Here is a 230,686-nt window from a genome sequence, read left to right as displayed (position 1 = left end):
GAAATCGAGCGGTATTCCCATGTTATGCATATCGTATCAAACGTTTCCGGCAAGCTTCATAAGGACAAGGACTTCTTCGATGCTTTCGTTTCCTGTCTGCCGGCGGGCACTGTCTCGGGCGCACCAAAACTGAGAGCGATGGAAATCATCGCGGAACTGGAAAATGAAGCGCGCGGCGCCTACGCTGGCGCTATCGGATACTTAGGCTTCGGCGGGTCCATGGATACATGCATTACGATCCGGACGATTATTTTCAAGCACGGCAAAGCCTATGTACAAGCAGGAGCGGGCATCGTATGGGATTCCGTACCGGAGAGCGAATACATGGAGACGGTGAATAAGGCCAAGGGCATGCTCAAGGCGATCCGCGCCGCGGAAGCGATCTTTGCGCAGCCGAAGAGCCCGCAAGAGAGCTTTAATTCCATTAATATGGATTATTACGTCAAGGCTGGAGAGGGGCTTGGTCAATAATGCAGGGAACTGAAGCGATAACGATGCAGCAAGCGTTAAGTCAGCTTATTGGCGGCTCCGATCTCACAAGAGCGCAGGCTAATGCGGTCATGAACATCATCATGAGCGGCGAAGCTACGGCGGCACAAATCGCTGGAGTTGTCACTGCCATGCGGATGAAAGGCGAGACGAAGGATGAAATTACCGGGTTCGCCGAGGCGATGCGCGCGCATTCGAGCCACCTCCATACGGAACAGGAGGGCTTGCTGGATACGTGCGGAACAGGCGGATCGGGCATTCATAAATTCAACATCTCAACGGCTTCGTCCATCATCGCTGCGGCTGCCGGCATTCGGGTTGCCAAGCATGGTAACCGTGCGATGTCAGGGAAGACGGGCAGTGCCGATGTGCTGGAGGCGCTCGGCGTGCAAATTACAATTACGCCGGAGCAAGCAGCGCAATGCTTGCAGGAAATTGGTATTTGTTTCATGTTCGCGCAGCTGTATCATCCATCGCTTCGACATGCGGCCGTTCCGCGTCGCGAGCTTGGCATTCGGACAATCTTTAACATGCTTGGTCCGCTTACGAATCCGGCAGGAGCAGATAGACAGCTGCTTGGCTTGTATGACCGGGCGCGGACCTCGACGGTTGCTGAGGTGCTGGGGGAGCTCGGCCTAAAGCGGGCGCTCGTCGTGAGCAGCCATGACGGGCTGGACGAAATTAGTATTTCTGCTTCAACCCAAATCTCGGAGCTGCTGGACGGAAAGGTTACAACCTATAATATAACGCCAGAGGAGCTTGGACTGACACGCTGGCCGATCTCAGAGGTGATGGGCGGCGAACCGGAAGTGAACGCGGCGCTTATCCGCGCGATCTTCTCAGGAGAGCAGCGCGGAGCTTATCGCGATATCGTGCTTGCGAATGCCGGTGCGTGCATCTACGTAGGCGGCTTGGCAGCATCGCTTAGCGAGGGCGTGGCGATAGCGGCCAAGGTTATCGATTCCGGCGAGGCGCAGCGGAAGCTCGTCAGCCTTATTCAAACGACAGGAGAGTTGGCACATGTTTCTGGATAAAATTGTAGCAACGAAGCAGGCGGAGGTTGAAGAGCTCGCTGCCCGCTTTGATCTTGCGGAAGCAGAGAAACAAATCGCAGCGCTTGAGGCGTGCAGAGGCTTTGAGCATGCGTTAACAGCTGCTGGCCGCAACCGCAGTATGGGACTTATTGCCGAGGTGAAGAAAGCATCGCCTTCCAAAGGGCTGATCCGCCCTGATTTTGAGCCGACGACGCTAGCCGCTGCTTATGAAGCAGCAGGAGCGGATTGCATATCCGTATTGACAGACCGTGATTACTTCCAAGGCTCTAATTCATTTCTTAGCGCAGTAAGACAGACGGTTAAGGTGCCTCTTTTAAGAAAAGATTTTACGATCGATCATCGTCAAATTTATGAAGCCCGCTTAATCGGGGCTGATGCGATTTTGCTCATAGCAGCTATTTTGACTCCGTCGCAGCTGGGAGAATTTCATGATCTTGCAAAATCTATCGGAATGGATGTGCTTGTAGAGGTGCACAACCAGGAAGAGCTCGAAGGCGTGCTTGAGCTAAACAAAGCAACACTGATCGGCATTAATAATCGTGATTTGAAATCATTCGTTACGGATTTGAAAACAACCGAAGCTCTTATCGGACTAATGCCGAAAAACGTTACCGTTATTAGTGAAAGCGGCATTGCGGGTAAGGCGGACATGGATTACTTGCAATCGATTGGCGCACACGGTGTACTGATCGGCGAGCATTTTATGCGTCATGAGCATGTTGGTCAAGCGGTTCACGATCTAATGGGCCCGGTGGGGGTTCGATGAAGCAGCTGCCGCGTATTAAAATTTGCGGTCTGAAGGATGTCCAAACGATTGAAGCGATGGACGGCTTGCCGATTCACGAAATCGGCTTCGTTTTTGCTCCTAGCAAGCGGCAGGTAGATAAAAAGACTGCTGCGCAGCTTATAAAGGCTGTCGCACATTTAAAGGCAGCGGGCGGAGCGCATCCGAAGACAGTAGGCGTTTTCGTCAACGAAACGTTTGCGAACCTGCAGGCTATTTTAGACGAAGCCCCGTTAGACGTTGTTCAGCTTCACGGCAATGAACCGGCTGAGTTTTGTCTGGAAGTACGCGAGAAGCTGAATGTACAAGTATGGAAAGTATTTTCCATTAAGCGGGATGCCGGAAAGAGTGATTCAAGCTCGGCGTTTGAGCAGCTGTCTCCCTATCGATCTGCTGTTGATGCGGTGCTTATTGATGCGCCCGGCGGCGGTACTGGTCAGACTTTCGACTGGCAAGCGATAGAAGAATATAATAAAGCGGCTGAGGAGCTTGGCATAACGCTTTATGTGGCAGGCGGTCTGCATGAAGGGAATGTCCAGGAGCTGCTGAGGACGTATGCCCCGGGCGGCATTGACGTATCTAGCGGTGTAGAGACGGATGGACGGAAGGATATTGATAAAATCCGATTATTTGTAAGAAGGGTGATGGAAGCATGACACAATTACCAGATGAGAATGGACGCTTTGGAAAATTCGGCGGTAGATATGTGCCGGAAACGTTAATGAACGCATTATTAGAGCTCGAGGAGGCTTACCTTCATTATTCGAAGGATCAGGCGTTTCAAGACGAGGTTCGTTATTTATTGCATAAATATTCGGGCCGGCCGACATCGTTGTACTATGCTGAACGGTTAAGCAAGCATCTAGGCGGCGCGAAAATATACTTAAAACGCGAAGACCTGAACCATACGGGCGCACATAAAATTAACAATACGATCGGTCAGGGCGTGCTTGCCAAGCGTATGGGGAAATCAAAAATTATTGCGGAAACCGGCGCAGGACAGCATGGCGTAGCATCCGCTACGATCGCTGCTTTGCTTGGGCTTGAGTGTAAGGTATTTATGGGCGAGGAGGACATGAAGCGCCAGCAGCTTAACGTTTTCCGTATGCAGCTGCTCGGCTCCGAGGTGGTTCCCGTTCTGTCTGGCACAAGAACGCTCAAGGATGCCTGCAACGAAACGCTGCGTTACTGGGTTAGCCATGTCGAGGATACGTACTACATTTTGGGATCGGCTACCGGTCCGCATCCTTATCCGTTGATGGTCCGCGATTTCCAGCGCATTATTGGAGACGAGGCGCGTCAGCAAATTTTGACGGATGAAGGCAGATTGCCGGATTACGTGGTAGCAGCTGTAGGCGGGGGCAGCAACGCGATGGGCATATTTTACCCGTTCATCAATGATGATGGCGTGAAGCTGCTTGGTGTTGAGGCAGCAGGCCGCGGCGTAGATACGAACGAACACGCAGCAACGATGACCAAAGGACGTCACGGCGTTTTCCAAGGCTCATTGAGCTACGTGCTGCAGGATGAGCATGGACAGGTCCAACCGGCGCATTCGATTTCCGCAGGGCTAGATTATCCGGGTATCGGGCCGGAGCATGCTTACCTGAAGGATTCCGGCCGCGCTGATTATGTGCCTGTAACCGATGCTGAGGCGCTCGAAGCGCTGCAGCTGCTGTCCCGCACGGAAGGCATTATTCCGGCGCTTGAATCCGCGCATGCGATTGCTCAGACGATCAAGCTTGCGCCAACGCTTGATAAAGACAAAGTAGTCGTTGTCAGCTTGTCCGGTCGGGGAGACAAGGACGTTGAGGCGATAATGGGATATTTGGGGGTAGACAAGCATGAATCACATTGATACGACGTTTGCACGTCTTAAAGCCGAAAACAAGACGGCGCTCATTCCTTTTCTTACGATGGGGGATCCTAATCTGGAAACTTCTGTCGCGATCATCCAAGCTCTTGAAAAAGCCGGCGCTGACATGATCGAGCTAGGTGTTCCTTATTCCGATCCGCTGGCGGACGGACCTGTCATTCAACGCGCCTCCGAGCGGGCTTTGCTTCATAACAACATTACTTTAAAGGATTGTATTCAAGTAGCCGAGCAGGCGCGTGAAGCAGGAGTTACCATGCCGTTTATTTTGTTTACTTACTACAATCCGGTATATCAATATGGCTTGAACGCTTTCTTCGAGCTTGTACAGAGCAAAGGCATTAGCGGTCTCATTATTCCTGATTTGCCGATCGAAGAGGATGAAGAGGTCAGGCAGCTTGCGGAAGCGGCCAACGTTCATCTTATTCCGCTGGTTGCTCCTACCTCGAAGGATCGTGTTATTCGCATATCCCGCAAGGCAAAAGGCTTCGTTTATTGCGTCTCTTCGCTTGGCGTAACGGGCGTGAGAGCTGATTTTCATACCGGCATAGACGAGTTTCTATCTACGGTCCGCGAAGCGACTGATTTGCCGATTGCCGTAGGCTTCGGTATTTCAAGCCGCGAGCAGGTGGCTCGCTTTGAAAAGCAGTGTGACGGTGTAATCGTAGGCAGCGCCATCGTGCGTCTGATTGAGGATGTTATTCCGCTGCTGCAGGATCCGAACAAGCGCGAAGCAGGCCTGAAGCAAATCGGTGATTTTGTCGCTCAGCTAAAGGGCTAATGATATAGTAAGTGAAAGAAGAGCCTCTTGCAGCGAGCAAGGGGCTCTTCTCTTGTAAAAAAACTTTAAAACCTTAAACAGATATGAGACAATGGTTCAAGTAATTAGACTAGTCAATTATAAAAGAGGTGAACGGCTTATGCAGCCCAAAAGTAATATCATCCACCTTCCCGTTTATCAACCTGGAAAGCCGGTTGAAGATGTCAAGAGGGAGCTGGGATTAAAGGAAGTCATTAAGCTGGCATCTAATGAAAATCCGTTCGGCTGTTCCGAACAGGTTAAAAATGCAGTCATCGAGGAATTAAGCAATTTAAATATTTATCCCGACGGCGCGAGCGTCGAGCTGACAGCAGCGCTGGCGGAAGAGCTTGGCGTAGATACGAATCAAATTATTTTCGGCACAGGCTCAAGCGAAATTATTTTAATGATTAATAGAGCGTTTATCGTTCCCGGTGACGAGACGATTATGGCGGACGAAACATTTCCCCAATACAAACATAATGCAGAGATCGAGAATGCCCGCATCGTAGAGGTACCGCTAAAAGAAGGCAAACATGATTTGCCTGCCATGCTGGCTAAGGTGAACAGCCGTACGAAAATCATCTGGATTTGCAACCCTAACAACCCGACAGGGACGATCGTGACGCTGCCGGAATTGTCTGCTTTTCTGAAGCAGGTGCCTACCGATGTGCTGGTCGTGCTCGATGAGGCTTATGGCGAATATATTGATGATCCGGAATTTCCGGATGGCATTCAATTGCTGCGCGAGCACCGCAATTTACTCGTGCTGCGCACCTTTTCAAAAATTTATGGCTTAGCTGCACTGCGGATCGGCTATGGCGTCGGACATCCTGACGTTATTCGCTTTACGAACCAGGTGCGTGAGCCGTTCAATACGTCACGGGCAGCGCAAGCAGCAGCGAAAGCCGCATTAGCTGACAAAGCTTTTATTGAATACTGCCGTGAACAAAACAAACAAGGTCTTAACTATTTATCCGAGCAATTTGATCGCCTTGGCTTATCCTACTTCCCTGCATATGGAAATTTCATCATGGTTGATACGAAGCGTTCATCACCTGAGGTGTTTGACGGCTTGCTGCGCAGAGGCATTATCTCGAGACCACGCTGGACGTATTACCCGAATCATATCCGGATTACGGTCGGTACGCGGGAGCAAAACGAAAAGTTTATCGCGGCGTTAGAACAGGTTTTGCAGGAATCGGCGGTGCAAGGATAAAGTTATGACTACTGTAGCGATTTTTGGGGTGGGGCTGATCGGGGGTTCGATCGCCCTTTGCTTTAAAGGAAAACCGGGTATTACCGTAATCGGGCATTCGAATCGTCCTTCTCAGATTGAGAAATACGTGCAGCGGGGCGTAGTCGATTACGCGACAACGTCGATGCAAGAGGCGGCTGAACAGGCCGATTTTATTTTCGTTTGCGTACCGGTCGGAAATATCGAGGAGTATATCGAGAAACTGAGCCAATTTCAATTAAAGCCCGGCTGTATTGTAACTGATGCAGGCAGTACGAAGGCTTCAGTTATGGCTCGAGCACAATCGCTTGATTTTGGTCAAGCTACGTTTATTGGCGGACATCCTATGGCCGGCTCTGAGCGTTCGGGAGTTGAAGCCGCCTCCTCGCATTTATACGAGAATGCATTCTATGTATTGACACCGGACGCGCATACGCCCGAGGAAGACGTGGAACGTTTAGTTGAGCTTCTTAGCCACACGAAGGCGAATATCGTAAGGGTAGACGCAAATGAGCATGATGAGATAGCGGGCGCAATCAGTCATTTGCCGCATATCATTGCCGTTTCGCTTGTCAATCAGGTAAGGGGATACAATGAAAATAACGAGCTGTATGAATCGCTTGCTGCGGGGGGATTTCGCGATATTACGCGCATTGCCTCCGGCGATCCGATTTTATGGCGTGATATATTAATTAATAATCGCAAGGTTCTGCTCGAATTGCTTCGCGATTGGCGCAAGGAAACGGATAAATTCGTCGCGATGCTAGAGAGCTCTGATGGCGATGCGATTGCAGAGGCATTCGAAACAGCCGGACAATTCCGCAGCAAAATGCCCGAGCGCCGCAAGGGAATGATTCATTCCGCCTTTGATTGCTACGTCGATGTACCGGATCATCCGGGTATTATCGGTAATATTACCAGCGAGCTAGGGAATAGCCTTATTAACCTGAGCAATATTCATATTATCGAGAGCAGGGAGGACGTGCCGGGCGTTCTAAGACTTTCATTCCGGAGCCAGGAATATTTGGATCAGGCGGTTGTATTGCTTTCGGCCAAAGGATATGACGTGCACCTTTAATCGGGTGTACGTTTTTTATTGCTATTAAACGCTTTCAATTCATATAAATAAAAATGAAAACGCTTATTGACAATTTGGAAGCGTATACATATAATAAAGGTACAGTATGGTTTCTCTCCACTCCTATCCAAATCCTATAGCGCTCATCATGAGCGCTGACCACTCCTCGGAGTGGTTTTTTTTTTTTTTGAAAAAAAAACTTCATTGTTCCCATAAGTAAGCTTTGTGAAAGTTATTTCCTATATTTCACCCCAACATGCCGATTGGTATCCACGAATGATGGAAAAACTAAAAATAATGGTTATGAATCGAAATTACATGTGATTTAGGAAGGTGTTGTAGATGGAACATCTGTTTGAAATAATCATTAGGTCCGCTGCTGCTTTCGTGATCATGATGGTTATTGCCCGTATACTTGGAAAGCCGACGATTTCCCAGATGACCTATCACGATTTTGTGGCAGCGATTACACTAGGCGCCATAACCGCTAATATTGCATTTAATGTAAAAATGAATATCTGGCAATTGCTGGTGGCACTGATTACTTTCAGTGGAATTGCTTATGTGTTAATGGTTCTAGCTCTGAAGAACCGAACGTTACGCAAGTGGATCTCTGGCCAGCCGACAATCCTAATACAAGACGGCAAAATTCTGGAGAATAACATGCGAAAATTGAAAATGACTTTGGATACCTTGAATCAGGAATTAAGAGAAAAAAATATTTTCAACATTGAAGAAGTTCAGTATGCCGTGCTTGAACCAAATGGAAAAGTCTCCGTACTGCGAACGCCGGAATATCTGCCTGTGATACATAAAGACATGAACCTGCAAACCGACGTTCAACAATCGTTTCCGGTTGAACTGATCATGGACGGTTGCATTATTGATGACAACCTGCGACAAAACGATATTAAAAAAGAATGGCTTTTATCACAATTAAAAGCGAGAGGTATGTCTGTCGAGAATATCAGTTATGCCGTAAAAAGTTCGATAGGACATTTGATTTTCGATCATTATAATGACCAGATCCAACATCCGATTGACAAAGAATAAATGTATTGAATAGGTTTAATTTGACAGGTAAGTATGTAAAAAAAATATAAACAAAAATAAGAGCGCCATTAAGGCGCTCCATGCTTATTTGTCTATAATTTCATCCAATTCCGACGAATGCTCATTAGCGGCAGCCTTGATTTCCTGATCGAGGCTGCTTTCGCCTTGTATCTGTTTAGCGGCTTGGATTTGCTGCTCTAATTGCTCTTCGATCTGCCCAGTTCCATGCGCTTTCTGATGTTGTCTGCTTGTCGTCATTTGCATTCCTCCGCAATCGTTGTTCGCCCATAGGCTACCTTTTATAATTCGTAATACTTCGAGATCCTATGCGTGTAAACCGCCATGATGGATCATTCTTATTCACTTGATCACATAATAAAGGATAGTCTAGGCAAGGATATAGCGGAAAGAAAAGCGAACTATGAAAATAAAAGTTAAGGAGAATGAACGCAAGTGTATGGCGAAAAAATAGTGGATGAAATTAAGAAGCGCGCTTATAAGCTCGAAAATACAGATGATCTTGACATGATCGTTCAAGCGATCGGAGATGCTGATTTTGTTCTGCTTGGAGAAGCTACGCACGGTACCTCCGAGTTTTATACATTGCGGGCGGAATTATCAAAGCGCTTGATACTTGAAAAAAACTTCTCCTTCATCGCCGTGGAAGGGGATTGGCCGTCCTGCTACACATTGAACCGTTACATCAAACAATATCCGGATACTGCAGCGGACATCAGAGAAGCTCTCCGGGATTTTAATCGCTGGCCAACGTGGATGTGGGCAAATAATGAAGTGATGCATTACGCGGAATGGCTATATGATTTCAACAAAAATAATTCTGCTGGAAGAAAGATCGGTTTTTATGGAATCGACGTATACAGCCTATGGGAGTCCATGGATGAAATCCTCAGTCATTTGAAGCAAACGGGATCACCGGAATTGAAGGCGGCACAAAAAGCTTTTGACTGTTTTGATCCTTACAAGCGCGATCCTCAAACTTATGGAGTTTCGGCAGCTTTCTTATCTGAAAGCTGCGAGGAAGAGGTAGTCAAGTTATTGACCAATCTACAAGTTAAACGACAGCTTAGCAAGGGAGAAGATGAAGCAGCTCTTAGTGATGAACTGAATGCTCTTGTTGCGGTGAACGCTGAACGATATTACCGGTCGATGGTTCAAGGCGGCCCGGATTCCTGGAATGTCCGGGATAGGCATATGGTTGAGGCGCTTAATCGGATTAAAGCATTTCACGGACCGGATGCCAAGGCAATTGTATGGGAGCATAACACGCATATCGGCGATGCGAGAGCGACGGACATGGAAGCAGATGGGATGGTGAACGTTGGGCAGTTGCTCCGTGAGCAGCACGGCGATGACCGTGTATATGTTGTAGGTTTCGGAACTCATCGAGGCACCGTGATTGCAGCTGATCAGTGGGGCGGTGAAATGCAATCCATGGAGGTACCGGAAGCTCAATCAGGCAGCTGGGAAGATTTGATCCACAAGGCAGGAGCATACGACAAAATCCTGTTGTTTGATCATGACCCTGAGCCTTTCCTAGAGCCGGTAGGGCACCGGGCTATCGGTGTCGTGTACAATCCCCGCCGCGAACGCGGAAATTATGTACCGTCTGTTATGGCCCTGCGTTACGACGCTTTTGTGTACATAGATGAATCAAAGGCACTTTCACCGCTTAGGCAAGAAATATTTCACCACTAAAAGCTTTAAGAGTGCATATCAATGCAGTCAGACCGTCGGGGTTTCTCGACAGTATAGGCCATCCCCGGGATGGCCTATTTTCAAATTACATATATATTCGAATATTCGTTGACGGGAATATTCCGATGGTGGTATATTTAATTTATGAGTACGGTAACTATAAAATGGAATGAGGTGGCCCGATATGAATGGAACAGGAAAAACAGCCCGCACCGTACCCTGTATAAAAGCTGATTCATTCATAATTGAAGCGTACGAATTATGGATATAACGACATTTAGCGCACTGGCTGAACCGAGCCGCTTACGCATAATAGAGCTCCTGCATGGCGGCCCATTGACTGTTGGGGAAATCGCCGACCGGCTTGGGCTGCGCCAGCCTCAAGCTTCGAAGCATCTGCGAGTCCTGTTAGAGGCCGGACTTGTCGAAGTGCAGGCTGTCGCAAATCGCCGGAACTACTATCTCCGTTCGGAGCCGTTCCAAGAAATGGACGCTTGGCTTGAGACTTACCGCAGTATTTGGGAAGAACGACTCGACAATCTGGACAATTACCTGCAGAAGCTGCAATTCAAATCAGAAAATGAAAACTAAAAAATTAATTTCAGGAGGAATTATCGATGTCGAATAAAATGACTTTAAAGGTAGTGGGCCAGGAACTAATTTTGGAGCGTGTCTTTAATGCGCCGCGCGAGCTTGTTTTCAAGGCGTTTTCAGAGGCTGAGCATCTGAAGCACTGGTGGGGGCCTCGCGGCTGGGAGCTTACCGTTTGCAACGTCGATTTTCGGCCCGGCGGCATCTGGCATTACTGCATGAAGTGTATGGATGAGAATCAAGGGGATTTTTACGGATTCGAATCTTGGGGCAAAGCGGTTTACGAGGAAATTGTTGAGCCGGAGAAGATCGTCTACGTCGACTTTTTCTCGGATGCAGAAGGCAAAGAAGCGGAGGGGATGCCCTCACCTCTGATTACGATGATTTTTGAAGAGCATGAAGGAAAGACGAAGCTCGTTAGCCGGGCTCAATACGCTTCCGCCGAAGCGCTCAAATCCGTCATGGAAATGGGGATGGAGCAAGGGATTACTGAAACTTGGGATCGTCTCGCCGAACATTTACAATCGATACAATAAAAAGGTGAAAACAGATCATCCACCAGGGAGATCTGTTTTTTTATGACTAACCTCTGCGGTCAGCTATCATTTCACTTATGACGGTATCTTCATAAGCGTGTCTAACTCCATTCCTCACTTCATCGACCTTAACCGGAAGTCCGATCAATGCCGATTCGAGTGCAGTAAAAACTACACTTAAAGCTTCAAGTCCGCGCTCGCCGCTGGAAATCGGAGCTTTATGCTCCGCGATTGCTTCCCACAGTTCCACATAGGAGTGGGCAAACGGATGTACAGGTACTTCCGGCGCATATTGCGCAATTAAGTCCTTAGCCGGTATGATTTGACCATTCTCAAGCGCAGCATGTTTCCCTGGTCGGAAACAGCCTTTGCTGCCATAAATCCAAACTCCGCCCATTTTTTCTCCGTGAGCAGCCGTGCTGCACATCCAATGCCCGAGCCCCCCGTTATCAAAACGGAACACAGTGACGCTAGTGTCTTCCCCTGTCGGTTGAATCGTCGCATTTCCATCGCTCAGTTCTTTCTCAAATATTTCTGTATATGCAAACACTTCACGAATAGGTCCGTTCACTTCCGTAAACATATGCGTACGGTGTACGCCGTGATCGTTAATCCAGCCTGCGCCTGCCCTTCCTTTGAAATGCCGCCACGCGGTACCTGCAAAAAAAGTCCGGTTCAATGTGACCGTCGCGTAATCCATCACCATATATACGGAACCGATTATTCCGTCTTTAATCGCTCTGGCCATGGCCACATTTTCCGCACCCAAAACGCTCGGTTCAGAAACGGTCAGCACTCTGTCGTATTTTTTAGCATCCGCCAATATTTTACGTCCATAGAACGGCGAAATAGCGAGCGGCTTCTGCATTTGGACATGAATGCCGGCTGCGAAACAATGCTCCGCCACGATGTGATGCAAATCGTGATCCAATAAGATAGATACCGCATCCAAATTTACTTCTTTAATCATTTTTTGGTAGTCCGTATACACTGCCGGACGTTTGCCCAACCGTTCTTCAGCATGCGCAGCAAAGGTATTTGCTCTATCCTCATTTAAATCGCAAACAGCCGTCAATTCAAATGTTTTCCGGTTCGCTTTCTTTAACTCCTCCAGACCTTCCAAATGTGCGGTCGATATGACGCCGCAGCCGATAAATCCAATGTTCATAGTATTTGCCTCCTCGAATTAGTTGACATGCTGCCAGATAGGTAGCGTATAATAAATTTTAAAATTAAAGATTGACGAAGAAATACAATAAATAGCAAATCAGAGGAGAGATTAGAATGGAAGAAGCGAACGATCAAGTAAACGACGTATACTGTTCGATCGAAAAGTCACTCGATATAGTTGGCGGCAAATGGTCCTTTCTCGTTATCCGGGAAATGATGTTTCATGAGAAAAAAAGATTTGGCGAATTAAAGCAGGCCGTATGCGGGATCAGTTCCAAATCGTTGACCGATACGCTTCGCCATCTTGAAAATAACGGAGTTATTACCCGGACGGCTTATCCGACTGTGCCGATGACCGTCGAGTATGCTCTTACCAAGAAGGGACATGCCCTTCACGGCGTAATACACGAAATGAAGAAATGGGGAAGCGAGTGGGGCTAGAAGCGGTCAAGTACGCTTACCAGCCTTTTTTTGTTTATGTATTATCCGCTCCTGAACTTCATGTCCGAAAATTTCTTTGATCGGCTGTAATTTGCGGCGAATCTCAAGCAAACGTTCTTTCGTGTAGGCCTGATTATTTGCTCGAATATCGCCAAATATCCAATTAATCCGTACCTAAATTCGTAAGCGTCTGCTCAAGCTGATGGCGAATATGAACGGGCTGCATCGCATTCTGCAAGCGATTCTTTGTCATTATTCCCCGACCATCCTACTGGGCTTCCGTCTCGCCAAGACGGTCCGCCAATTGCCCAACAACCCAAACTGACCTCACTAACGCGTAGACCGGAACGTCCAAGAACACGATATTCCATGGAACATACCACCTCTTCTAATAAATTAAAAATTGCAGCCTCAGGCAGTTTCAAGTGTTGCGCTAATTCACCATTACACCATAAAACAAAGTAGAACTTCTGAAAAGTAGGTACTTTTTGTTTACCTGATTACCTAAAGGTTACTGTTGTTCTCCTAATGGCTTGGCAGTCTGAATCAGCTGGCAGCCGGCTCCCCTTTAAAAACCAGTTTACAAACAAAAAAACAGAAAAATCCAAAACATGGGAAAAATGTTGTAGACTTCAGCTGCTTTAGTTCGTTATCTATTTTTTAGTGAAATCAAGATTTAATGTTCATTTTGAGTTGTTCGGACTCTCGAAAATCGCGCGGAGATTGTCCGGTCTGCTTGTGAAACAAACGTGAAAAATAATGTACGGAGCTAAAGTAGTATTTGTCGGAAATAGCCGTAATGCTCAAGCTGGTATGAAGGAGATCCTCGATCGCGCGGCCTATCCGGAATCTGTTCATGTATTGGATAGGGGAGTATCCTGTTGTTTTTTTGAAAAGCTCAAAAAAATGGCCGCGGCTCATATTTAGGTCTTCGTAATAATAAGCAGGAGGATAAAGCGCGCCGCTTAATAGATTATGTTCCATTCTGTCAAGCAATCGGACGATTCTCGAATCCGGAATATGTGTTTCCTTTAGCATAACGTTCAAGAAGTAATCGATAAAGGTTTGAAAGTTTCTCTGGGTTGTCAGGCTCCTCATAAAGGTCTTCTCGTTCGTAAATTCCCCCGATTTGTAAAAGCTCTGAAAGTGATCGATCCACGGCCGGAGGGACTCTACCGTTATGGCCTCGGGAATGGAGTATGGAAATGCTGGACCTACGAGCTCGTGCTGCAGCTGATCCGGTTGATAGCAGATCGGCGCCGCCCAGTCAGACAGTGATTTTCTCTCTACATAGTGCCAATCAAAATAACAGCAGACATGAACCATAGGCTGCTGAAGGTCGGCGAGCCATTCGTGATGCTGTCCGGCGGGTATATAAATGAGGGTTCCGGGCTCCGTCTCGTACGTTCTACCGCATGTTTTTAGCACACCTACCCCCTCGCTGATTAAATAGATGGAGCTTGCGTAGCAAATACGCGGGAAGCTTGACTGTCCTTTTGCAAAGGGATAACGGGTAGCGTAATAAACGTAGGGATGGAATCCGGAAAAGTTCATGTTGTGAGCCTCCATTGATCAAATCGGGTAAAATTATCCGTCAATTGTGCAAATTAATGACAACTTGCTAAATACATCAGCCCGTAATTTTAATACAGTAAATACTGTAGTTATAAGATTATACAAGGAGCGAATGAAATGCAATATAACTCACATCTGCTGACTGATGAACAAATTATTCAATTCATTACACAAGGCTACTTGATTCTAAACAATGAACTTCCGGACGAACTGCACAGAAAAGTGATGAGTCAGATTCATGAGGTGCTGATGGAGGAGGGGAATCCCGGTAATAACATATTGCCGCGGGTGCCGGACATACAGAAATTTTTTGAAACGCCGGTCGTGAAGGGGGCATTAACGGGAATACTCGGACCGGATTACTATTTGCATCCGCACAGGCATTGTCATTATAACCAGCCTGCGAGCCAAAAACCCGGCGGCGGCGAATGGCATAAAGACGGATACTGGAGCGCAATGCGAAGCCACCGGCCGTGGTGGGCGATGATCTTCTATTACACACAGGCCGTTACGGAAGAGCTCGGTCCAACAGCAATTATGCCGGGAACTCAATATAACGAAACCTATCCTGGCGATGAAAAACCGTTTTTGCTGCCAACGGGCCCGGCAGGTACAATGGTACTCGTTCACTTCGATCTTTGGCATAAGGCTTCCCTTAATACATCCGATCTGGACCGCTATATGCTGAAATTCCAATTCGCGAGACTTAAAGCGCCGAAGATTGCAAATTGGAACAATCAGGAGGAAGAGTTCCGGACTCCGGCAGGTTTGTCTGAATCCCGGCTCCCTCTCTGGTTGGATATATGGAATTGGATGAGAGGGAAACCGGAGCAAGCTGCAGCTGCTGATTCATCAAACCTTGCTCAATTGGCAAGTATTGATGCGAATCAATCGGAGGATGCAGCGTTAGATTCAGCTTACTCGTTAGCGAGAGCGGGTGAAGCGGGTATTCAACAATTGCTCACGATTATAAGCTCTGGTACAGGCGTCTCTGTAAGCCGCGCAGCGTATGCCATCGTGGCTGCCGGTGCTAGGGGGGTAACCGGATTAATCCAGCTGCTTGACCATGCAGATGAAGAGAGGCGGTCGGTCGTTTGCTTCGCGCTCGGGATGATAGGCTCACCTAAAGAAATGATCGTTCCGGCCCTTGTTCATTCACTTTCAGATAAGAATGCGAATGTAAGGCGCCATGCGGCCGAGGCACTTGGGATGATCCCGGAGCTTCCGGAGCAAGCTGTATCCGCACTTGCACATACGCTTGAGGAAGCAGTGGCGGGAGAGCGGTGCGAGCAAGCAAGCGAGAGCTGGACTAGTCAGAGCTATATTGAAAATAAAATCGGCTACGCGTCCGCATTATCCTTGCTGCGAACCGGACAGTATGGAAATGCCGGCGAAGTGATATCGGCGCTGAGCATGGCGCTGGGTAGTAAAGACCGATATGTCCGTGCTTATGCGTTCGAAGCATTAACGTATTTGCGAACCAACGAGGCAGTTGAAGTATTGCTGCGATATTACCGGACGGCGCGATGGTGCCCCGACACTAATAAAGCCAGCATGTACTGATTACTAAGAACCTGGATAAACGTATATCAACGCCAATGAAACAGGCTGCCATCTGGCAGCCTGTTTCATTGAAGGCAGGTTTAATGGAGCATCCGGATTAGCTTAATAGCCATGTTTTTAATTGTAAAAATATAGGATTTTATCCTTTTGTCGAAAGAAGAAGGAATTTGCCCTCGAAACACGAATTATATGTATACTCGTATTTTTTGAATTTTTTATGATAAAGACCGCAACTTTTCGTCCCCGGGCCGGTACAATGTAGTATGGCGATCCGGGAATAATCCGCAGGTGGAGGAGGTTCGCCTGTCATGACTGATTCCCAATTAATACGTGAAATTAAGGATGGCAACGTCGAGCTGTACTCCGAGCTTATGCGGCGCTATCAACGTAAAATATTAGCTTTCATCTATCATATGCTGAAGAGCGCGAAGCTGGAGCTGTTAGCTGAGGATTTATGCTCTGAAACCTTTTATAAAGCCTATCGCAGCCTCCATTCATTCCGCGAACTGGATGCGTCTTTTTCGACGTGGCTGTATACGATTGCGCGCAATACCGTGCTAAGCGAGCTTCGCAAGCAAAAGTCGGCGCATGTATCACTCGACGAATCAGGACTCGAGCCAATTGCTGCGCTTGATATGGTGCCCGAGCAGCAAATGCTCCGGAACGAGAGAATGGCAATGGTGCGCGAAGCGATCAACAACCTGCCAGAGAAACAACGCTCAGCTCTTATTCTTCGGGAATATGACCAGCTGGACTATCAAGAAATCGCTAATATTTTAGGACAAACGGTCAGTTCTGTTAAATCACTGCTTTTCCGAGCAAGAGCAAGCGTAAAGACGCAGCTGGAGCCGTATTTCGGACAATCGCCGCTGATTGAAGAATTCGAAGGGATGAATACGAGATGAACTGCTACGATGCACAAGACAAATTCGGCGAATATTGGGATTTATCTGAGCATGATGAGGATCGGATAGCGATAGATGCTCATCTGTATGAGTGTAAAGCGTGTGCTGAAGAGTTCCGGCTATGGGAAGAGAGCGACGATATGATTCGTTTTCTCACGGAGGAAGACGATAGCTTTGGACCTACCGAGCATGTGAATCGCAGCGTAATGGACCGGATTTATGCTGAGCAATCCTGGTTAATGCCCGTTCCGCATAAGAGCTATCAGTTTTCCAAATCGTTTCGCCGTAATATTGCGTTAATCATTGCAGCTTGTTTGGCAATGTTCGCAAGCGCATTTTTTGTATTCATTTTTGATAATCAGGGCGGAGCCTCGCAAGCGGAAATTGCTGAATTGAGCGGCCTGATGGATACGGCAAATGCATCGCGCGATGGATTGATAACAGCCGGCTTTTATGCGGAAGTTCCGGTAGCCAGCATTAGCGATCCATTCGTTCTGAAGGTGATGCCGGCCTTCCCTCAATATTACGTGGCATTGTCGCTGCTTGGCATTATTATGACGCTGCTAATTTTGAATTGGCTGTCAAGAACGCGAAGCTAAAGCAGCTGCCCTATAAAGCTCCCTCGGGAGCTTTTGTTGTATCTACTATGAAAAGGAGATTGATGCAGTTTTGTTAATCGGATTAGTACGCCATGGGAAAACGGATTGGAATGCGGAAGGGAAAATTCAGGGTCAGACCGATATTCCTTTGAATAAGGAGGGCATAGCTCAAGCGAATGCATTAGCAAACCGGTTGAGCGGCGAAGCGCGTATTTGGGATGCCGTCGTATCCAGTGACCTTAAGAGAGCCTTTGCGACCGCACAAATAATTGCTGAGAAACTGGGTATACCGCTTCTCGAAAGCGATTCACGGCTCAGAGAGAGGTACTTTGGCGAGGTTGAGGGAACAATGGAGGAGGAGAGGCATGCACGTTGGGGAAAAGAGTGGCGTGACGTTGCCGAAGGAGTCGAGTCGAATGACGACGTCCGGGCCCGCGGTTTAAGTGCCCTTAAAGAATGGCAGCATGAACACGCCGGCCGGAATTTGCTCGTCATTTCACATGGAAGCTTTCTCGCGCAAATATTGGCAGAGCTATGTTCGGAGCTTGAGGATCAGCATTTATCAAACTTATCTTACTCGATATTGAAGCGCCGCGGGGATAAATGGCATCCGCAGCTGTATAATTGCACGGTCCATTTAAACCAATAAATACAACCATAACAGAGTCTCTCCATGATTATCTTACTGGAGGGGCTCTTTTTTTAATTAAACTCCTTGTAATCTAGGTTATAAAAAAATAGATATTTTCCCATAATGATATCAACTGACGCTTATCCATTGCACAATACGCTTACGAAGCGGGCCGTTTAGCAGCAATGAGCGGCTTTCGTAAAAAGGGGGAGAGCTATGAATTTATCGGATATGCTAGGTTATGCGGACATTCAACAGCTTAGCAGAATTGCAGACGTTTACCGGTGCGAGTGCAACGGACATTCCAAAAACGATTTGATTCAATCCATTCTCTCTACCGTAAGTCGAAACGATGTTTTTGAAGCGCAAATAAGCAGCATGAAGCTGGAGGACTTACGATTCCTGAATTCTTTGTTGTTCGAAGCCCGAAACTCCTTTAGCCTGGAGGATTTGCTCGCACGCGTGCAGCAAAGCAGATTCGGTGAAGAGGCAGTCAAGACGGAGCCGGATCCGCCAAAAAAATCAAAAAGAACGAAAAAAAATGCAGCAGATGCCGACAAGCCGCTAAGTCCGCGAGAAATGATTGCAAAATTTAAGCACCATGGCTGGTTGTTTAACGGATTTAGCGGCCCAAGCAGGTATTTGTTCCAGGTGCCCAATGATTTGAAAGTGCGTTTTCGGGATACGCTTGCCAAGAGGTTTGCAGCTGACCTGCAGTATACGGACGAGCCGCCGGTTTATCGTGATGAGCAAATGTTAATTCACGACGATATTACTCATTTGCTTCATTACACCTATCACAATGAAGTTCAGCTAACAGCTGACGGCTCAATGTACAAAAGGTTCATCTTACAGCTGCTTGACCGGTTTGGCGTTCAGGAGGAGCTTCCGGCCAAAGGGGCTTGGCGCTTTGGATACGGCAGACATTTCAACCATTACCCGAACCGGTTGTCGCTTGTATACGACTATTGTTATTTCAATAAGTACATTAGCGAGAATCAAGCGGTGCTTTCGGTTACGGGGACAGGCGAAGAGCGAATTCATAGCAGGCCGCCCGGTGAAGCGGAGCAGATCTACAGATTCTGGCTCAAAATTTATAAGGGCCCCATTACCCATTTATTATCGCTCGTGCATTGGATTAATGCGCTAGCGGGAGAATGGGTTACGGTAGAATCATTGAGAAAGGTACTCGTGCCGTTCATCAAGCCTTACTATTACGATGACGCAAATACGATATTAGAGCAGCGCATTATGACAATGATGGTTCACTTAGGGCTGCTGAGGCTTGGCGAGCATCCGGTTTACGGGACCGTCGTCAGAATGACGAAGGCGGGACGGGCAGTCGTATCGGGTGTCAGCTTAGAAGAGACTGGGCCTCTAGTATTACGTTAATTTTTTTTATTCCGCTCTTGGTGTAAGATCAAATATAAGCTAGAGTATGAGGATAATAAGCAGTATTCCTACTTTAATTGATCAATCATAAGGAGCGGATAAAAATTGTTGATTCCTTACAAGGGTGTAATGCCAAACATTCATGAAGATGTATACATAGCGGATGGCGCAAAAATTATCGGCGATGTAACCATCGCTGAGAAAAGCACCGTATGGTTTAATGCGGTACTGCGCGGAGATCTCGCGCCCATAAAAATTGGACATAGCTGCAACATACAGGATGGTGTCGTCGGTCACTTAAATTTGAACCAACCATTACTATTAGATGATGAGGTGTCTATCGGTCACGCCGCAATTATACACGGTTGTACCATAGGCAAAGGCACATTAATTGGAATGGGGGCAATCGTACTTAACGGCGCAGACATTGGTGAATATGCTTTAATAGGAGCCGGTTCGATTGTTACAGAGAATAAAAAAATACCACCCTATACTCTATCTATCGGTTCACCCGCCAAAGTCGTAAGAGAATTAACAGAGGACGATCTACTGCGTATGAGAAAGACGATGGAGAGCTACGTGACAAAGGGAATAGAATATAGGATCTCTTAACGCCGGTTTGGAGGTGTATCCTATGGACAAAATGAAAGTAACGTATGAAGCGATGCTCGGTTTGGCTGCAGAATTCGTGCTTGACGATGCGGTATTGAAATTTCAAACCAATCAAATCTATACGGCAATAGACAAAGCGCTGGCCGCAGGCGATGAGGATACGTTTTACCGTCTCGCGAAACAGTTAAATGAATTGAGAAAATAGCGTTCGTCGTTCAATCTGTCGTTTGACGATACTGCGCACAAGGCTTTCCTGACTGATACGGACGCAGCTGTCCGTATCAGGCGTTGGAAGGCTTTTTTTTCTGAATCTAGCAATTGGCAATGAGCAGAATTGGAGTTAACATAGAAGCAGCGATGCCCGCTATGCTTGCGATTATGTTAAGGAGTGAGAATAACAGGATGAAATTCAGTGAAATAACGAGAGAGCAGTGGGATGAATTAAGTCCTTATTTGGACACCTGCCTGCTGCCGGTAACCGGAATATCTTCAGCGGTAAAGCCCTACGAGGCGACGGAATGGCTTGAGCAGTTAAGAGACGTTATGGATTTGATCGAGATACCGTTTAAGGGCCGGGTAGTCACCTATCCCGCTTGGCATTACATCTGTAACAGCGGTGAGCTTGCAGACCATTTAAATGAATGGTGTTCCTCAATTAAACGTTTAGGCTTTCGTTATGTAATCGTCGTAACGGCGAATAAGGATTTGAATGTCCATTGCCCGGCGGTTGATTTATGGTTTCAATCAGGAGGAGAGGGAGTTTTGCCGCGACAGTCCGAAGTATCGGATGCGATCCGTGCATTATGGAGCGGACAAGCTTCATCAACTTCATAATTTTGTCGTATAATATAATCGGATTTTGGGGAAAACAAATGCCAGACAAGGTCAAATGTGACAAAATGATAACAAATTATTGAACGGAATTTTGTTAAGCATGCAAATATCAAGCCATATTCTTGACGCTCCCAAGCACCTAGGCTATTATAAGTTATGTCCTAGTTCGTCATGTGTTTTTGCCCTGCGGCAAGACGCGAGATATGGTTGGCAAAGGGGGTTAGAACAGAAGATGAGTAACCATGAACAACACGAGACCGCGCATCGACCGGTTCAGCGCAAAGAAATGTCCCGACGTCAGTTTTTGTCATATACGCTCGGCGGCACGACTGCATTTATGATGGGTGGAGCGGTATTGCCAATGGTTCGTTTCGCAGTGGACCCACTCCTAGAGAAGAAGGGTGAGGGCACTTACGTAAAAGTTGTGGAAGAGAGCAAAATTACGGACGAGCCGCAAGAATTTAAATTTAAAATTCATCAGATCGATGGTTGGTACGTGAGTGATCCGGAGCTTGCAGCTTGGATTTCGAAGGATGCTAACGGCAAGATTTTTGCACTTTCTCCAGTTTGTAAGCACTTAGGCTGTACGATCGGCTGGAACACGAAAGGGCAAAACGAATACGATTGTCCTTGTCACGACGCACGCTACACGAAAGACGGGAAAAACCTTGCGGTTGCCCCGAATCCATTGGATGAATACGAAGTGAAGCTTGAGAACGGATTCGTATACTTGGGTCCAGTAATGCCGAATACAAGAACGAGTTAAGGAGGGCGTATTTCAGATGTTTAAAAGTGTATACAACTGGATTGACGAACGTCTTGACATTACGCCGCTATGGAGAGATGTAGCTGACCACGAAGTGCCTGAGCATGTTAACCCGGCGCATCATTTCTCCGCATTCGTTTACTGTTTCGGCGGCTTGACGTTTTTCATCACAGTCATCCAAATTTTGTCCGGTATGTTCTTGACGATGTATTATGTTCCGGACATCATTAACGCTTATGCGAGTGTTGATTACCTGCAGCATAAGGTTGCATTCGGACAAATCGTTCGAGGCATGCACCATTTTGGGGCAAGCTTAGTTATTGTAATGATGTTCCTACATACCCTTCGAGTGTTTTTTACCGGTTCTTACAAAGCGCCGCGCGAAATGAACTGGGTTGTCGGAATGCTGATTTTCTTCATCATGTTAGGCCTTGGGTTCACAGGCTACCTGCTCCCATGGGATAACAAAGCTTACTACGCAACAAAAGTTGGTGTCCAAATTGCTGAATCCGTACCGGTAATCGGACCATATCTCGCTTCTTTCCTATACGGGGGCGATATCGTAGGCGCGCAAACGCTGACTCGTTTCTTTGCGATCCATGTATTCTTCTTGCCTGGCGCTTTGATTGCGATGCTGGCTGCGCACTTTATCATGATTCGGAAACAAGGTATTTCGGGACCACTTTAAGCGAAGGGAGGCTTACTTATGGCGCATGGTCATAATTCGAACGAGAAGGTTGTCTATGTAGGCGACTCACGTGTTAAGAAAAGCAACATTTCTAGCATTCCGCCGGACTATACGTCCTTCCCGGGTAAATCGGAAGCGTTTATTCCGAACTTCCTGCTTAAGGAATGGATGGTCGGCTGTGTCGTGCTGGTCGGTTTTCTAGTATGGTGTATTGCGGAGCCGGCACCGCTTGGCTATCCCGCAGATCCAACGAATGCGGCTTTCATACCGATGCCTGACTGGTACTTCTTGTTCTTGTATCAATTTTTGAAATATCCGTACGTATCGCAAGATTATATCTTGCTCGGAACAGTTGGTGTTCCTGCAGTATTGTTCGGCGCATTGCTTCTTGCACCATTTTTGGACACAGGTAAGGAGCGCCGCTTCTACCGCCGTCCAATTGCATCTTCCTTAATGGGACTAACGCTTATTGCGTGCGTGTATTTGACAGTTATTTCTTGGGATCACTACACACACCAATTGGAAATCAACGGACAAGTGCCAGAGCATATCGAGCGTGAAGAGAAAGCTCGCGAAGCTGCTGAAAAAGGTGAAGAGCGTCCGAACTATACGAAGCCGGCAGTTGAAGCTGCGCTTGTAGATGCGAATGATCCGGCAATGGATATTGCCAAGCAAGCACAATGTGTTAGCTGTCATGCCGCTGACCTGAAAGGCCAAGGCTCTGTTCCTAGCTTGGTCGGTGTTGGTGACAGATTGACGAAGGAACAGCTTGTAGAGGTAGTTACGAACGGTCGTAACGGAATGCCTTCATTCGCTGATAAATTATCTGCCGAAGAAATTGACCAGCTAACAACATGGCTGTCCAAACAGAAAGCGGCGACAGAATAAACCGATTAACAAAACCTGATCGTATTACACGGTCAGGTTTTTCTTCGAATATAGGACTGCGCACACTACGATATGCCGAAGGAGAAGTGGTTCATTATGCTCGCTATTTTCTGGAGCCGCGAATTTTTGCTTAACCGTTCATTTTTGTGGCTGTTGTTTCTTGTTAATTTGGCAGGGACCATTTATGGGTACATATGGTATGAAGGACAACTAATTGATACGCTAAACCACCACCCGTTATGGCAAATCGTATTTGTTCCGGATTCCCCGACGGCAAGCTTGTTTTTCACTATCGCGCTCCTTTATTTGCTGTTTCCGCCGGTTAAGCCGTATCGCTATGTAACCGTTGGACGCATTATTATAGAAGCATTGGCTGTTGTGTGCTCGGTCAAATACGGCATTTGGGCTGTGTCCATGATCGTTGCAGGAGCATGGCAGGGCGATGATCTGCATTGGCAGCATTACATGCTCATGGCTTCTCATTTGGGAATGGCATTCGAGGCGCTGCTCTTTTTCCGCTTTATGAAGGCTGGCGCTTTCTCTCTCCTTGCAGCTGCATGCTGGCTTCTTCTAAATGATACGGTGGATTATACGTTTGGGGTCTTTCCGTATCTTGCAAAAGAATTAATGGATGATTTAACGGCAGTACGCGCTTTTACATATGGATTATCCTTCTTTAGTTTTGGGGCAGCTTTGCTTGTGTGGCGCTTCAGAAAGAAGGTATAACGCTGGACATCCCCTCATAGAGTGATCTATGGGGGGATGTCCATGAAGGTACGATTTATTGTTCCATTCGTCATTTGTATCGTCATGACGATCGGCTATGCTGGGTCAGTTTGGGGTAGTGGCGCGTCGCTTAACCAGTATGCGAACCTGTTATCGTCAAGCTCATACATACAACTACAACGATTGGATGATATTGCAGGCTCATTATATGAAGCAGCTTATACGAACAACCGTCAGGCAGGCTTTCAATATGTCCAGCAGCTGCAGCGTATCGTTGAAAGCGGACTTAAGCATACATCAGGAAAGAGCGAGGGCTGGTCGGCTATCGGACAGGATGCCAACTATATCGAGCAAACCCTTTTAAACGGAGCAACTGCCTCAGGCTGGTTAATGGAAGCTGCGCGGATTAGATTAGCTGCAGATGCGCTCGTCAGACCTGATCATGCGTTATGGCTGCAATACGAAAGCGTAATGCTGGATGATATATCGCGGGTAGAGAAGGCTTGGAAACGTCAAACTAATGATGGGGCGATTGCGGCTAGAGGCGCAATGACGAGCCTGCAGGAGCATGCGGAGCGTATAGAATCAGCGATTAACATGCTCTACGGAAGCATGCGTGAAGCAGAGCTGACAGAACGGATTGTTTATACGAATCGTCTGCTGGAAGCTCATGCAAATAATATTACGAATGAGGCGATGATTGATCGGTCGCTGGAAGCGTTAAAGGAGTCTCTGATTCGTTTATTTGAACAAAGCGGCAGCGCGCAAGTGCTTCCTGCTGTTGCGGCGATCCCGAATGCTAATCCATTAAGCTGGACGTTCTTATTAGGAGCTCTTATTTCAGCTGTTCTTACCTATTCAGGCTGGAGAAAATATAAGGCGAATCCGTTTGGCGTAAAGCCGCTGCCGTAGCGCAGTTATTCTTCCTTAAAGCCTTCCCCAAGAACGTCATGCACTTCATTAATAACGATAAAGGCGCGGGGGTCGATATTGCGGACGATCGTTTTCAGGCGGCGAATTTCTTGCCGCTGGACGACGCAATAGACGACCTCTTTATGTTGTCCGGAGAAAGCGCCTTTTGCAGGTATAAGGGTGACCCCGCGATCAAGCTCAATCGTAATTTTTTTGGATATCGCCTCTCCGTACTCGGTAATAATTGAAAAAGCTTTGGCCGCATAAGCGCCGTCTTGAATGAAATCAATTAATTTCGATGCGATAAATACGGTGACAAGCGTGTAAAGCACCTTCTCGATTGAAATATAAAGCAGCGAAATACCGATAATGAGAGCATCTAGTGTCAAAATAATTTGCCCCATGCTTATTCCCCTTGACCGAGCTACGATACGAGCGACTATATCTACACCTCCCGTAGTGCCTCCAAAGCGGAATACGATCCCAAGTCCGCTCCCTAAGGTAACTCCTGCGTACAGAGCAGCCAGCATATAATCATGCGTACTCTTGAAGGGGACGAGCAGCTTGCTGTCAATTAAATGCTCCATCAGAGCAAGGAAGCCGGATAACGATACGATCCCAATTAGCGTATACATCATTTGACCGCGGCCAAGCGCCTTCCATCCGAGAACAAACAAGGGAACGTTCAACACCAATGTAGAGATGGAGAGCGGAAAACCAGCCGCATAATTAAGCAGCACGGCAATACCCGTCACACCGCCCTCCATTAATTGATTGGGGATAACGAAATAATGCAGCCCGAACGCATATACAGCGGTGCCGATCAGAATAGGAATAATCAAACGCATTTGCAGCAATATTTTTGCCATCTCGTTACACTCCCTAATATTTATAGAAATGATGACCTCGGATCAACAAATGCAGCAGGCTGGTTAAAAACATTTCCTTATATGTAGTATGGCTAATTTCCATCAATCGAAAAACATTGATTTTAAATAGGCCTTTACGTTAACATAGGGAGGTATAGCTATCGACAGAAAGGAAATGCATCGATGTCGGAAAAATCATTGTCAGATATTCAGCGGGAAGTAGATGATTACATTTCGCAATTCAAAGAAGGCTACTTCAGCCCTCTTGCGCTAATGGCCAGAATGTCGGAGGAAGTTGGAGAGCTTGCCCGCGAGGTGAACCATTTCTATGGCGAGAAGCCTAAAAAGGCCGATGAAGCGGATAATTCCGTTGAAATGGAGCTTGGCGATATTTTATTTATTCTTTCCTGCTTCGCTAATTCGCTCAATATTGATTTAACGGAAGCGCATAATAAGGTTATGCATAAGTTCAAGACTCGCGATGCGAACCGGTGGACAAAGAAAATAACCGAACTGTAAACAAGCTCCCAACATATGCTGTACCATCAACCTGTGTACAAGGAGGATGGGCGGATGGATGGAGAGAGCTGCATCAAGAAGGCTTATGAATTCATCTTTAACAGCGATTTCGAACAAGCGATATACTGGTTCGAGCAAGCGATAGAGGCCGAACCGGAAAATGCATTTTATTATCATACATGCGCCGTATCATGCGCACGCAGCGGCAAGTGGGCAAAAGCAAAGCAGCATGCCGAGACAGCGCTAAGGCTTGATCCGGAAGACGCGGAATACAAGTATCATTTGCAAACCGTTGAAGCAAAGCTGCTGCTTGCAGAAGCTGATCTTCTGCTTGCGAAGATACCTCCAAAGCTGTCCGAAGCGGCCGAGCTGCTCGACCGGGCAACCGCGCTTGATCCGTTAAGCTTTGACGCGTTTTATACGCTCGGAGTTTTGTATGCTGCCCTTCATCAATACGAAAAGGCGGCAATGAACGCACGTGAAGCGATGCGGCTCGATCCAGGCCATTCGGCGGCGAGAAGGCTGTTTGCCGACGTTAACCGGAAGCGGCGCATGCTGCACAACCGCATCTATGTTAGAAAAAGAAAAAGGAACAGGTGATAGGCATGACGACACAAAAAATACGAGTGGCAGTAGCAGGTGCAAGCGGGAGAATGGGCCGCGAGGTCGTGAAAATGGTGCTGGAGGACGACGCTCTTCAATTGGTAGCAGCTGTCGCTCCTTCGGCTGGCTCTGTCGATGCAGGCTTGCTTGCCGGCAAGGGCAATACAGGAATTACAGTCAGTGCAACGCTAGAAGAAGCGCTAAGCAGTGCGAAGGCTGATGTGCTGGTTGATTTTACAGTTCCTCAGGTGGCCTACAGCAATACCAAAACCTCGATTGAATTTGGCGTGCGCCCCATTATCGGGACAACCGGATTTACGCCTGAACAAATAGAAGAGCTGGACGAGCTTTGCCTTGAAAAGGGAATCGGCGGCTTAATCGCGCCAAACTTCTCGATCGGTGCAATTTTGATGATGAAATTCGCAGCCGAGGCTTCTAAATATTTGCCGCATGTTGAAATTATTGAGTATCATGGCGATCAGAAGCTGGATGCTCCATCAGGCACTTCCATCAAAACGGCTGAATTGATCTCGAAGGTGCGCAAAGAGCTGCGTCAAGGCAATCCGCAAGAGGAAGAAGTAATTGAAGGCGCGCGCGGCGGATACTATAACGGATTCCGTATACATAGTGTAAGACTTCCGGGAGTATTTGCCCAACAGGAGGTTGTGTTTGGAGGTTACGGACAAACGCTTAAAATCCGTCATGATTCCTATGACCGTGCGGGATACATGCCGGGCGTTAACGTGGCAGTAAAGAAGGTTATGACGTACAGCGGTTTAATATACGGCTTTGAACACATTATGGATTAGATTTATTCGGCAGCAGGAGAGGGGAACATTATGTTAAACATAGCATTTATCGCACATGATCGAAAAAAAGAGGAAATCGTAAATTTTGTAACAGCATACGAGAATGTATTTGTACCGCATAAGCTGTATTCAACAGGTACGACAGGCATGCGCATAATGGAACAAACGAGCTTGTCCATTCACCGGTTTATGTCGGGTCCGCTCGGCGGCGACCAACAAATCGGTGCATTAGTGGCGCAAAACGAGATGGACTTAATTATATTTTTGCGCGATCCGCTAATGGCGCAGCCGCATGAGCCTGATATTATCGCATTGCTTCGTTTATGCGATGTACAAGGCATTCCGGTCGCGACGAACGTGGCTACAGCGGAACTGCTTGTTAAAGCGCTGCAGCGCGGTGATTTCGCATGGCGCGAGCTTGTGCATAAATACAAACCGGGTATCGATGAATGACAGAAGCGCTTGATATTCTCGTTTTTGGCGCTCATGCGGATGATGCTGAAATCGGAATGGGCGGTACGATCGCGAAGCATGTACAAGCCGGGTATAAAGTCGGCGTATGCGATTTGACGGAAGCTGAAATGTCTTCCAACGGAACTGTCGAGCTTCGCAAGCAGGAAGCAGCTGACGCATCCAAGTTGCTTGGGCTGCATGCGCGTACAAATCTCGGTCTGCCTGATCGGGGATTAGAGCCTGTCCGGGATCAAATCGAGCGTATCGTTGCTGAAATCAGAACATTCAAACCGCGAATCGTATTTGCTCCTTATTGGGTGGACCGCCATCCTGATCATGTGGCATGCAGCCGGTTGATCGAGGAGGCTGTGTTCAACGCCAAGCTGCGCCGGTATATGCCGGAGCTACCTGCCGTTCAAGTCGCACAGCTTATTTATTATTATATAAATGATGTGGATCAAGTATCTTTGATCGTGGATATTAGCGATTTTTATGAAATGAAACGCAGTGCGCTGATGTCCTACCGTTCGCAATTCGACGCGGCGGCAGCCGGTTCCGATCGTGTGGCTACGCCGCTAACGAATCGGTATGTTGAACGGGTGGAAGCACGCGATTCTTTGCTTGGACAAGCAAGAGGCTGGGCGTTTGCCGAGGGCTTTGCTTTGAAGCGTCCTCACGCCGTACAATTTTTTTGACAAGTCGTACAGCTCTTGTGTAATACAATAGTTATATGTGACGAACACAGGAGGCGCGACAACCGTGGCGAGAAAATTAAAGATTGGCATAACCTGTTACCCTACCTTGGGCGGATCGGGCGTCGTTGCTACCGAACTTGGAAAGCTTCTGGCGGAACGCGGCCATGAAATTCATTTTATAACGCACAGCATTCCTTTTCGATTAGGTCATTTCAATAAGAACATATTTTTCCATGAGGTTGAGGTTAACGATTATTATGTGTTCCGTTATCCGCCTTATGATTTAGCTTTAGCAAGCAAAATGGCGCAAGTAGCAAAAATGCAGCAGCTTGATCTGCTGCATGTCCATTATGCAATCCCCCATGCCGTTTGCGCTTATTTGGCAAAGCAAATGACCGGCAACGGTCTTAAAACAGTTACGACGCTGCATGGAACCGACATTACTGTACTTGCGCAGGATGAGTCCTTAAAAGATTTAATCCGTCTCGCCATTCATCAGAGCGATGCCGTAACGGCAGTCTCTAAAGATCTTATCAATGAAACGAGACAAGTGCTCGATATAACGACGCCAATTGATTTAACCTACAATTTTGTCGATAAGCGTGTGTATTACCCGCGTGATGTTGTATCGTTGCGTTCGGATTACGCTGCTCCGCATGAGAAAATATTGATGCACATTTCTAATTTCCGTCCCGTTAAGCGGGTTGGAGATGTCGTCGAAATATTTTCCCGCGTTTCGGAGAAGGTCCCTTCAAAGCTGCTCCTCGTAGGAGAAGGTCCGGAGCTGTCGAAAATCCAATGCCGGATCCGTCAGCTTGGTCTTGAGGAGCGCGTTCACTTCTTAGGCAAGCAGGAGGATGTCTCACAGGTTATTTCCATGGCAGATTTACTGCTGCTCCCTTCAGAGAAAGAGAGCTTTGGCTTAGTGGCGCTTGAAGCGATGGCCTGCGGCGTTCCAACGATCGGATCGGATGCCGGGGGCATTCCTGAGCTTATTACACACGGGGAGACAGGTTTCTTGTCACCGATCGGCGATGTTGAAGATATGGCCAACAATGCTGAGCGCCTTCTGCTCGATAAGAAGCTGCACGAGCAATTCAGGAAAGCCTGCTTGTTTAGAGCGAGAAATGAATTTTGCAACGATGTGATCACGACGCAATATGAACACATTTATTATCGGGTGCTTGGCATCGAGGCAGACCTGCCGATTGCTGTATGCGGCGATTAGCAGATAAAGTCTGCTGTCAAGGAAGGTGTATGACATGCGGCTTTCATTAACAGAACCGCTTAAATCCGCATTGCCCATCGTTAAGCGGCTTCGAGAGCATCATTTCGAAGCCTTCTTTGTGGGAGGAGCAGTCCGGGATTCCATTCTAGGCTTGTCGATTAAAGACGTCGATATCGCTACTTCAGCCCGTCCGGAGCAGGTGCTTGCACTATTTGAGCGCTGCATACCGACGGGCTTGCAGCATGGCACCATTACCGTCATAATCGACGGACTTACTTATGAAGTGACGACGTTTAGGCAAGAGTCAGCGTATGAGGCACATCGAAAACCAGAGAGCGTGCAATATATTACGGAGCTTGACGGCGATCTACTGCGACGGGATTTTACGATGAACGCCATGGCGCTTTCCGAGGACGGCGAGCTGTACGATCCCTATGGAGGAGTACAGGATTTGCAGAGCAAGACACTCCGCTCGGTAGGCGATCCGGACGCCCGCTTTCAAGAGGATGCGCTTCGCATGCTTAGAGCAGTGCGTTTCATTGGCGTTTACGAGCTTACTCCGGCTTATCGGACATGGCGGGCGATTTCACGCCATCGTGCTTTGCTGAAATTTATTGCGATGGAGCGCGTGCAGGTTGAGCTTGATAAAATGCTCGCAGGAGCCGCGCCGCAGAGAGCGCTTCATTATGCAGCAGCGAGCGGACTTTTGTTTCATTTGAAGGAGCCTTTTCTTGAGGAAACCGAGTTTTCTTTGAAGGAAGCAGACCGGTCAGCCAAAACCGCGTTTAAGTTTACACGTCTTCATATGCTGGAGGCGGTCGATTTGCGATGGGCTGCGCTGGCTATAGGCTTGCAGCTGTCAGTAGAGGCAACACAGCAGGCGCTGCAGGTACTTCGGTTCTCGAATTCCCGCAGCAAGACGATTTCATCGCTTGTCGCCATTCACAAGGAAATACTGAATAATTTAGAACATGAGGATGAATATAAGCTTAAATCCGCTTGGCTCAACATCATTATCCGGTTTGGAAAACAACCGGCAAGCGACTGGCTTGAAGTTATACGAACACTCCAAGCATCGCCGCAGAGCTTATCTAGCGGCCTTCTAAACCGTTTGGATAGCTGGCTTGCTGTTATGACCATTTCTTCGCTCAAGCAGCTTAAAATTAGCGGTAGAGACCTGTCGAGCCATCTGCAGAGGGAAGCAGGCCCTTGGGTGAGCGAGCGTTTGAATCATTTGCTGTTGTCGGTTGCTCTTGGCGAGCTCGAGAATGATAAGCATGTATTGCTTCAGCAAGCTTCGTTAATGGACTAAGATAATGCTTACGAAGTGTTTTGCTTCGCAAAACTTTAGGAGGAAATGTATATGAATAATGAGCCCTTGCTTCGGTTGTTTGAAGAGCGGCCGGGTGAATACGTATCGGGAGAAAGCATCAGCCAAGAGCTCGGCGTAAGCAGAACCGCGATTTGGAAGCAAATTCGCAAGCTTGAAGCAGCAGGGTATCATTTTGAAGCATCTAGACGGCTTGGCTACCGGCTGCTTAGTGTTCCGGACAACCTTACTGGAGAAGCGCTGACCCGGCGTCTTGAATCAAGCGTATTCGGTCAAACTGTATCTATATTCGAAACGGTGGAGTCAACGCAAAATCTTGCGCGTGCAGCAGCCGAAGAAGGGGCTGCAGAAGGTACGATTTTCCTTGCCGAGCAGCAGCTCAGCGGTCGCGGCCGGATGGGACGCGGATGGGTGTCGCCGCGCGGTAAAGGGATTTGGATGAGCATGGTGATGCGCCCGTCTGTGCCGATTCATTTTGCGCCACAGCTTACGCTGCTGACAGCTGTTGCGCTGTGCAGAAGCTTGAAGCGAATAACAGCGTTGCCGATCGGAATCAAATGGCCAAATGACTTGCTTATTGCAGGCAAAAAAATTAGCGGGATATTGCTCGAATCGGCTGCAGAGGATGAACGGCTGCGCTATGTCATAGCAGGAATAGGCATTAGCGTTAATTTAGAGGAAGCCGATTATCCGGCGGAATTGCTGGAGAAGGCGACTTCGCTCCGCATCAGCAGCGGGCAGAAGTGGGCAAGGGAGGAGATCATTGCCGATTTTCTAAAGGAATGGGAACAGCTTTATTTCCTTTATCACGACCAAGGCTTTGGTCCGATCGTTACACTATGGGAGGCATTGTCGGTATCTTTGGGCAAGCCTGCGCGGCTTATTACCCCTCAGGGCGATATCCTTGGCGTTCCTATCGGCCTTGATGAGAGCGGTGCAATTCGCATTGAACTTGGGGATGGCTCTGTAAAATCTGTTTTCTCTGCGGAAATGGGCGAGCCTCTATAAGGAACTGATGCCGTTTACGGAATGAGGAAAGTTTGGTAAACTAAAATCATCAGGCGGTATTCTTAGGAAGCTGCACTGGTGTTGAACGATAATATGTAAATGGTTGGGAATGCACACTCTGCTCTGAGCCGTAGGGACCGAGACAGAAGGAAGCACAACAAGCAAACGTTTCCTTTTCAGTTTGGGGACCTTTTTAGCAGCGGCTAAAAGGTTTTTTTGTGTTTATCCTATCATTGAACGGGGGATGAAGCTGATGAGGAAACGACTGACGATTACAAATTTAAAGAAGATGAAACAGGACCGCAATGCGATTTCCGTTTTAACAGCTTATGATTATCCTTCAGCTAAACTTGCTGAAGAAGCAGGAATTGACGTAATACTTGTTGGCGATTCACTCGGGAATGTCGTGCTTGGCTATGATACGACCATTCCCGTCACGATCGACGATATTGTTTATCATACAAGAGCGGTTGCGAGGGGAGCACAGCAAACGTTTATCGTAGCCGATATGCCTTTTATGACGTATGGCATCGGCCGCGAATCCACACTGCGCAATGCAGCTAAGATTATGCAGGAAGGCGGAGCACAAGCTGTTAAGCTTGAGGGCGGCGCCGATATCGCTTCGGATGTCGCAGCACTTGTCAAAGCTGGAATACCTGTTATGGGACATATCGGCCTTACTCCGCAATCTGTGCATCAGCTTGGCGGCTATAAGGTGCAAGGCAAGCTCGATTCGGAAGCCGAACGGCTTGTTAATGATGCGAAAGCGCTGGAGGAAGCCGGAGCCTTCAGTATCGTGCTTGAGCTTGTCACAGAGCCTCTTGCAACCATGATCAGCGATGTGCTCAAAATACCGGTCATCGGAATTGGCGCCGGACGGGGCTGCGATGGTCAAGTACTGGTCTATCATGATATTTTACAGTATGCCTCGCCTTATTTTGAGAAAAAATTCGTGAAAACCTATACGGATATCGGTACGACCATCAGAAATGCAATTCAATCGTACGTGGAGGAAGTAAAGTCAGGCGCTTTCCCTGAGGAGGAGCATGTATTCTCGGCACAGCCTGCGCCAATACAGACGCTTTATGGCGGCGCGGATACAAGCGGGAACAGTAATGCGGACCAGGGTAGCACCCAGTCTGAGAAGGGGGTTCGGCTAACATGAAGATTTGCCGGACGAAAGCAGAGCTTAAGCAGCAACTGACCGGCTTCCGCGAAGCGAAAAAAACGATTGGCTTCGTACCGACGATGGGCTTTCTGCACGAAGGTCATGCCTCGTTACTGCGTCAAGCCCATTCTGAGAATGACGTAACCGTTCTTAGTATTTTCGTTAATCCGCTGCAATTCGGACCTAATGAGGATTTGGACCGTTATCCGCGAGATGAGAAACGCGATCTGGCAATTGCGGAAGAATGCGGAACCGATATCGTGTTTCTTCCTTCCGTTCAAGAAATGTATCCAGAAAAGCCGCTCACGACGGTCATTGTCAATCAGGTAACTGACCGTTTATGCGGCGCGTCAAGGCCAGGACATTTCGATGGCGTAGGAACAGTGGTAAGCAAGCTGTTTCATCTAGCAGCGCCGGATCGCGCTTATTTCGGTATGAAGGATGCTCAACAGGTTGCGGTTATCGAGCAAATGGTCAACGATTTGAACTTTCCGGTTCAAATCGTGCCGTGTCCGATTGTGCGCGAGCCGGACGGTCTTGCCCTTAGCTCCCGGAACGTATATTTAAATGCGGAGCAGCGCGAGCAAGCCGTCATTTTGTCGAGGACCTTACAGCAAGCCTCTGATTGGCTGAAGCAGGCTGAAATGACTGTAGAACGTCTTCAAGCGAAGGTAAAGGTGGAGCTCAGCAAAGCCAGTGCAGCGGTCATCGATTATGTTGAGCTGCTGCATTATCCTTCCTTGCAGGTACCGGAGGCTGAGGCTTCCATAGCATCGATTAAACAACCGTTAATTTTAGCATTAGCCGTTAAATTTGGCGCAACACGTCTTATAGATAACCGAATTTTACAGGCATCGGAGGTGAATGAGCATGTTCAGAACGATGATGAAGTCCAAGCTGCACCGGGCAACCGTAACGGAAGCGAACCTGAACTATGTAGGTAGCATAACCATCGATGAGGATTTAATGGATGCGGCTAATATATGGGAAAATGAAAAGGTTCAAATCGTTAACAATAATAACGGAGCGCGCTTTGAGACGTATGTCATTACCGGCAAACGAGGCTCAGGCGTCATTTGCTTGAACGGAGCAGCTGCAAGACAGGTGCAGCCGGGCGATCAGGTCATTATCATATCTTATGCCATGATGACGGATGAAGAAGCCAAGGAACACAGACCGCTTGTTACCATTCTCGATGCCGATAATCGTCCTCTGCAAATTATAAATGAGGAGCTGCACGCGACTATTCTGTAGCTTGTTGATTGGTGACTATAATCCCTGCGTTATGTAACGATTGGGATGCCGTATGAAAAACATCGTTAAAACAAAAAATGAACATAACACTCCTTAATTCTTTGGCGAAGGCGGGATGCGGTATGTTCCAGCATATGTTTTCATCCATGAACGAAATGCTTGATCAAATTATTAATCAGTATGAAGGCGCAGGCGCAAAGGAAAAGCAGCTGTACGATGAACAATTGAACGAACTGAAGAAGGTAAGCGATATGTTCATCGAGCAATGGCTCGAATTTGAGGAGAAATTTGCCGTATTCAAGGAACAGCAGAGCGAGCATGCAGCACCGCAACCATCCGCTGCACCAGCTCCGCAAAGCATACCTGTAAGTGCCGCAGTAACCTGCAATGCGGCCGATTTAGAAATACCTGACGAGCTCGCTTCCATTATTTCCAAGGGACAAGGTTATTATAAGTTATTTATGTTTTCACAAGCGGCGGCACAGTTTCAAATCGTTATTATACAATCGCCGGAATGTAATTTGGCTAGACTGTTTCTAGGCATGACTCAAATGCATCTACAAAATTGGAGCGAAGCCCAGCGGCATTTTCAGCTGTTGATTGCATTAACGGACTTTCCCAAATGGCTGTCCATGGGCTATAATGCGCTAGGGTGCATTCAAGCGGTGCACATGAATTTGGCGCAAGCGGAGCAATTATTTAAAAAGGCTCATGATGTATGCCCAAGCTTTAAGGATCCACTTAACAATTTGAAGTCATGTCAAGAAACACCCAAGCAATTATCGTTATATTTCGGAAGCACGGAGCTGTGCTGTTTGTGAGAGGATCGGGGAATGAATGAAATTTGCAGTATTGGACTTAGAAACGACGGGACATAGCTCGGAGGATGACATTTTGCAAGTTGGGCTGGTCATCGTTTCCGATGAGCTTGAAATTATCGATACGTTTAGCTCCTTTGTTCGGCCTAATATCCCAATACCGACTTTCATTACACAATTAACAGGCATAGATGAAACGGTTGTTGCGGATGCTCCAACGCTCAAAGAAGTAATCGACAAGGTCGTTCCGTTATTGGACGACACTGTGTTAGTCGCTCATAATGTCGGCTTCGACGCCGGTTTTTTGAACCAAGCGCTAGCCCGCTGCGGATTACGTTCTTTTGCGGGACGCAGGCTGGATACGATTGAACTGCTTCGCATTTTATATCCATCGATTAATACGTATCAACTCGGAGCTGTAACCGAGCTCTTCGGTATACCGCATGATCAGCATCACCGGGCTGATAGCGATGCAAGGGCAACCGCGCTACTGCTTATCGAATCGATCAAAAAGCTTCGCAAAATGCCGCTGCTCACTTTGCAGCGGCTATCCGCGCTTATAGACGACGGCAGCGATTTAAGCTGGTTTATTAAGCAAACTCAGCAGCAGATGGAGTATCGTACCGTATTTGAATCGAATGAATACGACTATTTCAATCAATTTGCTTTGAAGGTACGTGAATGGAACGACGAGCAGCCGCCACGCACAGGCAGCGGCAACGCTTTGCCGTTTACCGATGTGTCGTTCGAAAATTATTTGGCTGACGTTAGGCAGAGGTTTGAACAAAAATTTGAAAATTTTGAAGAGCGGGAAGCGCAAGTTGCTATGTTCCATGAGGTATACAGCGCTCTCAATCAGAATCAGCATTTGCTCATCGAAGCTGGAACAGGTACAGGGAAATCGCTCGGATATTTGATTCCTGCGCTTTATTACGGCATTCAAAACGGCAAAAAAGTTGTTGTCAGCACGCATACGATCAATTTGCAGGAGCAGCTTCGGCAGCGCGATTTACCGCTGCTTGAGGAAATTTTACCGTTCGAGTTCAAAGCTTCCATATTCAAAGGCAGAGGGAATTATTTATGTCTGCGTAAATTCGAAGGGAAAGTGAATACGAAGGATTTAGTATCGCCAATCGAGGATACCGTTACGGCTGCGCAAATGGTCGTATGGCTTGGCGAGACAGAAACCGGCGATCAGGAAGAACTCAATTTCGGCAACAAAGGCGCTGAATTTTGGTCAACAGTTGCAAGCGATACGGATTCCTGCTTAAACCGGGCATGTCCTTGGTTTAAAAGATGCTTCTATCACCGGGCAAAGCATGAAGCTAATATTGCCGACGTTACAATTACGAACCATTCCATGCTGTTTACCGACGTTCAAGCGGATCATCGTTTGCTTCCTACATACAGCCATCTTATTATTGATGAAGCGCATCATGTTGAAGAGGTAGCCGGAAAGCATCTTGGCATGCAAATAAATTATTTCTCACTGACGCAGGCCGTGCTCCGTTTGTTCAAGGACAACCGTACAGGATTATTGCCTGCGCTGCGCCAAAAGCTCATGTATGAAGATGACGCCCATCAGGCTTCCTGGCTGGAGACGATTGATACGGTCATACCGATTTTTGGGGAGATAAAGGAGCATTGGGATAAGCTGTTCGAGATGTTCTACAGCTTTACGTCCACTTCATCCGATAGTCCAACCGAGAACGGGCAATCGGTATGCCGGCTTAAGAAAAACGAGCTCCCTGCAAGCTGGGAGGAAAGCGAATCTGTTGAAGCAAACCTGTATACGGAGCTTAACCGCGTTATTCGAACCGTCGATAAAATGGTTACTGACATCAAAGACCGGGTTGATGATTCCAGCGTGCAAGCGATAATTACCGATCTTAACGGCGCCGTTCGTGATTTATCGCGGCTGAAGGATGAACTGAGGACGTTTATTAAATTAGAGCTGGCGGATTCGGTATTCTGGATCGAAGCAAGCAGTGTATACCGCTATCGGTCTGTGCAATTGTACGGCGTTCCGGTAGATGTAAGCGCGCAGCTGCAAAAATATTTCTTCGATGTAAAAGAAAGTATTGTGCTTACGTCAGCCACTTTATCTGTGCAAAAATCATTTCAATATGCTGCTGAGCAGCTGGGCTTGTCCGGTTATGAAGAGCAAGGTAGGCTTAAGACGGTACAACTGCCATCTCCGTTCAATTACAGGGAGCAGGCGCTTGTGGTCATACCGCGCAATTTCCCAGTTTTGAAAGGAGCCGCCGTTGATGGTTCATACTTGGAAATGCTTGTTAAATCGCTAGCTGACGCAGCGAAAGAAACAAACGGCAGGATGCTTGTACTGTTTACTTCCTACCGTATGCTTAAGCAGGTCTATGAGCCCCTCAAGGAGCTGCTTAGCTCAGCAGGTATTCAGGTGCTCGGACAAGGGATCGACAGCGGTAACCGCACGAAGCTCACAAGACGATTCCGTCAAACGCCCGAGTCCGTTTTGCTCGGAACGAGCAGCTTCTGGGAAGGTGTAGACATACCCGGCGAAGCATTGATTTGCTTAGCAATCGTTCGTTTGCCTTTCCAGCCGCCGAATCATCCGTTGGCGGAGGCTAAGGCGGAAATGCTGCAGCGGCAAAAGCAGAACCCGTTTATGAAGCTCTCCATACCTCAAGCGGTTATCCGCTTTAAGCAGGGCTTCGGCAGGCTTGTAAGAACGTCGCAGGACAAAGGAATTGTAATTATTTATGATACAAGGGTAATCGACACTTATTATGGGAAGCATTTCTTATATTCGCTGCCGGGTCCAAAAATCGAAACGATGCATACGGATCAATTAGTCGTCCGTATGCGGGAATGGCTGTCCGATGAAAAGCAGGAGCCGCTGGTTAGTCAAGCCGCGTCAAGTGTAGAGGAGGAAAAGCGATGAAGCAAACGAAAATATCGGAGGCTGTCGTCAGGCGGCTTCCTATTTATCTTCAAGTATTAAACGAGATGCTTAATCGCGAAGTCCAAACCGTTTCATCTCAAGATTTAGGCGTGAAGCTTGATCTAAACCCTGCTCAAATCCGCAAGGATCTCGCTTATTTCGGTGAATTTGGACGTAAGGGAGTCGGCTACGACGTCGTTTACTTAATTGAAAAGATACGGCAAATTTTGAAGGTTGATCAGACGATTAAGGTTGCATTGGTGGGGGCCGGTAATTTGGGGCACGCCTTATGCAATTACAATAAGTATTCCAAGGACAACATGCAAATTACGGCCGTATTCGATATTCATCCGAACAAGATCGGAACGAGCATAAATAATTTGAAAGTGCTGCCTATGAGCGAGCTGGCGAAAACTGTTGCGGAACAAAAAATTAGAATAGGCATCATTACGGTACCGGCCTTTGAAGCGCAAAATGTCGCCAATCAATTTGTGGATGCAGGCGTCGAGGGGATATTGAACTTCGCGCCTGCCATCTTACGGGTACCGGATGAGGTTAGAATACAAAATGCAGATTTTACGAAAGAATTGCTTAGCTTAGCTTATTATTTGGTTAGAGAAGGAGAGGCGCAGAATGAGTCAGATTTGGATTGAAAATGGTTTGTTTATTACGATGGATGATGCAAATCCGTCCTTTAAGGGGCATATGGTCGTTACGAATGATCGGATCACCTACATAGGCACAGAGGCGCCAGAGCAGCTTTCCGGGGATGTTCAAAAAATCGACGGCAGTAAATTGGCATTTATGCCGGGTCTTATTAATACGCACGGTCACGCAGCGATGAGTTTGCTTCGGGGATACTCGGATGATCAAAATCTGCAAGTATGGCTGGAGCAAAAGATGTGGCCGATGGAAGGCAAATATGTCGATCAAGATACGCGCGCAGGCAGCGCTCTAGCCATTGTAGAGATGCTTCGTTCGGGCACGACTGCTTTCGTCGATATGTATGACCGGATGGATCAGGTCGCACAGATGGTTGAGCAGAGCGGCATCCGCGGCGTTTTGACTAGAGGCGTTATCGGTCTTTGTCCGACAGAGGTGCAAGAGGCCAAGCTTACCGAAGCGATTGCCTTCGCCCGTGACTGGAACGGCAAAGCGGACGGCCGCATTACGACAATGATTTCCCCTCATGCTCCTTATACTTGTCCTCCTGAATATATCGAACGATTCGTTCAGGCGGCCCATGATTACAATTTGCCGCTTCATACGCATATGTCTGAAACGATCGCTGAGGTTGAGCAAAACGTTCGCGATTATGGCCTGCGTCCAGTAGAGCATTTGGATCGTCTTGGCTTTTTCTCGCGTCCTGCTTTGGTGGCGCATGCGGTTCATCTGAATGATGCTGAGATTGAGCTGCTTGCTGCGAAAGAAGTAGCGGTATCGCATAACCCTGTCAGCAACCTTAAGCTGGCAAGCGGCATCGCGCGCGTTCCGGAGCTGCTTCGTGCCGGTGTAACGGTATCGCTTGGAACGGATAGTGTCGCCAGCAACAATAATTTAGATTTGTTCGAAGAAATTCGTTTTGCGGCTTTGCTGCATAAGGGCGTTTCGGGAGATCCTACTGCTGTTCCGGCACTCGAGGCATTAAAGATGGGTACGGTCTATGGCGCAAAGTCCATTTGGCAGCAAGATCAAATCGGCAGCCTGAAGGCAGGGATGAAGGCCGATTTCATCGCTATAGACATCGAGCAGCCTCATTTCTACCCGAAAACGGATATAATCTCTCATTTGGTCTATTCCGGTTCTGGACGCGATGTGCAGCATGTATGGATTGACGGCCGTCAAGTATTGAAAAACGGCGAATGCACCTTGCTCGATGAGGAGAAAATCCGTTACGAGGCGCAAGCGAGTTTCGAGAGGTTGTTGAGAGCCTAATGCGCGCGATAGTCAGGAAACGTCCGCCGTTCATGACACTGCAAAGATGGCTGTTCGTTATCGTCGCTTGCCTCTTGCTGTTCATTACCGTTTTCTTTATATACTTTCGCGAAATACAAAACCCGCAATGGTCAGCTATAAGAGATGTCAAAAAACAAGCGATAAAAGCGGCTGAACTTGCATCGATCAAGAACGTATATCATCATATATGGAATAAGGAAAGCTGGGTCGTTGAAGGCAAAAATCAAGCGGACGAAAAGGTATTCGTATGGCTGACCGAAGATAGACTGCCGGAGATTAGAAAATCCTCTGAAGGCATTAGCGAGCGCCAGCTTACCAATATGTTTAAAAACGAGAAGCCTGATTCCGAATTGAAACGAATTCAGCCCGGATTGCTTGACGATAAGCCGGTTTGGGAGCTCTATTATAGTGACGGCCGGAAGCCGCAGCATTTTTTCTATGATTTCTACAGCTTCGATAACGGAGATTTAATCGATTCATATAAGTTACCTGCCAAAACGGAGCCTTAAGGCTCCGTTTCCTTATATTGCAGGACGATTCCTGAAGCGTTTCGTGATATACTTTCGTATAGCGGAGTTGATATACGGAAAGATCATAATATGCTGCAGGAGGGATTTTGATTATGATGAGACCACGAGTGATGCCTGTTATCATTACAGCTGCGATTACGGCTTCCGTTTTATTTGGAGGCTGGGCTATCTACAATCAAGTAGCCGTAGCAGCGCCAATAGAGCAAGTCGTTAAGGAAGTTCAGGGCGTTGTATCGTCTGACAAGCCTGTGATGAATCGCGACCAAGTAATTATTCAGCTCGAGCTCGCACCTGATGCTAATATTCGAGACATATATGAGAGCATTTCGGTAAACGGCAAGGATGTTTTTGGTGACCGCAAACTTAAGCTTGAAATCAAGGGCAAGTCTAACAAACAGTTAGATGATTTATGGTATGCGTCGTTGTTTAAAGTTGCGGAAGCGATGGAGACAAAAACGTACTCCAGCATCCCAAATGCGATGAACGATGCCGCGAAGTCCATGAAGGATGTAAAAGTTACGACTGAAATGGATGAAACGAATGTTTATATCACGATAAAAAATTCTGAAGCTGTTAAATATGTGGTGCTTCCACGTACGCCAGGCCAACTGGAGGCGTGGTAATATGAGAAAATACGGAGCGGAAATCGCAATAGGCTTTGTGCCTGTTCTTATCGCTTTTTTTATTTATATCGGGCAAAATGTCGTGCCGATGCTTATGCTTGGCTTGCTTGGTTTTGCTGTTGTTTACGCAGCACGCGGCAGAGGCAAGCTAACCGCAATAACCGGCCAGAAGCGCCGCACGGAAGAAAAATCGACACCATTAACGTTCGAGCAAATCGGGGGCCAGGAGCGGGCAAAGCAGGAGCTTGTCGAGGCGCTTGATTTTCTCGTCCATCAAGATAAAATTGCTAAGCTGGGCATTCGTCCGTTGAAAGGCATTTTATTAGCAGGACCGCCGGGAACCGGCAAAACTTTGCTCGCTAAGGCGGCAGCGCAATATACGGATTCCATTTATTTGGCCGCTTCCGGCAGCGAGTTCGTTGAGATGTATGTCGGTGTAGGTGCTGGACGTGTGCGCGACCTGTTTAAAGAGGCGCGTACAAAGGCGAACAAGGCGAAAAAAAGCAGCGCTGTTATTTTCATCGATGAGATTGAAGTCATCGGCGGCAAAAGGGACGGCGGGCAGCAGCGTGAATATGATCAAACCTTGAATCAGCTGCTGACTGAGATGGACGGTATTTACGCGAATGAATCGCCGCGTATTTTGTTGATCGCGGCTACCAACCGAAAGGAAATGCTCGACAGCGCACTTTTGCGTCCGGGTCGCTTCGACCGTCACATTGGAGTCGAACTGCCGGATAAGAAGGGCAGACTGCATATTTTGAATATACATGCAGAAAATAAGCCGATAGATGATGATGTTGACTTGGACCGAATCGCAAGAGAATCATATGGTTTCTCAGGCGCACAGCTGGAGAGCGTCATGAATGAAGCGGCGATTTATGCGATGCGGGAGAGCTGTGACAAAATAGCAGAAAGCCATTTATCGATGGCAATCGATAAAGTGATGATGGGTGAGAAGACGGATCGCGAGGCATCGAAGGAAGAACGTAAGCGCATTGCGCTTCATGAGCTCGGTCATGCGATCATGGCTGAGCTGGTTCGTCCAGGCAGCGTCTCTCAAGTAGCATTATCTCCGCGCGGACAAGCTCTAGGTTATGTTCGCCACAATCCGCAGCAGGATCAATACCTTTATACGAAGCAGTTTCTTAACGGGCAAATTATGATTGCGCTCGGGGGAGCTGCGGCAGAGGAAATGTTCTATGGTGATCGGAGCACAGGCTCGCGTGGCGATTTCGAACAATCGATGAGCATCGTGAAAACATTAGTCGAATCCGGATTAACCGATCTCGGTATTATCGATTCCTCCATGATGACGAAGGAAGCATGGACTACTATCAATCGTGAGATTTTAGATGAGCTTATGCTGCAAACAAAGGCGATGCTCGATGCGAAACGCGATGTATTTACACAATCGCTGCAAACGCTTCTGCGTGAGGAAACACTTAGCGGCGATGAATTTAGAAGTCTCTTTACCCCGAATACAGCAGCATAAAACGTTTACAATATTACAATTTGAAGGCGGAATGTCTATCCGCCTTCTCTTTTTTATGAAAACAGTTATAATAAGACTGAACGATATTTGCAGAGAATGTTTCTCAATTGGTTATAAGAAGCGATCTCACCATACTAAAGGAGCTACATACATTGCACATAAAAACAGTTGGCGTGGTTGGAGTAGGAACAATGGGGCAGGGAATTGCTGAAATGCTCGCCTCCAAAGGATTGGATGTTATTATTATCGAGCGTTCGGACGAGCGCCTTGCATACGGTAAACAAATGATTGAGGTTAGTTTGGATAAACAAATTGAGAAGTGGGCGCTCACGAAATCGGAGAAGAAGTTGATTATGAATAGAATCGAGCCGACGACCAGCTATGCGAAACTGGCTGGCTGCGAGCTTGTCATTGAAACGATTACGGAGGACTTGGAGCTTAAAAAGGCTGTTTTCGAAGAAATCGATAACATTTGCGGACCGGAAGTCATTCTCGCAAGCAACACGTCAACTTTGAGCTTAACGGAGCTTGCCAGCGTAACGAAACACCCAGAGCGTGTGATTGGCATGCATTTTATATACCCGGTGTTCAAAATCGACTTGGTTGAAATTGTTCGCGGGCTGAAGACGTCCGAGGAAACATTCGTGCGCACAAAACATTTTGTAGAAGAGATTATTAACAAAAAAGGAGTCATGGTATTTGAATCTCCCGGTTTCGTAACGACGCGACTTATTTGTTTGTTCATTAATGAAGCGCTGCATGTGCTGGAGGAAGGCGTTGCCTCAGCCGAGGACATCGATAATGCGATGCGCATCGGCTATTCATTCCAGCACGGACCTTTCGAAATGTGCGACCGCTTCGGTCTTGATTCTGTTTTGGCAGCTCTTGACCGGATGTTCCGCGAATATGGCGAACTTAAGTATCGTCCTTCCATCGTGCTGAAAAAAATGGTGCGTGCCGGGCATCTAGGCGCCAAGTCAGGCGTTGGTTTCTTCAAATACGATAAGGATGGGGATCGGATCTAATGAAAGTACTAGTCATCAACGCAGGAAGCTCTTCGTTAAAATATCAGCTTTACGACATGAGGGACGAATCGGTGCTTGCCAGCGGCCGTGTGGAACGAATCGGGATGGATTCCTCTATTGTCACGCATGAACCGGTCGACAAGCCCGAGGTCCGGGGCGTTAGTGAAATATTGGATCATGTTACCGCGGTAAAGCGGGTAGTGGATATGCTGACTCATCCTGAATACGGCGCAATCAGCCATTTGAATGAAATTGAAGCGGTCGGCCATCGCGTCGTTCATGGCGGGGAAGCGTTCAGCAGCTCAGTGCTCGTAACGCAGGAGGTTAAGCTGGAAATTCGCAGGCTGTTCGATCTGGCGCCTCTGCATAATCCTGCTCATATGATGGGGATTGCCGCGGTAGAGTCGAATTTGCCCGATGTGCCGCAAGCTGTCGTATTCGATACAGCGTTTCATCAGACGATGCCTAATACTTCTTATTTATATCCCATTCCGACAGTTCTGTATCGCCGTCACAAAATTCGCAGATACGGCTTTCACGGAACCTCTCATTCTTATGTAAGCGCCCAGGCAGCGGAATATTTGAAAAAGCCGCTGGAATCGATCAAAATGATTACTTGCCATATCGGCAACGGCGCAAGCTGTGCAGCGATCTTAAACGGAAAATCTTTTGATACAAGCATGGGAATGACACCTTTAGAAGGGCTGATGATGGGTACGAGAAGCGGTGATATCGATCCGGCCATCGTGCCATTCGTCATGAATAAAGAGGAATTGACATTAAACGAGGTTAACTCTATGCTTAACAAGCATAGCGGGATGTTGGCTATTTCTGGGATAAGCAGCGATATGCGTGAGGTTACCGAGGCAATGCTCGATGGCGACAAAAACGCAAAGCTTGCTTTTGACATGTACGCTTACCGGGTGAAAAAATATATCGGCGCATACGCTGCGGCGATGAACGGCGTAGATACGATTGTGTTTACGGCAGGGGTCGGCGAAAATTCAGTCGCTTTGCGCAAAGCGATCTGCGAAGGAATTTCATTCCTCGGCATTGAACTGGATGAAGAGCGCAACGCTGAGCGCCGCAAAGATGCGCGTGAAATTACAACGGATAGCTCTCGCGTCAAAGTGCTCGTTGTTCCAACAAATGAGGAGCTGTTGATAGCTAGAGATACGTATAACCTAGTTAAGCAAGCAAAAACGGTATAAAGGCTTAGTATAGGAGGCAGCTGGCAGTGAACAACGAGATTTGGAAGGCGTATTCGCATGGAATGGCCGCTGCACTGCAGGAGGGCGGTGTTTACGTATCGGCAATGCTGCTGCGCACTTACCGCGAGCTAGGTTTGTCTGATACAGAAGCGATGCTGCTGCTGCAAATCATGGTTTATATGGAAGCGGATAAAAATGATTTTCCGACGCCGGAGGAGCTTGCTGAGCGGATGGGATTGACGGTTCGGGAGATTGGCCAGACTTTGGGGCGGATGATGAAGGATGATTTCTTAACGATAGATGAGTATGTGGACAGAGATACAGGCATGCAGGCTGAGCGGTACAACTGGACCGGATGGCTGCTCAAGGCTGCTGCGCTCACCTCAGACCAGAAGCGGGAGACGAGGAGAGCTGAGCGTCAGCCTGCTAAACTGCAGGCGGCGTCATCGTCGGATTTGTTCAGCGTATTTGAGCAAGAGTTTGGACGCTTGCTCTCTCCAATAGAATGCGAGACCATTTCGGGCTGGCTGGACCATGACCGGTATACGGAAGAAATCATTCGTTTCGCGCTTAAGGAAGCTGTATTCGCGGGTAAGCTTAGCTTGCGGTACATCGACCGGATACTCATTGAATGGAGCCGCAATCGGGTTACGAATGCTGAAGAGGCACGTGCTCATGCGCAAAAGTTTCGTGGAGGAAGAGGCTAAGCCAAACGGCTTAGCTTCTTCTTATTTTTGGCTCTGTAGATTACGAGTTTCAGGCCTCGACTCAAATATGGTAGATTTGCAATAAAGATAGTTTAATGGAGGTAGTATATGGAGGCAGCATACAAGAACTTTATCATAAGTGATGATAAAACGAGGATTGATGTTCAAACTGTCATCGAATTTTTGGCAAGCAGCTACTGGGCTGACAAAAGATCTGCAGAAACCATTATACAGTCGATTCAGAACTCAATTTGTTATGGTGTATATGATGGAGAGAAAATGATCGGTTATGCGAGAATCGTTACGGATGGAAGCACCATGTACTATTTATGCGATGTTTTCATTTTGGAAGAGTACCGTAAACAAGGAATTTCTAAGATGTTAATTGAGATTATTACGAATGCTCCTGAGTTCGAATGGATGACGGGGATATTAGGGACAAGAGATGCGCACGGACTATACGAGCAGTTTGGATTTCAAAAAGAGCAGGATAAATTTATGAAGAGGCCGCCGCAAGCCCGAAAATAATAATACGAAAGATGCCTCTGGAGCAATTTGGCTTCGGAGGCATCTTTGGCGTTAAATTTTGTTGTGAAAAAAAGCTTACCGGTTGCCGCGCTGCAGCAGCTCCAGACGGTAAACGTATTCGAAAATAAACTCGAACGCTTCCAGATGGCGCTTCGCTTCAAAGGCGTTGGCGCCCCATGCATAAATACCGTGTTTGCGCAGCAAGATGCCGGGAATGTTCTTAACGATCCGCTCTGTAACCTCAGGCACGATAGATGGAATATGAGCGAAGTTGGAGACGATCGGAATATCGATATGCGCCTCTTCATCCCAAATGTTAAAGCCTTTGATCAGTTCAACCCCGTCTACCGGTACGGATTTGCGATCCCAGAAATATTCCGATATGACACTGTTGAAAACGGTATGAACGTGGAAAATCGCTCCTGCGCCTGTAAGCTTGTAAATCTCGCAGTGAATAAGCGTTTCTGCCGATGGCTTGAGGCGGGTAGCCTCACAGGGCTTGCCGTCCTGGTCGACGAATAAATAATCTTCCGGCGTATGCACGGTTTTATCTTTGCCGCTGGCCGTGACCGCGAATTGAAAATCATCTGGCTTGAAGTCGCCAACGCGAATGGACAGGTTGCCGCTTGTGCCGGGAAACCAGCCGCGCTTGGCAAAAAGCTCCTTGACGTCGCGAAGCTCGGATAGAGCCCGTTGTTTATCCTCTAATGCGATTTGATGAAAGCTCATTGCGAAGTCGTCCTTTCAGCATTCATATAGTTGATAATATCGTAGAAAGTTTCATATTCATGATGCGGGAGTCCAAGCTCGTTGCATTTCACCGTCAAATGGGAACGGGAAAACACGATATCTGCGAGCTTCGCGCCTTCAAAATCGGTTACGCTGTCACCGATAATAATTCGTTCGTATTGACCAGCGGGGAAGCGGCGCATGATGGTCGTTTTGCACATGCCGCAATCATTGCTGCAATGCTCATCGCAAGGATTCGGCCACAAAATTTCAATGCGTTCGCCGGTAAAGTCGCTGCCGTTGCAATATATATGATCGCTTGGAATACCAAACTGCTCAAGAATCGGATAAACGAAAAAGTCGATACCGCCGCTCGTTACGTAAAATTCGATCTGATTCTCCCGGCAATAGGCGAGGAAATCAGAGAAACCCTCCCGAATACGGGCGTTGGATATGCCAAATGCAACGACTTCCTTTTGCATGGAAGCGGGGAGAAGACGGAACAATTGCCCGACGCCGTCCTTAATGGACAGCTCCTGCGAAATCGTCTGATCCGCAATTTTCTCCCAGCCCTCCGGATTAAAGTGCTTTATAATTGCGATAATGTTGTCATTGACCGTTATCGTCCCGTCGAAATCACAAAATACGATACGTTTCTTTGCTGCGTTGTTATCCGTCATTATTCTTTGATCCCCCACGCGCTAATTGCGGCTTGCAGCGCTTCGTTGCCGGCTTGCTCAGCGGCAGCGCGCAGCGGAACTCCGTTTAATGTCGCTGTAATCGCTTGGCGGAATGCTTGTCCGCCAGCGGCCGTACCCATTGGATGTCCGTGAATGCCGCCGCCTGCGTTAACGACAACATCCGTGCCGAAATCCTTCAGGATAAGCGGAACAAGTCCCGGATGAATACCCGCAGACGGAACCGGGAAGCTCCTCTGCAAGTCATAGAGGGGCTCCAGCAGCGCTTCCTTAACCGCTAAATTCTCTTCCTTCGGCATAACGACTGAGCCATAAGGCGATGGGAAAAGGACCAGATCGGCACCAGCGAGTCGCATCAGCTTGCCGAGCAGCAGCGAGGCGCCGATTCCATAGTGAGGCGATGGATATATCGCGCCAGCCATGGCGGGATGAGCGGCAATCGGTACATTGATCGATTTATCGCTGCTAAGCTCGTGCAGCACATCGTAGCCATAAGCAAGCACGTTGAACAGCAGCGCGTTGGCGCCTGCGTCAATGGCTTTGCGCGCATTCGCGGCAAGCGAAGATGTAGGTCCTGTCAAATTAACGGCGTACAGCAGCTTCTGGCCGGTTTCCGCTTCTGCGCGGCGGGCGGCATCCATGCAGGCTTCAACGCGCTTCTCAAGCGGTGTCAGCGGATTTTCAAACAAAATTTCGTCATCCTTGATCAGATCTACGCCGCCAAGCGCTTGTTTATAGAACTGATCCTGCAGGTTAGACAGATCATAGCCGACAACCGATTTGAAAATACTCATAAGCAATGGGCGGTCATGAACGTTAAGCAGCTCCCGGACGCCGCTGAGCCCGAACTTTGGTCCGGGAAAAGCAGCTGCGAAATCCTCGGATACATCAAGGTCAAGCAGTTTGATTTTACCGTCCATCGAAAGCTTGCCGAATACGGTAACGAGCAGGGCGGGCAGGTCGCGGCTGAAGTTAATGTCAGGGTATGCAATTCGTATGTCGGCATAACGCTCGCCCGGTAAAGCGTTAGCAGGTTCATGTGCTTTAACGGACAGCACTTTGCCGAGATGTTTCTCCATACTTGCCTTTTGCGCTTCAGGAAGCTCTGTCCAGCTGCCAACCGTTAGGCCAACTGCGATCGAAAGCGCCTTTTTGTTAAAATCCGCTTTATCGTCAAAGGATCGGTAGGTTGCGACACATACTCCGCTCATTCCGCAATGCTCCTCTCGATAGCTTCTCCCAGCTCGCCTGCGCGCTCGGCTGAGCGCTTTACGGCTTTAATAATCGTTTCCGAAAAGCGGTTCTCAGCCATCAGCTCAAGCGCAGCCTGTGTCGTCCCGTTAGGCGAGGTTACCTTGCGGCGCAGCTCGGACGGCTCTTCGCCGGTGTAACGGACCATTTCCGCTGCGCCGAGAACCGTTTGAATGACAAGCTCTTTAGCCGCTTCTTCAGATAGGCCAAGCTCAATCGCTGACGCAATCATCGATTCCATAAAGTAGTACACATAAGCAGGGCCGCTGCCAGAGACGCCGGTTACGGCCTGCTGGAGCGATTCATCGACGACGGCATGAATGCCGACGGAGCTGAAGATCGCTTCCGTTAGCAGCTTTTGCTGCGGAGTTACGTTCTCGGAATAGCTGATTCCGGTAGCTCCGAGACCTATAGTGCTTGAAGTGTTCGGCATGGCGCGTACGACGGAGGCCTTGCCTCCAAGCAGCTGCTCGATCGCGTTAATGGACAAGCCGGCGATAACGGAAATAAAGAGCTGCTTCGGCGAGACCAACGGTTTAATGGAAGCGATAGCTTCGGCAGCATCCTTTGGCTTCATTACCAGAAATATGATGTCGGCATCGCGCAAATAGGATTCATTATTTGAGCCTTGAACGATGGTCTGTACGCCATAACGCTCATTCAGCTCATTCAGCCGCTCTTCGTTTTGCCGGTTAAGCATCGAAATCCGCTTTGGTTCAACCAGCTTTTCATTAATTAAGCCTCTCACTATGGCCTCGGCCATCGATCCGGCACCGTAGAAGCAAAGCTGCAGGCTGGCGATGCCGGTTTGTGTTAAAAGGGACATTGTAGCATTCCTCCGTTTTATCATCTATATTTTGTAAAGGGATAATGGCAGCGATTAGCCCCTTATTTGACCGCTTCCGTAGATCCGGTATTTTGTTGAAGTCAGGGCAGGCAGACCCATTGGCCCGCGTGCATGCAGCTTCTGCGTGCTGATGCCGATTTCCGCGCCGAAGCCAAATTCAAAGCCATCGGTGAAGCGGGTGGAGGCGTTATGGTATACGGCTGCCGCATCTACTTCCTGAATGAAGCGTTCAGCGTTCACCGCGTTCTCGGTAACGATACATTCCGAATGCTTCGTCCCGAAGCGGCGGATATGTTCAAGCGCCGCATCAACATGCGGAACAATGCGGATATTTAATATATAGTCGTTATACTCTGTACTAAAGTCCTCATCCGTAGCAAGCTTAACCCCTGCAAGCAGAGCAGTTGTCCGCTCGCAGCCGCGAAGCTCAACGCCAGCTTGAGTGAAGCGGTCCGCCAGCTGAACAAGATGCTGCTCGGCAAAGTCTTCATGAACGAGCAGCGTTTCCATTGAATTGCAGACGGATGGACGCTGCACCTTTGCATTAAGCGCAATTTCAAGCGCCATGCTGTAATCGGCGCCAGCATCCACGAATGTATGGCAAATGCCGGCTCCCGTTTCGATGACAGGCACGGTTGCATTTTCTACTACGTTGCGAATAAGCGACGCGCCGCCGCGCGGAATGACAACGTCCAGCAGGCCGTTAAGTTTAAGCATTTCATTAACAGAAGCGCGATCCGAATCCTCGATAAGCTGAATCGCATCCGCAGGCATTGCAGTAGCGCTAAGCGCTTTTTTCAGAACCTCTACGATTTTACGGTTCGATTCGATCGCTGCAGAGCCGCCGCGCAGGACGACGCTGTTACCGGTTTTTAAGCACAGGCCTGCCGCATCGACGGTCACGTTCGGACGCGCTTCATAAATCATGCCGATCACGCCGAGCGGAACTCTTACTTTATCAATCTTTAGTCCGTTTGGTCGGTCAAAATGCTCAAGCAGCTCGCCGACAGGGTCTGGAAGCTCGACGATTTGACGAAGACCTTCAGCGATCGCTGCTACCCGGTCACTATTCAGGGCCAGACGGTCGAGCAGGGAAGGGCTCGTGCCCTGCTCGCGACCGCGCTGCAAATCAAGCTCATTTGCGGAAATAATGGCAGCCTGCTCGGCGAGCAGAGCTTCTGACATATGAATAAGGGCTATATTTTTTTGTTCTGTCGTTAATCGGTTCATAATTGCTGCAGCATTTTGCGCCAATGCTGCTTTTTGTCTCACTTCGCTGGTCATAGCAGGAAGCCTCCTTATTATTTCAATGTAATCCATTCGTCGCGGTGAATAAACTCGATACGGGAAACGTCGATTCTACGCTTTACTTCTTCGGTCGTTAGACCGGCTACCGCTTGAATTTGCCAAGCGGCATAATTGACGACGCCACGGCCGAGCGTCTCGCCTTGGCGATTCGTTACCTCGACGACATCACCGGGAAGAAATTCACCATGGATTTCCGTGACACCGGCGGGCAGCAGGCTTTTGCCGCCTTCGAGCAGGGCGGTCACGGCGCCGTCATCGACGGCTACGCGGCCTTGCGGCATGGAGTGAAAGCCAAGCCATTGCTTCTTCATCGGCAGACTGTTCAGCTTTGTGTCGAAGTAGGTGCCCCGGCCGATGCCATCTACGGCAAGCGCCAGATCGCCTTCCTCCTGCACCCTGCCGATAAAGGCGTGCACGCCGCCGCGCATCGCGATGCGCGCCGCTTCGATTTTGGAGCGCATCCCGCCTGTACCGACGGAGGAGCCGGCACCGCCAGCCACCTTCATAATATCCTCGGAGATTTGGTCTACGCGTTCGATTTTGACGGCTTGCGGATTTTTTCGCGGATCTTCCGTATATAAGCCGTCCATATCCGTAATGATCACAAGCTTTGATGCCTTTGTCATGGCTGCGACAAGCGCAGATAAGCTGTCATTATCCCCGAATTTAGGAACAAGCTCGTCGGTAGCTACCGTATCATTTTCGTTAATGACCGGGATGATTCCGAGCCTCAGCAGCTCTTCGATCGTCATAAGAGCGTTTTGGATGCGGCGGCGGTTGGAGAAGTCCGCGCGCGTAAGTAATATCTGCGCGGCAACGATCCCGTATCCGCTGAAGGCTTCCTGATAAGCCTGCATAAGCAGCGCTTGACCGACGGCAGCGGCAGCTTGCTTCTCATGCACGATTTTTGGTTTCGCTGCATAACCGATTTGACGAAAGCCGGCTGCAACCGCACCGGAAGTCACGAGCATCACGCCGTTACCGCTCTGGTGCAGAGAGGCTAGCTCCGATGCGAAATACTGAATGCGTTCGCGGTTTAAGCCGCCTTCCTCTGAAGTGAGCGAGCTGCTGCCAATTTTTACGACTATACGTTCCGTCATCATTAATCCCATCCTATGTTTGTTTCGTGACAACAAAAAAGACTTTCGTCCATAAAGGACGAAAGTCTTAGCTTCCGCGGTACCACCTTTGTTGATGATCGCTATAACAAGATCATCCAGCTTAAGCCTATAACAGAAGGCGCTGTCCGGCTCATCGCCGGCCGCTCGGAGGTAGGTTCAGCAAGCGGCCTTCGGTAAATTCTTGCAGCCCATGGAATTTACTCTCTGATCGCGACCCCTTCTTGCTTAATAGTCCCGTCATCACGTTCATGTTCAATTCCTACAAGCATATCACGAACAGGTGCCGCTGTAAAGCGAGGCAAATGGAGGGATTGTCTTAAAATAAATTCAGTTTTCCAATCCGTTCAACCGCTTTCTGCAAGCGTGCTTCATTCGTCAGCAGCCCGAGTCGCACAAAGCCCTCGCCATGCGTGCCGAATCCTACGCCCGGAGCGACGACGACGTCCGCTTCCTGCAGAAGCAGATCGGCAAACGATTCGGAAGTATAGCCCTTAGCTACAGGCAGCCAGCAGAAAAACGAGCCTCCCGGACGTGCAGCTTTCCAACCAATGCGATCGAGAGCGGCGAATAAAGCTTCACGGCGGCTTTCATACATCGCTCTCAAATCGCTCACGCATTGCTGCGGACCGGTCAAAGCGAGTGCAGCGGCTTCTTGAATACCGCCAAAAAGGCTGCAATAGTAATGATCCTGAATCAAATTAATCAGCTTGACGATTTGAGCATTGCCGATCGCAAAGCCAACGCGCCAGCCGGCCATATTATAGGTTTTGGACAACGTGTAGAACTCGACGCCGACTTCCTTCGCGCCTGGCGTTTGAAGGAAGCTGATCGGCTTATTACCGTCGAAGCCGATTGCGCCATATGCGAAATCACTTGCGACAACAATTCCATGCTTCTCGGCGAATTCCACCGTTTCCGCATAAAATGCGGCATTCGCAACTGCACCTGTCGGATTGTTCGGATAGTTCATGAACATAAGCTTGGCTCGCTTGGCGAGTTCAGGGCTGATTGCATTATAGTCCGGCAAATAGTTATTTTGCTCCGTGAGCGGCATGAACGCCATTTCGGCTCCCGCAAGCGCCACGCCCGACCAATAGTCCGGATAGCCGGGATCCGGCACGAGGCAAACATCGCCGGGATTAAGCAGGCATTGGCTAATTTCGACGAGGCCGGTTTTTCCTCCGAAGAGAATAGCGACTTCCGTCGTTGGATCTACATCAACGTTGTAATCCTCTTTGTACCGCGCAGCTACGGCTTCCTTTAGAAAAGGGTAGCCGCTAAACGGCGGGTACTTATGATACAGCGGATTCGCTGCAGCTTCCTGCAGCTTCGCAACGATATGGGGAGGGGTCGGCTGATCCGGATTGCCTTGTCCCAAATTGATTACATCGCGTCCTTTGGCCGTTTGCGCATTCGCTTTGGCGACCAGCTTGGCAAAAAATTGCGTCGGAAGTCCATTCATCCGATCCGCAGGTTGAATAAGATGTTTACCTGTTTGTGTTTCCATACCCTCACACTCCACATGACAAAATCGCTATCTATATTTGGCAATAGCTTAAATGTAGCATGAATGTGGGGAGAAGAGAAGCGGCACGTTAAAGGGCGGGAACGCCTACTTTTTGAATAAACGGTTTAATGTCAGCTTTGAACAGGAACAAATACGGTCTGCGCTTCTCGTCAAACATAAGCAAGAGCGGCGGCTTGTCCTTACAATAAAATAGAAATAGGTCGTCGGATGCGACCGTAATGTCGTTTACCTTAATGCTTACGGCTTTCTCAAGCGGGACCCGGTATACATAGCTGCAGCTTTCATCGCTTGTCAGCTGCGGCGCCAATCCCGTGATGGAATCGAGCCACGATGCGGCAAAAGCTTGATAACCGGCATCGTTAGGAATCGTTTTAATGACTTTGCCAGCTGCCACATCGAATACTTGTATCGGCTTAGGGCCGACCTCGGAGCTGGGCGTGCTAAGGGCAGGATGAGCGGCAGCGACTTGCGCAAACAAAAAAAGCGAGCAGCAAGCCAGGAGCATTGCGGCTATTCGTTTATGAAACATAACGGACATTCTCCTTTTCTATCGTAAAGTGGTAAAGACCTCGTTGTTACAGTTCCCATCTTGACACAGATCCATGACACGGTATCATTAGGGAAAAAAAGCAAAATGGGGAGGAATGGCGGATGAGTCATCAATTGCGGCTTGCACTGCTGCAAATGCATATAGATGCTGGAAATCCGGAAGCAAACTTTACGAAGCTGGCGGGCATGCTTGAAGAAGCGGTCAGTCAAGCGGTGAAGCCGGATGTCATCATGTTTCCAGAAATGTGGAATACAGGCTATGCGTTAACGGAAATTCAATCAATAGCGGATAGGAACGGGGATCGTACGAAAGCTTTTTTGTCCGAATTCTGTAAGAAACATCAGGTTCACATCATCGGAGGATCGATTGCTGAGCTGAAGGAGGACAAGGTGCTTAATACGATTTATGCATTTGACCGTGACGGAAACGTCATAGCGGACTATTCAAAAATCCATCTGTTCCGTCTGATGGAAGAAGAGAAATATTTGGCCGCGGGCGATAAGCCCGGCAAGCTGGAAATCGAAGGGGCCGGTGCGGGGATGATGATTTGCTACGATATCCGCTTTCCGGAGCTTGCCCGGAAGCTGGCGCTAGAGGGGGCCAAGCTGCTGTTCGTTCCTGCAGAATGGCCGCATCCGCGCCTTCATCATTGGCGTACGCTGCTCACGGCGCGCGCGATCGAAAATCAAATGTTTGTTATTGCCTGCAACCGCATGGGTTCGAGCGGCGATACTCATTTCTTCGGACATTCGCTTGTGCTTGATCCATGGGGAGAGACCATTGCGGAAGCCGGCGAAGAGGAAACGATACTTTATGCGGATATTGATTTGGCATTAGTCGATGCTGTTCGCTCGAAAATTCCGGTGTTTGAAGACCGCAGGCCTTCTATATATGAAGCTTGATTACCGGTAGCTGCTGACCGTCTTGTTCAACGTACGGATGAAGGCGTCAGCGGCTTTGGACAGATAACGTCCTTTGCGGCTTGCCACCACCAGCGTTCTGGTCGGTCTCTGCATTAATGGGATATAGGCTGGAGCAAATTCAGAGCCTTTGACCCGTGTAAGCATCTGCGGAACAAAGGCGATTCCCATGCCGCCGGCTACGAGTGATTGTATCGTTTCCATATTGCTGCTCTCGAACACGATTTGCGGAGAGAAGCCGGATTGCTCGCATAAATCGACCGTAATTTGGCGAAAGCCTTGACCCCGCTTGAGGCCGATAAACGGCTCCTCCTGCAAATCCGATATATCGATTGGGCCTTCGCGGAGGGCGAGAGGATGCTGGGGAGGGACTGCCAAGCAAATCTCTTCTTCTAAGAAAGGCTCCCAAGCTAGCGAGTTGTCGATAAGCGGAAGGGACAGCAGGCTTAAATCCGTTCCGCCGCTTGCAGTCAACTGCTCGAGCTTGGCTGTCGTATCCTCAACCAAGACGATCTCGATTTGCGGATATTGCGCGCCGAAGGCAGGAAGGACAAGCGGAAGTATATGCGAGCCTGTGATAGGCAGCGTTCCTACGACAAGGCGGCCGCGGCGCATTTGCGCCATATCGTCCATCTCTTGCTTTAACTGCTCAACGGCATCGAGAATGGTTTGGGATTTATTAACAAATACCTGTCCGGCTTGGGTCAATTCGACGGAATTGGTCGTACGGCGAAACAAAAGCACGCCAATTTCCTGCTCCAGCTTAGACAGCTGCTGGCTGAGAGAGGGCTGCGCAATATGCAGTTTCTCCGCAGCGCGGGAAAAATTTTTTTCCATGGCGATTTGAATAACGTAATTCAATTGTCTTAATTCCATGTTGGTTCCCCTTCTATTCTTAATTAAAATGTAAAACTTCCATTATAGTTATTACCTATAGTCGTTATAGATATTATATCTTGGATCAATGAAGAAAGAAATGATATAGTAGGTTCAGTTAAGAAAAGCAGAAGATTTTATGAAACGATGGGGTGAATATAATGACGAAAAAGACAATGTTTGAGAAGATCTGGGATAATCACGTCATTCATCAGGAAGAAGGCAAGCCAAGCGTCATTTATATCGATTTGCAGCTCGTTCACGAAGTAACGTCGCCGCAAGCGTTTGAAGGCTTACGTCTTTCGGGACGCAAAGTACGTCGTCCTGACCTTACTTTCGCTACGATGGATCATAATGTACCGACGAAGGACCGTTTCAACATTACGGATCCGATCTCTAAGCAGCAAATCGACACACTTACGCAAAACTGTAAAGATTTCGGCGTAACGCTGTTTGATCTAGACAGCATCGATCAAGGTGTCGTGCACGTTATGGGACCTGAACTTGGACTTACACATCCAGGTAAAACGATCGTTTGCGGCGACAGCCACACTTCTACTCACGGTGCTTTCGGCGCATTGGCGTTTGGTATCGGTACGAGTGAAGTTGAGCACGTTATGGCTACTCAATGTTTGCAGCAATCGAAAGCGAAGACGCTTGAGGTTCGCTTTAACGGCAATCGTAAGCCGGGCGTAACGGCAAAGGACTTGATTCTTGGCGTTATCGCGCAGTACGGAACGGATTTCGCAACTGGCTATGTTATTGAATTTACCGGCGAAGCGATCACCAGCTTGACGATGGAAGAGCGTATGACCGTTTGCAACATGTCGATCGAAGCGGGCGCTCGCGCCGGCCTAATCGCTCCGGACGAAACGACATTCGAATATCTGCGCGGCCGTCAATACGCGCCGGCTAACTTCGATGAAGCGGTTGAAGCTTGGAAACAGCTTACGACTGACGAAGGCGCAGAGTATGACACGGTTGTTCACTTCGACGTTGATGCTCTAATTCCGCAAGTTACTTGGGGTACTAGCCCGGGTATGGGTACGAACATTACGGCGAAGGTTCCATTCCCGGCTGATCTTCCAACTGAGAATGAGCGTAAAGCAGCTGAAGCAGCACTTGAATATATGGATCTTAAGCCAGGTACGCCAATGAACGAAATCGAAATCGATTATGTGTTTATCGGATCCTGCACGAACGGACGTATTGAAGATTTGCGTGCTGCCGCTGAAATTGCGAGAGGCTACAAGGTTAGCGACCGCGTAACGGCTATCGTCGTTCCGGGCTCGGGCCGCGTAAAAATTCAAGCCGAGAAAGAGGGCTTGGACAAAATCTTCACAGAAGCAGGATTTGAATGGCGTGACGCAGGCTGCTCGATGTGTCTGGCGATGAACCCTGACGTATTGAAGCCGGGCGAGCGTTGTGCATCGACATCCAACCGTAACTTCGAAGGCCGTCAAGGCCGCGGCGGACGTACGCATCTTGTATCTCCTGCGATGGCTGTCGCTGCAGCTGTTATGGGCCGCTTTACAGATGTACGTGATTGGGAAATTAAATCCGAAGTGTTGAACTAATTGAACGCGAGAGAGGGGTATATCCGATATGGAACCGTTTAAACAACTTACAGGCATCGTCGCCCCGGTCGACCGGGTCAATGTCGACACTGATGCAATCATACCTAAACAATTTTTGAAGCGCATTGAGCGCAGCGGCTTCGGTCAATTCCTATTCTTCGAATGGCGTTTTCACGAGAATGGCGATGTGAACGTTGAGTTCGAGCCGAACAAACCACGTTACGAGGGTGCTTCCGTACTCATTTCCCGTGCAAACTTTGGTTGCGGATCTTCCCGTGAGCACGCGCCTTGGGCGATTCTTGATTATGGCTACAAAGTAATCATCGCTCCTTCTTATGCAGACATTTTCTACAACAACTGCTTCAAAAACGGTATTTTGCCAATTAAGCTAAGCGAAGAGCAGGTTGAAGATTTGTTCCAGCGCACGGCGAAATATGACGGCTACAAACTGACGGTTGATTTGGAAAACAAACAGCTTACGGATGAGCATGGTCTAACGATCGCCTTTGATCTTGATGAGCACCGTCGTCAATTTTTGCTGCAAGGCCTTGATGATATCGGTTTGACTCTTCAGCATGAAGACAAAATTACAACTTACGAGCAAAAGCACGCCGCTCGTCTTGGCTAATAAAACGAAACAAAGAGGACGGCTCTGCCCTAATGGGCGAATCGTCCTCTTTTTTCCTATAAACGCAACTTTTTCTGACAAGCTGCGTCTATATTTTAGTCTGTAAAAGTCGAATGCACTCATTCGATGCGGGCAATTTCAGTCATCGAGGTGGGAAATGAAAAGGTTTGTATCCATGTTGTTATTTATGTCTGTTTTTTTCACGTTGTTCGCCGCTGTAGGACATGCTGCAGAGGTCGTCCCGAAGCTTTATTTGAACGGTAAGCTGCTGCAATCTGATGTCAATCCGCAAATCATCGATAATGCAACGGTTGTTCCGGTGCGGACCGTATCAGAAGGTTTAGGCTATCAAATAACTTGGGATAATACGGCCAAGACAGCGACGGTCAATCATGGCGATGATGTCATTAGGCTTAAATTGAATGACAAAATTGCAATGGTAAATGACCAAATGGTACAAATGGATACCACAGCATCAATCGTTAAAGGCACGACATTAGTTCCGCTTCGCTTCTTAGGCGAGCAGTTCGGCCTCAGCTTTGAGTGGAAGGCCGCGGAAAAAGAAGTACATATGTATGAGCAGCCGACTGTACCTGCGGGAACGACCGGCTGGATTACGCAAATTACTTATGACGGCAGCAGCAGCTTGACGGTCATTTATGATGGCGTTGTCAAAGCAAACAAACCGTTATTGCTCGAGAATCCGAAACGCGTCGTATTTGATTTTCCGGCGACAGCATATTCTTCGGATTTGAAAAGCCAGTTTTTGAACGGTCAGGTAGAATTTGATGTTACAGACAGCAATTATTTGGATGGCTTCCGTTATTCCTTATTTTCAAATTCGCCTGCAACAGCACGTCTCGTCATCCTTATCGGCGATAATACGGGATATGTCATGACAGAGGATTCGGGCAAAATGCAATTCAGCTTCATGTCGAACTCGGATGTTCCCGTCGATCCGAACGCTCCTGTCGACCCGCCGGTCGTTGTTAATCCGGAGGATCCCCCAGCAGCGAACGATGTTTTTGATGTCGTAATCGATCCCGGGCATGGCGGATCGGACCCAGGCGCGAAAAGCGTGCTTAACAAATGGGAGAAAGAATTTAACCTAAGCGTTGCTCTTAAGATGAAAGCGCTTCTCGAGAATGAAAGCAAAATTAAGGTGCATTTATCAAGGACGGGCGATACTTATCCATCATTAGATGACCGCATCAAATTTGCCGAGAACTTAAAGGCTGATTTATTTCTTTCCATTCATGCCAACAGTGCACCCGGAACAACCGCTTCCGGCTCAGAAACCTACTATTATCGCGATGACAGCATTGCCTTTGCAAATGTTGTACATAAGCATCTCATTGCAGGAACCGGCCTGAAAGATCGTAAAGTCAAAAAAGAAGCTTATAAAGTCATAAAGCAAACGACCATGCCGGCCGTATTAGTCGAAGCGGGCTTCTTATCCAACACAACCGATTCGAAAATACTTTTCGACGATGCATCTCAAAGCCGCATTGCCAAAGAGCTGGCAGCAGGCATCAAGGAATACTTAAACGTAAAATAGAAAGCAGGTGTTCAGTGTAATGAAAATATTCAAAGCACGCGGGCTTCTTGCTGTCATCATTTTATCTGCTGCGATCGCAGGCTGCGGTGTACAGGACAAGCCACAGAATAACCAGGGCAGTACAATTGATGAGCAGTCTCCAACCGCTTCACCAACACCTGCGCCTACAGCCGTAATCAATGTGCGCGAAGCTATTATTTACTTAACCGATGCGGAGCTGGTTGAAACCGTAGAGAACCCGGTAAAGCTTTCTTATGAAACGGATCTGGATCTGGTTAAGGCGGCACTCACTGAATTGCAGAAGGATGCTGGCGAGAATGCTTTATCGTTATGGAAGCCGATTGAGATTAAATCCGTAGAGCTGGAAGGCGGACAAGTTACAATCGATATCCATTTGCCGGACGAAGCCCGTCTTGGTGCGCCGGGCGAGATGCTCGTTATTGAGACTTTGAAAAAGACATTGTTTCAATTCGACTTCGTTCAAGCTATAGAGCTGTTGGATGATGGTGAAAAGGTCGAGACGATAATGGGCCACGTTGAGCTGGAACATCCGATGAAGCGGGAATAGGACAAGTAAACCGGGCGCTTCGAAATTAACTTAATAAACAATGTCAAATTGAATGTTTGATGCTTATATTTCATCGTGAAACGGCTCCGTCCTTGCATAGGACTGCGAAGCCGTTTCTGCTTGAGTCATTATAAATTTTTAGGGGGAATATCATCCTATGACATTGCATTTTGCAGGCAAAAAGATTTTGATTGGAGCGCTGGCTTTCTCATTAGTCGCTGGGAGCGGTGTCATCGTACCATCCGCTATTAGCGCTGCTGCCAGCGGTCTTACGACTCCGTTTAAAGACGTTAGCAGCGGTCATTGGGCCGAGAAGCATATCGCTAAGCTGGCCTTGCAGGGGATTATTGAAGGGAATACAACGACGAGCGGCGCTTTTGTATTCCGGCCTAGCGAAAATGTAAGTCAGCAGGAAGCTGTTCTTATGGCGCTTCGATTTATGGGCTTAGATCAGAAAGCGGACCAGGATGCGATTATCGGCTTCCCGACCTCCTTTGCCGTAAGCAAATATTTTAAAGCATATGTCACTCTTGCCTTCCAGGAAGGTCTGCTTGATCAAGCGGAGGAGTTCGAGCTCGCCGGCAAGGATACCAAGAATGCTTGGGGGACGAAGCCTGCTACCCGCGAATGGGTGACGAAGCTGATGGTGCGAGCGATAGATAAGGAAGAGGAAGCGGTACGTTTGCAAAATACGGCCTCAACCTTTTCGGATGCGGCTCAAATCAATCCGCTGTACAAAGGGTATGTGAACGCGGCATCGAAGCTCGAGCTCGTTAAGGGCGTTACGGCTGTTAAATTCGATCCAAAAACGAATGTGAACCGGGCGAGTCTCGCAACGATGTTCAGCCGCGCAGAGAAGCTGTTCCCGGTTGCGTATGAAGGTCAAGTAAACGGGATCGTATCGCGGATAACCGACACATCGCTGACGATTTACAGCAACAAGAAGGAAACAACCTATACGCTTGATTCGGGTACGTTATTTTATCACTACAATACGGAAAAGACGATTACGAGAGAACAATTGCTGGAGTACGGCGATGTAACGGTCATTGCAAAAGACGGCAAGGCGTTATACGTCGAGGTACAGGGTGATAAGCAGTATACGAAGACGATTACAGGAACGCTCGATCGCGTCATTGCAAACGAAAAGAAGCTATATGTCTGGATAGACGATAAGCCAGTTGAAATTTTTTATAACGATTCGGTCGCTGTTGTGGACAATGAGGGCAAAGCGCTTACGCTCAGCTCTATTAAGAGAGACAGTCAAATCAGCATCGTACAGGACAATTTCCGCGATAAGCCGTTAGCTCTTAAAATTATAGCTTCCCCGCAATCATCGGCTGCGAACGTAAAAGGAACATTTTATGGAACGGATGGCGAGCTCATAACCGTTATGGACGGCACAGCGCTCGTATCTAAATTTATGGCCGATACGGTAACCGTTGAAATTGACGGGATGAGCGGCGCGATGATAGACGATCTGATTAAAGAAGCGGATCAAGTGGAGCTTGCGCTTAACGACAATGATCAGGTGACGAAAATTAAAGTCGTGAACCGTAATGTGAAAATGATTGCCGGTGCGCAAATCGCCAGCTACGTTTACGATAAAAAGCTGTTGACAGTCGTTGATGCGGCAGGCGGAAATGCCCAGGCGCTTTATTTCACAGATAAAACAAAGATCGAGTACAGCGGCAACATTATTTCGCTTTCTTCAGCAAACAACCTATTGACTGCAAACCGTAAAATCATAATCAGTTATACCGGAAACTCAATCGTGTCACTTCAATTCGTAACGAAGTATACGGGCGCATTGGTTTCCATGAATTCGACTACCAATCTGTTGACTGTACGATTAGATAGCGAGGCTTTGGTTTCGCTGCCTTATAATACGGCTAATGTTGAACATCCGGCGATTGCGGGTGCGGGCCTTAGCGATTTGAAAACAGGCGATCTGCTCACGCTGGAATTAAACAGCAATCAAGATCGCGTGTCAACGATCAAAGTGCATATGAATGCGCAATATGAAGTCTTATCTGTTGATGCGATTAACAAAAGTCTTCGCGTCAAAAATGCTGCGGCAGCCGCATTCGATTTATCGGTGCTCAGCTCGGAGCTGCTAAGCGAAGCGGGTGCAAAGCTTACGATTGAACAAATTGCTGCAGGCTCTTTAATTAATGTGAACTATATCGGTAAGCAAGCAGCGGTTGTGAAATCTGTGACCGCCACTTACGGCAAGGTGCAATCCGTTTCGGCTGACAGCGTAACGATTGTGGACCTTGCGGGTCAAACCGTTGCTTACAATGGCAGCGCAGGCTTTGTCATCATTGAAGGAGCTTCTCAAGGATCAGCAACGAGCCTGTTGACGGCTGGCGATTACGTTGAGGTTCAGAAGCTGGATGGCAACAAAACGCAATTTACTGTAGCGGTCGGTGAAAGCCGCGTATTTACAAGCTATAATGCGGCTTCGGGCCAAATTTGGACGGAGAAGGTATCGGATGCGGATAACCGGAATTATTTTAACGTAACGAGCAGCACAAAGTATTTTTCGAACGGAAATGCAATTGCGCTCGCCGCTTTCAAAGCAGGCGACGCGATTACGATTTTCGGGTTCAGAAACAATGCGATTGCAATCGTCAAGCAGCCAAATCAGTAAATTTTGAAAGATTTCAGCTGCAGATATTTATTTTTTGTGAAAAAACTGCCTTTAGGGGCAGTTTTTTTTATAGAATGTGCTTGATTAAGGTTGCGAAGCGTGTCAAATTTCGCTACACTTTGAACGATAGTGTTTGATTAGGAGAGAGGACGATGAGTGCGAAACAGAAAATGCGTCATGTACTGGACATTGTTGCGGACATGTTTCCAGATGCGCACTGTGAGCTTAACCACAGCAATCCGTTCGAGCTGACGATAGCCGTGCTGCTGTCGGCGCAATGTACGGATGAAACGGTCAATAAAGTGACGGTGTCTTTATTTCAAAAATATAAGCGTCCCGAAGATTATTTGAGCGTACCGCTTGAAGAGCTTGAGCAGGACATTCGCCGCATCGGCTTGTTTCGCAGTAAAGCCTCCAACATACAAAAGCTATGCCGTATCGTCATCGATAAATATGACGGGGAAGTGCCGGAAAGTCATGAGGGATTGACTGAGCTGCCGGGAGTAGGGCGCAAGACGGCTAATGTCGTCATGTCTAATGCTTTTGGCGTACCCGCTATTGCCGTCGATACGCATGTGGATCGTGTATCAAAGCGGCTGGGTTTTGCAAAGCCGGATGATACGGTGCTTGAGGTTGAGAAGAAGCTCATGAAACTCGTACCGCGCGAGGAGTGGACTTTAACCCACCATAGACTAATCTTTTTCGGCCGCTATCATTGCAAAGCGCAAAGCCCGCAGTGTCCGGTTTGTCCGCTGCTAGATGTTTGCAAAGAAGGAAAACAACGTATGAAGCCAGGTTTTAAAACAAAAAATAAGACTATAAAACCTAAAATAGCCAATGAAGGATGATGAAAATGAACTGTATTTCCGTGTACACAAACAATTTTGAGCTTTTTTCCGATATTTACGAGCAGGTGCTCGAGTCTCCGCCAGAGGAGAACGAAGATCTCGTCGTAGAAGGGATTACAGTCAGCGGCTCCGGCGACGTGCCTGAGCAATACATCGAGCGTATGCGCGCTAAACCTGAGGTTGTCGTTATGAGAGATAAAGAACGCAACATTATGATTTTGCAGCACGGCAACGTATTTGAAATTTGTCTGCCGACCGAAGAAGAGCAAGCTGTTTAAGGAGAAGCAAATGACAGAAACAACAGTGCAAAGCATAGCGGGAGCATTATCCGAGACAGCCGGCTTGATGGCGGCAGCAGGAGATACATTACATGCAAAGCAAGCACAGGAGCTGAACAGTAAGCTGACCGATGGTCGGCTTACTGTCGCTTTTTGCGGGCATTTTTCGGCAGGCAAATCAACCTTAATCAATCGTTTGTGCGGTGCGAAGCTGCTTCCCTCAAGTCCGATTCCAACCAGCGCGAACGTCGTATCGATTCGCGGCGGCAACCGGGCCTATGCGGCAGTGGAAACGCTGCGCGGCGGTGAGGCGGCGAAAGCGGAGGTCCCAATCGACGAGCTTGACCGCTATTGCGTAGACGGGGAGCAGTTTACATCCGTTTCCATCGTTTATCCAAGCGCGCTGCTGGGCGACCATACGGTACTGCTTGATACGCCTGGTATTGATTCAACCGACGACGCGCACCGGATGGCTACGGAATCTGCACTTCACCTGGCCGACGTCGTGTTTTATGTGATGGATTATAATCATGTGCAATCCGAAATCAATTTTACCTTTGCAAAGCAGCTGAAGGATTGGGGGAAGCCCCTATACTTTATCGTTAATCAGATCGATAAGCACCGTGACCGCGAGCTGTCCTTCGCAAGCTATCGTCAAAGTGTTGAGGATGCGTTTCACGCTTGGCATTTGGAGCCGGCGGGGATCGTCTATTTGTCGTTGCGGGAGCCGGATCATCCGCAGCAGCAATGGGAGCAATTGATCGAGCTGCTTGAGAAGCTCCAGACGCTCCGTAAGCCGCTTTGCGTATACAGCGTTGATGCCTCACTGCGTCATTTGGCGGCTGGGCATTTGAAGTGGAGCGAGCTTCAAGCGGAGCCTGAGCGCGAACGGCTTCTCGAGGAGGCTGGCGGCGAAGAGGCGGCGGCCCGCGTATCGGGTGAAATGGAGCGCTTGAAGGCGCTGATCTCCAAAATAACGGAAGAAAAAGAGGTTTATCGGGCACAGCTGCGCAAAGAGCTGCAGTCGCTGCTCGATAATGCGAATATTACGCCTGCGGGACTGCGTGATTTGGCCCAGACGTTTCTGGAGAGCCGTAAGCCAGGCTTTAAGGCGGGTCTGCTGTTCGCGGCGGCCAAGACAGCTGCGGAGCAGGAAAGGCGTTTGCAGGCTTTCAGCGAGGAATTGAACAGCTTAATCAGCGCATCAATTGATTGGCATGTGAAGCATTTGCTGCGCGTGGAAGCGGAGCGTACCGGTTTTGACGGCGCGCGGCTGGAAACGGAGCTCGCGCAGAAGCTTGCGTGGCTGCCGGATTCGGAATGGCTCCTGGCACGGGTGAAGGCTGGCGCCGTAATCGGAAATGAATATACGATGACGTATAGTCGCGACCTTGCCGCGGATGTGAAGTCGGTTTACCGCCAGCGGGCGCTTGAGCTGATCGATGCGCTGGCGGATCATGCTGCGGCAGCAGGCGAAGCTGCAGCCGCTGAGGCGCAGGCACAGCTGGCGGCGCTTCGCGCGCAGGCTGGCGCGCTTGAGGCGATAGCAGCGCTGGAGAAGCGCGCTGCGGAGCATAAGGCGCGGCTCGCTGACGCGATGCCTGAGGCGCCGGCGAGGCCGGTATTGCCCGCACCGCGCGCTGCGGGTGCGGGAGCGCAATCGCAAGCGGCTGGCGAGGCTGCCCGCGAAGCAGCTGCTGCGCGCGATACGATGGCTGGCGACAGCGGCGTTGCAGCGGCCGCAGTGGCGCAGCGGCACGCGGCGGAAGGGCGGAGCGCCCTTGCCGGCGGAGTTGCCCTCGCGCAGCAGCACAGCGCTGCTGCGCGCTTAGCGGGCGCAGCGGAACTGCTCGCGCCGCACGCGGCGCTTGCGGCGGCTGCGCACGCGATGCGCGATAAGGCGAAGCGTCTGCAGGACAGCCGCTTCACCATCGCGTTGTTCGGCGCCTTCAGCGCCGGCAAATCATCGCTTGCGAACGCGCTGATCGGCGAGCCGGTGCTCCCGGTCTCGCCGAATCCGACGACCGCCGCGATCAACCGGCTCGTGCCCCCTACGGCGGAGCACGGTCATGGCACGGCGCGCATCGTAATGAAGTCGCGCGCCGCTATCGAAGACGACGTGCGCTATTCCCTGGCGCTGCTCGGCGAGAAGGCGGGATCCGAGCATTTGCCGGATGCCGCTGCGCTAATGCGGGCGATTGACCGTCTATCTCCGGATTCCATCGGGGCTGGCGGACGCCCGCACTACAGCTTCCTGCGCGCTGCTCGCGCAGGCTGGGCAGAGCACGAAGCGCTGCTTGGAGAGCAGCTTTCGGTCGATCAAGCGGAGTACGAGCGCTACGTGGCGGAGGAATCGCGTTCCTGCTTCGTCAGCGAAATCGAGCTCCATTACGACTGCGCCTTAACCGCACAGGGCATCGTGCTCGTTGACACGCCCGGAGCCGATTCCGTCAATGCGAGACATACGGGCGTTGCGTTTAACTATATCAAAAACGCCGATGCCGTTCTGTTCGTGACGTATTACAACCATGCCTTCTCGCAAGCGGACCGTCAGTTTCTGATGCAGCTGGGCAGGGTGAAGGATCAGTTCGAGCTGGACAAAATGTTTTTCCTCGTTAACGCGGCCGATTTGGCAGCTGATCAAGAGGAGCTTACAGGCGTATTAAAGCATGTGGAGGCGAACCTGCTACAGCACGCCATTCGTTCGCCGCGTCTGTTCCCTGTATCAAGCCTGCAGGCGCTTGACGGGAAAATGGATGGGAATTCAGAGCTGCTGAGACGCTCAGGCATCGAAGCATTCGAGCAATCATTCTTGTCCTTTATTCAGAACGACCTCGGACGTTTGGCCATTGATGCGGCGGAGCAGGATTTAAAGCGTGCTGCAGCTACGGTTGCAGGCTGGCTGCAAAGCGCTGAGGGCGATGCCGCGGCGCGGGAAGCGGAGCTTAACGTATTAGCGGCTGCTGTTAACGATGGGAAGCGCGAGATCGCAGCACTGCAGACTGGAGCTATGCCCGAACAGCTTAAACAGGAGCTTAGCGAGCTGTTGTATTACGTTGTGCAGCGCCTGCAATACCGTTTCGGAGAGTTTTATAATCTGGCCTTCAATCCGGCATCGCTGCAGGACGATGGACGTGATCTCCGCAAAGCGATATGGACGTCGTGGCTTGAGCTGCAGCGGCTTGTCCAGCTGGAGCTCTCCCAGGAGATGCTGGCAACGTCGCTGCGGATGGAACGGGGCGTTCATTCGTTATTGCAAAAGCAATATGCCAGCTCGGCGCAGCGTCTGGAATCGTCAATCGCATCGTATAACGCTATCCCGTATGCAGCTGCCGCTTTGCCAACGCCGGAGGAGCCGGCTGCATGGGAAGCAGCCGCAGTCGATGCGAAGCTGCTATGGAGCCGATTTAAATCGCCGCGTCAATTTTTTGAAGGCGAGGGCAAATCCTTGCTCCGCAAAGAGCTTGAAACGCTGCTCGCTCCTTCCTTGAACGGGTGGATGGCTGAACAAACGGCGCGTTGGTCTTCGCTCTATGAGCAGATTTGGCAGAAGGCGGCTGTACAAGCCGGCAGTCAGCTGCAAGAAGATATGCTTGCCTTTGAGAGCGGGAAGCGCAGCCTGCTAATTGGAAGCGCGGATACGTCTGCGCTGAAGCAGCTCTACGATCGTTTAATTCATATCTAATTATCAATGAATGTAGTTAATTCCATCGCATTAATAGCTGAATGCTTTTGCGGGCGCGTATTGCGCCTGCAAAAGCTTTTTTTATATTTGTGTGTTTCTGTGCAAAAAGTGAGTAATTGGCACATATATGTAATGATTTAAGACCATTTGGGAGCATTGGCCGTTTCCAATTTCCATTTCGCCAATATAAGCGGTATCAATCACATATACGCATATTTCTACTGTTTGCTCGCATTTCCCGATGCTGATAATATTCAACCATACTTACAAAATAGCAACGGGGAGATGGATTTACTTGGACGTATTAAGGCAGTTGAAAGCATTCTATTGGGCGGAACGGAAGTTTTTGTTCTCCTCCATCCTATGCTTAATGAGCGCTACAGCGCTCGGACTTGTCTATCCGAATTTGCTGCGATACTTGATTGATGATGTGATCACCCCACAGAAATTCGAGCTTGTACCGGCGCTTGCTTTTACGGTAGTTGGAGTCGTCACATTTAAAGGCTTTATGCAGTTTTTGCACGGATTTTTTGGCGGACGCCTTGGAAACCGGGTTGCGTTCCGGATGCGGAACGCTTTGTACGACAAGCTGCAAACGCTGTCCTTTCAGTATTACGACAAAGCGAAGACGGGCGATCTGATGTCGCGTCTGACAGCGGATCTGGAAGCGATCCGCAACTTTATCGGCTTTGGCTTCGCGCAGATTTTAAACATGGTGCTCATGGTCGTGTTCGGCGGCGTCATGATGCTGTCGATTCATTGGCAGCTGACGCTCATCACGCTAGTAACGATACCGCTGCTAGGCTTCGCTGCGATTCGCTTCGAACGCAACATTCATCCCGCATTTCGTGAAATGCGCCAAGCAATGAGTAACTTAACGACAGCGGTGCAGGAGAACATCACAGGCGTTCGTACAGTCAAATCATTTGCGCGCGAATCGCATGAGGTATCGAAATTTTCGGTACGGAGCGAAGCGTATCAAACGAACCAAGTCGGCGCCGCTAAGATTTGGGCAAAATTTTTCCCGGTCATGGAGCTTGTAGCTAACTTAAGCGCTGTCATCCTGCTTGTTACCGGCGGTATTCTCGTCATTAATCATTCGCTCAAGCTAGGCGAGTTCGTCGCATTCTTCAGCTTGATCTGGTACATTATCGGTCCGATGTGGGGACTCGGGTTCCATATTAACAACTATACGCAGTTCAAAGCATCAGGCGAGCGGGTGCTGGGATTACTGAACGAGCATGTCCATGTCCAAAATATTGAGCATGCGATTGAAGTCAACAATGATTCGGTAAAAGGCCATGTACGCTTTGACCATGTTACCTTCAGCTATCCAGACAAATCGCCAGCTGTAACCGACATTGTGATCGACGCGCCAGCCGGCTCTGTCATCGGATTTCTTGGAGCGACGGGCTCGGGGAAATCGACGATTATTCAACTGCTGATGAGAGCCTATAACGTGAAAAATGGTTCGATAACGCTTGATGGCATCGATATCCGTAACCTGGACGTTGCAAGCCTTCGCCGCCTGATAGCGCCTGTATTTCAAGAAACGTTTTTGTTCTCGGCCTCGATCCGCGACAATATCGCATACGGGATTAAAGATGTAACTCCGGAACAAATCGAGAACGCGGCTAAGCTGGCCAAAGCGCATGACTTCATCATGGAGCTGCCGCTAGGCTACGATACGATCGTCGGCGAAAGAGGGATGGGCTTATCCGGCGGACAGAAGCAGCGGATCGCGATTGCGAGAGCGCTGATCAAAAACCCGCGCATTCTTATTTTGGATGACGCAACCAGCGCTGTAGATATGGAAACCGAGCATGAAATACAAGCAGGCTTCAAGGAGCTGATGGCCGGCCGAACGACCTTCATAATCGCTCACCGGATTTCTTCGCTCAGACATGCCGATGAGATCATCGTACTCGACAAGGGCCATATCGTTCAGCGCGGATCGCATGCGCAATTAATTGCGCAGCAGGGACCTTACCGCGACACCTACAACATTCAATATGCTGATTACCCGCTGGTTGATGCGCCACTGGCCGCGGCGGAAGATCGGAAAGGGAGTACCGTATAATGAGCACGAGTGTCAATGCAAAGGCCAGCAATAAAAATGAACGGTTCATCTATCAGGACGACGAGCTTATCGAAAAACCATTTAACTGGGGACAATTACGCCGGTTGTTCATGTACATGAAGCCTTATTCGAAACAATTGATGCCTGTTATTTTCATGATGATTCTCGGGACGATGACCCGGCTCGGCGTGCCGGCGCTCGTTATCCTGGCGATCGACGAAGCGATCGCCCCCGGGAGCGGGGCAACGAGTGTACCGAAGCTGCTTACCATCGCCGCTATTATGCTATTGTTGTATATTATCCAATGGGCATCCAATACGTACCGGATCAAATATACGAACATTATCGGACAAAAGGTCATTTATGACCTCAGAAACCATTTGTTCCAGCATATTCAAAAGTTGAGCTTCCGCTTCTACGATAAACGTCCGGCAGGCTCGGTGCTCGTTCGCGTAACGAACGACGTCAATGCGCTGCAGGATCTGTTCACGAACGGGGTCGTCAACCTGCTGATGGACTGTGTCCAGCTATTCGGTATCGTTATTATTTTGCTCGTATGGAACTTTAAGCTTGGACTTGCGGTGATGATTACCGTGCCGCTCATGTTTCTCGTATCGACGACTTTGCGCAAAAGAATCCGTTTCGCCTGGCAGGATGTCAGGATGAAGCAATCCCGCATCAACTCCCACTTGAATGAAAGCATTCAAGGGATGAAAGTAACGCAGGCTTACGTGCAGGAAAAAGACAACATGAGCTTTTTCGAACATATGAATACAGTCAATATCAAGTCGTGGAACAAAGCATCCGCGCTTAACCAAGCCTTTGGACCCATTATCGAGGTCACATCGGCAATCGGAACCTTTATCCTGTTCTGGTACGGCGCCCATCTCATTCAAGCAGGGGCGATCACAGTCGGATTGCTGGTCGGATATGCCAACTATATCGGAAACTTTTGGGATCCGATCAACCGTCTCGGTCAAATGTATTCCCAGCTGCTCATTGCGATGGCATCATCGGAGCGCATCTTCGAATTTATAGATGAGGAGCCGACAGTCGCCGAGTTAACCCATGCTAAGCCGCTGCTAAAAATTAAGGGCGCCGTGAAGTTCGACCGCATCGTGTTCGAGTACGAGAAGGGAAGGCCGGCTCTGAAGGGCGTTACGATTGATGTGAAAGCAGGTCAATCCATTGCGCTTGTAGGACATACCGGTTCAGGCAAAAGCACGATCATTAACCTGCTCTGCCGCTTCTATGATCCGGTAGAGGGGCGCGTGCTCATCGATGGCGTCGATATCAGGGACGTCACGATTGAGAGTTTGCGCTCGCAGGTCGGCATCGTGCTCCAGGATACGTTTATTTTCGCAGGCACGATCCGCGACAATATCCGTTACGGACGACTGAATGCAACGGATGCGGAAGTCGTGAAGGCGGCTCAGGCCGTTAACGCCCATGATTTCATTATGGGGCTGCCTGACGGGTATGATACACAGGTAGAGGAGAGAGGAAATGTGCTCTCCATGGGCCAACGCCAGCTGTTGTCATTCGCGCGCGCATTGCTTGCTGATCCGCAAATTTTGATTTTGGATGAAGCGACGGCAAGCATCGATACCGAAACCGAATTGAAAATTCAAGAGGCGCTTAAAGCGCTGCTGGCGGGCCGCACATCCTTCATGATCGCTCACCGTTTGTCAACGATTCGACATGCGGATGAAATTATCGTGCTTGACCATGGTCAGATCGTAGAGCAGGGCAATCATGAATCGCTCATTGCAAGACGCGGTGTTTATAACGGCTTGATTGAGGCGCAATACCGTTTTCTTTAACAGCTGTGCATAAAATGGTTGATTTTTACCCTTGGAACCTCCACAATGGAAGAAAAAACGAACCGAAGCGCTTGTCCGCATCCTTTCAGGCAGCGGACACGTTTCGATTTGCTTCCAGGAGGTTCTTTTTGTTTATGTATGGATCACCGCTAACATCGAACGCTCGTAAACTGCTGCTGCTCGGCTCTGGCGAACTTGGAAAAGAGGTTGTGCTGGAGGCTCAGCGACTAGGCGTTGAAACGATCGCCGTAGACCGGTATACGAACGCACCGGCCATGCAGGTCGCGCATCGCAGCTATACGGTCGATATGCTGGACGGAGCGGAGCTTCGCCGCATTATCGAAGAGGAGCGTCCGGACTTTATCGTTCCAGAGATCGAAGCGATCGCTACGGAAACGCTGCTTGAGCTTGAGAAGGAGGGACACCGCGTCATTCCAACAGCACGCGCCGCATGGCTGACGATGGACCGCGAAGGCATTCGCCGCCTTGCTGCCGAGACATTGGAGCTCCCGACGGCACCTTACCGTTTCGCCGATACGCTGGACGAGCTTCGGCTTGCGGCAGCTGAGCTCGGCTTTCCTTGCGTCATTAAGCCGATCATGAGTTCTTCGGGCAAAGGGCAGAGCGTGTGCCGCTCCGAGGCGGAGCTTGAAGCATGCTGGAACTATGCGATGGAGGGCGGCCGCGCGAAGAAGCAGCGGATTATCGTGGAGGGATTCATTACATTTGAATCCGAAATTACGCTGCTGACCGTTCGCTCCGTTTCGGGTACGAGCTATTGCCCGCCGATCGGACATGTTCAGAAGGATGGCGATTACATTGAATCCTGGCAGCCGCATGATATGACCGAGCAGCAAATTGCTCAAGCGGAAGCGATAGCACTGCGTATTACGGATGAGCTTGGCGGGTATGGCATTTACGGCGTCGAGCTGTTCCTCACGAAGGACGGCGTTCTATTCAGTGAAGTGTCGCCGCGCCCGCATGATACAGGCATGGTAACGATGGCTACCCAGGATTTATCCGAATTTGCTCTCCATGTACGTGCTATTTTAGGGTTTCCGATTCCGACGATCCGTTTGCTGAGCCCAGGCGCATCGCATACGTTGAAAGCGGACCGTGAGGCTGCCTCATTCCGCATCGGCGGTATCGAGGAAGCTCTTGCAGTGCCAAACACGCAGGTTCGCGTGTTCGGCAAGCCGGAGACAAAGGTAGGGCGCCGTATGGCCGTTGCGCTAAGCACTGCTTCAGATGCCCGACAGGCGCGCGAAACGGCACGTATTGCCGCAGAAGCGCTCTATATCGAATACGGTGAGTAATTTACAATGAACTAAGAAACCTCCGAAATTCACGATATGTGAATCTGGAGGTTTTTTTGAATCCATCTATTGGATTTCACATGCTATTGATGACCTTATGGCTTTTTATATATTCTTTTTGCGCAATCGATTAATAAAAAGCAGAAGTATCGGGATGAGATTTAACGCTATAAATGCTTGAAACGGAACGGCGAGCATTAAATAGGTTGATAGAGCGGAGAAGTTCGGGATACCCCACAAGCTGAGTATTATCGTTAAAATTCCAAGCGGAAAGACGACTGGCCGATAATCCGACAGCTTCAAAGTTTCTGCGAATGTAAGGACGGCCACATAAAAAAATACGCTGATCTTTATGAAATTTCCGACAACCCACATCGCCAATAGCAGCGAATCCAAATTTTCAATAAAATTGGCGATGCTAATATAACGGAATGCGATTAGAATCGGATAAATTTTATTGCCGATATCAGGCCCAAGCAAAAATAATGTAATGAGATTTACATACGTCATACTTATTACAATGGCACACAATGAAATCATGCCCCACTTCTTGCCTTTTTCCGGATTGCTCAAGCAAGGCAGGAAGAAGGTCATAAAAAACATTTCGCTGTTCCAGGCTTGCGGTGCGATCGTACCTTGGAGAACAGGGATAATTCCGTGGTTTAAAGTCGGGAAAACGTTTTTGATATCCAAATCAGGAAAAAGAAGCAGAAGGAAAAATAACGGCAAAATAAAAATAGGTGTGAAGATGACTGCGCACCTTGCCAAAATTTCCAATCCGCCGCGTACGGCAAAACAAGTGAGTAAAACCATGGAGGAAATAATTAACATAATCGGCGTTTTAAACAGAAAGCTGCCATTAACGAATTCGGCATACTGACGGATAATGGAACCGGTACTCTGAATCGTATAGATAAAGAATAGGATACACATTATTTTGCCAGGCAGTACTCCGGCTATACGCTCACTGTGCTGGATGATCGTTTCATTTGGATAGAGTTGATGCAGCCGGGACGCCGCATATACGGTAATGATACCCGATAGGGATGAGAGGAGGCCCGTCATCCAAAGGTCATTCCGGGCGTATTGGGCCGTTATGGTCGGAAGGGCGAGAAATCCTGTGGCCAACACCGTCGGGTACAGCAGCAGCGCCATTTGATAGCCAGATATTTTTCCTTTCTCCAACATCGGCCTTTAGCTCCTTATGTTCAGATTTTGCGCAAACGATTGATAAGAAGAAGCAGCAGCGGGATAAGTGTCAACACTGCCGGTATTTCGAATGGAGCTATATACTTTAAATGGATTCCCAATCTGGCAGAGTCCGGTAAATCCCACAAGCTGAACAGGACCGCCAAGATGCCCATCGGGAAGACTATGGGCCGATACTCCGATAAATGCAGTGTTTGTGCCAAAGAAAGAATCGCCGCATAGAAAAACACGGAGATCTTGATGAAGTTTCCGACGACCCACATCGCGAGAAGCAGCGCCTCCAAATTTTCAAAAAAACCGGCGGCGCTAATATAACGGAATGCGACCAGGACAGGGTACGATTTGTCTTCCGTGTCCGGTCCAAACAAAAATAATACAATCAAATTGACATATGCCATACTGAGCACGATGGCGACTAATGCCAGATTGCCCCACTTTCGTCCTTTGTCCGGATTGGACAAGCCGGGCAGGAAATAGGTCATAAAGAACAATTCACATATCCAGGCCTGGGGCGTGGCCGTTCCTTTGAGCACAGGGATGATTCCATGGCTAAGAATGGGGAAGATGTTTCGGACATCCAGGTCAGGAATAAGGAGCAGAAGAAACATTAAAGAGAAAATGAAAATCGGCGTAAAAATGACGGCGCTCCTCGCCATGGTCTCTAAACCGCCACGAACGGTAAAGGATGCGAGCAAAACCATGGAGGAGATGATAATCAGAATCGGCGTTTTGAACAGGAAGCTGCCATTCACGAATTCGGCATAAATGCGGATAATCGTTCCGGTGCTATGGATGGCATAGAGAAAGAAAATGGTGCCGATGATTTTCCCTGCTAATTTCCCGACAATCCGTTCACTGTGCTGAATGATGTTCTCGTTCGGATAAAGCTCGTGAAGCCGGACTGCAGCATGTACTGTAATAAAACCCATAAAGAAGGAGAGGAATCCCGTCATCCATAGGTCGTTTTGAGCATATTGGGACGTAATCGTAGGCAGGGAGAGAAATCCTGTGGCCAATACGGTCGGATACAGCATCAGCGTCATTTGGAAGCCTGATATTTTTCCTTTCTCCAACACTCTGTTTCACCACTCTTTATTTTTCTACCAATCCCCTAAACGGCTTGAAGATGGTTTCCAGCAGCGTAATAGGGCCCGGCGTGTGTGGAAGATCCAGCGTGGACAACAGCCATCCGATAAGGAGCAGCGTTACGAATGCCGCTTTATCCTTCATCGGTTTTTCTTTCATTCGCGGCCAGTCGCACCACAGGATAAGCAGCGCGGCAATTGTCACGCCAATAAATAAAGCCAGTCTCATTTTTGCTGCACCTCATCTTCAGGTATTCCGCCCGGCGCGTTGATTAGTCCCGGTCTTTTGATTGACGCATTGACATCAATCTTTACTTCAACCTTTGGAAACTGCTCATCCCAACGGTCTTTGTTACTCTCCCAATGCTTCGGGTATTTCCGATGAAATGCAGTTGCAAAGCCTAAAATGTCTGTCTTATTCTTATGTTGAACTTCACGAAGCGCAAGCTTAATACGCTCTCTTACATCATCCTGGAACGCCTGGTCCATCTCCTTCAATAACCTCGGATTCATTGGATTCAGGTCAGTGCCGTTCTGAATCATGTCCCCTTCTGCTTTTACCTTGACCGTCATCAGCCATTTGTCGCCTTCTATTTTTGGGATGAGCTTTACTTTGGCTCTAACCGGTTTTAACGAAACGAGATTTTTTGCCCCGTCCATCTCGAAAGTAACGGTGTATTCATCGATTTCGTTTAAAATCCACATCACGCCGCGCGTCGATTTTTCCGAAATTTGTCCGACCATTCTGTCTTTTTTGAATAGAGCGGTTCCCATAATATAGGGAATCGTTTGGAAACGTTCAGCCGACTTGGCTTTTGGCAGATTATGTACGATTGGTAGAGCATAAGCCTCAGCATCTCCTTTCAACCTTATGCTAACCTGCTCGAGTGTAACTTTGATCCCGATCTGCAAGTCGGCGAATTCCCTTAACACTTCCGAGGAAGTGCGTTCAATAGGGGGGAACAATTCGAGTGATTCAGCCGCTTTTCCTTTGCTCACAAACATGTAAGCTCGCTCTCTAGGCTGCGGATGACGGACCAAAAAATCGAATTCATCCTTGATGCCTAATTTAGCGACCTGTTCGCTGAATATAAATACTTTGCACTGTCCCCAAAATAGTTTCCGTGGAATTTTCCGTTGAAGCTTGGACAGCGCATCGGAAATGTTGATTCCTTTTTCACTGCGTACGGTTGTCTTTTTCGGCGCTCCGCCGCTTACTCCGCCCGTCATGGATCCGCCTTGGTTTTGCGGAACGATGATTTGTACGGTCGTTTGAATTTGCTTGTCCTCCGCCAGATCGAAGGACATCGCTGTAATAAGCGCCAAATCGTTAAGCTCCGTACGGTCCCAACATCCATCAAGAAATACGATTATAAAGACCAACGTCAAACATTTAAAAAGTATTTTCACAGAGCCGGATCCCCCTTGTCTGCCGATTTTCAATTAATAATAACGGCCACAAGCAGCAAAAGCAGCGGAATGAACGAAAGAGCAGATCGTACTACAGCTTTAAATCAGGTTTCGCCACCCCGTTCAGGTCCCGGTTTTTGATTAGGAGCTTGCCTGTACGCGTTATAATCCCCCGTAAAACGCGGACGTGTATTCATCATCCACCAAGGAGCCCGGACCAACACGTCTTTTAATTCCTTCTTTTGTGGAATTGCGACGGCTGACAGATAAGGAACGCCGAAAGAACGCAGACTGCTTAAATGGATTACAATCGCGATAAGCCCCATCATAATGCCAAGCAGCCCTAAAGAGCCTGCGAGAAAAATTAACGGGAAACGCAACAGCCGTATCGCAATACCTGCAGTGTAACGTGGAATCATAAAGGATGAGATCCCCGTAATGGCAACGACAATGACCATCGGTGCAGACACAAGGCCGGCTTGCACTGCCGCTTGGCCGATGACGAGCGCTCCGACAATGCTGACGGCGGAGCCGACCTGCTTAGGCAGCCGAACGCCAGCTTCGCGCAGAGCTTCGAAGGTCACTTCCATGATGAGCGCTTCAATTAAGGCAGGAAAGGGAACGGATTCCCGCGAGGACGCCATGCTTATGAGCAGGGAGCCGGGCACCATCTCTTGATGAAAGGTCAGAATCGCAACATAAAGCGAAGGAAGCAGCAAAGCAATCAAAGTAAACAGATAACGGAGCCAACGCATTGCGGTGCTTACCCAGAACCGCTGGTAATAATCTTCCGCAGACTGCATAAAAGAGAATAGGGTTACGGGTGCGATTAATACAAAAGGAGTTCCCTCTACCATAATCGCTACCCGCCCCTCGAGCAGATTGGCACATGTCACATCCGGGCGTTCCGTTGTGAGCAGCTGCGGAAACGGCGAGTAGGGCATATCCTCAATGAGTTCCTCGATATATCCGCTTTCCAGAATGCCATCGATCCGGATGCGCTCAAGCCGGCTTTTCACTTCTTCCACCAAAGCCCCTTCAACTAGCCCCTCGATGTATGCGATGACGACATTGGTTTGGGTGTATCCGCCGATTTTCATCGTTTCCGTTTTGAGCGCTGGACTTTTAACAATTCGGCGGATAAGGGACGTATTGGTCCGCAGCGTTTCAGTGAAGCCTTCACGCGGTCCACGAATGCTGGATTCTGCGACAGGCTCATCGATGGTGCGCTTTTCCCATTTGTTCAATCCGAAAGCGAGTCCCGTCGCTTCTTGATCGCGGAGCAGTATCGGCAGGCCGTTCGATAAATATTCAATACACTCTTGAAAGTTCGAAAAAGGCTTTGCTTGTGAAGCAGATATTTTTCGCTCGGCGAGCTGCCCGATTTCATACGCTTTCCCTTCAGCTTCTTGCATAAGGGGGGCAATGATGTTTGCCTCAATCGCACTGGAATCGGCCAGTCCTTCAATATAGACCAGGATGGCTTTCGTTTGGCCTTCGATGAGGAAGGAACGATAGACGATATCCGAACAATTGGAATAGATCGAACGGAGCTGCTGCTCATTTTGCTGCAAATCAGTATAAAGCAGCTGCGGCTGTATGTTATTGGCGTTTTGCTGCTGAGCACGATCGTCGTGTTGATTTTTTTTGGTAGCTTTGGTGAGTTTATTAAACAAGCGGCGCTCCTTCATAAAGGTTTATTCCCTTCGACAAACTCTTTTCTTCGTTATTGTTATCCAAAATTACCTATTATATGTAGAACTAACGGACTTCTAGGTAATATGTATATTAGTTAAAACGATAATAAGAGTTTGTTTTCAGGAGATGAATCTTTCGTTCTATTTAGCTGCTTCGAAATAAACGCTGCGGGGGGAACAAATCGGAGGTTTTCGGCATATTCCGCAGGGTGCAAAATGGAATGAAGGTTAAGTCGCGAATCTAATACAGTAAGGTTTAACTAGCGGCAATAAACGAATCATTTGTGTTATTATAAGTAAATATGTTCTTTAATAAATAGGCTCAATTAGAAATCATATTTAAGAATCGAGGGAAAGTTATTATGAGTAAAAAAAGGAAACAGTCTGTCTCTTCCTCGGCAAAATCCACTGCGAAAAGTGAGAAGGATAATCCTGTTTTGCTCAATGAGCTGTTGAGCGCAGATATCGTAACAAAGCTTAAAGCACAGGCAGAGGAATTAAAGAAAGCCGAGGAGACACGCAAGGAAGATATTCGTAAGCAGGAAGCAGAAAAAAAGAAATTGGAACAAAAGCGATTGGAAAATGATTTCGCTTATTTGTTAGAAAATAGCGATCCGAATTGGTCTAAGCATAAATAAACCGACAAGCTTTAGGAGTGCAACTTTTGTTTAGGTTCGAAATGCATACAAGGCTTTCCGGAGGAGTGCAGAACCATGCTGCTCGGCAGCATTTTCGTTTTAAAGCCGAAGGCTTTGCAGCCTTTAGGTGCGGCCGGTTCCCAGGTAATGAAGAAATACTTGCATTTCACGCAATCAATACGTTCAGTCGCGTTCATTTGGCTACCTCAATAAATGAATTTAATTGCTCATTAATCGTAAACCATTTTACGAAGGATGTTGAGCAAAGTCAAACTTTATCGTACAAGAAGAAAGAGTATGCCTCGCGCGGGCATCCTCTTTTTTTTATGAATTTCACTGCTGCATACATAAATCCCACTTATCTGCAAAACATGCTAACAACAACTATTTGGTTGATGCATGCTTGCACTGCAAGGTAAGGCAAGGAGGCGAGTCTTAGCGTGAAAACGAATTGGCTGTGGCGATGTTTAGCGGCAGCTTCCCTATGTGCCGCAGCATTATTGTTGATTGGCTTCGGCTGTGCGGTCAAGGATATGCTTTTCCCTTATCAGGGGCAGGCAGCGACTGCAGCAGAACCGAAAGGCGTTCGGACCGAAGCTGGTTCCCTTGAAAAAACGTCGGAAGTTCGGATCGTCGCCCTTGGCGATTCCCTCACGAAGGGAACCGGCGATAATACAGGAGACGGGTATGTAAAGCAGGTTGCTGCAGGTCTTCGTAAAACGACGAACAAGCCGGTTAAAATAATTAACAATCTCGCGATAAACGGTCTTCGCGCCGATCAGCTGGCAGAAAGGCTAGACAGCGACAAAGGTTTTGCGTACGCGCTTCAGAAAGCTAATTTGATTCTTCTGACGATTGGCGGCAACGATTTATTTCATACAGCGCGTGCCCAGAATGCAGGCCGTAAGCTGTCGGCTTACAGTATGGAAGGACTCTCGAAAGAGCTTCCCGCAGCTTTAGGGCGCTTTGAGCGGATCATTAGTGAGCTTTATGCGATCAACAGCACCGCCAAAATCGTTTATGTCGGTTTATACAATCCCTTCTACGATATCAAGGAGCTTCGCAGCGGAAGCCTGGAGGTACAGCAATGGAATGAGAAGGCGTATGCTCTGCTGCATAGATATCCGAATATGACCATGGTACCAACCTTTGATTTGTTTGAAGGGAAAATTGCCGACTACCTTTCAGACGATCATTTCCATCCCAATCATAACGGTTATGAAAGAGTGGCATCACGCATTTTGGATTCGTTGAATTAGACCGGTTTAACGTGATGCGAAGTTGACCAATCTGATACGAAATACGAAGGTAGGTGGAGATCATGATGAGACCTGTACTTTCCGTAAAGCGGCTGCACAAAAAAATTCGCGGAAAAACAATTATACACGACGTAAGCTTCGAGGTAAATGAAGGGGAAATATTCGGCTTCCTCGGTCCTAATGGCTCCGGGAAAACGACGACTATCCGCATGCTGGTCGATCTGATTAAACCAACCTCAGGCGACGTTTATATATGCGGAAACCACGTACAGAAGGAACCGGAGATGGCTCTGCGGCATGTCGGGTGCATCGTGGAAAATCCGGAGGCTTATCCGTATTTAACCGGTTATGAGAACCTGGAGTATTTTGTCCGCATGCTTGATGGAACGGATGAGGCGCGCATTAGGGAAGTCGTCTCAATCGTAAGACTTGAGGAGCGGATTCATGAAAAGGTCAAAACCTATTCGCTGGGCATGCGGCAGCGGCTAGGAATCGCCCAAGCGCTGCTTGGCAGGCCGAAGCTGCTCATTTTGGATGAACCGACGAACGGGCTTGATCCAAAAGGAATAAAGGAGCTGCGTGAATTTGTCCGAATGCTTGCCGAGCAGCGTATGAGCGTTTTTATATCGAGCCATTTACTAAGTGAAATCCAGCTTTTATGTGACAGGGTCGCTATAATTAACGGCGGAAGAGTGCTTGCGGAAGGATGTGTATCCGACCTTATTAAGCAGGCCAGCGGCTACGTGGTTTGGCAGCTGGATAATCCGGAATTGGGCAAGCAGATATTAGCTCGTAATTATGATATTCAAATGATTGAAAGGGAATCCCATCAGCTTGACGAAGGGTTGATCGCTAATATGGAGGATGCCATTATTACAACGATGTCCGCCGATCAAATTCCCGGCAGCGTAGAGAAGCTCGTTGAGCAGCAAATCGGCGTTATGTCCGTCCATCAAATAGCACCAACGCTGGAGGAGCTGTTTCTAACATTGACGGAAGGTGAAACATATGGTTAACTTATTGCCGCTCATCCAAAACGAGATGCTGAAAGTTTGGAAGAAAAAAAGATTTTTCGTAATTATTCTCATTTTGCTTGCGCTTATTCCTATTTTTACTTACGCTGAGCTGAAGGTTGCACAGAACAACGCTGCCAAATTTTCGGATTGGCGCAATCAGGTGCTGCAGCAAATGACTGATTTAGAAAATACGCTTGCAAGCGACCGAATTCCGGAAGAGTGGAAGCGCAGCAGGCGCGCAGCTGTGCAGCAGCTGCAATATTATTTGGATCATGATGTTAATCCTAACGCCCCGAACGGGGTAACGTTTACGAGAAGTTTTTTGGACAACGCAGTTACCTTATTTATTCCACTTCTGGTCTTAGCGCTAGGATCGGACATTGTATCAAGTGAACGAACGTCGGGCACGATTAAAATGCTGCTCACTAGACCGATTAAACGCTGGAAAGTGCTGCTAAGCAAGCTTATTGTACTGGTTTTATACGTATCGCTTACAGTTGTCATAACTGCAATACTCTGTTATTTGATTTCTGGCTTGTTTTTTGGATATGAAGGCTGGACGATGCCCGTGTTTACCGGGTTCCGAATAAGCGGGCCGGCCATTGATTTTACACATGCGCATGCAGTACCCCAGTGGCAATATATATTGATGCAGGCAGGGTTAGCATGGTTTTCAGCAATGACGGTTGCGCTTCTTGCATTTATGGTGTCCGTGCTCATCCGCAGTACAGCTGCAAGCATGGTAACGATGATGGCCGCAGTCATTACGGGAACGATTTTGTCAGGCATGACATCGACGTGGACGAGCGCTAAATATTTGTTTGCCGTTAATCTTAAGCTCACCAGTTATCTTGATGGATCGCCGCCTCCTATAGAAGGAATGACACTGCCGTTTTCCCTTACGGTTCTTATGATTTGGGGGGCTTTCGCACTGGTCGTCTCCTTTGGTGTCTTTACGAAACAGGACATCTTGAATTAAAATAGCTTGAAGATACGGAAACGTGACAACAGATTGGGGGACGCTCATGACAGAGCAAACAGATCTCTTCACAAATACAGCGGCCGCAGACCGGAACTACGAGGCCGATGATATACAGGTGCTTGAGGGCTTAACTGCAGTAAGGAAAAGGCCGGGCATGTACATAGGCAGTACAAGCAGTTCAGGGCTGCATCATCTCGTATGGGAAATTGTCGATAATGCGGTCGATGAGCATTTGGCCAAATTTTGTTCGGCAATAGAAGTAACGCTGCATAAGAACGGCGCGGTAACCGTCCATGATAACGGGCGGGGGATTCCAACCGGCATGCATAAGACCGGTATTCCGACACCACAAGTTGTTTTTACCATTTTGCATGCGGGCGGCAAGTTTGGCGGCGGAGGCTACAAAAAATCCGGCGGCTTGCACGGCGTAGGCGCTTCGGTTACAAATGCCTTATCGGAATGGCTGGAGGTTGAAATTTTCCGTGACGGCAAAATTCATAGACAGCGCTTTGAATACTGGGTGGATGAAGCTGGCCGGGAGCATGTCGGAGAGCCGGTACGCGGTTTAGAGATCATTGGGACGACGAACCGGACAGGCACGAAGGTTACGTTCAAGCCCGACGGACGCGTGTTTCAGAACGGAACAACGCTTAACTACGATACGCTTGCCGAACGCTTGCAGGAGATCGCGTTTCTGAACTCCGGGCTTAAGGTGTCGATTAAAGACGACCGCAGCGGCAAGCAGGATGTGTTTCACTATGAAGGCGGAGCGCGCCAATTCGTTCAATTTTTGAACGAGAACAAGACGGTGCTGCATGATGTGATTCACTTTGCAAGCGAACGGGATGAAATTGAGGTAGAGGTAGCTCTGCAGTATAACGACGGTTATACGGAGACGATCGCCTCCTTCGTTAACTCGATCCCGACGCGAGGCGGCGGTACGCATGAAACCGGTTTTAAAACCGCTTATACGCGCGTCATGAATGACTATGCCCGTAAAACGGCTATGCTGAAGGATAAAGACAAAAACCTTGAGGGCAATGATCTGCGCGAAGGGATGATGGTTGTCATTAATATTAAGATGTCCGAGGTAGAATTCGTCGGTCAGACGAAGGATCAGCTCGGCAGCTCATCGGCCCGGAGCGCGGTAGATGCGATCGTTTCCGAGAAGATGCAGGTATTTCTGGAGGAAAACCCCCAAATCGCGCAAATGCTGCTAAAGAAATCGCTTCAGGCATCGAAAGCGCGTGAGGCGGCGCGTAAAGCCCGTGAAGAAATACGCAGCGGCAAGAAAAAAAGCGAGAGCTCCAATCTAAATGGCAAGCTAACCCCCGCGCAGTCTAAAGACGTTACGCGCACGGAGCTGTTCATTGTGGAAGGAGATTCCGCAGGAGGCTCTGCAAAGCAAGGCCGTGATTCAAAATTACAGGCGCTGCTGCCGCTTAAAGGCAAGCCGATGAATCCGGAGAAAGCAAAGCTTATCGATATTTTGAAAAACGACGAGTATAAAGCGATTATTTCGGCAATCGGTGCGGGCGTCGGCTCGGAGTTCGCAGCCGAGGAATGCAACTATAATAAAATTATCATTATGACGGATGCGGATACAGACGGTGCCCATATACAAGTGCTGCTCCTTACTTTTTTCTATCGTTATATGAAACCGTTAATCGACTTGGGACGCGTATATATCGCACAGCCGCCATTGTACAAAATTACCCGTAAATCAGGGAAGCTGGAAACGATCCGTTATGCTTGGACGGACGAGCAGCTCCAAAATTATTTGAAGGAATATGGCAAGAACTATGAGCTGCAGCGGTATAAAGGACTCGGAGAGATGAATCCCGAGCAGCTGTGGGAAACGACGATGGATCCGGAGAAACGGACGCTTCTGCAAGTGCAAATCGAGGATGCGGCAAAAGCGGAGCGCAGAGTATCGACGCTTATGGGAGATAAGGTTGACCCGCGCAAACGCTGGATTGTCGAGAATGTCGACTTTATGGAATATGAGGAATAGGGGGAGTTCTGCATGAGTATGCTGGAACAATTTTTACCGGCGTTTTTGGAGGAGGTTGTAGGAGACCGCTTTGGGCGCTATTCAAAGTATATAATTCAGGACCGCGCGATTCCTGACGTTCGCGACGGCTTAAAGCCGGTGCAGCGTCGTATTCTATATGCGATGTATGATTCAGGCAATACGCCGGACAAGCAGTACCGTAAATCGGCCAAAACGGTCGGCGACGTAATGGGTAACTATCACCCGCATGGCGATTCATCCATCTATGAAGGCATGGTGCGGATGGCGCAGCCGTGGAAGATGGGGCACCCGCTCGTGGACGGTCACGGCAACTGGGGCTCGCAGGATGATGATCCTGCTGCAGCGATGCGTTATACGGAAGCACGCTTGTCGCCGATCGCGATGGAACTGCTTAGAGATATCGAGAAACGAACCGTACAATTCAAAGATAATTTCGATAATACGACGAAGGAGCCTGTGGTGCTGCCGTCGCGGTACCCCAATTTGCTCGTAAACGGAACAAGCGGGATCTCTGCCGGCTTCGCCACGGAAATTCCGCCCCATAACCTACGCGAGGTTATTGACGCTTGTATTGCGCTTATGAGTAGCCCCGAGCTTACGCTTGAGGAGCTTATGTCCTTCGTGAAAGGCCCCGATTTTCCGACCGGAGGCATCATTATGGGCGAGGAAGGCATTCGGGATGCTTTCGCCACCGGCAAAGGCCGTATTTACATACGCGCCAAAACAGCTATCGAGGAAATGCGTGGCGGCAAGCAGCAGCTTGTCATTACAGAAATTCCTTATCAGGTCGTGAAATCAAGGCTTGTTACCTCTATGGAGAACATCCGGCTGGAGAAAAAGGTCGAGGGAATCGCTGAAGTTCGCGATGAGAGCGGACGCAATGGTCTTCGTATCGTTGTGGAATTCAAGAAGGATGCGGATGCACAAGGGATTTTAGCTTATTTTTTCAAGAAAACGGACCTGCAAGTCGCTTATAGCTTTAACATGGTCGCGATTGTGAACAAAACGCCAATGCAGCTTGGTTTAAAGCAAATCTTATCCGCTTATATCGAGCATCAGAAGGAAGTCGTTACGTTCCGGACGAAATACGATCTTGAGAAGGCTGAGGATCGGGCTCATGTGGTCGAGGGCTTAGTTAAGGCGCTCAATATATTGGACGAGGTCATTGCAACGATCAAAGCATCCAAGAACCGTGCGGATGCGCAGGATAACCTGATCGCTAAATACAGCTTTACGGCCCGCCAAGCGGACGCAATCCTCACGTTACAGCTCTATCGCTTAACGAATTTGGAGATTACTACGCTTGAGAAAGAACTTAAGGATGCGCTCAAAAAAATCGCTTACTTGAAATCGATCTTGGCCAGCGATAAGAAGCTGATCGGCGTCATAAAGGATGAGCTGCTGGAAATCCGGACGAAATATGGAATTGACCGCCGGTCTGATCTTGTCGGTGAAATTGAGGAGCTGAAGGTTAACCTTGAAGTGCTGGTTACACCGGAGGATGTTCTCGTAACGCTAAGCCATGAAGGCTACGTGAAACGGACGAGCATGCTGTCGTTCACGAGATCGGGCGGAGAGCTGCAAAACGCGGGGGTCAAGGAAGGCGATTTCGTGCGGGAGCTGTTTGAGGTCAATACGATTGACAATTTGCTTCTGTTTACGCGAAAGGGCCAATATTATTTATTGCCGGTTCACCAAATACCGGAATTCAAATGGAAGGACACGGGAACTGCAATCGTCAACGTCGTTCCGATTCCGAAGGATGATTCAATCGTAAGCGTCATCCCGATAAAAGATATTTTAGCCTCAACCGCTTCGCTTGTTTTTGTAACCAAACGAGGCCAAGTTAAACGGACCGAGCTTAAAGAATATGCAACGACGAGGTCAACCGCTGTAGCGGCTTGCAAAGTTTCCGATGGCGACGAGGTCATTCGGGTAGTGCTTAGCGACAGTTCGAAGCAAATCATGCTCATCACGAAGCAAGGTATGAGTATACGTTTTACTGAGACTGAGGTTAATCCGATGGGAAGAGTAGCAACTGGTGTAAGAGGCATACAGCTTAAGGATGGAGACGAGCTTATCGCCGCGGAATGGGTTGCTGAGGATGAGGGCGAAGTGCTCGTCATTACCGATATTGGATTTGCAAAGCGTTCACTGCTGCTCGATTATCCGATTCAGGGCAGAGGCGGCAAGGGCGTTCAAACGTTTGAATTCAAAGAAGGCAAACGAGTGCGTCCGAACGGCGCATCGCTGGTCGGAGCTTATTATTGCAAGGAAGCGAAAGAAATCGTTGCTCTCACCGCTTCTGGAGCGAAGCTGGCTGCTGTATCGGAGAAAGCGCCAATTGAAGAGCGTAAAGCGGTAGGTAAGCTGGTGTTCCCGGTAGAGAAAAATGATGTCATCACGAACACGCTTGCACGCTCACTGTCAGATGTTAATCAAAAGGGCGATTAGGCGGATCAAAACGTTCAATCACTTCTAAAATAGCTTCAAGCATGACCCACAATGGTACCAGCTCATCCGGGCGGTCCAGCAATTGTGGGTCCTTTACTATACCGTAGTTTTTAATTTTTTGAATAATTAAAGCTTTTCTTTCTTCCACTGGGTTCACGCTCCTTACTCATTAAGCAAAAACAGACATGGCGCTGGGCCTTCGCCTCATTGTATGTCTAACACTGTCATAATGTTCATTATTGTATCGATTAATATCGCAAATTATTAATTGGGTTAATCTTTTATTCGACAATTAAGACTGCTATAATAAATATCAAATAGGTGGAAATTGACAGAAGGCAGGTGTGAGCTATGGTATCTGGAGAATTTACCCGATTATGGACGAGGCTTTCGCGGGATTGGAAAAATAACTTGGAGCAGTCGCTGGCTCCTTTGACGGAAGGGCAGCTAAATGTGCTCGAGCTGCTGCTGCAGCATCAGCCGATGAAGCCGTCGGATCTGCTTCAGTATTTGTCAACTACTCCGGCTGCAATTACGACGCTGCTTGATCGGATGGAAAGAAACGAGCTGATTGAACGCGCGAGGGACGATAATGATCGAAGAATTGTTTGGGTTTCTGTATCGGAGAAGGGCAAAGCGGAAGCGGAGCGCGGTTCAACGATTCGGACCGAAATGATCGAACAATCGCTGGACCGCATTTCCTCTCATAACCAGCAGCTGCTGGTGTACTTATTAGGCAAGGTTGCAAACTTGTAAACGCTGCAGGGGACGCCGTCTATTTCATGGAATCGAGCCGATTGCGCAGCAAATCGTAATTTTTTTGAAGCAAATCGTAGTCGGCTTCTTTTAGCAAAGTGTCATTTGAAGCAGTTATCGTATCTTCGATCGGAAGTATGCGATAACGGTAGGAACGATCCGGCTTGTAACGATGAACCCATGTTGGAATCGTTTCAATTTCGGTTAGGTCAACGGTACCGTCCGTCATGTTTTTACGTACATTTACTTTAAAAATAACCCCGCAATCCTTCGTATCGCCCCGCTGATTTGAAATAAAATTACCCATTGAATAAATAATAAGTCCTTTTTTTACATGGCCATTCGCATCAGTTGTTTCGACGACCTCATACGGCTGAACGACATGTGGATGCGAGCCGGCAATAATATCTGCTCCTGCTGCTATAAGTGCTCTTGCAAGACGCTTCTGTTCATCATTTGGCGTAACTTGATATTCGGTACCGAAATGAAGAGATACTGTAATGAAATCGGCTCCCGCTTTACGAAGTTTTGAAATATCCGCTTTTATTTTTTGTTCATCGATTAGTGAAACCAGATAGGGCTTGCCTTCAGGAATGGGAATACCGTTCGTTCCATAGGTGTATGCAAGCAATCCCATGACGATGCCGGATTTCTCCGATAAAACGATTGATTCCGCTTCCGCTTGCGATGCGGCTGTTCCCTTAGTCTGAAGATGAAGCGCACTCAGGTTTTTCAGCGTGCGCAGCACTCCTGTTTCACCTTGATCGAGCGAATGATTGTTTGCAGTTGTTATCAGATTAAATCCAGCTTTCTTGAGGGCTTCCCCGAGCTCAATTGGCGCGTTGAACCGCGGGTATCCGTCGAAGCCGTAATCCGCGCCGGCAATAGGCGTCTCCAGGTTGGCGATAACCCAGTCCCCTTGCTCCAAAATAGGCTTAACCTCTGCAAAAAAAGGATTGAAGTTGTAGCGGTTTGTCTTTTTGTCAAAAGAGCCGGGCAGCTGCGGCGTATGCATCATGACATCGCCTACAGCCATCCATACCGCATCGGCAAATACAGGCTTAGGTGGCGCGGGCGGTTTGGTGGCGGCAGGAGATGGAGATGGCGCAGGCGTGATTGCTGCCTGTTCATCCGGATTAGTCCCGGCTGTCGCTGTACGATAAGAATCAGGTGGTGCAGAGGCCCTCTCGAAAATGGAGGGCGTCAAAAAAATAAATAGTAAACCCAAAAAACAAAGTACTAATAGAACGGCTTGAAATTTAAGATGACGTTTTCGGCGCATATGTATTATGTCCTTCCTTGTTACGTATTGCTGTGCATAATGGAGGCGGCTTCTAGCTGCTCTTCAGACCACCAGGTCCAGGCATCAGAGCCGCTTGGTATCGACCGGAAGCTGATCCATTCCTTCGTTACCGGATGAGGAGCTGAAACCGAAGTCGACCATAACGCGATATCGGTGATACCGCCGGTTGGCTTCGCACCATACTTAAGATCACCCACTAACGGACAGCCGATATGCGCCATCTGTGCCCGAATTTGATGAGGTCTTCCCGTATGCAGTTTAACCGCGATCAGCGAATAACGACCGGACACGGCTGCAACCTCGTATTCCAAAATGGCTTCTTTTGCTTCATTCGTCGGCTTGTTATAGACGGTAACCTGATTATGCTTATTATCCTTGAGGATATAATGCGTTAAACGGGCTTTCGGCTTGCTTGGGCTGCCCTGCACAACACAGACATACGTCTTGCCAAATTGGCGGCTGCGAACTGATTCGGATAATCTGGAGGCAGCTTTCGATGTTTTCGCAAAAACCATAACGCCGCCAACCATGCGGTCAAGTCGGTGAACGAGGCCGAGAAATACGTTTCCAGGTTTATTGTGCCGTTCCTTTAAATCCTGCTTAAGCAGCGTCAGCATGTCAGCATCGCCCGTGTCATCCTCTTGCGACAAAATGCCGGGCGGCTTCACAACAGCCAGCAGGTGGTTATCCTCATATAAAACAGTGATTGGCATTACTTAGACTCCCAACGACCCAGTATTCCGCAAGGCAAATTAAGGCCGGATTTCGTAATCGGCAAACCGATTTCCCCGCAATTGATCTCGCCGCCGTATTTGGCATTCATCGTCATATGCAGCAGGTTGTGCAGCACGGAAGGCGATAATCCGGTCGTATAGGAGTTTATTAGCAGAAATAGCGGATTGTCAGACAAAATAGAAGTGCAGGATTGAAGAAACGGAAACAGATTTTCTTCCAGCTTCCACGTTTCGCCGTTCGGTCCGCGTCCATAGGAGGGAGGATCCATAATGATCGCGTCATATTGCTTGCCCCGGCGCTGCTCGCGTTGAACGAATTTAAATACATCGTCCGTAATGTAGCGGATGGGTGCGGATTCCAGTCCGGACAGCTGGGCATTTTCCTTGGCCCATTGAACCATGCCCTTGGCTGCGTCCACGTGGCACACTTCGGCGCCTGCAGCGGCAGAGGCAACTGTTGCGCCCCCGGAATAAGCGAATAGATTCAAGACGCGAATCGGCCGTCCGGCTGATCTGATTTTGTCCATCATCCAACTCCAGTTCACCGCTTGTTCAGGAAATAAGCCGGTATGCTTAAAGTTGGTCGGCTTGATGTGAAAGTTAAGCTCTCCGTAAGAGATCGTCCAGCGTTCAGGCAGGGACGGGCTCATTGACCATTGACCGCCGCCTGAGTTGCTCCTGTGATAGTGACCGTCCGCTTTTTTCCAAAGTCCTGATTCATTTGCAATCGGCCAAATTATTTGCGGATCAGGACGGCGAAGCGTGTAATTGCCCCAGCGCTCGAGCTTATCTCCATCACCCGTATCTATAACCTCGTAATCCATCCATTTATCAGCTATGTACATATTAATCGTTACCCTTCCTTGACCTGATTTTTGTAATATAATAATGTCATCGATAATTATATCGAAGCTGACACGATGAAGCAATGAAACCGAGGTAAATGGAGGCTGGTATTTATTCGTAAGGAATGGAACGGGTGGGTTATTACGCTAATATTGAGCTTGATGCTGCTTGCAGTTTTAGTGGCGACTGTCCCGGAGAAGAATGGTAATGCATTTGATCGATCAGCGGAGGCGCTCATGGCAGACATGATGAGTGATGGGTCAACTGCTGTTTTTAAGCTGTTTTCGTATCTTGGCTCGTCGATCGCTATATTAGGCATAACACTCATAGCCAGCTTTATGATCGGTTGGTGGAGAGGTGTGCTGCGAGGTGTAGCAATTATTGTAGGAGTAGGTGCGGCCTACGCATTCAATTTATTGCTCAAAATGTGGATCGACCGGTCAAGGCCAGTTTCCGCATGGGGGATTGAAGCGGACGGCGCAAGCTTTCCGAGCGGGAACGCGATGCTGGCGATGGTGATGTTCGGCTTGGTTGCATGCACCATTATACAAGTCAGAGGAGTTTCTAATATTGTAAAGATGTTTAGTACTGTCGCTGCGTTCCTTCTAATCCTCATGATGGGTTTGAGCCGGGTTTATTTCCATGTGCACTACATAACCGATATTTTGGGAGGTTATACTGCAGGGATGGCAGTTATTTGTATAATTATGATTATTGTGCATGCAATCAATAAAAATAGAGGAGCAACCTTAAGATGATGAACTTTGAATGCGAGTGCGGAAATAAGACGTCAATGTTTGCAACAGGAGACCGGGACGAACATGGAAGAGAGTACATTGAAGTCGAAGATGATGATAGGCTGACCATTACGATTGGTGACAAAAGCGTCCTGTTTCGCTGCTCCTTTTGCGGCTATACGTACCGTTTGGAGCAAATTTCATAACTGGTATCAAAATTCGACGGTCCGCGGCATTCGCAATGAGCTTCGTTGGAATGATCTAAGCTGCCGCATTCGTTAATAAACATACAGGTTGACAATTAGTAATCGGGATTTTTTAATAAATAAGAGGCTGCTGTTTTAAACCAAACGAAGGTTTAAAGCAGCAGCCTCTTCCTATTTACGGATCGCTATTCGGATTTTTCTTTTTGTATTTTTGCTGGATTGTTGATTTTGTAAGGAATAGGGTGCTTTGTGAGCTTCTTAGCTACTATTTTACCTTCGAAATGAATGGTGTCCCCGAGTTCCAACTCCAATTTTTTAAGCGTGGCGCTGTGGCTGGACCAGGCTGCGCCGACATCGGTGGCCGGATCTGTTATGGCAACCGCTTCGTAGATGACTACTTCATCTTCCGTATCGGAAAAATTGTTCGGCACGGTAGTAAAATCTTTGACGGTAGCGACCATTTTGACCTTTTCTTCAGGAAGCTGAAGCTTTGGCGCTTTTTCTTTTTTGGTTTTCGCTTTTGCCGGAGCTTCAGCCTCAGACTCTTTAGGCAAGTTATCCTCGTCAGGCTGTGCACTCTCTCCAGGCGGCTCTTGCTCCAAAACATGCGTTAATGGTTGTTCTGCTTCAACACTCACAGTTTCTAAAATTGAAGCCTCTTCCGCAGCAGCTGAGCTCTTCTGGCCGTAATTCGAAGCCTGCATTTCCTTCAGGTAAGAGGGGTGGATGCAATGTTTTTGTTCGTTTTCGAATGAGATGACCGCCGTCATCCGATCGACATAACCGACAATGCTGCAAGCTAGATTTGTGCCGCTTCCTTTATAGAAAAACGCTTTTGTTTTGGAAGCTTTCTCGGACAATAAGCCCCATTCCTTACATTTTTCTATTTGCGCTTCCTCGTTTTCGAAGGTTGTATACGTTTTTGGTTCGATGATGAAATTATGTATCATGTATTCTCCGCCTTTCTGTTTATCTTCATCTATTCTATCACTTTTTTGTTTTTGTTTCTTCGCTTATAGACGTGAAGAAATCCGGGCGTTTGATGATTGGTAAAGGAAATGCACAGGAGAAATTAAAAAAACCGTTGGCATCAGCCAACGGATTACCTAAATAACGGAATTAATAGCAATAATAGCGCTCCCATAATTTAAAAGAATCGTCTTTGTTCTTATCCCACCAACAGATTTCATCCCACCAGTCATCATCATCCCACCAGTCAAACAAATCCTTTGAATCCCAATCCTTATCAACCTTATGTTTATCCGATTGATTGGAATGATTTTTACTGCTGTTTTGGTTATTATTATTTTGATTCTGATTTTGATTTTGATTATTGTTGCTCTTTGATACGGAGAAAACAGATAAGATATTGTTCAAGAAGCTTTTCTTATTCTCAGATGTTGCTTTACTTGATGAAGCAAATGCGGAAGCCGGGAACATACAAACGCTTATCAGCAACGTAAGACATAAGATTTTTATGGATTTGGACATGACATTTCCACCTCCCGACAAAAACATTAATCGCGAACAAAAATGTTCGCTATAAAGAATTTTATAATAAATAAGATCTTTTGTAAACGAGCAATTTGAAACAATTGGATATATAGAAGGGCGCTAGGATCTTCATAGGTTAGAATCAAATATCATGTACAGTAAACCGGTAGTTTTTCCGATCACGCATCAAAGGATCTTACTGCTAGATATCAATTACAGACATAATATTGATAATCAGAGCCATTGTTGAATAAGGCTGTCCGCAGTAAAATTCAAATATATCGACGCATGAAGAAAGCTTCGATTACACTCGCGTGATGGAAGGGGAATACGACTATGATTACTGCGCAAAGAGAACTTTTGAAGCCATTATCTAATGAACAGCTTGAGCAGTACGAAAGAGACGGCTTTATTTTAATAAAAAAGGGCTGCAGCGCCGATTTAATCGATGCATTTAACAGACACATATTCGAGATTCGGTCTGCACCGCTGGGAGAGATGCCGGATTGGGCTAGAACCTCAGATAAAGCACGCTTTTCAACAAGGCTGTTCAACCCCCATCAGCATGACGGCTTCTCCCGCCAAGTGATGAAGCTGCCGATCATTCGCGGCACGCTCGCTCAGCTCATGGGGAAGGAAGCGGTTTGCGTACAAAGCATGTTCTTCTACAAGGAGCCGGGCTCTCACGGTCAAGCAGCGCATCAGGATTATTACTATATTAAGAATGATCCGATGACGATGGTTGCAGCTTGGATTGCGATGGAAGAGAAGGTAGATGAACAAAACGGCTGTCTCTGGGTTATTCCGGGCACGCATAAGCTTGGACTTCTGCCGCATGGCAAAGTGAAAAACCTCGAAGAGCATGAAGAGTGGACGGACGAGACGGAGGGCATTGATTTGAATCAGCAAATTCCAGTCACGATGGAGAAGGGGGATATTCTTTTTTTCCACGAGCTGTTAATTCACTCCTCTAACCGGAACCGCAGCACGGATCGCTGGCGACGCTCGTATGTGTGTCACTATATTCGAGAAGATTCTGCGGTCACGCTTAGAGAGGATTTGCGTGAGAAATATTCCTTGATTTAATGGCTGCCGGCCCGGACGAACTCGTTCGGGCTTATTGTTTTGTAAGTAAAAGATCGAAAAAGCCCATCGGGAACAATTCAGCAGCCAATATGACGCGGATCATCTATTTTGTTCAAGCTCGGACTCCATGAAACGAATCCATTCCCGGGAGGCGAAGGATAAATATTTGTCCTTCCGCCAAATCATAGATAATTGCCACGGAATCGAAGGCTGAACGATTGATAAAGAAGCAAAACGTTTAGGATCAAGCTGCTGGCAGATCCTTTCGGGCAATAGGGTAATTCCGTATTTTGCAGCAACCATTTCCGTCATAAAATCCCACTGAGAGCTTTCGAATACGATACGGGGCTCAAAGCCGGCTGCTTCACATTGCTCTCTGATCAGGTGATGGATGGTAAAATCCTTGCGAAACATAATAAAAGGCTCTTGTTCAAGCTCGCTCATCCGGATCGTATGTTGCGAAGCTAGCCTATGTTCGGAATGAACGACAAGACGCAGGTCTTCATTGATGCAGGGGAGGATATGATACCGTTCAATATCTTTAACGGGAAGGATAACCATTCCGAAATCCAACTCGCCCTGGATAATATCATGTTCTAAGCTTTTCCCGCCTTGTTCAATGACATGCAGACGGATGTCCGGATAGTGTGTTAAAAATTTTTCGATAATTGAAGGCAGAAAATAACCGCCAACCATGGGTGGGATGCCTAAGCGAAGCGTTCCTTTTTTTAGTTTGACGACTTCCTCCAAATCGCTGGACATGCGCTCGAACGATTGGATAATATGTTTGGCCGAACGGAGAATAGTCATGCCGGCATCAGTTAGCTCTATTTGTTTCGAAGAACGGTCAATAAGCTGAACGCCGAGATCTTCCTCCAGCAGACGGACCATTTTGGACAAAGAAGGTTGGGTAACATGCAGTTTGCGCGCCGCTTGAGTAAAGCTTCCGGCTTCAGCTACGGCTACAAAGTAATTCAAATGTTTCAGGTCCATCAGCTGTTCTCCTTCAGCTTTAGCGCAGGATTTGTTTTTCAACGATTAAGTATTATGAAAAGGAATGAAAACTATTCGATATATGTATTTTACCTATATGGGAGGGAGGTGTAAACTTAGCGTGATCGAAAATCTTAATTAGAAAAAAGGTGTTACCATGAAAATGTTGGATCAACCAGTATGGCAGATGCCATCAAGGCCGGCGTCAGCTTCGCTGACCATAAAGGAATCTATCGTCCTGCCTCCGGATACGAATCATCACGGCACGATTTTTGGAGGCAAGTTAATGGCTTATATAGATGATGTGGCTACGATTGCCGCTACCAAGCATGCCCGTCGTCCCGTAGTAACGGCATCAACCGATTCTGTAGACTTTCTTCATCCCGTAAAAAAAGGCGATGCCGTAAGCTTATCCGCTTTTGTTACGTGGTCACATAAAACTTCGATGGAAGTTTTCGTCCGTGTTGTGACGGAGGATCTGCTTACAGGCGGACGCAAGGTGTGCGCTACCTCCTTTTTGACCTTCGTTGCGCTCGGCGACGACGGCAAACCGACGGAAGTACCGGGGGTGATTGCGGAATCGGACGAAGAACGTTTAATATTTGAAACAGCGCCTGAACGTAAAGAAGCAAGACGAATCCGCAGACAGGAAAGCAAGCATTTTGCTAATTATATGGGGACGGATAATGCATTTAAACAATCGAGGACCGAGGCTATGCCGCAGCATTCTGTCAATAAAGGCTACGAATCCGCTTGGGGTGTGGAGTGGTAATGCATTATATAAAATAGGGATAACCTGTTGCAGCATATCATGAATGGAGATGAATCCTGTTTAAAGGAGCAAAATAATGAAGGATATTGGGAGATTAGTTATAAAGCTTTTTATAGCTCTTTTTACACTCCTTTTTATTTTTCCAGCCATCATCTTCTCGGTTCTTGTCCTGGGATTAACGGATTCTTGGAAATCAGGAACAGTGATGCTTATTTCAGCTTTAATTCTCAAAATGATCATGCATTTTAATTATATAAGCCAACCTCCTTCGCGTACGAGGAATAAGATCGCGTCAAGAAGAAGTGAGATTGGTTATTACATGGAAACGCAGTTTCGGCATCAGACTCCGCCGCCGCCGCTAAGTGACATTTATCGTGAAATCGATTTACAGTACGGGGAAAATGAACTATTATACAAAACCATTCTAGATCTGGAATATGAAAATCAGTTAATTGAAGAGCAAATGAAGCATAAGAAAAAATTACCATGCCGGATTAAAAAATATTAATCACACAAAACCCCTAATATCCGATAAGATGTGCGAATGATAAGCTTATAGGGGTGATTTACGATAATGGAAAAGAAACGGTGTTTGTTTTGTTCTGAGATCGTGCAAATAGAAGAAAAAGGCATGCATGATCATTATTTAGGCTGTTATTGCGCACCAGACGGCTCTTACAGCCTAATGAGAGATAGCTACAATGCAATTAACGCATTCTCTTATCAAATCAAAAGCAAACGATTTCCCATCATATCGGCTTATATCCGGGAACAGTCTGATTGCGGTGAAGCTGTAATACTGTCGATCGGGGATTTAGCCGCGATAGAAAATTCTCCGAACATTCCAGTGACAATCGAGGAGAAAGAAGGCCGTCTGCTGCAGTACTTATTTCGACATTCAGAAGGGCCGGACGATCCCGTCGTTATTCATCCGTTGTCTCAGAGCTATAATATAACCTATTCTCCAAACTTGCAGGAGCTGGTCTATATTATTGAGAAGCTGAAAGAGGAGCGGTTAATCATAAGGGAAGGAATGACCTTTATGCTGACGGAGAAAGGATGGAACGAAGCGGCTGCAAGAGCCGGAGGAAGAAAGTTAAAGTCATGCTTTGTTTTACTTTCAGACGAGGATGACAATTGTACCGAATGGGCGGAGAGCGTATTTCCAAAAATAGAGCAGTGCGGGTATTTGCCGCGTTTGTTTCATCGATCAGAAATGGGCAGTCGCGAAAATCATCCGATTGAGCTAATTTCAGATTGTAAACTTATTATTGCGGATTTAACTAAACCTTCGCCTGACGTTTATTTTGCAGCAGGTTACGCGCTAGGAAAAAATATCCCTGTTATTTGGACGGTAAACCGCAGCTCAGCGGATGAGTTGTTCGTCCAATCTCATCCGGTCCGGCCATTTGTGTGGGACACTATGGAGGAGTTGGCAGAGATGCTGCAGCAGAGATTGAGCTATAAGGTGATTACCTCCTGAGAGCAGTATCCGCCGATCAAATAGAGACAGCAAAAAACACACGCGAGTAATGGTGTGTTTTTTATTTTTACCGAAAATGTATAATTATAATAAATAAATTAAAATTGTATTTTTTTCCAGTCGTTTAGCTGCACATCGTCATAGGCTTTAATGCGGCATTGAAAGCGGCCCGATTTTCCCATAGAAACGAAAGGATTTCATTGTTATCCTCGAAAAAATGTTCAGTTTCGTCACAATAGTCGTCGCCAAGACCGTGTACGCTGAAACGGTTCTCAGCGTAGCTCATAAAAGTCCATTGACCTCCGCGTTTGCGGTCGTTAAACACGATGTAAAACTTTTCGCCTTCTGCATCCCATTGAGCTAAAGAGTTAAAATTTTCCAGAATAAAAGTAATGTCCGTTTTCTTCTTAATCAGCATCATCCATCTCCTCTTTCTTTATGAAAATAATAGTAATATGTAAATAATAGCTTGCATAAGAACAAAACAAGAATATATGATTTCATTAAAAAAGTATGTCAAACGATAGGAGTGAGCTGTAGGATTGTTTGACGGATTATGTCGATTACTCTGCATAGATGTGAAATTTGTAAGTGAGGGAGTATATCTCATGGAGTTTCTTTGTTGTATACGTTGTTTAAAAAATACCGCAGTGTTAACTTTTAGTCAAGTACTTTCGATTAGTTGCAGAAAATAATAAAGTAGATTTATAAAATATATTTAGAATAATCAAAAGGAGTATGATGATGACTATTTATTTCGCGCTATTACGGGGAATTAATGTGGGCGGCAACAACATGATCAAAATGAAGGAGCTTAAGCAGATGTTTGAGGCTATAGGCTGCGAACGTGTGCAAACATACATAAATAGCGGTAATGTAATGTTCGAATCGGAGGACGGTGCAGAAGCGCTGAAGGGACGTATTGAGAATGAGATTTACAAAGTATTTGGATTTAATATCGCTGTTATTTTAAGAACCGAGTCTGAGCTTACACGCATAATCGACAATTGCCCCTTCGAATTTGAAAGCTTGACGGACGGACAAAGCATACATCTCACGTTATTAAAGGATGCTCCTACCCAAGCTGAAATCGATAGTCTGCCTGACGTTAATCATGAAAACGACGATTACCGTATCGACGGAAAAGAAATTTACTTCCTTTACCGCAAGAGCATGCTTGACTCCCAGCTTCCGAAAAAATTTCAGAAGCTTACTCCAGCAACCTCACGCAACTGGAAAACAATCTTAAAGCTCGACTCAATGGCTAAAGCATTGAATGCTCGTTGATGCAGACAGGGAAACGACAAAATTTGACATGCTGTTTTTTATGTGTTTTATTGGTAGCATAGCAAAAAAAACGTTTGAGAATTCGATTTCGACTGCTTCTCTTGCCTTATTAGCGAACTGAAAAATAAGCCGTCCATTTGCGGGATGGCCTTTTTCTATGAAAAATGAGCTTTTGCTTATGAGAGGTTAAAATGGTAAACTATGTATCGTAACCGTAACTGGATACTATACACTGATTTAAAACTATTAGAGGAGTGAATAAAATGTCGGTTGAAGCTTATCTTAATTTTAATGGAAATTGTCGCGAAGCAGTTGAGTATTACGCACAAGTGTTTGGAACGGAAATACCAAAAATGATGAGCTTTGGGGAAATGCCGCCTAACCCGGAATATCCACTTCCAGAGGAAGCCAAGCATCTAATTATGCATACGCGGCTTAATATTAGCGGAAGCAATGTGATGTTCTCGGATGTTTTTCCCGGCATGCCTTTTGTAGCAGGTAATAATATAAGCCTTACGATTGTAAGTGAAAACATGGATGAAATTCAATCGGCTTTTAATAAATTAAAAGATGGCGGCACTGTAGGAATGGATCTTCAAGAAACATTTTGGAGTAAATGCTACGGCAGCCTGACGGATAAATTCGGCATAATTTGGCAATTCAATCTTGGGATCAGTGAGATGTAAGGACCTATTACCGTATAGTTGGTATAGTGCTATGAAAACCCTGACCAACGGTGCAGGGTTTTTTGATTAATATCGGATATGCAAAGTCGGGTATTGCTTTTTAAACATAGCTGCTGAAATGAAGGAAACGTAAAAAATGCCTAAGACAAATGTCCAAGGCAGTTTTTTTCATATGTTTTGTTCCTCATCAAAGTTATACTTCCACTCTAATATACCTTCAAAATTACAACCGCAGTTTTTAAATCTTTGATAATCATCGTCAGTTGCATCGTAGTTTATTGTCATTGTTGAGCTGCATTGATTACATTCCCATACATACCATTTTTCCAAATGTCTCCCTCCTCTATTAAGATCATTTCCCAAAAGGATAATATATATAATTACATAAATCGGAAAATCACAATTTATCTCTGTTTCTGTCATGCAAATAAAAATGAAAAAACCAGAACGAGTAAAATCGATCTGGTTTCATGCTTGGAGGAAGTATAGCAGGAATGCAAGAAGGACATTCAGTGTGATTTATTAATAGCCGATTCCGCAGCCTCCGCCAAAAATACCGCAGCTGCATGCAATAATTACCAACAAAATAAACAGTACCAGAATAAAACCAATATTATTATGAGAGCCGCCAACGATTCCAGTCATCAAACATTCACCTCCGAAGTTTTTGTACCCTGTAGGTTATGCACTGTTTTTGATTCATGTTTGGGTGTTTGTACTCGTTTTAAAAGCCTAGATTAAATAAAATGAAAACAGACGATTCCGAAGTCGAGACGATACGATTGGTCGTGAAGCTGCCCGTTGCTGCTCAGCAGCCAAATACGACCCTCATCCTGTTTAAGAGGATGAATCAGGCAAGAAGCTAAGACAGGATTACCCGCACGAGCTAGGAATTTTTTTCTATATCACAAAAGCATAATAATAGAGGACGCACTATAAAAAATAGTAATGATCTGCTTCTATTTTTTGTGTTATTATACATTTGTAATGTTTTAGTCCGAAAGAACTATACAAATATTGTAAAAGGAGAGGAAATCGATCAATAGATATGGTAAATCAATTGCTCATTCATCTTGTTATCATATTGTTTCCGATCTTTATCCAACAGTTTTTTTTCACACGTAAAAAAATATCGGATAGCATTCCCTCTCAGATTGTGAATGGATTCATGTTTGGCGTTTCTGCCATACTTTGCATGGCTATGCCAGTTAATGTGGTTGGCAGTTTTCAAGGCGATTTAAGAAGCATTCCTATCATTATTTCTATTGTATATGGATCTGGCAAATATGTGCCGGGAATAATCGCCATTGTCGTTGCCGCTTTGTACCGCATATACATAGGTGGTGATACCGTATTATTAGCTACGGTTGCTTTGCTGTTATGCGTAAGTCCAGGCTTTTTTTTTGTGAGAACTTTTCAAAACTATCTAGCAATAAAAAGAGTCATCATTTGTTTGCTTTTAACGGCTAACACCGTAATTATCGTATTTATCGTTTTTTTTCTATACATGGCGATCAACGATTACTCGCTTGAGAATCAAACTCATTCCTATCTCAACTTAACTATTTTGGGTACAGTAACGTTAGTCGGGATAGGAATTTCCTCTTTGTTTAAGGAGCATTTCATTGAGACCAACTTACTAAAGCTTGAGCTTGAGCGCAGCGAGAAGCTGAAAGTTGTAAGTCAAATCGCAGCATCTGTAGCTCATGAGGTGCGCAACCCGCTAACGGTCGTCAAAGGATTTCTTCAATTGCTCAAAGAGTCGGTGGATGACAAGAAGAAGGACTATTTGAAAATAGCATTATCGGAATTGGAAAGAGCTGAATATATTATTACCGATTATTTGAATTTGGCTAAGCCCCAGGCAGATCACCTTGAATTAATAGAGGTTTCGGGATTTCTGAGCAGCACGCTTGAGATTATGAACTCCTATGGATTGATTCAAAACGTTCAAATGCACCTAAACTGCAATCAAACCGATCTCTTCGTATGGGCGGACAAGCCAAAGCTTTCTCAAGTGATACTGAATTTAATCAAAAATGGCGTGGAAGCGATCCCGGACACGGGGGAAGTAACGGTTAACGCTTATTATCGGAATGAAGAAATATTTATCGAGATCATCGATACGGGAAAAGGGATGACCAAGGAGGATTTAGGTAACTTAGGTACGGCGTTCTATACGACTAAGGATACGGGTACTGGACTCGGCATATTGGTGACTATTCGAATAGTCGAGGCTTTAAACGGTAAAATCGTGTTTGAAAGCGTGTACGGCAAAGGGACGAAGGTTATTATCCGGTTTCCGGCAGCAGAGCCGAAAAAATTAAAATTATGATACTTATGCAATATGCAAGGTCAATTCAGACAAATGCCCCCAATCTCGCAAGCGGAGAAGGGGGCATTTGTCGTTATTTGATACGAAGCATCATCGTCCACAAATCAGAGCTTTCATAACCAAGCCGCCAAGCCGCAACGCCTGCTAGATCGTAAGATTTAGCAATGTCGATACGGGCTTTCACTGTGCTTTCGGTTTCCGCCCAGAACAGGTAAGTATAGCCGTCTTTGAAGTACTTGTATTTCATCTGGCCTGATTTGCTATCAAAAACGCCTTGAGCATTCGTATCGGCAATCAGCTTCGGTACCTCTTTCATGTAAATCGCGCGGTTTCCCACCAGCTTATTCGTGCTGTCGAGCTTCCATTCCCTTACGTAGAACGGAATGCCAAGCATGAGTTTGCTCCGCGGGATACCGTAGCTTAGAAATTGCTCTACGCCTTCCCGGACCCATTTCAAGCCTGCGACGGAGCCGGGTATATCGCTGCCGCTCCAGTGCTCATCATAGGCCATGATTATGATTGTATCCACAACAGCGGAGAGAGCGACGTGGTCGTAAGCGGTAACATGATTCCAGCTTAGGCTGCCTCTAGGAAGGTCAATGGAAAGCTGCATTCCTTTCGCATGAACCGCTTTCGCAAGAGCAGTAACGAAGGCGGTGAAGGCGTTTCGATCGCTGCCGGCCACCACTTCGAAGTCGAGATTAACGCCAGCTGCTCCAAGCTGCGCGAGCTTTGCGACGAGATTGTTAATAAACGTCTGCTGGGCAGCTTTATTCTTCAGAAACTCTGTCGTCAGTTTCTTGTTGAATTGGTTATGAACGAGCGGCATGACTTTAATGCCTTGTTCCTTAAAGGCGCTTGCGACCGCAACATCCGATGTATCCGTTATTGAACCGTCCGCAGCGGCAAGTTCAAACCAGGTTGGCGAGTCAATCGATAAACCCTGCGTATTCGCCGCATGATTGACTACGGCCTCGCTGGTCGCGCTTCCATTCCAGCCCATATATATGAGACGTTTTGTATTGCTCCATATCGTACGGCCTTCAGAAGTGCGGACCGTACTGTTAGAAAAAGTTTTCGCAAAAGCAACGGCGCTGCTCCGCGCGTTAAACGCTTTTAATTTATTGTCGCCCTGGTAAACGGTTAAATAGGGAATACCAGACCAATACACGAAGTCTTTGAAGAAGACTTCAGCATTCGGCGTTTTCTTCGCAATGTGGACAGCTGCATCTAAGCTCAGTGAAGCGGCGACGATAACGCCATTTTTTTTGACCAAATAATTTGGTACATTCGAATGAACGATTTTGCTGGTTACAACGTTTCGTACCTCACTGCCGGAAATGGAGGCAGAAGCGTTGATTGCATCGAAAAGGAAGGAATAAAGCGCTTTCTTTTCAAGAGGCAAGCCGTCCAGTGTAATTTGGTAGATTGGATTTGCGGCGCGCTGCGCTTTTTTTTGAGCGTCGGTAAGGTTACTCCATACCCACTTGTTCGTCGATAAATCGATAATGTGCGCGTTGCCCCATTTTTTGGCTTCCTGTTTAGCGGCGGCAAGTGTGAGGAAGGACCAATTCTCTCTTGTGTTGTCGCCTTGGTAAAGCTTAAATTTCGCATAGAATTGATAGGTCCAACCGATGTTTTCTAAATCGCGAATATGTACGTTCGTTAGCTTCTTAGCGACGGATAAAGCGTTAGCGTAAGAGCTAAATTCCCAATTTGGGTTGGTCTGGCCGTTCTGATAAATTTTGTAGCGCGGGAAGTTGTCCCATACCCAGCTGCGGCCGGCGATCGTTTCGACATGGCTGTATCGGAATTTGCCCGCATAAGCGATTGCCTGCGGCTCCGTCGTAAATTCACGCAGCGCCTGGTCATTCTGATAGACACGGAACTTTGTCATTTGCGTTGCTGCTGCGTCTGCGATACCGGCTGTACCTGTCATTAATGTTTGGCCAAATAATAGCAGCAGCAATGCGATGTTCAATTTTCTTCTCATAAGATTGGAAAGCTCACTCCTCTCGTAGTCTAAAGGTTAGACGCAAGAAGAGCACGGAGGTTTCTTTAAATCTATCATTATTTCTCTAGTAATTATTAGGAGGCTGAATATCACCGGCAATCATGCAAAAAAAAAAGCATCCTGGACTTATTTTATCATGAATGATAAAGCAAGCCGCAGGATGCTTCCTCGCGATTAATCGGAAATATCCGCCCAAAATTGTTCGTCCGCATCAAGCGTGATATTCGAACGGAACACGCGCCGGTTATACTGTTTAAATATATATTGCTCGATAGCCTCGAGGATATTAGCTTCAATAATATATTGGCTGCGGCCGTTTACCCAAACCTCGGCCGTATACCCATACTCTTCTTCCCATGAGAGCTGCACTTCCACATCCGTAGGGCTCACGCCCCTGCGCTCAGCTATGTTAAGGCAGATGGCGTTAATAATTTCATCCGTATATATACGCACGATTAGTAAGGTCTCCGTTGATCTGGCGGGTTACGTTTGCTGCGCAGATAAGCGAATGCTACGCGAATAAGCATAATAACCGCAAAAATAGCGATCAAATTAATCAGTAAGCCAAGAATATTACCGAATGCGCCCATGCCGGAGAACAAGCTGCCGAACATTAAGCCTGCCAAACCGCCGATCATCAAGCCTTTCATTAAACTGCCGCCGCTGAAAAATCCAGGTTTTGTTGTACCTGCAGTAGTGCCTGTTTTCGTTCCCGGATTCGTTTGACTAACGTTATCCGTTTTTTTAGGAGTTTGCGTATAGCTTTGCTTTGGTGATTTAAAGCCGCCCCGTGGTTTCGCATCGGCATACTGTCCAAACCCTAACGTAAAGAATAGAGCTAATGCCAGTACAACCATGAATCCTTTTTTCATCTGTCTTTTCTCCTCCTGATATAAGCTTTATACATCTGATGCTAACAACTTAAATACGTCTAAAATATACGATGGTTTCATTTATTCATATAGGATTGGTTGAAATGCATGAAAGTATAAGCGACATATGCTAAAATTTTATAGATGATAAAAAGACGAATGTATTATATTTGCGCGAGCGGGAGGATCTAATGATTACTTTTCCAATTGCATACATATCCTATCTGGTGGAATTCCACGCCTCTCGGGATTATTTTGAATGCCATGAGCTGCTAGAGGAATATTGGAAGGAGCATCCCGGCGACCCGTTTGCGAATACATGGGTGGGACTTATCCAGCTTGCGGTCGGACTATATCATGAGCGGAGAGGCAATTTGCGTGGTGCTGCGAAGATGCTAGTTCAAGCAGAACAAAAATTATCGGTATCGCCGTTAGAGAAGCTTGGAATTGATAAGGACAGCTTGCAAAAGCAATTGATACCGAGAATTGCTGCCTTGCAAGCGGAGGACGAGAGGGTTTATGCTGACTTTGACCTTCGAATCATTAACAATGAGGTTTTTGCTTTATGTATGCAGTCTTGCGAAGATCGGGGGCTAATCTGGGGATCGCCAAGTCCGTTAGACGATGAATCGATTATTCACCGTCATACGAGGAGAGACCGTTCCGATGTAATTGCCGCTAGATTGAAAGCCTATACAGCAAAAAAACGGGAGCGTAACGGTTTGTCTTAACAGCCGTGATGCTCCCGTTTATGTGGTTAGGCCTCAGGGTAAGCAGAATCTACTAGCATTAGCTCACCCGTTTCCGAGTCAATAATTAATCCATGGACAAGAATGTTAGCCGGCAGCAGCGGATGATTGCGGATAATGCTCACGCTGTTCAAGACGCTGTCCCGAACATTATCGAAGCCGGTCAGCCAGCGCATAAGATTGAGTCCGGAATGCTTCAGCGTCGTTATGGTTTCGGATGAGACGCCTCGTTCCTCCATATGCTGAATGATAAGCTCGGGGTTTAGTCCGGTCATGCCGCAGTTCGTATGGCCGATGACGAATACTTCGTCTGCCTGCAGCTCATACAGAGATATCAGGATGCTCCGCATAATATTCCCGAAGGGCTGGGTAACGATTGCGCCGGCGTTTTTAATGATTTTGGCATCGCCGTTTCTAAGGTTCATTGCCTTTGGCAGCATTTCTATTAAACGCGTATCCATGCAGGTGACAATGACCATCCGTTTATTCGGATATTTGCTTGTGGAGTATTTCTCGTATTCACGGTTTTCAACGAATTGCTTGTTATAGTTTAGGATTTCATCGATGTTGCTCATGCCGCACCTCCATTGGTAATGAGGCGAAGGTGCAGGGTATAAATTTGACTATCGCTCTTCAGACTAAAGCTGTCACGCTCCGTATTGTAATCGATGCGAAGATGAGGCTCATAGTAAACCTCATGCCGCGGTTCAAACCAGAAGGGAAAGGGCTCGCCTTGCGCAAGCTTGTCGTCGACAGAGGACTCGCTTATTAGCTGAAGTGCAGGAACGCCGCTGACAACGCAGCCGCAGCCCTCGGTATCGTGGAGCAGCTTAAGCTGTCTTGTCCCGTCTTCTAAATAAGGGGATAACCGGTCCGTGGCTGCTTTGGAAAAGATGATATGCATATGGTTCCCTCTCTTTCTCTCTATTGCACAGTATGTCTAGCAGGTTTAAGATGATTATAAGGATTGACATAAGTAAGATCAAGTGAAGTTCCTATGAAAGGAACGAAGGTCCGAATCGAGAATAGGAAGGCGGAAAAATGATGTCGATAAAACATGACGATGCTCTGCAAAGCTTTACGGAAACAATTCGAAAAATAAAGAGCTATGACGAAGCACTCGGCGTTCTGTACTGGGATCTGCGCACCGGCGCGCCCCGCAAAGGGATGGATAATCGTTCCGAGGTCATCGGCGCTTTGTCCGCTGACCAGTTCAAGCTGTCAACTTCGCCTGAGCTGGGGGAGTGGCTGTCCACGCTGGAGGAAAGCAATGTTTATTCGAATCTCAGTGAAATCGAGCAGCGTCTAGTGACAGAGACCCGCAAGGAATACGATCGCAGCGTAAAAATTCCGCCGAAGCTTTATCAAGAATATGTGGTGCTATCCTCGCAATCCGAATCCAAGTGGGAGGAAGCCAAAGAAAATAACGATTATGCGGGCTTCCAGCCGTATTTGGAAAAAGTGATATCATACACGAATCAATTTATCGATCTATGGGGTGCTAAAGCGACCCGTTATGATACGCTGCTTGATCAGTATGAGCCTGGCATGACGGTAGCTGAGCTCGATCATGTATTCGGAGGCTTGCGCGAACAGCTCGTACCGCTGGCAGCTGCAATCGCGAATTCGCCCCATCAACCTGACACCTCTTTCCTTAAGCAAAATTATAATAAACCGGCGCAAAAAGCATTTAGCTTATACATACTGGAGCAAATGGGCTATAGCTTCGAAGCAGGAAGGCTGGATGAGAGCGTTCATCCATTCGCTACCGGTCTAAGCCCGGGTGATGTTCGGATTACGACGCGTTATTTGGAAAACGATGTAACGAGCGCATTATTTGGCACGATTCATGAGGGCGGTCATGCGCTGTATGAGCAAAACATTATGGAGGAGCTCATTGGCACCACACTCTGCACTGGAACGTCTATGGGCATCCACGAGTCGCAATCCCGCTTCTGGGAAAATGTCATCGGACGCAGCAGACCGTTCTGGAATCGCTATTTCGGCGAGCTTCAGAAGCGGTTTCCGGGCCAGCTGGATGTCAGCGTCGATCAATTTTATCGTGGCAATAACGTTGTCCAGCCATCGCTAATCCGTATTGAAGCAGATGAGCTGACCTACAATCTGCATATTATTATCCGATACGAGATGGAGAAGCTCATCTTCAATGAAGGTGTGAAGGCAGCTGATTTGCCTGCGATTTGGAACGATAAGTATAAAGAGTATTTAGGCGTGACACCGCCAAACGACGCGGAAGGCGTTCTTCAGGACGTGCACTGGTCGGGCGGCGCCTTCGGCTACTTCCCGTCCTACTCGCTTGGAAATATGTACGCTGCACAGATTGCCGATACGATGGAACGGCAGCTTGATGGCTTCTGGACGAAGGTTGGAAATGGCGATTTATTGCCGATTAAGCAATGGCTGACGGAGCGGATTTACAAATACGGTAAGCTGAGAACGCCTTCTGAGCTTATTCAAAGTGTGACGGGCAAGCCGCTTGATCCTCAACATTTGGTTGCGTATTTAACGAAGAAATATACAGATATCTACAAACTGTAGTGCTGCAGCGAAGCTTGCAGGAATGAATAGAAGGCTGTCCGCTCGTCCTTGGACGATGTGCGGGCAGTCTTCTTTTTGTGTGCACATTCACCGCCTAGAACACTACCGCATAGGCTGGAGTACATTTATTAAACGCAATTGCGCGGGAGGGAAGAAAAAATGAAAAGACGTATGATATGGTCGCTGATGCTTACGGTAGCGCTTGTCATAACTTCGACTTTGGCAGGCTGCGGCAAAGGAGATTCGGAAAAAGTGAAAATCCGAATCGGCGAGGTAACACGCTCGGTATTCTATGCGCCTGAGTATGTCGCGGTCGCGAAAGGATTTTTTGAAGAGGAAGGTCTTGATGTGGAATTGACGACGACGCCGGGCGGAGACAAAACGATGACAGCACTGCTCTCGAATGTCATCGACGTTGCGCTGGTTGGCTCAGAAACGTCTATTTATGTGCATCAGCAGGGTACCGATGACCCGATCATTAACTTTGCTCAGCTTACGCAGACCGACGGCACGTTTCTCGTTGCCAGAGAGGCAGATGAAAACTTCGATTGGAATTCGTTAAAAGGAAGTGTTTTCCTCGGACAGAGAAAAGGGGGCATGCCGCAAATGGCTGGCGAGTTCGCGCTGAAGAAGCTGGGAATCGATCCTAAGACTGATTTGGAGCTTATTCAAAACGTTGATTTTGCTAATATTCCTGCGGCTTTTGCATCAGGAACCGGCGATTATGTCCAGCTGTTCGAGCCGACGGCATCGATTTTTGAGAAGGAAGGCAAAGGCTATGTTGTCGCATCGTTTGGTGCTGAAAGCGGCCACCTGCCTTATACCGTCTTTATGGCGAAGCAGAGCTACATCAACAAGAACAAAAAAGCGATTCAATCATTTACGAATGCCATTTATAAAGCGCAGCTATGGGTAGAGAGCAACGACGCCGAGACGATTGCGGATGTTGTGCTTCCTTATTTCGAGAATGTAGATCGCGATATTCTCGTTAGCGCGATCGACCGTTACAAGCAGCAAGGCTCGTACGCAACTGATCCGATCATTGACGAAGCGGAATGGAATAACCTGCTCGACGTCATTACGACGGCAGGAGAGCTGGAGAAACGTACGGAGCATAGCGAGCTGGTAGACACCGGTTTTGCAGAAAAAGCGATCGAAGCGATTAAATAGACACGGGGCAGGAAACGGAGGCTTAGGCATGTCGCATGAACCGGTGCTTGAGCTGCAGCAATTATCACATGTTTATGTGAATGAAAAGGGTGCCTCGCTCGCGGTTGAGCAAATTGAGCTGACGGTAGACCGCGGGGAGTTTATTAGTCTGGTCGGCCCCAGCGGCTGCGGCAAGACGACGGTGCTTAGCTTGCTCGCCGGCTTGTTTCCTCCGACTAAGGGCCAAGTACTGTTAAACGGGGAGCGGGTTGCCGGCCCCTCGCCCAAGGTAGGCTATATGCTGCAGCAGGATTATTTGTTTCCATGGCGCACAATAAGTGAAAACGCCGCGATAGGGCTTGAGATTAGCGGCCAAAAGACGGAGAAAGGGCTTAGAGCCGTCGATAGGCTGCTCGAAGAGCTGGGATTGCCTGGATCAGGCCGCAGATATCCGCATGAGCTGTCGGGCGGAATGAGGCAAAGGGTCGCGCTTGCAAGGACACTGGCCACCGAGCCTGAGGTGCTTTTGCTTGATGAACCGTTCTCTGCGCTGGATCTGCATATCAAGCTCCAGCTTGAGGATTTGGTTCATCAGACGCTGAAGCGGCTTAGCAAAACGGCAGTGCTCGTGACGCATGATCTTGCGGAAGCGGCTGCGATGAGCGATCGCGTCATCGTGCTCGGCCGCAACCCCGGCCATATACGCTGCGAGTTGAAAATACCGGAAGATATCCGCCGGGCAACACCGATGGCGGCCCGCAAGCTGCCGGGCTTTCAAGAGCTTTTTGAACGCTTATGGAATGAGCTTGATAAAGAAGATATGGAAGGCGAAGGAGGTGGACAGAGTGGATGAACGCAGGGGGCCGTATCTTATGAAAGCGGAGAAGCCTGAGAGGGCGGCTGTATCCGGTATTCAGGAGGATCGCCGCTTTTGGATGAGCGAGCTTCATGACCGCTTTAAAAAGAGGAAGCGCCGGATAACGGCTGCAGTCGTTGCGACCCAAGCTGTCCTGCTTCTTCTATTTGTTAGCTTATGGGAAGCGGCGGGGCGAAATGACTGGATTGACCCCTTGCTGTTCAGCTATCCGTCCAAGATGTTTTTGCAGCTATGGAAGACGATGGCTGACGGATCCGTTTGGCCGCATATTGGCGTGACGGTGACCGAAACGGCAGCCGGTTTTTTGCTTGGAACATTGCTGGGAACTGCGATTGCCGCGGCGCTGTGGTGGTTTCCTTTTTTGTCGCGCGTATTTGATCCTTATTTGGTCGTGCTGAACAGTATGCCGAAGGTGGCGCTGGGTCCAATCTTTATTGTAGGGCTTGGTCCGGGATTTATGTCGATCGTGGCCATCACCTTGTCGGTGACCGTTATCATTACGACGTTAAACATATACAACCGTTTTCGAGAAATCGACTCCGGCTATATTAAGGTAGTAAGGCTGTTCGGAGCTTCCCGTTTCCAATTGTTCAAGCTTGTTATTTTGCCTGGCTCATTTCCCGTCATTATTTCCACCTTAAAGGTAAATGTCGGACTGGCGTGGATTGGCGTAATCGTTGGCGAATTTCTCGTCGCGAAGCTGGGTCTTGGCTATTTGATTATATACGGCTTTCAGGTATTCAATTTCACGCTGGTCCTGTCAAGCCTGATCGTTATTGCGGTAGTTGCAACAGTTATGTATCAGCTCGTTGCCGCGCTCGAGAGGCGGTTGACGGCAGGCTGGCGCGAGCGGTAGGATGTAGAAATAAAATCCTATTGTTCGCGAGGTTATTTCATGGGCATTCGTATTATCAAAACGGCGTTAGCCGCCATCGCAGCTATTTATACTGCCGTATATCTAGGACTGGAGCCGCCTCTGGGCGCAGGAATACTCGCTATACTCGGCGTCGAAGTGACGCGGATGAAAGGGCTGAAGAGCGCATTCGTCCGATTTATCGCCTCCGTGCTCGGACTTTTTTTTGCATCGCTTATTTTTACCTTGTTCGGCTTTCATATATGGGCGGTTGCTGTATTTATTCTCATCACGTTTCCTATACTATCGCGATTTCATTTAAAGGACGGCATTGTCACAAGCTCGGTTATCGTCTTTCATTTGTTTAATAGGGCAGAGGTCACGACGGGGATTATCGGCAATGAGATATTGCTGCTGTTCGCCGGTCTTGGATGGGCGACGATCGTGAACATCATTTACATGCCGAAGGATGAGCATCAGCTAAGCTTCTACCGTTCAGCGATCGAGCGAAGCTTCGGCGTTATTTTTCAAGAGATGGCGCTCACGCTTCGTAATCCGGCGCATGTATGGAACGGCGGGGAAATATTAGAAGCCTACAATGCGATCGAGGAAGGCGCGCTGCGCTCTGTCCGCAACCGGGAGAATCGGCTATGGGGCCAGGAGCAGTATTGGTCCACTTATTTCGAAATGAGAAGGCAGCAGCTTGAATCGGTGCAGCAGATGCTCGTCGAGCTAGCGTTTGTATTCGAGAAATTCCCTCAGGCAGTTATGATTGCCGATCTGCTTGATCAGCTGTCGTTCGATGTGAAATCGGATGTGTACGAAGGCAACGTCGAAGAACGGATATACGATCTGTCGCAATTATTCCGGACGATGGAGCTCCCCAAATCACGGGAAGAGTTCGAAATTCGCGCAGCACTTCTCATGCTGCTCCATGAGCTGGAGCGGTATATAAGCATTGCGAAGCGATTAAAAAAAAGAAAAGTCATGTCGTCCGAACTTCAGCCATAGAATGTAGAGGGAAAAATTCGTTGCGAGGCAAGCGTAAACGGCTGGCGACGACTAGGGGGGGCGCAGCTATCGTTTCGTTCAGAAATACAAGCGTGATTATAGGGGAGATACCTTAGCGTCTTGCATTTCAAGCGTAAACGGCTGGCGGAGACTAGGGGAGACGCAGCTATCGTTTCGTTCAGAAATGTAAGTATGTTTATAGGTGAGGAATCTATAATATCTTGTATTTCAAGCGTAGATGGCTGGCGGCGACTAGTAGCGGCGCAGCATGCGTTTAGCTGAGAAATATAAGCACCGTTATAAGTGTGAGACTTATGTATTCTTATATTTCAAGCGTAACAGCTACATCCGGCCTCGTACGGTTCTAGCTAACGTTCCGCAAAGATCTATATGGATCGCTATAAGTATGAAACTTATATAATCTTATATTTCGAGAAAATAAACAGTCACCCTAGACGAATGTCCTGCATACACTTTAAATGAATGATTGTATGGAGGAGGTTAAATCAATGACTATTGCAGATAAACAGCTCCAGTACAGAGAAATAATTACTAAAGCTGTCTGCGGAAAAGGTCGTAAGTTTTCCACTGTAACCCATACCGTAACACCGCCTCATCATCCAACCAGTATTTTGGGAGCATGGATAATCAACCATCAGTATGAAGCGGTTCGTTCGGGCGACGGCATTGAGGTAATTGGTACTTACGATATCAACATTTGGTATTCGTACAGCAAAAACTCGCAAACAGACGTAGCTAAGGAATCCGTGCATTACGTCGAGCATGTCAACCTCTCCTATGTAGATCCGAAGCATCGGCCTTCTACAGTGGAAGTGTCAGCCGACGTGATACAGGAGCCGAATTGTATCGAAGCGAATATTTCTTCGAACGGCTCCGGTGTTGTGATTCGTGTAGAACGTGAGTTTTCGGTGGAGCTGGTTGCCGAGACTAAGGTTTGCGTAGCAGTACTTCCAGGCGGTTGCGGCGACCTGGACGGCAAGGATCTGGAATTCAGCCTCGGCGATAACGATTATGAGGATTTGGATCCGGATTTGCTGGACGAAGAGCTGTAAGCAAGCCGGGAAGCTTTGCTGTCAAGGTATCATATGCTGCGGGAGCAGTAAATTCGAGGGCGAAAGCCCTCTTTTTTTTGGAAATCTTTTCAGGCGTATAAATCAGCTCTGTCAAAAATGATTAAAGGCGGGAAGCGCGATGGCTTCGACGTGGATATGGAGGGGCAGTTACGACAGGCTGGAGAGGGTTACATATCATGAAAACGGTCCGCATGTCTCTGGGGAACGGAACGGACAGCCGCTGCATGCGCAGCCATGGACCGAAGTGAAGGCAGGCGATGCGGTGATCGCATGGTCGGATGCCCGTACGATCGATTGCAGCCGCTTTAAAGGCGTCTGGGTGCTTAATATTAATGGCCACAGCACCATAAAACTGCCGGAAGCAGAGAAGTTTCGGATATGGCGCCGAGCCGGCCTTTGCGGAGGCCCTGAGGTTGAGAGTGAACGTTTGTATCGCGTTGGCATTGTTCATTTGGAGCCGGTGGAAATGGTGCGCATGGACGCCTCTGGAAAACCGATGCACGGTAAGCCGCTGCTGCCTGCGGGCAGTGGCGGCTGGCCGGAGGATCCCGTAATGCGGCGGGTAATTCGTACCGCCGTTTCGGCGCTGTATACGTTAGGCCTCGATATCGGTGAGGCCGTGATCTCGCTTGGCGGGGACGGGCGAACAGCCGTCCGCACCGCTTGGCCGAAGCTGAGTGATACGAGGCTGGAGGCGGCAGTGCTGCGGCGGTTCGCCGCTTGGCATGCGGCGGCGACAGCGGAGGCAGCGGATCGGCAGCTGCTTATTGGCGCCGATCCGGAGTTTGTGCTTGTGACGCCGGCCGGGAAGGTGGCTTCGGCGTCTCGGTTTTTTGGAGCGGGCGTCGGCGGGGCAGCAGGGGCCGACGCCGTGCGTATCGGGCGACGGCTTCTTTATCCCGTCGCCGAGCTGCGGCCCGAGCCGGCCGAAAGCCCGGCCGCTCTCGCCGCGAACGTGCGGCGGCTGCTGCTGCGCGCCGCCGAACGCATCAGCGACCCCGCATTGCGCTGGGCCGCCGGAGCGATGCCCGTGCCGGGGCTTGCGCTCGGCGGGCACATCCACATCAGCGGAGCGCCGCTAACGAGCCGCTTGCTCCGCTTGCTCGACAGCTACGCGGCATTCCCGCTCGCTCTTATTGAGGACCCCGCAGGGCGGGCCCGCCGTCCCCGTTACGGTACGCTCGGGGACTTTCGCCAGCAGCCGCATGGCGGGTTCGAATACCGGACGCTGCCGAGCTGGCTCATCTCGCCGGCAGCGGCTAAAGCTGCCTTCGCTTTGGCGCTGCTGTGCGCTCGCGAGGCGCTAAACATTGACTACATACCTGCTCTGGAAGAGCGGTATGCAGAAGCCTATTACGCCGGCGACCGCTCCGGGCTGGCCGGCTGCTTAGACGGCCTTGCCGCATCCATCTCCGCCACTCCCGGCTATGAATCGCTCGCACGCTTTATCGAGCCGTTGTTCGAGGCTGCGCGGCGCGGCACGACGTGGGACGAGAGCTCGGATATCCGCGCCAAATGGCGGATACCCCAATAATGGATGTTAGCATGTCAAATCTGAAAATACGGGCGCCTACATTTGAAAGCAAATCGTATGGCGCCCTTATTCCGTTTCTCGTTCTGGAGAGAGTTCACCGTTTTCGCTTATGGCGCACATCTGTTCCGCTTGTTATAATAAGTATCTAATGTTTACTGCGTGGGAAACAAGACATAATCGGACTTGCGTATGTAATTAATAATATTAAATATTGAGATGCGGACGAAGCGTCATGATATAAACGTTTTTGAGGAGGATCGGAAATGGCTGGCTATACTCCAATGATTTTGCAATATCTCGCAATAAAAGAAGAAGCGAAGGACGCATTTTTGTTTTTTCGATTAGGCGATTTTTATGAAATGTTTTTTGACGATGCGATAGCGGCTTCCCGCGAGCTGGAAATTACGTTGACTGGCAGGGAGGGCGGTGGCGAGCAAAAAATTCCGATGTGCGGCGTGCCTTATCATTCCGCTGAAAACTATATCAGCAGACTGGTGGATAAAGGCTATAAAGTAGCGATTTGCGAGCAGGTTGAAGACCCGTCAGCGGCAAAGGGCGTCGTGCGCCGGGAAATCGTGCGCATTATTACGCCCGGTACGGTCATGGAATCGAAGGCGCTGGAAGGCAAAGTGAATAACTTTATCTCCGCAATCGTCAGCGCCGGCGGCATGCTTGGGCTTTCCGCTTGCGATTTATCGACAGGCGAGCTTTATGTGACGTCGTTTCCTGAGCATATCGAAGCGTTGATCGATGAAATAAACGTCTACCAGCCTTCCGAGCTTGTGGGCGATGGCCGGCTGCTGGAAGCCGTTCAAGCCGCGGCGGTTTGGAATAAGCAGCTGCTGCTAACGGCGCGCGAGCCGATGGAAGCAGACAAGCTGACGGAGCAATTCGGGGAGAGCGAGCTTGCCAAAATAACGGGAGCAAGGCTTCTCGCCGTTAGCGTCTTGACTGGATATTTGGAGGAAACGCAGAAACGTTCCCTCGGACATGTGCGTACGATAACGAGCTATGAGCCTAATCAGTACATGATTCTGGATCACTATACAAGAAGAAATCTGGAGCTTACCGAAACGGTTCGCGACCGCAACAAGAAGGGATCGCTTTTATGGCTGCTGGACCGCACGCAAACGTCGATGGGCGCGCGCTTGCTGCGCCGCTGGATTGATAAGCCGCTGCTCAGCAGCGCTGCTGTAGAAGCCCGCTTGGATGCGGTCGAAACCTTATATCTGGATTTAATTTTAAGAGACGATATCCGTAAGGAGCTGCAGCCGATTTATGATCTCGAAAGGCTGGTTGGCAGAGTGGCCTTCGGCAGTGCGAACGGACGCGATTTGAATGCTCTGCGAAGCTCCCTTCGCCGGATTCCGCAGCTGACGGATCTTTGCGAGCGATCCGGCTCAGCTGTGCTGCAATCGCTCGTTGAGGGGACGGACAACTGCTCTGATTTAGCTGATCTTATCGAGAAGGTGCTTGTCGACGAACCTCCGGTCACCATTCGGGAGGGCGGACTTATCCGTCCCGGCTATGATGCCTATTTGGATCAATTGAGAGAAGCAAGCACGAACGGCAAGAAATGGCTGGCTGAGCTTGAGCGCCAGGAGCGCGAGGCAACCGGCATCAAAAATTTAAAAATCGGCTATAACCGAATTTTCGGCTACTATTTGGAGGTTTCCAAAGCGAATTTGTCCAGCTTGCCGGAAGGAAGATACGAGCGCAAGCAGACGCTTGCCAATGCTGAGCGATTCGTAACGCCGGAGCTGAAAGAGAAGGAGAGGCTGATTCTCGAGGCGGAGGACAAAATGGTCGATTTGGAGCATGAGCTGTTCACCCGGCTCCGGGATCATTTGTCTCTACACTTGCACAGGCTTCAGAAGGCAGCCGCAATCATCGCCGAGCTTGACGTGTACCAATCGTTAGCGACGGTCAGCGCGGAGCGCCGTTTTTCACGCCCGCAAATAACGGAAAGCTATGATTTGCACATTGAGGACGGGAAACATCCTGTCGTTGAAGCAATGATGGATGGAACGCCTTTTATTTCAAACGGCACGGGGCTTCACAAGGACAAGCAGTGGATGCTGCTAATTACAGGCCCGAATATGGCTGGCAAAAGCACATACATGCGCCAAGTGGCACTCATATGCATCATGGCTCAAATGGGCTGCTTCGTTCCTGCAAAGTCGGCTGTTATTCCGCTAATAGACCGCATTTTCACCCGGATAGGCGCAGCTGACGATCTCATAGGCGGCCAAAGCACCTTCATGGTGGAGATGAAAGATATTCAGCTGATGACAGAGAAGGCAACGGCGAATAGCCTTGTTATTATCGATGAGCTCGGCCGCGGCACTTCAACCGGCGAAGGAATGGCGATCGCGCAGGCGGTAATCGAGTATGTCCATCATCATATCGGCTGCAAAGCGCTTGTATCGACGCATTTTCATGAGCTGGCTCATCTTGAAGATTCTTTGCCGTCGCTTACGAATGCACGTATGGCAGTCGAAGAAAGCGGCGATAATGTAACGTTTCTGCGTAAGCTCATTCCCGGCGCAGCGAGCACCAGCTACGGCATATATTGCGCTCAACTGGCCGGCCTGCCGCAGTCTATTATTGGCAGAGCTTACGAGCTGCTTGATGAGCCGGCTGCCGCTGATCTGCCAATGGCAGCATCAGCGGCAGTTGCAGCAGCCCATGGATCTCAGCGCACCTATTCTTATGCGCAGCAGCCTTCCTTGTTAACGGAGGAGAGGAAGGAAGCCGTGATGGCTGCAGAGTCGCGCGGGATCGTGCAGCTTTCGATATTTGATGAGCCTGCCGCCGCTAAGGAGGCCGAGCCTGCACGGAGGAAAACAAATCCGAAGGCCGAGCAGCTCGCTGAGCAATTGCGGAAGCTGGATTTGTTTAACTTAACGCCGATGCAAGCGATGCAATGGCTGAATGATATGAAGAGTAAATTGAACGACTAGCTGGGCGGAAGGGGGAGACGTAACGTCATGGGAAAAATCAAAGTGCTGGACGAGCAGCTTGCCAACCAGATAGCCGCAGGCGAAGTAGTCGAACGGCCGGCATCGGTCGTAAAGGAGCTTGTTGAAAACGCGGTCGACGCCGGCAGCACAACGGTTGATATTATGATTGAAGAAGGCGGTTTGTCGCTAATAAGAGTCATCGATAACGGCTACGGCATAGAGGCTTCTGACATCGTTACTGCGTTTCAACGTCATGCGACGAGCAAAATCTCGACGAGCAGCGATCTCTTTCGCATTGCGAGTCTGGGCTTTCGGGGGGAAGCGCTGCCGAGTATTGCCGCCGTTTCCCGGCTGCAGTGCATCTCATCGGAGACATCTACGGGACTTGCGCGCCGCATCGTTATTGAAGGCGGCAAGCTCACGATAGATGAACCGGCAAACGCGCCGCAAGGAACGGAAATGACCGTGCGAGATTTATTTTACAATACTCCCGCGCGTCTTAAGTATATGAAGGCTATTCAAACCGAGCTTGGCCATATTTCCGATTATATCAACCGGATCGCGCTTGCACACCCCGGTATTGCCTTTACGTTTAAGCACAACGGAAATGTGCTGCTGCGTACGCTCGGGACTGGCGACAGGCTGCAGGTCATTGCCGCTGTATATGGGTCTAATACGGCTAAGATCATGCTGCAAGTAGAAGCGGAAACTGCCGATTACGAGCTGCGCGGCTACATTTCGAAGCCTGAGCTGACACGGGCCAATCGGAACGGAATTACCGCAATCGTTAACGGACGCTTCATACGCAGCCATACGATCAATCAATCGTTGCTGCAAGCGTACCACACGCTTCTTCCAATCAATCGTTTTCCGCTAGCGGTATTGGAGCTCGGAATGCATCCAAGCTTGCTTGACGTCAACGTCCATCCGTCCAAGATGGAGGTCAGATTCAGCAAGGAGCCGGAGCTGCGCACCATGATTGAGGATGCTGTCAAAGCTGTGCTCGGGCGCCAGCGGCATATTCCGGGGCCTGAATCAAGCAGCAGGCAGGAGCGCTCCAAGCCGTTGTTCGTGCAGGATGCCATTTCGTTTCACCGTCCAGAGCCGGCAGCAGAGTCCTTCAAGCCGTATCAGCCGACAGAGACGAAAAAAACGTCTGCAGTCTCTTACAAGGCACCGGTCATTGATAGGGAGTACGTTCCCCGGAATGCAGCAGAGAAGCTTTATGCGCCGCCAGTCCCGGATGCGGAAGCATTCGCTGTCCGCGAGGTATCAGCGCCTTGGGAGCAAGCCGCATCAACCGTTTCCGATGCGGTTAAACCCAATACAGATCAAATGGTTGAGCTGTTAAATCAATCGCAAAGGACAGATCCATCAGTATGGATACAAGCTGAGCCTGAATCAGAGCAGGCTGAATATCAGAATGAGCCATTTGAAGCGCTGCCGCCAGCTCCGGAAAGTGCTTCCGGCGATGCCGGCACATTTGAACCGGCTGCAGCAGAAACTCCGGAAGCCCGACTGCCGGCTGTTGATGACGCTGCGGAGCAGCCTTCGTTTCCTGAGCTGTACTGGATTGGTCAGCATCATGGCACCTATATCGTTGCTCAGTCTCAGGATGGTCTCTATTTGATCGATCAGCATGCGGCGCATGAGCGCATTAATTATGAGTATTATTTTCATAAATTCGGCAATCCTGAAGCGGCCAGCCAACAATTGCTCGTTCCGCTGACGCTTGAATTTACAACGGGTGAGGCATCGCAGCTAAGGGACCTTATTCCTATGTTTGCACAAGCCGGGGTCGAGCTGGAACCTTTCGGCGCGCAGACGTTTCTCGTCCGTTCATACCCCGAATGGATGCCGCAGGGCGAGGAGCAGTCCTTGCTTGAGGAGATGGCGGATCTGCTCATTTCTGAGCGGAAGTCCATTGACATCGGCAAGCTGCGGGAGAAAGCGGCCATTATGTGCGCATGCAAAGCATCGATCAAGGCGAATGACCGGATGAACCGCGAGGAAGGCGAGACCTTGCTTGCCAGGCTTGCGAATTGCAAGCAGCCTTACACCTGCCCGCATGGCCGTCCTATCATTGTGCATCTATCGACCTACCAGCTGGAAAAAATGTTTAAGCGGGTGATGTCGTGATCGTCACAACGACGGCTAAGCCGTCTGCACGCGCTTTGGAGCAAGCCAGGCGGCTGTCAGACGAGCTCTCAGCTGCGCTTAAAGCACGCGGAAATTTAACAGTCAATAAGCTTATGACGCTAAGCCGGGATAAGCGATTAGTGGTGGTGACTGAGGAGGAGGTCCGCTTTTATGACGGACAATCAGACACACCGCTTTATTTTCATCCCAGCATGGCGTTCGTTCGTGTAAAGCGTTTGCGCCGCGGCGAAACGGATCCGCTCATCCAGCTTTCGGGCTGTAAAGAGGGGGACCGGATTATCGACTGCACAGCGGGTCTAGCTTCGGATTCGCTCGTATTCTCTTATGCCGCTGGACCTACGGGCGCCGTCACGGCAATCGAAAGCGAGCCCGTGCTGTGTGCGCTCGTTCGCGAGGGTTTGGCAGGCTATCAGACAAGCCTTCCGGATGTGAATGAAGCGATGAGGCGCATCGAAATGAAATGTGATCATCATATGGAATATTTGACGGGATTGCCTGATAAAAGCGTCGATATCGTTTATTTCGACCCCATGTTCAGGCAGCCGTTAAACGAGTCGAGCTCGATGGAGCCGCTTCGTTCTATCGCTAATATGGACGCTTTATCCGGCGAGGTTATCGAACAGGCGAAGCGGGTCGCCCGCAAAAGCGTAGTTCTTAAGGAGCATCAAGCAAGCGGAGAGTTTGCGAGACTTGGCTTCGAGCGCCGGCATGTGAATACTTCGAAAATCGCATATGGAGTGATACAGCTTTGAGTGAAGAATTAAACGGTACGCAGCCAGTCAATGAAAGGCAAAATTTGAAGAAGCAGCCGCTTCTCATCCTCATCGGCCCGACAGCGGTAGGCAAGACGCGAATGAGCCTCGATATAGCTAAAGCCTGGAATGCCGAAATCATTTCCGGGGATTCAATGCAGGTTTATCGCGGGATGGATATCGGGACGGCCAAAATCCCGTTAGAAGAGCGTGAAGGCATCCCGCATCATCTTATCGACATTTGCAATCCGGATGAGGCCTATTCCGCCGCTGATTTCCAAGCAGGCGCGACCCGTGCCATCGAGCAAATAGCTGAAAGGGGAAAGCTGCCTTTTATCGTTGGTGGAACAGGCCTGTATGTAGAGTCGGTATGTTACCAATTTCAGTTTGCGGATATCGGTTCCGACGAGGCTTTCCGGCAGGAGCAAGAGCGCTTTGCGGCCGAGCACGGCGCAGAGGCTCTGCATGAGCGGCTTGCTGCGATTGACCCTCCGGCAGGAGAGCGGCTTCACCCGAATGATCTTAGGCGCGTTATTCGGGCGCTTGAGGTTTATCATCTGACGGGGCAGACTTTTTCCGAGCAGCAAGCAGGTCAAACGAAGGAGTCGCCATACGAGCTTTGCATAATCGGTTTGACTATGGACCGTGCGGAGTTGTATCGTAGAATAGAGCAGCGGGTAGATTTGATGATGGAGCAAGGGCTAGTAGAAGAGGTGAGGCAGTTACTGGAAAGAGATTTGCCGCCTGCCGCTGTTGCGATGCAGGGTCTTGGCTACAAGGAGATTGCGGATTATTTGCGTGGAAATTGCTCGCTCGAAGCAGCGGTAGAGCGGCTCAAGCGGGACACAAGAAGGTTTGCTAAACGCCAGCTTTCATGGTTTCGACATATGAATGACATTCATTGGATCGACATGGGTGGAAATTTTCACAACAATTTGCAAACCGTTCATGGTATACTAGCAGGAAAGTTTCAAGTTAATCTTGAATATACTTCTAATCAATCTTTTTAAGACGGGGGTAACGTCCAATGAACAAATCGATCAATATTCAAGATACGTTCCTAAATCAACTTCGCAAAGACAACATACCGGTTACGGTTTTCTTAATGAATGGCTTCCAAATTCGGGGCGTTATTAAAGCGTTCGATAACTTTACAATCATCATCGACAGCGAAGGCCGTCAACAAATGGTATATAAACATGCTATTTCGACGTTTACCCCGCAGCGGAATGTTTCTCTTATGCAGCAGGATCATAACGGTTCCGAATCATAGGTTAAAGCAATTAGTGAAACTTTCTAATATCGTGTATCGTTTAACTAGATAGCGGCATGCAAGAGCAACCCGCTCCAAGCTGGGTTGCTCTTTTCATTTCGTGGCAATGATAAATTAGACGGACTAAGGAACAACAGGAGGGGAGTCGGCTATGGCTGAACGACCGAACAGGAAGACTGCACCGAAACAGAAGAGGAAAAAGAAAATATCAGGACGTAAATGGTTTTACGGATTATTCTTCACAGCGGTAATCGCAATCATTTGCGGTATCATCGGGTACCTGCTTATTATTTTAAACGGCGAGCGGGTTTTGACCGAAAATGCCAATAAGCTTGATCTCGGTGAAGCGTCAATTATTTACGATGCAAACGAAAATGAAATTTCAAGATTGTACGATCCGAATGAAAACCGCGAGATTGCAGAATTTTCAGAAATTCCTGAACAATTGCTGAATGCGATCGTTGCAACGGAAGACCAACGATTTTATGAGCATTCCGGCATCGATTTCTTTGCTATCGGGCGCGCTGTTGTGAAGGACGTTGTTGCGCGCAGCGCTGTAGAGGGTGCCAGTACCATTACCCAGCAGCTTGCCAAGAACGTGTTTCTAACCGCTGACAAAACATTTTTCCGTAAAGCGACGGAAGCGTCAATCGCTGTCGCGCTCGAGCATCAAATGTCAAAGCAGCAAATTTTGACGATGTATTTGAACCGGATATTTTTTGGCAAGAGAGTGCACGGAGTCAAGGAAGCGGCAAAATATTATTTTGACACCGACCTTGATAAGCTGGAGCTTTGGCAGATTGCGACGATTGCCGCTATGCCGAAGGCGCCTAACCGCTACAATCCGATTAACCATCCAGAGGATTCGATGAATCGGAGAGCGGTCGTTTTGAAGCTTATGTACGATCAAGGCTACATTACGGCTGCAGAGATGGAGAAAGCGAAAGCGGTTGTGTACGAGATTCCAAAAAATCATGAGGAAAGAAATACGGACAAGTACCCGGCATTCGTCGACTACGTGATTGAAGAGGCGATGGAGGTTACGAATCTTTCCGAAGAAGAGCTCCGGATTGGCGGCTACCGTATTTACACTTCGCTTAACCAAGAGGCGCAAAATGCGCTGGATACGCAGTTTAACGACGATGATAACTTTGAAAGCAGTAAGGATGATCAGCAGGTGCAGGGCGCGATGGTTATTATCGATCACCGCGACGGCACCATCAAAGCTTTATCGGGCGGCCGTGATTATGTGAAGAAGGGACTTAATCGCGTCGAGGTCCCTCGTCAGCCTGGATCAGCATTCAAGCCGATTATTTCATATGGGCCGGCGCTTGAGTCCGGGAAGTACTTCCCGTGGACTGTCCTTGCCAATGACAAGAGATGCTACGGAAATTATTGCCCGACCGACAGATGGGGAGCGACCCCCGTTACGATGCAGCAAGCGATCAAGGATTCGCGTAACCTGGCGTCCGTATGGATGCTGAATCAGATCGGATTGAAGCAGGGCTTTGCTTTTGCAAGTAAGCTTGGTTTCGAATTAGACGATGAAGACCGTAACTTAACGGCTGCACTTGGCGGTTTGACGACGGGAACGACTCCAATGCAAATGGCAACCGCGTTCAGCGTGTTCGCTAATGGAGGGAAGTCTGTTGATACGCATTCGATCCTCAAGATCGAAGGGAAAAACAACTATTCGTTTACCTACAAAGCCCCTGCTTCCAGGCAGCTGATGTCCGCAGAAACGGCTTATTATTTGACGGAGATGATGCAGACGGTCGTACAGAAGGGCGGCACGGGCTCGAGAGCTGCTATCAACCGTCCGCTTGCGGGGAAAACGGGTACGACACAGCATGGTATTCCTAATTACAAGGGCTCTGGAATTCGCGATGCTTGGTTCGTCGGCTATACGCCGGAGTGGACAGCTGCCGTATGGATGGGATACGATAAGACTGATAGGGACCACATCCTAAAGACAGGCAGCAGTCAAGCAGCTGCCATGTTCTCGAAGGTCATGAGGTCCGCGATGAAAAATGTACCTCAGTCAAGCTTTAATAAACCGCAAGGCATTAAAGAAAATAAGCCGCCGGCAGCAGTAACCAATTTTAATGCGATATTTATCCCGGAAGAGATGAAGGTCCAATTGTCTTGGGATCCGTATCAGGACGGTGAAGTCACTTATCAAGTTTACCGCAAGGAAGCTTCAGAAAGTGAATTCATTCGTTTTGTAGATTCGCTCACATCGACTGGGGTAGATGATATGAGCGCATTCCCGGGCATGACTTATGAATATTATGTCGTGGCATATGACGCAGAGAATGATCTGGAAAGCCCGCCTTCCCAGAAAATTACGGTCGTTATTCCGGAAACGGAAATCATTCCGGAAGTTCCGATGGAGCCTGATCCACTCGATCCTAACGGTGGTGAAATTTCACCGCCGCTGGAAGGGGACGGCGGGGAAGCGACGCCTGAGCCGACCGGCGATATTGAGATTCCTGAAGTGACACTGGAGCCCGGAGCCGAAACGGATAAACCCGCGGCTACGCAGGTCCCTGGCGACGGCTCGGGTAATGGAATTAGCACTAATGCTTTAGAAAACTCTGAAACCGGCGGCAATAAGCAAGGAACGGGTGGTTAGTAATGGCGAATAGAAAGAAAGCGCGATTCCTTTATTTAATCACTCTTGCCGCAGCAGTTATGCTGATTGCAGGCTGCGGCAAGGGCGGTTTAAGTCTAATAAGCGGGAATAGCGCTGAAACTTCAGCCAAGACGATGCGCTGGGATAAGATGCCTGAAATGCAGATTGATCTCGATAAATCGTATTTAGCGAAGTTTCATACTACTAAAGGCGACTTTACTGTCAAGCTGTTCACGGATGAAGCGCCGGTAACGGTAAACAATTTCGTCTTTCTGGCACGTGAAGGCTTCTATGAAGGATTATCCTTTCACCGTATTATCGAATCCTTTATGATTCAAAGCGGGGATCCAAAAGGGGACAGCACAGGGACGCCAGGCTACTCGATACCAGATGAGCTTAGTACGGAAATGAAATACGAAGAAGGCATTGTAGCTATGGCAAACGCCAGCAAGCCGAATTCGGGAGGCAGCCAGTTTTTTATTTGCACGGGACCAGATGCCGCGAATTTAAACCGGGAGCCTAATTATACGATTTTTGGCAGGGTGGAGAGCGGTATGGATGTCGTCCAGACGATTTCCAAAACACCATTGAAAAACAACCTGCCAACTGAAAAAATCATCATAAAAAAGATCGATATTATCGAGCGCTAACGATGAATACCGCCTCATTGAGGCGGTAAGATTGTTGGATAAGATTGGAAGTTAAACAATATTCGACCATTGTGATTTTTGTCTAAAACAATTAGAATGAGTGGAAACACACAGGATTGTTACTGTTATGCAGGCAAGACCTCAAATGTGTTAATGCTAATGGACAGCGTTCGCTGTTTTTAGCCTTAACCATTTTAGGTCTTTTTTTGTTGCCTTTTAGCGGAAATAAATTCGCGCTGCAGATTCTGGTGTGGTGTCAAACTCGAATTGAAAGGAGTAAGCAGTATGTTCAAAAATATCAAATTACGCGCTTTATGGTTCATCTTAGCTGTAATGTCCATCATTATCGTTACATTTTTTGCCTTGATTTTTCCAGATCTGAATAAGTCTGTTGAACAAGAGCAGAGTTCTTATTATAACGAGCCTTTTCGTCCACAATATCATTTTACTCCGGAAGCGAACTGGATGAACGATCCCAACGGCATGGTTTATTACGAGGGGGAATACCATCTATTTTATCAATATCATCCTTTCGATACCCACTGGGGCCCTATGCACTGGGGACATGCGGTCAGCAAGGATCTGGTGCATTGGGAACATCTGCCTGTCGCTTTACAGCCTGATGAGCACGGCTATATCTTTTCCGGCAACGCGGTTGTGGATTGGAACAATACAAGCGGCTTTGGAACGGATCCTAAGCATCCTCCTCTCGTCGCGATTTTCACGCAAGCGAAAGACAAGCAAGTACAAAGCATTGCCTACAGCAACGATAAAGGAAGAACGTGGGAAAAATATGAAGGAAATCCGATTATGCCGAATCCGCCGAATGTCGACTGGCGGGATCCTAAAGTGTTCTGGCATGAAGAGACCCGTCAATGGGTAATGATTCTGGCAGCCGGAGAGAAAGCAATGATCTATACCTCGTCCAATTTGAAAGATTGGACGTACGTCAGTGAATTCGGTAAACCAAACGGTGCACCTGACGGCGTCTGGGAATGTCCCGATTTATTTTCTCTGCCGGTAGACGGAAATCCGAACAAGAAGAAATGGGTGCTGACCGTCAGCATTAACAATGGCGCCATTGCCGGCGGATCAGGCATGCAGTATTTCGTGGGCGATTTCGACGGAAAGACGTTTACCAATGACAATCCCGCCAACACGACGTTATGGGCCGATTACGGCGCTGATTTTTATGCAGGCGTCACATGGAGTGACGATCCGGATCACAAAAACAGCAGACTATGGCTGGGCTGGATGAGCAACTGGCAATACGCCAACGACACCCCAACTTCAACATGGAGAAGCGCTTTTTCACTGGTGAGGAAAATGGAATTAAAAACGCTGCCGGAAGGGATCCAAATGGTTCAAACGCCCGTATCTCAATTAAAGCAGCTCCGTCATTCGATCATAAGCATTTCCGATCAAGTGGTGCAGCCGGGCATCAACCAGCTTTCTGATATAAACGGGGAAACGCTTGAAATCGTTGCTGAATTTCAAGTGGATCAGAATACGACTGCCGATGAATTCGGCTTTAAAGTTCGTAAAGGTGAAAGAAACGAAACAACAGTCGGATTCGGCAGACAAAACGGAACATTATTTGTCGACCGCACCCGCTCGGGAAAATCCGATTTCAACGGTGAGTTTGCCAAACGGCATGAAGCCCCGCTCACGGTACAGAATAATAAGGTTACGATGCATATCTTTGTCGACAGGTCTTCCGTAGAAGTTTTCGGCAATGAAGGAGAGAGAGTCATCACCGACCAAATCTTCCCCGATGCTTCGGATACCGGGGTAGAGCTTTATGCGGCAGGCGGGAAAGTGACGTTGAACTCCCTGCACATTTATTCTCTCGACAAGGTATGGAAAAATAATCCCTTTAAAGGAAGCCTGACGAAATGGCAACCGGCAAACGGATTATGGGTGGATACGATCGAAGGCAAGATGGGGCGCGGAACGGAAAAATCGTATGCTATGGCGGCGGAAACGGGAAAAGATTTTACCTACGATGCGGATATTAAGCTCTCCGAGTCCGCTTTCGGAACAGGCGGTCTAGTATTTCGCTCGAACGAAGACGGTTCGAAAGGCTACGCGGCAAGTCTGGATGCCGTTTCAGATGTAGTCAGACTGTACAATTCATCCGATAATGAAACGATAGCTGCTTACCGGATGCCAATCGAACCCGGAAAATCGTACCATATGAAAGTCGTTGCTTCCGGCAGCAAAATCATCGTCTACGTTAATGGCAACCTGGCGATTACAGCGAGTAATCAAGCATACGAAAAAGGACGCTTCGGTCTATTCGTACAGAAGGATACATTTTTCTTCCAAAATGTGGAGGTCTCCAAAAAAGGCTTGGAACGGACACTTCGAAGACAGGCAGACTCCGGTTATTCCGGAGAAGCTATTCTGCGGAGCCTGACAAACCCCGGTTTTGAGACGGGCGATTTAACCGGCTGGAAAGTCGTCAGCGGCAATATATACTCCAATCAGGACGTGACATCCGACCGAAGCTTCTGGGGCGGCAGCTTCGGTTTCACGGGAAGCCGTCACTTGTGGGGACATAAAGCAGGTTCAGACGACAGAACCGGCGTGTTAAAATCTGAAAATTTCATTCTATCCGGCAATGGGAAGATCAGCTTCCTAATCGGGGGCGGCAATCAGATCGACAAGCTGTATGTGGCATTGGTCCGCGCTTCTGACGGTGTAGAACTTTTTAAAGAAACCGGGCCGGGTACAGAAAGCTATCGCCGGGTGACTTGGGATGTATCGCAATATTTGGGCCAAGAACTGTATATCAAGGTAAACGATAACAGCACGGATGGATTTGGACATCTTAATCTTGACGATTTTCGAATGTGATATTAATTAAATTTGACCCGGCTACGTCAGTTCTAAAGGTTAAAGTCGGAGATGAAATTAAATTGATTGCCTTCCGCTCTAGGTGGAAGGCATCTTTTTCATGTTCTGAACGACTGCGGTCATGAGGGCTGGCTCGGTCACATTCCGCAGACCCTGTAAATGGCAATAGTGAAACCGATGGAGCCGTTTAACGTCCGCGAAGCTTCGCTCAATCTTTTCGTTTCGTTTTCGGTAAAGCTTTTTGCCGGATCTGCTCAGCATGACAGCCTCATTGAGGCGGTATTTTTTATTTTATGGCGGAGTGCTTGGTTTATTTTGTCTGTCTGCTGGAGATGGACGTTAAGATATGGTAATCTTTTTTTATAGGTTAATTTCAACTGTCGTCAGTCGCGATGTGTTCGATGCTTTTACTAAGCCAAGTAGTGGTATGCAGGCATTTCGAGCTTTTCCCAAATGAACGGAAAGGTACGTTCCGTATGAAGAGAAAATTTTCAGACCGGGCCAACTGGCGGCGTATCTTGCGCAAAAGCTATTCATGCCTAGCGCTTGACGGCGATGAGTTCAAAGGTCTCGTTACGTTTTATCGGATTCATGAATTGCGTGAGCCGTTATGGAAGGAATATAACGGACGGAGGCTTTGTTTGGCCGATCGCGGCTACTTATGGATGCAGCATTTCCCAAGAGGCGAGCATTTTGTCGTAACGACCATGTTTGATGATAAGGGACGCGTCGTGCAGTGGTATATCGATGTGTGCAAAACGCAAGGCTTAACGGATCAACAGGTGCCTTGGTTCGATGATCTTTATTTGGATGTTGTAGTGCTGCCGAGCGGTGAAGTGTTCCTCATGGATGAGGATGAGCTGGAGGATGCGTTAAGACAGGGTGACGTCAATGGAAAAGATGTAGCACTCGCGCGTAAAACGGCCGGCAAATTACTATCGAGTATCCGCAATGGCCGGTTTCGTTATTTTACGCTCAGTCTTAAACACCGGAAGAGCTTGCTCGAGAGAACCGGGGAATTAAGCGAATCATGAATACGGCTACTGGTCGGAGGAGCAGATCGCGTAAACGAATGAAAAAAAATCGTCCGTGGCTGCTCCTGTTTCGTGTTGTTGCCTGGATCATATGTGCAGGTGTGTTTTGGTGCGGTTATTTATTGTGGTTAATTAATGGATTTGAGGCGGATAAGCCTGTAGCCAAGGCTGATGCCGGTATCGTGCTGGGGGCTGCCTTATGGGATGACGTGCCAAGCCCGGCTCTGAAGGAACGGTTGGATTTCGCATTTTTATTGTATAAGTCTAGAACGGTGGACATGCTTATTTTGTCTGGCGGCCATGACGGTAACGGTTCGGTCAAGACGGAGGCCGAGGGTATGCGCGACTATTTAATTGCAAAAGGTATTTCAGCTGACAAGCTGTTGCTAGAGGAAAATTCGACCAGTACATATGAAAATCTTTCGTTCAGCAAGCAGATCGCAGAGCAGCATAAGCTGGCGAAACTAATTGTCATCACGCATGATTATCATGCGGCAAGATCAAAGGAAATCGCCAAAAAGCTTGATTTTGAGCAGTTTCAAGTGGCAGCTACAAAGTCAAAGGTGCTTAACCCTGTCTATAATGAGTCGCGCGAAGTACTTGCTTTCACCAAATGGAAGGTCGACTCGCTGCTCCTCGCTTTCGGTATCCGCTCTTCTGATTCGGCGCTGTAAATCTGCTAATATGCTGCTGCAAGCTAGAATAAACTTGTAGTGCGGTCAGCCGCTACAGCTTTCGATGCAAAGGATAGGTGATGCGACAGATGAGTGGACACGTCATATCGGGACCCGGAAATGGCTCCGCAAGGCCTTCCCGTCAAATTAATGTGGTCCTTAGAAGCCAAGAAACCTTTCAGACAGGAGCATCTGCTCATGCCTTAGAGACGGAACCGCTCCCGGCGGTAAAGCCGCTGCCAAGCGTGGATCATTATGCCGATATCCAGAAAGAGCTCGAACCGATGATCGGTATGGAAAATGTAAAATCACTTGTTTACGAAATATATGCCTTGCTCTATATTAGCCGGATGCGTTCTGAAGCAGGTTTATTTGGCGGCTCTCATGTGTATCATATGATTTTTAAGGGTAATCCGGGGACAGGGAAAACGACGATCGCCCGAATCGTGGCAAAGCTGTTTCAGAAGATGGGTGTCCTGACGAAAGGACATTTAATCGAGGTGGAGCGGGCTGATCTGGTCGGCGAATATATCGGACATACGGCACAGAAGACGCGTGATCTCGTGCGCAAAGCAATCGGCGGCGTACTGTTCGTGGATGAAGCGTATAGCCTTGCCCGCGGGGGCGAGAAGGATTTTGGCAAGGAAGCTATCGATACGCTTGTAAAGGCTATGGAGGATCATAAAAATCAATTTGTTCTTATACTCGCTGGTTATCCTGCCGAAATCGAAGATTTCCTGCTTACGAACCCCGGCTTGCCATCGCGGTTTCCGATCCAAATTGAATTCCCGGACTATTCGGTTGATCAATTGATTCAAATTAGCGAGCTCATGGCAAAAGACCGTGATTATATTTTGCTGCCTCAGACCATATTTAAATTAAGGCAGCATTTGATGCAGGAGAAGCTGGGTACGATGTTTTCGTTCAGCAATGCCAGATATGTCAGAAATTCGATTGAGAAGGCGATCAGGTTTCAGGCCGTTCGCCTGCTTACGCAATATGCCAGCTCTGTTCCCGCGAAGCAGGAGCTTATGACAATTAGACCTGAGGATTTGAAGTGGGACACGAAGTCATAATGACGGCGTAGTTTAAGAAGGAGTATGAGATGAGCGAGAAAACATTCGATACCAACCCCAATATGACTGAGAAAGCGATTTTGATAAGCTTAGTCACTTCTAACGATAAGCGGAAGGGCGGAGACCCCGAGCTGTCGCTTCAAGAGCTCGTTCAGCTCACGGAAACAGCGGGTGTTGAAGTGCTTACGACGATTACGCAAAATAAGGAAACAGCCGATTCCAAATGGTTTATCGGTAAAGGCAAGGTGGAGGAGGTTAAGGCGTTAGCTGATGAGCTTGGCGCTACGACTGCGATATTCGATCAAGAGCTATCGGGGGCTCAGGTTCGTAACCTGGAGGAGTCACTCGATCTGAAAATAGTTGACCGGACCCAGCTGATCCTGGATATTTTCGCCGGGCGGGCCAAAACGCGCGAAGGGATTATACAGGTTGAGCTGGCCCAGCTCAGCTACCTGCTCCCGCGTCTTTCTGGCCAAAGCAAAAATCTGTCGCGGCTTGGCGGAGGAATCGGTACGCGTGGACCGGGGGAAACGAAGCTCGAAACCGATCGCCGTCATATTCGTGATCGCATTTTTGACCTCAAGACGCTGCTTGAGGAGGTCGTTCGCCACCGTAAGCTTCACCGCGAGCGCCGCAAAAAATCGGGTGTGATCCAAGTAGCATTGGTCGGATATACGAATGCCGGCAAATCGACCTTGCTGCGTGAGCTAACGCAGGCCGACGTTTATGTTGAGAATCAATTATTCGCAACGCTTGATCCGACCTCAAGAACTCTCGAGCTGCCGAACGGCAGAGAAGTCGTAATTACAGATACGGTAGGTTTTATTCAAAATTTGCCTCATGATCTTGTAGCAGCTTTCCGCGCGACGCTGGAGGAGGTTTGCGAGGCCGATCTTGTACTCCATGTCATTGACAGCAGCTCTCCGATGCGGGATGAACAGATTGCTGTCGTGAATAAAATTTTGGGCGATCTCGGTGCAGCCGATAAGCCTTACGTGATGGTCTATAACAAGAAGGATATGTGCATAAATAACGGTACTTTGGCAGATTTGCCGATTACAAGCGGAGATAACCTTGTAATCAGTGCCTATGAAGCTGATGACCTTGAGCTCCTGAAGCAGACGATTCAAGATAAGCTGAGCGGAGATACGTTAACCTTTCTTGTTCCTGCTGAGCGAGGGGACCTCATCGCACTGGCGTATCGCAGCGGAGAAGTTATTAATCAAGAGGTTGAAGAGGAATTGCTGCGCTTAACGGTGCAGGTCAGTAAACAAGAATATGAACAGCATGGGCACCGGTTAAAGCAATATATTAAGTAACCGAATGTTAGAACATTGGAGAATCTTGTTTTGCGAAGCGAATACTGCTTCGCAAATCTAAGCGCATGCTTTTGAAGTAAGTTTTGCTTTGCAAAACTAAGCGTATGCTTATGAAGTGAATTTTGCTTCGCAAAACTTTGAGGGAGAAGATATCGGAATGAAATTGCAACATGAGAATCAGAAGCTATGGGAGCATTTAGAACAACTTGCCGCACAGGCCGAAGAACTTGCAGCGGAATCCTTTCGCAGCGTTGATAGGATAGCGGAACGGAATCAGTGGAAGGTTATTGCAGCATTTCAGCGTCACAATGTGAGCGATTTTCATTTTACAGGTTCAACAGGCTATGGTTATAATGATCGCGGACGTGAAATTCTGGATCTTGTTTATGCGGACGTCTTTGGAGCAGAAGCTGCGCTCGTTAGGCCCCACTTTGTATCCGGTACGCATACGATCAGCTGCGCATTGTTTGGTGTGCTCCGGCCTGGTGACGAGCTGCTTTATGTAACGGGCAGACCTTATGATACACTCCACAAGGTCATTGGGAAACCTGGTGATCGTACCGGCTCCTTGCAGGACTGGGGAGTCATCTATTCAGAGGTTCCTCTGCAAGAGGATGGCGGCCTGGATTGGCAGCTTATAGAGCAAGCGATTACGGTTAAGACGAAGGTTATCGGCATTCAGCGCTCACGCGGCTACGATTGGAGAGCTTCTTTCACCGTGGCTGAGATTGAAAATATCGTCAAGCGCGTCAAAGCAATAAAGCCGGACGTGCTTGTATTCGTTGACAACTGCTACGGGGAATTTACAGAGCTGCTGGAGCCTACTCAGGTTGGCGTAGATTTAATGGCCGGCTCGTTAATTAAAAACCCGGGCGGAGGCTTAGCCGAAACGGGAGGTTATATCGCCGGTACGGCTTCGGCGGTAGAAGCAGCGGCATACCGATTGACCGCTCCAGGAATAGGTGGCGAGGTTGGTGCGATGTTAGGCACTCTTCGCCTTATGTTCCAAGGATTATTTTTGGCACCGCATTTAGTGGGACAAGCCATAAAAGGAAGCGTGCTGGCTGCAGCACTATTTGAGGAGCTTGGATTCGTGACGAAGCCGCGATGGAACGAGCCGCGAACCGATCTTATTCAAGCTGTTCGTTTTGGACAAGCTGAGCATCTGATCGCTTTCGTTCAAGGCATTCAGCAGGCTGCAGCGGTAGATTCGCATGTAGTGCCCGAACCGTGGGACATGCCTGGCTATGAGAATGCTGTCATCATGGCGGCAGGAACGTTCATTCAAGGCGGTAGTCTCGAGCTGTCAGCTGACGCACCTATACGTGAACCTTACATTGCATATATGCAAGGCGGCCTAACGTACGCTCATGCAAAATATGGGATTTTGACTGCGTTATATCGACTTGTGGAAAGTGGTTTAATTGTGATTAAACCTTACATAACTTGACACATTTATATTGTAACGTTTAGAATGAACTTATAAATGAGCGACTGGAAGGTTGATGCGACATGGCTGATGATATTCGCAGAAATATGGCCTTATTTCCTATCGGCATCGTTATGAAGCTGACGGATTTAACCGCCCGCCAAATCCGGTATTACGAACAGCATGAATTGATCGTGCCTGCAAGAACCGCAGGAAACCAACGGTTATTTTCGTTTAATGACGTAGAACGGCTTTTGGAAATTAAATCATTGATTGAGAAGGGTGTTAACATCGCTGGCATTAAGCAAGTGATGAATCCGGTTTCAAAGGAATCGGACGATGCGACCATTGTAAGCGAGCAATCGGAAGTGAAACGTCGTGAGCTTTCCGATCAGCAGCTGCACCGTTTGCTAAAACAGCAATTGTTGGAGAAGAGACCGGGTCAAGCGTCGCTTATTCAAGGTCAATTGACTCGTTTCTTAAATAAGCGCTAGTTTGACTATAATAACAATCGATTAGCAAACTAAGGAGATGATTCAGTGAGTTACACTAAAGAGGATATTAGACGTATTGCACAAGAACAAAATGTACGATTTATTCGTTTGCAGTTTACTGATTTGCTTGGAACAATTAAAAACGTTGAAATTCCTGTCAGCCAGCTTGAGAAAGCGCTTGATAATAAGATGATGTTCGATGGATCATCCATTGAAGGTTATGTGCGTATTGAAGAATCTGATATGTACTTGTACCCTGACTTAGATACTTGGGTTGTTTTCCCATGGGTAACACAAGATCGCGTTGCCCGTTTGATTTGTGATATTTATATGCCGGATGGAACTCCTTTCGCTGGAGATCCGCGCGGTATTTTGAAGCGTGCATTGAAGGAAGCGAAAGAACTTGGTTATACGGCAATGAATGTCGGTCCGGAGCCTGAATTTTTCCTGTTCAAAACCGATGAGCGCGGAGAGCCGACTACAGAACTGAATGACCAAGGTGGTTACTTCGACTTAGCTCCGATGGATATGGGTGAAAACTGCCGTCGTGAAATTGTTTTAACGCTTGAAGAAATGGGCTTCGAAATTGAAGCTTCTCACCATGAGGTAGCTCCTGGTCAGCATGAAATCGATTTTAAATATGCAGACGCGATCAAGGCAGCGGATCAGATTCAAACGTTCAAGCTTGTTGTCAAAACAATTGCACGCGAGCATGGCTTGCATGCATCGTTTATGCCAAAACCATTGTTCGGCGTGAACGGCTCGGGGATGCACTGTCATCAATCGTTGTTCAACGGCGATACGAACGTATTTTACGACGAGAAGGACAAACTTGGACTTAGTGCGGTTGCTCGTCATTATATGGCTGGTATTTTGCTGCATGCGCGTGCGATGGCTGCCATTACGAATCCGACAATCAATTCCTACAAACGGCTTGTACCCGGCTATGAAGCGCCTTGTTACGTAGCTTGGTCTGCAAGCAACCGTTCGCCAATGATTCGTATTCCGGCTTCGCGCGGTCTAAGCACTCGCGTAGAGGTGCGTAATCCGGATCCGGCTGCAAACCCATACTTGGCTTTGGCTGTTATGCTTAAAGCTGGTCTTGACGGTATTCAGAACAAACTGCCATTGCCGGCGCCGACTGACCGGAACATTTACATCATGACTGAAGAAGAACGTCAGGATGAAGGTATTCCAAGCTTGCCGCTCGATTTGAAGGAAGCGCTTGACGAAATGCTAAGAAGTGACATCGTTTGTGATGCGCTTGGCGACCATGCGCTGGCACATTTCTATGAGCTGAAAGAAATCGAATGGGATATGTACCGCACCCAGGTTCACCAATGGGAAAGAGATCAATATTTGACTCTTTACTAATAGGTAACTGTAAAAGAATGATTTGAAACGCATCCCCTAAAGTAGAAATCGCAAGTACCCGTTGGTGCATTGCCTTACTCTTTTGGGGGATGCGTTTTTTCATTTTAAAGGTAATTCTTGTTTTATTATTTTAAAATACCCATTATTCGTGTAATTTGGTATTCAAAATTCATGTTAGCAGGGTGAAACGGATGAGTGAGCAAAAGGATGCGAATCACGAGTTGGGCAAAAAAATTAAAGTTATCATTACTGGAGCTACCGGAATGGTTGGGGAAGGTGTATTGCACGAATGTCTTCAACACCCGGATGTGGAGCGGGTGCTCGTCATCAACCGAAAACCTTGTGGTGTAGCCCATACTAAATTAAAAGAAATCGTGCACAATAATTTTTTTGATCTGTCTGGAATAGCGCCGCAATTGAATGGTTACAATGCCTGTTTCTTTTGTCTGGGCGTGTCATCCGTTGGTATGAAAGAAGAAGAATACAAGCGACTGACTTACGATCTTACGCTGCACATAGCAAGCTTATTATCGGGCTTAAATCCAGAAATGATTTTTTGTTATGTGTCCGGAAGCGGAACAGATAGTTCGGAACATGGAAAAAGCATGTGGGCTAGAGTGAAAGGGAAAACAGAAAACCGTCTGCTCCAGCTCCCTTTTAAAGGAGCTTATATGTTCCGTCCAGGTTATATTCATCCAACAAAGGGATTAAAAAATACGCATAGCTATTACTCGATTTTAAGCTGGATGTATCCGATGCTTCGTGCAGTTTTACCTAAGTATGTCATTTCATTGAAGGAGCTCGGCCTCGCCATGATACATATTGCTCAATCAGGCCGCGAGCGTGCTGTTCTTGAGTGTAAGGAAATAGCTAGAATAGCGAAAAATTGAGTACGGATAATTGGAGTATATTGATTAATCTGAGTTGAGAGATCATCTTCAAGTAAAGGTTGAATGAAGTCTGAACAAACACAAAAAGACCCGAAGTACGGGTCTTTTGTGTGAAGTTGCAAAATTAAGTTAAGAAGTTGCGATTTCATACATTAATTAGTAGCCGAAACCCATGCAGCTGCAAGCGATAATAACTAACAAAATGAAGAGAACCAAAATTGTTCCTGTGTTTGTAAAAGCTCCACCAACGTAACCGGACATTTTTCAATGCACCTCCTTACGTTTTGAGTACACAGTATGTTATGCGAGTTAAACGTTTAGTGATTGGGTGTTTGTCACAGCTGAATAGGATGTGAGGAAACTGGGCGTTCAGGTTGTACACCCGTTATATTAAATATTAAAGAAGAGGCTGAATCAATGATGCAAATGCATCGATTCAGCCTCTTCTTTATGTACGCAATTAATTGTTGGTTGTTTAATGAATATCGCGGAAAAGCCCGATGACTTTTCCTAGAATCGTTACATTTTGGAGTAAAATCGGCTGCATAGTGGAATTTTCCGGCTGCAAGCGGATGTGGTTTTTCTCCTTATAGAACGTCTTTACCGTTGCTTCATCATCCTCGGTCATCGCTACAACGATTTCACCGTTATTTGCGGTTTGCTGCTGCCTGACGATAACATAATCACCGTCGTGAATACCTGCTTCTATCATACTCTCGCCCATAACATTCAGAATAAAAACACTGCTGTCACCAACGAAATGAGAAGGAAGCGGGAAGTACTCCTCGATGTTCTCCGTTGCTGTAATAGGCACGCCCGCGGTAACTTTACCGACGATCGGCACTTTTGCGACGGAAAGGGGAATAATGCCGTCTACGCCTTCTTGATCTAGAATTTCAATAGCACGAGGTTTAGTCGGATCCCGGCGGATTAGACCTTTCTTCTCCAAGCGGTCCAAATGACCGTGAACGGTTGAACTGGATAACAATCCAACAGCTTCGCCGATTTCTCGAACGGAGGGTGGATATCCTTTCTCCCGGACTTCATTCTTAATAAATTCAAGAATCGAATGTTGTCGGTTCGAAATCTTCGACACTGCGATCACTCCATTAGTAGGTTTGTAAAAAATTATAACATAGAACCGGAGTTCGTACAAACATAAGTTCTTAAGTACAGAAGTTCGCATTTTTTCGTTGACACCAAACGTTTGTTCGTGTAATCTAAAAACAGAACAAACGTTTGGGGTGTTGAGAAATGATAACCAGTCCAAGTTTTTATAGAACGATTCATAAGCAAGAAGCAGGTAAAGCAGCTATGCTCAGCCATCTAATGAGTCGATTATTGAAGCGGCATGCAGCTAAGATCGTAGTTTGCTCTGCGGTGTTCGCCCTTTTATTTACTAGCTTTCTACTTATGGGAACAGACGCTTCCGGTAATCATCCTGAAGAAGCGACAGGGGAAGAACAAATCATAACGGTGCATTCAGGAGATACGCTATGGGAGATAGCAAAGCAATACACTGATGGCAGCCATGATATTAGATACATCGTCTACATGATTAAAGATCGTAATGATCTACAATCTCCAGAAATTAAGCCGGGGCAGAGGCTTATTATTCCTAGTATGTAACTAAGGCGTCAATTCCAATGCAATACAAATGATTTTTCCCAAATAAAGCTTTCTAAGCTAAGTAGATTAACCAAATCTACCGGTTTAGAAAGTTTTTTTGTAATAAAGCAAACGATTCGTGCTCGTTACTCTATTCGTTACGGAGCTTCTGCTCCTTGACAATTGAACGGTTGAAATGTCAAACTATAGAGTAGAGTTTTTTTCATCATGAGAGGAGTTTAGTTAGGATGGAATTTTCAAAAATTATTGAGCGTATAAACGAGCTCGCTCGTAAAAATAAATCGGAAGGCCTGACAGGGCCGGAAATTGCCGAAAGAGATGAGCTGCGCCAGCTATATTTAAACAACTTTAAAAACAATTTCCGTCAACAGCTGGAAAAGATTGAAATTGTTGATGATAATGATAATATCAAGCATTAACGAAAGTTAGCGCTACTCATTTAATATCCACGAAAGGGTGATTAGATGAAATATAATCTGTTAGGGAAAAGTGGACTAGCCGTATCCGAGCTTTGTTTGGGAACGATGACATTCGGCAATACGACAAGTGAAGCGGACTCAATCGATATGATCGATCGATTCGTTGACCGTGGCGGTAATTTTCTTGATACAGCCGACGTATATGTGAATGGTCGTTCTGAGGCAATCGTTGGTAAAGCGATCAAAAACAAACGTTCCGACATTGTCCTTGCTACAAAGGTGCGAATGAGCACATCCAGCAATATCAATGGAGCAGGCTTGTCCCGCAAGCATATTTTGGACGGCGTTGAAGCAAGTCTAAAACGGCTTCAGACGGATTATATCGACTTGTATCAAGTACATGTATGGGATCACGCAACGCCGATCGAAGAGACGCTTCGCACGCTCGATGATCTCGTCACTTCAGGCAAAGTGCGTTACATAGGATGTTCAAATTTTTTTGCATGGCAGCTTATGAAGGCTTTGGCTTATAGCGATGCTAACAGATATGTGCGTTTTGTATCGATACAGCCTCAATACAGCCTAGTGAGCAGACAAATGGATCGCGAGATGCTGTCGCTCTGTAAAGAGGAGAAGGTAGGGATTATTCCATGGGCTCCCATCGGCGGCGGTTTTCTGACCGGCCGCTACAGCAGGGAAATGCCGACAGAGGGCCGTTTAACCTCGAAGGTAGGGGAGAGCGCATGGATTTACCGCTCATCAGACAAAAACTTCGTAATCCTCGATACTCTGCTTGAAGCGGCCAAAGAGCTTGGCAAAACGCCTGCTCAGGTTGCGCTTAGATGGCTTATTCAGCGGGAAGGTATTACATCACCAATATTTGGTGCCAGCAAATTAGAGCAGTTTGAGGATAATATCGGAGCAATAGGTTGGGAAATGCCAAGCGAGATATGGAACCGTTTGGAACAAATAAGCGCACTACCGGATGACTATCCGAATCGCTTCATCGATAAGTTCCGCAGACCGTTTGAATAGTGTTTCAATTAGGAGGAGAATCAGCTTGTCACGTTCCTGGGAGCGCAAGGTGCGCAAAAACATGAGTGTCGTAAATAAGCAACGCAAAAAGCAAGGCAATGGTCAAATCGTATTCAATGCCGATAAATCGGAGAAGATCGTTGGGCGTAATTTCATTGCTCCCATATTATTGATTTTATTTATTGCCATGTACGTCATTCTGATGCAAAGCTCTACCGCGTTTAAAATGGATATGATGTTTTGGATCACGGTAGGATGCTATATTTTGCTGGCGGTACTATTCTTTTTCCGCAGACCGTACATTACGATTGGCAAAGATTTCGTACAGTCTCGCCGTATGACCGGAGATAAACGTATTCCTGCATCCGCGATCAAAGGCATTAGTGTTCAAAAGGGTTATGTAATCGTGGAGCAGCACAAAGGCGGAAACTGGGTTTTCTCTAAGTTGACTAACCGGTTTCCGACAGAAGAGCTTGGCGAGAAGCTGAAGGTTTTCGCTCAAGCTAACAATATTGCTTTTCAGCAAAAATAAACAGGCAGGAGAGTTCGAACAACGATGACTAAACAAGCAGTTTTATTTGATCTGGATGACACATTGCTGTGGGATGACCGCAGCGTAAAGGAAGCTTTTGAAGCTACGTGCCAAACGGCAGCGGCAGCGACTGGAGTTGATCCTCATGCACTGGAGGAATCGGTTCGCACCGCAGCGCGGGCACTTTATGAATCGTATGAAACGTACGCGTTTACGAAGATGATCGGCATCAATCCGTTTGAAGGACTTTGGGCGCCATTCCGCGAGGGCGAACAAGAGGAATTCCGTAAGCTTGAGAGCCTTGCTCCCGGTTACCGTAAAGCAGCATGGACCCAAGGCTTAAGTGCACTCGGCATTGATAATGAGGAGCTTGGCGCCAAGCTGGCTGAGCAATTCCCGGCTGAACGCCGTTCGCGTCCGATCGTATACGAAGAAACGTTCCGCGTTCTAAATGCGCTAAAGGGTAAATACAAGCTGCTTCTGCTGACGAACGGATCGCCTGATTTGCAGCGTGAGAAGCTTGCTGGAGTGCCGGAACTGATTCCTTATTTCGACCATATTATAATTTCGGGCGAGTTTGGGGAAGGGAAGCCGGCAGCATCGATATTTAAGCATGCGCTTGAGCGTCTCGGCGTCGAAACTGATCATGGCATCATGGTTGGCGATAAGCTGACGACGGATATTTTGGGAGCAAATACGATCGGGATGACTTCGGTTTGGATTAACCGCCACGGTGCCGTCCGCAATGACGAGATCGTGCCAACCCATGAAATTAAACATTTAGAAGAGCTTCTGCAGCTGCTGGAGGCTTAAATAATAGCAATAAAAAGCCCCTTGCATAAGCTTCAACAGCTAGCGAGGGGCTTGCATTATTTTAAAATCCGTATTATGCCTGGTTGGAAGCGAATTTCTCGTCTGCATAAGGATGAGCGATCCAGCCTTCTGTTTCGATGAAGAGACGAACGGCTACGATTTGGCGATTTTCCATAAGCGTGAAGAAATGCGGTTTGTATTCCGGTACTGAGATAACGTCGCCAGCTTCCAGCTCAACATCGAAATAACCAACGTCATCCGTTCCTTTAATAATGAAGATACCACGTCCGGCAGTAATTGCGCGAACTTCATCTTCGGTGTGCGTGTGCACGTTTTCGAATTTTTTCAGCAGCTCGTCCAGGTTAGGCGTAGCATCGGATAATGCGATGATATCCCAAGTTTTATAACCGCGACGCTCAGCCAAGTCACGAATTTCATCATCATATGTCGCCAAAATTTGCTGCTTCTCTTCGTCAGAGAGAACAAATTTTTGTTGTAATTCTTCTGTTAGCTTGCTAGGTTCCCAATGCTCGTAGAGCACCTCTTGTTGTTCTAGAAATGCACGGACAGCCTCTTCACCTTGAATCCGTTCCTCAGTATTGCGAATTCTTATCTCAGCCATGAACATTCCCTCTTTTCCTATAGAAATTAAATGATATAATTATTATAAAACAAATCAAATGGAATGTCGATGGATTTACCTTTTCACATAACGGGTATTCTGTTAAACTATTGGTTAATGATTTTGGGAAGGGTGTAGTAAATTGTCGAAACCGACCATACAACAAATGCTTCAGGAACGCATACTCATTTTGGACGGCGCGATGGGTACGATGATTCAGCAAGCCGATCTGAATGAAGCTGATTTTGGAGGAGCAGAGCTGGACGGCTGTAATGAGATGCTCGTTCTGACTCGTCCTGATGTTATACAATCGATTCACGAGCAATACCTTGAGGCTGGCGCGGACATTTTGGAAACGAATACGTTCGGGGCAACTAGTGTCGTATTGGCCGATTATGATATTCCGGAAAAAGCGAGAGAGATTAATTTGGCCGCAGCTAAGCTGGCTCGCGATGCATGCGACAAGTACAGCACGCCCGACAAACCGCGTTACGTAGCCGGAGCGCTTGGTCCCACGACCAAAACCTTATCGGTAACGGGAGGCGTGACCTTCGACGAGCTTGTAGAAAGCTATTACGAGCAAGCGTTAGCTTTGATCGAAGCAGACGTGGATGCGCTGTTGCTGGAAACTTCACAGGATACGCTCAATGTAAAAGCAGGCAGTATCGGCATTCGCAATGCGTTTGACAAGCTTGGCAAAGAGCTTCCAATTATGATTTCCGGTACGATAGAGCCGATGGGCACAACGCTCGCGGGACAAACGATCGAATCGTTCTATATTTCTTTAGAGCATTTGAAGCCGATCTCGATCGGCCTGAACTGCGCAACCGGTCCGGAATTTATGCGTGATCACCTGCGGACGCTCAGCGAAATTGCGGATTCTGCAATAAGCTGCTATCCGAACGCAGGCTTGCCGGATGAGAACGGTCATTATCATGAATCACCGGAGTCGCTTGCCAAGAAAATGTCGGCATTCGCTGAGATGGGCTGGTTAAATATTGCCGGCGGCTGCTGCGGAACGACTCCTGAGCATATCCGGGTTATGGCTGAGACGATGGCTGCCTATGCTCCGCGTACGAAGATGGGCGAGCACCCGAACGCAGTATCCGGTATAGAAACCGTATATATCGAGCCGGAAAATCGCCCGATCATGATCGGCGAACGTACGAATATTTCCGGATCCCGTAAATTCAAACGGCTGTTGAAGGAAGAGAAGTTCGATGAAGCCTCTGAAATCGCAAGAGCGCAGGTTAAGGGCGGCGCACATGTTATCGATATTAACCTGCAGGATACCGATATCGATGAGGCGTATGCCGTTCAGCAATTTTTGCCGCAGGTTGTAAAAAAAATTAAGGCGCCTTTGATGCTTGATTCCACTTATGATCACATTATTGAGCTGGGGCTAAAATATTCGCAAGGGAAGGCGATCATTAACTCCATTAACTTGGAGGACGGCGAATCGAAGTTTGAGAAAATTTTGCCGTTAATTCACCGCTATGGCGCTGCTGTCGTAATGATTCTAATCGATGAACGCGGCCAAGCCGTTAACCGCCAAGCGAAGATGGAGGTTGCCGAGCGTTCTTATAACCTCCTGACACAGAAATATAAAATGAATCCTGAGGATATCATTTTTGATCCGAATATGTTCCCTGTCGGATCGGGCGATCCGCAATACATCGGTTCGGCCGTTGAGACGCTTGAAGGCATTCGTATGATTAAAGAGAAGTTCCCGCTTGCCAAGACGATCCTCGGACTCAGCAACATTTCCTTCGGATTGCCGGATGCGGGACGTGAAGTGCTTAACTCCGTCTACTTGTACCATGCAACAAAAGCGGGTCTGGATTACGCGATCGTGAACACAGAGAAGCTGGAGCGTTATGCTTCGATCCCAGAAGAAGAGCGGCGCTTGGCTGAAGAACTGATCTACAACACGACTGACGAGACGCTGGCTGCGTTCGTTGCTGCTTTCCGCAACAAGAAGGTAGAGAAGAAAGAGAAAATTTCGAATCTGTCCCTGGAGGAGCGTTTGGCTTCATACGTTGTTGAGGGAACGAAGGAAGGCCTCATCCCTGATTTGGATGAAGCTCTCAAAAAATATTCGGCCATGGATGTTATAAACGGACCGCTTATGCGTGGGATGGAGGAAGTCGGCCGTTTATTCAACGGCAACGAACTGATCGTAGCGGAGGTGCTGCAGAGCGCCGAGGTTATGAAAGCATCTGTAACCTACTTAGAGTCTTTTATGGAAAAGGATGAATCCTCTGTCAAAGGTAAAATTATTTTGGCAACGGTTAAGGGCGACGTGCATGACATCGGTAAAAACCTTGTTGAAATTATTTTGTCTAACAACGGCTATAAAATAATAAATCTAGGCATTAAAGTACCGCCGGAGCAGTTAATTGAAGCTTACCGTAAGGAGAAGGTCGATGCGATCGGCTTATCCGGCCTGCTCGTTAAATCTGCGCAGCAAATGGTTATTACCGCGCAGGATTTGCGTACGGCCGGCATTGATGCACCAATCCTTGTTGGCGGCGCGGCCCTTACGCGGAAATTTACAAAAACAAGAATCGGCCCGGAATATGACGGACTCGTTCTATACGCGAAGGATGCGATGGACGGTCTGGACATCGCGAACAAGCTGATGGATCCCGAGCATCGCTCACGGATGGAAGACGAGATGGCCGCATTCAAGGCGTCTGGCGGATTGTATGAGGAAGAGAAGAAGCCATTGCCTGAATTGACGCGCGCCGTACGTTCCAAAATTTCGCCGGATGCGCCGGTGTTCACACCGCCGGATTTAGAGCGTCACGTGCTGCGTGATGTGCCGCTTCCTCATGTCATTCCTTATGTGAATATGCAAATGCTGCTCGGTCATCACCTTGGACTGAAAGGCAATGTCGATAGTCTGCTTAAGGAAGGCAACGAAAAAGCGCTTCATCTCAAAGCAACCGTAGATGAAATTTTGCGACAGGGAACTACTGAGGGAATTTTGAAAACGCACGGTATGTATCGCTTCTTCCCGGCACAATCCTCGGGTAACGATATTATTATCTATAATCCGGTAGATCCCGAGCAGGAGATCAAACGGTTCACATTCCCGCGCCAGCAGGTTGAGCCTTATTTATGCTTAGCGGATTTCTTGAAATCTGTGGAGAGCGGCGTGATGGATTACGTAGGCTTCCTAGTTGTAACGGCTGGCCACGGCATTCGCGAGCTTGCGAATGAGTGGAAAGATAACGGCGATTATTTGCGTTCGCATGCACTGCAGTCAGTGGCACTCGAAGTAGCGGAAGGGATGGCTGAGCGCGTCCATCATATGATGCGCGATCTATGCGGCTACCCGGATCCGGCTGAAATGACTATGAAGCAGCGTCATGGCGCTCGTTATCAAGGCATTCGCGTTTCATTCGGCTATCCGGCATGTCCTAACCTCGAAGATCAGGAGCCGTTGTTCGATTTAATGAGGCCACAGGATATTGGCGTCGAATTGACGGAAGGCTGCATGATGGAGCCGGAAGCATCCGTGTCTGCGATGGTATTCGCACATCCGGAAGCGCAATATTTTAATGTGGAGAAGCTATAGGTTATAATTTACAAAGAGCCCTTGAGCGTTCGGTAATACGAGCTTAAGAGGGCTCTTCGTTTCAATTCGGCAAGTGATGCGGCAGCCGCTAAGGGTGAGGTGGACGAGATTATGAACATGTGGTTTTTGGGAACGGGTGCAGGCAGACCCTCTAAGTATCGGAATGTAACTGCAATGGCACTGCAGCTTCCTGAGCCTTGCAGCAGCTGGTGGTTATTTGATGCTGGAGAAGCTGCGCAGCATCAGATTATGAGAACGCCGCTGAAGCTAAACAAGCTGGAGGCCGTATTTATAACACATTTGCATGGCGATCATATATACGGTCTGCCGGGCTTGTTAAGCAGCCGTTCATTCGATGGCGGGGTTACTCCCGTTCAGCTTTTTGGTCCGATTGGCATAAAGCGCTTCATTGATACGATATTTGCCATAAGCGCCACTACGCTGGACTATGAGCTAAACATCCATGAGATAACAGGCGATGAAGGGATTATTTATAAAGATGAGCGCTTTAAGGTGGAGGCCTTGCAGCTTGAGCATCGCGTAACCAGCTTCGGCTATCGCATTACAGAGCATGATCAGCCGGGCAAGCTGCTCGTGAATAAGCTGAAAGAGCTTGGCATAGAGGAAGGGCCGCTGTACGGAAAAATCAAGCAGGGACATCCGGTTACGTCTCCGAGCGGTATGATCGTCCGGACGGCGGATGTTACCGGACCCGCTCATATCGGCAGAATTGTTACGGTGCTTGGAGACACTAAGCCATGCGATAATGCGTTGACACTGGCAGCCGGCGCCGATTTGCTCGTGCATGAAGCGACCTTCGCCGCCGGCATGGAGGAGAAAGCGTATGAGTTCGGACACTCAACATCGGCAGATGCGGCAGAAACGGCTGCAAAGGCGAAGGCGAAGCGGCTTGTCATGACACATTTTAGCGGTCGATACAGCAATGAGGATTTAAGTCAGTTGGAAGCGGAGGCGGCCTTGCGTTTTCATGCCGTAACGGCGGCAACGGATTTCATGCATATCGAAATTGAACGTGCTCTGCAAGAGGAATAAAGCAAAAACGCGAGGGCAACCTCGCGTTTTTGCTTTATTTGTTGTCTTTACTAAAGTGAAACGACAAATAGACGGAAGCGAGGACGATGAGGACGATTATGCCAAAGAAGATAATCATTTGGAAAGGAGCAGGGACGAACGCGGCTGCGATCGTAAGTAAGCCGCCATATAGATAAAACTTGGCCGCTGCTTGATGCGTCTTTCTCCATACGGTCTCGCTTGCAAGCGTTTGATTTGTTTTTATGCCGAAATAGCTATTTGGCTGAAAACGCGGCATATAATTACCTGTAACTACAAAAATAATGCCGACCATAGGCAGGACGACTTTTGCGATATTGATTTCTAGCCCATAGCCGAAGGCAATCGTGACACTGTGCAGAACAAGGAGGCTGAGCAGGACGATATTTTGAACAATCAGCATGCTGGGCTTATGTTTGTGGTAGTTTTGCTTTCTGGGAAGAATGACGATCATTAGGACCATTAACGCCGGCAGAAGCAAAAGTGCAAATGCTTTATGCGCGAGTCCATTGACTTCGTTGCTTACATTCCAATGAATAGCCATTTGCTCTGGTAAATCAGGATAGGTTACGATGCTTGCGATGACGGCAACGGCAACAATTATCCAAGATAATACGCTCGATTTCATTCGGATTCATTCCTTTCGGTTCCGTTATGCTGAAAGGAGATGATCCATTTCATTAAATCTTGAAAGACGGTCGTATGAAGCGAATAATAAATATGCTGCCCTTGTCGTTCATCCCATACGAGCTCCGCTTGCTTCAAAAGGCTGAGATGATGGGAGATGCTCGGTTTGGTCATTTGAAAGTGGTCGGCGATTTCTCCGGCAGTGAGATCGCGTTCGCGCAATAAATCTAAAATTTTGCGCCTAGTCGGATCGGATAGCGCTTTGAAAGCAAGGTTGATTGACATCTAAGCCGTCCTTTCGAGATTAACTTTCAATTTTTTAGAAATTTAGGTAATTGTCTAAATGCATATTCTAAAGTTAATATAGCCCAGCCCTTATCCGGTGTCAATTCACGGGACGTCATCTATTTTGTTAAATTAAATTGCAGCCCGAACATGTATTCTGTAAAATATAAAGAAACATAGGTTTGATGGGAGAGGGACGGTCATGAACCGGTTTACAGGTAAAACCTCCGGCTTGGAGGAATGGTTAGAGCAGGTGCGGAAAAACACCGAGATTATGGACAATGTGACGCACTGGCGGACCATTTCTCCACGTGAGGCGCGTACCGCTCCGCTGCCGGATGGGCTGCATCATGCATGGAAGGAAGCGCTGCATTCCCGGGGAATCAGCAATTTATATACGCATCAAGCCGAAGCATACCGCGCCGCGCGCGCAGGACATCATGTAGTTGCCGTAACGCCAACCGCTTCAGGCAAGACGCTTTGCTACAACCTGCCCGTCATGCAGTCGCTGCTTGAAAACGAAGAGGGCAGAGCGCTCTATTTGTTTCCGACGAAAGCGCTGGCTCAGGATCAGGTAGCTGAGCTGCAAGCGTTAGCTGATCTAATGGACGCCGGAATTAAGACGCATACTTACGATGGCGACACGCCGCCAACTGTACGAACGGCCATTAGAAATGCCGGCCATATCGTAGTCACGAATCCAGATATGCTCCACTCCGCGATATTGCCGCATCACACGAAGTGGGTCAAGCTATTCGAAAATATTAAATTCATCGTCATCGATGAGGTTCATGCTTACCGGGGCGTGTTCGGAAGCCATGTAGCAAACGTCATTCGCAGGTTGAAACGAATATGCAAGTTTTATGGTTCGACGCCGCAATTCATATGCGCCTCCGCCACGATCGATAACCCGCAGGAGCATGCGGAGCGTCTAATCGGGGAGAAGGTTGCGCTCGTAGACAACAACGGCGCTCCGACGGGGGAGAAGCATTTCGTATTTTATAATCCGCCCGTTGTGAATAAACAGCTTGGGATTCGTCGAAGCAGCGTGCTTGAGACGCGCAAGCTTGCCGGTTTGCTGCTTAAACAGGGTGTGCAGACGATTGTATTCGCGCGCAGCCGAGTTCGGGTCGAGCTGCTGCTTACTTATTTGCAGGAACTGATTCGCGATAAGCTGAATGACAAATCGATTAGAGGCTACCGCGGCGGCTATTTGCCCAAATTACGCAGAGAAATCGAGCGTGGCTTGCGTTCCGGTGAAATTCGCGGCGTTGTCAGCACAAATGCGCTGGAGCTTGGCATTGATATCGGTCAGCTGCAGGCTTGCGTATTGAACGGTTATCCGGGCACGATCGCCAGTACCTGGCAGCAATCCGGACGCGCGGGCAGAAGGCAAGAAAGCTCGATCACGTTTATGGTCGCCAGCAGCAATCCACTCGATCAGTACATGATTCAGAACCCGGACTTCTTCTTTAACCGGCCGCCTGAGCGAGCGTTAATCCACCCCGATAATCTGCTCGTGCTCATGGATCATGTGAAGTGCGCGGCCTACGAGCTGCCGTTTGAAATAGGAGATACGTTCGGCTCGGAATCGCTTGAGGACATGATGGAGTTTTTGGTGGAGGAGAAGGTGCTTCATAAAGCAGGCAGCCGCTGGTTTTGGATGGAGCAGTCCTTTCCCGCGCATAACATTTCCCTGCGCTCGGCCGCGCAAGAAAACTTTGTCATCATTGACAACACGAACGGCAGCCGGGTTCTGGGCGAGGTTGACCGGTTCAGCGCTCCGACGCTCATTCATGAGGAAGCGATCTATATTCATGAAGGCGTCCAGTTTCAAGTTGAGAAGCTCGATTATCCGGAGAAAAAGGCTTATGTTCGCGAGGTGAATGTTGATTACTATACGGATGCTAATTTAGCGGTTGAGCTGAAGGTGCTCTATGTCGATAAGGAGCGGGAGTCAGGCGAGCTTATCAGACAGTATGGAGAGCTGACAGTAAATGCGAAGCCGACTATTTTCAAAAAAATAAAGCTACGCACGCATGAAAATATCGGATCGGGCCCTATTCACCTGCCGGAAGAAGAGCTGCATACAAGCGGCTACTGGTTCTCTTTCAGCGAAGAAGCAGCAGCCCGCAAAAGTAAAAGCGAGATGCAGTTTGCCCTGCTTGGCATCGCTAACGTACTCGTGCATATCGCTCCCCTTTATTTAATGTGCGATCCTTTCGACATTCGAGTGGTACCGCAGGTAAAGGCCGTACATACGCAGAAGCCGACGATCTACTTCTATGACCGTTATCCCGGCGGTATCGGACTCAGCGAGCGATTGTTTGAAGTCCATGATGAGCTTATTCGGCAAGCCAAATCATTGATACGGTCTTGTACCTGCTTAAGCGGCTGTCCGGCCTGTGTCGGTCCTATCGAAGAGGTTGGTCTTCTTGGAAAGCAGCAAGCGCTGGAGCTTCTGAATGAAGCGGAGGGTAACCGATGAGCGGTATGCGCGATAGAATGAATCGATTGCGTGGAGACAGCTCGGAGAAGGAGAGGCAGGCTGAGGCAACAGCCTCTGCGGATGAGAAGCGGCAGGATCAATTGCTTGAAGAGGATGAGGAATGGCTCTCGCCGGTGTGGGAGACGTTCGACGTAAAGCTGCATACGAATGCAACCGGAAGCTTCCTGCTTAGGAAGATTGAATATGCAAGTGATTTTCACCATGGTCTTCATGCTATAGAAGAGCTGTACGAGGCGGCGCCGGGGTTAGCAGCTTTTTATCCGGTTTCTGATACGGCTGCCGAGCAAATATTGTTTCTTGATCTGGAAACGACAGGTTTAGGAGTTGGGGCCGGGAACGTTCCTTTTATGATTGGCATAGGCTATATGTCGAAGGAGCATTTTGTCATTGAACAGACCTTGATTAGACATCCGGCAGAAGAGAGAGCAATGCTCATGTATTTAGCGGAGAAGCTGCAGCATTACACTTTTCTGGCGACGTACAACGGCAAAACCTTCGATTGGCCGCTTGTCCAAAATCGCTTCATTATGAACGGACTTGGCCGTAAAATGTGGGAGCCGAAGCATCTCGACTTCTTACATCCTGCGAGATCCGTGTGGAGAAATACGCTCGTCTCCTGCAAATTAAGCCATGTCGAGGAGGAAAGGCTCGGTATTCACCGCGAGGATGATGTACCGGGCTCGCTGGCGCCCCAGCTTTATTTTCAATATTTGGCGAATGGGGATCCTGCACCGCTTGAAGGTGTATTTCGTCACAATGAAACGGATATGCTTTCCCTCGCCTGCTTGGCCATTCGATTTGGACACTTACTGAATGGCGATTTAGATTCATATATTCCACTGCCTAATGAGCCGGAGGAAATGGTCCGTACCGGACTATGGCTGGAGCGTATGGGCAAAAACGAGCTGCCTTATCACCTATTCAATCTGGCAATGGAGGCGGATCACGCGAATCCATCAACGCTTCTCATGCTTGCGGCGCGCGACAAGAAGGCTGGAAATTGGATTCGTGCTGTGTTATTGTGGCAGAAGGCTATTATTCATACCTCGTCTAATTTTGGCTTGGCAGCACATGAAGCGAGCATCGAGCTTGCTATGTATTATGAGCATAAACTCAAGGATTACGAAACGGCTTTAGGGTACGCGAACTTAGCGTTTGAGCATGCATTGAATCAATCGATGCTCGTTCGCCGTGATACCAAAAAAAGAGCGGAGCTTGAGGCGCTGAGAAACCGAATTGCGCGGCTGCGGCGTAAGACGGAAAAACAAATACAATAATTAGGCATCTTAAAAATAGAGCAGAGGCGTAAAGCAGATAGTTGCAACTCTATACAATGGCTTAACTTTTAACGGAATACGTTAGCTGAGTCACCAGATTGCGGCATCTGCCGTTTACGCTTGGGAGGATTACAGCTATGACAGGAAAACGACCTGCTATGCGCGGCTTACTTATTGATCTTGATGGAACATTATATCATGGCACGCATCGCATCGACGGTGCGGACGTGCTGATTTCTTATTTGCGAGAAACTAAATTTCCTTTTCGCTTCGTAACGAATAATTCGTCATCGACGCCAGAAGAGGTTGCGGAAAGGCTGTTGAAAATGGGCATTCCCGCCGCAGCCGATGAGGTTTGCACTTCAGCACAAGCGGCAGCGGAACATATTGCGGGACAGAAGCCAGGGGCTGCCGTATTTGTAGTAGGGGAAAATGGTTTAAGGAAGGCTGTACAAGAGGCCGGGTTATTGCTGACAGAAGATCAACCGGACTTTGTCCTGCAGGGAATAGACCGGTCATTCACGTATGAACGCTTAACGAAGGCGATCCGGTATATTCATGGCGGAGCGCAATTCATATTGACAAATCCTGACCTGCTGCTTCCATCCGGAGATGGACTTATACCGGGGGCGGGCTCTATAGGAGCGATGCTTAAGGCTGCGGGAGGCAAGGAACCTGTTCTGATTGGTAAGCCCTCATCTATTTTAATGAACTATTCCCTTAGAGAGATCGGGTTAAAGGCTGACGAAACGTGGGTAGTCGGCGACAATATGGCTACGGACATCGCTTTTGGCGAGGCTGCCGGCTGTGGCACAATACTTGTACTAACAGGACTTACGACGGCTCAAAATATCGATTATTATATGGATCAGGCCGGCTGTAAGCCAAATATCGTTTGCGATAACTTAGAAGAGCTTCGTTCGTATATTTCTGACCATAGAGAGATATAAGATAAAATGAAACGGAGAACAAAGGAAGGAAGAGAGCTTCATGCAGGAACTACCGGAACTGGACATATATCGGGCTTTATTAACGGAGCAATTCGCAGGAGCCCAGATTACCGGTATTGAAATATCGAATGTAAAGGCTTTTCAAGCTAGTGAGGAGCAAGTACAGCGCGACGTAGTTGGAAAAGTAATTTGGTTTGTTGAAAGACGAGGTCTGCATTTATTGCTGCATTTGGACAACGGAAAGCGTCTGCTGCTTCATTTGGGGCAAGGAGCTTATTTGTATAAAGGCAGCGAGACCGACAAACCGACACGCACAGCGCAAGTGAGGCTGCATTTTGGCGATGTCACGTTGTTCTGCTTAGGGCTGCGGGCGGATGATTTGCAGCTTTTAACGGTGAAAGAAGTTGAGGAGAAGCTTGGACGTTTTGGACCGGATGTTTTTGATAAACGACTGACGATCGATCGCTTCATCGCGCGTTTTGCCAAGAAACGCGGAGCGATCAAAACCGCCTTAATGGATCAGAATGTAATTTCGGGTATCGGAGCCGTTTATTCCGATGAAATTTGTTATGCTGCGGCTGTGCGTCCCGATGCAAAAATACCGTTGTTTGAACGTGAAACTTGGGAACGCCTATACGAAGCGATGCATAATGTGTTAAAGGAAGCGATTTCACAAGGCGGAGCTGGAGAGCAGTCTTTTGCCGAAGGGGACAGTTTGACAGGCGGACATCACGGCCATTTTCAAATTTACGACCGTGAGGGTCAAATTTGTCAGCGCTGTGGCGGCATAATCGAGAAGTTAGACATTTCTGGTCGGAAAGCATTCGTTAGTTCAGACTGCCAAAAGGATCAGTGAAATAGCAAGCTTTGAATCTTATGGTTGAACGGGGGATTCATTCATGATTCATGTTTATTTAGATGATTATCGAGTATGTCCAAAAGGCTTTGTATTGGCAAGCAACGCGGAAGAATGCAAGCAGCTGCTTGATCTCGAGACAGTCGGAATTCTGTCTCTCGATTACGATCTAGGCTGGGCTCAGCCTACCGGCTACGAAGTGGTACGCCATATCGTAGAGACTGGTCGTTACCCGGAGCAAATCTACTTACACACGTCGAGTGCAGCGGGCCGCATGCAAATGTACGACATGTTATCAACAAGTGCGCCGGCCGAGACCCGGTTATACAATGGCCCAATGCCGGATGCGCTATTAAATGAAATTGCTGGAAGACCAAAACTTTAAATGAAAAAACTAAACCTTTAAGGCTTTTCGAACCCTCGGGGCCCTCCCTTCCAAGGGAGGGCCCCGAGGGTTGCACCCTCTGAACACCCGCAACTGAACTAACGTAGACGGTGGACAGATGCTCGCGAGCTGCGTTAGTTTAGGAGCGCTTCGTCCCTTTGGGACACGCTTGCATTGGAGGCCGCTAGGGGACCTGAAAGCATGAATAAATTTTGAGGGACAGCGATTAGGTCAAGCTGCTTATAGCGATTGGAGCGGTTTCGTCCTTATGGGACACGCTTTAAGGTGTGGATGGAGATGGTGGGTTCGAATTAGTTGCATTTCATGAAACTATTTGAAGATACACGTGAAAATGTGTTCGTTTAGTTGCGATTCTCGAAACTAAATAGCCAGTTTTCAGATGCTTCCTCGAAATAGCCAGGTTTAGTTTCACGAATTGTAACTAATTCGGCTATAATGCAAGTATTGGGCAAATTAAGTTCACGAATTGGAACAAAATTCAAAGCCATATTAATAACTAATATATCACAACCATAAAAGAGTGCCTCTTAGGGATAAAAGCTCACGAAGCTCAAAAGTAGCATTCAAACACCTTACCACCGAGTTCAGTTGTTCTGGTAACTCAATTGCACCAACTGGTTAAGCGTGTCCCGAAGGGACGCAAGCGCTCCATGCGCAGACGTTTCATTCGAACACTTTACTACCAAGCTTATTACTCAGGTTTTAGGTGTTCATTTAACTCATTTGCACCAACTGTTAAGCGTGTCCCGAAGGGACGAAAGCGCTCCAAGCGCAGACGTTGTATTCAAACACCTTACCACCAAGTTCGTTACTTAGGTTTAGATGTTACGGTAACTCAATTACACCAACTGTTCAGCGTGTCCCGGAGGGACGAAAGTGCTCCAAGCGCAGACGTTGCATTCAAACACCATACGATCAAGCTAGTTACTTAGGTTTAGGTGTTACGGTAACTCAATTACATCAACTGTTAAGCGTGTCCCGGAGGTACGAAAGTGCTCCAAGCGCAGACGTTGCAATCAAACACCATACGATCAAGCTAGTTACTTAGGTTTAGGTGTTCAGGTAACACAAGTGCATCAACTATACTGTGTATCCCGAAGGGACGAAAGCGCTCCAAGCGCAGACGTTGTATTCAAACACCTTACCACCAAGCTCGTTACTCAGGTTAGGTGTTCAGGTAACACAAGTGCACCCATGCAAAGCGTGTCCCACAGGGACGAAAGCGCTCCTACACTAACGCAGCTCGCGAGAGCCTGTCCAACTCGAACGTTAGTCCAACTGAGGGTGTCCAGAGGGTGCAACCCTCGGGGTCCTCCCTTGGAAGGGAGGGTTTGGCTGGGTTCGAAAAGCCTTTAAAGGTTGGTTAGGGGTTCGAAAAGCCTTTAAAAAGGTTGATCTTCAACCCCACAGTGTTCGGGTTATCAATTTATGTTTGGATACAGGTGTACAAGCCCTCATAGTTTGAGTGTAAAAACCCCTTAAGGGGCAAGGGGTGCAAATCTCTTATAGGGACCAAGGGTAATTCATAAACGAAAGAGGTTTAAACACGTGAGTCAATGGATCGGAACAGCAAATCAAACTTATGCACCATATGCAATGGAAGAGCTTCGGAAGTTGATCGAGGGTGCGTCATTTACGCAGCTGGCCGCAGGTGAAGTGTTTTTAATGTCGAGCCCGCAAAATAGAGAAGAGACGCTGCAAGCCATTCGTCAGCAGGAACCGATCTTTTTGCGGCATGTGCAGCCGGTGGACCGGACGATCGAAATTTCCGGAAATGCAAATGATTTAGAGCAATTGTCAGAAATGGTCCGTCATGCCGTGCTGAGCTTTGAAAATAAACGAGTTGGCGTCCATATCAGACGTTTATCCAAATCGGAGTTTGTTTATTCGGCTGCGGATACGAAGGCTGTGATTGATGCGGTGCTGGAAGAGATCGGTGCGGAGCCCGTTGTGCAGCAGCCGGAGATTATCATTGCGATATATGCTGCGGTCAATCAGCTTTATGTTGGCTTTGGTACGCCGCCCGACATGCTGTCGGATTGGCCGGGTGGAGCGGTTCGCTTCCAGCGTGAAGAAGGTCAGGTATCACGTGCTAAGTTCAAGCTGCTTGAAGCGGAGCGGGAATTCGGGCTTAATTACGCCGGGTATCAGAATGCGCTGGACGTAGGCGCGGCGCCAGGCGGCTGGACGTCACTTCTGCTGGAGCGCGGATTGCGTGTAACCGCTGTTGATCCTGCCGAATTACATCCGTCCTTATTGGCCTATCCGACCTTGACCTATTTAAAACGTAATGCTTCGGACGTAAAGTTTAATGCCGGCTCGTTCGACTTACTCGTTTGCGATATGAGCTGGAGCCCTATGCTGATGTGTAAGCTTGTGCTTGATCTGGAGCCTGCCCTTGCGAAGGGCGCTACAGCAATTATTACGGTTAAGCTCATGCACCGGAAGCCGCTTCAAACGATCAGAGACGTCATTTCAAGACTGTCAACCGAATTCACACTTCAAAAAGCGAAGCAATTGTTCCATAATCGCGAAGAGATAACACTGTTTTTGATCAAAAAATAACGAGAGCCGCCCTCACCGCAAGGCAGGGCGCTCTTTTCTTCTGTCTGAAGGTATGTACCTTACTCAACTGGCGATTGCTGTTATCGCTTGAAGGAGGCTTTTTGCGGTGCCCAACTTGAAAGCGCTTTATACAAATTTAAGGATTAAACACAAAATGTTTGTGTTAATTTCAGTCGTTATGCTCGTTGTTGCCGTGCTTGCGATAATTATCCAGCAGTATGCGTTCGATTTTTATGATCAGGAAATTTACAAGCAATCTTCCAAGGCGCTTAGCTTATCTTCACTTAGCATCGAGAACGAACTAAAAAAGATGGAGAAGCTGACGTTCATGTTATCGACGGACTCGACCATCCAAAAATATTTGAGATCGATTAAGAGCGGTTTGTCTGATTACGATAACTATGTCGTTCAATTGACGGTTAAGGAGCGGATGGTTAATATCGGAGCGCTCGATAAATATGTGCTATCTGCGCAGCTTTATGACGTGAACAACAATGAATATGCGGTCGGGGCCAATTCGATTACGGTGTATCAGGATCGTTTGAACGTGTTTAAGAAATTAACAGCGGTAAATATGGGAGGAAATACTTGGATCGCTCCCTACAGCAATGATAAGTCCTTGGTTGCCGCGCGCGAGGTGCGTTCGTTCCAGCAGTTGAAGCTGGATTACATCGGCACACTAGCGCTTCGAATCGATATGGCCAAGCTATTTCATGACTTGGCTAAGGGCATGAACAGTAATGACGCCCAGCTGATCATTATGAAAAACGATGAAGCTGTTTATCCTGAAGCATCGGCATTTCCAATCGATACGTTGTCGGCGCTGCCCGGCGATGAAGGGTATAAGGTTATTCGTTACGAAGGAAAGCCGTATTTCGTTACTTATATCGCATCAACGTATACCGATTGGACTTACTATACTTTAATTCCGTTTGACGATATTTTTGACCGCGTTGCAAAGGTGAAAAATACGATTATTATTATTTTCATCGTATTGTTTGTCGTCATCCTTATCATTGCCGTCGGTTTCGCTAACGGTATTACGGAGCCCATCGAACGATTGAACGCCAAGATGAAGCGGGTGCAGCTCGGTAATTTCGAATATAACGAAGAACCGAACGAGCGAGCGCTGGCGATGGATGAAGCCGGACAAATGCATCGTAATTTCCGTATAATGGTCGAACGAATCAATGCGCTTATTCATGAAAACTATGTGAAGCAGCTAACGATTCGCGATACGGAATTTAAGGCTCTCCAAGCTCAAATTAATCCGCATTTTTTGTACAATACGTTAGAATCGATAAACTGGTCGGCCAAGCTAAACAATCAGACGCATATTTCCCAAATGGTCGAAGCATTAGGCTCATTGCTCAGAACCTCGATCAACCTGAAGGAGCCGCTCATTCCGCTGAGCAAGGAGCTTGACATCATTAATCACTATATCACCATTCAAAAATACAGATTCGAGGAACGGCTGGACTTTCATGTCGATGTGCCCGAGAAGCTGCTGTACTGCAGCATTCCTAAGCTTTCGCTGCAGCCGCTAGTCGAGAATGCGATCAACTACGGGCTTGAACAAATGATTGACACCTGTATGATAAAAATTCATGCTTATGTGGAGAATGAGCTGTTGTTCATCGCGGTAGAGGATAACGGTCCGGGTATGGAGGAGCAATTTGTCACACTGCTATTGAGCGGGCAAGTGAAGCCGAAAGGCTCGGGCTTAGGCTTGAAAAATATTGAGGACCGCATAAAGCTACTTTACGGCGATGCATATGGTCTGAAAGTCGAGAGTGAGCTAAACGGAGGCACGAAAGTCACGCTGATGCTTCCTTACGAAATGAGGGATTCTGATGTATAAGGTGCTGCTTGTAGATGATGAGCGAATAATTGTTGAAGGTATTTCGCGCAAGGTGAATTGGAATGCGTATCACACGGAGCTGGCGGGAACAGCTCGGAACGGACTTGAGGCTATGGCTTTTATAGAAAGCCATATGCCGGATATCGTCATTTCGGATATCAAAATGCCAGGCATGAACGGGCTGCAGCTCGTCGAGAAAGTATCCGAGAAATACCCCCACATCGCTTTTATTTTGTTATCAGGCTTCAGTGAATTTGATTATGCCCGTTCTGCGATGCAATTTGGCGTCAAGCACTATTTGCTGAAGCCATGCAATGAGAATACGATTACCGATGCGCTGACCGAGGTCATTGCCGAGCTCGAGAAGCAGCATACGCAAGAAAGCTTCATGCTCAATATTCAGAAGGAATTGTCCAAGGTGCTTCCTCATGCGAAGGAACAGTTTCTGAAGGAGCTAGTAACAAATAAAACCTATGGTCAACGCGATTGGGACGACTACGGAAACCTGTTTCATATTACGGTAGAAAATGATAAGGTGCAGCTGCTTTTGTTTCAAATCGAGGGACAATTTGAATTTGAGCATATGTTCGCTGTCAAAAACATTGCGCAGGACGTGCTCGGCAAATCGATTGTGCTCCTCAGCACGACCATTGGGAAGCATGTGCTGCTGCTGATTAAGGAGATCGTGGAAGCCGATGATTTATTTGCACGGCTGAATGAAATTAAGCAAACTTTCTCAACCTACTATAAGCTGGACGCTACTGTGGCGGTTAGCGAGGCCGGACAAATTATAAATGCCCGCAAAATGTACCGCGATACGCTGGAATGCTTAAACTACCAGTTTTATTTGGGAGAAGGCAGCATCATCACGCAGAAGGATGTCGAAAGAGGCGACAGTAGCGCCCATAAGCCTTTCTTTTACGATGAAGAGCCGCTTTGCATGCATGTAAAATCGGGAGACTGGTCGTTTGTGCAGGCTGAGCTGCATAACTACTTTACATTGCTGGCTGACAGCCGGATGGATACCCATCTGTCTATGTCTTATGTCATTCCGCTCTATATATCGATTGTACGGCAAGGAAATCCGGAGGAAATTAACGACTACTTAAAAAAGATCGCCAGCTTCGATCAATTTTTTACGCTGCGTGCTACCCAGCAATTCGTGACCGAAAATGCAGAGAAAATTTGCTTGAACAACTTTCAAACGCATACGAAGAAACATTCCTCCATTATTCATAAAATGATTCAAGTGATTGAAGACCATATTTCGAATCCGGATTTATCGCTTAACTGGGTAGCGAGCGAGATTTTGTATATGAATGCCGATTATTTAGGCAAGCTATTCAAGAAGGAAACGGAAGAGAAGTTCTCTAACTATGTCATGCGTTTAAGGATGGACAAGGCGATGGAGGAAATCGAAAAAACCGGCGATGTGAAGGTGTTTGAGCTTGCCGAAAAATTCGGGTTCGGAGACAATCCGCAATATTTTAGCCAGGTATTCAAAAAACATACAGGATTCACCCCATCGGAATACAAAAGGTCGCCATAATGGCGACCTCTGTTTTTTTAACAAAGAAAGCGGTTTTTTTAATTCCGACAATTCGACATCGGGCCTATAATAAGGCTTGTAAACAACATTAAAGAGTCTGGAAGGGGCGTAACACAATGAAAGCACCGAAAAAAATGCTTTTAATGCTCATGGCTTTTGCACTCGTTCTCGTAAGCGCTTGCGGCGGCAACTCAGGTAATGGAAATACAGCTAACTCCACCAACAGCCCGAAATCGGGTAATGAAGTAAAAGAGGATACCACGGACGCCAAGCCGGTCACTCTGCGTATCGCCTGGTGGGGCGGTCAGCCTCGTCACGATTACACGATGAAGGTTATCGAAATGTACAAAGCAAAAAACCCGAATGTAACGATTGAAATGGAATATGCGAACTATGATGATTACTGGAAAAAGCTAGCGCCTCAAGCGGCCGCGAACGAGCTTCCTGATATTATCCAAATCGATACGCAAAACTACTCGCAATATGCAGGCAGAAATCAACTCGCTAATTTGACTCCTTTCCTCGGGAAACAAATCGACGTGAGCGATATTAGCCAAAATGCGATTGACGGCGGTAAATTGGGCGACGGTCTATACGGTATTAACCTTGGCGTAAACGCCCTTGGCTTCAACTACGATCCGGCTCTTCTGAAAAAAGCAGGCATTGATTCCATCCCTGAAAACTTCACTTGGGATGACTACGTTGAATTGGCCGGCAAAGCAAAAGCAGCAGGTCTTTACTTCGATAACGGTATGCGCGCGGAAGTATTTTTCGGCTACTACCTCCGTACATTAGGCAAAACTTTGTTTAATGCAGACGGTACCGGTCTTGGCTATGAAGACGATAAAATGTTCACGGATTTCTTCGGAATGCTGGCTAAACTGGTTATTGACGGCGCAGTACCTTCACCAGACGTGCTTGCTCAAATTAAAGGCGCGGAAGACAGCCATCTCGTACTTAATCAAGGCATTGGCGTATGGCAATGGTCCAATCAATATGTCGGCTTGCAGCAGGTTGCAAACCGTCCGCTAGCGATCGCTCCAATGGCTGGTCCTAATATGGAAAAAGGTCTGTTCTTGAAGCCAAGTATGTTCTTCTCCGTTTCTGAAAATTCGAGAGTAAAAGAAGAGGCAGCTAAATTTATCAGCTTCTTCGTAAATGATATCGAAGCTAATAAGTTAATTTTGGGCGATCGCGGCGTTCCGGTTTCGGCTAAAGTAAAAGAAGCGCTAAAAGAGGTTTCCACTGAAGCTCAAATCCAAGTGTACGACTACGTTGCCTGGGCTGAAGCAAACAGCTCTCCGATGGATCCTGCAGATCCGATCGGATCTGCTGAAGTGTTCAAATCGTTGACCAGCCTTGCAGAGCAAATGAACTACAACAAAATTAAGCCGGAAGAAGCTGCAAAGAAATTTAGAGACGAAGCAACCGCCATTCTTAAGAAAAACAAGTAATAAAACTTGGTCAGATGCGATGGTTGGTCGGCAGATCGGCCATCGCTCTTTCATAACTGGCACGTATGTCTTCGTATAGGAGTTGGATAAGATGAAATCGCTATCACTTAAAAACAACTTGATCGGTTACACGTTTATTGGCCCATTCGTTATCGGGTTTCTAATATTCACATTGATTCCAGCAGCGGCATCGTTATATTTTTCGGTTACGGATTATGATCTATTGTCGACACCTTCCTTTATCGGATTCGAGAACTACCAGTCGATGTTTACCGATGACTCAAAGTTCTGGGCATCGCTCAAAGTAACCTTTCTGTACGTATTTATCGGTGTTCCGCTTAGACTAGCCTTTGCTTTGTTTATCGCAATGATATTAAATACAGCCTCGAAAGCAATCGGGTTATATCGGACCGTTTATTATCTTCCTTCTATTATTGGCGGCAGCGTTGCAGTATCCATTATGTGGCGCAATCTGTATGGCGACGAAGGAGTCATAAACATTTTTCTGAATGCGCTCGGTTTAGATAGCGTGAGATGGTTTGCCGAACCGGCAGCTGCGCTCTGGATGCTCATTACGTTGTCGGTGTGGCAGTTTGGTTCCTCGATGCTTATTTTTCTGGCAGGCCTCAAAAACATTCCGCCGGAATTATATGAAGCATCGAACGTGGACGGAGCCGGTTCGATTATTCGTTTCTTTAAAATCACACTGCCTATGCTCAGCCCGATCATCCTGTTTAATACGATCATGCAGACAATCGGAGCGTTTATGACATTCGTTCCTGCTTACATTATTTCCAAAGGGGAAGGCGGTCCGTTAGACGGTACGCTGCTCTATTCACTTTACTTATTCCGCCAAGCATTCGTCTATTTTGATATGGGTTACGCATCAGCAATGGCCTGGATCATGCTCATTATTATTGCGATTTTGACGGGATTATTGTTTGCCACATCCAAAAAATGGGTACATTACGAGTCGAAAGGTGGCCATTAATAATGATATTAAAAAAACTGAAATGGCCTATCTACCATATCTTTGTCGCCGCACTCGCATTAGTGATGGTTTATCCGGTATTGTGGCTGCTGATGAGCTCGTTCAAGCAAAGTAATTTGATCTTCGCAACGGCGGATTCGCTTATCCCTCAGCCGTGGATTTGGGAAAATTACAAAATCGGTTGGATCGGAATCGCAGGCCAATCATTCGGCAACTTTATTATGAACTCGCTCGAAATCGTTATTTTGTCAACGATTGGCGCTGTATTATCATCGGCATTTATCGCATTCGGCTTTGCAAGGCTTAACTTCACGGGCAAAACGTTCTGGTTCGGCATTATGATGGTGACGCTCATGCTTCCGCATGACGTAGTGCTGGTACCGCAATATATTTTGTTCGCCAAGATCCACTGGCTTAACTCCATCAAGCCGATCGTTATACCGCAGTATTTCGGCATTCCGTTTTTCATTTTTTTGCTCATCCAGTTCATTCGGACGATTCCAAATGAGCTTGACGAAGCAGCGACGATCGACGGATGCGGAAAGTTCCGCTTGTTTTTCCGGATTATATTGCCGCTGGTCGTACCGGCGCTTGCCACTGCTTCTATTTTCTCGTTCTACTGGCGCTGGGAAGATTTGCTCGGTCCGGTTCTTTACTTGAACCGTCCCAGCTTGTACCCCGTATCGATGGGACTCAAGATGTTCCTCGACAGCGATACAGTCTCAAACTGGGGAGCGATGTTCGCGATGTCGATCGTCAGCTTGATTCCGGTGCTCGCAATATTCTTTGCTTTTCAGAAGTACATCGTTGAAGGTATTAGTACAAGCGGATTAAAGTAGAAAATTATTTGAATCAGGGGAGAGGAAGATGGAAATGCCGCAGCTTCAATTTGACGAGAATCATATTCGGGACGTTATCGATCGTGTAGTAGACCGTACATTTCGAATGGACTTTAGCTGGGATTGGCCGGGAGGAGTCGCTTTCTACGGAGTGGCTGAAGCCTATGAAGCAACGGGAAACGAGCGCTACATCAGACTGCTGCAGGAATGGGTTGACGAGAAGCTGGAAGACGGACTGCCCAAGCTCTCCGTTAACGGCGTGTCGATTGGACATGCGCTGATCTCCCTTTATAAAGCAACCGACAATCAAAAGTATTTGGATGTTGCCATTCAAATGGCTGAGTATTTAAAACATGACGCGGTACGCTTCGCGGACGGAATTTTCCAGCATACCGTAAATTCGGAAACGTATAATTTCCCTGAGCAGGCATGGGTAGATACGATGATGATGGCTGGCTATTTCCTCGTGCGGATGGGACATTTGCTGGATCGCGCCGATTATTTGGAAGATGGACTTAAGCAGTATCACGGCCACGAGCATTTTCTGCAGGATCCTGTTACAAATTTGTATTACCACGGCTGGGATAATATCGCGCAAAATCACATGTCCTCCATCTTCTGGGCACGAGGCAACTCATGGGCTGCGCTTACGATGGCTAAGGCTTTGCCTCATATTGCCGTTCAGCATCCGTCGTTTATGATCATCGAAGGTTCGATGCGCGATCAGCTAAGCACACTCGTTCGACTGCAATCAGACAATGGATTATGGCATACGGTTTTGAACGACGATACTTCCTACCATGAAACTTCGGGATCAGCAGGGATAGCGACTGGCTTGTTCGCTTTTGGTTCCTTGTACAACAAATACATTCAACGGTCGATTGAAGGCATTTTAAGTCAAATTACCGAGGATGGCGCAGTGTTGAACGTATCCGCCGGTACGGCTGTCATGAATGATCTGCAAGGCTATCGCGAAGTGGCGCATAAACGCGTTCAAGGCTGGGGGCAAGGCTTAGCTCTAGCGTTTCTGGCAGAGCTGCTCAATTCCAAAAAACGTATATTTTCATAATTCACCTGATTGTTATAATGAACAAAAATATGTTAAAGTAGCACTAATAAATATAAAATCAGGAAAGCATCCTGATGCCGTTTGCAACGATACAAACGGCGTCGGGATGCTTTTTTCTTTGTTCAAGCTTGGGAGGGAAAAGCATGGAAAGCGCAGAAAGGCTGTTTGCGTCTTACCGGAATGGAACGGTGCTCGGCGGACGTTACCGAATCGTTGGCATTTTAGGGCGCGGCGGTATGGGGGTTGTGTATGCCGCCGATGATTTGAAGCTTGCGGGTAAGCTTAGAGCGGTAAAGGTGATTGTGCCAATGCCGGGAGGAAGCGGCAGGTATGCCGGTGAAGCGAATATGATGATGAAGATTAGCCATCCTCATTTGCCGGTTATCGTCGATTATTTTCCCCCACATGAGGGGGGCTGTGAGGCGCTCGTCATGGAATATATAGACGGCCACACCATTTCCGATCTATTTCAAACAAGCTTTGCGGGGCTGACGTTTATGCAAATCGTCCATATCGGTTTACAGCTATGCTCCGCGCTCAGCCATTTGCATAGTCATACGCCGCCTATTATCCACCGTGACCTGAAGCCGACGAATGTTATGATCGACAGCAAATGGCATGTAAAGCTGATCGACTTCAGTATTTCTCGTCAATTCAAAGCAGGACAGCAGCAGGATACCGCACAGCTTGGAACAGTTGGCTTTGCAGCGCCGGAGCAGGAGGGGACAGGCCAAAGCGATGAACGGACTGACATTTACGGGCTTGGTGCGCTCCTTTACTTTATGGCTAGCGGCGGTATCATTTATAAGCGGACAGATGGAAGCAGAGGAGCGCATGAGCCGCTCACGCAGTTGCAGAACGATATTCCGAATGGATTCAAAGTTGTTCTGAGCCGTTTGCTGCAGCCCGATCCGCAATTTCGATATCGGTCCATGCTTGAGGTAGAGGAGGCAATGAAGCCATTTTTACCGCCACAATTACCCGATGATCCTTTACTTGCGAAAAAAAATATGCGGCGTCCCCAGACCTGTCGAATGCTTATTTGCGTTCTGTCTTTAGCTCCGGGTGCAGGAGCAACCTTTCTATCGCATACGCTTGCAGCATTGCTAGGGCAGCAGGGCATAGCCGTTACGGCAGCCGAATATGAACATGCGAGGCCGGAATGGCATGCTTGGTTATCGGGACGTAAGTGTCTAAGGAAGAACGGGATAGCGCTGGACAAACGTTACGTTCATTATAAAGAAGACGAGCTGTCTGTGAATTGGTTTTCGCTTTTATCCGAGCAAAACCCCGAGTCAACGCATGATGAGCAGCGATTTGAACAAATGCTTCGGCATGCAGGAGGATTGGTCAACCTGATCGATTTATCCGGCAACTGGCTTGAACCGGATGCGCTCCAGCTGCTGAAGCAAGCGCAATTTGCGTTTGTTGTTGGCGATCCCTCAGTCGCTAAATGGCAAGCGGGTGAGCTAAGACAGCTTGGTTCCATAAGGCAAGAGCTGCAAGCGTCGGGCGGGAAAATGAAGTTTATCGCGAATAAGGATCTTTCTTTTCGCGGCAGAAACGAATGGTTATCCCTTTTCCCGGAGCGGCCGCATGCTATTGTGCCAAGACTGCCAGAGGAGACCATGCTGACGCTGCAATGGAAAGGCCGATGGGCTGCGGACGACGCGCGTCTATGTAAGCGGCTGAATCAAGCGCTGCTGCCTATTTTAAAGCTCCTTTACAAGGAAATAAACACAGATTGACCGTTTTTGTGGTACAATGATACGGGCAAATCGAGTAATTTGCAGTTTTGATTAAGGTGTATACATGAATGGAGATAAAGACAAATGAGTTTGTTAACAGTTGAGCAATTATCACATACGTTTGGCGACCGCGTATTGTTTAGAAATGTATCTTTCCGTTTGCTGGAAGGTGAGCATGTCGGGCTGGTCGGCGCGAACGGTACAGGGAAATCCACGTTAATGAATATTTTGACAGGCAAGCTGCTGAAGGACGAAGGCAAGGTGGAATGGACGCCACGCGTTCGTTACGGTTACTTGGACCAGCATACGAAGCTTGAAGCAGGCAAAACAATCCGAGACGTTTTGAAGGATGCGTTTTTGCCATTGCTCGTATTAGAAGAGGAGCTTAACCGTATTGCTGCGCAAATGGGCGATGCCGATGCAGATACGCTGGATCAGCTCTTAGTACGTATGGGCGAGATTCAAGAGGAGCTTGAAATTGGCGATTTTTATTTAATCGATGTGAAGGTCGATGAGATGGCAAATGGTTTAGGTCTTAATGCGATCGGTCTTGACCGCGACGTTACGGCGCTTAGCGGCGGACAACGGACGAAGGTTCTGCTCGCCAAGCTGCTGCTTGAGAAGCCGGGCGTCCTATTGCTCGATGAGCCTACGAACTATTTGGATGAAGAGCATATTAACTGGCTGACTAATTATTTGAAAAATTACCCGTATGCCTTTGTTCTTATTTCTCATGAAACGGGCTTTATGAACCAGGTCGTCAACGTTATTTATCATCTTGAATTTACGAAGATGACGCGTTACTCGGCCAATTATGAGAAGTTTCTTGAGATGTCTGAACTAAACAAAGCGCAGCATATCGACGCCTACGAGAAGCAAAAGGATTACATTAAAAAACAAGAAGATTTCATCCAGCGCAATAAGGCGCGTGCTTCAACCTCCGGCCGCGCAAAGAGCCGCGAGAAGCAGCTTGACCGCATCGACCGCATCGACAAGCCAGAGGAGGCACCCAAGCCGACCTTTAACTTTAAAGAGTCCAGAACGAGCGGCAAGACCGTATTTGAAGCCGACGGCATGGTTATCGGATACAATAAGCCGCTGCTGCCTGAAATGGATATGGTGATCGAGCGCGGCGATAAGATCGCAATCGTTGGCTGCAACGGCGTTGGTAAATCCACGCTCCTCAAGACGATTCTTGGAGTTATTCCACCGCTGGAAGGCAAGACCTATCTTGGCGATTATTTATCTCCTGCTTACTTCGAGCAGGAAGCTAAGGCTCCAACGATGACTCCGCTCGAAGACGTATGGGATGAGTTTTCTTTTATGAACCAGCATGAGGTCCGGGCAGCGCTTGCCCGCTGCGGCTTGAAGAACGAGCATATTACACGCGCGCTGAATCAGCTTAGCGGCGGAGAGCAGGCAAAGGTTCGTCTCTGCAAGCTGATGATGCGCGAAAGCAACTGGATTTTATTCGATGAACCGACGAACCATTTGGACATAGTCGCCAAAGCGGAATTGAAACGGGCGCTTCAAGCCTACAAGGGTACAGTCGTACTCGTCTCTCACGAGCCTGATTTTTATGAGGATTGGGTAACGAAAACGTGGGATGTAGAAGCTTGGTCGATGCAAACCCAGAGGTGATGGATGAATGAATCGGCGAGGCTTTAGCCTGGCGGCATTGTGGGAAGTGTTTTGGACCGCATGCAAGCTTGGACTGACCTCATTCGGCGGGCCTATCGCTCATATCGGCTATTTTCGCGATGAGTATGTCGTACGGAGAAAGTGGCTTAATGAACGGGCATTTGCTGATTTGGTAGCGTTATGCCAATTTCTTCCCGGACCTGCCAGCAGCCAGCTTGGAATGGCGATCGGGGCGGGGCGTGCAGGAATAATCGGCGCGATTGCGGCGTGGATAGGTTTCACACTGCCGTCAGCCATTCTCATGACCGCTTTTGCCTTTGGTACAGATGTCATCTCACTTTCTCATGCTGGTTGGCTTCAAGGCTTAAAGCTTGCTGCCGTTGCGATTGTGGCTCAAGCGGTGTGGAGCATGTCGAGATCATTAGCGCCGGACCGTTTGAGAGGAACGCTCGCGCTTGGCGCAGCGGGCATGGCCATTTTGCTGCCCGGCATGTGGGGTCAGCTTTTGCCGCTTTTGCTATGCGCAGGAATCGGATTCTTGCTGCTTAAGCCGCAAGAGGAAACAGCAAACAGGGTGAATGATCAGAGTATGCCGCAGACGACAGGCCGCGTTGCCGCTGTATGCATGCTTGTACTGTTTTTTCTGCTCTTGTTTCTGCTGCCGCTCTTAAGCCGCTGGACCGGATCGGCGTTATTATCCTTTATCGATGGTTTTTTCCGCGCTGGCTCACTCGTATTTGGAGGCGGGCATGTCGTGCTTCCGATGCTGGAAGATGCTTTTCTTGGCACTGGCGTGAACCAGCTAACCAATGACCAATTTATGTCGGGCTATGGTGCGGTGCAAGCGGTGCCTGGTCCATTGTTTACATTCGCAGCTTATATTGGCGCTGCGGTTCAGCAGGGACCCATGCGTATTATTTATGCATGCATAGCACTGGTCGCTATTTTTCTGCCAGCGTTTCTATTATTGATTGGCGCATTGCCGTACTGGGAATCCCTCAAGCAAAATAGAGCTGCGCAGGCTGCACTTAAAGGAGTGAATGCCGGGATCGTCGGCATCCTTCTAGCGGCCCTATACGATCCAATATTTGTAGATACGGTTAAGACATCCGTTCAATTTGTGTTTGTTATTGTGATATTTATTTTTTTGCAGCTATGGAAACGTCCACCGTGGCAAGCTGTCTTACTCGCGGCAATCGCCGGTCTACTTTTTCTGTAGATCGGCTTGCTTGCATTTGTGAAACGTCTTCATTATGATAAATTTATTCGTTCTCGCGTAAAGAACGTCGTTATTCCTTAAACAGAAGGGAATATTTACAACTGGAAGCAGGTGAACCTCTAAGATGAAAGAACGCATTCTTGTCGTAGAAGATGAAGCGGGCATTTCCCGGATTTTGCAGCTTGAACTGGAGCATGAGGGCTATACGGTAGGTACGGCCGCCGACGGCCGCACCGGTTATGAAATGGCTTCTACAGGAGATTGGGAACTGGTTTTGCTTGACGTTATGCTGCCTGGGATGAGCGGCATTGAAGTGCTGAGATTGCTGCGCCAAGCAGGCAATCCGGTTCCGATTATATTATTGACTGCACGCGATACCGTGCCGGATAAGGTTAGCGGCTTCGAGCACGGCGCCAATGATTATATTACGAAGCCTTTTGCGATGGAAGAGCTGCTTGCACGCGTGCGAAACATATTGCGCATATTCCAGCAGTATCCGCGTGAAGCTGAAGGTTCTGACATGATAAAAGTAGGCGATCTGACGATTGAGCTGCGCACGCGCAAAGTCTACCGGAAAGATATATTAATCGAGCTGACGCCGCGTGAATTTGAGCTGCTTGTTTATCTTGTAGAAAACAAAAATGATGAAAAATCGCGCGAGGATATTTTATCAGAAGTTTGGGGCTATGATTTTATCGGCGAAACGAATCTGGTTGATGTTTATATCCGCTATTTGCGCCAGAAGCTGGACAAGGGCTACCGCCATAAGCTTATTCATACAGTACGCGGAGTAGGCTATATGATAAAGGAGCCGGACGCATGACACTGCGCAAACGGTTTACGCTTTTTACTATATTTTGGTTAATCTTCATTTTGATTCTGTTTAATATTTTCGTTTACTTTTACGTGATCAAAATTACAACGGAAAGCGAAGAAGAGGTTATTGCGAATAAGGTGAATCTCATGCTTGAGAATCCCCGAATTCAGAGTGGTCGAGGACTGAATTATCCGGAGCTGCTCAATGAGTATTACAACGTAAACGAAATGATTCGCATTATAGCGCCTAATAACAGGGTCGTTAATATTACGGGCTCGAACGAGCTGCTTCAGGAGCTGCCAGCTGCCTTCGAGGCACATCATCACACAGGGATGATTACGAAGGGCGGAGAGCGTATTATCTTTATGCGCGTACCGCTTTATGACGGGAATCGCGTTATCGCGATGCTTGAAGTTAATCGAATATTGGACGAGCTGGACAATTATTTGCAGGTGCTGGTTGCCGCGCTTAGCGTGACGAGCGGAGGAGCTATTTTGTTCGCTATATTTGGTACGTATTGGTTTACTTCCAGATTAACGGCCCCTATTCAGCAGATGGTTAATACGATGCGGGAAATTGACCGGAGCGGCAAACTCAGACAAATCGAGCTGAACAGCCGCGAAGAATCCGCAGAGCTGTTACAGCTTGTTCGCGCTTTTAATCAGATGATTGAGCGTCTTGACCGCACGTTTGCCAAGCAGAAGCAGTTCGTAGCGGATGCCTCTCATGAACTAAAAACGCCGCTTACGGTCATCAGCAGCTATGCCGGGATGCTGAAGCGATGGGGACGCGATGACGAGAGCTTGCGCAATGAAGCCATCGAGGCCATCGATAAGGAAGCCAACCGTTTGCAAAATTTAACGAAATCGATGCTTATGCTTGCCGAGGCCGAGCAAGAGGATTGGCTGCGTCAGGAGCTGTTCGATGTCGTCCAGGTCGTAGATGAACTAGCAACGATGCTGCAAACAACCTTCGGGCGTCCGATCAGGGTGAAAGCGATGTCCAAGGTCGTTCGAATGGTTGGCGACAAAGATAAAATCAGGCAGCTTTTGGTCATTTTGCTGGACAATGCGATTAAATATTCGAAAGAGCCGATTGATGTGACGATTTCTCTTGTAAGACATATCGTCAAAATCGAGGTCAAGGATAAAGGAATGGGCATACCGGAAAATGAAATTCCGCATCTGTTCGAGCGCTTTTACCGTGTAGATGGCGCTAGAAGCCGCGCAACCGGCGGCGTAGGGCTCGGATTGTCTATAGCCAAACGAATCGTTGATTTGCATGAGGGAAAGGTCGATGTATTTAGCTTGCCTGATTTAGGCACGACGATCACCCTGCAGTTCAAGCAGCGGAAATAATAACGGTTAGTAATGGAGGCTTAGGCAAATGAAGTTTCGTACGGCAGCAGTACAATATAAGCTTGCTGATATTGGCTCGTTTGAGCAATTCGCCGAGCAAGTGACGCATTATGTGCGGAATGCCCAGGAATACGGGGTGCAATTCATTTTGTTTCCCGAGTTTATGACAACGCAATTAATGTCGATTGGCGATGGGCAGGGCGTAGCGCTTCCTATTGAGCGGCTGCCCGATTTTACTGAGGACTACTTGCAATTATTTCGCTCGCTGGCAGAAGAATATGCTGTATACATAGTCGGAGGCACCCATGTTATTAAGGATACAGACGGCAAACTTCGCAATGCCGCGCATCTCTTTCATCCTGATGGCAAAATCGACGTTCAGCACAAAATCCATCTTACGCCTTCCGAGGTAGAAGGCTGGAGCATGTCGCCAGGTGAGACGATCGAGGTGTTCGACACCGCATTCGGAAAGATTGCGATGTTGACCTGCTACGATATCGAATTTCCGGAGATTGTACGGATGGCCCGCGCGAAAGGGGCGGACGTTATTTTCTGCCCTTCCTGCACGGATGACCGGCACGGGTTCTATCGCGTCAGATACTGCTGTCATGCCAGGGCCGTTGAAAATCAAGTGTATATTGTGACAACAGGGACAGTAGGCTCTCTGCGTAAAGTGGATCTTATGCGTGCGAACTTTGGTCAGGCAGCGATCATTGCTCCGAATGATATTCCTTTTCCTCCGGCAGGCATATTGAGCGAAGGGATCATTAACGATGATATGCTCGTTGTTGCCGATCTTGATTTGGCGCTGCTGGAGGATGTGAGAGCGAAGGGCTCGGTCACGACCTGGCGCGATCGCCGCACTGATTTGTATCCGGATTGGAAATAACATTCATAAAGGCAGGAACTTTTCAGAAAGGCGGGCGGCGATGCGCAAAGAGCTGTACTTGATTGTTGACGGAAAGCCGAAAAAAACCGTCATACGCAATTATAATATAGCAGATTTCGAGGCTTTGATTGACGTACAGCGGGTAAGCTTTCCCCCGCCTTTCCCGGAGGAGCTTTGGTGGAATACGGATCAGCTGACCGAGCATGTTTCACGTTTTCCAGAAGGAGCCCTGTGTGCGGAAGCGGACGGCCGCATCATTGGCTCGATGACCGGTCTTATAGTCGATATGAATGATTATAGTCATTCGCATGACTGGGAAACCATTACCGGCGGCGGATATATTCGCAATCATAATGTTAATGGAGATACGCTTTACGTTGTAGATATTTGTGTTATTCCGGCTTATCGTAAGTCTGGCATTGGCAAGTGGCTTATGCAGACGATGTATGAAACGGTTGTGCAGCTGGGCCTCCGTAATTTGCTTGGCGGAGGACGAATGCCTGGTTATGGCGCGCATGCGCATGAGATTACGCCTGAGGATTATTTGGATAAGGTGCTGGAAGGCGAATGGAAAGATCCCGTCATTACATTTTTGCTAAGGTGCGGCCGTATGCCCGTAGGTGTTGCCCATCATTATTTAGAAGACGAGCAGTCGAATAACTGCGCAGCTATCATGGAGTGGCGCAATCCATTCAAATAAAGGAGATTAGCTCTTATGCTCATTTATCATCGTATTACTTCGATTGACGACCGTTATTTTGGTCCTTTACATAAGCTTCTTCAAACGATTTTCCCGCCGGAGGAAGTGCTTGCTTACGAATTGTGGCGGGAGCCGCTTGAGGATCCTGAAATTCATGTATATGTGGCCATTCATGAAGGGGAAGTGGTCGGTTCAACTGAATACCGCTATTACCCTGAACTGCGGGTAGCCATGACTGACTTCACAATTATAGGCAAGCCTTCTCTTGGTATCGGGCGTTTTCTTCTTCGCAACCGGGAGCGGGATTTGCAAAAGCTCGCTGCACAATCAGAGACAACGCCGATTGGCATATTTGCTGAAGTATATGATCCATATCGTGCCGAAGAGCATGCGTTCGGCGGCGTATCGCCGATGAATCCTTACGTTCGCCGCGAGGTGCTGTCTCATATCGGCTACAAGCGCATTCAATTAAATTATGTTCATCCGTCATGGGATCATGAAGGACAAGCAGTGGCAGAGCTGGATTTATGCTTCCTGCCGCAGGACGAGGAGCAATCATCAATCGACGCTTCTCTAGTTGCTGAATTTATAGAGGGCTATTATTCAGCGCTCCCGAATAAGCCGGTGGAATGGATCCGCATGATGGAGAAGATTCGCGCATCGGAGACACTGGAGCTGCTGCCGCTATGACAAGACTAACCTTTAGAGGAACCGGGGATTCCATGAGTGTGCCACGAATATATTGCGACTGCGGCGTATGCATGGAAGCTAGGGATACGGGTGTCAATCGGCGTCTAAGATCATCCGTGCAAATCGAAGATCAGGATGCAGGTACGATTTGGATCGATTGCGGGACGGACTTCGCAAAGCAATTAGAAGCCGCAGGTTTGCGGACGGTAGATACGCTGCTGATTACTCACGCGCATTTCGACCATATCGGCGGATTGGTTGAATGGGCGGATGCTTGCCGCTGGCTTAAGACGAAAGGCCAAGCTTTTGCTCCGTCGGAAGTAATTCAAGCGATTTTAGACCGTTTCCCATGGCTAAGCCAGCATATTCATTTCCAATCATTCGATCAGCCGATCACGCTAGGCAAATGGCTTGTTTCCAGCTGGCGCGTCAATCATGGCAAAAACGGTTATTCTTACGCATTCCGCTTCGAGCATTTAGAAACGGGACACAAATGGGTATATTGTTCCGATTCCATTGATTTGACGGAGCAGCAGCAGCAGCCGCTGGCTAACCTTGACTTGCTTGTGCTGGGAACCAGCTTTTATCATGAACCGTTTCCTTATGAAACACGTTCCGTCTATGATGTGCTTGAAGCGATCGAGCTGGTTAAGAAATGGGGACCAAAGCGGACTATTCTCACGCATATGTCGCATGATATCGATCTTAGAAAAGATTACGAGCTGCCGGAGCAGCTTGGATTTGCCTATACAGGCATGAGGATAAATATTTAAGCATAACTGATAGCGTGAACAATGCTTGACAATACGCTTGTCTTTTTTGTACATTAATGAAGTAACCTTTAAATTATCCATATCAAGGCTAAAAGGGGAAATTTTAATGTTTGCTGGTGTCCTTAACTCATAAATTGGATATGGTCAGATGAACGATGGTCTTGCGGTCAAGTCCGGTGCCAATGCGCCGAGCGGCAAGGCTTTATTTCGTGATCTGACGCCAAGAGTTATGGACATGAGGATTTCCGCCTGAAGCTATTCGACAGCGGCCCAATCACCGTGCTCTCGCAGCACGGTTTTTTTATATCCGTTTTCATATTAACGAGTCACGTTAATATGAAAACGGTATTGGAGCATGTGTCGATTAAGACAGGAATGGAACGCGCCCGCGTTCTGTTCCTGTCTTTTTTTATACCCAAAATCAGAGGAGGCTGTAAAGATGAATGAAGCATCATGGAGAAGGTTGGAATTTGACAAAATAAAGGCTGTTGTTGTGAGCTTTACCGTATCGCCTGCCGGCCGGTTGCTAGCAGAGCGGCTTGTTCCCAGCACGAATTATCGTCAAGTTGAATCCTGGCTGCAGGAAACGGCGGAGGCTGCCGAATTGCTGGTGAGCGGCGCAAGCATCCCGTTATCCGCAATGGAGGGAATCGATCCGTTCCTGGCGCTGCTCGGTAAAGGGAGAATTTATACCGAGCAGGAGCTTGAACAATTGTCTGTATGGCTAATGTCTGTTATGCAGATGAAAAAGTATATGAACAGTAAGCGCCATATTGCGCCTACGATCGCGGCATATGCCGAATCAATGTATGATTGTCCTGCGCTTAGGGAGGAGTTGAACCGCTGTATCCGGTATGGGCTGATTACGGATCAAGCAAGCGCCGATCTTGCCTACATTCGCAGACATATTTACGCTAGTGAAGATAAAATTCAAAAGAAAATGGAGCAAGCGTTGAACAAATATCGATCTTCTCTGCAGGAGCCGGTTATCAGCAAGCGGCGCGGCAGATTTGTAATCGCCGTGAAAAGGGAACTGCGCAAACAAGTGCCTGGAACCGTCTGGGATGAATCCGCAAGCGGGCAGACCTTGTTCGTCGAGCCCGCCGATGCAGCAGAGCTTCAAGTAGAGCTTCAGCAATGGAAGGCCGCGGAGGAGCGGGAACGCACCGTTATATTGGCCCGATTGTCCGAGCTTGCGGGATCGTTTTCCATCGAGCTGAACCGAAACGTGGAGGCGATGGCCTCGTTCGATTTCATTACCGCACGTGCGAAGCTGTCCCGTTCTTATGATGGTAACAAAATCAAGCTGTCAGAGCAGCCGGTCATTCGCCTCGTAGGCGCTCTCCATCCTTTACTCGGGCCAAACAGCGTACCGCTGCATGTTGAACTTGGCTATGGCTGGAAACAACTAATTATTACGGGTCCGAATACCGGAGGCAAAACAGTGACTTTGAAGATTATTGGCTTGTTTGTTCTAATGGTGCAATCAGGACTGCTTGTGCCAGCCGGGAAGGGCAGCGAGATCGGCGTGTTTGAGCATGTAATCGCGGATGTTGGCGACGGCCAAAGCTTGGAACAATCGCTCAGTACGTTCTCCTCTCATATAACGGTACTCAAGCACATGCTTCAATCTGCCGGCCCTAGAGCGCTGCTTCTGCTGGATGAATTGGCAGCAGGCACCGATCCTACAGAAGGCATCGCGCTTTCAATCGCGTTATTAGAGCAGCTGCTGAAGCGAGGGGCATTGGCGGCGGCTACGACACACTATAATGAAATCAAAGCTTTTGCCGCCCGCACAGCAGGCTGCCAAAACGGAAGAATGGCGTTTGACGCGGAAACATTAAAGCCTCTTTATCGTTTAGAGATAGGGGAAGCGGGAGATAGTCATGCATTTGCGATCGCTAGGCGCTTTGGCTTGCCGGAAGAAGTCATGCTGCGAGCGGAGCAGCTGTTAGAGCGGAAGAAGGATCATCCTTCAAATGAATTCGTAACGGATCTTCAAGCCAATAGAATGGACGGTCATGAGCTGTCATTAGCATTAAACTTAGATCTAGGGCCAGATGCTGGCGGTGCCGCAAAAGCTGAGGAAGAAGTGAAAGCAGTCAAAACCGCAGCTAAGCCGTTTGAAAAAGGTGATGCCGTATGGATCTACCCGTTAAAGAGAATGGGTGTCGTGTATCGCCCTGCGGATGAACGAGGAAACGTTATTGTCCAGGTGCAGGGCCGGAAGCTTACCTTTAACCGTAAAAGGATCAAGCTGTATATTGCCAAAACAGAGCTATATCCGGATGATCAGTATGATTTGGATATCGTATTTGAATCAAAGGAAAATAGAAAAGCCCGCAAGCTGATGAATCGCAAGCATGTGGAAGGTCTGACGATTGTTACGCCGGAGAAAGATCTTTATTAGCTGCTGTATGTAAAGCTCCTTATAAAAAATAAGAAACAGCCCAGGTACAATTACCCCGGCTGTTTCTGCTATTGAAGCTGTAACAAACTAATCGCGGCTTTGGATGACCAGCAATAAGCCCTCGCGTATTTCAATCTTTCCGGTAGGGGCAAGCAATACATTGCTAATGCCAAGCGATTGGCCAATCGTTAATTCCTCATCGTTAAGCGGATATTGGAAGCCGGTCAGCGTAATGCCTTCTACCCGCATCGAAAGCGGAAGCAAAGAAACATTAGGGTAGCTTTGCTGCTCGATGGTCGCTTGGTCGGTCACGAGCGAAATTTTGTTATGAGCATCAAATATTGTTGCGCGAACCTGCTGCTTGGCCGCAAGCGCGAGCAGGTGAACATTCGCAAGTGAATGATCAAACCTGGTTCCCAGAGCGCCGAGAATTACGATTTCACGAGGCTGCAAATCAAGTGCGAGCCGCACGGCCATTTCAGTATCCGTGTAGTTTTTGTCGATAGGATCGCAGGAGATCGTTTGACCGCTTCTTTTACGAATGACAAGCAGCTCATCCTCAGACACGGAATCGAAATCGCCGATTGCGATATCTGGTTGTAATCCCTGCGAGATTAGATATCGGGCGCCGCTATCTGCTCCAATGAGCATATCATCGGCATTTATATGTGCTAAAGCCCAAGCGCCTAGCTGGCCGCCCGTGCAAATAACGATGCGAGGCTGCATAACGTATTATCCTTTCTCAATAAGGGGAGTCTGTTTCAATAATCTCAAGTATAATGCCCAGTGTTCTATAAAAACTAGAGGTATCCGGGTAACTTTCTTAATCAGGTAAAAAAACCGCGAAATTTGTCGTTGCGAAACGACATGCTCCCAGCTAAAATGGTGAAGGAAGTACCGACGAAAAGTGTCGGCTCATGGACGGGAAGCGAGGAGTTATTGCAGTGAGTATGGACATTTTTGGGATTTTCAGTATTATCGGTACGATAGCTTTCGCAGTCAGCGGAGCGATTGTTGCCATGGAGGAAGAGTACGATATATTAGGCGTATTCGTGCTTGGCTTGGTTACGGCGTTCGGCGGAGGCGTCGTGCGCAATCTCTTGATCGGCATGCCGGTAACGACGCTCTGGAGTCAGGGCTACCTGCTGAAAATAGCGATGATCGCGATGACGATTGCCTTTTTGCTGCCGGTCGTCTGGATTCAGCGGTGGCGGCGGAGCGAAGCTTTTTTTGATGCGATCGGCTTATCCGCCTTTGCCATTCAGGGGGCGCTTTATGCGACACAAATGAAGCATCCGCTTAGTGCTGTCCTCGTTGCAGCCATGCTGACGGGAATTGGCGGCGGAATTATCCGCGATGTGCTGGCTGGACGCAAGCCGCTAGTGCTCAAGGATGAAATTTATGCGGTATGGGCGATGCTTGCGGGTCTTGTCATCGGACTCGGCTGGATTAAATCGACCTTGGAGCTATTGTTTTTATTCGTCGTTATCATCAGCTTCCGGATGCTGTCCGTTTATTTCAAATGGAAGCTGCCGCGCCGTTCCCTTCAAATCGATACGGCTCAAGAACAGCAGAAAAGAGGAAACTAATGAAAGCTCGTATTTTGTTCGTTTGTCTCGGTAATATTTGCCGGTCCCCGATGGCAGAAGCGGTTATGCGCCATCAAGTGGAGCTAGCGCATTTGTCAGATCGCATCGAGGTTGATTCTGCAGGAACCGGCGACTGGCATTTGGGCCATCCGCCGCATGAGGGAACCCGGAAGCAATTGGATCAGCACCTTATTTCATATCAAGGCATGAAGGCTCGATTAGTGACTGCGGGTGACTTCGAAGCTTTCGATTATATTGTTTGCATGGATACGAACAATTTGCGCGATGTACGCAAGCTGCTGAGCAAGGCGCAGGGAGAAGGGGAGCGAACGCGACTATTCACCTTTATGGAGCTTCTGCCGGACAAAGGAATGGCCGATGTGCCTGATCCTTATTATGACGGCAATTTCTCCTTCGTCTATGAGCTGGTGGAAAGTGGCTGCAAGGAGCTGCTGAAGCGGGTTCGGGCTGATTTGAAACTGGTTTAAACAAGCCGATAAGAGTAAAGAAGCTGTCCAAGGTTCCTCGTGGAGCCAGCTGGACAGCTTCTTTTTTCATATTATTCAACCTCGATAAAATAGGCGAGCGCTTGATCGAGCTCCTTCTGCCAAAAGCCCCACTGATGCTTGCCATCCTTCTCTTCGTAGAAGATGTCTGCTTGCTTCAGCGCGAGGAGCGCCCTCGCATTGCGGTTCAAAGCGACGAAGTCGAATACGCCGCGATCGGTTTCATAGGCATCCTCCTGCAGGCCGACAATCATGTAAATCGACAACCAGCTAAGGTCGCCGGCTTCAGATATAATATTTTGCGATGAGCTATAAAAAGCACCGGATAAGGACATGACTCGGGTAAAGAGATGGGGATAGGACAGCGCCAAATGCAGAGAAACCGATCCGCCAAGTGAATCGCCAGCCAGTAACCGGTGTTCAGGCTCTTGTCTTACGGCATAACGTTCCTCAACGAACGGAATCAGCTCTTCTGCAAAAAAACGAATATATGCTTGATGTCGGTTGCCGTCAGGCGCATATTCCTCCGTGCGCAGCTTTTTGTCGACGTCGACACCTACGATAATGAATGGCTCAAGTCCCTCATCCAAAATCAGACGGGTAGCGGTAGTCGCAATCCGGCCGAAATTGAAAAAGTCCTCGCCATCCTGGCAATATACGACAGGGTAACTAAGCACTTCATTATAGCCGGGCGGCAAAAAGATCCGCAAATTGCGCGATTGCTCCGGCAAATAACGGCTTGGCACCGTTTCTTTTACAATCGTTCTCTTTAAATATCGTTCATCTGTCATTTCTTTCTCTCCTAACGGATTGGTTTATTGAATGGAATGGTTCTGATGTGGGTAAACAATAGAAAGGTAATCATGGGAATCGCATCTATTTCTGTGCTGTTGTATTATGCTGTTATACTAAAAAAATAACGCTGTAGCATATACAATTTCTTAAAAGAATGATGAGAATCAGCGAAAAAACAACGGTTTTTTTGTTTTTTGCTTTGACCATTTTAGTTAAACAGGTTTATAATAATTCTATAACAGAGGTAAACGATTTTCAAATATTTCGATTGAGGTGAGCGTTCAAAATGAGCAAATTGCCATACGAAGTTCAAACGGAACCGGTAACACCGCTATCTGTCTTGTCACTCGACGGAGAAGTTGTTAATCCGGATTTAGTGCCGGCATTGTCCGATGATCAATTAAAAGAAGTTATGTACCGCATGGTATTTACCCGTACGTGGGATGAGCGCGCTGTTAATCTTGGACGTCAAGGCAGACTCGGCTTCTACGCTCCGGTTTCCGGTCAAGAAGCATCGATGGTCGGCAGCGAATATGCACTAAACAAAGATGATTTCATTTGCCCGGGCTACCGTGATATGCCGCAGCTAGTATGGCACGGCTTGCCGCTGTATCAGGCTTTCCTATATTCACGCGGTCACCAGCATGGCGGACAAATTCCGCAGGACGTACACGTGCTTATGCCGCAAATTATTATCGGCGCGCAAATTTTGCATGCAACCGGCGTTGCAATGGCATTTAAGAAAAAGAACGAAAAGCGCGTAGCAATTACGTATACTGGCGACGGCGGTTCGTCTGAAGGCGATTTCTATGAAGGCATGAACTTTGCAGGTGCTTTCAAGCTTCCTGTCATTTACGTTGTTCAAAATAACGGCTATGCGATCACGACACCTTATGCGAAACAAACAGCTGCTCTTTCCGTTGCCCACAAAGCTGTTGCTGCTGGAATCAAGGGCGTGCAGGTAGACGGGATGGACGTGCTTGCGGTTATTAAAGCGGTACAAGAAGCTGCAGAACGCGGCCGCAACGGCGAAGGCGCAACATTGATCGAGCTTATCACATACCGCTTCCGTCCGCATTCATTAGCGGATGACGCGACAAAATACCGGACAAAAGACGAAGAAGCGGAATGGGCGCTTAAAGATCCGCTCGTTCGTTTCGGAAAATATTTGGAGAAAAAAGGTTTGTGGTCGGAAGAAGATACAAACCGCGTGAAAGACGAAGCGAAAGCGACGGTAACAGAACACATCAAAAAAGCCGAAGCAGTTGAGAAAATGACTGTAGCAGGCTTGATCGATTCGATGTTTGAAACAACACCGCAACAACTGGAAGAGCAAAAGGCCGATTTTCAATAGTAGAGGAGGAACAGACGATCATGGCTCAAATGAATATGTTGGAAGCAATTCGCGATGCGATGCGCGTAGAACTTAAACGCGATTCGAACGTTGTCATCTTCGGTGAGGACGTAGGTAAGGTCGGCGGAGTATTCCGTGTGACAGAAGGTTTGCAGGAAGAGTTTGGTGAAGATCGCATATTCGATACGCCTCTTGCCGAATCGGCAATCGGAGGTTTGGCAGTCGGGATGGGTCTGCAGGGCTTCCGTCCGATCGCCGAAATTCAATTTGTAGGCTTTATATACGAAGCGCTTGACCAAATGTTTGTCCAAGCTGCGCGTATGCGCTACCGCTCCGGCGGACGCTACAACTCGCCGATCGTATTCCGTACGCCGTTTGGCGGCGGCGTTAAAGCGGCCGAGCTGCATACGGACTCCCTTGAAGGCCTTGCTATTCAAACGCCGGGTATCAAAGTAATCATTCCTTCAAATCCATACGATGCAAAGGGCTTGATGATTTCCGCAATCCGCGACAACGACCCTGTGTTCTTCATGGAGCATTTGAATTTGTACCGTGCGTTCAAGGCTGAAGTGCCGGAAGGCGAATACACGGTTGAGATCGGCAAAGCGAAAGTTGTTCGCGAAGGTACTGATGTAACGATCCTTGCATACGGTCTTATGGTTCATACGGCTGTTAAGGCAGCAGAAGAACTGGAGAAAACAGGCGTAAAAGCAGAGGTTATCGATCTTCGTACGCTGCTTCCGCTTGATATCGATACAATTGTTGCTTCGATCCAAAAAACGAACCGTGCGATCATAGTTCAAGAAGCTCAAAAAACTTCCGGCGTTGCAGCGGAAGTCATTGCACAAATCAATGAAAAAGCAATCTTGCACCTAGAAGCCCCAGTCCTGCGCGTTGCTGGACCGGATACTGTATATCCATTTGCTCTAATTGAGGATGCGTGGCTTCCTTCGGTAGCGCGTATCTCTGCAGCCGTTCAAAAAGTTCTGAATTTTTAAAGGAGGTTACAATCGGTGGCTAAATTCGAATATCGTTTCCCGGAGCTCGGCGAAGGATTGCACGAAGGCGAAATTATTAAAGTGCATATCAAAGTCGGCGACACGGTTACAGATGATGATATTATTATGGAAGTTCAAAACGACAAAGCGATCGTGGAAGTACCTTGCCCAGTTAACGGTAAAGTACTTGAAGTGCTCGTAAAAGACGGCCAAGTGTGTCACGTTGGCGAGATTGTTGCGTTGATCGACGCGGAAGGCGATTTGCCGGAGCAAGCAGCACCTGCTGCTGAAGCGCCTAAAGCTGAAGCACCAGCGGCAGCTGCACCAGCAGTTGAGGCGCCTGCAGCGCAAGCGGCAGCGCCAGCAGCGGCTCCAAAAGCAGCTGGCGGCCCTGTACTTGCAACGCCTAGCGTTCGCAAATTCGCGCGTGAGAAAGGCGTAGACCTCGCTCAAGTTGGCGGCACTGGCAAAAACGGACGCATCACTCGTGATGACGTTAATGGCTTTGGCGGAGCGCCTGCAGCTGCTGCTGCTGCGGAAACAGCTGCTCCTGCAGCTGAGCAACAAAGCAATGCGGCGGTCGAGTCTAAAGGGGCTGGCGAAGCGAAACCTGCACAGATCGTTTCTGGATCGCCATACCGTCCTGAAGAGCGCGTACCTTTCAAAGGTATTCGCAAAATTATCGCAAATGCAATGTCGAAATCGGTTTACACAGCGCCGCACGTTACCATTATGGATGAGGTTGACGTAACTGAGCTTGTTGCACTCCGTTCTAAATATAAGCCTTACGCCGAGAAAAAAGGCTCCAAGCTTACGTACCTGCCGTTCATCGTCAAAGCGCTTGTGGCAGCTTGCCGTGAGTTCCCGATCATGAACGCAACGCTGGACGAAGCAAGTCAAGAAATCGTTCTGCGCAAATACTACAATATCGGTATCGCTACAGACACAGATAACGGTCTAATCGTTCCTGTTATCGAAGATGCCGATCGTAAAAATCTGTTCAAAATTGCGGATTCGATTCGCGATCTAGCTGTCCGCGGACGTGACGGCAAGCTTGCTGCGAACGAATTGAAAGGCAGTACCATTACGATTTCTAATATCGGTTCTGCTGGCGGAATGTTCTTCACTCCAGTCATCAACTTCCCTGAGGTTGCGATTCTTGGAACTGGAAGAATTTCGGAGAAAGCGATCGTTCGTAACGGCGAAATCGTCGCTGCTCCTGTAATGGCACTTTCACTCAGCTTTGATCACCGCCTTATCGACGGTGCAACGGCTCAAAACTTTATGAATTACATCAAAACACTTCTGGGTCAACCGGAACTGTTCATAATGGAGGTATAAGACATGGTCGTAGGTGATGCTTCCCTTGATATTGACACTCTAGTTATTGGTGCTGGTCCAGGCGGATACGTAGCAGCGATCCGCGCTGCTCAGCTTGGTCAAAACGTACTCATCGTGGATAAGGAATATGTAGGCGGCGTATGTTTGAACGTGGGCTGTATTCCGTCGAAGGCGCTTATTTCAGCGTCGCATCAATATGAATCGATCAGCCACGCTTCCGCTTTCGGTATCGAAGTAGGCGAAGCTAAGGTTGACTTCAGCAAAGTACAAGCGTTCAAAAACGGTATCGTCAAAAAATTGACGGGCGGCGTTGCTTCACTGTTGAAAGCAAACAAAGTCCAATATTTCCAAGGCGAAGTTATGTTCATTAACGAAAACGAAGCGCGCGTATTCAACGATCAAGAAGCGCCCCGCTACCGTTTTAAAAACTGCATTATCGCTACAGGTTCACGTCCGATTGAACTGAAAGCATTCCCTTACGGCGGCCGTATTGTTTCGTCTACAGGCGCATTGTCCCTGCCGGAAATTCCGAAAAGCCTCGTCGTTATCGGCGGCGGCTACATCGGTATCGAGCTTGGTCAAATGTATTCGAAATTCGGCACAAAAGTAACGGTAATTGAAGGCTCCGACGCTATTTTGCCGGGCTTTGACAAAGATATGTCATCGATCGTTGCTAAGAAACTGAAAAGCACGAACGTTGATATCATTACCGGCGCACAAGCAAAAGGCGCTGAGCAAACGGATAAAGATGTTACGGTAACTTACACCGTTGGCGATAAGGAAGAAAAAGTAACGGCTGATTACTTGCTCGTAACGGTTGGACGTCGTCCAAATACGGACGGAGAGCTTGGACTTGACCTAATCAACGTGAAGATGTCCGATCGCGGTCTAGTTGAGGTTGACGAGCAATGCCGCACGAACATTCCGCATATTTATGCCATTGGCGATATCATTGCAGGACCTGCGCTTGCGCATAAAGCAATGTACGAGGGCCGCGTCGCTGCTGAAGCTATCTCGGGTCACTCAAGCGTTATTGACTATAAATGTGTACCGGCAGTATGCTTCTCTGATCCTGAATGCGCAAGCGTTGGCTTCAGCGAGAAGGAAGCGAAGGATAAAGGTTATAACGTGAAGGTTGGCAAATTCCCGTTTGCAATCAATGGACGCGCAATGTCGCTAAATGCAAACGAAGGCTTTGTTAAGCTTGTATCCGACGCAGAATCCGGTCTTGTACTCGGGGCACAAATTATCGGTCTTGAAGCTTCCAATATGATTGCTGAGCTTGCTCTTGCAATCGAAATGGGCGCGACACTTGAGGATATCGCGCTTACGATTCATGCGCATCCTACACTTGGCGAGATCGTGCTTGATGCAGCAGAGGTTGCTCTAGGCCACCCGATTCATACTTTCATCAAATAAATCGCACTAATGCTGTCGTTTAGCGATATTAGAGGTCACGCGGCTTTTCAGCCGACGGGGCCTCTTTGCGCATCAAGAGCTACCATTCAATAATAAAGGGGCATATGCTAACATGGAGGAAACGACTAAGCCGGCGAGCGAATCGAGAACAATCATGACGCAGCTTATTTTCCCGCTGGATACGAACCATCACGATACGATGTTTGGCGGCAAGCTGATGGAGTATATGGATAAGGCAGCCGCAATTGCAGCTATGCGGCATGCCCGCATGCAGGTTGTTACAGCATCGACAGACAGTCTTGATTTTTTGGCGCCAATTCAGGTCGGGGAAGTCATTGAAGTTGAAGCATTCGTGACGTGGACAAACCGCAGCTCCATGGAAATTTATGTGTCCGTGAATTCAGAAAATTTGTACAGCGGCGTCCGCAAGACGACCGTCACCGCTTTTTTTACATTCGTTGCGCTGGATGATAACGGAAAGCCTGCTAGCGTCCCGGCTGTTATACCTGAAACGGAAGAGGAGAAGCAGCTCCACGCAACGGCTCCTGAACGGTATATGCTAAGAACGAAACGAAAACAGGACAGACAACGCGGTTAGTTAATGATATAATTAATTGTTATTTTTCTGATTTTTGTTTCATGATTGGGGGCGACATCCATATGAGTAATAGCGAACAAACCTATTTGCAATTGTTGAAATACGTTTTGGAGAACGGCACGAAGAAGGAGGACCGTACCGGTACGGGGACGATCTCTGCCTTTGGTTATCAAATGCGTTTCGATCTAAGCGCCGGTTTCCCTTTGCTTACAACTAAGCGCGTGCCGTTTCGTTTAATAGCAAGTGAGCTCATTTGGTTTATTCAAGGAGATACGAATATTCGGTACCTTCTACAGCACAAAAATAACATTTGGAATGAATGGGCGTTCAAAAGATGGATCGAGAGCGCGTCCTACACCGGTCCTGACATGACGAACTTCGGTCTTCGGGCACAAACAGACCCTGATTTCGCGCAAGCCTATGAGGAGCAAATGGAGCTCTTTAAGCAGCGTATTTTAACGGATGATCAGTTTGCTGCGGCTTACGGAGAGCTCGGCAACGTGTATGGCAAGCAATGGCGTGAATGGAAGACGTCTCAAGGTGAAACCATTGATCAGCTGAAGGATGTCATAGAGACGATCAAGAAAAACCCGGATTCGAGAAGGCTGATTGTAACCGCGTGGAATCCGGAGGACGTGCCTAGCAATATGGCGCTGCCGCCTTGTCATACGATGTTCCAATTTTATGTAACAAACGGCAAGTTATCGTGCCAGCTTTATCAGCGCAGCGCAGATATTTTTCTGGGCATTCCGTTTAATATTGCTAGCTATGCGCTGTTAACCCATATGATTGCTCATGAGTGCGGGCTTGAGGTAGGGGATTTCATCCATACGCTCGGCGATGCGCATATTTATACGAATCATGTGGAGCAAATTAACATTCAGCTTGGCCGAGAGCCGAAGGAGCTGCCTAAGTTAAAGCTAAACGCTGACAAAAAGTCGATCTTCGACTTTACGGTGGAAGATCTGACGATTGAGAATTACGAGCCGCATCCGACTATAAAAGCACCGGTTGCCGTATAGCGGTTTATGCTTATCGAAAGAAAGGTGCAGACGACTATGTCTATTACGTTAATTGCGGCAATGGACCGTAACCGTACGATTGGAATCGGTAACAAGATGCCATGGCGCCTGCCGGCGGAAATGGCTTATTTCAAGAAGATGACGCTAGGAAAAACGGTGCTGATGGGCCGTAAGACGTTTGAGTCCATACGTAAGCCGCTTAACGACCGCCGAAATATTGTTTTGACGCGCCAGTATGATTTTCAGCCTGAAGGCTGTGAAGTTGTGCATTCGCTGGAGGAAGCGCTTGAGCTTTGCAAAGCCGATGAGCTGATGGTAATGGGAGGCGCAGATATTTATGCGCAGCTTCTGCCTTTCGCAGATACTATATTGCTTACGGATGTAGATACGGTCATTGAAGGTGGCGATGCGTTTTTTCCAGCGTTCTCCGATTCGGAATGGCAGCTCGTGGAAAGCGAAAGCAGAGACCGGGACGAGAAAAATATTTATGCTTTTACGTTTCAAACGTTTAAACGGCGTTCTGTTTAGCTTTTTACGCTAGAAACGAACATTTGACGAACGATATGTCATAAAGTGCAAATGATTGTGCGGATAATCCATTAACGATATAAGTACTTGAATGCTAGGATGTTGTAAAATAGAAATCGAGCGCTTTTGACAAAATATTCGTTTTTGAGAAAGTTTGTTATTGAATATTTGATGGATTCCCGATATAGTTTGAAAGAGAATCGAAACATAGGTTAACGGGAAATATGGATGGAGGAAATGCGATCATGTCTACACCTACTGGTTTTATGGAATATCAGCGCGAACTGCCGGCCGATCGCGACCCGCTGGAGCGCATTAAAGACTGGCAAGAATTTCATAAGCATTTTTCGGATGAGCAGTTAAAGACGCAGGGAGCTCGCTGCATGGACTGTGGTACGCCATATTGCCATACAGGAATCGAGCTTGCAGGCTCTGTTTCGGGCTGTCCGGTTAACAATCTGATTCCCGAGTGGAATAACCTGATCTACCGCGGGTTATGGCGCGAAGCGCTTGACCGTCTGCATAAAACGAATAACTTCCCTGAATTTACAGGCCGTGTTTGTCCTGCACCTTGTGAGGGATCTTGTACCGTTGGTTTGATCGGTGATGCGGTTACGATTAAAACAATCGAACAAGCGATCATTGATCGCGGGTTTGAAGAAGGCTGGGTCGTTCCTCAACCGCCGAAAGTGCGCACAGGCAAACGTGTGGCTGTAGTAGGCTCTGGGCCTGCTGGTATGGCAACGGCTGCTCAATTGAACAAAGCAGGACATACCGTAACGGTGTACGAGCGTGCAGACCGCATTGGCGGCTTGCTTACTTACGGCATTCCTACGATGAAGCTTGAGAAGCATGTTGTTCAGCGCCGCGTTGATTTGATGGCAGCAGAGGGCGTTGAATTTGTAACGAATACAGAAATCGGCAAAGACATTTCCGCTAACGAGCTTGTTGACAACTTTGACGCAGTCGTTCTTTGCGGCGGTGCGACAAGAGCGCGTGACGTAGAAATGGAAGGCCGCGATTTGAACGGCGTTCACATGGCTATGGATTACCTGAATGGCACGATTAAGAGCTATCTGGATTCCAACCTGGAGGACGGAAACTACATCTCCGCGAAAGACAAGGACGTTATCGTCATTGGCGGCGGCGATACAGGAACGGACTGCGTAGCTACTGCACTGCGTCATGGATGTAAATCAGTCACACAATTCGGTACGCATGCGAAGGCACCGCTTGTGCGTGACAACGCGAGCAATCCTTGGCCGCAATTCCCGAATGTATATACACTTGATTATGCGCAAGAAGAAGCGAAAGCTTTGTTTGGCGAAGACCCAAGAGCTTTCTCCGTTCTGACGAAGAAATTTGTCGGCGACGGCAACGGAAACCTGAAGGAGCTTCACACGGTTCAAATTGAGCGTACGGTTGATGAAACTGGACGTAAAATTTATAAAGAAATTCCAGGAACAGAGAAAGTTTGGCCGGCAGATCTTGTGTTCATCGCGGTTGGCTTTGAAGGTCCTGAATCGACGGTAATCGAGCAACTTGGTCTTGCACAAGACCGCCGTACGAACGTGAAAGCAGCTTACGGCAAGTATACGACAAATGTCGACAAAGTATTTGCAGCTGGTGATATGCGCCGTGGACAGAGCTTAGTCGTTTGGGCAATCAACGAAGGACGCGAAGCTGCGCGTGAAGTAGATAAGTATTTGATGGGCTCGTCGATGCTGCCTTAATGTCCGGACAAGAATTGAGAAACGTAAGCAAAGCTTAATATACGCGAAGAGAAGCGCCCTCGGGCGCTTTTCTTGCTGAGGATAGCGTTACTGGATCAAAGCAGAAGGAGGCATCGCATGATTAAATATGGATTAGACCGAATAACAGAGCTTTCATTTCGTTCCTTTCGGCCTGCTATTGAGCTGAGGGATGAGCAGTGGGTAGATATCATGCTGCGTTTCGAGCTTTCTCCGGAGTCGGAGATGCCTGATGATCTGATTGATTTGACGGCACTCGTCATTTGTACTGCAAACGGAACGATCGCGCAAATCGTACCGCACGATGAGGGCTGCGATTGTGAGTATCAGTTTACGGTGGGTGAAAAGGAACAAATTACTGCTTTTATCATGCAGCCGCACATTCAATCGGAAATCCAAAAACTAAGCTCACCATCATAAGGAAAGTTGTGGTAAAATCGGTTTGAGATGACGCGAAGGGGCGATTCGTCATGCCAGCCGAAGAAGCATACGTTCTGTCGCCGACAGACGTTCGGAACATCCGAAGCTACGTTCAGCACAAATACGCTGCGATGCCGCAAGAGAAGCGGGCGGAGATCGTAGCGGACGCGGTCAAGCGGCTCATACATAAGCAGCTGCCGAATTTCGATGGAAGCGTAAAGCAGCGTGTAACGGAGACGTTGATTAGAACGACCGTGTTGGACCGTGTTGGACCGGTTAGAGCCGAAGATATTTTTCAGGCCTGTTTAGCGCTCGACCGATCTGATCCCTGCCTGTACGACCCGTTTCATTTGTGGGTAGAGGAGCAGTTGTATGTGAGCTGCGAGAAGCCTGTCATGCGGCGTTTAATGGACGAGCTGTCATTGACCGGGGAACAAACAGACTTCGTAACGGACGAGGTTGAGAGCGGCCTCTTAACGCGTCTGAGGGGATTGCTGGTTGCAGAGGGCGTCGAGCAGCGTAATGAAGCGCCAGCTGCGAGTGCTGCGGTCTTTGTTTTCCCTATACCCGTACCAAAGTGGTGGACTGCATTATCGTATAGATTAAGCTCTAGAACCATTATGTACAGTGCGCTATGTACGCTGTTAATTGCTTCTTCCTTATTGTATGGCTGGTCCATGAGCAAGCCTTCGCTCCATAAGCTTCAGCCGCCGGTCGTCATGAAGCCCGTACAACCGGTTGCCGTCCCATCAGACGGGCTGCCCGCCGAGCTCCGTTATCAAGAAATTGATCAAGCGCGGATGGTTAAATATTTGAAGTCGAAATCATCTATTTTAGCTGAGCAGCCTTACTTTGACGCTATCGTATCCGCCGCACAAGCATTCAATATTCACCCTGCCGTCTTGTTCGCCATTACCGGTCAAGAACAGGGCTTTGTGCCGAAGACGAATAAGCAGTACAAGCGAATCGCGAATAATCCGTTTAATGTTTTTCATAGCTGGCAGGACTTCAATACGAATATTGGGCAATCCTCGGAAATCGCGGCACGGACTGTATATAATTTAAGCAAACACAGACCTGAAGATATGGACCCGTTCAAATGGATTAACCGGAAGTATGCGGAGGATCCGAAGTGGTCGGACGGCGTCCGTTCTATTTTTGATAAGATCATTGCATATTTGGACAGCCCGGCATCAAGTAAATAGCTGGCTTGCAATAATTTAATAACGGCTCGGCAGAACATGCCGCAAAGCCTTTAAACAATGAACCCGACTTGGGACAACCGTCCCGTTGGGTTTTATTTTTTAAAGTGGTTTCCATACTCTGATAGGGTGAAAAGGATTCCATTTTTAACGAGAAGTTTGTAAAATGTTTGTGAGGCACTGCCTTGCAGGGCGAGCTATTGCCATGTTCGTTGGCGTTAGCGGTTATTCTTGCGAAATGCTTAATGAAGGAGCGATAATCTTTTGAAGACACTAATCATTGCGGAAAAACCCGATATGGGACGAAACATAGCAGCCGCAATCGATCCCAAAGCAAAAAATCACCGTTCCTACATAGAAGGCGAACAATATATTATTACGTGGGCAATCGGGCATTTGATCGGGCTCGCGGAGCCCGATGCTTATGACGATCGATATAAGAAATGGAATATTAACGATCTTCCGATCATTCCGGCGCAATTCAAGCTCGTGCCAAATAAAAAAACGATTGATCAGCTCAAAGTAATCGGCGACCTGGCAAAGCGCAGCAATCTTCTCGTAAACTCCTGCGATGCGGGGCGGGAGGGGCAATATATTTTTTCGCTTATTCAGCGGCATCTAAAGCTTAGCCAGCCTGTGAAGCGGCTTTGGATTTCGGACCTTACGCCGGAGACGATTCGCAAGGGCTTCGCGGAGCTGAGGGAAGGGGCCGATTACGAGAATTTGACGCGCGCCGCTACTGCAAGAAGCGAGGCGGATTGGCTTATAGGGATGAACGGATCTCGCGCATTTACGACGAAGCATAATGTGCTGCTATCTGTAGGCAGAGTACAGACACCAGTCCTGGCGCTCATTTATGACCGCCAGAAGCAGATCGAGGCGTTCTCGTCTTTGAAGTTTTTTGAACTCGAGGGGCATTTCACTCAAAATGAGCTGACGTATCTAGGCATGTGGCAGGGCGAGAGAATGACCGATCAAGCTAAGGTTGAAGCACTGGCTGCCAAGGTTAAAGGAAAGCAGGGCAGGATCGCTTCCTACGAGGTTAAGGAAACGAAGGAGTATCCGTTTAAGCTGTACGATCTTACGCTCCTTCAACGGGAAGCGAACGGCAAGTATGCTTTTTCCGCGAAAAAAACGTTAGATACGGCACAAGCGCTTTATGAGAAGCATAAGGTGATTTCTTATCCGAGAACGAATTCGAACTATGTCACCGAGCAGAACATACCGGAGATGCACAAAACGTTGAATGCGCTGCAGGGAACGGTGTACGATGATCTCGTTAAGGGGGCAAACCGGAGTCTTGTCCATAAGGGGAACAAGTCTATTTGCAACCCTTCGAAGGTAGAGGATCATCATGCTATTTTGCCTACGAACCGTAAAGCAAGCGGGCTAAGTGCCGACGAGCAAAAGCTTTATGATTTGATTGTTAGGCGATTTCTGTCCCAGTTTTATCCTGCAGCTGAATATAAGGTGCACACGGTTATGACCGAGGTTGAGAACGAAATGTTCAAAACAAATGTTAAGGAGCTGCTAAGCTTAGGCTGGAAGGTCATCTATGCGGATCAGAAGAAGGAGAAGGCGAAGTCGACGTCCAAGAGCAAAGATAAGGAAGATGCCGAGGAAGAAGAAATCGAGGTTAACGAGCCTTTCTCGATTTCGGCAGAAGTGGCTGTCACCTGCGCAGATGCGGTTGTGAAAGAAAAGGATACACAGCCTCCAAAGCATTATACGGAAGGCACGCTGCTGAAGGCAATGGAAAGCGCGGGCAAGCAAATTGAGGACGAGGACGTTCGCGATGCGATGAAGGACTCGGGTCTCGGAACACCGGCCACGCGGGCAGCAACGATAGAGCGTTTGAAAAACGTTGGTTATATCGATATGCAGGGGAAAAAAATACAAGTAACGCAAAAAGGACGAACCGCCATCGAGCTGATCCGCGGAGCGGGAATCGATCTTCTTACCTCTCCGGAAATGACTGGTCTATGGGAAAGGCGCTTGAATGAAATATCCAGAGGAGCGGCTTCTGACGGACAATTTATGGAAAATGTGAAGAAGTTCGCGACAATGATTGTCGACAAGGTTCGCGTTCAGTCGCGCGCGGCGAAAACGTCTTTTGAAAGCGAAGCGCCGGCAAAGAGCAAAGGAGCAGCGGGCAAGACGGCAGCCGCGCCTCGCAGTCGGGCAACGAAAGCGAAAGCTGCGGGCACAACACAGAAAAGCGCGGCTGCGGACGATGCTGCTTCAAGCGGCCCAACGATCATTACGACCTGTCCGCGTGAAGGCTGCGGAGGCTCGATTTTTATGGGACGCAAAGGCTACGGCTGCTCTCATTATAAGGAAGGCTGTAAGTTCGTCATTTGGAAGCAAAGCTTCGGACGGAGTCTGACCGATTCGCAGGTTAAAGCGCTTGTCGAGAAGGGGAAGACGGCAAAGCTGAAGCTTGAATTAGAAGATGGTACGCCTGGAGAAGGCAGAATTGTAATTAAAAATTTAGATACAGGGGAGTTGGCCATCGAGCAGTAGAAGGCAAGCTGGAGCCAACAAGAATAGACCCGAATCCGTCTCATTCTCCATGAGACAGATTCGGGTCTAATTTGGTTCGTATTCGAATTAGCGGTTAACGTAACCGTGAATCGCGTCGGGTACGTCCTTAAGGTGATCTAAGGTTAGGAAGGCGCCTTTCGGTTCGACTTCGATCTGAACGACATTATATTCCCATTCTGTCACTGCGCGCATATGAATGGCATGAATACCAGCCGTTAATGCGGGAACAACATCTGTGCGAATGGAGTTGCCTACCATCCATGTGCTGCTGCGATCGAATTGACCTGTGGACAAAATATTTTCCAAAGCGTCACTATTTTTCAGTCTGCGAATGTAGATACGGGAATCAAAGTAGCGCTCCAAATTTAATTTTTCAATTTTTCGGCGTTGAATCGGCAGTTCGCCGCCTGTGTACAGGTGAAGCTCATGCCCGGATTCCGCTAGCGAGAAGAGCGTTTGCTCCATATTTGGATATGGCTCGGTATCATGTTCATAGACGCTCAGACCAAGCTTCCATAGAAAGTTTTCTTCATTGGTGGAACGCTTGCGACCTGTTAAGTGGGAGAAGTGAATATAGGTATCGACAAAGGATTGTGGAAAATGCTCGCTCTTAAAACCGAATACAGCTACACCTGCAATGTCGATCTCCATTTGCTTATCCCGGATTGCTTGAACCGTGACAAGGGAAGAGCTGCCGAACCAAGTGGTCATCGCGTCAATAAATTGATCGATTACCAGGTAAAAATATTTATTACAGTGAATTAAAGTATCGTCGAGGTCAAACATAATTTGCTGCTTCATGTAGGTGATCTCCTTTGCGGAACTTGAAACTGTATGATCAATCTACCGCAAATGGAGGGGTTGAGTCAATGTAAAGGAGCACAAGTTGATGTTTTTTACATAGTTATCCAATAAAATAGGCATAATGATAATGGAGGTGAATGGAATGGTATTTAACAAGAGGAATAAAACCGATAATCGACAAAATCATTCTGGACTTCACGGAATGTCGGGTAAACTCAAAACCGATAAATTCGCAAAGCGACCGTCAAGCTTAAACGGCATTAACAAACAGCTTCCTTAGCCACAAAGTCATTAATTGAATAAAGGAAAGGAGAGCGTGCGTGGCATCTGCTCTCCTTTAAACAATATTTACGCATATTTGAGCTGCGAGGCAATTAATTGATTCTTAATGAAAGCGATTCGCCTGCGAACATAGAAGTCTCTGCTCGCGCCCTTCAAATCTTTCGGGGTGATCACCTCCTCTGCAACGTTATCAATAATGATAAGCCGTCCATCGGCGTAAAACTTAAAGGTTAAGTCGCGTCCAGGACGAGTATTCTCTACATAACGGAAATTTTCGCAGATGTTATTCATGGTGATCAGGCCTCCTTCAATAATTTGAATTCGATGATCGACGGAACATTTGTTCTTGTTTTTATTATACCAAACATTTGTTCGTATGGAAACTGTTTTTTGTTTAACGTAAACTAGATTCATAGAGGCAGTTGCTGCAAAAAGAAGGAGCGCGGAAAATGATCAGAATAAAGAACCTATCCAGACGTATTCCCGGTGGGCCGAAGGTGCTTGATGATATTAGCTTTGAGGCCTATCCAGGTGACTTTATCGCAATAAAAGGAGACAGCGGAAGCGGGAAATCGACGCTGCTTCGTTGTCTTGCTCTGCAAGAAAAATGGAACGAGGGCTCCTACCAGTTCGATGGCAAGGATATTCTAAAACAGGGCTTCTCCGGCAAGTTGAAAGTGAAGCAGGAGGTTGCTTACATAGAAGAAAAGCCGTTTTTGTTCCCTAATAAGACGGGACTCAAAAATGTTATCATCGGCTCGGTTTCACAAACACCGGCTTGGCGCAGATGGACAGGCATGGTACGCAATGACGATTATATGGGCGCGATGGATATGATCGAGAAGCGCGGACTTATAGATAAAGCGCATCAAAAGGCGAGCACGCTCAGCGGCGGTGAACGGCAGCGTATGGCAATCGCCAGAGCGCTTGTTCACGGCGCCAAAGTTATCGCAGCAGACGAGCCGGTATCGGGTCTAGACCCGCATACGGCCGATCAAGTATTAACCGACTTGAAAGCGCTATGCAAGGAGCAGGGAGTCATTGTCATTGCTGTCATGCATCAGGGCGACTGGGCAGAGCGATTCGCCGATCGCATTCTCGGCCTGAAAAAAGGAAAGCTTGTACTTGACGTAACCGGCAGGAGACTGACCGAACGCGAGAAGGCGCTGCTGTGAATGGCATTGAACTGCGGATCATAGCAGAGGGCGAGCTGGATGCAGCTATCAAGCTTGAGCAGAGCTGCTACGCGCCGGAAGCGGCGGCAACGCTGAGAAGCTTCCAATATCGATATGAGCATTATCGGCCCTATTTCTGGTCGGCTTGGCTCGGAAATAAATTAGTAGGAATAACGAATGGTATACGTACTTCTCAGAGCGCATGCGGAGATGAGATGAAGGGCGCTCAAGCCGATCTTCATAATGGGAACAACTTTTGCATCCTCACTGTAGCGGTAGATGAGGGACATCGCCTTCAAGGCATCGGTGCCTTATTGCTCCGGAAGTTGATCGGGCAGTGCGAGTCAAGCGGCATCAAAACGATCATTTTGATGTGCGAGCAGCATCTTATTCCGTTCTACGAAGCAGAACAATTCGAGCTGCGCGGCGTATCGTCCTCGACGCATGGCGGCATCATTTGGCATGAAATGAGCCGGAATCTGCATACAATGGAGCATCTTACCGAATAGGAAGGTGTCTTCAACATGCCATTTCATTCACCTGTCGTCGTGCAAACTGCGAAGACTGATTTTCCGAAAGCAGAGCTGTCACTGCCTTATGTAAGCGGAGGTAGAAGTGAAGCCGCGGATATGAAGATAAATCAAATCATTCATCAAACGGTACAGCAGCAGGTTCATAATCAGGGTCCCCTCGACGACCCGAGGGCGCAGATGATTGGCTATTTCGAGCAAAAGACAAATGAAAAGGATTACCTCAGCTTGTCGTTGTTTAATTATGCCTATACCGGCGGAGCACATGGCTTAACGCTGCAGCAATCGCTGACTTTCAAGCAAACGACCGGTCAAACCTACACGCTGGCCCAGCTGTTTAAACCGGGATCGGATTATGTGGGGCGGATAAGCGCTATCGTCAACGCTCAAATCAAGGCAAGAAAGATTGATACGCTGGAGCCCTTTAAGGCTATTCGGCCCGACCAGGATTATTATGTGGCGGACCGTTCTCTTGTCATTTATTTTCAACTATACGAACTGGCTGCGTATGTATTTGGTTTTTTATATTTTCCGATATCCGATTACGAGCTGCAGGATATTATTAACGAGGATGGTCCTCTAGGGCCTATGCTCGTTAACGACTAATAGCCGTTTAAATCTTGATGAACAGCGCTCTTTGCATGCTGGCTTACCAACATGCCGCCACGTAGCTTCGCATCTAAAGATAGATGCGAAGCTATTTTTTTGTTCAAAATCAACCTGCTTCTCTCTTACATGACGTTCGAATCCGATTCATACAGTTACGTATGATGGTGATCAGGTGATTCAAGCTATTGCCGGAGTAATAATAATGGCTGCAGTATGCGCTGCCTTTCTGTTCGGGTCAGCGATAGAGGAGGGGGGAGGGGGCGAGCTCGTGTCGTCCATACTGCTTTTACTCCTGCCGGTAATCGAATTGGAGATCAGGCAATAACAATTATGAAGAAAGCAAAGCAGGATCCGACGCCCCTCGTAAGGCGCTTTATGCATGGAACGAAAGTATACAGTTGCATCAATAATCAAAAATGATTTCGGGAAATAGAGTTGCGCAATTTTAGGAAATATTCGGACTATTCAAAAAACATTTCCCGGGGAAACGCAATAAGCTACACGAAAGAAAGCTTTTCGACATGTTACGGGAGCAGTTGTTGAAAACCTGTCGAAAGCGATTTCAACATATTTAACTATATTAAATATTAATGTAGTTATATCTCTTTGCCAACTTCTCCCTCCCAAGATTATAATAGTCAAATAACAGAAGCGCTTAGGAGGAACATGAAAAAATGAAGCATGATCTGGAGGCGGCTTGCCTCGTATCACTTAATATTGGCGAGCCGGTAACTATCGCTCATGGCGCCAAGGAAGTTTTAACAGGCATATTCAAACAGTCTTCGCAGCTGTCTCATTTGCTAACGATGACCGGGCTGCAAGGCGACGGGCAAGGCGATACGGTTCATCACGGCGGACCGGACAAGGCGGTATGTGTATATTTCGAGAAGCGGTATGCTTACTGGAATGAGCAGCAAGTCAAACCGTTCGAGTATGGAGCCTTCGGCGAAAATTTCACGTTGTCGAATTGGACCGAGGACGATTTGTGCATAGGCGATATTATTCAGGCTGGAGAAGTCATCCTTCAAGTAAGCCAGCCTAGGCAGCCATGCTATAAGCTTGGACTAAGACATAAACAGCCGGAATTGCCCGAGCATGTTCAGCGAATGGGATATACAGGGTTTTATTTCCGGGTGCTTCAAGAGGGCAGCATAGAGGCTGGTACGGCTTTCACGGTTAAGCATAGGCATCCCGCCCGTAAGTCGATTACAGAGGCTAACCGCCTAATGTATAAGGATAAAGAAGACTTAGAGGGCATCCGTGAGCTGCTAGACGTACAGGAACTTGCAGCAAGCTGGCAGGAACAGCTGGGAAATCGGCTGAACCGGCTGCTGAATGAAGATCAAGGAGGATAACGGCTTGAACGACACCATAGATTTTACATCCTATCTGAATGAATATGAGTTCCATTATCCTTGCGAGGTTGAGCACCGCGAAAGCGGTATGAACAATACGACCCGAATGATTTCTTCGGGTAATGAACGGTTTGTTCTGCGTATATATAATAATCATCAGGATGCGGATATTGTAAGGCTGGAGCATGAAGTACTGGAAGAATTGAAGAAGCAGGAGCTTCCGTTTCAGGTGCCTGTCCCGATACGCAATAAACGGGGAGATACGGTCAGCATCGCCCAGGATGGCTCATTATCCTCATTATTTCATTATATTGAAGGCGACAGACCATCCGTCACGAACCCGGCTCATGTATACGCGCTTGGACGTACGGCTGCAGAGCTTTCCCGTGCATTAGGAAGCATCCGGCCTGCTCGGAAGCCATTGTATAGTCCCTATTACTTATTGGAAGATACGTATGCATCAATGGATGGGACAGCATTTCTATCGATGGCTGAGCGGTCTGAGGCGCTTGCGGCAAGAAGATCTTTCTTTGAAGCCCTGCAGGAGGAACGCTTAAAGCTTGAAGAAGAATGCAAGCAGCTCGCCCTTCTGCCTAAGCAATGGATACACGGTGATCTGGTTTTTAATAATACGGTCGCACAGAATGAAGCGATTATCGGCGTGCTTGATTTTGAATTCACGACGGTTGACGTAAGAGCAATGGAGCTTGCTGTAATCGTCGTCGATCTGATCAAGGAAGGCGATACAGCCTTTCTCGAAAAGATAAAGCATCTGCTGCAAGGGTATAAGGATTCATATCCTCTATCCGATCAGGAGCTGGAAAAATTACCTTCATTAATGAAATTGCGGCTGCTTGATGTAGCGCTGCATTTTGCGGTCCGCTTAAGAGAGCAGTTAGACAGCGAGGATGTACTTTGCAAAATAATCGATCAATCGGCATTTGGCTGCAAATGGATTAATGAGCATTGGGGAGGATGAAAACGGATGAACTTAGCTAAAGCGCTTGGATATGATGAAGGAGAAAAGCTTCTTCTAATAAACGCGGACGATTACGGATTATGTCATTCGGTTAATAGCGGGATCCAGCAGCTTCTTCTTGATAATACAGTTAGCTCGGCCACCTTAATGATGCCCTGCGGATGGGCAAGGGAAGCGGCGCTCTGGAGCGCGAGGCATCCAGAGGCCGATGTCGGCGTACATTTTACTTTTACGAGTGAATGGGATCTTTATCGCTGGGGACCGGTCAACCGCAAAGGAAATACGGACTCGCTTGTTACAAATGAAAATTATTTCCCGAAGGACAGCAAAACCTTTGAGCAGCAAGCTGATCCGGAGCAGGTAAAAGAGGAATTGATCGCACAAATCGAAATGGCTTTGGCAATGGGAATGAGACCATCGCATGCCGATAATCATATGGGCAGCCTGTACGGATTAGCGACGGGACGTCATTTTCTGCCGATTGTGTTTGATGTATGCGCCTCCTACGGACTGCCGTTCCGCTTGCCTCGTTATCTGCTGCAGGAGAATGGACAGGTAGCGCCGCCTGAGCTTGCCGATCAAGCCAAGCAGCTTGCACAGCTTGCCGATTCGAAAGGTGTTGTTATTCTGGATTACTTAGTGGGGCTTCCGTTCCAATTGCAGGATGGCGAAACTTTCGATTCTCTAAAAACAAATATGCAGCAGCTATTGAAAAGTTTGCATCCCGGAGTAACCGAGCTCATTATCCATCCTTCTCTCGTTACAGATGAGCTGAATGCCTTTCACGGTCAGCCTGTCAAGCGCGGACTGGAGCTGGAGCTGTTCCGTGATGCAGAAGTCAGGCAGACGCTGCAGGATGAAGGCATCCGCATGATCCGATGGCGGGAACTGCAAAAGCTTCAGCGCGACCGTACCGGCTATACAACCTAATCGAGGAGCTGACCTATGCCTTTTGAAGCCATAAAGCAATTAGCAGAGCAGGTTAAAGCGAATATTGGACGTGTAATCGTCGGGAAAGAGGAAGTCATCGATTTATTGCTGATTGGACTTATCACTTCAGGGCATGTGCTGCTGGAGGATGTTCCTGGTACGGGCAAGACATTGCTGGCAAAATCGCTCGCGAGATCATTGTCTTTGACTTTTAAACGCATCCAATTTACGCCGGACCTGCTTCCGTCGGATTTGAGCGGCATTCATTTCTATAATCAAAAAATAAGCGAGTTCGAATTTCGAGCGGGTCCTTTATTTACGAATTTGCTGCTGGCTGATGAAATCAACCGCGCAACGCCGCGCACGCAATCGAGTTTGCTCGAATGCATGGAGGAGCGGCAAATAAGCATCGACGGAGAAACTAAGCTTTTGGAGCGTCCGTTTATGGTTATTGCAACGCAAAATCCGGTAGAGCATCAAGGCACGTTCCCTCTGCCCGAGGCACAGCTTGACCGGTTTCTGTTTAAAATCAAAATGGGTTATCCGACGACTGAGGAGGGCTTGCAGCTTTTAAAAAGATTCAAAGATCAGGACCCTCTCTCCAAGCTGGAGCCCGTTGCGGGATCAGAAGTCATCCAGAATGCGCAGCAAAGTTATACAGCAGTAAGGGTGACGGACGATGTTCTTTACTATTTGCTGCAAATCGTTGAACAGACACGTAAGCGGGATGAAGTTTCGGTCGGGGTTAGCCCGCGCGGCAGTCAAGCGCTCCTGCGTGCTTCACAGGTTCATGCCATATTGCGCGGACGAGATTTCGTTACGCCGGATGATGTGAAGGCGATGGCTAAGCCTGTGCTGTCCCATCGATTAGCGATTCGGGGCATGCATCGTACGGCTAAACAGGCGGATTCCATCATTGATGATATTATTCGTGTGACGGCCGTGCCTGCGGAAGCCGCCATACCGGCAAGGTAGGCGGCCAGCCGATGATCTTATTCTGGTTTATCGTTGAGGCGGTCGGAATATTGTACTTACAGGGTCAATTATTTCAACGATTGGTGCTGCGGCACATCAAATACGAGCGACGCTTTCAGGCAAAGGCTTGCTATAGCGGCGAACAAATAGAACTGATCGAGGAAATAGCTAATGCCAAGTGGCTGCCGGTTCCATGGCTGCGCGTGGAGTCACAGCTGCCTGTGCATCTGCACTTTCAGCAGCTTGATAATTTCTCTGTTAGCAGCGGACAGCTTTATCAGAACCATAAGAGCTTCTTCAGCCTCGCACCCTATACCAAAATTACGCGAACACATCGTATCATATGTGCAAAGCGCGGCTGGTACAAGCTTCACACCGTTACGTTGACCGGAGGGGATTTGCTGGGGCTATCCCATGCGTCTGAGCAAATTGCGCTCTTAGGGGAGCTTCTTGTTTACCCCAAGCCCGCCTCGGTGCCCATCCATGAGCTGCCGTATCATAGCTGGCAGGGCGATCAATCGGTTCGCCGCTGGATTGTCAGCGATCCATTCATTCTTGCAGGCGTTCGAGGCTATCAAGCCGGTGACACGTTTAAGCAGATCAATTGGAAAGCAACAGCAAAGACGGGAACACTTCAAGTGCATCAGCATGATTTTACGGCGGATCGCAGGCTGATGATTTATTTGAATGTCGATGATGCGGAGGGCATGTGGCGAAGCGTGTCCGAATTTGCACTTATTGAACGCGGCATCGAGTGGGCGGCTGGTGCGGCTGAGGCCGTCATTCAGCAAGGCATGGAGGTTGGATTCGCGGCAAATATGCCACTAGCGGGCAATAGCAACAAGGAAAGCGCTCACATTGAACCGCGGGCCGGACACGAGCATTTGATTGGGATTTTCGAGCTAATGGCAAAGCTTGAAATTGAACGAACGGAGCTATTTCATCTCATGCTTGAGAGAGAAGCCTTGAGCGGCTACAGTGAGCGGGATGTTCTAATCATTACCACATACTGGAATGATGCGCTTGAGCTGCAAGCTGAGCAGCTTCGTTATAACGGTAATGCCGTAGCGGTTTGGCTGTTGTCAAATAAGGCGCTGGCTGCGGACGGTGACGGACAAGCTCCTTCTGAAGAAAGCAGAGACGGGGTGAGCGCGTGAATGATGCTGTAAAGCGAGCTTTTTCATTGAAGGCCTTTGGACAAGGCGTCATTGAATTATTTTTTTATTTGCCTATCTTCATGATTGCAGCTGTGTACGTACTGCCTGCCACGGACATTTGGGTATGGATAGCCACGTTACCTTTTTGTTATTGGGCTGCATCGGTTATAACCGGGATATTTAACAAGCTGCGTTACGGTGTTAGTCTGCTGCTAGCCATAGGGATTGGGGCCTTACATGGTTTATTAGTCATTGTCGCAGGAGCAGGAGAGGCGAGATTTGTTCCATTCGTTGTATGCGGCTTTGCGGCAGCTATCTTCGCAATGAGAGGGATTTCAGTGCAATTAAGCGGCTGGGCTGTCTCGTTTCCCAATTCACGAATGCTAACCGCCGTGATTATCTACTTGGCTATACAGCCGATGAAGCTGATTTTGTTCAAAAGGCTGGTTGATTATAACGGAGTGCTGATCATCTGCGGAATTGCCTCCGTTATTTTATTTTTCTTTTTTGCCAATGAACGGCATTTGAACAATGAGACGATAGAATCGGGAAAAACATCGGCTACTTTAGCCTTTAAACGACAAAATCGGCTAATGATCATTATAATTGTCGGCTTGATCAGCATACTTGCGTTGTTCCGGCAAATTCAACAGGCGATTGAACGTTTTTTTCATTCTGTGCTCGACCGGATCATGAGCTGGCTAAACCAGACAGAGAAGCAAGCGCCCTTAGATGAACAGCCTATTAACAATCCCCAGCTCGAGATGCTGCCGGTTGAAGAGGTGAAGCCGCCACCCGACTGGATGCTGCTGCTGGAGAAAATGTTGAAAATGATCGGAATAGTGCTCATCATCATCTTCGTATGCATCATATTGTTTATTCTTTTCAAAAAGCTGTATCAATGGGCGAGGCTGATCGCGGCTAAGCTTCTGGAACGGGGCGCGGATAGCCGAAGCAGCGCAGCCGGCTTTACGGATGAGATTGAGTCTTTAATGACATTAACGAATTGGCGCGAGCAAATGGGAAATAAGCTGAAAATGCTGCTTTCTAATAAACGTTCATTTCCCAAAGAATGGAGCGGACTCGCCTCGAATGCGGACAAAATCAGATTTTTGTATTCGCGTATGCTGTGGGCGGAAGCCGAGCGGGGCTATTCGGTTAAAGCTCATTTGACGCCTCGCGAAACGGCAGACGATATGGTGAAATGGAAGGAAGGCAAGCATAAGCAAGGCGGCATGCACCATTTTATTGATGTATATGAGGAGGTTCGGTACGGCGATAAGCTGCCCGATAATCAGCAGGTTGCCGCTATCAAACAGCAGCTCGACAAGGAATTGAAATAGTGCTGCATCTTACAAAAAGACATAACGGCTTAGTTAGCCGCTATGTCTTTTTTGCTTAAAATATGTTCTGCTATTTTTCGTCCATGATATCGGCCGGATTCGATGAAAATTTCATTTGCTTCATGCCGGGAAGCAACGACACCAGCTAGATAAATACCTTGAACGTTCGTTTCCATCGTCTCTTCATGGAAAGTAGGATAGCCTTCCTCCTCCATCGAAACCCCGCTTGAAGTAAGGAAATTGCGGTCAGGATGGAACCCGGTAAGCGCCAGAACGAAATCATTCGGAAGACGAGTTTCGCCTTCAGGGCTGCGAACGGTTATGTCGTTGTTTGCGATAGCAATAACAGTAGATTGAAAGAGCATGCGGATCGAGCCTTTTGCCACTTTGCTCTGGAAGCCTGGCTTGACCCATGGCTTAATGCTGGTGGAGTAATCCTGGCCGCGATATACGACCGTTACTTCCGCGCCCACTCGCTCTAATTCCAGCGCCGCGTCGATCGCCGAGTTGCTGCCTCCAATGATGGCGACCTTCATGCCGACATAAGGATGCGATTCGCGGAAAAAATGGCTGACCTTGTTCAGCTGCTCGCCCGGAATACCAAGCTCGTTCGGATGATCGAAGTAGCCCGTTGCAATGACGACATACCGGCTTTTATAGATGCTTTTTTGCCCAAAGCGGTCCTCGCCGTGCAGGATGAATGCGTCATCCTCAGGCGTAATGCTCGTTATTGCTTCATAAGCTTGAACGCGGATCTGATGACGCTGGGCAGCTGTCCGGTAATAATTCAAGGCTTCGAGCCGAGATGGCTTATCATTGGCGGTTGTAAAGGGGATGCCGCCTATTTCTAGCAATTCCGGCGTGCTGAAAAAATGCATATAGGTCGGATATTGCGAGATGGAGTGAACGATATTTCGTTTTTCTATGACAAGTGGATGAAGGCCGATTCTCTCAAGCTCGATTGCTGCAGCCAAGCCGCAGGGGCCTGCTCCGATAATGATCGCTTCTTCTATTTGCATGCGTAGTATCCTCCTAAAAAAAATGACGAAGCTATAGCAGCTTCTCGTATATCGCTTAACGCTCATTTTACTGCGAGGCGCACATATTGTGCAAATTGGTTTTTTGACTCTCTTGTACAGGCAAGGGAATATTGTATAATAATGTGGAACCGTTTTTACCAAGTAAATCAAGTTATATGAAACTAGCTTTTTTACACAAATTGATTGGAGGAGATCACATGCGGCGACGTTTTGTAATTGAAGCAGTATTGGTGGCAACGTATGGGCATCTTCTTGTACCGAGCCGTCCAATTGATTATGTCGTGCCTTATTCATCCATAGCCGAGCTGTACGAAATGAGAGACGGTGCTGATCCCGTCATGGACGATCCTGAAGATGATGGGCACGTGAAAAACAAAATAAACGAGCTGATCGCTTTTTTTGAGGACTCGCTCAACCGTAAAAAAATTGAAAAGGCTATGCAGATGCCGTGGAGAGAAAGCTCGCCCTTGCTCCTAAATGACACGATTCAATTTACCGTCGTGCATGCTGTCGATAACGCGCATTATGGCGAAATGTTCGACCCGATAGAAACGGAGCTTCTCCTCACAGGCTTGAAGCTGAAATTGCCATTGCTTTCGGATCAGTTTGAGTTTCAGGATAAACTAATAGAGGCAGAGGTACCGGTACAAATTTATGATATTGAGGATTTTGAATTCGCGGTTGAGGAAGGCATTTCCACAAGCGATATGGATCTTCCGCATGAGTCGGACAGGTTTTAAATATTTATTTCAAATGACCTCTTGCGCAAAGACAGATACAGGTGTTAAGATTTGGATGGGTTAGGAAATAATGAACAATCGGAAAACGAAAAGGGGGGCTCTAGGATGTTGAACAATTGGATTGAATTAAATGTTGGCGGCGCGCAGTCTAACATGAAATTCCATAAATCTAATCTAACATGCCGACCGGCCTGCCTTCGTGCACTGGTGTCAACGTAGCGTTTTTTCGCTGTTGCCCGCCATCATACGAAGATCTCAAGCCAAATTTGGCTTGAGGTCTTTTTTTGTTTTCAACAGGGAAAGGGGTTGTCTTATGAGAACGCTTTTACGATTAATGATTTATGTAAGACCAAGCGCTAAATGGGTTTTTACAGCCATTACGATCATGCTTTTGGCGACGATATTCGATTTGGTCGCACCTTGGATTTTAGGTCAAATATTTGACGAAGGAATTGGAAAACGCGATATGTCCGTAGTGCTCGGACTAACGCTGACTCTTGTGGGCATTCAAGCGCTAAAGAGCGCAGGGATGTTCGTGCAGGGCTATTCGCAAGAGCTGGTCGGGCAAAATGTTGTGTTCAAGCTTCGGAAGGAGCTTTACGAGCATTTGCAGCGCTTGTCGTTCTCGTATTACGATCGCGCGCAGACCGGCCAGTTGATGTCAAGAATGACAGGCGATATTGAAGCGGTAAAAAACTTTGTCGGGTTTGGAGCCATGAATTTAATTACCGGCATGCTTACTTTTCTTGGCACGACCATCTTCATGATGATGATGCAGTGGAAGGTGACCGTAATCTGCTTAATTACGATCCCGTTTATCTTATTTGTATTATTTCGCTTTAATCATAAGGTTGGACCCGCTTGGTCGAATATTCGCGAGCAAATGGGCCGGTTGACGACGACGCTGCAAGAAAATATTTCTGGAATCCGCGTCGTCAAATCGTTTGCGACCGAGACGGTCGAGCAGCGGAAATTCGCTGAGCGCAACGAACAAAACTTCGAGACCAATATGGAACGCGCGAAGCTTGAGGCTAAAGCCTTTCCGTTAATGGGCTTCTACGGCGGTCTTACCTTCGTTATGATGATCTGGATCGGGGCGGTCTTCGTCGTGCGAGGCGAAATGTCGATCGGCACCTTTATGGCCTTCCAATGGTACACTTGGGGCATTATTTGGCCGCTCAATATGCTTGGCTGGCAAATTAATATTTTACAGCAAGCGATTAAGGCAGCTCCGCGCGTTTTCGAAGTGCTCGATACGCCGATCGACATCGAGAACCCTGTTCAGGGAATATGCACTGCCAATATGAGCGGTAATGTGGTTTTCGACCGCGTATCCTTCCATTTTGCCGATCAGGATGCAGCGAAAGATAAACCAATATTGGACGGTGTTTCCTTTCAGGTGAAGCAAGGCGAAGTCATCGGCGTGCTGGGGGCTACCGGCTCAGGCAAGAGCAGTCTCATAGGATTGCTTTCGCGCTTTTACGATGTTTCAGGCGGCCGTCTTCTCATCGATGGGGTAGATGTGCGGGATTATGACCTTGACGGTTTGCGCAGGAGCATCGGCATCGTGCCGCAGGAAACCTTCCTGTTCTCGGCGTCGATTCGTGATAATATCGCGTATGGGCAACCCAGTGCAACGCAGGAGCAAATTGAGGATGCCGCACGCAAATCACAAATTCATTCGTTCATAGAAAGTATGCCAAGCGGCTACGATACCCGCATCGGTGAGCGTGGAGTCGGCTTATCCGGCGGTCAACGTCAGCGTGTGGCGCTAGCGCGCGCTATCTTAATGGATCCTCCGATCCTCGTGCTCGATGAAGCAACGGCAAGCGTGGACACGGCGACAGAGTCGGCGATTCACGAAGCGCTGCTCGAAGTCATGAAGGGCCGGACGACGTTCATTATCGCGCAGCGTCTATCCTCCATCCAGCACGCAGACCGCATAATTGTGCTAGAAAACGGTCGATTGACCGAGCAGGGGACGCACAAGGAATTGAATGAAAGCAATGGCTTCTTCCGTCAATTATTCGATAGGCAGAAGCAAATCGCTCATCAATAGAAATGAGGTGAAACTATGAGCCAGATTGAGTGGGATATGGATGAAGAGGTGGAAGAGAAGCCGTTTAATGGCCAATATATGCGGCGTATGCTTCAGTATTTAGTTCCTTATCGTAAATTAATGATGTGGGTCGTTATCATCGTACTGATTAATATGCTGCTGAGCCTGTCAGAGCCGATCATTCTCGCTTATTTGATCGATAAAGGGATAGGAGAGAAGGATTTTAGCGTTATCTATGTGCTTGGTGCCGTACTGCTTGGCATTAAACTGGTGGGCTGGTTATTCAGCTGGATGCATACGAAATGGATCAATTTTACCGGTCAACGTATTTTGTTTGATTTGCGTCAGCAATTGTTCAATCATCTGCAATCCTTATCATTTCGGTTTTTTGACGGACGTCCGGCAGGCAAGATCATGTCCAGAATTACGAACGATACAAATGCGATTGGCGAGCTGATCAACGGCGGATTAATTACGATGGTCATGGAAGTTACGCATCTTCTCGGTATCGTCGTTATTTTGGTCTGGATGGATTGGCAGCTTGCGCTGCTGTCCTTTATCATGATGCCGCTGCTATATTTCATCGTCGCAAAGCTGCGTCCGAAAATCGAGGGCTCATGGTCGCGTTCACGGTCAACGATGTCATCCATTAACGGCAATTTGAACGAGACAATCCAAGGGATACGCGTCATTCAAGCCTTTTCTCGCCAGCGGACGAACAATGAGCGATTTAATAGTATCAATACTCGAAACAAGCAGGCGTTCATGCGTGCGATTACGCTGGAATCCACCGTATATCCGCTGGTTGAATTGATCGGAATGCTCGGAACCTGTATCGTCGTATGGTTTGGCGCGGTACGGGTTATGGAAGGCGCGATCACGCTTGGCTTTATTATGGCGTTTATTAACTATCTTTGGCGCTTCTGGGGACCGCTCAGTGCGCTGTCCAAGGTATATAGTCAGCTGCTGTCAGCAATGGCCTCCGCAGAGCGGATTTTTGAAGTGCTGGATACAGATCCGGAAGTCAAAAACAGCAGCGAAGCCCGCGAACTGCCGCAGGTTCACGGTGAGGTTGCCTTCGAGAGTGTATCCTTCCGTTATGAGGAGAATAAGCCTGACGTGCTGCATGATGTAACCTTCCACGTGAAGCCGGGACAGAAGGTTGCACTAGTTGGGCCGACCGGGGCAGGGAAAAGTACAATCGTCAATTTATTGATGCGTTTCTATGATGCATCGGGGGGAACCGTCCGCATTGATGGAATCGATGTAAAGGAGGTTACGCTTGCATCATTGCGCAAGCAGATGGGGATCGTGCTGCAGGATTCCTTTATTTTCGCGGGAACACTTGAGCAGAACATGCGATACGGCAACGAGAACGCTACAGATGAGCAGCTGCGCAGTGCAGGGGCAAGCGTTAGATTGGACCGCGTCGTCGCCAAGCTCCAAGGCGGCTATCAGACGGAACTGGAGGAACGGGGCTCGAAGCTCTCAGTTGGTCAGAGGCAATTGCTCGCTTTCGGACGCGTGCTTCTATCCGATCCTAGAATACTAATCCTCGACGAGGCGACTTCAAGTGTCGATACGGAGACCGAGCAGCATATTCAAGAGGCTTTGCAGACGCTTCTGGCGGGTAGAACGGCATTTATTATTGCGCATCGCTTGTCGACGATTAAAGACGCAGACTTAATTCTAGTCGTGGAGAATGGCCGGATCGCTGAGCAGGGCTCACATGCGGCGTTAATGAAGCAAGGCGGAATCTATGCCAATCTCGTCATGACACAGCTTTCCATGCAGGAGTCGGTTATTTTGCAAACGAGCACTTAAGCGGCCGGAACAAAAGAAAAGAGGGCGGGCCAGGCAAGCGCACTGTAAGCGCTAGCTCGGCTCGTCCTCTTTTTTCAACCGGTCGATTGCCTGGGCCATCGTCTTATCGGTCAAATGAGCATAGATTTGTGTCGTTTCCGGAGAAGCGTGTCCAAGCTGCTCCTGCGTCTTGTAAATATCATTTCGCAAGTAGTAGTCCGTGGCGAAGCTATGTCTTAATTTATGAACAGATAAATATGGCTTGCCGAAGCGCTTCGCATATTTGATGACCATTTCTTGAATCGCCCGCTTTGTCATGCGTGAGCCTTCACTCTTCCCGTTGGCAATGGCGAGAAATAATGCCTTTTCACGCTTTGGAGCCTTGTAGCGCACCTCGCGCAGCGTCAGGTAAGCTTGTAAATCTTCAACCGCTTCCTGGCGGAAATAAACGGGCGTCTTGAACGTATCGTCATTTTTACCTTTGCGGTACACGTAAGCAAGTTTTTTCTTAACATCAATATCATCGACGTTCAAATTCACAAGCTCAGAAACCCGCAGCCCCGAATGTAAAATAAAGCTTATGATACATGCATCTCGCGTCATATTTAAGTCATAAGCATAGAGCGCTTGCTTGTTCGAGGCTATATCCGTCCCATAATGCTGCTTAATGTAGTCCATGAACTCCGATATTTCTTCTTCCTGAAGCAGCTTGCCCTCCAGCTTTGCTGCTGTATCCTTCGGCTTGTGCGTACGTTTGATCGCAACCTTCGCCATCACATTCCGCTTCAGAAGCGGATAAAACTCCTCATCCTCGGCAATTTGGCTCAAATAATGGAACAATGACCTCAGGGAAGAGAGCTTGCGTGAAATTGTAGTTTTGCTGTTTCGCTCCTCCTTGTACGTCGATAAGTACATGCGGAAACCGTCTATGCTGTCCATATGCAGCTTTTCCAGCTCCAATAGCGCTACATCTCTCATATTAGCCGCTTCTGACAGCCCTTCCGCCATCAGCCAGTTCAGAAACGTTTCATAGTCTCTCATATATTCGACGAGTGAAGAGGGCGATAAGTCCGGAAGCTTATAATTAATAAATTTTTCGATATACCAGGGCATGGCAGGGAGTTTCTTGTCGAGCTCCTCGCGATCCTTCTGCTTCAAGATATTGATAAGCAATCATCTCCTGTAATTAATGGCGTTATTATTTAACGGCATAAAAAGAACATAATAATAATTATGTAAACTAAATTGATCGAAAACGAAAGTAATAGCTATATTGTAACAAGTCAAGTAGAGGGGGACAATGGGAAAGGGAAATGCAGGCAAAAAAACAAGCCTCTTAAACAGAGACTTGTTTTTGAAATCTAACTTATACGTTTATAGCTGTGAATCGGCGATTTGTAAATTGCGGATTTTCGATCTCATCGAGCAGCACGGACGCATAGTCTTCCATGCTGATTTTGCTCTCTTGCTTGTCGTTCAGAAGGAAATGATCATTGCCGAGCTGTACTTTTCCTGTTTTCTCACCCGGCTCAAACAGAGCTGCAGGGCTGAAGTATGTCCATTTCAGCTCTTTTTCACCGCGCAGCACGTCAAGCTGGTCGCTTTGCGCTTTAGCTGTTGCGTAGTACAAGGCTGGGAATTCAGGCGTCTCCAGCAATCTCGTACCCTTATCATCCACTTGCAAGCTGCCCGCGCCGCCAACATTATATAGGGTCGTGTCAGGTGCTTCTTTCAGGGCGGAGATCAAATGTTTGATTACGTCTACGTGCAGATGTTCCTCGCCCGGTTTAGCGGAAAAAGAATTAATGACTGCATCGAATTGGCTCAGATCTGCACCTGTTTGGAACACATCCTTGACGAGTACTTCGATTCCTTCCGTGCTTGCAAGCTTAGACGAATTACGAACGATGGCGGTTACTTGATGCCCACGGCTTTTTGCTTCCTCAACGATACGGCTTCCTGCGCGTCCAGCTGCTCCGATAACGGCTATTTTCATCTGAAAAAACTCCTTTTTTTTCTGATTTTTTTTGGATAATAATGATGCTTCTTCATGTAACTATAATTGTTACATTAGATTTAAAAATAAAGAGCGATAACGCCCGTCATTTGTAACTATTATAGTTACAAGTTAATCATTTTGTCAACTTTCTGTTTCAGATTTTTGCGAAGTTGTAAATTAGTAAATGTATGTAATTTCTAGATATCAGTTACATTTACGATGTAACTGTGCTAAACTCGAACAAACCAGTCGACAAGTTACCAAACTTATTCCATTTCGCGAATGAATCGTGCACGCGCAAAAGAAAAGGGAGGTTCATTTCTAACAATGAACATGAAATTCATACAACATAGTATGGCGATTATTATCGTATTTATGACAGCATTTGGCGTTCCGTTACAAGCGGCGCACGCTGCTTCGCCAGCGACGCTCAAGGTCGGAAGCACTGGACCCGATGTTCCGGATTTACAGTTCCGATTAAAAACGCTCGGTTATTTTAACACGGATGTGACAACCTATTTTGGTACAAAAACGCTGGAATCGCTAAGGCGCTTCCAGAAGGAATACGGCATAGCGGCTGATGGCGTCGCAGGTACCCAGACATGGGAAACGCTGAAGAAGGTTTCGGTAAACAAAGCGGAGCTCGATATGCTGGCCAGAATCATTTATGCGGAAGCGCGCGGTGAATCTTATAAAGGTCAGGTCGCGGTAGGGGCAGTGGTTATGAACCGATTGGCTTCTCCAAGCTTTCCGGATACGATAAAAGGGGTCATCGAGCAGCCGCTGGCTTTCACGGCTGTTGCTGACGGACAATATAAACTTACGCCTGACAAAACGGCCTACCAAGCCGCGGAGGATGCGGTGAGAGGTTATGATCCGACGGGCGGGGCGCTTTATTATTTTAATCCTGATACGGCAACGTCCGAATGGATCTGGACACGCCAGCAAACCATTAAGATCGGTCGCCATATTTTTGCAGTCTAACAGAAAAGCGATTTTTATCGACAAGTATTTTTACTTGCGGTAGAAATCGTTTTTTTTTGTTGAAGTTCCGTTTTCAAACTCGTAACTAATCATGTTACAATAAGAAATAAAGTATCATACTTTTTATGAAATTAATCGGAGGTGTCAGTGATGAAAGTGGAAATTTGGTCGGATTACGTCTGTCCGTTCTGTTATATAGGCAAAAGAAAGTTTGAGCTCGCGCTTGAGCGCTTCTCGCATAAGGGAAGAATCGAAACCGTATTCCGCAGCTTTGAGCTGGACCCGTCTGCTGATCCTAACTCCAACGTAAGCACTTATCACATGCTTGCAGCAAAGTACGGGATGAGCTTGGAGAAAGCGAAAGAAACAACGGTAAATGTGGCGGAGCAAGCGGCTGCCGTTGGATTAACCTTTAATTTTGACGGTACGGTTTCCACCAATACGTTTGACGCGCATCGCGTCGTTCACTTTGCGGCACAGCACGGCAAGGAAAAGGCGGTATCCGAGCGGCTGTTCAAGGCATACTTCACGGATGGAGAAAATATCGGAAATCGCGGGCGGCTTGCCGCGCTTGCCGCAGATGCAGGTCTGGATGCTGCTTCAGTATCCGAAATGCTGGAGACGAACCAATTCGCAGACGCGGTGCGGGGAGAAGAAGAGGAAGGCCGCCAGATAGGCATACGCGGCGTTCCATTCTATGTCGTTGACCGCAAATATGCCGTATCGGGCGCTCAATCACCGGAAGTATTTCTGGATACACTGAACAAGGCGTGGTCAGAGAAGCATCCTGATCTTATTCAAGTAAATGAAGGAGATTCGGATGCGCTTTGCACGGATGGCTACTGCGTTCCGGACTCGGCAAAGTCCTGATAAACGATGAAGGGGTGGTCTGCTCATGGATGATTCAACGTTCAAGAGCAGCTGCCAAATCGAGCGGATAGGCGAGATCGTCAAGCTGGATGAGCAGACTGCTGTTATTTTGATAAACGGGAAAACGATTAAAGTTCCGATCGCAAAGATTGCCGGAGAAGTTTGTTACGGCGACCGTGTATTCTGGACAGGCAATAGCTGGAGACGTAAACTGGAATCATAAACTATATTTTTAATGATCATAAAAAAGGGAGTAGGACAAGTATGGGGACAAACGCAAAAATCGGTGGCGGCGGATTTCATCATATCGCGATTCGTGTATATGATTTTGACAAAACGGTATCCTTTTATACAGAAGTGCTGGGATTTACAGAGCGCGTGCGTTGGGGCGAAGGCGATAGCCGCGCAATTATGCTTGATACGGGCGATGGTAATTATTTGGAGGTTTTTGCTGGCGGAACGGAAGGGCAGAAAGAGGAAGGCTCATTTTTGCATCTAGCTCTCCGTTCTGATAACGTAACGGAAGCCATAGAGCTGGCTAGAGCTGCAGGCATGGAAGTGACGGTTGAGCCGAAGGATGCAGTGCTTGGCGGGATTCCTGTACGTATTGCTTTCTTCAAAGGTCCGGATGGCGAAATTATCGAGTTATTTGAGAGTACGGGCGAACATCAGCTTTAACAAAGAACTTATTTGTCTGGAATGCGATCACGACTTATAATAGATAATGGTATGAAAGTCAGACGCTTAAAAATGAGCGCTGGCATGCAAATGTTTAGGGGGAATTAATTGTGACAGTTGAACAGCAACGTCTGCTCGTGTTCGCTGGATCTTATGCGGAAGCAGAGGAGAGCGGCGTTAACGTGTATACATTCGATGAAGAGTCGGGCACATTAACGTTGACAGATGAATTTGCCGGACTTAAAAATCCGACGTTTCTTAATGTAGACGAGGATCGCAAGCTTTTGTACGCCATTTCCGAAACCGTTAATGAAACAGGACAGAAGGTTGGCGAAGCAGCCGCTTTTTCGATTGACGCAGCTAAAGGCTCGGTTCGTATCATGAACCGCAAAATTACGGTCGATTCGACAATCTGCCACATTCAGCGCGATGCTGAAAGCCGCTTTTTGACGGTAACCAGCTATCATGGTGGAATGATTGGTCTATTTAGCATTACCGAAGAAGGCGCAATTGGAAATAAGCTTGATGTGCAGCAGCATGTTGGCAGCAGTCAGCATCCTGAGCGTCAGGATCGCCCGCATCCGCATTCCACTTTCTACAGCCCTGATGGCCGGTATTTGCTCGTACCGGATTTGGGACTTGATCGCATCGTTACATATTCGCTTGATGCAGCTGGCGGGAAGCTGGTTCATCATGGCGAGGCTGCGCTGCATCCGGGAGCAGGGCCGCGTCATCTGTCATTTCATCCAAATGGAAGGTTTGTCTACGTTATTAATGAGGTGGATTCGACAATTACTTCGTTTACATACGATAATGAGACAGGCCAGCTAACAACCAAGGAAACGGTAAGCACGCTGCCGGCCGATTTCAAGGATGAAAATTCTTGTGCCGAAATAAAGGTTTCAGCAGACGGCAACTATTTGTACGGGTCGAACCGTGGCCATGACAGCATCGTCGTATTCGCTATCGATGAGCAGACAGGCCTACTATCGCTTGTTCAGCATATATCTGTAGAAGGCGGTCATCCACGTCATTTTGCATTGACGCCAAACGGCCGTTATTTGCTTGCTGCTAACCGGGATACGAACAATATCGTAACGTTTAAGGTTGATCAAGCAAGCGGGAAATTAGCGTTCACAGGCAACAGCGTTACCGTATCTAAACCTGTTTGTGTAGTTCCAGTTTATTTAACGACATAAATAATTAACATCATTAGTGCAGAGATGAAAAGGGGAATACAAGAGCGTGGCTATCAGCGAAGATGAAAAACCGAAATTAAAGGCAACAAAAATTTTCAAATGCAAAAACCCGGAATGCAAGGCGTGGGTAAGAGACGAGTTTGCCGCTACCGAGCAAACCTGCCCAATCTGTAAAGGTCCGATGCTCAGAAGCATGCGCCATCTGCCCGCCGTACAGAACAAGCCGAAGCCTCAGCCTCGAAAACCGAAATCAGACTACTAAATCAAAAAATCCCAATCCGTTTGTATGAACGTGATTGGGATTTTTTCTTTTTTTACTTTGGATATCTGGGGTTAGCAAGGAGCCAAATATGATACGATAGACGTACCAAATGATGACAGGACGGTATCGCAGTATGCTGTATTATTTCTTAGCTTTGTTTTCGGCAGCCGTTATTGTAATGTTAAACAACCGCACAAACGAATCGAATCGCTGGGCGGCGTATTTCTTGTGCAGCGCGTCGATCGGAGGGCTTTCTGATTTATTCATGCGTAATGGGCTTTCGATACTGGCTGAAATCTTACAATTTCTCAACTACACGTTAACGCCATATGGTGTTTTTGTTTTTAGCCTTATTTACTCAGGAGCCTTGAACGCTAAGCAAACGAGAAGGAAGATTAAATTGTTATTGGCGGTTCCAATATTATTGATGGCCGGAATTATTTTGACTACCTCGAACAAGCAATGGTTTTTCAGCCTGCTGCTCGTTTGGTGCGCGCCTTATTATTTGATTTCCTGCTATTTATTAGCCGCTTCGTTTTGGAAAGAGCAGGATGTGCGGTTAAAGCGAAGCCGATTCATTACGACGATCATTATTGTGCCGACGCTGCTCGCCGTTCTTTTTTTCATCTACGCTGCAAAGGTTGTTTCTCCTGACTTTGAATTTTTTAACTATATATCCGTTTTTATCATTTACTCACTCGCGGTTGCGCTGCTTTGCACGTTCATTTACGGCGTCCTTGGCGTGAAGCTCCGCTTCGAGCATGACCCGCTGGAGGGCACGATCCGGGCTGTCAGTTTGGGAGCCGCGATGCTTAATCATACGATTAAGAATGAGATAGGTAAAATTGTGATCAGCACCGAAAACTTAAAGAGCATGTTTCCCAAATCTAATCAGCAATCTACGCAGCAAATGCAGATCATCATGAATGCTTCCAACCATATGCTAGAGATGATGAACCGCATTCACAGCCAAATGAAAGATTTTACGCTAAAGGAAGCCCCCGTTCAGCTTGACAGGTTAATTGAACAATGCCTCGTCCAGCATGAGTGGTTGTTGAAAAAGCAAGGTATTTCTCTGAATGCGGTGTATGAGCTCCGTCCCATCGTTTTATGCGATGCTGTTCACATTAGCGAGGCACTAGGTAACGTACTGATGAATGCTTGTGAAGCGATGCCAAGTGGAGGTAATATCACGGTTAGGCTGGATGCGCGCAAGCGTGATATCGAGCTGTCCGTTAAAGATAATGGAGTAGGAATCCGAGCGGATCGACTTGGACAAGTGTTCGATCCGTTCTATAGCAGCGGCAAGACAGGACGGAATTTCGGTCTGGGATTATCTTATGTATATAACGTCATGTATAAGAGCGGGGCAAAGGTCGAACTTGCTAGCCGTGAAGGACTCGGAACGCGTGTGTCCTCTGTTTGGCCTCGGAAAAAGGTTCTATAATAATAGTGGAGGGAATCGGTTTGAGCCATATTAAAGTGTTTATTGTGGAGGATGACGCAGATTGGATTAAAGCCCTCACCTCGTTTATCAATCGGGAACCGGATATGCTTGTCGTCGGCGCTGCGACGAATTCGAGTGAAGCGCTCAGCATGGCGCATAATATCGCTATCGATGTTGTTCTTATGGATATCCAGCTGGATGGCAGCAGGCTTGATGGCATTCATACAGCGATGATGATGCAGGAGTATTCGAATGTCAAAATAATCATGTTAACGTCGATAAGTGATGAGCAATCGATGAAGCAGGCTTTTACCGCAGGCGCCGTGCAATACTTAGAGAAGCTGCGTTTTCAGGAGCTTCCGCAATCGATTCGTACAGCATATCATCATTCCGCTCCAATGGAGGTTTTACTTAAGGAGCTGGCAAGGCTGAAGCGCGAGGAGCAGCTAAAGGAATTAACAGGCGCCGAACGCGAAGTGTTCGAGCTCATCGAAGCGGGTTATTCGCAATCGCAAATCGAGCAAAGGCTGTTCAAAGCAGAAAGCACGCTTAAAAATCAAGTGAACAAAATGCTGAAAAAGTTAGGTGTACGCAGCAGTAAAGAAGCGGTTGAAAAGGTTAGAAGAAGAGGGCTTTTCCAGCGGGATGAGCAGGAGTAGTACAGCGGCAATAGGCTAAATGGCAAAGGGGTACTACGTTACGTAGTACCCCTTTGCATGTCGTTCTACGAAAGATGGAACTGCCTGAAGGACTGTTCTACGCTTAAAATGATAGGGAGAGGAAGCGGTCGAGAATGGATAAAACTAAATTAAAGAAGAATGAACCTGCTGTACTGCTCGTTGATGGACAATGTTTGCTCTGTATTAGAATCACTCATTTTGTAGCGAAAAGGGATAAAGCGAGAGCTTTTCAGTTCGCGATGCTGCAATCGCTGGTAGGGCAGCAGCTGCTAGTTGAAGGGAATTTTCCTTTTAATGATATCGGTACGTTTGTAATGGTACAGGGGGGGCAGTATTATACGAAATCGGATGCAGCACTGCGCGTTTTTCGCAAACTCGATGGATGGTGGAGCATATTGTATTTGTTTATCGTTGTTCCGCTTGCTTGGAGAAACCGGGTTTATGATCTCATTGCCCGAAATCGATACCGCATGTTTGGGAGGGCAGACGTTTGCTTTTTGCCGACGCCGGAGCTAATGGGAAGATTTATGGAGCATGGTACTCAAGCTGCTAGCATGGGGGAGATCGCGGGTGAAAATTAAACCGATCTATGTTGAGCTGGATATCGATGCGACAATTGACGAACTGTGGGAGCATACGCAATCGCCTCAGCTGCATAATCAGTGGGATCTTCGTTTTTCGGAAATACAATATTTTCCGAAATTGAATGAGACAGATGGACAAAAATTTTTATATGAAACGAGAATAGGCTTTGGGTTGAAAATATCAGGCACGGGTGAAACGAGCAATACTTTTGACAATCAGAAGGCAGAGCGTTTGTCCACCTTATCCTTCGCCTCAGAGCAGCATATTTCCTTAATTCGTCAAGGCGGCGGCTACTGGAGATATAAGGAGAACGGTGACAAGCTTACGTTTATTACATTATATGATTATAAAACTAGGTATGGGTTCGCTGGACGCATGCTGGATCACTTTGTGTTCCGACCCCTGTTCGGATACGCCACCGCATGGAGCTTTGATCGGTTGCGCATTTGGCTGGAGGAGCGTATTCCGCCTTCCGTTATTGCCGAGCGAGCACTTATTCATTATTTGAGCGTCATTTTCGTAATGCTGCTTTGGTGCTACGAGGGACTTGTACCGAAGCTTCTTTTTCCGGAAGCAGGAGAGCTGCAAATGCTGAAGCAAATAGGCTGGTTTGAGGGGATGGAGCTGCAAACGGTTCAGCTGATAGGCGCCATAGAAATTGGTTTTGGAGTGATAACAGCATTCCTGCACAGGAAAAACTGGATTCTAAAGGTTCAACTTTTCGCGCTTCTTGTATTAACCGCTCCAGTGATTGTATGTACCCCAGAACTGCTTAGATCGCCTTTTAACCCGATTACGCTCGCTATTCCGATGATTGGATTATGTTTGACTGCCAATTGGAGCCGAAGGCATTTACCGCAGGCAAGCCGATGCAAACGTGAGTACATACCGTCTTATACGGCTAGGGGGAGTTTACGATGAGATCGATCTATGAGCAAGCGCTAGGTGCGGACTTTCAGAAACTTCATCCTCGGATTCAGCAGCGATTTGGTTTTAGCAGCCATGATCGGGTAGCATCGATAGGCCACGGTGTGATGCAGCGGATTTGGTATAACAAGCTCGTTACGTTGCCGTTATTTATTGGAACATTCCGCCACATTATGTTTCCTCAGGGCGGTAAGAACATTCCGTTTTCGATTGAGAACTTTGCGTATCTCGACAGATTCGGTCGCGAGACAGTCACTTGGATTCGAAAATTCAAGTTTCCCCGATCGGTAAGACATTTTGATGCAACGATGGTGTACAGCGGTAAGAGGGAGATTATCGTTGACTATTTAGGCAATAAACAACATTTAGCGGTAGATTTACAAATCTCCGTTACAGAAAACGGTGGTATTCGGATACGCTCAGGAGAGCAGCGGTTCTACGAGGGAGTACTCCAGTTCCGATTTCCAAGGCTGCTTACCGGCACTGCCGAGGTAAACGAGTGGTATGATGACCATGAAGGCTGTTACAAAATTACTGTCGACGTTCGAAATCCGATTTTTGGACTAATTTTTCGTTATGAGGGCTCCTTTCAAGCAAATTTCATTCAGGCTTCGCCAGAAGCCATTCCGGTCGGGATTCGTCCATTGCGCGACGAGAAACGGGAATAACTGGCTGCTGCCGTTTATTCCTTTTTTGTCACAAGTTAGCTCCGCGTTGTATAATAGATTAGCAATCGAAAAGCAAAATTCATGCTATCGTCTCTTAGGCAGCTGAGCAATGGAGAATGGGGTACAAGACGAATGAAAAAATTCAAAAAGTTTTATATAGAAACGACGAGCATATGCAATTTATCATGCAGCTTCTGTCCTCCTACGCTTCGTGCGAAAGGGTTTATTCAAGTGGAGGATTTCAAAAAAACGCTAGATCAAATTAAACCGCACACCGATTATATCTACTTTCACGTGAAGGGCGAGCCGATGCTTCATCCTAAGATGGATGAGCTGCTCGATATTAGCCATGAGAAGGGCTTTAAAGTAAATATTACGTCCAATGGTACGCTTATAACGAAAAATAAACATAAGCTGTTAAACAAACCGGCGCTGCGCCAGATCAATTTTTCGCTCCATAGCTTTGACGGTCATGCGGGATCGACCAATAAGGAAGGCTATCTGGCGGAAATTTTGTCCTTTGTGAAGGAAGCGGTTGTCACCAGCAATATCATTATTTCGTTTCGCTTATGGAATCTCGACATGGATAATGAAAAAAATCAGCAGAAGAACAAAAATCGTGAGCTGCTCGGCATGATCGAGAAGGCGTTTAATCTCGACTATAAAATCGAGGAAAAGTTCATTCCGGGGTCAGGCGTAAAAATCGCAGAGCGTATTTACTTAAACCAAGATCCGGAATTCAAATGGCCGGATTTGAAGGAGCCTGAATATAATGGCAAGGGCTTCTGTCATGCGCTGCGCAATCAAGCAGGCATTCTGATTGACGGTACGGTCATCCCGTGCTGCTTGGACGGTGAAGGCGTCATTAATCTGGGGAACATCCATCAAACTCATTTTTCGGAAATTATCGAGAATGAGCGGGCAACGAAACTATATGAGGGCTTCTCCAGACGGGAAGCAGTCGAGGAGCTTTGCCGGAAATGCGGCTACCGCCAGCGGTTTGGTTGACGAAATGAGTGATATCATCATATCAGTTTGCGAAGGTAGAGTTGATAAAAAAACCGTTTCACTAAAAGTGAAACGGTTTTTTTATTGGCCTCTAATTGGTTTACTAAACTCGCGCATCTTGTCGATTTTAAGCTTATGTTGTACAAAGAGAACATATTATGACAGCATTGATTTGTTGGCTGAAGCCTTTTTATGGTATGATTTGTACGATACTGTTCTTTATCGTCTTATATCATACAGAGAGTTAGGAGAGAAAACCACAAATGGACTTTTTCATGATTTTAAAAGCGATTATTTTGGGATTGGTGGAAGGCGTGACGGAGTTTGCGCCCGTATCTTCGACGGGACATATGATCATCGTTGACGGTATGTGGCTCCAATCGGAACAGTATTTGACGAAATATGTAGCGAATACATTCAAAATCGTCATTCAGCTGGGTTCGATTTTAGCCGTGGTCATTATTTTCCGAAACCGGTTTATTGAACTGCTAGGTTTGCGCCAAGGCAAACAGGATGCAGGGCAGCTGCCGACCGGCCCCAAAAGCAAGCTAAAACTTACGCATGTTATTGTCGGTCTGCTTCCTGCGGGTATATTAGGTCTTTTGTTTGATGACTACATCGATGAGTATTTATTTTCGATTAAGACCGTGCTGTTCGGTCTCGTCATCGGCGCCGTACTTATGATTATTGCGGACCGCTTTAGACCGGCGAAGACAAAGGTGGAGACGGTCGACCAAATTACATACAAGCAGGCTCTTTCGGTCGGACTGATCCAATGCTTATCGCTCTGGCCGGGCTTCTCGCGTTCCGGCTCTACTATTTCAGGCGGGGTACTGCTAGGGATGAGTCACCGCGCTGCGGCAGACTTCACGTTCATTATGGCGGTACCGATTATGGCTGGAGCGAGCATGCTATCGTTGGCGAAAAACTGGCAGTACTTCACGTTAGAGACTTTGCCGTTTTTCATTGCGGGATTCTTGAGCGCTTTCGTATTTGCACTGCTTTCTATTCGTTTCTTCTTGAAGCTGATTAACAAAATCAAGCTTGTACCTTTCGCAATTTACCGGATTGTGCTCGCTGCGATCATCTATATCGTTTATTTCTAAAAAAAGAGAAGCGGCCTGCTTCCCGTATGGGGAAGCAGGCCATTTTTATGCGCAGTGGAGGTGTCATCTCGGCTTTTGCGCTTCGTAAATACCGATCCGACCTGAGCAGAGAAAAGCGATCACGCAGCCTATAAACAAATAGACAGCCGCTTCGGAGCCAAATAGCTCGATCCCCATTATATAGCAGGCGATCGGCGTTTTGGCAGCTCCGCTAAATACGGAGACGAACCCGATAGCTGTGAGTAACGGAATTGGCACTGCGAGCAAGCCAGCGAGCGCACTGCCCAGCGTTGAGCCGATGACGAACAGCGGCGTCACTTCGCCGCCTTGAAAGCCAGTCCCTAAGGTAATAGCTGTGAATAATGTTTTCAGCAGGAAAACAAGCGGAGAAACCGTTTCTTGAAACGATTGCTGAATGAGCGGGATACCTAACCCTAAATATTCCCGGGTGCCGAAAACATAGACAAGTGCGATGATTATGAAACCGCCAATTACGCTTTTGAATACCGGATTGGTAATCCGTTTGCTGAATAACAGTTTGAGCCATCGGGTAAGCTGGGTGAAAAGCAGGGCAGCCAAGCCAAATAATACAGAAGCGGCAACGATCTTAACCAGTAGCAGCCATTCAAGAGCAGGAACAATCCCTATCGAATAATGAATATGGTTAACTCCCCAGACCGTAGTGACCAAATGGCCTACATAGCTGGCTATAAAGCAGGGAAGCAGCGCTTCATAGCTAATGACCCCGATTGCAAGCACTTCTAGGCCGAATATCGTACCCGCAAGCGGCGTGCCGAACACAGCGCCAAAGCCGCTGCTAATACCGCACATGAGAATGATTTTTCGGTCGGCCGGTTGTAATTTGAACAGCTTGCCTACCCATTCGGACAAGCTTCCCCCCATTTGAACGGCCGTGCCTTCCCGGCCTGCAGATCCGCCGAACAAATGTGTCGTCAGCGTACCGAATAAGACAAGCGGAGCCATTCTTAAGGGAACCGCGCCGTTACCGGAATGAATTTGCTCGATAATCAGATTATTTCCTCTTCCCGAATCTTTTCCGATCTTAAGATAGAGGAAGCTTACTAGAGCGCCGCCTGCGGGCAGCAGCCAAAGCAGCCATGGATGTTGGATTCGCGTCTCCGTTACCAGGTTGAGGCTCGTAAGGAAGAGGGCGGAGGCAGAGCCTGACAGGATGCCGACTGTGCCTGCGAGCAGGAGCCATTTCAACATAAATTTGGCAATGGCGAGCGGCGCTAATTGTCGTGCTTCAATCATGATGATAAACTCCTTTATTCTTCACTGTACAAAAGTGCTGCAGGTAAACATATATTTGTTATTATACAGCACCCGTGATAGAGGTAAAGAAAATCATCACAATGGTTTGGAGGGCGGCAAACCTTCTTATGCGACATAAGAAATCCAAATGAAGTGAAAGATGTTGACGATGAAATAGAGCAAAGCCGTAACGAGAATGCAAGGATTAAGCCACATGCGGTTGTTTGTCCTATAGTAAATCAGAATAAGAATGAGCGGCAGCAGCAGCTTCATCGCGTAATAGCCAATTATACTCCATTCGTAGAGACGCTTTACGAGCGGATTTAGCTCGTCGATAAGGAAGAGTCGAAGTCCGATGTCCGTAAAAGCGGCGTCGGCAAAGCATAGAAACAAAAGTCCGAAGAGCAGTGGTTTTAGGTCCCAATGTTTTATCGCTGCGATGGCTTCCATACCTCCGTTCTGAAAAAAATGCGAGAAGATCATGCTTATTGATACATATGCTATAGATAGTTTAACATTCATTCGGTAGTGATCGATCTTAGTCCATATTATCATATGAGAAGTAAAGGGTACGATAGCCGTACTTTTGTCACACTTTTAAAAACTTGAAAAAAGGAGTTATTTGTCATCTCGACAAATAACTCCTTTTTTCATTTGGATATGCTAATTCATTTATAAAAAAAAATAATAAATATTACTCATTATTCGAAGAAGACAGTAAAAAATCAAATAGAAGTCCATTTTCTGTTATGAACAACGAATGTGAGAATAAATCGGTTTTAATTTATAAATAAAAATTATATAACATAACTCTCCGGATTTTTGAAATATCGTTTAGCATACAATGTGGGAGGATATGGGAGGAACTAGATGAATCAGTCGGGTGACCTCATCTCTCCCAAGGTGAGCTTAATATTTGCTGAATTATCACGCAATTCTGGAAATGACCTCGCTGGAAATAGATGTTAGCCTTATAGGAGTTCGAAAATAAATGTAGAGGATGTGGAAGTACGTGAGTAAAGCTTTAGCTGTTTTAATGGCGATACCGATGTTGTTGTTGGCCGCTTGCGGAAACAACAGCCGGGACCAAATGGATACACTATCACAAGCTAAGGAACAGGGATACATTACAGTGGGATTCGCGAATGAGAACCCGTATGCCTATAAAAACGAGAGCGGCGAATTAACGGGTGAAGCTGTGGAAATTGCGCGGGTTATTTTGAATCGACTAGGAATTAAAGAGTTAAAAGGGGAGCTGACGGAATTTACTTCGCTGATTGCCGGGCTCCAAGCCGAGCGTTTTGACTTGATCACTGCCGGGATGTTCATAAATGAAAATCGCTGTGAAGCCGTGTTGTTTGCGGACCCGGAATACAGCATAGGAGAAGCGCTAGCAGTTAAAGCAGGCAACCCGCAAGGGTTAACCAGCTACCAAGCGATAGCGGAGCAGCCGGATTTGAAGGTAGCGGTTATGGCGGGAGCAATAGAAGTAGAATATTTGAAGGCTGCTGGTGTTTCCGATGAACAAATGCTTCAAGTGCCTGATCAGGATGCCGCGATCAGCGCACTTCAATCAGGACGCGCCGATGCGATGACCATGACAGGGCCTGCTTTGCAATCACGTCTAGAGGCTGCGAATGACAGTGGATTGGAACGCGTCATGAATTTCGAACAACCAATGATGAATGGTGAAAGCGTTCGCGGTTACGGCGCAACTGCATTTCGTTTTGGAGACGAGGCATTCCAAGAGGCATACAATGCAGAGCTTAACAAAATGAAGGAATCCGGCGAGCTGCTTGAAATATTAAAAAAATTCGGATTCACAGAGCAGGAGCTTCCGCAAGATGCAACAGCTGAACAGCTCTGCAAAGCTTGAGATAAACATGCCGTTGTACGAATGGCTGCCTTTATTGCTTGACGGGACATTGATTACCGTTCAAGTTGGCATTTTATCTGCGATTGTATCATTGTTGCTTGCCGTAGGGGCTGGTTTAGGAAGCTTATCCCGATATGCCATTATAAGAGCCATTGCGAAGGCGTACGTAGAAATATTTCGAGCCTGTTCCTTGCTTGTTCTAATGTTTTGGGTCTACTTCGCGCTGCCATTTCTTCATATTGAGCTTCCTAAGCTTATGGCGGCAGTGCTGGCTATAGGACTCAATATAGGTGCTTATGGAGCAGAGATTGTGCGCAGCAGCGTTGCAGCCGTGTCAAAGGGACAGCATGAAGCAGGTATTGCGCTGAATTTATCAGGAAACAAAAGAATGGTTCGTATTATTTTGCCTCAAGCAGCTGCGAGGATGATACCGCCATTTGGTAACTTAATGATCGAATTATTGAAGTCAACATCGCTTGTGTACTTTATCACATTATCTGATTTGACATTTGCGGCGATGATATTGCGAAACAACTATTACATTTGGACGCCGTACATATTCGGGTTGCTGCTGCTCATTTACTTTGTGCTCTCCTCCTGCATCTCCGTAACGTTCCGGTTGCTGGAGCGCAAGCTTACGGTATGGAGGTGATACAAGAAAATGTGGAAATGGGATTATGTTTTAGAGCTGCTTCCAATTTTTTTAAAAGCTTTTCCCGTCACATTAGGTTCAACTTTATTCGGCTTCGTTCTTTCGATTTTTTTCGGTCTCTTATTAGCGTTTGCAGGCCGCTCAGCGTTCCGGCCGATTAGATGGCTCTCGCGTTCGATTGTTGAATTTATTCGCAGCACACCGCTGCTCGTTCAAGTCTTTTTTCTTTATTTCAGTGTGCCTATGCTAACATCGTTCGCGATGTCTGCTTTTGTAACGGGCGTAATCGCACTTGGTCTTCATTACGGCACTTATATGTCTGAAGTATTTCGAACCGGTATCGATGCGGTACCCCGTGGTCAATGGGAAGCGTCAACGGCACTTCATTTATCGAAGAGAAAGACATGGGTAGCCGTTATTTTACCTCAAGCGCTGCCGCCTGTTATCCCGATGATGGGCAATTATTTAATTGTGATTTTCAAAGAAACACCGACTTTGATGGCTATCACGCTTGTGGAGCTTCTTCTGACGGCAAAAAGTCAAGTATCTGTTTCCTATCGCGTATTTGAGCCATACTCCATAGTTGGACTCATATTCTTAGTTGTCAGTTTAATGTTTTCATACGGGGTTGGCCGTCTGGAGAAGCGATTGTTAAAACGCGAGAATCACGAGGGAGGTGGAATACGATGAACGCACAGTTGGATAAAAGCTTCATGTCCGAGCCGGAAAGCAACCTTCGAATTGAGCCGTCATCTGCACATGATGCATTGGCAAAGCCGAAACCGATTGTTAGTTTCCAATCCATACAGAAAAGTTTCGGTGATCTGCATGTCATTAAAGGAGTTGATTTAGACATTTATCCGGGAGAAAAGATCGCTCTTATTGGTCCTAGCGGCTCCGGCAAGACTACGCTGGGACGAATGCTAATGACTCTGGAGGAACCGACATCAGGGACAATCTTGATTGATGATGAGCCGTTATGGCATACAGTGTCGAAGGGGAAACGGGTCCGCGCAAAAGAAAAGCATTTACGGAAAATGCGCAGCAAGGTGGGGATGGTATTTCAGCATTTCAATCTATTCCCGCATATGAGTGTGATAAATAACGTTTCCATGGCGCCGCGGTCTGTACTAAAGCTTACGAAGGAAGAGGCGGAGGAACGGGCGATCATGATGCTTCGAAAGGTTGGACTCGAGGAGAAGCTTCACGTCTATCCTTCACAGCTTTCCGGCGGACAAAAGCAACGGGTTGCCATTGCAAGATCGCTAGTGATGCAGCCTAAGGTCATGGTGTTCGATGAAGTAACCTCCGCACTTGATCCCGAGCTTGTTGGCGAAGTATTGACTGTAATCAAAGAAATTGCCTGCGAAGGTCAAATGGCGATGATGCTTATTACACACGAAATGGAATTTGCCCGCGAGGTAGCGGATCGCGTTATATTCGGGGCGGATGGTCTTATCGTCGAGCAAGGTACTCCCGAGGATATTTTTACTAATCCGCAGAGTGAACGGCTGCAAGCCTTTTTGAAACGATTTTTGTAAATGAATTCGTTTAAATGGGAGCTGCTGCCAAGGAGGTGAGAAGGATAAAGACTACTGCGACTGATGACATTCAAGTACGTGCAACATCCGAGAGTGACGGTTCAGCCGTTTGGCATCTCATTAAGAAATCAGGTGTGTTAGATTTGAATTCGTCTTACTGCTATATCATGCTTTGCGATATTTTTAAAGAGACTTGTGCTGTCGCTTGCAAGGGCACTGAGATTGTTGGCTTTATGTCTGCCTATCGGCGGCCCGATCAGCCAGATACCCTTTTTGTTTGGCAGGTTGCCGTTAATGAGCAGACAAGAGGACGGGGTATTGCCAAAGCCATGCTGCAGGAGCTATTGAATCGTAAGGGAAATAAGCAGCCAATACGGTATGTCGAAGCGACTGTGGGACCTCGTAATACTCCTTCCATGAGACTATTTACGGGGCTAGCCGGGATAGAGGAAACCGAATGTAAAATAGTTGAGCATTACGGGCCATGCCTTTTTCCAGATGGGATAAACCATGAACCTGAGCTGTTGTTTCGAATCGGTCCGCTTAGAGATCGAGCAAGGGCTGTTAGACTCTAACTTCAAACAGGGAGGTTTTACAATGGATCAAATACAAGAGGGAAAAGATCATTTGAATGTGTTTAATCAAATGGAATCCGAGGTGCGAAGCTACTGCCGCAGCTTTCAAACTGTATTTACTACGGCAAGCAATGCAATAATGCGGGATGTTAACGGTAAAAGCTACATCGATTTTTTTGCAGGGGCAGGAGCATTGAATTATGGGCATAATGATTCCCGCATTCGGACAAAACTCATTGAATATTTGCTGGAGGACGGGGTCACTCACAGCTTGGATATGGCTACCAAAGCGAAAGAAAATTTTCTCATAACATTTAATAAGACGATTCTGGAACCGCGCGGACTACAGTATAAGGTGATGTTTCCAGGCCCGACGGGTACAAACTCGGTGGAAAGCGCAATGAAAACGGCACGTAAAGTGACGGGTAGAACGAATATCATTTGTTTTACGAATGCGTTTCATGGCATGACGCAAGGATCCCTGTCTGCAACGGGCAATCGGTTTAAGCGAAAAGGCGCGGGCTTGTCTTTAAGCGGTACGACCTTTATGCCATTTGACGGATATTTTGGAGATTCGATCGATACATCTGCGATGCTGGAGAAACTGCTTGATGATCCCGGAAGCGGAATCGATTATCCAGCAGCGGTAATTTTGGAAACTTTGCAGGGTGAAGGCGGACTTAACAGCGCTTGCTCGTCATGGCTGCAGAATGTGGAACGAATTTGCCGAAAGCATCAAATGCTTCTCATTGTCGATGACGTACAGATGGGCTGCGGCCGAACGGGAACATTTTTCAGCTTTGAGGAGTCGGGGATAAAACCGGATATTGTATGTTTGTCGAAATCCATTGGCGGCTACGGGCTTCCGCTTGCGCTCACGTTAATTAAGCCAGAGCATGATATCTGGAATCCGGGTGAGCATAATGGAACGTTCCGCGGTAATAATCTAGGCTTTGTGGCTGCTGCCGAAGCGCTCCGATATTGGGAATCGGATGAGTTTCAAAAGGACATCAAGCGAAAGTCCGACGTCATCTATACTTGTCTGAGTAAGCAGGCGGCGGACTATCCGGAATGGATAAGCGAAATTAAAGGTACGGGATTTATACAAGGGATGAGCTTCCGAGAGCCGGAGATGGCTTCGAAAGTATGTAAAGAAGCATTCCGAAACGGCCTGATCATGGAAACCTCGGGACCGTTCGACGAAGTAGCCAAGCTAATGCCGCCTTTAACGATTGAGGACGAAGTATTGAAGCAGGGGCTCGCAGTCATTGAGCAAGCGTTGCAGAAGGTAATAGAAAGTGAAGCGCGAAGCAAAGCCAAGACGATAGCGGATAAGGTAGAAGTGAACGTTTAATGCAGCAATTAATCATTTCGGCATATTGAATAGGGCGGTGACAGAAAATGATTGTAAAACATTTGGATGATGTTATTCGAACGAAGGATGATATTGATACGCAAACATGGAATTCCCGAAGGCTGCTGCTCAAGAAGGATGGTATGGGCTTCTCTATGCATGACACGCTGATTAAAGAAGGAACAGAAACGCTTATTTGGTATCGTAATCATGTAGAAGCCGTGTATTGTGTGGAAGGCGATGGAGAAATAGAAGTTGTCGGAGGCGACACCTGCAAGATAAAAGAAGGAACGCTGTATGCGCTTAATGGTCATGAGAAGCATCTGCTTCGAGCCAATAGTCAAATGAGAATGATTTGTGTGTTCAATCCTCCGTTAACGGGCGATGAGGTGCATGATGCAGACGGTGTTTATCCTATAGTAGAAGCCAACTAAGCTAATTTACGAGGAGTGATTGCTATGAATCGAATCATGAGAGATGAGAACATGGTAAAACAAGGCCTAGAGGATAAGTATCCTTCCAGAATCAAGGAAAAGCCTGTTGTGATGAAGCGCGAGGATGACGTACTCTATTCGGAATGGACCGAGAAAAGTCCTCTGAGCAAGGAGCAATCCGATTTTTACGAGAAAAACGGCTTCTTGGTTTTGGAACGATTTTTCTCTGAGATGGAATTATCCGAATGGCGAACGGAGTTGAAAAGACTAAATAAGATATATCGCGAGCAAGAAGCGGAGCACGTCATTTTGGAACCGGAGAGCAGAGAAGTGCGGTCGGTCTTCGCTGTTCATGACAATAATGAAAAGTTCAAGCAGCTGGCTGCTCATCCAAAGCTCGTAGCAATCGCAAATTATTTGCTTGGCTCCGATTCTTATATTCATCAATCCCGCATTAATTTCAAACCAGGCTTTACGGGGAAAGAATTTTATTGGCACTCGGATTTCGAGACCTGGCATGTGGAGGATGGGATGCCTTCCATGCGGGCATTCAGCTGCTCCATCGCGCTCGAGGATAACTTTCAGCATAACGGGCCTTTGATGGTCATTCCCGGCTCCCACAAGAAATTTATTTCCTGCATAGGGAAGACGCCCGACAATCATTTCAAGCAATCACTTCGTCGTCAAGAATACGGCGTTCCTGATCCGCATAGTCTGGAAATGCTGAACAAGGAGGGCGGAATTCATACGATTACCGGAAAAGCCGGGTCCATCGTTTTGTTTGATTGTAATACGATGCACGGCTCTAATAGCAACATTACGCCAGATCCGCGAAGCAATGTATTTCTCGTTTATAATAGTACGGAAAATAAACTGCAGCAGCCTTACTCCGGTCAGAAGCCTCGGCCTCGTTACATCGCTTCACGAGAGTAGGCAATGAGCATGCTGCTCCTAGTCGGGTCGATCATCGGCATTAATATCGCTTATGTGTCTTTGTTTACGCTGCGCCTGATCTTTTCGATAAAGGGAAGGAGAGGCGCGGCTTCCCTCCTTGCGATGCTCGAGGTTTTTATTTATTTGGCAGGCTTGAACCTGGTTCTGCAGAATCTGTCCAATCCGGTTAATATGGCTGCTTATTGCCTTGGCTTCGGTGCTGGTGTCTATCTGGGGAGCCGGATCGAGGAATATATGGCGCTTGGCTATTCCGTCGTGCAGGTTATCGTCAATTCTGTTGAAACCAAGCTCCCGGACAAGCTTAGAAGCTACGGCTATGGCGTGACGTCATGGGCTGCGGATGGCCGTGAAGGCAAACGCTTGGTCATGCAAGTACTCGTCAAACGAAGCAATGAGAAAAAGCTTATGGACAGCATAGCGGCAGAAGCGCCGCGGGCGTTCGTCATTTCCCATGAACCAAGACAATTCAAAGGCGGCTTCTGGACGAAAATGATCGAGAGGTAGCTCCATTTTATTTGACTAAACATAAGTTCTAATGGTATATTAGAATGTATGCTTAGGAGATGATTTTCACAAACGGCTGCGTGCTTGCACGCAGCCGTTTGTGCCTATTATATGGAGGCCAGCAACCCGTGAATAAATATCCGTTTGATTTTGACCCGAAACAGCCCTTTATCCAGCAGGCGAGCGATTGGATTGCCGATGTTTTTTATGAGAAGCTGCCTGAGGCCGGCTTTGAAATTAGAGACGAACAAATTTATATGGCCTTTCAATTGGAACGAGCCTATGCGGACAAACAAACCATTTTTGCCGAAGCGGGTGTGGGTACTGGCAAGACATTCGTATACCTGCTTTATGCGATCAGCTATGCACGTTATACGAGAAAGCCGGCCATTATTGCATGTGCTGATGAATCGTTAATCGAACAACTTGTGAAGCCCGAAGGCGATATCGCGAAGCTAGCCCGACACTTGGATTTAACGATCGATGCCAGATTGGGGAAATCTGCAGATCAATATATTTGTTTGAATAAGCTGGACGATGCCAGAGCAGGGCAAGATGATGCAGAGTTGTTCGATAACATTTATCGCGATCTCCCCAGCTTCGTGAATAGGCCGGATTCGATGCAAAGTTTCCATCCGTACGGAAATCGCAAGGACTATCCGAGCTTAAATGACGAGCAGTGGAATGAGATAGGCTGGGATGTATTCCAGGACTGCTTGGTGTGTGATGTCAGACACCGCTGCGGCCAAACGCTGTCACGCGACCATTACCGCAAAGCGGCAGATGTCATCATATGCTCCCATGATTTCTATATGGAGCATATTTGGACTTATGAGGCTAGAAAGCGCGAAGGTCAGCTGCCTCTGCTGCCAGAGCATAGCTCGGTCGTCTTCGACGAGGGCCACTTGCTTGAAACAGCAGCACAGCAAGCTTTGACGTATAAGCTGAATCATGCTGTATTTGAAGGAATCGTTACGCGCCTGCTGCAAGAGGAGATTCGCGAATCGCTTGCTGTAGCCGTAGAGGATGCCATTACTCAAAGCGAATATTTGTTTAAAATGATGAACAAGCATAGTAAGAAGGTACCGGCCTCGGACCGTAAGGAAATCATTTGGAGCGTTGAGCTCATGCGCGAAATTAACCGTTTGCAGGATACGCTGTCGGTTATTGAAGAAGAGCTCGTATTTGAAAGCGGCTTATATACGATAGATACGTATCAGCTGAAAATTGTCGAAGAGCATTTGGAAATGATACAATTTGCGCTTTCCTTATTCAAGAAAGAAGACAAGCCCATTAGCTGGGTGTCGCAGGACAAGGAAGGAATCTCACTCGTTATTATGCCGAAATGGGTGAAGGAAGTGCTGAAGGAGCAGGTATTTTCCCGTAAAATGCCAATCGTATTTTCCTCCGCGACGTTATCGGTAGGCGGCTCGTTCGATTATATGATGGATATTTTAGGAATGGAAAGCTCTTTGTCCTTTTCGGTGCCATCTCCTTATGACTATGAGCAGCAAATGACGGTGGCAATCCCAAAGGTTAATCATTTAATGGGGTTAAACGATAAGGTGGAGGAAGCCTACCGGTTGCTAAAGCAGTCAGGCGGTAGAACGCTTATTTTATTCCCGTCCATGGAGCAATTAGAGCAATTTAAGGCGGAATCGGATAAGCATGCTGATTCATCGGCCTATACCTTCTTGTATGAGGGCTCAAGTGAAATTAGCTACCTGATTGAGCAGTTTCAACATGATGAGGCAAGTATTTTATGCGCG

225 protein-coding genes and 1 pseudogene (2 of these 226 running past the window's edge) are annotated in these 230,686 nt (G+C 47.8%); 178 read left to right on the top strand and 48 right to left on the bottom strand.

Annotated elements, in window-relative coordinates; all coding sequences use genetic code 11:
* The 9 genes from trpE to AC0YNZ_RS06545 form a co-directional block, all read left to right on the top strand.
* Nucleotides 1-471, top strand: partial view of an anthranilate synthase component I gene (gene trpE, locus AC0YNZ_RS06585; RefSeq protein WP_475825865.1) — the 3' portion only. The gene continues 1,101 nt to the left of window position 1, outside the view; only the last 471 of its 1,572 coding nucleotides appear in the window; its start codon lies beyond the left edge, outside the window; its stop codon occupies nucleotides 469-471.
* A complete protein-coding gene (trpD, locus tag AC0YNZ_RS06580; protein ID WP_475825864.1) occupies nucleotides 471-1,523 on the top strand; it encodes an anthranilate phosphoribosyltransferase in 1,053 nt (350 codons plus the stop codon). Before trpE ends, trpD begins: the two co-directional genes overlap by 1 nt.
* Complete coding sequence (gene trpC / locus AC0YNZ_RS06575) at nucleotides 1,510-2,310, top strand: indole-3-glycerol phosphate synthase TrpC (RefSeq protein ID WP_475825863.1); 801 nt, start codon at nucleotides 1,510-1,512, stop codon at nucleotides 2,308-2,310. Before trpD ends, trpC begins: the two co-directional genes overlap by 14 nt.
* Complete coding sequence (locus tag AC0YNZ_RS06570) at nucleotides 2,307-2,984, top strand: phosphoribosylanthranilate isomerase (protein WP_475825862.1); 678 nt, start codon at nucleotides 2,307-2,309, stop codon at nucleotides 2,982-2,984. The genes trpC and AC0YNZ_RS06570 overlap by 4 nt, the downstream gene beginning before the upstream one ends.
* Nucleotides 2,981-4,186: a tryptophan synthase subunit beta gene (gene trpB, locus AC0YNZ_RS06565; protein ID WP_475825861.1), complete on the top strand. Its 1,206-nt coding sequence runs from the start codon at nucleotides 2,981-2,983 to the stop codon at nucleotides 4,184-4,186. The genes AC0YNZ_RS06570 and trpB overlap by 4 nt, the downstream gene beginning before the upstream one ends.
* Nucleotides 4,173-4,982, top strand: coding sequence for a tryptophan synthase subunit alpha (gene trpA, locus AC0YNZ_RS06560; protein ID WP_110770441.1), 810 nt, complete (start codon nucleotides 4,173-4,175; stop codon nucleotides 4,980-4,982). The genes trpB and trpA overlap by 14 nt, the downstream gene beginning before the upstream one ends.
* 139 nt (nucleotides 4,983-5,121) lie before the next feature.
* On the top strand, nucleotides 5,122-6,219 hold the full coding sequence (hisC, locus tag AC0YNZ_RS06555) for a histidinol-phosphate transaminase (protein WP_475825860.1): 1,098 nt from the start codon (nucleotides 5,122-5,124) through the stop codon (nucleotides 6,217-6,219).
* Between the two features lie 4 nt (nucleotides 6,220-6,223).
* Nucleotides 6,224-7,315 (top strand): prephenate dehydrogenase, encoded by a 1,092-nt coding sequence (locus AC0YNZ_RS06550; RefSeq protein WP_475825859.1) that lies wholly within the window; start codon nucleotides 6,224-6,226, stop codon nucleotides 7,313-7,315.
* Nucleotides 7,316-7,657: 342 nt separating this feature from the next.
* Nucleotides 7,658-8,368: a DUF421 domain-containing protein gene (locus tag AC0YNZ_RS06545; RefSeq protein WP_475825858.1), complete on the top strand. Its 711-nt coding sequence runs from the start codon at nucleotides 7,658-7,660 to the stop codon at nucleotides 8,366-8,368.
* An 84-nt stretch (nucleotides 8,369-8,452) separates the two neighbouring features.
* Here AC0YNZ_RS06545 and AC0YNZ_RS06540 read toward each other — a convergent pair whose 3' ends face one another.
* Nucleotides 8,453-8,626: a hypothetical protein gene (locus AC0YNZ_RS06540; protein ID WP_475825857.1), complete on the bottom strand. Its 174-nt coding sequence runs from the start codon at nucleotides 8,624-8,626 to the stop codon at nucleotides 8,453-8,455.
* 195 nt (nucleotides 8,627-8,821) lie between these two features.
* On the opposite strand from AC0YNZ_RS06540, the gene AC0YNZ_RS06535 reads away from it, so the two are divergent.
* From AC0YNZ_RS06535 to AC0YNZ_RS06525, 3 genes are all read left to right on the top strand, one after another.
* Complete coding sequence (locus AC0YNZ_RS06535; protein WP_475825856.1) at nucleotides 8,822-10,084, top strand: erythromycin esterase family protein; 1,263 nt, start codon at nucleotides 8,822-8,824, stop codon at nucleotides 10,082-10,084.
* Between the two features lie 261 nt (nucleotides 10,085-10,345).
* Nucleotides 10,346-10,675, top strand: a complete 330-nt coding sequence (locus AC0YNZ_RS06530) for an ArsR/SmtB family transcription factor (RefSeq protein ID WP_475825855.1) — start codon at nucleotides 10,346-10,348, stop codon at nucleotides 10,673-10,675.
* 26 nt (nucleotides 10,676-10,701) lie between these two features.
* Nucleotides 10,702-11,211 (top strand): SRPBCC domain-containing protein, encoded by a 510-nt coding sequence (locus AC0YNZ_RS06525; protein ID WP_475825854.1) that lies wholly within the window; start codon nucleotides 10,702-10,704, stop codon nucleotides 11,209-11,211.
* 46 nt (nucleotides 11,212-11,257) lie between these two features.
* Here the strand turns inward: AC0YNZ_RS06525 and AC0YNZ_RS06520 are convergent, their stop codons facing one another.
* Nucleotides 11,258-12,379, bottom strand: coding sequence for a Gfo/Idh/MocA family protein (locus tag AC0YNZ_RS06520; RefSeq protein ID WP_475825853.1), 1,122 nt, complete (start codon nucleotides 12,377-12,379; stop codon nucleotides 11,258-11,260).
* 116 nt (nucleotides 12,380-12,495) lie between these two features.
* Between AC0YNZ_RS06520 and AC0YNZ_RS06515 the strand changes: the two genes are divergently transcribed.
* Complete coding sequence (locus AC0YNZ_RS06515) at nucleotides 12,496-12,822, top strand: winged helix-turn-helix transcriptional regulator (protein WP_475825852.1); 327 nt, start codon at nucleotides 12,496-12,498, stop codon at nucleotides 12,820-12,822.
* 669 nt (nucleotides 12,823-13,491) lie between these two features.
* Here AC0YNZ_RS06515 and AC0YNZ_RS06510 read toward each other — a convergent pair.
* Nucleotides 13,492-14,376, bottom strand: coding sequence for an AraC family transcriptional regulator (locus AC0YNZ_RS06510; RefSeq protein ID WP_475825851.1), 885 nt, complete (start codon nucleotides 14,374-14,376; stop codon nucleotides 13,492-13,494).
* A 138-nt stretch (nucleotides 14,377-14,514) separates the two neighbouring features.
* Here AC0YNZ_RS06510 and AC0YNZ_RS06505 point away from each other — a divergent pair, with 138 nt between their 5' ends.
* The 13 genes from AC0YNZ_RS06505 (at nucleotide 14,515) to AC0YNZ_RS06445 (ending at nucleotide 24,913) form a co-directional block, all read left to right on the top strand.
* On the top strand, nucleotides 14,515-15,960 hold the full coding sequence (locus AC0YNZ_RS06505) for a HEAT repeat domain-containing protein (RefSeq protein WP_475825850.1): 1,446 nt from the start codon (nucleotides 14,515-14,517) through the stop codon (nucleotides 15,958-15,960).
* Between the two features lie 308 nt (nucleotides 15,961-16,268).
* Complete coding sequence (locus tag AC0YNZ_RS06500) at nucleotides 16,269-16,865, top strand: RNA polymerase sigma factor (protein ID WP_475825849.1); 597 nt, start codon at nucleotides 16,269-16,271, stop codon at nucleotides 16,863-16,865.
* A complete protein-coding gene (locus AC0YNZ_RS06495) occupies nucleotides 16,862-17,464 on the top strand; it encodes an anti-sigma factor family protein (RefSeq protein ID WP_475825848.1) in 603 nt (200 codons plus the stop codon). The genes AC0YNZ_RS06500 and AC0YNZ_RS06495 overlap by 4 nt, the downstream gene beginning before the upstream one ends.
* Nucleotides 17,465-17,534: 70 nt before the next feature.
* Nucleotides 17,535-18,113, top strand: coding sequence for a histidine phosphatase family protein (locus AC0YNZ_RS06490; protein ID WP_475825847.1), 579 nt, complete (start codon nucleotides 17,535-17,537; stop codon nucleotides 18,111-18,113).
* A gap of 198 nt (nucleotides 18,114-18,311) precedes the next feature.
* Nucleotides 18,312-19,487 carry a hypothetical protein gene (locus AC0YNZ_RS06485; RefSeq protein WP_475825846.1) on the top strand — a complete coding sequence of 392 codons (1,176 nt, stop codon included), beginning with the start codon at nucleotides 18,312-18,314 and terminating at the stop codon, nucleotides 19,485-19,487.
* A 105-nt stretch (nucleotides 19,488-19,592) separates the two neighbouring features.
* Nucleotides 19,593-20,099 carry a gamma carbonic anhydrase family protein gene (locus AC0YNZ_RS06480; RefSeq protein WP_110770425.1) on the top strand — a complete coding sequence of 169 codons (507 nt, stop codon included), beginning with the start codon at nucleotides 19,593-19,595 and terminating at the stop codon, nucleotides 20,097-20,099.
* Between the two features lie 22 nt (nucleotides 20,100-20,121).
* Nucleotides 20,122-20,304: an IDEAL domain-containing protein gene (locus tag AC0YNZ_RS06475; RefSeq protein WP_475825845.1), complete on the top strand. Its 183-nt coding sequence runs from the start codon at nucleotides 20,122-20,124 to the stop codon at nucleotides 20,302-20,304.
* A 197-nt stretch (nucleotides 20,305-20,501) separates the two neighbouring features.
* Nucleotides 20,502-20,933 carry a DUF2487 family protein gene (locus tag AC0YNZ_RS06470; protein WP_475825844.1) on the top strand — a complete coding sequence of 144 codons (432 nt, stop codon included), beginning with the start codon at nucleotides 20,502-20,504 and terminating at the stop codon, nucleotides 20,931-20,933.
* 232 nt (nucleotides 20,934-21,165) lie between these two features.
* Nucleotides 21,166-21,699 carry a QcrA and Rieske domain-containing protein gene (locus AC0YNZ_RS06465; RefSeq protein WP_110770422.1) on the top strand — a complete coding sequence of 178 codons (534 nt, stop codon included), beginning with the start codon at nucleotides 21,166-21,168 and terminating at the stop codon, nucleotides 21,697-21,699.
* Nucleotides 21,700-21,715: 16 nt separating this feature from the next.
* Entirely contained in the window at nucleotides 21,716-22,387 is a 672-nt protein-coding gene (qcrB, locus tag AC0YNZ_RS06460; RefSeq protein ID WP_053376377.1) for a menaquinol-cytochrome c reductase cytochrome b subunit, read from the top strand.
* A gap of 18 nt (nucleotides 22,388-22,405) precedes the next feature.
* Entirely contained in the window at nucleotides 22,406-23,275 is an 870-nt protein-coding gene (locus tag AC0YNZ_RS06455; RefSeq protein ID WP_475825843.1) for a c-type cytochrome, read from the top strand.
* Nucleotides 23,276-23,368: 93 nt separating this feature from the next.
* Entirely contained in the window at nucleotides 23,369-24,001 is a 633-nt protein-coding gene (locus AC0YNZ_RS06450; protein ID WP_475826156.1) for a DUF1405 domain-containing protein, read from the top strand.
* A gap of 42 nt (nucleotides 24,002-24,043) precedes the next feature.
* Entirely contained in the window at nucleotides 24,044-24,913 is an 870-nt protein-coding gene (locus AC0YNZ_RS06445) for a sporulation protein YpjB (RefSeq protein WP_475825842.1), read from the top strand.
* 5 nt (nucleotides 24,914-24,918) lie between these two features.
* Here AC0YNZ_RS06445 and AC0YNZ_RS06440 read toward each other — a convergent pair whose 3' ends face one another.
* Nucleotides 24,919-25,782 (bottom strand): YitT family protein, encoded by an 864-nt coding sequence (locus tag AC0YNZ_RS06440; RefSeq protein WP_475825841.1) that lies wholly within the window; start codon nucleotides 25,780-25,782, stop codon nucleotides 24,919-24,921.
* Between the two features lie 183 nt (nucleotides 25,783-25,965).
* On the opposite strand from AC0YNZ_RS06440, the gene AC0YNZ_RS06435 reads away from it, so the two are divergent.
* From AC0YNZ_RS06435 to AC0YNZ_RS06330, 22 genes are all read left to right on the top strand, one after another.
* Nucleotides 25,966-26,301 (top strand): nucleotide pyrophosphohydrolase, encoded by a 336-nt coding sequence (locus AC0YNZ_RS06435; protein WP_110770418.1) that lies wholly within the window; start codon nucleotides 25,966-25,968, stop codon nucleotides 26,299-26,301.
* Nucleotides 26,302-26,355: 54 nt separating this feature from the next.
* Entirely contained in the window at nucleotides 26,356-26,901 is a 546-nt protein-coding gene (locus AC0YNZ_RS06430) for a tetratricopeptide repeat protein (protein WP_475825840.1), read from the top strand.
* Nucleotides 26,902-26,906: 5 nt separating this feature from the next.
* Entirely contained in the window at nucleotides 26,907-27,713 is an 807-nt protein-coding gene (gene dapB, locus AC0YNZ_RS06425) for a 4-hydroxy-tetrahydrodipicolinate reductase (RefSeq protein WP_475825839.1), read from the top strand.
* Nucleotides 27,714-27,743: 30 nt separating this feature from the next.
* Nucleotides 27,744-28,166: a methylglyoxal synthase gene (gene mgsA / locus AC0YNZ_RS06420; RefSeq protein WP_110770415.1), complete on the top strand. Its 423-nt coding sequence runs from the start codon at nucleotides 27,744-27,746 to the stop codon at nucleotides 28,164-28,166.
* The gene (bshB1, locus tag AC0YNZ_RS06415; protein ID WP_475825838.1) at nucleotides 28,163-28,861 is read left to right on the top strand and encodes a bacillithiol biosynthesis deacetylase BshB1; all 699 of its coding nucleotides are present in this window, start codon (nucleotides 28,163-28,165) and stop codon (nucleotides 28,859-28,861) included. Before mgsA ends, bshB1 begins: the two co-directional genes overlap by 4 nt.
* Before the next feature lie 64 nt (nucleotides 28,862-28,925).
* Nucleotides 28,926-30,089 (top strand): N-acetyl-alpha-D-glucosaminyl L-malate synthase BshA, encoded by a 1,164-nt coding sequence (bshA, locus tag AC0YNZ_RS06410; protein WP_475825837.1) that lies wholly within the window; start codon nucleotides 28,926-28,928, stop codon nucleotides 30,087-30,089.
* A gap of 34 nt (nucleotides 30,090-30,123) precedes the next feature.
* Nucleotides 30,124-31,401 (top strand): CCA tRNA nucleotidyltransferase, encoded by a 1,278-nt coding sequence (locus AC0YNZ_RS06405; protein ID WP_475825836.1) that lies wholly within the window; start codon nucleotides 30,124-30,126, stop codon nucleotides 31,399-31,401.
* A 51-nt stretch (nucleotides 31,402-31,452) separates the two neighbouring features.
* Nucleotides 31,453-32,427, top strand: a complete 975-nt coding sequence (locus AC0YNZ_RS06400; protein ID WP_475825835.1) for a biotin--[acetyl-CoA-carboxylase] ligase — start codon at nucleotides 31,453-31,455, stop codon at nucleotides 32,425-32,427.
* Nucleotides 32,428-32,680: 253 nt separating this feature from the next.
* Nucleotides 32,681-33,592: a 3-methyl-2-oxobutanoate hydroxymethyltransferase gene (gene panB / locus AC0YNZ_RS06395; RefSeq protein ID WP_475825834.1), complete on the top strand. Its 912-nt coding sequence runs from the start codon at nucleotides 32,681-32,683 to the stop codon at nucleotides 33,590-33,592.
* A complete protein-coding gene (panC, locus tag AC0YNZ_RS06390) occupies nucleotides 33,589-34,539 on the top strand; it encodes a pantoate--beta-alanine ligase (protein WP_475825833.1) in 951 nt (316 codons plus the stop codon). The genes panB and panC overlap by 4 nt, the downstream gene beginning before the upstream one ends.
* Nucleotides 34,466-34,849 (top strand): aspartate 1-decarboxylase, encoded by a 384-nt coding sequence (gene panD, locus AC0YNZ_RS06385; RefSeq protein WP_110770408.1) that lies wholly within the window; start codon nucleotides 34,466-34,468, stop codon nucleotides 34,847-34,849. The genes panC and panD overlap by 74 nt, the downstream gene beginning before the upstream one ends.
* Before the next feature lie 122 nt (nucleotides 34,850-34,971).
* Complete coding sequence (locus tag AC0YNZ_RS06380; RefSeq protein ID WP_475825832.1) at nucleotides 34,972-35,670, top strand: hypothetical protein; 699 nt, start codon at nucleotides 34,972-34,974, stop codon at nucleotides 35,668-35,670.
* 16 nt (nucleotides 35,671-35,686) lie between these two features.
* Complete coding sequence (gene dinG / locus AC0YNZ_RS06375; protein WP_475825831.1) at nucleotides 35,687-38,590, top strand: ATP-dependent DNA helicase DinG; 2,904 nt, start codon at nucleotides 35,687-35,689, stop codon at nucleotides 38,588-38,590.
* Complete coding sequence (locus tag AC0YNZ_RS06370; RefSeq protein WP_475825830.1) at nucleotides 38,587-39,243, top strand: redox-sensing transcriptional repressor Rex; 657 nt, start codon at nucleotides 38,587-38,589, stop codon at nucleotides 39,241-39,243. The genes dinG and AC0YNZ_RS06370 overlap by 4 nt, the downstream gene beginning before the upstream one ends.
* Nucleotides 39,224-40,525: an amidohydrolase gene (locus AC0YNZ_RS06365; protein ID WP_475825829.1), complete on the top strand. Its 1,302-nt coding sequence runs from the start codon at nucleotides 39,224-39,226 to the stop codon at nucleotides 40,523-40,525. Before AC0YNZ_RS06370 ends, AC0YNZ_RS06365 begins: the two co-directional genes overlap by 20 nt.
* Nucleotides 40,526-40,557: 32 nt before the next feature.
* Nucleotides 40,558-41,055 (top strand): cell wall elongation regulator TseB-like domain-containing protein, encoded by a 498-nt coding sequence (locus AC0YNZ_RS06360; protein ID WP_475825828.1) that lies wholly within the window; start codon nucleotides 40,558-40,560, stop codon nucleotides 41,053-41,055.
* Between the two features lie 113 nt (nucleotides 41,056-41,168).
* On the top strand, nucleotides 41,169-41,699 hold the full coding sequence (locus tag AC0YNZ_RS06355) for a hypothetical protein (protein WP_475825827.1): 531 nt from the start codon (nucleotides 41,169-41,171) through the stop codon (nucleotides 41,697-41,699).
* A gap of 1 nt (nucleotide 41,700) precedes the next feature.
* Complete coding sequence (locus tag AC0YNZ_RS06350) at nucleotides 41,701-43,194, top strand: AAA family ATPase (protein WP_475825826.1); 1,494 nt, start codon at nucleotides 41,701-41,703, stop codon at nucleotides 43,192-43,194.
* 152 nt (nucleotides 43,195-43,346) lie between these two features.
* Nucleotides 43,347-44,219 (top strand): 3-hydroxyacyl-CoA dehydrogenase family protein, encoded by an 873-nt coding sequence (locus AC0YNZ_RS06345; RefSeq protein WP_475825825.1) that lies wholly within the window; start codon nucleotides 43,347-43,349, stop codon nucleotides 44,217-44,219.
* Nucleotides 44,219-45,430, top strand: coding sequence for an acetate/propionate family kinase (locus tag AC0YNZ_RS06340; protein ID WP_475825824.1), 1,212 nt, complete (start codon nucleotides 44,219-44,221; stop codon nucleotides 45,428-45,430). The genes AC0YNZ_RS06345 and AC0YNZ_RS06340 overlap by 1 nt, the downstream gene beginning before the upstream one ends.
* A gap of 26 nt (nucleotides 45,431-45,456) precedes the next feature.
* Entirely contained in the window at nucleotides 45,457-46,137 is a 681-nt protein-coding gene (locus AC0YNZ_RS06335) for a DnaD domain protein (protein WP_475825823.1), read from the top strand.
* Between the two features lie 108 nt (nucleotides 46,138-46,245).
* A complete protein-coding gene (locus AC0YNZ_RS06330; RefSeq protein ID WP_475825822.1) occupies nucleotides 46,246-46,665 on the top strand; it encodes a GNAT family N-acetyltransferase in 420 nt (139 codons plus the stop codon).
* A gap of 75 nt (nucleotides 46,666-46,740) precedes the next feature.
* Here the strand turns inward: AC0YNZ_RS06330 and mtnB are convergent, their stop codons facing one another.
* The 8 genes from mtnB to AC0YNZ_RS06290 all read right to left on the bottom strand — a co-directional run bounded on the left by mtnB (nucleotide 46,741) and on the right by AC0YNZ_RS06290 (nucleotide 54,676).
* Nucleotides 46,741-47,394, bottom strand: a complete 654-nt coding sequence (gene mtnB / locus AC0YNZ_RS06325; protein ID WP_475825821.1) for a methylthioribulose 1-phosphate dehydratase — start codon at nucleotides 47,392-47,394, stop codon at nucleotides 46,741-46,743.
* Nucleotides 47,391-48,074, bottom strand: coding sequence for a 2-hydroxy-3-keto-5-methylthiopentenyl-1-phosphate phosphatase (locus AC0YNZ_RS06320; protein ID WP_475825820.1), 684 nt, complete (start codon nucleotides 48,072-48,074; stop codon nucleotides 47,391-47,393). The genes mtnB and AC0YNZ_RS06320 overlap by 4 nt, the downstream gene beginning before the upstream one ends.
* On the bottom strand, nucleotides 48,074-49,303 hold the full coding sequence (locus AC0YNZ_RS06315) for a 2,3-diketo-5-methylthiopentyl-1-phosphate enolase (protein ID WP_475825819.1): 1,230 nt from the start codon (nucleotides 49,301-49,303) through the stop codon (nucleotides 48,074-48,076). The genes AC0YNZ_RS06320 and AC0YNZ_RS06315 overlap by 1 nt, the downstream gene beginning before the upstream one ends.
* Nucleotides 49,300-50,169 (bottom strand): pyrroline-5-carboxylate reductase, encoded by an 870-nt coding sequence (proC, locus tag AC0YNZ_RS06310; protein WP_475825818.1) that lies wholly within the window; start codon nucleotides 50,167-50,169, stop codon nucleotides 49,300-49,302. Before proC ends, AC0YNZ_RS06315 begins: the two co-directional genes overlap by 4 nt.
* Nucleotides 50,170-50,223: 54 nt before the next feature.
* A complete protein-coding gene (locus AC0YNZ_RS06305) occupies nucleotides 50,224-51,474 on the bottom strand; it encodes a glutamate-5-semialdehyde dehydrogenase (protein ID WP_475825817.1) in 1,251 nt (416 codons plus the stop codon).
* Between the two features lie 17 nt (nucleotides 51,475-51,491).
* On the bottom strand, nucleotides 51,492-52,598 hold the full coding sequence (gene proB, locus AC0YNZ_RS06300) for a glutamate 5-kinase (protein WP_475826155.1): 1,107 nt from the start codon (nucleotides 52,596-52,598) through the stop codon (nucleotides 51,492-51,494).
* 337 nt (nucleotides 52,599-52,935) lie between these two features.
* A complete protein-coding gene (locus tag AC0YNZ_RS06295) occupies nucleotides 52,936-54,126 on the bottom strand; it encodes an aminotransferase class I/II-fold pyridoxal phosphate-dependent enzyme (RefSeq protein ID WP_475825816.1) in 1,191 nt (396 codons plus the stop codon).
* Between the two features lie 88 nt (nucleotides 54,127-54,214).
* Nucleotides 54,215-54,676: a hypothetical protein gene (locus AC0YNZ_RS06290; RefSeq protein WP_475825815.1), complete on the bottom strand. Its 462-nt coding sequence runs from the start codon at nucleotides 54,674-54,676 to the stop codon at nucleotides 54,215-54,217.
* Between the two features lie 122 nt (nucleotides 54,677-54,798).
* Between AC0YNZ_RS06290 and AC0YNZ_RS06285 the strand changes: the two genes are divergently transcribed.
* Nucleotides 54,799-55,599 carry a carbon-nitrogen family hydrolase gene (locus AC0YNZ_RS06285; RefSeq protein ID WP_475825814.1) on the top strand — a complete coding sequence of 267 codons (801 nt, stop codon included), beginning with the start codon at nucleotides 54,799-54,801 and terminating at the stop codon, nucleotides 55,597-55,599.
* Here the strand turns inward: AC0YNZ_RS06285 and AC0YNZ_RS06280 are convergent, their stop codons facing one another.
* Nucleotides 55,600-56,493, bottom strand: coding sequence for a LysR family transcriptional regulator (locus AC0YNZ_RS06280; RefSeq protein WP_475825813.1), 894 nt, complete (start codon nucleotides 56,491-56,493; stop codon nucleotides 55,600-55,602).
* Nucleotides 56,494-56,654: 161 nt separating this feature from the next.
* Here AC0YNZ_RS06280 and leuC point away from each other — a divergent pair, with 161 nt between their 5' ends.
* From leuC to purT, 11 genes are all read left to right on the top strand, one after another.
* Nucleotides 56,655-58,070 carry a 3-isopropylmalate dehydratase large subunit gene (gene leuC, locus AC0YNZ_RS06275; RefSeq protein WP_475825812.1) on the top strand — a complete coding sequence of 472 codons (1,416 nt, stop codon included), beginning with the start codon at nucleotides 56,655-56,657 and terminating at the stop codon, nucleotides 58,068-58,070.
* 28 nt (nucleotides 58,071-58,098) lie between these two features.
* Complete coding sequence (leuD, locus tag AC0YNZ_RS06270) at nucleotides 58,099-58,698, top strand: 3-isopropylmalate dehydratase small subunit (RefSeq protein WP_475825811.1); 600 nt, start codon at nucleotides 58,099-58,101, stop codon at nucleotides 58,696-58,698.
* 157 nt (nucleotides 58,699-58,855) lie between these two features.
* The gene (locus AC0YNZ_RS06265; RefSeq protein ID WP_475825810.1) at nucleotides 58,856-60,256 is read left to right on the top strand and encodes an N-acetylmuramoyl-L-alanine amidase; all 1,401 of its coding nucleotides are present in this window, start codon (nucleotides 58,856-58,858) and stop codon (nucleotides 60,254-60,256) included.
* A gap of 19 nt (nucleotides 60,257-60,275) precedes the next feature.
* Nucleotides 60,276-60,824: a GerMN domain-containing protein gene (locus AC0YNZ_RS06260; RefSeq protein ID WP_475825809.1), complete on the top strand. Its 549-nt coding sequence runs from the start codon at nucleotides 60,276-60,278 to the stop codon at nucleotides 60,822-60,824.
* A gap of 157 nt (nucleotides 60,825-60,981) precedes the next feature.
* A complete protein-coding gene (locus AC0YNZ_RS06255) occupies nucleotides 60,982-63,477 on the top strand; it encodes an S-layer homology domain-containing protein (RefSeq protein ID WP_475825808.1) in 2,496 nt (831 codons plus the stop codon).
* Between the two features lie 152 nt (nucleotides 63,478-63,629).
* On the top strand, nucleotides 63,630-64,325 hold the full coding sequence (nth, locus tag AC0YNZ_RS06250) for an endonuclease III (RefSeq protein WP_110770383.1): 696 nt from the start codon (nucleotides 63,630-63,632) through the stop codon (nucleotides 64,323-64,325).
* Nucleotides 64,326-64,330: 5 nt separating this feature from the next.
* Nucleotides 64,331-64,603, top strand: a complete 273-nt coding sequence (locus AC0YNZ_RS06245; RefSeq protein WP_110770382.1) for an NAD/NADP transhydrogenase alpha subunit — start codon at nucleotides 64,331-64,333, stop codon at nucleotides 64,601-64,603.
* Nucleotides 64,604-64,613: 10 nt separating this feature from the next.
* Nucleotides 64,614-68,288 (top strand): dynamin family protein, encoded by a 3,675-nt coding sequence (locus tag AC0YNZ_RS06240; RefSeq protein WP_475825807.1) that lies wholly within the window; start codon nucleotides 64,614-64,616, stop codon nucleotides 68,286-68,288.
* 295 nt (nucleotides 68,289-68,583) lie between these two features.
* Complete coding sequence (locus AC0YNZ_RS06235) at nucleotides 68,584-70,368, top strand: ABC transporter ATP-binding protein (RefSeq protein WP_475825806.1); 1,785 nt, start codon at nucleotides 68,584-68,586, stop codon at nucleotides 70,366-70,368.
* Entirely contained in the window at nucleotides 70,368-72,191 is a 1,824-nt protein-coding gene (locus AC0YNZ_RS06230) for an ABC transporter ATP-binding protein (protein WP_475825805.1), read from the top strand. The genes AC0YNZ_RS06235 and AC0YNZ_RS06230 overlap by 1 nt, the downstream gene beginning before the upstream one ends.
* 134 nt (nucleotides 72,192-72,325) lie before the next feature.
* Nucleotides 72,326-73,507 (top strand): formate-dependent phosphoribosylglycinamide formyltransferase, encoded by a 1,182-nt coding sequence (gene purT / locus AC0YNZ_RS06225; protein WP_475826154.1) that lies wholly within the window; start codon nucleotides 72,326-72,328, stop codon nucleotides 73,505-73,507.
* 105 nt (nucleotides 73,508-73,612) lie between these two features.
* On the opposite strand, the gene AC0YNZ_RS06220 is transcribed toward purT, so the two are convergent.
* The 5 genes from AC0YNZ_RS06220 to AC0YNZ_RS06200 form a co-directional block, all read right to left on the bottom strand.
* Nucleotides 73,613-74,695 carry a GerAB/ArcD/ProY family transporter gene (locus tag AC0YNZ_RS06220; protein ID WP_475825804.1) on the bottom strand — a complete coding sequence of 361 codons (1,083 nt, stop codon included), beginning with the start codon at nucleotides 74,693-74,695 and terminating at the stop codon, nucleotides 73,613-73,615.
* 20 nt (nucleotides 74,696-74,715) lie between these two features.
* The gene (locus AC0YNZ_RS06215) at nucleotides 74,716-75,792 is read right to left on the bottom strand and encodes a GerAB/ArcD/ProY family transporter (protein ID WP_475825803.1); all 1,077 of its coding nucleotides are present in this window, start codon (nucleotides 75,790-75,792) and stop codon (nucleotides 74,716-74,718) included.
* A 16-nt stretch (nucleotides 75,793-75,808) separates the two neighbouring features.
* Complete coding sequence (locus AC0YNZ_RS06210) at nucleotides 75,809-76,030, bottom strand: hypothetical protein (RefSeq protein ID WP_475825802.1); 222 nt, start codon at nucleotides 76,028-76,030, stop codon at nucleotides 75,809-75,811.
* Nucleotides 76,027-77,211: a Ger(x)C family spore germination protein gene (locus tag AC0YNZ_RS06205; protein ID WP_475825801.1), complete on the bottom strand. Its 1,185-nt coding sequence runs from the start codon at nucleotides 77,209-77,211 to the stop codon at nucleotides 76,027-76,029. The genes AC0YNZ_RS06210 and AC0YNZ_RS06205 overlap by 4 nt, the downstream gene beginning before the upstream one ends.
* A gap of 104 nt (nucleotides 77,212-77,315) precedes the next feature.
* On the bottom strand, nucleotides 77,316-78,902 hold the full coding sequence (locus AC0YNZ_RS06200; protein WP_475825800.1) for a spore germination protein: 1,587 nt from the start codon (nucleotides 78,900-78,902) through the stop codon (nucleotides 77,316-77,318).
* A gap of 368 nt (nucleotides 78,903-79,270) precedes the next feature.
* Here AC0YNZ_RS06200 and AC0YNZ_RS06195 point away from each other — a divergent pair, with 368 nt between their 5' ends.
* From AC0YNZ_RS06195 to gyrA, 6 genes are all read left to right on the top strand, one after another.
* On the top strand, nucleotides 79,271-79,546 hold the full coding sequence (locus AC0YNZ_RS06195) for a YqkE family protein (protein WP_475825799.1): 276 nt from the start codon (nucleotides 79,271-79,273) through the stop codon (nucleotides 79,544-79,546).
* Between the two features lie 440 nt (nucleotides 79,547-79,986).
* The gene (locus AC0YNZ_RS06190; protein WP_475825798.1) at nucleotides 79,987-80,805 is read left to right on the top strand and encodes a GDSL-type esterase/lipase family protein; all 819 of its coding nucleotides are present in this window, start codon (nucleotides 79,987-79,989) and stop codon (nucleotides 80,803-80,805) included.
* A gap of 62 nt (nucleotides 80,806-80,867) precedes the next feature.
* Entirely contained in the window at nucleotides 80,868-81,821 is a 954-nt protein-coding gene (locus AC0YNZ_RS06185; protein ID WP_475825797.1) for an ABC transporter ATP-binding protein, read from the top strand.
* Nucleotides 81,814-82,800 carry an ABC transporter permease gene (locus AC0YNZ_RS06180; protein ID WP_475825796.1) on the top strand — a complete coding sequence of 329 codons (987 nt, stop codon included), beginning with the start codon at nucleotides 81,814-81,816 and terminating at the stop codon, nucleotides 82,798-82,800. Before AC0YNZ_RS06185 ends, AC0YNZ_RS06180 begins: the two co-directional genes overlap by 8 nt.
* A 46-nt stretch (nucleotides 82,801-82,846) precedes the next feature.
* Nucleotides 82,847-84,817: a DNA topoisomerase IV subunit B gene (gene parE / locus AC0YNZ_RS06175; protein WP_475825795.1), complete on the top strand. Its 1,971-nt coding sequence runs from the start codon at nucleotides 82,847-82,849 to the stop codon at nucleotides 84,815-84,817.
* Nucleotides 84,818-84,829: 12 nt separating this feature from the next.
* On the top strand, nucleotides 84,830-87,292 hold the full coding sequence (gene gyrA, locus AC0YNZ_RS06170; protein WP_475825794.1) for a DNA gyrase subunit A: 2,463 nt from the start codon (nucleotides 84,830-84,832) through the stop codon (nucleotides 87,290-87,292).
* Here gyrA and AC0YNZ_RS06165 read toward each other — a convergent pair.
* Nucleotides 87,273-87,440, bottom strand: a complete 168-nt coding sequence (locus AC0YNZ_RS06165; RefSeq protein ID WP_181426045.1) for a hypothetical protein — start codon at nucleotides 87,438-87,440, stop codon at nucleotides 87,273-87,275. The two genes, gyrA and AC0YNZ_RS06165, sit on opposite strands and share 20 nt — an antisense overlap.
* A 203-nt stretch (nucleotides 87,441-87,643) precedes the next feature.
* On the opposite strand from AC0YNZ_RS06165, the gene AC0YNZ_RS06160 reads away from it, so the two are divergent.
* A complete protein-coding gene (locus AC0YNZ_RS06160) occupies nucleotides 87,644-88,048 on the top strand; it encodes a MarR family winged helix-turn-helix transcriptional regulator (protein WP_475825793.1) in 405 nt (134 codons plus the stop codon).
* A 19-nt stretch (nucleotides 88,049-88,067) separates the two neighbouring features.
* On the opposite strand, the gene AC0YNZ_RS06155 is transcribed toward AC0YNZ_RS06160, so the two are convergent.
* The 3 genes from AC0YNZ_RS06155 to AC0YNZ_RS06145 are packed head-to-tail and all read right to left on the bottom strand — an operon-like array spanning nucleotide 88,068 to nucleotide 90,930.
* A complete protein-coding gene (locus AC0YNZ_RS06155) occupies nucleotides 88,068-89,330 on the bottom strand; it encodes a CapA family protein (RefSeq protein WP_475825792.1) in 1,263 nt (420 codons plus the stop codon).
* A gap of 20 nt (nucleotides 89,331-89,350) precedes the next feature.
* The gene (locus AC0YNZ_RS06150; protein WP_475825791.1) at nucleotides 89,351-90,064 is read right to left on the bottom strand and encodes an RluA family pseudouridine synthase; all 714 of its coding nucleotides are present in this window, start codon (nucleotides 90,062-90,064) and stop codon (nucleotides 89,351-89,353) included.
* Nucleotides 90,064-90,930 (bottom strand): class I SAM-dependent methyltransferase, encoded by an 867-nt coding sequence (locus AC0YNZ_RS06145; RefSeq protein WP_475825790.1) that lies wholly within the window; start codon nucleotides 90,928-90,930, stop codon nucleotides 90,064-90,066. Before AC0YNZ_RS06145 ends, AC0YNZ_RS06150 begins: the two co-directional genes overlap by 1 nt.
* A gap of 237 nt (nucleotides 90,931-91,167) precedes the next feature.
* On the opposite strand from AC0YNZ_RS06145, the gene AC0YNZ_RS06140 reads away from it, so the two are divergent.
* Nucleotides 91,168-91,689: a phosphatase PAP2 family protein gene (locus AC0YNZ_RS06140; protein ID WP_475825789.1), complete on the top strand. Its 522-nt coding sequence runs from the start codon at nucleotides 91,168-91,170 to the stop codon at nucleotides 91,687-91,689.
* Complete coding sequence (locus tag AC0YNZ_RS06135; RefSeq protein WP_475825788.1) at nucleotides 91,686-91,874, top strand: hypothetical protein; 189 nt, start codon at nucleotides 91,686-91,688, stop codon at nucleotides 91,872-91,874. The genes AC0YNZ_RS06140 and AC0YNZ_RS06135 overlap by 4 nt, the downstream gene beginning before the upstream one ends.
* A 185-nt stretch (nucleotides 91,875-92,059) precedes the next feature.
* Here the strand turns inward: AC0YNZ_RS06135 and AC0YNZ_RS06130 are convergent, their stop codons facing one another.
* Both AC0YNZ_RS06130 and AC0YNZ_RS06125 read right to left on the bottom strand, forming a co-directional pair.
* Nucleotides 92,060-92,824: a hypothetical protein gene (locus AC0YNZ_RS06130; RefSeq protein ID WP_475825787.1), complete on the bottom strand. Its 765-nt coding sequence runs from the start codon at nucleotides 92,822-92,824 to the stop codon at nucleotides 92,060-92,062.
* Between the two features lie 169 nt (nucleotides 92,825-92,993).
* The gene (locus AC0YNZ_RS06125) at nucleotides 92,994-93,365 is read right to left on the bottom strand and encodes a hypothetical protein (protein ID WP_475825786.1); all 372 of its coding nucleotides are present in this window, start codon (nucleotides 93,363-93,365) and stop codon (nucleotides 92,994-92,996) included.
* Nucleotides 93,366-93,704: 339 nt separating this feature from the next.
* Between AC0YNZ_RS06125 and AC0YNZ_RS06120 the strand changes: the two genes are divergently transcribed.
* Nucleotides 93,705-94,454, top strand: coding sequence for a phytanoyl-CoA dioxygenase family protein (locus AC0YNZ_RS06120; RefSeq protein WP_475825785.1), 750 nt, complete (start codon nucleotides 93,705-93,707; stop codon nucleotides 94,452-94,454).
* Nucleotides 94,455-94,553: 99 nt separating this feature from the next.
* On the opposite strand, the gene AC0YNZ_RS06115 is transcribed toward AC0YNZ_RS06120, so the two are convergent.
* Nucleotides 94,554-95,447 (bottom strand): LysR family transcriptional regulator, encoded by an 894-nt coding sequence (locus AC0YNZ_RS06115; RefSeq protein WP_475825784.1) that lies wholly within the window; start codon nucleotides 95,445-95,447, stop codon nucleotides 94,554-94,556.
* 163 nt (nucleotides 95,448-95,610) lie between these two features.
* Here AC0YNZ_RS06115 and AC0YNZ_RS06110 point away from each other — a divergent pair, with 163 nt between their 5' ends.
* The 3 genes from AC0YNZ_RS06110 (at nucleotide 95,611) to AC0YNZ_RS06100 (ending at nucleotide 97,702) form a co-directional block, all read left to right on the top strand.
* The gene (locus AC0YNZ_RS06110; RefSeq protein ID WP_475825783.1) at nucleotides 95,611-96,219 is read left to right on the top strand and encodes an acyl-CoA thioesterase; all 609 of its coding nucleotides are present in this window, start codon (nucleotides 95,611-95,613) and stop codon (nucleotides 96,217-96,219) included.
* A gap of 76 nt (nucleotides 96,220-96,295) precedes the next feature.
* On the top strand, nucleotides 96,296-96,727 hold the full coding sequence (locus AC0YNZ_RS06105) for a hypothetical protein (RefSeq protein ID WP_475825782.1): 432 nt from the start codon (nucleotides 96,296-96,298) through the stop codon (nucleotides 96,725-96,727).
* 66 nt (nucleotides 96,728-96,793) lie between these two features.
* Entirely contained in the window at nucleotides 96,794-97,702 is a 909-nt protein-coding gene (locus AC0YNZ_RS06100; RefSeq protein WP_475825781.1) for a hypothetical protein, read from the top strand.
* 124 nt (nucleotides 97,703-97,826) lie between these two features.
* On the opposite strand, the gene AC0YNZ_RS06095 is transcribed toward AC0YNZ_RS06100, so the two are convergent.
* Nucleotides 97,827-98,123, bottom strand: a complete 297-nt coding sequence (locus AC0YNZ_RS06095) for a hypothetical protein (protein WP_475825780.1) — start codon at nucleotides 98,121-98,123, stop codon at nucleotides 97,827-97,829.
* A 323-nt stretch (nucleotides 98,124-98,446) separates the two neighbouring features.
* Between AC0YNZ_RS06095 and AC0YNZ_RS06090 the strand changes: the two genes are divergently transcribed.
* Together AC0YNZ_RS06090 and AC0YNZ_RS06085 are read left to right on the top strand one after the other, a co-directional pair.
* Nucleotides 98,447-98,989, top strand: coding sequence for a DUF1697 domain-containing protein (locus tag AC0YNZ_RS06090; RefSeq protein WP_475825779.1), 543 nt, complete (start codon nucleotides 98,447-98,449; stop codon nucleotides 98,987-98,989).
* Nucleotides 98,990-99,252: 263 nt separating this feature from the next.
* Complete coding sequence (locus AC0YNZ_RS06085; protein ID WP_475825778.1) at nucleotides 99,253-99,675, top strand: VOC family protein; 423 nt, start codon at nucleotides 99,253-99,255, stop codon at nucleotides 99,673-99,675.
* Nucleotides 99,676-99,843: 168 nt separating this feature from the next.
* Here the strand turns inward: AC0YNZ_RS06085 and AC0YNZ_RS06080 are convergent, their stop codons facing one another.
* On the bottom strand, nucleotides 99,844-100,005 hold the full coding sequence (locus AC0YNZ_RS06080) for a hypothetical protein (protein ID WP_475825777.1): 162 nt from the start codon (nucleotides 100,003-100,005) through the stop codon (nucleotides 99,844-99,846).
* Nucleotides 100,006-100,197: 192 nt separating this feature from the next.
* Nucleotides 100,198-100,320: a YjcZ family sporulation protein gene (locus tag AC0YNZ_RS06075; RefSeq protein WP_475825776.1), complete on the bottom strand. Its 123-nt coding sequence runs from the start codon at nucleotides 100,318-100,320 to the stop codon at nucleotides 100,198-100,200.
* 403 nt (nucleotides 100,321-100,723) lie between these two features.
* Between AC0YNZ_RS06075 and AC0YNZ_RS06070 the strand changes: the two genes are divergently transcribed.
* Complete coding sequence (locus AC0YNZ_RS06070) at nucleotides 100,724-102,010, top strand: ATP-binding protein (protein WP_475825775.1); 1,287 nt, start codon at nucleotides 100,724-100,726, stop codon at nucleotides 102,008-102,010.
* Nucleotides 102,011-102,083: 73 nt separating this feature from the next.
* Here AC0YNZ_RS06070 and AC0YNZ_RS06065 read toward each other — a convergent pair whose 3' ends face one another.
* The 3 genes from AC0YNZ_RS06065 to AC0YNZ_RS06055 all read right to left on the bottom strand — a co-directional run bounded on the left by AC0YNZ_RS06065 (nucleotide 102,084) and on the right by AC0YNZ_RS06055 (nucleotide 104,896).
* The gene (locus tag AC0YNZ_RS06065; RefSeq protein ID WP_475825774.1) at nucleotides 102,084-104,003 is read right to left on the bottom strand and encodes a glycosyl hydrolase family 18 protein; all 1,920 of its coding nucleotides are present in this window, start codon (nucleotides 104,001-104,003) and stop codon (nucleotides 102,084-102,086) included.
* Nucleotides 104,004-104,198: 195 nt separating this feature from the next.
* Nucleotides 104,199-104,477, bottom strand: coding sequence for a YxcD family protein (locus tag AC0YNZ_RS06060; protein ID WP_475825773.1), 279 nt, complete (start codon nucleotides 104,475-104,477; stop codon nucleotides 104,199-104,201).
* A 2-nt stretch (nucleotides 104,478-104,479) separates the two neighbouring features.
* Nucleotides 104,480-104,896: a hypothetical protein gene (locus tag AC0YNZ_RS06055; RefSeq protein WP_475825772.1), complete on the bottom strand. Its 417-nt coding sequence runs from the start codon at nucleotides 104,894-104,896 to the stop codon at nucleotides 104,480-104,482.
* Nucleotides 104,897-105,087: 191 nt separating this feature from the next.
* Between AC0YNZ_RS06055 and AC0YNZ_RS06050 the strand changes: the two genes are divergently transcribed.
* Complete coding sequence (locus tag AC0YNZ_RS06050) at nucleotides 105,088-105,627, top strand: DUF309 domain-containing protein (protein ID WP_475825771.1); 540 nt, start codon at nucleotides 105,088-105,090, stop codon at nucleotides 105,625-105,627.
* A gap of 26 nt (nucleotides 105,628-105,653) precedes the next feature.
* Here the strand turns inward: AC0YNZ_RS06050 and AC0YNZ_RS06045 are convergent, their stop codons facing one another.
* On the bottom strand, nucleotides 105,654-106,220 hold the full coding sequence (locus tag AC0YNZ_RS06045; RefSeq protein WP_475825770.1) for a beta-class carbonic anhydrase: 567 nt from the start codon (nucleotides 106,218-106,220) through the stop codon (nucleotides 105,654-105,656).
* The gene (locus AC0YNZ_RS06040) at nucleotides 106,217-106,549 is read right to left on the bottom strand and encodes an iron-sulfur cluster biosynthesis family protein (protein ID WP_475825769.1); all 333 of its coding nucleotides are present in this window, start codon (nucleotides 106,547-106,549) and stop codon (nucleotides 106,217-106,219) included. Before AC0YNZ_RS06040 ends, AC0YNZ_RS06045 begins: the two co-directional genes overlap by 4 nt.
* Before the next feature lie 137 nt (nucleotides 106,550-106,686).
* Here AC0YNZ_RS06040 and AC0YNZ_RS06035 point away from each other — a divergent pair, with 137 nt between their 5' ends.
* From AC0YNZ_RS06035 to AC0YNZ_RS05965, 15 genes are all read left to right on the top strand, one after another.
* Complete coding sequence (locus AC0YNZ_RS06035; RefSeq protein WP_475825768.1) at nucleotides 106,687-108,204, top strand: carboxypeptidase M32; 1,518 nt, start codon at nucleotides 106,687-106,689, stop codon at nucleotides 108,202-108,204.
* A 159-nt stretch (nucleotides 108,205-108,363) separates the two neighbouring features.
* Nucleotides 108,364-109,374 carry an ABC transporter substrate-binding protein gene (locus AC0YNZ_RS06030; RefSeq protein WP_475825767.1) on the top strand — a complete coding sequence of 337 codons (1,011 nt, stop codon included), beginning with the start codon at nucleotides 108,364-108,366 and terminating at the stop codon, nucleotides 109,372-109,374.
* 28 nt (nucleotides 109,375-109,402) lie between these two features.
* The gene (locus tag AC0YNZ_RS06025; protein ID WP_475825766.1) at nucleotides 109,403-110,206 is read left to right on the top strand and encodes an ABC transporter ATP-binding protein; all 804 of its coding nucleotides are present in this window, start codon (nucleotides 109,403-109,405) and stop codon (nucleotides 110,204-110,206) included.
* A 19-nt stretch (nucleotides 110,207-110,225) separates the two neighbouring features.
* Nucleotides 110,226-111,086, top strand: a complete 861-nt coding sequence (locus tag AC0YNZ_RS06020; protein ID WP_475826153.1) for an ABC transporter permease — start codon at nucleotides 110,226-110,228, stop codon at nucleotides 111,084-111,086.
* A gap of 39 nt (nucleotides 111,087-111,125) precedes the next feature.
* Nucleotides 111,126-112,094 carry an aromatic acid exporter family protein gene (locus AC0YNZ_RS06015; RefSeq protein WP_475825765.1) on the top strand — a complete coding sequence of 323 codons (969 nt, stop codon included), beginning with the start codon at nucleotides 111,126-111,128 and terminating at the stop codon, nucleotides 112,092-112,094.
* Between the two features lie 509 nt (nucleotides 112,095-112,603).
* Nucleotides 112,604-113,167 carry an outer spore coat protein CotE gene (locus tag AC0YNZ_RS06010; RefSeq protein WP_475825764.1) on the top strand — a complete coding sequence of 188 codons (564 nt, stop codon included), beginning with the start codon at nucleotides 112,604-112,606 and terminating at the stop codon, nucleotides 113,165-113,167.
* 139 nt (nucleotides 113,168-113,306) lie between these two features.
* The gene (locus AC0YNZ_RS06005; RefSeq protein ID WP_475825763.1) at nucleotides 113,307-114,722 is read left to right on the top strand and encodes a putative amidoligase domain-containing protein; all 1,416 of its coding nucleotides are present in this window, start codon (nucleotides 113,307-113,309) and stop codon (nucleotides 114,720-114,722) included.
* Nucleotides 114,723-114,985: 263 nt separating this feature from the next.
* Nucleotides 114,986-117,685, top strand: a complete 2,700-nt coding sequence (mutS, locus tag AC0YNZ_RS06000; protein ID WP_475825762.1) for a DNA mismatch repair protein MutS — start codon at nucleotides 114,986-114,988, stop codon at nucleotides 117,683-117,685.
* Nucleotides 117,686-117,712: 27 nt separating this feature from the next.
* A complete protein-coding gene (gene mutL / locus AC0YNZ_RS05995; protein ID WP_475825761.1) occupies nucleotides 117,713-119,824 on the top strand; it encodes a DNA mismatch repair endonuclease MutL in 2,112 nt (703 codons plus the stop codon).
* The gene (locus AC0YNZ_RS05990) at nucleotides 119,821-120,597 is read left to right on the top strand and encodes a class I SAM-dependent methyltransferase (protein WP_475825760.1); all 777 of its coding nucleotides are present in this window, start codon (nucleotides 119,821-119,823) and stop codon (nucleotides 120,595-120,597) included. The genes mutL and AC0YNZ_RS05990 overlap by 4 nt, the downstream gene beginning before the upstream one ends.
* On the top strand, nucleotides 120,594-121,607 hold the full coding sequence (gene miaA, locus AC0YNZ_RS05985) for a tRNA (adenosine(37)-N6)-dimethylallyltransferase MiaA (protein ID WP_475825759.1): 1,014 nt from the start codon (nucleotides 120,594-120,596) through the stop codon (nucleotides 121,605-121,607). The genes AC0YNZ_RS05990 and miaA overlap by 4 nt, the downstream gene beginning before the upstream one ends.
* Before the next feature lie 17 nt (nucleotides 121,608-121,624).
* The gene (hfq, locus tag AC0YNZ_RS05980) at nucleotides 121,625-121,870 is read left to right on the top strand and encodes an RNA chaperone Hfq (protein WP_110770334.1); all 246 of its coding nucleotides are present in this window, start codon (nucleotides 121,625-121,627) and stop codon (nucleotides 121,868-121,870) included.
* Nucleotides 121,871-122,021: 151 nt separating this feature from the next.
* On the top strand, nucleotides 122,022-124,505 hold the full coding sequence (locus AC0YNZ_RS05975) for a transglycosylase domain-containing protein (RefSeq protein ID WP_475825758.1): 2,484 nt from the start codon (nucleotides 122,022-122,024) through the stop codon (nucleotides 124,503-124,505).
* A 2-nt stretch (nucleotides 124,506-124,507) separates the two neighbouring features.
* On the top strand, nucleotides 124,508-125,155 hold the full coding sequence (locus AC0YNZ_RS05970; RefSeq protein WP_475825757.1) for a peptidylprolyl isomerase: 648 nt from the start codon (nucleotides 124,508-124,510) through the stop codon (nucleotides 125,153-125,155).
* Nucleotides 125,156-125,440: 285 nt separating this feature from the next.
* Nucleotides 125,441-128,014 (top strand): glycoside hydrolase family 32 protein, encoded by a 2,574-nt coding sequence (locus AC0YNZ_RS05965; protein WP_475825756.1) that lies wholly within the window; start codon nucleotides 125,441-125,443, stop codon nucleotides 128,012-128,014.
* Nucleotides 128,015-128,092: 78 nt separating this feature from the next.
* Here the strand turns inward: AC0YNZ_RS05965 and AC0YNZ_RS05960 are convergent.
* A pseudogene (locus AC0YNZ_RS05960) lies at nucleotides 128,093-128,293 on the bottom strand (transposase); the annotation flags it as partial.
* 197 nt (nucleotides 128,294-128,490) lie between these two features.
* Here AC0YNZ_RS05960 and AC0YNZ_RS05955 point away from each other — a divergent pair.
* The 8 genes from AC0YNZ_RS05955 (at nucleotide 128,491) to AC0YNZ_RS05920 (ending at nucleotide 136,304) form a co-directional block, all read left to right on the top strand.
* Nucleotides 128,491-129,048: a ribonuclease FAU-1 family protein gene (locus AC0YNZ_RS05955; RefSeq protein ID WP_110770330.1), complete on the top strand. Its 558-nt coding sequence runs from the start codon at nucleotides 128,491-128,493 to the stop codon at nucleotides 129,046-129,048.
* A 38-nt stretch (nucleotides 129,049-129,086) separates the two neighbouring features.
* Nucleotides 129,087-129,722 carry a YdcF family protein gene (locus AC0YNZ_RS05950; protein WP_475825755.1) on the top strand — a complete coding sequence of 212 codons (636 nt, stop codon included), beginning with the start codon at nucleotides 129,087-129,089 and terminating at the stop codon, nucleotides 129,720-129,722.
* Between the two features lie 89 nt (nucleotides 129,723-129,811).
* Complete coding sequence (locus AC0YNZ_RS05945) at nucleotides 129,812-130,798, top strand: AAA family ATPase (RefSeq protein WP_475825754.1); 987 nt, start codon at nucleotides 129,812-129,814, stop codon at nucleotides 130,796-130,798.
* 29 nt (nucleotides 130,799-130,827) lie between these two features.
* Nucleotides 130,828-132,117, top strand: coding sequence for a GTPase HflX (gene hflX, locus AC0YNZ_RS05940; protein WP_475825753.1), 1,290 nt, complete (start codon nucleotides 130,828-130,830; stop codon nucleotides 132,115-132,117).
* A gap of 157 nt (nucleotides 132,118-132,274) precedes the next feature.
* A complete protein-coding gene (locus AC0YNZ_RS05935; protein ID WP_475825752.1) occupies nucleotides 132,275-133,567 on the top strand; it encodes a methionine gamma-lyase family protein in 1,293 nt (430 codons plus the stop codon).
* 62 nt (nucleotides 133,568-133,629) lie between these two features.
* Nucleotides 133,630-134,040 carry a MerR family transcriptional regulator gene (locus tag AC0YNZ_RS05930; protein ID WP_053376247.1) on the top strand — a complete coding sequence of 137 codons (411 nt, stop codon included), beginning with the start codon at nucleotides 133,630-133,632 and terminating at the stop codon, nucleotides 134,038-134,040.
* Nucleotides 134,041-134,085: 45 nt separating this feature from the next.
* Nucleotides 134,086-135,414 (top strand): type I glutamate--ammonia ligase, encoded by a 1,329-nt coding sequence (glnA, locus tag AC0YNZ_RS05925; protein ID WP_475825751.1) that lies wholly within the window; start codon nucleotides 134,086-134,088, stop codon nucleotides 135,412-135,414.
* 191 nt (nucleotides 135,415-135,605) lie between these two features.
* Complete coding sequence (locus tag AC0YNZ_RS05920) at nucleotides 135,606-136,304, top strand: NAD-dependent epimerase/dehydratase family protein (RefSeq protein WP_475825750.1); 699 nt, start codon at nucleotides 135,606-135,608, stop codon at nucleotides 136,302-136,304.
* 156 nt (nucleotides 136,305-136,460) lie between these two features.
* Here the strand turns inward: AC0YNZ_RS05920 and yjcZ are convergent, their stop codons facing one another.
* Nucleotides 136,461-136,565 (bottom strand): sporulation protein YjcZ, encoded by a 105-nt coding sequence (yjcZ, locus tag AC0YNZ_RS05915; protein ID WP_475825749.1) that lies wholly within the window; start codon nucleotides 136,563-136,565, stop codon nucleotides 136,461-136,463.
* Nucleotides 136,566-136,779: 214 nt separating this feature from the next.
* Entirely contained in the window at nucleotides 136,780-137,400 is a 621-nt protein-coding gene (gene lexA, locus AC0YNZ_RS05910; RefSeq protein WP_053376242.1) for a transcriptional repressor LexA, read from the bottom strand.
* A gap of 158 nt (nucleotides 137,401-137,558) precedes the next feature.
* Here lexA and yneA point away from each other — a divergent pair, with 158 nt between their 5' ends.
* The 5 genes from yneA to AC0YNZ_RS05885 all read left to right on the top strand — a co-directional run bounded on the left by yneA (nucleotide 137,559) and on the right by AC0YNZ_RS05885 (nucleotide 140,732).
* Entirely contained in the window at nucleotides 137,559-137,933 is a 375-nt protein-coding gene (yneA, locus tag AC0YNZ_RS05905) for a cell division suppressor protein YneA (RefSeq protein WP_475825748.1), read from the top strand.
* Nucleotides 137,934-138,160: 227 nt separating this feature from the next.
* Entirely contained in the window at nucleotides 138,161-138,352 is a 192-nt protein-coding gene (locus tag AC0YNZ_RS05900; protein ID WP_475825747.1) for a DUF896 domain-containing protein, read from the top strand.
* 45 nt (nucleotides 138,353-138,397) lie between these two features.
* Nucleotides 138,398-139,387 carry an aldo/keto reductase gene (locus tag AC0YNZ_RS05895; RefSeq protein ID WP_475825746.1) on the top strand — a complete coding sequence of 330 codons (990 nt, stop codon included), beginning with the start codon at nucleotides 138,398-138,400 and terminating at the stop codon, nucleotides 139,385-139,387.
* 25 nt (nucleotides 139,388-139,412) lie between these two features.
* Entirely contained in the window at nucleotides 139,413-139,919 is a 507-nt protein-coding gene (locus AC0YNZ_RS05890; protein WP_475825745.1) for a hypothetical protein, read from the top strand.
* A 24-nt stretch (nucleotides 139,920-139,943) separates the two neighbouring features.
* Entirely contained in the window at nucleotides 139,944-140,732 is a 789-nt protein-coding gene (locus tag AC0YNZ_RS05885; protein WP_475825744.1) for an HAD family hydrolase, read from the top strand.
* Between the two features lie 73 nt (nucleotides 140,733-140,805).
* On the opposite strand, the gene AC0YNZ_RS05880 is transcribed toward AC0YNZ_RS05885, so the two are convergent.
* Nucleotides 140,806-141,354, bottom strand: coding sequence for a 1,2-dihydroxy-3-keto-5-methylthiopentene dioxygenase (locus AC0YNZ_RS05880; RefSeq protein WP_475825743.1), 549 nt, complete (start codon nucleotides 141,352-141,354; stop codon nucleotides 140,806-140,808).
* A gap of 166 nt (nucleotides 141,355-141,520) precedes the next feature.
* Between AC0YNZ_RS05880 and metH the strand changes: the two genes are divergently transcribed.
* Together metH and rnz are read left to right on the top strand one after the other, a co-directional pair.
* Nucleotides 141,521-144,937 (top strand): methionine synthase, encoded by a 3,417-nt coding sequence (metH, locus tag AC0YNZ_RS05875; protein WP_475826152.1) that lies wholly within the window; start codon nucleotides 141,521-141,523, stop codon nucleotides 144,935-144,937.
* Nucleotides 144,938-145,048: 111 nt separating this feature from the next.
* Nucleotides 145,049-145,990 (top strand): ribonuclease Z, encoded by a 942-nt coding sequence (gene rnz, locus AC0YNZ_RS05870; RefSeq protein WP_475825742.1) that lies wholly within the window; start codon nucleotides 145,049-145,051, stop codon nucleotides 145,988-145,990.
* Nucleotides 145,991-146,024: 34 nt separating this feature from the next.
* On the opposite strand, the gene AC0YNZ_RS05865 is transcribed toward rnz, so the two are convergent.
* A complete protein-coding gene (locus tag AC0YNZ_RS05865) occupies nucleotides 146,025-146,636 on the bottom strand; it encodes an SdpI family protein (RefSeq protein WP_475825741.1) in 612 nt (203 codons plus the stop codon).
* The gene (locus tag AC0YNZ_RS05860) at nucleotides 146,633-146,920 is read right to left on the bottom strand and encodes an autorepressor SdpR family transcription factor (protein ID WP_475825740.1); all 288 of its coding nucleotides are present in this window, start codon (nucleotides 146,918-146,920) and stop codon (nucleotides 146,633-146,635) included. The genes AC0YNZ_RS05865 and AC0YNZ_RS05860 overlap by 4 nt, the downstream gene beginning before the upstream one ends.
* 202 nt (nucleotides 146,921-147,122) lie before the next feature.
* On the opposite strand from AC0YNZ_RS05860, the gene AC0YNZ_RS05855 reads away from it, so the two are divergent.
* The 22 genes from AC0YNZ_RS05855 to AC0YNZ_RS05750 all read left to right on the top strand — a co-directional run bounded on the left by AC0YNZ_RS05855 (nucleotide 147,123) and on the right by AC0YNZ_RS05750 (nucleotide 175,491).
* Entirely contained in the window at nucleotides 147,123-149,408 is a 2,286-nt protein-coding gene (locus AC0YNZ_RS05855) for a DEAD/DEAH box helicase (RefSeq protein WP_475825739.1), read from the top strand.
* On the top strand, nucleotides 149,405-150,706 hold the full coding sequence (locus AC0YNZ_RS05850; RefSeq protein WP_475825738.1) for a ribonuclease H-like domain-containing protein: 1,302 nt from the start codon (nucleotides 149,405-149,407) through the stop codon (nucleotides 150,704-150,706). Before AC0YNZ_RS05855 ends, AC0YNZ_RS05850 begins: the two co-directional genes overlap by 4 nt.
* A 137-nt stretch (nucleotides 150,707-150,843) precedes the next feature.
* A complete protein-coding gene (locus AC0YNZ_RS05845; protein ID WP_475825737.1) occupies nucleotides 150,844-151,656 on the top strand; it encodes a TIGR01457 family HAD-type hydrolase in 813 nt (270 codons plus the stop codon).
* A gap of 40 nt (nucleotides 151,657-151,696) precedes the next feature.
* Complete coding sequence (locus AC0YNZ_RS05840) at nucleotides 151,697-152,512, top strand: Fpg/Nei family DNA glycosylase (protein WP_475825736.1); 816 nt, start codon at nucleotides 151,697-151,699, stop codon at nucleotides 152,510-152,512.
* A 43-nt stretch (nucleotides 152,513-152,555) separates the two neighbouring features.
* Nucleotides 152,556-152,897 (top strand): cyclic-phosphate processing receiver domain-containing protein, encoded by a 342-nt coding sequence (locus AC0YNZ_RS05835; protein WP_475825735.1) that lies wholly within the window; start codon nucleotides 152,556-152,558, stop codon nucleotides 152,895-152,897.
* A gap of 1,569 nt (nucleotides 152,898-154,466) precedes the next feature.
* Complete coding sequence (locus AC0YNZ_RS05830; RefSeq protein ID WP_475825734.1) at nucleotides 154,467-155,483, top strand: SAM-dependent methyltransferase; 1,017 nt, start codon at nucleotides 154,467-154,469, stop codon at nucleotides 155,481-155,483.
* Between the two features lie 106 nt (nucleotides 155,484-155,589).
* Nucleotides 155,590-157,344 carry a sensor histidine kinase gene (locus AC0YNZ_RS05825; protein ID WP_475825733.1) on the top strand — a complete coding sequence of 585 codons (1,755 nt, stop codon included), beginning with the start codon at nucleotides 155,590-155,592 and terminating at the stop codon, nucleotides 157,342-157,344.
* Nucleotides 157,337-158,893 (top strand): response regulator transcription factor, encoded by a 1,557-nt coding sequence (locus AC0YNZ_RS05820; protein ID WP_475825732.1) that lies wholly within the window; start codon nucleotides 157,337-157,339, stop codon nucleotides 158,891-158,893. Before AC0YNZ_RS05825 ends, AC0YNZ_RS05820 begins: the two co-directional genes overlap by 8 nt.
* A gap of 116 nt (nucleotides 158,894-159,009) precedes the next feature.
* Nucleotides 159,010-160,347, top strand: a complete 1,338-nt coding sequence (locus AC0YNZ_RS05815) for an ABC transporter substrate-binding protein (protein WP_475825731.1) — start codon at nucleotides 159,010-159,012, stop codon at nucleotides 160,345-160,347.
* 91 nt (nucleotides 160,348-160,438) lie between these two features.
* On the top strand, nucleotides 160,439-161,338 hold the full coding sequence (locus tag AC0YNZ_RS05810) for a carbohydrate ABC transporter permease (RefSeq protein ID WP_475825730.1): 900 nt from the start codon (nucleotides 160,439-160,441) through the stop codon (nucleotides 161,336-161,338).
* Between the two features lie 2 nt (nucleotides 161,339-161,340).
* Nucleotides 161,341-162,177, top strand: coding sequence for a carbohydrate ABC transporter permease (locus AC0YNZ_RS05805; protein ID WP_110772985.1), 837 nt, complete (start codon nucleotides 161,341-161,343; stop codon nucleotides 162,175-162,177).
* A 34-nt stretch (nucleotides 162,178-162,211) separates the two neighbouring features.
* Complete coding sequence (locus AC0YNZ_RS05800; RefSeq protein WP_475826151.1) at nucleotides 162,212-163,246, top strand: glycoside hydrolase family 88/105 protein; 1,035 nt, start codon at nucleotides 162,212-162,214, stop codon at nucleotides 163,244-163,246.
* Nucleotides 163,247-163,389: 143 nt separating this feature from the next.
* The gene (locus AC0YNZ_RS05795; protein ID WP_475825729.1) at nucleotides 163,390-164,994 is read left to right on the top strand and encodes a serine/threonine-protein kinase; all 1,605 of its coding nucleotides are present in this window, start codon (nucleotides 163,390-163,392) and stop codon (nucleotides 164,992-164,994) included.
* A gap of 84 nt (nucleotides 164,995-165,078) precedes the next feature.
* Complete coding sequence (locus tag AC0YNZ_RS05790; protein ID WP_475825728.1) at nucleotides 165,079-166,635, top strand: ABC-F family ATP-binding cassette domain-containing protein; 1,557 nt, start codon at nucleotides 165,079-165,081, stop codon at nucleotides 166,633-166,635.
* Nucleotides 166,636-166,642: 7 nt separating this feature from the next.
* Nucleotides 166,643-167,854, top strand: coding sequence for a chromate efflux transporter (gene chrA, locus AC0YNZ_RS05785; RefSeq protein WP_475825727.1), 1,212 nt, complete (start codon nucleotides 166,643-166,645; stop codon nucleotides 167,852-167,854).
* A 124-nt stretch (nucleotides 167,855-167,978) separates the two neighbouring features.
* The gene (locus AC0YNZ_RS05780; protein ID WP_475825726.1) at nucleotides 167,979-168,677 is read left to right on the top strand and encodes a response regulator transcription factor; all 699 of its coding nucleotides are present in this window, start codon (nucleotides 167,979-167,981) and stop codon (nucleotides 168,675-168,677) included.
* A complete protein-coding gene (locus AC0YNZ_RS05775; protein WP_110772990.1) occupies nucleotides 168,674-170,029 on the top strand; it encodes an ATP-binding protein in 1,356 nt (451 codons plus the stop codon). Before AC0YNZ_RS05780 ends, AC0YNZ_RS05775 begins: the two co-directional genes overlap by 4 nt.
* A 28-nt stretch (nucleotides 170,030-170,057) precedes the next feature.
* A complete protein-coding gene (locus tag AC0YNZ_RS05770; protein ID WP_475825725.1) occupies nucleotides 170,058-170,918 on the top strand; it encodes a carbon-nitrogen hydrolase family protein in 861 nt (286 codons plus the stop codon).
* A 40-nt stretch (nucleotides 170,919-170,958) separates the two neighbouring features.
* Complete coding sequence (locus AC0YNZ_RS05765) at nucleotides 170,959-171,618, top strand: GNAT family N-acetyltransferase (RefSeq protein WP_475825724.1); 660 nt, start codon at nucleotides 170,959-170,961, stop codon at nucleotides 171,616-171,618.
* A gap of 15 nt (nucleotides 171,619-171,633) precedes the next feature.
* The gene (locus AC0YNZ_RS05760) at nucleotides 171,634-172,308 is read left to right on the top strand and encodes a GNAT family N-acetyltransferase (protein WP_475825723.1); all 675 of its coding nucleotides are present in this window, start codon (nucleotides 171,634-171,636) and stop codon (nucleotides 172,306-172,308) included.
* Nucleotides 172,305-173,081: an MBL fold metallo-hydrolase gene (locus AC0YNZ_RS05755; protein ID WP_475825722.1), complete on the top strand. Its 777-nt coding sequence runs from the start codon at nucleotides 172,305-172,307 to the stop codon at nucleotides 173,079-173,081. Before AC0YNZ_RS05760 ends, AC0YNZ_RS05755 begins: the two co-directional genes overlap by 4 nt.
* 439 nt (nucleotides 173,082-173,520) lie before the next feature.
* Nucleotides 173,521-175,491: an endonuclease MutS2 gene (locus AC0YNZ_RS05750; RefSeq protein ID WP_475825721.1), complete on the top strand. Its 1,971-nt coding sequence runs from the start codon at nucleotides 173,521-173,523 to the stop codon at nucleotides 175,489-175,491.
* An 87-nt stretch (nucleotides 175,492-175,578) separates the two neighbouring features.
* Here the strand turns inward: AC0YNZ_RS05750 and AC0YNZ_RS05745 are convergent, their stop codons facing one another.
* Nucleotides 175,579-176,217, bottom strand: coding sequence for a thiamine diphosphokinase (locus AC0YNZ_RS05745; RefSeq protein WP_475825720.1), 639 nt, complete (start codon nucleotides 176,215-176,217; stop codon nucleotides 175,579-175,581).
* A 224-nt stretch (nucleotides 176,218-176,441) separates the two neighbouring features.
* Between AC0YNZ_RS05745 and AC0YNZ_RS05740 the strand changes: the two genes are divergently transcribed.
* Nucleotides 176,442-177,080, top strand: coding sequence for a trimeric intracellular cation channel family protein (locus AC0YNZ_RS05740; RefSeq protein ID WP_475826150.1), 639 nt, complete (start codon nucleotides 176,442-176,444; stop codon nucleotides 177,078-177,080).
* Nucleotides 177,080-177,568, top strand: coding sequence for a low molecular weight protein-tyrosine-phosphatase (locus AC0YNZ_RS05735; protein ID WP_475825719.1), 489 nt, complete (start codon nucleotides 177,080-177,082; stop codon nucleotides 177,566-177,568). The genes AC0YNZ_RS05740 and AC0YNZ_RS05735 overlap by 1 nt, the downstream gene beginning before the upstream one ends.
* 71 nt (nucleotides 177,569-177,639) lie before the next feature.
* Here the strand turns inward: AC0YNZ_RS05735 and AC0YNZ_RS05730 are convergent, their stop codons facing one another.
* Nucleotides 177,640-178,377 carry an alpha/beta hydrolase gene (locus tag AC0YNZ_RS05730; RefSeq protein WP_475825718.1) on the bottom strand — a complete coding sequence of 246 codons (738 nt, stop codon included), beginning with the start codon at nucleotides 178,375-178,377 and terminating at the stop codon, nucleotides 177,640-177,642.
* A 290-nt stretch (nucleotides 178,378-178,667) separates the two neighbouring features.
* Between AC0YNZ_RS05730 and pdhA the strand changes: the two genes are divergently transcribed.
* From pdhA to AC0YNZ_RS05675, 11 genes are all read left to right on the top strand, one after another.
* Nucleotides 178,668-179,735 (top strand): pyruvate dehydrogenase (acetyl-transferring) E1 component subunit alpha, encoded by a 1,068-nt coding sequence (gene pdhA, locus AC0YNZ_RS05725; RefSeq protein ID WP_475825717.1) that lies wholly within the window; start codon nucleotides 178,668-178,670, stop codon nucleotides 179,733-179,735.
* 20 nt (nucleotides 179,736-179,755) lie between these two features.
* Nucleotides 179,756-180,733, top strand: a complete 978-nt coding sequence (locus AC0YNZ_RS05720; RefSeq protein WP_475825716.1) for an alpha-ketoacid dehydrogenase subunit beta — start codon at nucleotides 179,756-179,758, stop codon at nucleotides 180,731-180,733.
* A 15-nt stretch (nucleotides 180,734-180,748) separates the two neighbouring features.
* Nucleotides 180,749-182,074 carry a dihydrolipoamide acetyltransferase family protein gene (locus AC0YNZ_RS05715; RefSeq protein ID WP_475825715.1) on the top strand — a complete coding sequence of 442 codons (1,326 nt, stop codon included), beginning with the start codon at nucleotides 180,749-180,751 and terminating at the stop codon, nucleotides 182,072-182,074.
* 3 nt (nucleotides 182,075-182,077) lie between these two features.
* Entirely contained in the window at nucleotides 182,078-183,493 is a 1,416-nt protein-coding gene (gene lpdA / locus AC0YNZ_RS05710) for a dihydrolipoyl dehydrogenase (RefSeq protein ID WP_475825714.1), read from the top strand.
* Between the two features lie 112 nt (nucleotides 183,494-183,605).
* Nucleotides 183,606-184,091, top strand: a complete 486-nt coding sequence (locus tag AC0YNZ_RS05705; protein ID WP_475825713.1) for an acyl-CoA thioesterase — start codon at nucleotides 183,606-183,608, stop codon at nucleotides 184,089-184,091.
* 62 nt (nucleotides 184,092-184,153) lie between these two features.
* Entirely contained in the window at nucleotides 184,154-185,113 is a 960-nt protein-coding gene (locus AC0YNZ_RS05700) for a thymidylate synthase (protein WP_475825712.1), read from the top strand.
* Between the two features lie 36 nt (nucleotides 185,114-185,149).
* Nucleotides 185,150-185,641 carry a dihydrofolate reductase gene (locus tag AC0YNZ_RS05695; RefSeq protein ID WP_475825711.1) on the top strand — a complete coding sequence of 164 codons (492 nt, stop codon included), beginning with the start codon at nucleotides 185,150-185,152 and terminating at the stop codon, nucleotides 185,639-185,641.
* Nucleotides 185,642-185,886: 245 nt separating this feature from the next.
* Nucleotides 185,887-187,374 (top strand): glutamate synthase subunit beta, encoded by a 1,488-nt coding sequence (locus AC0YNZ_RS05690; RefSeq protein ID WP_475825710.1) that lies wholly within the window; start codon nucleotides 185,887-185,889, stop codon nucleotides 187,372-187,374.
* Nucleotides 187,375-187,491: 117 nt separating this feature from the next.
* Entirely contained in the window at nucleotides 187,492-187,812 is a 321-nt protein-coding gene (locus tag AC0YNZ_RS05685; RefSeq protein WP_475825709.1) for a hypothetical protein, read from the top strand.
* Nucleotides 187,813-187,862: 50 nt separating this feature from the next.
* Nucleotides 187,863-189,017, top strand: coding sequence for a hypothetical protein (locus tag AC0YNZ_RS05680; RefSeq protein WP_475825708.1), 1,155 nt, complete (start codon nucleotides 187,863-187,865; stop codon nucleotides 189,015-189,017).
* 261 nt (nucleotides 189,018-189,278) lie between these two features.
* Nucleotides 189,279-191,537 carry a type IA DNA topoisomerase gene (locus AC0YNZ_RS05675; RefSeq protein ID WP_475825707.1) on the top strand — a complete coding sequence of 753 codons (2,259 nt, stop codon included), beginning with the start codon at nucleotides 189,279-189,281 and terminating at the stop codon, nucleotides 191,535-191,537.
* A gap of 87 nt (nucleotides 191,538-191,624) precedes the next feature.
* On the opposite strand, the gene AC0YNZ_RS05670 is transcribed toward AC0YNZ_RS05675, so the two are convergent.
* Both AC0YNZ_RS05670 and AC0YNZ_RS05665 read right to left on the bottom strand, forming a co-directional pair.
* The gene (locus AC0YNZ_RS05670) at nucleotides 191,625-192,359 is read right to left on the bottom strand and encodes an HAD family hydrolase (RefSeq protein WP_475825706.1); all 735 of its coding nucleotides are present in this window, start codon (nucleotides 192,357-192,359) and stop codon (nucleotides 191,625-191,627) included.
* Nucleotides 192,360-192,710: 351 nt separating this feature from the next.
* Nucleotides 192,711-192,935 carry a hypothetical protein gene (locus tag AC0YNZ_RS05665; protein WP_110773012.1) on the bottom strand — a complete coding sequence of 75 codons (225 nt, stop codon included), beginning with the start codon at nucleotides 192,933-192,935 and terminating at the stop codon, nucleotides 192,711-192,713.
* A gap of 158 nt (nucleotides 192,936-193,093) precedes the next feature.
* Between AC0YNZ_RS05665 and AC0YNZ_RS05660 the strand changes: the two genes are divergently transcribed.
* The 10 genes from AC0YNZ_RS05660 (at nucleotide 193,094) to AC0YNZ_RS05615 (ending at nucleotide 201,697) form a co-directional block, all read left to right on the top strand.
* The gene (locus tag AC0YNZ_RS05660; protein WP_475825705.1) at nucleotides 193,094-193,819 is read left to right on the top strand and encodes a phosphonate ABC transporter ATP-binding protein; all 726 of its coding nucleotides are present in this window, start codon (nucleotides 193,094-193,096) and stop codon (nucleotides 193,817-193,819) included.
* On the top strand, nucleotides 193,816-194,328 hold the full coding sequence (locus AC0YNZ_RS05655) for a GNAT family N-acetyltransferase (protein WP_475825704.1): 513 nt from the start codon (nucleotides 193,816-193,818) through the stop codon (nucleotides 194,326-194,328). Before AC0YNZ_RS05660 ends, AC0YNZ_RS05655 begins: the two co-directional genes overlap by 4 nt.
* Nucleotides 194,329-194,343: 15 nt before the next feature.
* The gene (locus tag AC0YNZ_RS05650; protein WP_475825703.1) at nucleotides 194,344-194,955 is read left to right on the top strand and encodes a DUF3298 and DUF4163 domain-containing protein; all 612 of its coding nucleotides are present in this window, start codon (nucleotides 194,344-194,346) and stop codon (nucleotides 194,953-194,955) included.
* A 205-nt stretch (nucleotides 194,956-195,160) separates the two neighbouring features.
* Complete coding sequence (locus AC0YNZ_RS05645) at nucleotides 195,161-195,283, top strand: hypothetical protein (RefSeq protein ID WP_475825702.1); 123 nt, start codon at nucleotides 195,161-195,163, stop codon at nucleotides 195,281-195,283.
* Between the two features lie 349 nt (nucleotides 195,284-195,632).
* On the top strand, nucleotides 195,633-196,313 hold the full coding sequence (locus tag AC0YNZ_RS05640; protein ID WP_475825701.1) for an MOSC domain-containing protein: 681 nt from the start codon (nucleotides 195,633-195,635) through the stop codon (nucleotides 196,311-196,313).
* Between the two features lie 4 nt (nucleotides 196,314-196,317).
* Nucleotides 196,318-197,292 (top strand): phosphotransferase, encoded by a 975-nt coding sequence (locus AC0YNZ_RS05635; RefSeq protein ID WP_475825700.1) that lies wholly within the window; start codon nucleotides 196,318-196,320, stop codon nucleotides 197,290-197,292.
* A 6-nt stretch (nucleotides 197,293-197,298) separates the two neighbouring features.
* Nucleotides 197,299-198,222 (top strand): polysaccharide deacetylase family protein, encoded by a 924-nt coding sequence (locus AC0YNZ_RS05630; RefSeq protein ID WP_475825699.1) that lies wholly within the window; start codon nucleotides 197,299-197,301, stop codon nucleotides 198,220-198,222.
* A 15-nt stretch (nucleotides 198,223-198,237) separates the two neighbouring features.
* The gene (locus AC0YNZ_RS05625) at nucleotides 198,238-199,197 is read left to right on the top strand and encodes an AAA family ATPase (protein WP_475825698.1); all 960 of its coding nucleotides are present in this window, start codon (nucleotides 198,238-198,240) and stop codon (nucleotides 199,195-199,197) included.
* Nucleotides 199,198-199,208: 11 nt separating this feature from the next.
* The gene (locus AC0YNZ_RS05620; protein WP_475825697.1) at nucleotides 199,209-200,354 is read left to right on the top strand and encodes a DUF58 domain-containing protein; all 1,146 of its coding nucleotides are present in this window, start codon (nucleotides 199,209-199,211) and stop codon (nucleotides 200,352-200,354) included.
* The gene (locus AC0YNZ_RS05615; RefSeq protein ID WP_475825696.1) at nucleotides 200,351-201,697 is read left to right on the top strand and encodes a DUF4129 domain-containing protein; all 1,347 of its coding nucleotides are present in this window, start codon (nucleotides 200,351-200,353) and stop codon (nucleotides 201,695-201,697) included. The genes AC0YNZ_RS05620 and AC0YNZ_RS05615 overlap by 4 nt, the downstream gene beginning before the upstream one ends.
* Nucleotides 201,698-201,726: 29 nt before the next feature.
* Here the strand turns inward: AC0YNZ_RS05615 and AC0YNZ_RS05610 are convergent, their stop codons facing one another.
* Nucleotides 201,727-202,716, bottom strand: a complete 990-nt coding sequence (locus tag AC0YNZ_RS05610) for a YpdA family putative bacillithiol disulfide reductase (RefSeq protein ID WP_475825695.1) — start codon at nucleotides 202,714-202,716, stop codon at nucleotides 201,727-201,729.
* A gap of 218 nt (nucleotides 202,717-202,934) precedes the next feature.
* Here AC0YNZ_RS05610 and AC0YNZ_RS05605 point away from each other — a divergent pair, with 218 nt between their 5' ends.
* The 3 genes from AC0YNZ_RS05605 (at nucleotide 202,935) to AC0YNZ_RS05595 (ending at nucleotide 207,360) form a co-directional block, all read left to right on the top strand.
* Nucleotides 202,935-203,477, top strand: coding sequence for an ADP-heptose synthase (locus AC0YNZ_RS05605; protein WP_475825694.1), 543 nt, complete (start codon nucleotides 202,935-202,937; stop codon nucleotides 203,475-203,477).
* A 313-nt stretch (nucleotides 203,478-203,790) separates the two neighbouring features.
* Nucleotides 203,791-205,536: an ABC transporter ATP-binding protein gene (locus tag AC0YNZ_RS05600; protein WP_475825693.1), complete on the top strand. Its 1,746-nt coding sequence runs from the start codon at nucleotides 203,791-203,793 to the stop codon at nucleotides 205,534-205,536.
* Between the two features lie 15 nt (nucleotides 205,537-205,551).
* A complete protein-coding gene (locus tag AC0YNZ_RS05595) occupies nucleotides 205,552-207,360 on the top strand; it encodes an ABC transporter ATP-binding protein (RefSeq protein WP_475825692.1) in 1,809 nt (602 codons plus the stop codon).
* A 51-nt stretch (nucleotides 207,361-207,411) separates the two neighbouring features.
* Here the strand turns inward: AC0YNZ_RS05595 and xerS are convergent, their stop codons facing one another.
* Nucleotides 207,412-208,506: a tyrosine recombinase XerS gene (gene xerS, locus AC0YNZ_RS05590; RefSeq protein ID WP_475826149.1), complete on the bottom strand. Its 1,095-nt coding sequence runs from the start codon at nucleotides 208,504-208,506 to the stop codon at nucleotides 207,412-207,414.
* Nucleotides 208,507-208,705: 199 nt separating this feature from the next.
* The gene (locus AC0YNZ_RS05585; protein WP_475825691.1) at nucleotides 208,706-209,335 is read right to left on the bottom strand and encodes an NAD(P)-dependent oxidoreductase; all 630 of its coding nucleotides are present in this window, start codon (nucleotides 209,333-209,335) and stop codon (nucleotides 208,706-208,708) included.
* Between the two features lie 336 nt (nucleotides 209,336-209,671).
* On the opposite strand from AC0YNZ_RS05585, the gene sleB reads away from it, so the two are divergent.
* From sleB to AC0YNZ_RS05520, 13 genes are all read left to right on the top strand, one after another.
* Complete coding sequence (gene sleB / locus AC0YNZ_RS05580; protein WP_475826148.1) at nucleotides 209,672-210,322, top strand: spore cortex-lytic enzyme; 651 nt, start codon at nucleotides 209,672-209,674, stop codon at nucleotides 210,320-210,322.
* 150 nt (nucleotides 210,323-210,472) lie between these two features.
* Nucleotides 210,473-211,192, top strand: a complete 720-nt coding sequence (locus AC0YNZ_RS05575) for a DsbA family oxidoreductase (protein WP_475825690.1) — start codon at nucleotides 210,473-210,475, stop codon at nucleotides 211,190-211,192.
* A gap of 25 nt (nucleotides 211,193-211,217) precedes the next feature.
* On the top strand, nucleotides 211,218-211,415 hold the full coding sequence (locus AC0YNZ_RS05570; RefSeq protein ID WP_475825689.1) for a hypothetical protein: 198 nt from the start codon (nucleotides 211,218-211,220) through the stop codon (nucleotides 211,413-211,415).
* A 41-nt stretch (nucleotides 211,416-211,456) separates the two neighbouring features.
* Nucleotides 211,457-211,870, top strand: a complete 414-nt coding sequence (locus AC0YNZ_RS05565) for a VOC family protein (protein ID WP_475825688.1) — start codon at nucleotides 211,457-211,459, stop codon at nucleotides 211,868-211,870.
* A 110-nt stretch (nucleotides 211,871-211,980) separates the two neighbouring features.
* On the top strand, nucleotides 211,981-213,069 hold the full coding sequence (locus AC0YNZ_RS05560; RefSeq protein WP_475825687.1) for a lactonase family protein: 1,089 nt from the start codon (nucleotides 211,981-211,983) through the stop codon (nucleotides 213,067-213,069).
* 46 nt (nucleotides 213,070-213,115) lie between these two features.
* The gene (locus AC0YNZ_RS05555) at nucleotides 213,116-213,331 is read left to right on the top strand and encodes a cold-inducible protein YdjO-related protein (RefSeq protein WP_056642238.1); all 216 of its coding nucleotides are present in this window, start codon (nucleotides 213,116-213,118) and stop codon (nucleotides 213,329-213,331) included.
* 133 nt (nucleotides 213,332-213,464) lie between these two features.
* Nucleotides 213,465-214,778, top strand: a complete 1,314-nt coding sequence (locus AC0YNZ_RS05550; RefSeq protein WP_475825686.1) for a sensor histidine kinase — start codon at nucleotides 213,465-213,467, stop codon at nucleotides 214,776-214,778.
* Nucleotides 214,779-214,798: 20 nt separating this feature from the next.
* Complete coding sequence (locus AC0YNZ_RS05545; protein WP_475825685.1) at nucleotides 214,799-215,437, top strand: response regulator; 639 nt, start codon at nucleotides 214,799-214,801, stop codon at nucleotides 215,435-215,437.
* Nucleotides 215,438-215,571: 134 nt separating this feature from the next.
* The gene (locus AC0YNZ_RS05540; RefSeq protein WP_475825684.1) at nucleotides 215,572-216,039 is read left to right on the top strand and encodes a thiol-disulfide oxidoreductase DCC family protein; all 468 of its coding nucleotides are present in this window, start codon (nucleotides 215,572-215,574) and stop codon (nucleotides 216,037-216,039) included.
* Nucleotides 216,029-216,964: a DoxX-like family protein gene (locus tag AC0YNZ_RS05535; protein ID WP_475825683.1), complete on the top strand. Its 936-nt coding sequence runs from the start codon at nucleotides 216,029-216,031 to the stop codon at nucleotides 216,962-216,964. Before AC0YNZ_RS05540 ends, AC0YNZ_RS05535 begins: the two co-directional genes overlap by 11 nt.
* Nucleotides 216,961-217,638: a DUF4166 domain-containing protein gene (locus tag AC0YNZ_RS05530; RefSeq protein WP_475825682.1), complete on the top strand. Its 678-nt coding sequence runs from the start codon at nucleotides 216,961-216,963 to the stop codon at nucleotides 217,636-217,638. The genes AC0YNZ_RS05535 and AC0YNZ_RS05530 overlap by 4 nt, the downstream gene beginning before the upstream one ends.
* Before the next feature lie 132 nt (nucleotides 217,639-217,770).
* On the top strand, nucleotides 217,771-218,646 hold the full coding sequence (locus AC0YNZ_RS05525) for a radical SAM/SPASM domain-containing protein (RefSeq protein WP_475825681.1): 876 nt from the start codon (nucleotides 217,771-217,773) through the stop codon (nucleotides 218,644-218,646).
* Between the two features lie 263 nt (nucleotides 218,647-218,909).
* A complete protein-coding gene (locus tag AC0YNZ_RS05520; protein ID WP_475825680.1) occupies nucleotides 218,910-219,752 on the top strand; it encodes an undecaprenyl-diphosphate phosphatase in 843 nt (280 codons plus the stop codon).
* Nucleotides 219,753-219,815: 63 nt separating this feature from the next.
* On the opposite strand, the gene AC0YNZ_RS05515 is transcribed toward AC0YNZ_RS05520, so the two are convergent.
* Together AC0YNZ_RS05515 and AC0YNZ_RS05510 are read right to left on the bottom strand one after the other, a co-directional pair.
* Nucleotides 219,816-221,027 (bottom strand): voltage-gated chloride channel family protein, encoded by a 1,212-nt coding sequence (locus tag AC0YNZ_RS05515; RefSeq protein ID WP_475825679.1) that lies wholly within the window; start codon nucleotides 221,025-221,027, stop codon nucleotides 219,816-219,818.
* A 126-nt stretch (nucleotides 221,028-221,153) separates the two neighbouring features.
* On the bottom strand, nucleotides 221,154-221,477 hold the full coding sequence (locus AC0YNZ_RS05510; RefSeq protein ID WP_475825678.1) for a DUF5658 family protein: 324 nt from the start codon (nucleotides 221,475-221,477) through the stop codon (nucleotides 221,154-221,156).
* Between the two features lie 586 nt (nucleotides 221,478-222,063).
* On the opposite strand from AC0YNZ_RS05510, the gene ehuB reads away from it, so the two are divergent.
* The 10 genes from ehuB to AC0YNZ_RS05460 all read left to right on the top strand — a co-directional run.
* The gene (gene ehuB, locus AC0YNZ_RS05505; protein ID WP_475826147.1) at nucleotides 222,064-222,903 is read left to right on the top strand and encodes an ectoine/hydroxyectoine ABC transporter substrate-binding protein EhuB; all 840 of its coding nucleotides are present in this window, start codon (nucleotides 222,064-222,066) and stop codon (nucleotides 222,901-222,903) included.
* Nucleotides 222,872-223,555: an ectoine/hydroxyectoine ABC transporter permease subunit EhuC gene (ehuC, locus tag AC0YNZ_RS05500; RefSeq protein WP_475825677.1), complete on the top strand. Its 684-nt coding sequence runs from the start codon at nucleotides 222,872-222,874 to the stop codon at nucleotides 223,553-223,555. The genes ehuB and ehuC overlap by 32 nt, the downstream gene beginning before the upstream one ends.
* A 9-nt stretch (nucleotides 223,556-223,564) precedes the next feature.
* Complete coding sequence (gene ehuD, locus AC0YNZ_RS05495; RefSeq protein ID WP_475825676.1) at nucleotides 223,565-224,245, top strand: ectoine/hydroxyectoine ABC transporter permease subunit EhuD; 681 nt, start codon at nucleotides 223,565-223,567, stop codon at nucleotides 224,243-224,245.
* A complete protein-coding gene (gene ehuA / locus AC0YNZ_RS05490; protein WP_475825675.1) occupies nucleotides 224,242-225,096 on the top strand; it encodes an ectoine/hydroxyectoine ABC transporter ATP-binding protein EhuA in 855 nt (284 codons plus the stop codon). Before ehuD ends, ehuA begins: the two co-directional genes overlap by 4 nt.
* 35 nt (nucleotides 225,097-225,131) lie before the next feature.
* On the top strand, nucleotides 225,132-225,671 hold the full coding sequence (gene ectA / locus AC0YNZ_RS05485; protein ID WP_475825674.1) for a diaminobutyrate acetyltransferase: 540 nt from the start codon (nucleotides 225,132-225,134) through the stop codon (nucleotides 225,669-225,671).
* Between the two features lie 22 nt (nucleotides 225,672-225,693).
* Nucleotides 225,694-227,025, top strand: a complete 1,332-nt coding sequence (gene ectB / locus AC0YNZ_RS05480; protein ID WP_475825673.1) for a diaminobutyrate--2-oxoglutarate transaminase — start codon at nucleotides 225,694-225,696, stop codon at nucleotides 227,023-227,025.
* A gap of 47 nt (nucleotides 227,026-227,072) precedes the next feature.
* Nucleotides 227,073-227,459: an ectoine synthase gene (locus AC0YNZ_RS05475; protein WP_475825672.1), complete on the top strand. Its 387-nt coding sequence runs from the start codon at nucleotides 227,073-227,075 to the stop codon at nucleotides 227,457-227,459.
* Between the two features lie 24 nt (nucleotides 227,460-227,483).
* Nucleotides 227,484-228,392 carry an ectoine hydroxylase gene (gene thpD / locus AC0YNZ_RS05470; protein ID WP_475825671.1) on the top strand — a complete coding sequence of 303 codons (909 nt, stop codon included), beginning with the start codon at nucleotides 227,484-227,486 and terminating at the stop codon, nucleotides 228,390-228,392.
* Between the two features lie 3 nt (nucleotides 228,393-228,395).
* Nucleotides 228,396-228,917 (top strand): DUF2179 domain-containing protein, encoded by a 522-nt coding sequence (locus AC0YNZ_RS05465; RefSeq protein WP_475825670.1) that lies wholly within the window; start codon nucleotides 228,396-228,398, stop codon nucleotides 228,915-228,917.
* A gap of 128 nt (nucleotides 228,918-229,045) precedes the next feature.
* Nucleotides 229,046-230,686, top strand: partial view of an ATP-dependent DNA helicase gene (locus AC0YNZ_RS05460; RefSeq protein ID WP_475825669.1) — the 5' portion only. Its footprint extends 303 nt past the window's final position; 1,641 of the gene's 1,944 nt are visible here — the first part of the coding sequence; the start codon lies at nucleotides 229,046-229,048; the stop codon falls past the right edge of the window.

This window comes from Paenibacillus sp. J2L1-98 (assembly GCF_056269405.1).
This window is presented reverse-complemented; position numbering and strand designations above follow the sequence as displayed.

Coding starts and splice junctions, on each gene's coding strand:
- purT (WP_475826154.1), top strand. CDS start 72,326: ATGTATGGATCACCGCTAACATCGAACGCTCGTAAACTGCTGCTGCTC.
- AC0YNZ_RS05805 (WP_110772985.1), top strand. CDS start 161,341: ATGATATTAAAAAAACTGAAATGGCCTATCTACCATATCTTTGTCGCC.
- AC0YNZ_RS05645 (WP_475825702.1), top strand. CDS start 195,161: ATGGCTGCAGTATGCGCTGCCTTTCTGTTCGGGTCAGCGATAGAGGAG.
- AC0YNZ_RS05665 (WP_110773012.1), bottom strand. CDS start 192,935: ATGAATAACATCTGCGAAAATTTCCGTTATGTAGAGAATACTCGTCCT.
- AC0YNZ_RS06050 (WP_475825771.1), top strand. CDS start 105,088: ATGATTACTTTTCCAATTGCATACATATCCTATCTGGTGGAATTCCAC.
- AC0YNZ_RS05730 (WP_475825718.1), bottom strand. CDS start 178,377: ATGACAGATGAACGATATTTAAAGAGAACGATTGTAAAAGAAACGGTG.
- AC0YNZ_RS06430 (WP_475825840.1), top strand. CDS start 26,356: ATGGATGGAGAGAGCTGCATCAAGAAGGCTTATGAATTCATCTTTAAC.
- AC0YNZ_RS05880 (WP_475825743.1), bottom strand. CDS start 141,354: ATGGCTGAGATAAGAATTCGCAATACTGAGGAACGGATTCAAGGTGAA.
- AC0YNZ_RS06240 (WP_475825807.1), top strand. CDS start 64,614: ATGACAGAAACAACAGTGCAAAGCATAGCGGGAGCATTATCCGAGACA.
- AC0YNZ_RS06070 (WP_475825775.1), top strand. CDS start 100,724: ATGGTAAATCAATTGCTCATTCATCTTGTTATCATATTGTTTCCGATC.
- AC0YNZ_RS05860 (WP_475825740.1), bottom strand. CDS start 146,920: ATGTCAATCAACCTTGCTTTCAAAGCGCTATCCGATCCGACTAGGCGC.
- AC0YNZ_RS05570 (WP_475825689.1), top strand. CDS start 211,218: ATGGATGATTCAACGTTCAAGAGCAGCTGCCAAATCGAGCGGATAGGC.
- mutS (WP_475825762.1), top strand. CDS start 114,986: ATGGCTGGCTATACTCCAATGATTTTGCAATATCTCGCAATAAAAGAA.
- AC0YNZ_RS06255 (WP_475825808.1), top strand. CDS start 60,982: ATGACATTGCATTTTGCAGGCAAAAAGATTTTGATTGGAGCGCTGGCT.
- AC0YNZ_RS06075 (WP_475825776.1), bottom strand. CDS start 100,320: ATGACTGGAATCGTTGGCGGCTCTCATAATAATATTGGTTTTATTCTG.
- AC0YNZ_RS05930 (WP_053376247.1), top strand. CDS start 133,630: ATGGCTGATGATATTCGCAGAAATATGGCCTTATTTCCTATCGGCATC.
- AC0YNZ_RS05690 (WP_475825710.1), top strand. CDS start 185,887: ATGTCTACACCTACTGGTTTTATGGAATATCAGCGCGAACTGCCGGCC.
- hisC (WP_475825860.1), top strand. CDS start 5,122: ATGCAGCCCAAAAGTAATATCATCCACCTTCCCGTTTATCAACCTGGA.
- AC0YNZ_RS05765 (WP_475825724.1), top strand. CDS start 170,959: ATGCGCAAAGAGCTGTACTTGATTGTTGACGGAAAGCCGAAAAAAACC.
- AC0YNZ_RS06130 (WP_475825787.1), bottom strand. CDS start 92,824: ATGATACATAATTTCATCATCGAACCAAAAACGTATACAACCTTCGAA.
- AC0YNZ_RS05885 (WP_475825744.1), top strand. CDS start 139,944: ATGACTAAACAAGCAGTTTTATTTGATCTGGATGACACATTGCTGTGG.
- panB (WP_475825834.1), top strand. CDS start 32,681: ATGAGGAAACGACTGACGATTACAAATTTAAAGAAGATGAAACAGGAC.
- metH (WP_475826152.1), top strand. CDS start 141,521: ATGCTTCAGGAACGCATACTCATTTTGGACGGCGCGATGGGTACGATG.
- gyrA (WP_475825794.1), top strand. CDS start 84,830: ATGAGTATGCTGGAACAATTTTTACCGGCGTTTTTGGAGGAGGTTGTA.
- AC0YNZ_RS06045 (WP_475825770.1), bottom strand. CDS start 106,220: ATGAGCAACATCGATGAAATCCTAAACTATAACAAGCAATTCGTTGAA.
- AC0YNZ_RS06155 (WP_475825792.1), bottom strand. CDS start 89,330: ATGCGCCGAAAACGTCATCTTAAATTTCAAGCCGTTCTATTAGTACTT.
- dinG (WP_475825831.1), top strand. CDS start 35,687: ATGAAATTTGCAGTATTGGACTTAGAAACGACGGGACATAGCTCGGAG.
- AC0YNZ_RS06495 (WP_475825848.1), top strand. CDS start 16,862: ATGAACTGCTACGATGCACAAGACAAATTCGGCGAATATTGGGATTTA.
- AC0YNZ_RS06005 (WP_475825763.1), top strand. CDS start 113,307: ATGGCTTCGACGTGGATATGGAGGGGCAGTTACGACAGGCTGGAGAGG.
- AC0YNZ_RS06150 (WP_475825791.1), bottom strand. CDS start 90,064: ATGCCAATCACTGTTTTATATGAGGATAACCACCTGCTGGCTGTTGTG.
- AC0YNZ_RS06360 (WP_475825828.1), top strand. CDS start 40,558: ATGACACTGCAAAGATGGCTGTTCGTTATCGTCGCTTGCCTCTTGCTG.
- thpD (WP_475825671.1), top strand. CDS start 227,484: ATGAATCGAATCATGAGAGATGAGAACATGGTAAAACAAGGCCTAGAG.
- AC0YNZ_RS05705 (WP_475825713.1), top strand. CDS start 183,606: ATGGAGGAAACGACTAAGCCGGCGAGCGAATCGAGAACAATCATGACG.
- AC0YNZ_RS06020 (WP_475826153.1), top strand. CDS start 110,226: ATGAAAGCGGAGAAGCCTGAGAGGGCGGCTGTATCCGGTATTCAGGAG.
- AC0YNZ_RS06160 (WP_475825793.1), top strand. CDS start 87,644: ATGGTATCTGGAGAATTTACCCGATTATGGACGAGGCTTTCGCGGGAT.
- AC0YNZ_RS06295 (WP_475825816.1), bottom strand. CDS start 54,126: ATGGAAACACAAACAGGTAAACATCTTATTCAACCTGCGGATCGGATG.
- nth (WP_110770383.1), top strand. CDS start 63,630: ATGAGTGCGAAACAGAAAATGCGTCATGTACTGGACATTGTTGCGGAC.
- AC0YNZ_RS06540 (WP_475825857.1), bottom strand. CDS start 8,626: ATGACGACAAGCAGACAACATCAGAAAGCGCATGGAACTGGGCAGATC.
- AC0YNZ_RS06220 (WP_475825804.1), bottom strand. CDS start 74,695: ATGTTGGAGAAAGGAAAAATATCTGGCTATCAAATGGCGCTGCTGCTG.
- AC0YNZ_RS05755 (WP_475825722.1), top strand. CDS start 172,305: ATGACAAGACTAACCTTTAGAGGAACCGGGGATTCCATGAGTGTGCCA.
- AC0YNZ_RS05695 (WP_475825711.1), top strand. CDS start 185,150: ATGTCTATTACGTTAATTGCGGCAATGGACCGTAACCGTACGATTGGA.
- AC0YNZ_RS06260 (WP_475825809.1), top strand. CDS start 60,276: ATGAAAATATTCAAAGCACGCGGGCTTCTTGCTGTCATCATTTTATCT.
- AC0YNZ_RS05605 (WP_475825694.1), top strand. CDS start 202,935: ATGCGGCGACGTTTTGTAATTGAAGCAGTATTGGTGGCAACGTATGGG.
- AC0YNZ_RS06040 (WP_475825769.1), bottom strand. CDS start 106,549: ATGCATATCATCTTTTCCAAAGCAGCCACGGACCGGTTATCCCCTTAT.
- AC0YNZ_RS06340 (WP_475825824.1), top strand. CDS start 44,219: ATGAAAGTACTAGTCATCAACGCAGGAAGCTCTTCGTTAAAATATCAG.
- bshB1 (WP_475825838.1), top strand. CDS start 28,163: ATGACAGAAGCGCTTGATATTCTCGTTTTTGGCGCTCATGCGGATGAT.
- AC0YNZ_RS06140 (WP_475825789.1), top strand. CDS start 91,168: ATGGCAGACATGATGAGTGATGGGTCAACTGCTGTTTTTAAGCTGTTT.
- hfq (WP_110770334.1), top strand. CDS start 121,625: ATGAACAAATCGATCAATATTCAAGATACGTTCCTAAATCAACTTCGC.
- AC0YNZ_RS06010 (WP_475825764.1), top strand. CDS start 112,604: ATGACTATTGCAGATAAACAGCTCCAGTACAGAGAAATAATTACTAAA.
- AC0YNZ_RS05975 (WP_475825758.1), top strand. CDS start 122,022: ATGGCTGAACGACCGAACAGGAAGACTGCACCGAAACAGAAGAGGAAA.
- AC0YNZ_RS05845 (WP_475825737.1), top strand. CDS start 150,844: ATGACAGGAAAACGACCTGCTATGCGCGGCTTACTTATTGATCTTGAT.
- AC0YNZ_RS05895 (WP_475825746.1), top strand. CDS start 138,398: ATGAAATATAATCTGTTAGGGAAAAGTGGACTAGCCGTATCCGAGCTT.
- AC0YNZ_RS06570 (WP_475825862.1), top strand. CDS start 2,307: ATGAAGCAGCTGCCGCGTATTAAAATTTGCGGTCTGAAGGATGTCCAA.
- AC0YNZ_RS06200 (WP_475825800.1), bottom strand. CDS start 78,902: ATGAAGGAGCGCCGCTTGTTTAATAAACTCACCAAAGCTACCAAAAAA.
- AC0YNZ_RS06330 (WP_475825822.1), top strand. CDS start 46,246: ATGGAGGCAGCATACAAGAACTTTATCATAAGTGATGATAAAACGAGG.
- AC0YNZ_RS06090 (WP_475825779.1), top strand. CDS start 98,447: ATGACTATTTATTTCGCGCTATTACGGGGAATTAATGTGGGCGGCAAC.
- AC0YNZ_RS06110 (WP_475825783.1), top strand. CDS start 95,611: ATGTTGGATCAACCAGTATGGCAGATGCCATCAAGGCCGGCGTCAGCT.
- trpB (WP_475825861.1), top strand. CDS start 2,981: ATGACACAATTACCAGATGAGAATGGACGCTTTGGAAAATTCGGCGGT.
- AC0YNZ_RS05920 (WP_475825750.1), top strand. CDS start 135,606: ATGAGTGAGCAAAAGGATGCGAATCACGAGTTGGGCAAAAAAATTAAA.
- lpdA (WP_475825714.1), top strand. CDS start 182,078: ATGGTCGTAGGTGATGCTTCCCTTGATATTGACACTCTAGTTATTGGT.
- AC0YNZ_RS06285 (WP_475825814.1), top strand. CDS start 54,799: ATGAGTCATCAATTGCGGCTTGCACTGCTGCAAATGCATATAGATGCT.
- AC0YNZ_RS06365 (WP_475825829.1), top strand. CDS start 39,224: ATGAGTCAGATTTGGATTGAAAATGGTTTGTTTATTACGATGGATGAT.
- AC0YNZ_RS05840 (WP_475825736.1), top strand. CDS start 151,697: ATGCAGGAACTACCGGAACTGGACATATATCGGGCTTTATTAACGGAG.
- AC0YNZ_RS06085 (WP_475825778.1), top strand. CDS start 99,253: ATGTCGGTTGAAGCTTATCTTAATTTTAATGGAAATTGTCGCGAAGCA.
- AC0YNZ_RS05585 (WP_475825691.1), bottom strand. CDS start 209,335: ATGAAAATAGCCGTTATCGGAGCAGCTGGACGCGCAGGAAGCCGTATC.
- AC0YNZ_RS06320 (WP_475825820.1), bottom strand. CDS start 48,074: ATGACGGATAACAACGCAGCAAAGAAACGTATCGTATTTTGTGATTTC.
- AC0YNZ_RS05795 (WP_475825729.1), top strand. CDS start 163,390: ATGGAAAGCGCAGAAAGGCTGTTTGCGTCTTACCGGAATGGAACGGTG.
- AC0YNZ_RS05865 (WP_475825741.1), bottom strand. CDS start 146,636: ATGAAATCGAGCGTATTATCTTGGATAATTGTTGCCGTTGCCGTCATC.
- leuC (WP_475825812.1), top strand. CDS start 56,655: ATGACGAAAAAGACAATGTTTGAGAAGATCTGGGATAATCACGTCATT.
- AC0YNZ_RS06120 (WP_475825785.1), top strand. CDS start 93,705: ATGATTACTGCGCAAAGAGAACTTTTGAAGCCATTATCTAATGAACAG.
- ectB (WP_475825673.1), top strand. CDS start 225,694: ATGGATCAAATACAAGAGGGAAAAGATCATTTGAATGTGTTTAATCAA.
- AC0YNZ_RS05735 (WP_475825719.1), top strand. CDS start 177,080: ATGAAAGCTCGTATTTTGTTCGTTTGTCTCGGTAATATTTGCCGGTCC.
- ehuB (WP_475826147.1), top strand. CDS start 222,064: ATGGCGATACCGATGTTGTTGTTGGCCGCTTGCGGAAACAACAGCCGG.
- AC0YNZ_RS06265 (WP_475825810.1), top strand. CDS start 58,856: ATGAAAAGGTTTGTATCCATGTTGTTATTTATGTCTGTTTTTTTCACG.
- hflX (WP_475825753.1), top strand. CDS start 130,828: ATGAGCGAGAAAACATTCGATACCAACCCCAATATGACTGAGAAAGCG.
- AC0YNZ_RS06095 (WP_475825780.1), bottom strand. CDS start 98,123: ATGATGCTGATTAAGAAGAAAACGGACATTACTTTTATTCTGGAAAAT.
- AC0YNZ_RS06315 (WP_475825819.1), bottom strand. CDS start 49,303: ATGAGCGGAGTATGTGTCGCAACCTACCGATCCTTTGACGATAAAGCG.
- qcrB (WP_053376377.1), top strand. CDS start 21,716: ATGTTTAAAAGTGTATACAACTGGATTGACGAACGTCTTGACATTACG.
- AC0YNZ_RS05770 (WP_475825725.1), top strand. CDS start 170,058: ATGAAGTTTCGTACGGCAGCAGTACAATATAAGCTTGCTGATATTGGC.
- AC0YNZ_RS05935 (WP_475825752.1), top strand. CDS start 132,275: ATGAAATTGCAACATGAGAATCAGAAGCTATGGGAGCATTTAGAACAA.
- leuD (WP_475825811.1), top strand. CDS start 58,099: ATGGAACCGTTTAAACAACTTACAGGCATCGTCGCCCCGGTCGACCGG.
- AC0YNZ_RS06445 (WP_475825842.1), top strand. CDS start 24,044: ATGAAGGTACGATTTATTGTTCCATTCGTCATTTGTATCGTCATGACG.
- AC0YNZ_RS05670 (WP_475825706.1), bottom strand. CDS start 192,359: ATGAAGCAGCAAATTATGTTTGACCTCGACGATACTTTAATTCACTGT.
- AC0YNZ_RS05540 (WP_475825684.1), top strand. CDS start 215,572: ATGGATAAAACTAAATTAAAGAAGAATGAACCTGCTGTACTGCTCGTT.
- AC0YNZ_RS06455 (WP_475825843.1), top strand. CDS start 22,406: ATGGCGCATGGTCATAATTCGAACGAGAAGGTTGTCTATGTAGGCGAC.
- AC0YNZ_RS05815 (WP_475825731.1), top strand. CDS start 159,010: ATGAAAGCACCGAAAAAAATGCTTTTAATGCTCATGGCTTTTGCACTC.
- ehuC (WP_475825677.1), top strand. CDS start 222,872: ATGCAACAGCTGAACAGCTCTGCAAAGCTTGAGATAAACATGCCGTTG.
- pdhA (WP_475825717.1), top strand. CDS start 178,668: ATGAGCAAATTGCCATACGAAGTTCAAACGGAACCGGTAACACCGCTA.
- AC0YNZ_RS06185 (WP_475825797.1), top strand. CDS start 80,868: ATGATGAGACCTGTACTTTCCGTAAAGCGGCTGCACAAAAAAATTCGC.
- AC0YNZ_RS06100 (WP_475825781.1), top strand. CDS start 96,794: ATGGAAAAGAAACGGTGTTTGTTTTGTTCTGAGATCGTGCAAATAGAA.
- AC0YNZ_RS06125 (WP_475825786.1), bottom strand. CDS start 93,365: ATGTCCAAATCCATAAAAATCTTATGTCTTACGTTGCTGATAAGCGTT.
- AC0YNZ_RS05575 (WP_475825690.1), top strand. CDS start 210,473: ATGAAAGTGGAAATTTGGTCGGATTACGTCTGTCCGTTCTGTTATATA.
- AC0YNZ_RS06245 (WP_110770382.1), top strand. CDS start 64,331: ATGAACTGTATTTCCGTGTACACAAACAATTTTGAGCTTTTTTCCGAT.
- AC0YNZ_RS05950 (WP_475825755.1), top strand. CDS start 129,087: ATGAAAAAAAATCGTCCGTGGCTGCTCCTGTTTCGTGTTGTTGCCTGG.
- AC0YNZ_RS05970 (WP_475825757.1), top strand. CDS start 124,508: ATGGCGAATAGAAAGAAAGCGCGATTCCTTTATTTAATCACTCTTGCC.
- AC0YNZ_RS06015 (WP_475825765.1), top strand. CDS start 111,126: ATGGGCATTCGTATTATCAAAACGGCGTTAGCCGCCATCGCAGCTATT.
- AC0YNZ_RS06520 (WP_475825853.1), bottom strand. CDS start 12,379: ATGAACATTGGATTTATCGGCTGCGGCGTCATATCGACCGCACATTTG.
- panC (WP_475825833.1), top strand. CDS start 33,589: ATGAAGATTTGCCGGACGAAAGCAGAGCTTAAGCAGCAACTGACCGGC.
- AC0YNZ_RS05740 (WP_475826150.1), top strand. CDS start 176,442: ATGGACATTTTTGGGATTTTCAGTATTATCGGTACGATAGCTTTCGCA.
- AC0YNZ_RS05640 (WP_475825701.1), top strand. CDS start 195,633: ATGAAGCATGATCTGGAGGCGGCTTGCCTCGTATCACTTAATATTGGC.
- AC0YNZ_RS05625 (WP_475825698.1), top strand. CDS start 198,238: ATGCCTTTTGAAGCCATAAAGCAATTAGCAGAGCAGGTTAAAGCGAAT.
- AC0YNZ_RS06355 (WP_475825827.1), top strand. CDS start 41,169: ATGATGAGACCACGAGTGATGCCTGTTATCATTACAGCTGCGATTACG.
- AC0YNZ_RS06035 (WP_475825768.1), top strand. CDS start 106,687: ATGATGTCGATAAAACATGACGATGCTCTGCAAAGCTTTACGGAAACA.
- dapB (WP_475825839.1), top strand. CDS start 26,907: ATGACGACACAAAAAATACGAGTGGCAGTAGCAGGTGCAAGCGGGAGA.
- AC0YNZ_RS05720 (WP_475825716.1), top strand. CDS start 179,756: ATGGCTCAAATGAATATGTTGGAAGCAATTCGCGATGCGATGCGCGTA.
- AC0YNZ_RS06475 (WP_475825845.1), top strand. CDS start 20,122: ATGGACAAAATGAAAGTAACGTATGAAGCGATGCTCGGTTTGGCTGCA.
- AC0YNZ_RS05520 (WP_475825680.1), top strand. CDS start 218,910: ATGGACTTTTTCATGATTTTAAAAGCGATTATTTTGGGATTGGTGGAA.
- AC0YNZ_RS05965 (WP_475825756.1), top strand. CDS start 125,441: ATGTTCAAAAATATCAAATTACGCGCTTTATGGTTCATCTTAGCTGTA.
- AC0YNZ_RS05780 (WP_475825726.1), top strand. CDS start 167,979: ATGAAAGAACGCATTCTTGTCGTAGAAGATGAAGCGGGCATTTCCCGG.
- AC0YNZ_RS06485 (WP_475825846.1), top strand. CDS start 18,312: ATGAATTTATCGGATATGCTAGGTTATGCGGACATTCAACAGCTTAGC.
- AC0YNZ_RS06440 (WP_475825841.1), bottom strand. CDS start 25,782: ATGGCAAAAATATTGCTGCAAATGCGTTTGATTATTCCTATTCTGATC.
- AC0YNZ_RS05945 (WP_475825754.1), top strand. CDS start 129,812: ATGAGTGGACACGTCATATCGGGACCCGGAAATGGCTCCGCAAGGCCT.
- AC0YNZ_RS05775 (WP_110772990.1), top strand. CDS start 168,674: ATGACACTGCGCAAACGGTTTACGCTTTTTACTATATTTTGGTTAATC.
- AC0YNZ_RS05610 (WP_475825695.1), bottom strand. CDS start 202,716: ATGCAAATAGAAGAAGCGATCATTATCGGAGCAGGCCCCTGCGGCTTG.
- AC0YNZ_RS05510 (WP_475825678.1), bottom strand. CDS start 221,477: ATGGAAGCCATCGCAGCGATAAAACATTGGGACCTAAAACCACTGCTC.
- sleB (WP_475826148.1), top strand. CDS start 209,672: ATGAAATTCATACAACATAGTATGGCGATTATTATCGTATTTATGACA.
- AC0YNZ_RS05850 (WP_475825738.1), top strand. CDS start 149,405: ATGAGCGGTATGCGCGATAGAATGAATCGATTGCGTGGAGACAGCTCG.
- mgsA (WP_110770415.1), top strand. CDS start 27,744: ATGTTAAACATAGCATTTATCGCACATGATCGAAAAAAAGAGGAAATC.
- proB (WP_475826155.1), bottom strand. CDS start 52,598: ATGACGGAACGTATAGTCGTAAAAATTGGCAGCAGCTCGCTCACTTCA.
- AC0YNZ_RS05630 (WP_475825699.1), top strand. CDS start 197,299: ATGAACTTAGCTAAAGCGCTTGGATATGATGAAGGAGAAAAGCTTCTT.
- AC0YNZ_RS06515 (WP_475825852.1), top strand. CDS start 12,496: ATGGAAGAAGCGAACGATCAAGTAAACGACGTATACTGTTCGATCGAA.
- AC0YNZ_RS06525 (WP_475825854.1), top strand. CDS start 10,702: ATGTCGAATAAAATGACTTTAAAGGTAGTGGGCCAGGAACTAATTTTG.
- AC0YNZ_RS05465 (WP_475825670.1), top strand. CDS start 228,396: ATGAGCATGCTGCTCCTAGTCGGGTCGATCATCGGCATTAATATCGCT.
- AC0YNZ_RS06055 (WP_475825772.1), bottom strand. CDS start 104,896: ATGAAAAAAGGATTCATGGTTGTACTGGCATTAGCTCTATTCTTTACG.
- AC0YNZ_RS06145 (WP_475825790.1), bottom strand. CDS start 90,930: ATGTACATAGCTGATAAATGGATGGATTACGAGGTTATAGATACGGGT.
- AC0YNZ_RS05515 (WP_475825679.1), bottom strand. CDS start 221,027: ATGATTGAAGCACGACAATTAGCGCCGCTCGCCATTGCCAAATTTATG.
- AC0YNZ_RS05525 (WP_475825681.1), top strand. CDS start 217,771: ATGAAAAAATTCAAAAAGTTTTATATAGAAACGACGAGCATATGCAAT.
- AC0YNZ_RS05745 (WP_475825720.1), bottom strand. CDS start 176,217: ATGCAGCCTCGCATCGTTATTTGCACGGGCGGCCAGCTAGGCGCTTGG.
- AC0YNZ_RS05650 (WP_475825703.1), top strand. CDS start 194,344: ATGCCATTTCATTCACCTGTCGTCGTGCAAACTGCGAAGACTGATTTT.
- trpD (WP_475825864.1), top strand. CDS start 471: ATGCAGGGAACTGAAGCGATAACGATGCAGCAAGCGTTAAGTCAGCTT.
- AC0YNZ_RS06435 (WP_110770418.1), top strand. CDS start 25,966: ATGTCGGAAAAATCATTGTCAGATATTCAGCGGGAAGTAGATGATTAC.
- AC0YNZ_RS05565 (WP_475825688.1), top strand. CDS start 211,457: ATGGGGACAAACGCAAAAATCGGTGGCGGCGGATTTCATCATATCGCG.
- AC0YNZ_RS06030 (WP_475825767.1), top strand. CDS start 108,364: ATGAAAAGACGTATGATATGGTCGCTGATGCTTACGGTAGCGCTTGTC.
- AC0YNZ_RS06290 (WP_475825815.1), bottom strand. CDS start 54,676: ATGTTTCATAAACGAATAGCCGCAATGCTCCTGGCTTGCTGCTCGCTT.
- trpA (WP_110770441.1), top strand. CDS start 4,173: ATGAATCACATTGATACGACGTTTGCACGTCTTAAAGCCGAAAACAAG.
- proC (WP_475825818.1), bottom strand. CDS start 50,169: ATGTCCCTTTTAACACAAACCGGCATCGCCAGCCTGCAGCTTTGCTTC.
- AC0YNZ_RS06230 (WP_475825805.1), top strand. CDS start 70,368: ATGAGCACGAGTGTCAATGCAAAGGCCAGCAATAAAAATGAACGGTTC.
- yjcZ (WP_475825749.1), bottom strand. CDS start 136,565: ATGTCCGGTTACGTTGGTGGAGCTTTTACAAACACAGGAACAATTTTG.
- AC0YNZ_RS06195 (WP_475825799.1), top strand. CDS start 79,271: ATGAGTAAAAAAAGGAAACAGTCTGTCTCTTCCTCGGCAAAATCCACT.
- AC0YNZ_RS05855 (WP_475825739.1), top strand. CDS start 147,123: ATGAACCGGTTTACAGGTAAAACCTCCGGCTTGGAGGAATGGTTAGAG.
- trpC (WP_475825863.1), top strand. CDS start 1,510: ATGTTTCTGGATAAAATTGTAGCAACGAAGCAGGCGGAGGTTGAAGAG.
- AC0YNZ_RS05700 (WP_475825712.1), top strand. CDS start 184,154: ATGAGTAATAGCGAACAAACCTATTTGCAATTGTTGAAATACGTTTTG.
- mutL (WP_475825761.1), top strand. CDS start 117,713: ATGGGAAAAATCAAAGTGCTGGACGAGCAGCTTGCCAACCAGATAGCC.
- AC0YNZ_RS05820 (WP_475825732.1), top strand. CDS start 157,337: ATGTATAAGGTGCTGCTTGTAGATGATGAGCGAATAATTGTTGAAGGT.
- AC0YNZ_RS06370 (WP_475825830.1), top strand. CDS start 38,587: ATGAAGCAAACGAAAATATCGGAGGCTGTCGTCAGGCGGCTTCCTATT.
- AC0YNZ_RS05685 (WP_475825709.1), top strand. CDS start 187,492: ATGATTAAATATGGATTAGACCGAATAACAGAGCTTTCATTTCGTTCC.
- AC0YNZ_RS05530 (WP_475825682.1), top strand. CDS start 216,961: ATGAGATCGATCTATGAGCAAGCGCTAGGTGCGGACTTTCAGAAACTT.
- AC0YNZ_RS05790 (WP_475825728.1), top strand. CDS start 165,079: ATGAGTTTGTTAACAGTTGAGCAATTATCACATACGTTTGGCGACCGC.
- AC0YNZ_RS05835 (WP_475825735.1), top strand. CDS start 152,556: ATGATTCATGTTTATTTAGATGATTATCGAGTATGTCCAAAAGGCTTT.
- rnz (WP_475825742.1), top strand. CDS start 145,049: ATGAACATGTGGTTTTTGGGAACGGGTGCAGGCAGACCCTCTAAGTAT.
- AC0YNZ_RS06065 (WP_475825774.1), bottom strand. CDS start 104,003: ATGAGAAGAAAATTGAACATCGCATTGCTGCTGCTATTATTTGGCCAA.
- chrA (WP_475825727.1), top strand. CDS start 166,643: ATGAATCGGCGAGGCTTTAGCCTGGCGGCATTGTGGGAAGTGTTTTGG.
- AC0YNZ_RS06105 (WP_475825782.1), top strand. CDS start 96,296: ATGAAGGATATTGGGAGATTAGTTATAAAGCTTTTTATAGCTCTTTTT.
- AC0YNZ_RS06025 (WP_475825766.1), top strand. CDS start 109,403: ATGTCGCATGAACCGGTGCTTGAGCTGCAGCAATTATCACATGTTTAT.
- AC0YNZ_RS05660 (WP_475825705.1), top strand. CDS start 193,094: ATGATCAGAATAAAGAACCTATCCAGACGTATTCCCGGTGGGCCGAAG.
- AC0YNZ_RS05750 (WP_475825721.1), top strand. CDS start 173,521: ATGAATGAAGCATCATGGAGAAGGTTGGAATTTGACAAAATAAAGGCT.
- AC0YNZ_RS06545 (WP_475825858.1), top strand. CDS start 7,658: ATGGAACATCTGTTTGAAATAATCATTAGGTCCGCTGCTGCTTTCGTG.
- AC0YNZ_RS05600 (WP_475825693.1), top strand. CDS start 203,791: ATGAGAACGCTTTTACGATTAATGATTTATGTAAGACCAAGCGCTAAA.
- AC0YNZ_RS06405 (WP_475825836.1), top strand. CDS start 30,124: ATGCGGCTTTCATTAACAGAACCGCTTAAATCCGCATTGCCCATCGTT.
- AC0YNZ_RS05760 (WP_475825723.1), top strand. CDS start 171,634: ATGCTCATTTATCATCGTATTACTTCGATTGACGACCGTTATTTTGGT.
- AC0YNZ_RS05550 (WP_475825686.1), top strand. CDS start 213,465: ATGCTGTATTATTTCTTAGCTTTGTTTTCGGCAGCCGTTATTGTAATG.
- AC0YNZ_RS06115 (WP_475825784.1), bottom strand. CDS start 95,447: ATGGACCTGAAACATTTGAATTACTTTGTAGCCGTAGCTGAAGCCGGA.
- AC0YNZ_RS05955 (WP_110770330.1), top strand. CDS start 128,491: ATGAAGAGAAAATTTTCAGACCGGGCCAACTGGCGGCGTATCTTGCGC.
- AC0YNZ_RS06210 (WP_475825802.1), bottom strand. CDS start 76,030: ATGAGACTGGCTTTATTTATTGGCGTGACAATTGCCGCGCTGCTTATC.
- AC0YNZ_RS06505 (WP_475825850.1), top strand. CDS start 14,515: ATGCAATATAACTCACATCTGCTGACTGATGAACAAATTATTCAATTC.
- AC0YNZ_RS06470 (WP_475825844.1), top strand. CDS start 20,502: ATGAAATTCAGTGAAATAACGAGAGAGCAGTGGGATGAATTAAGTCCT.
- AC0YNZ_RS06465 (WP_110770422.1), top strand. CDS start 21,166: ATGAGTAACCATGAACAACACGAGACCGCGCATCGACCGGTTCAGCGC.
- ehuD (WP_475825676.1), top strand. CDS start 223,565: ATGTGGAAATGGGATTATGTTTTAGAGCTGCTTCCAATTTTTTTAAAA.
- AC0YNZ_RS05810 (WP_475825730.1), top strand. CDS start 160,439: ATGAAATCGCTATCACTTAAAAACAACTTGATCGGTTACACGTTTATT.
- ehuA (WP_475825675.1), top strand. CDS start 224,242: ATGAACGCACAGTTGGATAAAAGCTTCATGTCCGAGCCGGAAAGCAAC.
- panD (WP_110770408.1), top strand. CDS start 34,466: ATGTTCAGAACGATGATGAAGTCCAAGCTGCACCGGGCAACCGTAACG.
- AC0YNZ_RS06500 (WP_475825849.1), top strand. CDS start 16,269: ATGACTGATTCCCAATTAATACGTGAAATTAAGGATGGCAACGTCGAG.
- AC0YNZ_RS05800 (WP_475826151.1), top strand. CDS start 162,212: ATGCCGCAGCTTCAATTTGACGAGAATCATATTCGGGACGTTATCGAT.
- AC0YNZ_RS06135 (WP_475825788.1), top strand. CDS start 91,686: ATGATGAACTTTGAATGCGAGTGCGGAAATAAGACGTCAATGTTTGCA.
- AC0YNZ_RS06510 (WP_475825851.1), bottom strand. CDS start 14,376: ATGAACTTTTCCGGATTCCATCCCTACGTTTATTACGCTACCCGTTAT.
- AC0YNZ_RS05680 (WP_475825708.1), top strand. CDS start 187,863: ATGCCAGCCGAAGAAGCATACGTTCTGTCGCCGACAGACGTTCGGAAC.
- AC0YNZ_RS06400 (WP_475825835.1), top strand. CDS start 31,453: ATGAATAATGAGCCCTTGCTTCGGTTGTTTGAAGAGCGGCCGGGTGAA.
- AC0YNZ_RS05620 (WP_475825697.1), top strand. CDS start 199,209: ATGATCTTATTCTGGTTTATCGTTGAGGCGGTCGGAATATTGTACTTA.
- parE (WP_475825795.1), top strand. CDS start 82,847: ATGACAGAGCAAACAGATCTCTTCACAAATACAGCGGCCGCAGACCGG.
- AC0YNZ_RS06305 (WP_475825817.1), bottom strand. CDS start 51,474: ATGACCAGCGAAGTGAGACAAAAAGCAGCATTGGCGCAAAATGCTGCA.
- AC0YNZ_RS05900 (WP_475825747.1), top strand. CDS start 138,161: ATGGAATTTTCAAAAATTATTGAGCGTATAAACGAGCTCGCTCGTAAA.
- mtnB (WP_475825821.1), bottom strand. CDS start 47,394: ATGAGCTTTCATCAAATCGCATTAGAGGATAAACAACGGGCTCTATCC.
- AC0YNZ_RS05595 (WP_475825692.1), top strand. CDS start 205,552: ATGAGCCAGATTGAGTGGGATATGGATGAAGAGGTGGAAGAGAAGCCG.
- AC0YNZ_RS05475 (WP_475825672.1), top strand. CDS start 227,073: ATGATTGTAAAACATTTGGATGATGTTATTCGAACGAAGGATGATATT.
- AC0YNZ_RS06550 (WP_475825859.1), top strand. CDS start 6,224: ATGACTACTGTAGCGATTTTTGGGGTGGGGCTGATCGGGGGTTCGATC.
- AC0YNZ_RS06530 (WP_475825855.1), top strand. CDS start 10,346: ATGGATATAACGACATTTAGCGCACTGGCTGAACCGAGCCGCTTACGC.
- AC0YNZ_RS06180 (WP_475825796.1), top strand. CDS start 81,814: ATGGTTAACTTATTGCCGCTCATCCAAAACGAGATGCTGAAAGTTTGG.
- yneA (WP_475825748.1), top strand. CDS start 137,559: ATGATAACCAGTCCAAGTTTTTATAGAACGATTCATAAGCAAGAAGCA.
- AC0YNZ_RS06280 (WP_475825813.1), bottom strand. CDS start 56,493: ATGGAATTAAGACAATTGAATTACGTTATTCAAATCGCCATGGAAAAA.
- AC0YNZ_RS06380 (WP_475825832.1), top strand. CDS start 34,972: ATGTTCCAGCATATGTTTTCATCCATGAACGAAATGCTTGATCAAATT.
- AC0YNZ_RS06350 (WP_475825826.1), top strand. CDS start 41,701: ATGAGAAAATACGGAGCGGAAATCGCAATAGGCTTTGTGCCTGTTCTT.